The organism is Streptomyces sp. NPDC058758 (genome assembly GCF_042746075.1).
GTDB lineage: Bacteria > Actinomycetota > Actinomycetes > Streptomycetales > Streptomycetaceae > Streptomyces.
The window spans coordinates 111,160-327,065 of sequence record NZ_JBHYPS010000005.1; the positions used below are offsets into that span (position 1 = coordinate 111,160).

Annotated in this window: 183 protein-coding genes, 1 tRNA gene, 1 pseudogene and 1 riboswitch (1 of these 186 running past the window's edge); of the genes and pseudogenes, 123 read left to right on the forward strand and 62 right to left on the reverse strand. The window is 73.0% G+C overall.

All coding sequences use genetic code 11. The annotated features are described in order from the left end of the window. Window positions 1-410, forward strand: partial view of an endopeptidase La gene (lon, locus tag ACFW6A_RS08775; RefSeq protein WP_351848901.1) — the 3' end only. The gene continues 2,002 nt to the left of window position 1, outside the view; 410 of the gene's 2,412 nt are visible here — the last part of the coding sequence; its start codon lies off the left edge, out of view; its stop codon occupies window positions 408-410. Between the two features lie 52 nt (window positions 411-462). On the opposite strand, the gene ACFW6A_RS08780 is transcribed toward lon, so the two are convergent. The 3 genes from ACFW6A_RS08780 to ACFW6A_RS08790 all read right to left on the reverse strand — a co-directional run bounded on the left by ACFW6A_RS08780 (window position 463) and on the right by ACFW6A_RS08790 (window position 3,785). Next, entirely contained in the window at window positions 463-1,614 is a 1,152-nt protein-coding gene (locus tag ACFW6A_RS08780; protein WP_351841486.1) for a glutamate--cysteine ligase, read from the reverse strand. Between the two features lie 243 nt (window positions 1,615-1,857). Next, window positions 1,858-2,742, reverse strand: coding sequence for a lytic polysaccharide monooxygenase (locus tag ACFW6A_RS08785; RefSeq protein ID WP_351841484.1), 885 nt, complete (start codon window positions 2,740-2,742; stop codon window positions 1,858-1,860). A 209-nt stretch (window positions 2,743-2,951) separates the two neighbouring features. Next, complete coding sequence (locus ACFW6A_RS08790; RefSeq protein WP_351841482.1) at window positions 2,952-3,785, reverse strand: lysozyme; 834 nt, start codon at window positions 3,783-3,785, stop codon at window positions 2,952-2,954. A 468-nt stretch (window positions 3,786-4,253) separates the two neighbouring features. Between ACFW6A_RS08790 and ACFW6A_RS08795 the strand changes: the two genes are divergently transcribed. Further along, on the forward strand, window positions 4,254-4,691 hold the full coding sequence (locus tag ACFW6A_RS08795; protein WP_351841480.1) for a MarR family transcriptional regulator: 438 nt from the start codon (window positions 4,254-4,256) through the stop codon (window positions 4,689-4,691). Between the two features lie 9 nt (window positions 4,692-4,700). On the opposite strand, the gene ACFW6A_RS08800 is transcribed toward ACFW6A_RS08795, so the two are convergent. Then, window positions 4,701-5,474, reverse strand: a complete 774-nt coding sequence (locus ACFW6A_RS08800) for a hypothetical protein (protein WP_386484937.1) — start codon at window positions 5,472-5,474, stop codon at window positions 4,701-4,703. Between the two features lie 360 nt (window positions 5,475-5,834). Here ACFW6A_RS08800 and ACFW6A_RS08805 point away from each other — a divergent pair, with 360 nt between their 5' ends. The 5 genes from ACFW6A_RS08805 (at window position 5,835) to ACFW6A_RS08825 (ending at window position 11,826) form a co-directional block, all read left to right on the forward strand. Continuing rightward, window positions 5,835-8,894 carry a nitrate- and nitrite sensing domain-containing protein gene (locus ACFW6A_RS08805; protein ID WP_386639512.1) on the forward strand — a complete coding sequence of 1,020 codons (3,060 nt, stop codon included), beginning with the start codon at window positions 5,835-5,837 and terminating at the stop codon, window positions 8,892-8,894. After that, window positions 8,891-9,403, forward strand: coding sequence for a roadblock/LC7 domain-containing protein (locus ACFW6A_RS08810; protein WP_351841474.1), 513 nt, complete (start codon window positions 8,891-8,893; stop codon window positions 9,401-9,403). The genes ACFW6A_RS08805 and ACFW6A_RS08810 overlap by 4 nt, the downstream gene beginning before the upstream one ends. Next, a complete protein-coding gene (locus ACFW6A_RS08815) occupies window positions 9,400-9,813 on the forward strand; it encodes a DUF742 domain-containing protein (RefSeq protein WP_351841472.1) in 414 nt (137 codons plus the stop codon). The genes ACFW6A_RS08810 and ACFW6A_RS08815 overlap by 4 nt, the downstream gene beginning before the upstream one ends. A gap of 82 nt (window positions 9,814-9,895) precedes the next feature. Beyond that, entirely contained in the window at window positions 9,896-10,522 is a 627-nt protein-coding gene (locus ACFW6A_RS08820; protein WP_351841500.1) for an ATP/GTP-binding protein, read from the forward strand. A gap of 65 nt (window positions 10,523-10,587) precedes the next feature. After that, window positions 10,588-11,826 (forward strand): styrene monooxygenase/indole monooxygenase family protein, encoded by a 1,239-nt coding sequence (locus ACFW6A_RS08825; protein ID WP_351841470.1) that lies wholly within the window; start codon window positions 10,588-10,590, stop codon window positions 11,824-11,826. On the opposite strand, the gene ACFW6A_RS08830 is transcribed toward ACFW6A_RS08825, so the two are convergent. From ACFW6A_RS08830 to ACFW6A_RS08845, 4 genes are all read right to left on the reverse strand, one after another. After that, the gene (locus ACFW6A_RS08830) at window positions 11,796-13,193 is read right to left on the reverse strand and encodes an NlpC/P60 family protein (RefSeq protein WP_386639516.1); all 1,398 of its coding nucleotides are present in this window, start codon (window positions 13,191-13,193) and stop codon (window positions 11,796-11,798) included. The genes ACFW6A_RS08825 and ACFW6A_RS08830 overlap by 31 nt on opposite strands. An 89-nt stretch (window positions 13,194-13,282) precedes the next feature. Next, entirely contained in the window at window positions 13,283-13,612 is a 330-nt protein-coding gene (locus ACFW6A_RS08835; RefSeq protein WP_351841466.1) for a hypothetical protein, read from the reverse strand. A gap of 10 nt (window positions 13,613-13,622) precedes the next feature. After that, window positions 13,623-14,345: a helix-turn-helix domain-containing protein gene (locus ACFW6A_RS08840; RefSeq protein ID WP_351841464.1), complete on the reverse strand. Its 723-nt coding sequence runs from the start codon at window positions 14,343-14,345 to the stop codon at window positions 13,623-13,625. A 61-nt stretch (window positions 14,346-14,406) separates the two neighbouring features. Beyond that, window positions 14,407-15,342, reverse strand: a complete 936-nt coding sequence (locus ACFW6A_RS08845; protein ID WP_351841462.1) for a diiron oxygenase — start codon at window positions 15,340-15,342, stop codon at window positions 14,407-14,409. A 169-nt stretch (window positions 15,343-15,511) separates the two neighbouring features. On the opposite strand from ACFW6A_RS08845, the gene ACFW6A_RS08850 reads away from it, so the two are divergent. After that, a complete protein-coding gene (locus tag ACFW6A_RS08850; RefSeq protein WP_386639521.1) occupies window positions 15,512-16,630 on the forward strand; it encodes a ferritin-like domain-containing protein in 1,119 nt (372 codons plus the stop codon). 56 nt (window positions 16,631-16,686) lie between these two features. Here ACFW6A_RS08850 and ACFW6A_RS08855 read toward each other — a convergent pair whose 3' ends face one another. From ACFW6A_RS08855 to ACFW6A_RS08875, 5 genes are all read right to left on the reverse strand, one after another. Then, entirely contained in the window at window positions 16,687-18,324 is a 1,638-nt protein-coding gene (locus tag ACFW6A_RS08855; protein ID WP_351841458.1) for a penicillin-binding transpeptidase domain-containing protein, read from the reverse strand. Then, window positions 18,321-19,712 carry an FtsW/RodA/SpoVE family cell cycle protein gene (locus ACFW6A_RS08860; RefSeq protein WP_351841456.1) on the reverse strand — a complete coding sequence of 464 codons (1,392 nt, stop codon included), beginning with the start codon at window positions 19,710-19,712 and terminating at the stop codon, window positions 18,321-18,323. The genes ACFW6A_RS08855 and ACFW6A_RS08860 overlap by 4 nt, the downstream gene beginning before the upstream one ends. A 310-nt stretch (window positions 19,713-20,022) precedes the next feature. Next, window positions 20,023-21,312: a HAMP domain-containing sensor histidine kinase gene (locus tag ACFW6A_RS08865; protein WP_351841454.1), complete on the reverse strand. Its 1,290-nt coding sequence runs from the start codon at window positions 21,310-21,312 to the stop codon at window positions 20,023-20,025. Beyond that, a complete protein-coding gene (locus ACFW6A_RS08870; protein WP_386639526.1) occupies window positions 21,309-22,157 on the reverse strand; it encodes a hypothetical protein in 849 nt (282 codons plus the stop codon). The genes ACFW6A_RS08865 and ACFW6A_RS08870 overlap by 4 nt, the downstream gene beginning before the upstream one ends. Window positions 22,158-22,565: 408 nt before the next feature. Then, complete coding sequence (locus ACFW6A_RS08875; RefSeq protein WP_386639529.1) at window positions 22,566-24,761, reverse strand: HEAT repeat domain-containing protein; 2,196 nt, start codon at window positions 24,759-24,761, stop codon at window positions 22,566-22,568. Window positions 24,762-25,641: 880 nt separating this feature from the next. On the opposite strand from ACFW6A_RS08875, the gene ACFW6A_RS08880 reads away from it, so the two are divergent. The 4 genes from ACFW6A_RS08880 (at window position 25,642) to ACFW6A_RS08895 (ending at window position 30,174) form a co-directional block, all read left to right on the forward strand. Next, the gene (locus tag ACFW6A_RS08880; RefSeq protein WP_386639678.1) at window positions 25,642-27,147 is read left to right on the forward strand and encodes a M4 family metallopeptidase; all 1,506 of its coding nucleotides are present in this window, start codon (window positions 25,642-25,644) and stop codon (window positions 27,145-27,147) included. 431 nt (window positions 27,148-27,578) lie between these two features. Further along, entirely contained in the window at window positions 27,579-28,502 is a 924-nt protein-coding gene (locus tag ACFW6A_RS08885) for an SAV_6107 family HEPN domain-containing protein (protein ID WP_386639532.1), read from the forward strand. Window positions 28,503-29,177: 675 nt separating this feature from the next. After that, window positions 29,178-29,582: a GntR family transcriptional regulator gene (locus tag ACFW6A_RS08890; protein ID WP_386639681.1), complete on the forward strand. Its 405-nt coding sequence runs from the start codon at window positions 29,178-29,180 to the stop codon at window positions 29,580-29,582. 28 nt (window positions 29,583-29,610) lie between these two features. Next, window positions 29,611-30,174 carry an HD domain-containing protein gene (locus ACFW6A_RS08895; protein WP_386639535.1) on the forward strand — a complete coding sequence of 188 codons (564 nt, stop codon included), beginning with the start codon at window positions 29,611-29,613 and terminating at the stop codon, window positions 30,172-30,174. On the opposite strand, the gene ACFW6A_RS08900 is transcribed toward ACFW6A_RS08895, so the two are convergent. After that, window positions 30,167-30,640 carry an NUDIX domain-containing protein gene (locus ACFW6A_RS08900; RefSeq protein WP_386639538.1) on the reverse strand — a complete coding sequence of 158 codons (474 nt, stop codon included), beginning with the start codon at window positions 30,638-30,640 and terminating at the stop codon, window positions 30,167-30,169. The two genes, ACFW6A_RS08895 and ACFW6A_RS08900, sit on opposite strands and share 8 nt — an antisense overlap. After that, complete coding sequence (locus ACFW6A_RS08905; RefSeq protein WP_386639541.1) at window positions 30,637-31,383, reverse strand: XRE family transcriptional regulator; 747 nt, start codon at window positions 31,381-31,383, stop codon at window positions 30,637-30,639. The genes ACFW6A_RS08900 and ACFW6A_RS08905 overlap by 4 nt, the downstream gene beginning before the upstream one ends. 563 nt (window positions 31,384-31,946) lie before the next feature. Between ACFW6A_RS08905 and ACFW6A_RS08910 the strand changes: the two genes are divergently transcribed. The 15 genes from ACFW6A_RS08910 to ACFW6A_RS08980 all read left to right on the forward strand — a co-directional run bounded on the left by ACFW6A_RS08910 (window position 31,947) and on the right by ACFW6A_RS08980 (window position 44,249). Continuing rightward, window positions 31,947-32,240: a hypothetical protein gene (locus tag ACFW6A_RS08910; RefSeq protein WP_386639545.1), complete on the forward strand. Its 294-nt coding sequence runs from the start codon at window positions 31,947-31,949 to the stop codon at window positions 32,238-32,240. Then, window positions 32,237-32,428: a hypothetical protein gene (locus ACFW6A_RS08915; RefSeq protein ID WP_386639548.1), complete on the forward strand. Its 192-nt coding sequence runs from the start codon at window positions 32,237-32,239 to the stop codon at window positions 32,426-32,428. Before ACFW6A_RS08910 ends, ACFW6A_RS08915 begins: the two co-directional genes overlap by 4 nt. Next, window positions 32,425-33,450, forward strand: a complete 1,026-nt coding sequence (locus ACFW6A_RS08920; protein ID WP_386639551.1) for a DUF2637 domain-containing protein — start codon at window positions 32,425-32,427, stop codon at window positions 33,448-33,450. Before ACFW6A_RS08915 ends, ACFW6A_RS08920 begins: the two co-directional genes overlap by 4 nt. Further along, window positions 33,447-34,097, forward strand: a complete 651-nt coding sequence (locus tag ACFW6A_RS08925) for a GGDEF domain-containing protein (protein WP_386639554.1) — start codon at window positions 33,447-33,449, stop codon at window positions 34,095-34,097. The genes ACFW6A_RS08920 and ACFW6A_RS08925 overlap by 4 nt, the downstream gene beginning before the upstream one ends. After that, window positions 34,094-34,426 (forward strand): hypothetical protein, encoded by a 333-nt coding sequence (locus ACFW6A_RS08930; protein ID WP_386639557.1) that lies wholly within the window; start codon window positions 34,094-34,096, stop codon window positions 34,424-34,426. The genes ACFW6A_RS08925 and ACFW6A_RS08930 overlap by 4 nt, the downstream gene beginning before the upstream one ends. 76 nt (window positions 34,427-34,502) lie before the next feature. Then, window positions 34,503-36,728, forward strand: coding sequence for a cell division protein FtsK (locus ACFW6A_RS08935; RefSeq protein WP_386639560.1), 2,226 nt, complete (start codon window positions 34,503-34,505; stop codon window positions 36,726-36,728). Between the two features lie 139 nt (window positions 36,729-36,867). Then, a complete protein-coding gene (locus ACFW6A_RS08940; RefSeq protein ID WP_386639563.1) occupies window positions 36,868-37,119 on the forward strand; it encodes a hypothetical protein in 252 nt (83 codons plus the stop codon). Between the two features lie 23 nt (window positions 37,120-37,142). Next, window positions 37,143-37,337, forward strand: coding sequence for a hypothetical protein (locus ACFW6A_RS08945; RefSeq protein WP_033206753.1), 195 nt, complete (start codon window positions 37,143-37,145; stop codon window positions 37,335-37,337). A gap of 15 nt (window positions 37,338-37,352) precedes the next feature. Continuing rightward, window positions 37,353-37,961, forward strand: coding sequence for a hypothetical protein (locus tag ACFW6A_RS08950; RefSeq protein ID WP_386639566.1), 609 nt, complete (start codon window positions 37,353-37,355; stop codon window positions 37,959-37,961). Between the two features lie 3 nt (window positions 37,962-37,964). Further along, window positions 37,965-38,423 (forward strand): hypothetical protein, encoded by a 459-nt coding sequence (locus tag ACFW6A_RS08955; RefSeq protein ID WP_386639569.1) that lies wholly within the window; start codon window positions 37,965-37,967, stop codon window positions 38,421-38,423. An 86-nt stretch (window positions 38,424-38,509) separates the two neighbouring features. Continuing rightward, window positions 38,510-40,489 carry a DUF3987 domain-containing protein gene (locus tag ACFW6A_RS08960; RefSeq protein ID WP_386639572.1) on the forward strand — a complete coding sequence of 660 codons (1,980 nt, stop codon included), beginning with the start codon at window positions 38,510-38,512 and terminating at the stop codon, window positions 40,487-40,489. A gap of 330 nt (window positions 40,490-40,819) precedes the next feature. Continuing rightward, window positions 40,820-41,011, forward strand: a complete 192-nt coding sequence (locus tag ACFW6A_RS08965; protein WP_351841420.1) for a helix-turn-helix domain-containing protein — start codon at window positions 40,820-40,822, stop codon at window positions 41,009-41,011. Then, window positions 41,008-42,462, forward strand: coding sequence for a tyrosine-type recombinase/integrase (locus ACFW6A_RS08970; protein ID WP_386639575.1), 1,455 nt, complete (start codon window positions 41,008-41,010; stop codon window positions 42,460-42,462). The genes ACFW6A_RS08965 and ACFW6A_RS08970 overlap by 4 nt, the downstream gene beginning before the upstream one ends. 298 nt (window positions 42,463-42,760) lie before the next feature. After that, on the forward strand, window positions 42,761-43,501 hold the full coding sequence (locus ACFW6A_RS08975) for a helix-turn-helix domain-containing protein (RefSeq protein ID WP_386639684.1): 741 nt from the start codon (window positions 42,761-42,763) through the stop codon (window positions 43,499-43,501). A 115-nt stretch (window positions 43,502-43,616) separates the two neighbouring features. Continuing rightward, window positions 43,617-44,249, forward strand: coding sequence for a hypothetical protein (locus tag ACFW6A_RS08980; RefSeq protein ID WP_386639578.1), 633 nt, complete (start codon window positions 43,617-43,619; stop codon window positions 44,247-44,249). Window positions 44,250-44,391: 142 nt separating this feature from the next. Here ACFW6A_RS08980 and ACFW6A_RS08985 read toward each other — a convergent pair. Next, a tRNA-Arg gene (locus ACFW6A_RS08985) sits at window positions 44,392-44,463 on the reverse strand. 159 nt (window positions 44,464-44,622) lie between these two features. Between ACFW6A_RS08985 and ACFW6A_RS08990 the strand changes: the two genes are divergently transcribed. From ACFW6A_RS08990 to ACFW6A_RS09110, 25 genes are all read left to right on the forward strand, one after another. Continuing rightward, on the forward strand, window positions 44,623-45,093 hold the full coding sequence (locus ACFW6A_RS08990; RefSeq protein ID WP_351841414.1) for a response regulator: 471 nt from the start codon (window positions 44,623-44,625) through the stop codon (window positions 45,091-45,093). Between the two features lie 125 nt (window positions 45,094-45,218). Next, entirely contained in the window at window positions 45,219-46,181 is a 963-nt protein-coding gene (gene nrtL / locus ACFW6A_RS08995; RefSeq protein ID WP_386639581.1) for an ArgS-related anticodon-binding protein NrtL, read from the forward strand. A gap of 15 nt (window positions 46,182-46,196) precedes the next feature. Further along, a complete protein-coding gene (gene lysA, locus ACFW6A_RS09000; protein ID WP_386478349.1) occupies window positions 46,197-47,588 on the forward strand; it encodes a diaminopimelate decarboxylase in 1,392 nt (463 codons plus the stop codon). A 135-nt stretch (window positions 47,589-47,723) separates the two neighbouring features. Further along, a complete protein-coding gene (locus ACFW6A_RS09005) occupies window positions 47,724-49,013 on the forward strand; it encodes a homoserine dehydrogenase (RefSeq protein ID WP_351841496.1) in 1,290 nt (429 codons plus the stop codon). A 6-nt stretch (window positions 49,014-49,019) separates the two neighbouring features. Continuing rightward, window positions 49,020-50,090, forward strand: a complete 1,071-nt coding sequence (gene thrC / locus ACFW6A_RS09010; RefSeq protein WP_351841408.1) for a threonine synthase — start codon at window positions 49,020-49,022, stop codon at window positions 50,088-50,090. A gap of 321 nt (window positions 50,091-50,411) precedes the next feature. Then, window positions 50,412-51,329 carry a homoserine kinase gene (gene thrB, locus ACFW6A_RS09015; RefSeq protein WP_351841406.1) on the forward strand — a complete coding sequence of 306 codons (918 nt, stop codon included), beginning with the start codon at window positions 50,412-50,414 and terminating at the stop codon, window positions 51,327-51,329. A gap of 432 nt (window positions 51,330-51,761) precedes the next feature. Further along, window positions 51,762-53,837 (forward strand): transcription termination factor Rho, encoded by a 2,076-nt coding sequence (gene rho, locus ACFW6A_RS09020; protein ID WP_386639585.1) that lies wholly within the window; start codon window positions 51,762-51,764, stop codon window positions 53,835-53,837. A gap of 219 nt (window positions 53,838-54,056) precedes the next feature. Then, window positions 54,057-55,154 carry an LCP family protein gene (locus ACFW6A_RS09025; RefSeq protein WP_351841402.1) on the forward strand — a complete coding sequence of 366 codons (1,098 nt, stop codon included), beginning with the start codon at window positions 54,057-54,059 and terminating at the stop codon, window positions 55,152-55,154. A gap of 157 nt (window positions 55,155-55,311) precedes the next feature. Further along, entirely contained in the window at window positions 55,312-55,536 is a 225-nt protein-coding gene (gene rpmE / locus ACFW6A_RS09030) for a 50S ribosomal protein L31 (protein WP_030761597.1), read from the forward strand. 96 nt (window positions 55,537-55,632) lie between these two features. After that, complete coding sequence (gene prfA, locus ACFW6A_RS09035; RefSeq protein ID WP_351841400.1) at window positions 55,633-56,709, forward strand: peptide chain release factor 1; 1,077 nt, start codon at window positions 55,633-55,635, stop codon at window positions 56,707-56,709. A gap of 99 nt (window positions 56,710-56,808) precedes the next feature. Continuing rightward, window positions 56,809-57,654 (forward strand): peptide chain release factor N(5)-glutamine methyltransferase, encoded by an 846-nt coding sequence (gene prmC, locus ACFW6A_RS09040; RefSeq protein WP_351841397.1) that lies wholly within the window; start codon window positions 56,809-56,811, stop codon window positions 57,652-57,654. Window positions 57,655-57,694: 40 nt separating this feature from the next. Further along, window positions 57,695-58,342, forward strand: coding sequence for an L-threonylcarbamoyladenylate synthase (locus tag ACFW6A_RS09045; RefSeq protein ID WP_351841395.1), 648 nt, complete (start codon window positions 57,695-57,697; stop codon window positions 58,340-58,342). Then, window positions 58,339-58,989: a protein-tyrosine-phosphatase gene (locus ACFW6A_RS09050; protein ID WP_351841393.1), complete on the forward strand. Its 651-nt coding sequence runs from the start codon at window positions 58,339-58,341 to the stop codon at window positions 58,987-58,989. The genes ACFW6A_RS09045 and ACFW6A_RS09050 overlap by 4 nt, the downstream gene beginning before the upstream one ends. Window positions 58,990-59,162: 173 nt before the next feature. After that, window positions 59,163-60,410 carry a serine hydroxymethyltransferase gene (gene glyA / locus ACFW6A_RS09055; RefSeq protein ID WP_351841391.1) on the forward strand — a complete coding sequence of 416 codons (1,248 nt, stop codon included), beginning with the start codon at window positions 59,163-59,165 and terminating at the stop codon, window positions 60,408-60,410. Between the two features lie 107 nt (window positions 60,411-60,517). After that, window positions 60,518-61,825, forward strand: coding sequence for an MraY family glycosyltransferase (locus ACFW6A_RS09060; RefSeq protein ID WP_351841389.1), 1,308 nt, complete (start codon window positions 60,518-60,520; stop codon window positions 61,823-61,825). A gap of 285 nt (window positions 61,826-62,110) precedes the next feature. Further along, entirely contained in the window at window positions 62,111-62,524 is a 414-nt protein-coding gene (locus ACFW6A_RS09065; protein WP_043219692.1) for a hypothetical protein, read from the forward strand. Between the two features lie 225 nt (window positions 62,525-62,749). Beyond that, entirely contained in the window at window positions 62,750-63,559 is an 810-nt protein-coding gene (atpB, locus tag ACFW6A_RS09070) for a F0F1 ATP synthase subunit A (protein WP_043219694.1), read from the forward strand. Window positions 63,560-63,649: 90 nt separating this feature from the next. Then, window positions 63,650-63,880 (forward strand): ATP synthase F0 subunit C, encoded by a 231-nt coding sequence (atpE, locus tag ACFW6A_RS09075; RefSeq protein ID WP_006346597.1) that lies wholly within the window; start codon window positions 63,650-63,652, stop codon window positions 63,878-63,880. Window positions 63,881-63,924: 44 nt separating this feature from the next. Further along, window positions 63,925-64,470 (forward strand): F0F1 ATP synthase subunit B, encoded by a 546-nt coding sequence (locus ACFW6A_RS09080; protein ID WP_351841386.1) that lies wholly within the window; start codon window positions 63,925-63,927, stop codon window positions 64,468-64,470. Next, window positions 64,467-65,282, forward strand: a complete 816-nt coding sequence (locus tag ACFW6A_RS09085) for a F0F1 ATP synthase subunit delta (protein ID WP_351841384.1) — start codon at window positions 64,467-64,469, stop codon at window positions 65,280-65,282. The genes ACFW6A_RS09080 and ACFW6A_RS09085 overlap by 4 nt, the downstream gene beginning before the upstream one ends. Window positions 65,283-65,419: 137 nt before the next feature. After that, entirely contained in the window at window positions 65,420-67,018 is a 1,599-nt protein-coding gene (atpA, locus tag ACFW6A_RS09090; protein WP_189947030.1) for a F0F1 ATP synthase subunit alpha, read from the forward strand. A gap of 20 nt (window positions 67,019-67,038) precedes the next feature. Next, window positions 67,039-67,956, forward strand: coding sequence for a F0F1 ATP synthase subunit gamma (locus tag ACFW6A_RS09095; RefSeq protein ID WP_351841381.1), 918 nt, complete (start codon window positions 67,039-67,041; stop codon window positions 67,954-67,956). Then, window positions 67,956-69,398: a F0F1 ATP synthase subunit beta gene (atpD, locus tag ACFW6A_RS09100; RefSeq protein WP_351841379.1), complete on the forward strand. Its 1,443-nt coding sequence runs from the start codon at window positions 67,956-67,958 to the stop codon at window positions 69,396-69,398. The genes ACFW6A_RS09095 and atpD overlap by 1 nt, the downstream gene beginning before the upstream one ends. A gap of 114 nt (window positions 69,399-69,512) precedes the next feature. Then, window positions 69,513-69,887 carry a F0F1 ATP synthase subunit epsilon gene (locus ACFW6A_RS09105; protein ID WP_031006240.1) on the forward strand — a complete coding sequence of 125 codons (375 nt, stop codon included), beginning with the start codon at window positions 69,513-69,515 and terminating at the stop codon, window positions 69,885-69,887. 147 nt (window positions 69,888-70,034) lie between these two features. Beyond that, window positions 70,035-70,481 carry a DUF2550 domain-containing protein gene (locus ACFW6A_RS09110; protein WP_150233122.1) on the forward strand — a complete coding sequence of 149 codons (447 nt, stop codon included), beginning with the start codon at window positions 70,035-70,037 and terminating at the stop codon, window positions 70,479-70,481. 70 nt (window positions 70,482-70,551) lie between these two features. Here the strand turns inward: ACFW6A_RS09110 and ACFW6A_RS09115 are convergent, their stop codons facing one another. The 3 genes from ACFW6A_RS09115 to ACFW6A_RS09125 all read right to left on the reverse strand — a co-directional run bounded on the left by ACFW6A_RS09115 (window position 70,552) and on the right by ACFW6A_RS09125 (window position 74,385). Then, on the reverse strand, window positions 70,552-72,309 hold the full coding sequence (locus tag ACFW6A_RS09115) for a glycoside hydrolase family 18 chitinase (protein ID WP_351841494.1): 1,758 nt from the start codon (window positions 72,307-72,309) through the stop codon (window positions 70,552-70,554). 211 nt (window positions 72,310-72,520) lie between these two features. Beyond that, complete coding sequence (locus ACFW6A_RS09120; protein ID WP_351841376.1) at window positions 72,521-73,165, reverse strand: response regulator transcription factor; 645 nt, start codon at window positions 73,163-73,165, stop codon at window positions 72,521-72,523. Beyond that, entirely contained in the window at window positions 73,162-74,385 is a 1,224-nt protein-coding gene (locus tag ACFW6A_RS09125) for a sensor histidine kinase (protein WP_386639590.1), read from the reverse strand. The genes ACFW6A_RS09120 and ACFW6A_RS09125 overlap by 4 nt, the downstream gene beginning before the upstream one ends. 164 nt (window positions 74,386-74,549) lie before the next feature. On the opposite strand from ACFW6A_RS09125, the gene ACFW6A_RS09130 reads away from it, so the two are divergent. After that, window positions 74,550-75,173 carry a hypothetical protein gene (locus ACFW6A_RS09130; protein ID WP_386639593.1) on the forward strand — a complete coding sequence of 208 codons (624 nt, stop codon included), beginning with the start codon at window positions 74,550-74,552 and terminating at the stop codon, window positions 75,171-75,173. Here ACFW6A_RS09130 and ACFW6A_RS09135 read toward each other — a convergent pair. Further along, window positions 75,170-75,742: a cob(I)yrinic acid a,c-diamide adenosyltransferase gene (locus ACFW6A_RS09135; protein ID WP_351841370.1), complete on the reverse strand. Its 573-nt coding sequence runs from the start codon at window positions 75,740-75,742 to the stop codon at window positions 75,170-75,172. The genes ACFW6A_RS09130 and ACFW6A_RS09135 overlap by 4 nt on opposite strands. A gap of 160 nt (window positions 75,743-75,902) precedes the next feature. On the opposite strand from ACFW6A_RS09135, the gene ACFW6A_RS09140 reads away from it, so the two are divergent. From ACFW6A_RS09140 to ACFW6A_RS09150, 3 genes are all read left to right on the forward strand, one after another. After that, entirely contained in the window at window positions 75,903-76,751 is an 849-nt protein-coding gene (locus ACFW6A_RS09140; RefSeq protein ID WP_351841368.1) for a 3-hydroxyacyl-CoA dehydrogenase family protein, read from the forward strand. A 127-nt stretch (window positions 76,752-76,878) separates the two neighbouring features. Next, window positions 76,879-77,202 (forward strand): STAS domain-containing protein, encoded by a 324-nt coding sequence (locus ACFW6A_RS09145; RefSeq protein ID WP_188269246.1) that lies wholly within the window; start codon window positions 76,879-76,881, stop codon window positions 77,200-77,202. Window positions 77,203-77,428: 226 nt separating this feature from the next. Next, window positions 77,429-80,074, forward strand: coding sequence for an ATP-binding protein (locus ACFW6A_RS09150; protein ID WP_386639596.1), 2,646 nt, complete (start codon window positions 77,429-77,431; stop codon window positions 80,072-80,074). Window positions 80,075-80,174: 100 nt separating this feature from the next. Here ACFW6A_RS09150 and nucS read toward each other — a convergent pair whose 3' ends face one another. Continuing rightward, window positions 80,175-80,855: an endonuclease NucS gene (gene nucS / locus ACFW6A_RS09155; protein WP_351841364.1), complete on the reverse strand. Its 681-nt coding sequence runs from the start codon at window positions 80,853-80,855 to the stop codon at window positions 80,175-80,177. Between the two features lie 227 nt (window positions 80,856-81,082). Here nucS and ACFW6A_RS09160 point away from each other — a divergent pair, with 227 nt between their 5' ends. Continuing rightward, window positions 81,083-81,475 carry an SCO5389 family protein gene (locus tag ACFW6A_RS09160; protein ID WP_031006219.1) on the forward strand — a complete coding sequence of 131 codons (393 nt, stop codon included), beginning with the start codon at window positions 81,083-81,085 and terminating at the stop codon, window positions 81,473-81,475. Window positions 81,476-81,603: 128 nt separating this feature from the next. On the opposite strand, the gene ACFW6A_RS09165 is transcribed toward ACFW6A_RS09160, so the two are convergent. Further along, window positions 81,604-82,638, reverse strand: coding sequence for an LLM class flavin-dependent oxidoreductase (locus ACFW6A_RS09165; protein WP_386483987.1), 1,035 nt, complete (start codon window positions 82,636-82,638; stop codon window positions 81,604-81,606). A 199-nt stretch (window positions 82,639-82,837) separates the two neighbouring features. On the opposite strand from ACFW6A_RS09165, the gene ACFW6A_RS09170 reads away from it, so the two are divergent. Continuing rightward, the gene (locus tag ACFW6A_RS09170) at window positions 82,838-83,164 is read left to right on the forward strand and encodes an ATP/GTP-binding protein (protein WP_351841360.1); all 327 of its coding nucleotides are present in this window, start codon (window positions 82,838-82,840) and stop codon (window positions 83,162-83,164) included. Between the two features lie 48 nt (window positions 83,165-83,212). On the opposite strand, the gene ACFW6A_RS09175 is transcribed toward ACFW6A_RS09170, so the two are convergent. From ACFW6A_RS09175 to mce, 7 genes are all read right to left on the reverse strand, one after another. Further along, entirely contained in the window at window positions 83,213-84,049 is an 837-nt protein-coding gene (locus tag ACFW6A_RS09175; RefSeq protein ID WP_351841358.1) for an ABC transporter permease, read from the reverse strand. Then, window positions 84,046-85,245 (reverse strand): ABC transporter ATP-binding protein, encoded by a 1,200-nt coding sequence (locus ACFW6A_RS09180; RefSeq protein ID WP_351841356.1) that lies wholly within the window; start codon window positions 85,243-85,245, stop codon window positions 84,046-84,048. Before ACFW6A_RS09180 ends, ACFW6A_RS09175 begins: the two co-directional genes overlap by 4 nt. Window positions 85,246-85,438: 193 nt before the next feature. Continuing rightward, window positions 85,439-86,218 (reverse strand): ABC transporter permease, encoded by a 780-nt coding sequence (locus tag ACFW6A_RS09185; RefSeq protein ID WP_351841354.1) that lies wholly within the window; start codon window positions 86,216-86,218, stop codon window positions 85,439-85,441. 2 nt (window positions 86,219-86,220) lie between these two features. Beyond that, window positions 86,221-87,249, reverse strand: coding sequence for an ABC transporter ATP-binding protein (locus tag ACFW6A_RS09190; protein WP_351841352.1), 1,029 nt, complete (start codon window positions 87,247-87,249; stop codon window positions 86,221-86,223). Window positions 87,250-87,335: 86 nt separating this feature from the next. Then, window positions 87,336-88,271: a cellulose-binding protein gene (locus ACFW6A_RS09195; protein ID WP_200427663.1), complete on the reverse strand. Its 936-nt coding sequence runs from the start codon at window positions 88,269-88,271 to the stop codon at window positions 87,336-87,338. Between the two features lie 114 nt (window positions 88,272-88,385). Further along, on the reverse strand, window positions 88,386-92,678 hold the full coding sequence (gene scy, locus ACFW6A_RS09200; protein WP_386639687.1) for a polarized growth protein Scy: 4,293 nt from the start codon (window positions 92,676-92,678) through the stop codon (window positions 88,386-88,388). Between the two features lie 213 nt (window positions 92,679-92,891). Continuing rightward, entirely contained in the window at window positions 92,892-93,344 is a 453-nt protein-coding gene (gene mce, locus ACFW6A_RS09205) for a methylmalonyl-CoA epimerase (protein WP_351841349.1), read from the reverse strand. Window positions 93,345-93,481: 137 nt separating this feature from the next. Between mce and ACFW6A_RS09210 the strand changes: the two genes are divergently transcribed. Together ACFW6A_RS09210 and meaB are read left to right on the forward strand one after the other, a co-directional pair. After that, window positions 93,482-94,684: an acetyl-CoA C-acetyltransferase gene (locus ACFW6A_RS09210; protein ID WP_351841347.1), complete on the forward strand. Its 1,203-nt coding sequence runs from the start codon at window positions 93,482-93,484 to the stop codon at window positions 94,682-94,684. A gap of 32 nt (window positions 94,685-94,716) precedes the next feature. Then, window positions 94,717-95,673: a methylmalonyl Co-A mutase-associated GTPase MeaB gene (meaB, locus tag ACFW6A_RS09215; RefSeq protein WP_386639600.1), complete on the forward strand. Its 957-nt coding sequence runs from the start codon at window positions 94,717-94,719 to the stop codon at window positions 95,671-95,673. A 65-nt stretch (window positions 95,674-95,738) separates the two neighbouring features. Here the strand turns inward: meaB and ACFW6A_RS09220 are convergent, their stop codons facing one another. From ACFW6A_RS09220 to ACFW6A_RS09235, 4 genes are all read right to left on the reverse strand, one after another. After that, window positions 95,739-96,215, reverse strand: a complete 477-nt coding sequence (locus ACFW6A_RS09220; protein WP_351841343.1) for a MarR family transcriptional regulator — start codon at window positions 96,213-96,215, stop codon at window positions 95,739-95,741. Between the two features lie 122 nt (window positions 96,216-96,337). Continuing rightward, complete coding sequence (locus ACFW6A_RS09225) at window positions 96,338-97,123, reverse strand: AIM24 family protein (protein WP_351841341.1); 786 nt, start codon at window positions 97,121-97,123, stop codon at window positions 96,338-96,340. Continuing rightward, complete coding sequence (locus tag ACFW6A_RS09230) at window positions 97,120-97,770, reverse strand: AIM24 family protein (RefSeq protein WP_386482345.1); 651 nt, start codon at window positions 97,768-97,770, stop codon at window positions 97,120-97,122. The genes ACFW6A_RS09225 and ACFW6A_RS09230 overlap by 4 nt, the downstream gene beginning before the upstream one ends. Beyond that, window positions 97,770-98,408 (reverse strand): AIM24 family protein, encoded by a 639-nt coding sequence (locus tag ACFW6A_RS09235; protein WP_351841337.1) that lies wholly within the window; start codon window positions 98,406-98,408, stop codon window positions 97,770-97,772. The genes ACFW6A_RS09230 and ACFW6A_RS09235 overlap by 1 nt, the downstream gene beginning before the upstream one ends. Window positions 98,409-98,572: 164 nt before the next feature. Here ACFW6A_RS09235 and ACFW6A_RS09240 point away from each other — a divergent pair, with 164 nt between their 5' ends. The 5 genes from ACFW6A_RS09240 to ACFW6A_RS09260 all read left to right on the forward strand — a co-directional run bounded on the left by ACFW6A_RS09240 (window position 98,573) and on the right by ACFW6A_RS09260 (window position 104,045). Continuing rightward, a complete protein-coding gene (locus ACFW6A_RS09240; RefSeq protein WP_351841335.1) occupies window positions 98,573-98,926 on the forward strand; it encodes a DUF3817 domain-containing protein in 354 nt (117 codons plus the stop codon). After that, on the forward strand, window positions 98,923-99,216 hold the full coding sequence (locus ACFW6A_RS09245; protein WP_351841333.1) for an MTH1187 family thiamine-binding protein: 294 nt from the start codon (window positions 98,923-98,925) through the stop codon (window positions 99,214-99,216). Before ACFW6A_RS09240 ends, ACFW6A_RS09245 begins: the two co-directional genes overlap by 4 nt. A 232-nt stretch (window positions 99,217-99,448) precedes the next feature. Next, on the forward strand, window positions 99,449-100,126 hold the full coding sequence (locus ACFW6A_RS09250; protein ID WP_351841331.1) for a TetR/AcrR family transcriptional regulator: 678 nt from the start codon (window positions 99,449-99,451) through the stop codon (window positions 100,124-100,126). A 91-nt stretch (window positions 100,127-100,217) separates the two neighbouring features. Then, window positions 100,218-102,056: a glycosyltransferase family 2 protein gene (locus ACFW6A_RS09255; RefSeq protein WP_386482349.1), complete on the forward strand. Its 1,839-nt coding sequence runs from the start codon at window positions 100,218-100,220 to the stop codon at window positions 102,054-102,056. A gap of 3 nt (window positions 102,057-102,059) precedes the next feature. Further along, window positions 102,060-104,045, forward strand: coding sequence for a galactose oxidase-like domain-containing protein (locus ACFW6A_RS09260; protein ID WP_386639603.1), 1,986 nt, complete (start codon window positions 102,060-102,062; stop codon window positions 104,043-104,045). A 6-nt stretch (window positions 104,046-104,051) separates the two neighbouring features. Here ACFW6A_RS09260 and ACFW6A_RS09265 read toward each other — a convergent pair whose 3' ends face one another. Further along, window positions 104,052-105,077 carry a glycoside hydrolase family 6 protein gene (locus tag ACFW6A_RS09265; protein ID WP_386639606.1) on the reverse strand — a complete coding sequence of 342 codons (1,026 nt, stop codon included), beginning with the start codon at window positions 105,075-105,077 and terminating at the stop codon, window positions 104,052-104,054. Window positions 105,078-105,163: 86 nt separating this feature from the next. Next, on the reverse strand, window positions 105,164-106,159 hold the full coding sequence (locus ACFW6A_RS09270; RefSeq protein WP_351841323.1) for a DUF5937 family protein: 996 nt from the start codon (window positions 106,157-106,159) through the stop codon (window positions 105,164-105,166). A gap of 339 nt (window positions 106,160-106,498) precedes the next feature. Here ACFW6A_RS09270 and ACFW6A_RS09275 point away from each other — a divergent pair, with 339 nt between their 5' ends. From ACFW6A_RS09275 to ACFW6A_RS09290, 4 genes are all read left to right on the forward strand, one after another. Next, on the forward strand, window positions 106,499-107,650 hold the full coding sequence (locus ACFW6A_RS09275) for an MFS transporter (protein ID WP_386639610.1): 1,152 nt from the start codon (window positions 106,499-106,501) through the stop codon (window positions 107,648-107,650). Between the two features lie 9 nt (window positions 107,651-107,659). Continuing rightward, complete coding sequence (locus ACFW6A_RS09280) at window positions 107,660-108,169, forward strand: MarR family transcriptional regulator (RefSeq protein WP_351841319.1); 510 nt, start codon at window positions 107,660-107,662, stop codon at window positions 108,167-108,169. A gap of 44 nt (window positions 108,170-108,213) precedes the next feature. Beyond that, window positions 108,214-108,546, forward strand: a complete 333-nt coding sequence (locus ACFW6A_RS09285; protein WP_351841317.1) for a DUF3817 domain-containing protein — start codon at window positions 108,214-108,216, stop codon at window positions 108,544-108,546. 72 nt (window positions 108,547-108,618) lie between these two features. After that, window positions 108,619-110,319, forward strand: a complete 1,701-nt coding sequence (locus ACFW6A_RS09290) for a methylmalonyl-CoA mutase family protein (RefSeq protein WP_351841315.1) — start codon at window positions 108,619-108,621, stop codon at window positions 110,317-110,319. Window positions 110,320-110,383: 64 nt separating this feature from the next. Here ACFW6A_RS09290 and ACFW6A_RS09295 read toward each other — a convergent pair whose 3' ends face one another. Both ACFW6A_RS09295 and ACFW6A_RS09300 read right to left on the reverse strand, forming a co-directional pair. Then, complete coding sequence (locus ACFW6A_RS09295; protein WP_386487003.1) at window positions 110,384-110,803, reverse strand: PPOX class F420-dependent oxidoreductase; 420 nt, start codon at window positions 110,801-110,803, stop codon at window positions 110,384-110,386. 9 nt (window positions 110,804-110,812) lie between these two features. After that, window positions 110,813-111,442 (reverse strand): TetR/AcrR family transcriptional regulator, encoded by a 630-nt coding sequence (locus ACFW6A_RS09300; RefSeq protein ID WP_351841311.1) that lies wholly within the window; start codon window positions 111,440-111,442, stop codon window positions 110,813-110,815. Window positions 111,443-111,693: 251 nt separating this feature from the next. Between ACFW6A_RS09300 and ACFW6A_RS09305 the strand changes: the two genes are divergently transcribed. The 4 genes from ACFW6A_RS09305 (at window position 111,694) to ACFW6A_RS09320 (ending at window position 115,986) form a co-directional block, all read left to right on the forward strand. Beyond that, the gene (locus ACFW6A_RS09305; protein WP_351841309.1) at window positions 111,694-112,659 is read left to right on the forward strand and encodes a tetratricopeptide repeat protein; all 966 of its coding nucleotides are present in this window, start codon (window positions 111,694-111,696) and stop codon (window positions 112,657-112,659) included. 627 nt (window positions 112,660-113,286) lie between these two features. After that, complete coding sequence (locus ACFW6A_RS09310) at window positions 113,287-113,955, forward strand: DUF6230 family protein (protein ID WP_351841307.1); 669 nt, start codon at window positions 113,287-113,289, stop codon at window positions 113,953-113,955. A 104-nt stretch (window positions 113,956-114,059) separates the two neighbouring features. Then, entirely contained in the window at window positions 114,060-114,632 is a 573-nt protein-coding gene (locus ACFW6A_RS09315; RefSeq protein ID WP_351841305.1) for a DUF6114 domain-containing protein, read from the forward strand. After that, window positions 114,622-115,986 carry a hypothetical protein gene (locus tag ACFW6A_RS09320; protein WP_351841303.1) on the forward strand — a complete coding sequence of 455 codons (1,365 nt, stop codon included), beginning with the start codon at window positions 114,622-114,624 and terminating at the stop codon, window positions 115,984-115,986. Before ACFW6A_RS09315 ends, ACFW6A_RS09320 begins: the two co-directional genes overlap by 11 nt. 265 nt (window positions 115,987-116,251) lie before the next feature. Here the strand turns inward: ACFW6A_RS09320 and pyk are convergent, their stop codons facing one another. From pyk to pta, 3 genes are all read right to left on the reverse strand, one after another. Continuing rightward, window positions 116,252-117,682, reverse strand: coding sequence for a pyruvate kinase (pyk, locus tag ACFW6A_RS09325; protein ID WP_351841301.1), 1,431 nt, complete (start codon window positions 117,680-117,682; stop codon window positions 116,252-116,254). A 74-nt stretch (window positions 117,683-117,756) separates the two neighbouring features. Further along, window positions 117,757-118,995: an acetate kinase gene (locus ACFW6A_RS09330; protein ID WP_351841299.1), complete on the reverse strand. Its 1,239-nt coding sequence runs from the start codon at window positions 118,993-118,995 to the stop codon at window positions 117,757-117,759. Further along, window positions 118,992-121,085, reverse strand: coding sequence for a phosphate acetyltransferase (gene pta / locus ACFW6A_RS09335; protein WP_351841297.1), 2,094 nt, complete (start codon window positions 121,083-121,085; stop codon window positions 118,992-118,994). Before pta ends, ACFW6A_RS09330 begins: the two co-directional genes overlap by 4 nt. Window positions 121,086-121,417: 332 nt before the next feature. Between pta and ACFW6A_RS09340 the strand changes: the two genes are divergently transcribed. Beyond that, on the forward strand, window positions 121,418-122,443 hold the full coding sequence (locus tag ACFW6A_RS09340) for a 6-phosphofructokinase (protein WP_351841295.1): 1,026 nt from the start codon (window positions 121,418-121,420) through the stop codon (window positions 122,441-122,443). A gap of 66 nt (window positions 122,444-122,509) precedes the next feature. On the opposite strand, the gene ACFW6A_RS09345 is transcribed toward ACFW6A_RS09340, so the two are convergent. The 3 genes from ACFW6A_RS09345 to ACFW6A_RS09355 all read right to left on the reverse strand — a co-directional run bounded on the left by ACFW6A_RS09345 (window position 122,510) and on the right by ACFW6A_RS09355 (window position 125,726). Next, window positions 122,510-123,118, reverse strand: a complete 609-nt coding sequence (locus ACFW6A_RS09345) for a helix-turn-helix transcriptional regulator (RefSeq protein ID WP_351841490.1) — start codon at window positions 123,116-123,118, stop codon at window positions 122,510-122,512. 269 nt (window positions 123,119-123,387) lie between these two features. Continuing rightward, the gene (locus tag ACFW6A_RS09350; RefSeq protein WP_351841293.1) at window positions 123,388-124,077 is read right to left on the reverse strand and encodes a response regulator; all 690 of its coding nucleotides are present in this window, start codon (window positions 124,075-124,077) and stop codon (window positions 123,388-123,390) included. Further along, on the reverse strand, window positions 124,074-125,726 hold the full coding sequence (locus tag ACFW6A_RS09355; protein WP_351841291.1) for an ATP-binding protein: 1,653 nt from the start codon (window positions 125,724-125,726) through the stop codon (window positions 124,074-124,076). The genes ACFW6A_RS09350 and ACFW6A_RS09355 overlap by 4 nt, the downstream gene beginning before the upstream one ends. A gap of 209 nt (window positions 125,727-125,935) precedes the next feature. Here ACFW6A_RS09355 and ACFW6A_RS09360 point away from each other — a divergent pair, with 209 nt between their 5' ends. From ACFW6A_RS09360 to ACFW6A_RS09385, 6 genes are all read left to right on the forward strand, one after another. Next, window positions 125,936-127,333, forward strand: a complete 1,398-nt coding sequence (locus ACFW6A_RS09360; protein WP_386639620.1) for a cation:dicarboxylate symporter family transporter — start codon at window positions 125,936-125,938, stop codon at window positions 127,331-127,333. 187 nt (window positions 127,334-127,520) lie between these two features. Continuing rightward, entirely contained in the window at window positions 127,521-128,390 is an 870-nt protein-coding gene (locus ACFW6A_RS09365) for a nitroreductase/quinone reductase family protein (protein ID WP_351841287.1), read from the forward strand. Between the two features lie 46 nt (window positions 128,391-128,436). Then, window positions 128,437-128,859, forward strand: a complete 423-nt coding sequence (locus ACFW6A_RS09370) for a MerR family transcriptional regulator (protein WP_351841285.1) — start codon at window positions 128,437-128,439, stop codon at window positions 128,857-128,859. 5 nt (window positions 128,860-128,864) lie between these two features. Then, window positions 128,865-129,251: a thioredoxin family protein gene (locus tag ACFW6A_RS09375; protein WP_386639623.1), complete on the forward strand. Its 387-nt coding sequence runs from the start codon at window positions 128,865-128,867 to the stop codon at window positions 129,249-129,251. A gap of 408 nt (window positions 129,252-129,659) precedes the next feature. Further along, a complete protein-coding gene (locus tag ACFW6A_RS09380; RefSeq protein ID WP_386639626.1) occupies window positions 129,660-130,538 on the forward strand; it encodes an alpha/beta fold hydrolase in 879 nt (292 codons plus the stop codon). A gap of 167 nt (window positions 130,539-130,705) precedes the next feature. Further along, window positions 130,706-132,940, forward strand: coding sequence for a HelD family protein (locus ACFW6A_RS09385; protein WP_386639629.1), 2,235 nt, complete (start codon window positions 130,706-130,708; stop codon window positions 132,938-132,940). 6 nt (window positions 132,941-132,946) lie between these two features. Here the strand turns inward: ACFW6A_RS09385 and glgB are convergent, their stop codons facing one another. The 4 genes from glgB to ACFW6A_RS09405 all read right to left on the reverse strand — a co-directional run bounded on the left by glgB (window position 132,947) and on the right by ACFW6A_RS09405 (window position 140,613). Then, window positions 132,947-135,160 (reverse strand): 1,4-alpha-glucan branching enzyme, encoded by a 2,214-nt coding sequence (glgB, locus tag ACFW6A_RS09390; RefSeq protein ID WP_386639631.1) that lies wholly within the window; start codon window positions 135,158-135,160, stop codon window positions 132,947-132,949. Window positions 135,161-135,376: 216 nt separating this feature from the next. Further along, window positions 135,377-136,723 carry a maltokinase gene (locus tag ACFW6A_RS09395; RefSeq protein ID WP_351841273.1) on the reverse strand — a complete coding sequence of 449 codons (1,347 nt, stop codon included), beginning with the start codon at window positions 136,721-136,723 and terminating at the stop codon, window positions 135,377-135,379. A gap of 213 nt (window positions 136,724-136,936) precedes the next feature. Next, window positions 136,937-138,631, reverse strand: a complete 1,695-nt coding sequence (treS, locus tag ACFW6A_RS09400; protein ID WP_386481509.1) for a maltose alpha-D-glucosyltransferase — start codon at window positions 138,629-138,631, stop codon at window positions 136,937-136,939. After that, entirely contained in the window at window positions 138,628-140,613 is a 1,986-nt protein-coding gene (locus tag ACFW6A_RS09405) for an alpha-1,4-glucan--maltose-1-phosphate maltosyltransferase (RefSeq protein WP_351841269.1), read from the reverse strand. Before ACFW6A_RS09405 ends, treS begins: the two co-directional genes overlap by 4 nt. A 363-nt stretch (window positions 140,614-140,976) precedes the next feature. Here ACFW6A_RS09405 and ACFW6A_RS09410 point away from each other — a divergent pair, with 363 nt between their 5' ends. The 5 genes from ACFW6A_RS09410 to ACFW6A_RS09430 all read left to right on the forward strand — a co-directional run bounded on the left by ACFW6A_RS09410 (window position 140,977) and on the right by ACFW6A_RS09430 (window position 150,172). Then, window positions 140,977-141,825, forward strand: coding sequence for a helix-turn-helix domain-containing protein (locus tag ACFW6A_RS09410; RefSeq protein WP_386639635.1), 849 nt, complete (start codon window positions 140,977-140,979; stop codon window positions 141,823-141,825). A gap of 85 nt (window positions 141,826-141,910) precedes the next feature. After that, the gene (locus ACFW6A_RS09415) at window positions 141,911-145,075 is read left to right on the forward strand and encodes an ABC transporter substrate-binding protein (RefSeq protein WP_386639637.1); all 3,165 of its coding nucleotides are present in this window, start codon (window positions 141,911-141,913) and stop codon (window positions 145,073-145,075) included. A gap of 182 nt (window positions 145,076-145,257) precedes the next feature. Beyond that, complete coding sequence (glgP, locus tag ACFW6A_RS09420) at window positions 145,258-147,810, forward strand: alpha-glucan family phosphorylase (protein WP_351841263.1); 2,553 nt, start codon at window positions 145,258-145,260, stop codon at window positions 147,808-147,810. A gap of 171 nt (window positions 147,811-147,981) precedes the next feature. Further along, the gene (locus ACFW6A_RS09425; RefSeq protein ID WP_351850839.1) at window positions 147,982-148,668 is read left to right on the forward strand and encodes a response regulator transcription factor; all 687 of its coding nucleotides are present in this window, start codon (window positions 147,982-147,984) and stop codon (window positions 148,666-148,668) included. Then, a complete protein-coding gene (locus ACFW6A_RS09430; protein ID WP_351850842.1) occupies window positions 148,661-150,172 on the forward strand; it encodes a histidine kinase in 1,512 nt (503 codons plus the stop codon). Before ACFW6A_RS09425 ends, ACFW6A_RS09430 begins: the two co-directional genes overlap by 8 nt. A 74-nt stretch (window positions 150,173-150,246) precedes the next feature. Here the strand turns inward: ACFW6A_RS09430 and ACFW6A_RS09435 are convergent, their stop codons facing one another. Then, the gene (locus tag ACFW6A_RS09435; RefSeq protein WP_351850845.1) at window positions 150,247-152,271 is read right to left on the reverse strand and encodes a M4 family metallopeptidase; all 2,025 of its coding nucleotides are present in this window, start codon (window positions 152,269-152,271) and stop codon (window positions 150,247-150,249) included. Window positions 152,272-152,769: 498 nt separating this feature from the next. Between ACFW6A_RS09435 and ACFW6A_RS09440 the strand changes: the two genes are divergently transcribed. Beyond that, on the forward strand, window positions 152,770-153,030 hold the full coding sequence (locus ACFW6A_RS09440) for a hypothetical protein (protein WP_351850847.1): 261 nt from the start codon (window positions 152,770-152,772) through the stop codon (window positions 153,028-153,030). A 16-nt stretch (window positions 153,031-153,046) separates the two neighbouring features. On the opposite strand, the gene ACFW6A_RS09445 is transcribed toward ACFW6A_RS09440, so the two are convergent. The 3 genes from ACFW6A_RS09445 to glgX all read right to left on the reverse strand — a co-directional run bounded on the left by ACFW6A_RS09445 (window position 153,047) and on the right by glgX (window position 159,035). After that, the gene (locus tag ACFW6A_RS09445; protein WP_351850851.1) at window positions 153,047-154,900 is read right to left on the reverse strand and encodes an ABC transporter ATP-binding protein; all 1,854 of its coding nucleotides are present in this window, start codon (window positions 154,898-154,900) and stop codon (window positions 153,047-153,049) included. Further along, window positions 154,897-156,717, reverse strand: a complete 1,821-nt coding sequence (locus ACFW6A_RS09450) for an ABC transporter ATP-binding protein (protein WP_351850853.1) — start codon at window positions 156,715-156,717, stop codon at window positions 154,897-154,899. The genes ACFW6A_RS09445 and ACFW6A_RS09450 overlap by 4 nt, the downstream gene beginning before the upstream one ends. A 116-nt stretch (window positions 156,718-156,833) precedes the next feature. Further along, complete coding sequence (glgX, locus tag ACFW6A_RS09455; RefSeq protein WP_351850855.1) at window positions 156,834-159,035, reverse strand: glycogen debranching protein GlgX; 2,202 nt, start codon at window positions 159,033-159,035, stop codon at window positions 156,834-156,836. 188 nt (window positions 159,036-159,223) lie between these two features. Here glgX and ACFW6A_RS09460 point away from each other — a divergent pair, with 188 nt between their 5' ends. The 4 genes from ACFW6A_RS09460 (at window position 159,224) to ACFW6A_RS09475 (ending at window position 163,414) form a co-directional block, all read left to right on the forward strand. Continuing rightward, window positions 159,224-160,441 carry an Ig-like domain-containing protein gene (locus tag ACFW6A_RS09460; RefSeq protein ID WP_351850858.1) on the forward strand — a complete coding sequence of 406 codons (1,218 nt, stop codon included), beginning with the start codon at window positions 159,224-159,226 and terminating at the stop codon, window positions 160,439-160,441. Between the two features lie 253 nt (window positions 160,442-160,694). Beyond that, entirely contained in the window at window positions 160,695-161,936 is a 1,242-nt protein-coding gene (locus tag ACFW6A_RS09465; RefSeq protein ID WP_351850860.1) for an Ig-like domain-containing protein, read from the forward strand. A 94-nt stretch (window positions 161,937-162,030) separates the two neighbouring features. Then, on the forward strand, window positions 162,031-162,798 hold the full coding sequence (locus tag ACFW6A_RS09470) for an enoyl-CoA hydratase-related protein (protein WP_351850862.1): 768 nt from the start codon (window positions 162,031-162,033) through the stop codon (window positions 162,796-162,798). A 115-nt stretch (window positions 162,799-162,913) separates the two neighbouring features. After that, window positions 162,914-163,414, forward strand: coding sequence for an ATP-binding protein (locus ACFW6A_RS09475; RefSeq protein WP_386482185.1), 501 nt, complete (start codon window positions 162,914-162,916; stop codon window positions 163,412-163,414). A gap of 307 nt (window positions 163,415-163,721) precedes the next feature. On the opposite strand, the gene ACFW6A_RS09480 is transcribed toward ACFW6A_RS09475, so the two are convergent. Further along, entirely contained in the window at window positions 163,722-164,360 is a 639-nt protein-coding gene (locus ACFW6A_RS09480) for a GNAT family N-acetyltransferase (protein WP_386639641.1), read from the reverse strand. Between the two features lie 75 nt (window positions 164,361-164,435). Here ACFW6A_RS09480 and ACFW6A_RS09485 point away from each other — a divergent pair, with 75 nt between their 5' ends. After that, complete coding sequence (locus tag ACFW6A_RS09485) at window positions 164,436-164,651, forward strand: EF-hand domain-containing protein (protein WP_015036303.1); 216 nt, start codon at window positions 164,436-164,438, stop codon at window positions 164,649-164,651. 85 nt (window positions 164,652-164,736) lie between these two features. Then, window positions 164,737-165,657, forward strand: a complete 921-nt coding sequence (locus ACFW6A_RS09490) for a CopD family protein (RefSeq protein WP_386482180.1) — start codon at window positions 164,737-164,739, stop codon at window positions 165,655-165,657. Window positions 165,658-165,660: 3 nt separating this feature from the next. On the opposite strand, the gene ACFW6A_RS09495 is transcribed toward ACFW6A_RS09490, so the two are convergent. Next, complete coding sequence (locus tag ACFW6A_RS09495) at window positions 165,661-166,215, reverse strand: hypothetical protein (RefSeq protein WP_351850872.1); 555 nt, start codon at window positions 166,213-166,215, stop codon at window positions 165,661-165,663. Between the two features lie 185 nt (window positions 166,216-166,400). Here ACFW6A_RS09495 and ACFW6A_RS09500 point away from each other — a divergent pair, with 185 nt between their 5' ends. After that, window positions 166,401-166,640 carry a hypothetical protein gene (locus ACFW6A_RS09500; RefSeq protein ID WP_351850873.1) on the forward strand — a complete coding sequence of 80 codons (240 nt, stop codon included), beginning with the start codon at window positions 166,401-166,403 and terminating at the stop codon, window positions 166,638-166,640. 61 nt (window positions 166,641-166,701) lie between these two features. Here ACFW6A_RS09500 and ACFW6A_RS09505 read toward each other — a convergent pair whose 3' ends face one another. From ACFW6A_RS09505 to gcvT, 4 genes are all read right to left on the reverse strand, one after another. Then, on the reverse strand, window positions 166,702-168,072 hold the full coding sequence (locus ACFW6A_RS09505) for an L-serine ammonia-lyase (protein ID WP_351850876.1): 1,371 nt from the start codon (window positions 168,070-168,072) through the stop codon (window positions 166,702-166,704). Window positions 168,073-168,234: 162 nt separating this feature from the next. Continuing rightward, on the reverse strand, window positions 168,235-169,503 hold the full coding sequence (gene glyA / locus ACFW6A_RS09510) for a serine hydroxymethyltransferase (protein ID WP_351850880.1): 1,269 nt from the start codon (window positions 169,501-169,503) through the stop codon (window positions 168,235-168,237). A gap of 24 nt (window positions 169,504-169,527) precedes the next feature. Next, complete coding sequence (gcvH, locus tag ACFW6A_RS09515; RefSeq protein ID WP_351850883.1) at window positions 169,528-169,905, reverse strand: glycine cleavage system protein GcvH; 378 nt, start codon at window positions 169,903-169,905, stop codon at window positions 169,528-169,530. A 77-nt stretch (window positions 169,906-169,982) separates the two neighbouring features. Continuing rightward, complete coding sequence (gene gcvT / locus ACFW6A_RS09520) at window positions 169,983-171,098, reverse strand: glycine cleavage system aminomethyltransferase GcvT (protein ID WP_351850886.1); 1,116 nt, start codon at window positions 171,096-171,098, stop codon at window positions 169,983-169,985. 151 nt (window positions 171,099-171,249) lie between these two features. After that, a riboswitch (glycine riboswitch) is annotated at window positions 171,250-171,350 on the reverse strand. Window positions 171,351-171,526: 176 nt separating this feature from the next. Between gcvT and ACFW6A_RS09525 the strand changes: the two genes are divergently transcribed. The 11 genes from ACFW6A_RS09525 to ACFW6A_RS09575 all read left to right on the forward strand — a co-directional run bounded on the left by ACFW6A_RS09525 (window position 171,527) and on the right by ACFW6A_RS09575 (window position 182,940). Then, entirely contained in the window at window positions 171,527-172,189 is a 663-nt protein-coding gene (locus ACFW6A_RS09525) for an AAA family ATPase (protein ID WP_351850888.1), read from the forward strand. 100 nt (window positions 172,190-172,289) lie between these two features. Further along, window positions 172,290-173,030, forward strand: a complete 741-nt coding sequence (locus tag ACFW6A_RS09530; RefSeq protein ID WP_351850891.1) for an enhanced serine sensitivity protein SseB — start codon at window positions 172,290-172,292, stop codon at window positions 173,028-173,030. A gap of 58 nt (window positions 173,031-173,088) precedes the next feature. Further along, the gene (locus tag ACFW6A_RS09535) at window positions 173,089-173,883 is read left to right on the forward strand and encodes an enhanced serine sensitivity protein SseB C-terminal domain-containing protein (protein ID WP_351850893.1); all 795 of its coding nucleotides are present in this window, start codon (window positions 173,089-173,091) and stop codon (window positions 173,881-173,883) included. Window positions 173,884-174,108: 225 nt separating this feature from the next. Continuing rightward, on the forward strand, window positions 174,109-175,779 hold the full coding sequence (locus tag ACFW6A_RS09540) for an ABC transporter substrate-binding protein (protein WP_351850896.1): 1,671 nt from the start codon (window positions 174,109-174,111) through the stop codon (window positions 175,777-175,779). Between the two features lie 92 nt (window positions 175,780-175,871). Further along, window positions 175,872-176,867 (forward strand): ABC transporter permease, encoded by a 996-nt coding sequence (locus ACFW6A_RS09545; RefSeq protein ID WP_351850899.1) that lies wholly within the window; start codon window positions 175,872-175,874, stop codon window positions 176,865-176,867. Beyond that, window positions 176,867-177,826 carry an ABC transporter permease gene (locus tag ACFW6A_RS09550; RefSeq protein WP_351850902.1) on the forward strand — a complete coding sequence of 320 codons (960 nt, stop codon included), beginning with the start codon at window positions 176,867-176,869 and terminating at the stop codon, window positions 177,824-177,826. The genes ACFW6A_RS09545 and ACFW6A_RS09550 overlap by 1 nt, the downstream gene beginning before the upstream one ends. Window position 177,827: 1 nt before the next feature. Continuing rightward, entirely contained in the window at window positions 177,828-178,820 is a 993-nt protein-coding gene (locus ACFW6A_RS09555) for an ABC transporter ATP-binding protein (protein WP_351850906.1), read from the forward strand. Next, entirely contained in the window at window positions 178,817-180,010 is a 1,194-nt protein-coding gene (locus ACFW6A_RS09560; RefSeq protein WP_351850908.1) for an oligopeptide/dipeptide ABC transporter ATP-binding protein, read from the forward strand. The genes ACFW6A_RS09555 and ACFW6A_RS09560 overlap by 4 nt, the downstream gene beginning before the upstream one ends. A 69-nt stretch (window positions 180,011-180,079) precedes the next feature. Next, the gene (locus ACFW6A_RS09565) at window positions 180,080-180,757 is read left to right on the forward strand and encodes a trimeric intracellular cation channel family protein (RefSeq protein WP_351850911.1); all 678 of its coding nucleotides are present in this window, start codon (window positions 180,080-180,082) and stop codon (window positions 180,755-180,757) included. Between the two features lie 23 nt (window positions 180,758-180,780). Further along, window positions 180,781-181,644: a thioesterase family protein gene (locus tag ACFW6A_RS09570; protein WP_351850914.1), complete on the forward strand. Its 864-nt coding sequence runs from the start codon at window positions 180,781-180,783 to the stop codon at window positions 181,642-181,644. Between the two features lie 132 nt (window positions 181,645-181,776). After that, window positions 181,777-182,940 (forward strand): cysteine desulfurase family protein, encoded by a 1,164-nt coding sequence (locus ACFW6A_RS09575; protein ID WP_351850917.1) that lies wholly within the window; start codon window positions 181,777-181,779, stop codon window positions 182,938-182,940. Between the two features lie 11 nt (window positions 182,941-182,951). Here ACFW6A_RS09575 and ACFW6A_RS09580 read toward each other — a convergent pair whose 3' ends face one another. Then, window positions 182,952-183,611: an N-acetylmuramoyl-L-alanine amidase gene (locus tag ACFW6A_RS09580; protein ID WP_351850919.1), complete on the reverse strand. Its 660-nt coding sequence runs from the start codon at window positions 183,609-183,611 to the stop codon at window positions 182,952-182,954. Between the two features lie 61 nt (window positions 183,612-183,672). Between ACFW6A_RS09580 and mnmA the strand changes: the two genes are divergently transcribed. Beyond that, entirely contained in the window at window positions 183,673-184,803 is a 1,131-nt protein-coding gene (mnmA, locus tag ACFW6A_RS09585; protein ID WP_351850922.1) for a tRNA 2-thiouridine(34) synthase MnmA, read from the forward strand. 15 nt (window positions 184,804-184,818) lie between these two features. Here the strand turns inward: mnmA and ACFW6A_RS09590 are convergent, their stop codons facing one another. Beyond that, complete coding sequence (locus ACFW6A_RS09590; protein WP_351850925.1) at window positions 184,819-185,406, reverse strand: alpha/beta hydrolase; 588 nt, start codon at window positions 185,404-185,406, stop codon at window positions 184,819-184,821. A 129-nt stretch (window positions 185,407-185,535) separates the two neighbouring features. Between ACFW6A_RS09590 and ACFW6A_RS09595 the strand changes: the two genes are divergently transcribed. The 9 genes from ACFW6A_RS09595 (at window position 185,536) to gatB (ending at window position 196,198) form a co-directional block, all read left to right on the forward strand. Beyond that, the gene (locus tag ACFW6A_RS09595; RefSeq protein ID WP_351850928.1) at window positions 185,536-186,075 is read left to right on the forward strand and encodes a TIGR00730 family Rossman fold protein; all 540 of its coding nucleotides are present in this window, start codon (window positions 185,536-185,538) and stop codon (window positions 186,073-186,075) included. A gap of 7 nt (window positions 186,076-186,082) precedes the next feature. Beyond that, window positions 186,083-186,781, forward strand: coding sequence for an SDR family oxidoreductase (locus ACFW6A_RS09600; protein WP_386483781.1), 699 nt, complete (start codon window positions 186,083-186,085; stop codon window positions 186,779-186,781). Between the two features lie 7 nt (window positions 186,782-186,788). Further along, window positions 186,789-187,787 (forward strand): methionine synthase, encoded by a 999-nt coding sequence (locus ACFW6A_RS09605; RefSeq protein WP_351850933.1) that lies wholly within the window; start codon window positions 186,789-186,791, stop codon window positions 187,785-187,787. A gap of 33 nt (window positions 187,788-187,820) precedes the next feature. Beyond that, on the forward strand, window positions 187,821-190,022 hold the full coding sequence (gene ligA / locus ACFW6A_RS09610) for an NAD-dependent DNA ligase LigA (protein WP_351850936.1): 2,202 nt from the start codon (window positions 187,821-187,823) through the stop codon (window positions 190,020-190,022). Between the two features lie 322 nt (window positions 190,023-190,344). Further along, entirely contained in the window at window positions 190,345-192,456 is a 2,112-nt protein-coding gene (locus ACFW6A_RS09615) for a bifunctional diguanylate cyclase/phosphodiesterase (RefSeq protein WP_351850939.1), read from the forward strand. Window positions 192,457-192,635: 179 nt separating this feature from the next. Next, entirely contained in the window at window positions 192,636-192,932 is a 297-nt protein-coding gene (gene gatC / locus ACFW6A_RS09620) for an Asp-tRNA(Asn)/Glu-tRNA(Gln) amidotransferase subunit GatC (RefSeq protein ID WP_030750846.1), read from the forward strand. A gap of 2 nt (window positions 192,933-192,934) precedes the next feature. Then, entirely contained in the window at window positions 192,935-194,428 is a 1,494-nt protein-coding gene (gene gatA, locus ACFW6A_RS09625; protein WP_351850941.1) for an Asp-tRNA(Asn)/Glu-tRNA(Gln) amidotransferase subunit GatA, read from the forward strand. Further along, window positions 194,425-194,670 (forward strand): hypothetical protein, encoded by a 246-nt coding sequence (locus ACFW6A_RS09630; RefSeq protein ID WP_351850944.1) that lies wholly within the window; start codon window positions 194,425-194,427, stop codon window positions 194,668-194,670. The genes gatA and ACFW6A_RS09630 overlap by 4 nt, the downstream gene beginning before the upstream one ends. Window positions 194,671-194,686: 16 nt before the next feature. Next, complete coding sequence (gene gatB, locus ACFW6A_RS09635; protein ID WP_351850946.1) at window positions 194,687-196,198, forward strand: Asp-tRNA(Asn)/Glu-tRNA(Gln) amidotransferase subunit GatB; 1,512 nt, start codon at window positions 194,687-194,689, stop codon at window positions 196,196-196,198. An 87-nt stretch (window positions 196,199-196,285) separates the two neighbouring features. Here the strand turns inward: gatB and ACFW6A_RS09640 are convergent, their stop codons facing one another. Continuing rightward, window positions 196,286-198,397: a protein kinase gene (locus ACFW6A_RS09640; RefSeq protein ID WP_386639651.1), complete on the reverse strand. Its 2,112-nt coding sequence runs from the start codon at window positions 198,395-198,397 to the stop codon at window positions 196,286-196,288. A 355-nt stretch (window positions 198,398-198,752) separates the two neighbouring features. On the opposite strand from ACFW6A_RS09640, the gene ACFW6A_RS09645 reads away from it, so the two are divergent. From ACFW6A_RS09645 to ACFW6A_RS09660, 4 genes are all read left to right on the forward strand, one after another. Beyond that, a complete protein-coding gene (locus ACFW6A_RS09645; protein WP_386639654.1) occupies window positions 198,753-200,996 on the forward strand; it encodes an MMPL family transporter in 2,244 nt (747 codons plus the stop codon). Further along, window positions 200,974-201,531, forward strand: coding sequence for a GNAT family N-acetyltransferase (locus ACFW6A_RS09650; RefSeq protein ID WP_386639657.1), 558 nt, complete (start codon window positions 200,974-200,976; stop codon window positions 201,529-201,531). The genes ACFW6A_RS09645 and ACFW6A_RS09650 overlap by 23 nt, the downstream gene beginning before the upstream one ends. A gap of 376 nt (window positions 201,532-201,907) precedes the next feature. After that, window positions 201,908-202,081 carry a hypothetical protein gene (locus tag ACFW6A_RS09655; RefSeq protein ID WP_351852228.1) on the forward strand — a complete coding sequence of 58 codons (174 nt, stop codon included), beginning with the start codon at window positions 201,908-201,910 and terminating at the stop codon, window positions 202,079-202,081. A gap of 34 nt (window positions 202,082-202,115) precedes the next feature. Then, window positions 202,116-205,151 carry an AAA family ATPase gene (locus ACFW6A_RS09660; protein ID WP_386639689.1) on the forward strand — a complete coding sequence of 1,012 codons (3,036 nt, stop codon included), beginning with the start codon at window positions 202,116-202,118 and terminating at the stop codon, window positions 205,149-205,151. Window positions 205,152-205,196: 45 nt separating this feature from the next. Here ACFW6A_RS09660 and ACFW6A_RS09665 read toward each other — a convergent pair whose 3' ends face one another. Together ACFW6A_RS09665 and ACFW6A_RS09670 are read right to left on the reverse strand one after the other, a co-directional pair. Continuing rightward, window positions 205,197-206,324 carry a PQQ-dependent sugar dehydrogenase gene (locus ACFW6A_RS09665; protein ID WP_386484264.1) on the reverse strand — a complete coding sequence of 376 codons (1,128 nt, stop codon included), beginning with the start codon at window positions 206,322-206,324 and terminating at the stop codon, window positions 205,197-205,199. Window positions 206,325-206,465: 141 nt separating this feature from the next. Next, a complete protein-coding gene (locus ACFW6A_RS09670; RefSeq protein WP_351852233.1) occupies window positions 206,466-207,467 on the reverse strand; it encodes an aldo/keto reductase in 1,002 nt (333 codons plus the stop codon). A 75-nt stretch (window positions 207,468-207,542) separates the two neighbouring features. Here ACFW6A_RS09670 and ACFW6A_RS09675 point away from each other — a divergent pair, with 75 nt between their 5' ends. The 5 genes and pseudogenes from ACFW6A_RS09675 to ilvC all read left to right on the forward strand — a co-directional run bounded on the left by ACFW6A_RS09675 (window position 207,543) and on the right by ilvC (window position 215,796). Beyond that, window positions 207,543-208,505: a 2-hydroxyacid dehydrogenase gene (locus ACFW6A_RS09675; RefSeq protein ID WP_386484262.1), complete on the forward strand. Its 963-nt coding sequence runs from the start codon at window positions 207,543-207,545 to the stop codon at window positions 208,503-208,505. Window positions 208,506-209,178: 673 nt separating this feature from the next. Further along, window positions 209,179-212,035, forward strand: a pseudogene (locus tag ACFW6A_RS09680) (putative bifunctional diguanylate cyclase/phosphodiesterase). A gap of 226 nt (window positions 212,036-212,261) precedes the next feature. Then, window positions 212,262-214,115 carry an acetolactate synthase large subunit gene (locus tag ACFW6A_RS09685; protein WP_351852237.1) on the forward strand — a complete coding sequence of 618 codons (1,854 nt, stop codon included), beginning with the start codon at window positions 212,262-212,264 and terminating at the stop codon, window positions 214,113-214,115. Between the two features lie 35 nt (window positions 214,116-214,150). Next, the gene (gene ilvN, locus ACFW6A_RS09690; protein ID WP_043219928.1) at window positions 214,151-214,675 is read left to right on the forward strand and encodes an acetolactate synthase small subunit; all 525 of its coding nucleotides are present in this window, start codon (window positions 214,151-214,153) and stop codon (window positions 214,673-214,675) included. Window positions 214,676-214,794: 119 nt separating this feature from the next. Further along, window positions 214,795-215,796 carry a ketol-acid reductoisomerase gene (ilvC, locus tag ACFW6A_RS09695; RefSeq protein WP_169086556.1) on the forward strand — a complete coding sequence of 334 codons (1,002 nt, stop codon included), beginning with the start codon at window positions 214,795-214,797 and terminating at the stop codon, window positions 215,794-215,796. Window positions 215,797-215,906 lie beyond the last annotated feature (110 nt).

Genomic DNA, 215,906 nt, shown 5'->3' on the forward strand with positions numbered 1-215,906 from the left:
CGCACGGCGCGGAGCTGGAGCTGCCCGTGACCGGTCTCAAGGACCGGGGCGTGCACATCCACTTCCCGGCGGGCGCGGTGCCCAAGGACGGCCCGAGCGCGGGCATCACCATGACGACCGCACTGGCCTCGCTGCTCAGCGGCCGTCTGGTCCGCACCGACGTGGCCATGACCGGCGAGGTCTCCCTCACCGGCCGGGTCCTGCCCATCGGCGGCGTGAAGCAGAAGCTGCTCGCCGCGCACCGGGCCGGCATCACCACCGTGGTCATCCCCAAGCGGAACGAGGCCGATCTGGACGACGTCCCGGCCGAGGTCCTGGAGAAGCTGGAGGTCCACCCGGTGACGGACGTCCGGCAGGTCCTGGAGATCGCCCTGGCCCCGGCGGAGGTCCCGGTCGTGGCGGCCGCCTGACCCGTGCCCCGCGGGGCCCCCGGCACGCACGCGTGCCGGGGGCCCCGTCCGTTCACGCCGGGGTCGTACGGCGCACGGCCTCGACGATCACCGAGGCCAGCGAGGGATCGCCCGCGTGGGCGGCCCGCTGGAGGTCCGCGCCGGTGCCGCGGGCGAGCAGCCGCGCCACGCCCGCCTCGGCGCGCTCGCGGTCGCCCGCCTCCTCCAGGGCGGGGCGCACGTGGTCGAGCAGGGCGTGCAGCACCTCGCCGGCCGGCCGGGGCCGCCAGCTGCGCGGGTCGAGGAGCTCGCCGCCGAGGCCGTACCTGCTGGCCCGCCAGGCGGCGAGCCGCAGCACCACCGTCGAGACCGGGTCGGGGAGCAGGCCCCGCCGCCACTCCCGGGCCGCGGTCTCCACCAGGGCGCGGCCCAGCACCGCCAGCAGGACGGTGTCCTCCAGGTCCAGGCAGACGTCGCCGACCCGGATCTCCACCGTCGGGTAGCGGCGGGAGAGCCGGGCGTCGAAGTAGACCATGTGGTCGTCGATCAGCACGTCGCTGGCGAGCATCTCGCGGGTGGTCCGCTCGTACGCGTCCACGTCGCCGTACAGCTCGCTCGGGCCGGACATCGGCCAGCGCTGCCACAGCTGGTGGCGCCAGCTGGCGTAGCCGGTGTCGACGCCCTGGCAGTAGGGGGAGTTGGCGCTGAGCGCGAGGAGCGGGGCGAGCCACGGGCGGATCCGGTCGAGGACGCCGACGCCCTCCTCGGGCGAGGAGAGGTGGACGTGGACGTGGCAGGCGCAGGCGAACTCCTCGTCCACGAGGCGGGCGTACCGGTCGTGGATCCGCCGGTAGCGGTCGTCCGGGGTGAGCAGCGGGCCGAAGTCCACGGGCGCGGTCGCGAGCGCCGCGACCGCCACGCCGGCCTCCTCGGCCGCCGCGGCCGCCGCGAGCCTGGCCCGGCGCAGCTGGTCGGCGAGCTGGGAGGTGGTGGTGCAGGGGGCGGTGCCGATCTCCAGCTGCTCGGAGTACAACTCGGGCTTCGCCGGCTCCGGCCCCCCGGTCCGCGGCCCGGCGTCGGCGTGCCAGGCGGCGATCTCGGTGACGGTGCCGGCGAGGGGCTGGGGGAGTCCGGTCTCGGGGTCGACCAGGAGGAGCTCCTCCTCCACGCCGAACGTGCGCAGCCCTTCCCCGCGGTGGTAGACCCACCGCTGCTGGTTCCGCATGGAGCGCTCTCCTTCACGGGCGGACGGTGGTGCGCTGACGGTCGTTCGAACAGACTTTTCAGCAAGGCTGTCCACGAACCGCCCGGCTTCCACCCTTCCTCCCGCAGATGACGCGAAATCGCCCCCCGGAGCGGACTCCGGGGGGCGAGGTGGGCGGGAGGGGGGAGGGCGGGCTTCCCCGGGGGCGCCGGAGGGGTGGGCGGACCCCCGTCCCGCCCTCCCCCTCCCGCCCGCCTCCGGCTCCTAGGAGGCGGAGGAGTCGCGGCGGCGGCCGAGGAGCAGGCTGCCCGCGCCGAAGACGGCGAGCGCGCCCGCGCCGGCCAGGGCCATCGGCAGCGGGGAGCCCGGCGCCTCGGTGGCCTCGGCGGAGAGCGCCGGCGGCTGCTCGTCGCCGCCGTGGCCCGCGTGGCTCACCGTGGACAGCTCGGCGCCGGCGGCCAGTTCGGCCTCGGTGGGCGCCTGGGCCTTCGGCGCGGCGGCGGGGGCGGCGGCCGTGCCGAAGGTGACGTCCGAGCAGCTGTAGAACGCCTCGGGGCTGTCGTTGCGCTGCCAGACCATGTAGACGACGTGGCGGCCGGTGCGGGCCGGGAGGTTGCCGGTGAAGGCGTAGTAGCCGTCGGTGGCGGTGCGGGGGGTGTTGTACACCGCGACCGGGGTGGCGTCGAGGTCGGCCCACTTCAGCGGCTGCGTCGGGTCGAAGCCGGCCTTGGTGAGGTACATCGTCATCGTGCCGGAGTGGGCGGCGGTGGCGCGGATCTTGAAGCCGAAGGAGCCGGCGCTCACGGCGGTGGCGGGCCAGTCGGTGCGCGCCCAGTCCAGGGCCCGGTACTTCTCGCGGTTGGCCGAGCAGAGCTTGCCGTCGGGGATGAGGGCCTTGTGGTTGCCGTCGGCGTTGGCGATGTTGACCTCGTTCCAGTCGTACAGCGGCTGGGTGCCGGAGTCGGCGACGAGGTCCTTGCACACCTGCGAGTCGGGGCTCTCGGGGCCCTCGGCGTAACAGGCGGCGATCCGGCTCACGGGGTTGAAGACGGCCCCGTGGGCTGCGGCGGTGGTGGGGGTGAGGCCGACGAGGGCGGCTGCGGCGGACAGGGCGGCGACGCCGGCGGCGGTACGGCGGGTGGACGGCATGCGGGGGCTCTCTCTCGTGCGTGGGGGAGTACGGAACGAGCAACGCGCGCGGGGCACACGGAAGTTGAATCCGGGGCGACCGGGGTAGAGACTCGCATTGGTCCATACCAATGGGCAAGGGGATGCGCGGAAAAAGCCCCTGAGCACGCGGAACGGCGGCCCCGGGGGTGCCGCCGCACCCCCGGAGCCGCCGTCGTACGGGCCCCGCGTCAGCCGTTCGCGAGCGCCTGGACCCGCGAGAGGTCGCCGTTGAAGTGGTTGTGGTCGCCGACCGTCGGGCCGGACGAGGTGTACTGCCACATCGTGTAGTACGGCCAGCCGGCCGGGAGTTCGCCGACCTCGGAGGCGTACCGCGCGATCCACAGCGGGTTGGTGGTGGCGAAGCCGGAGTAGTTGCCGGTGCACTGCTTCCACCAGCTGGTCGCCGTGTAGATGACGGCGTCACGGCCGGTGCGGGCCTTGTAGCGGTTCACGAAGTCGCGGATCCAGGTGACCATTCCGGCCTGGGTCTTGCCGTAGCAGGCGGCGCCGTACGGGTTCCACTCGATGTCGAGGACGCCGGGGAGGGTCTTGCCGTCCTTGGACCAGCCGCCGCCGTTGTTGACGAAGTAGTCGGCCTGGGCCGCGCCGGTGGTCGTGTCCGGGGTGGCGAAGTGGTACGTGCCCCGGATCATGCCGACGTTGTACGAGCCGTTGTACTGCTGCGTGAAGTAGGTGTTCTTGTAGTACGTGCCTTCCGTCGCCTTGACGTAGGCCCACTTGACGCCGCTGTTCCACAGCGTGGACCAGGCGACGTTGCCCTGGTGGCTGGCGACGTCGACGCCCTCCGTCCAGGTGGCGAGGGTCGAGACGCCGCCGGGGGCGGCGGCGCCCCGCCCGTCGTGCTCGAGGACGCCCATCCCCATGTGGGCGGTGCCGCGCGCGGGGACGGCGGCGCGGTCGGCGGGGTCGGCGGCGCCGGCCTGGCCCGCGAGCGGCAGGACGAGGGCGGTGGCGGCGAGGCCGGCGAGCAGGGGGGTGGAGACGGATCTGCGCACACGCATGGCGTGACTCCCGAGGGGTCGGTGGGGGTGGTGTGGACATGTCAGTCACGTGCTCGACGGCGACTCTACGCACGTAGACAGCGGGGGTGGAAGAGGGTCCGGGTTCCGCCGTTGGTCTACTCCTGCGAAATACTGAAGGAGCTGCGGCGATGCCCGCCGGAGCGGGAAACTTTCAGCCGACGAAACACGCGTGGGAGGTGCGGGGTGCGCGCAGGCGGTACGACCGGTGAAGGCGGCGCCACGCCCGGGCGGCCCCCGGCCGGCCGGGCCCCCGCGCCCGGGAGGACCCCGGGTGACAGGGCGTCCGCGCCCGGAACGCCCCCCGGCGACCGGCCCGCTCCCGGGGAGTCCGCGCCCGGCGCCGCCTCCGAAGCTCACGCGCCCCGGACTCACGCGCCCGGCACCGCCTCCGGGGCTTCCGGGCCCGGCGCCGCCTCCGGGGGCCGCGGGGCCGGTCGGGGTCCCGGTGTGCCGGCCGAGCGGGAGTTCCTCGCGCTGGAGCGGGAGCTCGCCGTGTTCCTGCGGCGGGCCCGCGCGCAGTCGGGGGAGATGGCGCGCGAGGTCCATCCGGAGCTGGAGCCCGCCGCGTACGGGCTCTTCGTGCGGCTCGACGACGCCGGGCCGCAGCGGGCCACCGAACTCTCCGGGTACTTCGGCGTCGGCAAGGCCACGATGAGCCGCCAGCTGCGCGCCCTCGAACAGCTCGGGCTGGTCGCCCGAGACCCGGACCCCGCCGACGGGCGCGCCTCCCTGGTGCGGCTCACCGACGAGGGCCGCGACCGCTTCCGCCACGTCCGGGACGCCCGCCGCGAGCGGTACGTCCGCAAGCTCGCCGACTGGGACCGGGCCGAGGTCGCCGAACTGGCCCGCCTGCTCCACCACTTCAACCAGCGCTCCGAGGGCTGAGGCGGCGGCTCAGAGCTCCACGTACACGGCCGTCGCGTCGTCGTGGAGCTTCCCGCGCCACCGGCCGGCGCTCGCCGACTCCAGGGCCCGGACCCGCTGGAGCAGCCCCGCGGGGCCCTCCTTCGCCAGGATCCCGGCGCACTCCGCCCAGTCGCCCGCGCCGAACCGCTCCACCCACCGGCTCGCCCCGTCCGTGAGCGCGGCCAGCGCCCGCACCTCCTCCAGCGGGGTCCTGCCCGTCACCGCCCGCTCCGCCACCGCCGGGTCGGCGGCCGCCGTGAAGAAGCCGCCCTCGGCGTTCCGCAGCCGGTCCGCCGCCGCGTGGGAGCGGAGCGCCTCGCGCGGGATCCGGTCCAGCCGGTCGTCGCGCACCGCCCGGACCGCGCCGTCCGGCGCCCGGAGCAGCAGGACGGAGTCGGAGAGGACCAGGTGGTCGACCCCGGTCGCGTCCCAGCGGGCGAGGACCACGGTTGCCTGAGGCGTACGCACGTGAGAAAGGTCACAGGTGTCCGCGTGCAGCTCCGCGGTGCGCCGGATTGCGAGCGACAGGATCTCGGACAGCGTCAGATCGGCGCGGGAAGCGGACAGTTCGGTCAAAGCGCCACCGAGGCGCGCGGTGAACCACGGCACCGTGTGCACACAGCCCACCTCGCCCGCGGGAGGGGTGACGCCGTCCAGGAGGACGAGCGTCCCCCCGCCGCCCGAGGCGGGCAGAGCAGCGGCGGCCCAGTCCTCGTTGGGGCGTTCGGGGCTGCCGGGAAGGGTGGCGACTTCGCTGCGCATGATGTCCAGTGTGCCCGGCTCGCGCAGGGTCTTCACACCACCTGCAAAGGGCTGAAAATGGCCTGTACCAACCGGCCGTGGCCCGCGCGGAAGCCGGAATCACCAGCTCCGGCGAGCTGCGGGCGGGCATCCTGCCAAAGCCCGCCCGGAAGTTCCAGCCGGGCCCCGCCACGGGCCCCCGGCGGCGCCCGCCGGAAGTTGTTCGCCAACTCAGGAGTGTTGTTCACTCGTTCGGGTGGCGGAGCGGCCGATGCCCGTCCCCTGCCGAGAAGCGCTGGAATGGTCGGAAGCCGTACCAGGGGTGGGGGCGGAACCTCGTGACCGGCCGTCACCTCTGCTGTGTGGGCGGACGAGTCAAGAATGCGAGCACCGGTGCAGAAGAAGCGGCCTCGGAGCATGAACGGCGCGCGGAGCCAGACCCCCGGTGAGCCGCCGACCCCCGGCACCACGCCGACCGCGGGAACCCCGTCCCCCCTCGGGAACGACGCCGGAAGCGACGCCGGAAGCAAGGCCGCGAGCGCGTCCGGGAACGGTGCCGGAACCGGCACCCGCGCCCCCGCGCCGACCCCCGGCGGCCGCGCCAAGCGCGTCCGCACCCGCCTCGTCGCCGGTGTCGCCCTCGTCGGCGTCATCGTGGTCGGCGCCGGCGCGCCCGCCGTCCTCACCGCCTCCGACGCGCTGAACGAGTCCCGGCGCCTGGTCACCCTCGCCGAACTCGACCGGCAGGCCGTCACCCTCGCGCACTCCCTCGCCGACGAGCGCGACGAGGTCGTCGCCTTCGTCGCCGCCGGCCGGGACCAGCAGACCGGCCCCAAGAAGAACCGCCGGGTCGTCACCCCCGCCAGGGCCGTCCGGGTCGACCGGCAGATCGACGAGATCCGCCCCGCCGCCTCCGAGGCGCTCCGCCGCGAGCTGGCCGGCGTCGCCTCCGTCCGTCGCGCCGCCCTCACGGGCAAGGGCACGGCCCTGGAGGCCCACAAGGCGTACAGCGACGTCATCGCCGTCCTCCAGGCCCTCGCCGACGACCTCGCCGAGCGGACCCCGCCGCGCGCCGCCGACCCCGGTCTCACCGGCGCCACCCGCGCCCCCGCCGACCTCGGCCGCGCCGTCGAGCAGGCGTCCGCCACCCGGGGCCTGCTCCTCGCCGCGCTCGCCGTCCCGCAGCCCGAGCCCACCGGCGACCTCCGCTACGACGCCGCCACCGGCACCTACGTCGCCGAGGAGCCCGAGGGCAAGGAGGAGGCCGAGCGCGCCCGCGACCTGCTGAGCGCCGCCGCCCAGCAGGCCCGGGTCCGCGAACTGGCCGCCCTCGGCGACTTCGACCGCTCCGCCGGCCCGGCCGCCCGCGACTCCCTCGCCACGACGGTCACCGGCCCCGAGGTCAAGACCGCCGAGCTGGCCCTCGACAGGCTCACCGACCGGCCCGCCCTCACCGAGGCCGAGACCCGCACCTCCCCGACCGCTCTGGACGCCGCGCTCTCCGCCCGCATCGAGCAGATGCGCGGCGTCGAGTCCACGCTCGCCGCCAAGCGGGTCGAGCGGCTCACCGCCCTGCGCGACGGCGACGTCACCGCCCTCGAACTGCGCCTCGCGCTCCTCGGCGGCTGCCTGCTGCTCGCCGTGGGCGTCTCCACCTACGTCGCCCGCAGCCTGACCCGGCCGCTCGCCGTCCTGCGCCTCGGCGCCGCCCGGCTCGCCGCCGCGCCCGCCCCGGCGGCCGAGGAGGCCGTCCGCTTCACCGGACGCAACGACGAGTTCGCCCAGGTCGTCCGCTCCCTCAACACCCTCCACGGGCAGCTCGCGGCCCTCGCCGCCCACACCGGCCGGCTCACCGGCGAGCGGGCCGGGCTGGTCGCCGCCCAGGAGGCCGCCGAGGCCGCGCTGGCCGCCCAGCGCGCCGACCTCCAGGGCCGGATCGCCGTCCTCACCGCCGACTTCGAGCGGCTCCGCGGCACGGTCCACCACACCTTCGTCAACCTCTCGCTGCGCAGCCTCGGCCTCGTCGACCGGCAGCTCGCCGTCATCGAGAAGCTGGAGGAGCGCGAGCAGGACCCGGACCGCCTCGCCACCCTCTTCAAGCTCGACCACATGGCGACCGTCATGCGCCGCCACAGCGAGAACCTGCTGGTCCTCGCCGGCCACGAGCACGTCCACGGCCACGCGGGCCCGGTCCCCCTGGTCGACGTGCTGCGCGCCGCCGTCAGCGAGATCGAGCGGTACGAGCGGGTCACCATCCAGTCGCTGCCGCCGCACGCCCAGCTCGCCGGCTTCGCCGCCGACGACCTGAGCCACCTGGTCGCCGAGCTCCTGGAGAACGCCACCTCGTTCTCCCCGCCGGACGCCGAGGTCCAGCTCTCCGGCTGGCTCCTGGAGACCGGCGAGATCATGCTCTCCGTCCAGGACTCCGGCATAGGGATCCCCGAGCACCGCCGCGCCGACCTCAACGCCCGCCTCGCCGCCGCCGACCCGGAGGCCTTCGAGGGCGAGGGCCTCGGCATGCGGGTCGTCTCCCTGCTGGCCGCCCGCCACGGCGTCGGCGTCGAGCTGCGCGAGCAGAAGCCGGGCGGCACGGCCGCCGTCGTGGTGCTCCCGCTCCCGCTGCTGCCGGCCGAGCCGCCGGCCGCGCCCGAGCCGGTACGGGTCGCCGGCACCGGCCCCGTACCCGTCCTGCACCTTCCCGGCTCCGAGGCCGAGGCCAACTCCAACGCCCTCCCGTCCCGCACCCGCGACCCGCTCGTGGACGCGGCGGAGCGCGCCTTCCGCGCGGCGGAGGAGCGGGAGCCGTCGGAGCCCGCGGTGCCGGAGCCGCGGGAGTACGGCTCCGAGCCCGCCGCCCGCGCCGAACCGGAACCGCTCCCCGTACCGCCGGCCGAGCCGGTCCACGAGCAGCCCGCCCACGAGCAGCCGGTCCACGAGTCCGTCTCCGAGACCACGCTCCAGGTGCGGCTCCCCGACCCGCCGCCCGAGCCGGACAGCCACGAGCGCGCCGCCGAACCGGCCTTCGCGCCCGCACCCGAGCAGGCCGCACCCGAGCGGGCCGTAGCCGAGCAGGCCGCACCCGAGCGGGCCGCACCCGAGCAGGCCGTGCCCGTACCGGAGCAGTTCGCACCGGAGCAGGCCGTGCCCGAGCAGGCCGGGCCCGCCGACGAGGCGCAGGTGCCCGGGCCGCGGCCCGCCCAGTGGGAGCGGGTGACCGACAAGGGCCTGCCGAAGCGGACCCCCCAGGTGGTCCGCGCCCCCGCGGCGCCCACCGCCCCCCGCCGGGGCGCGGTCGACGCCGACGCGCTCCGCCGCCGCCTGGGCGGCTTCCACCAGGGCGCCGTGGCCGGGCGCCGGGACGTCGAGGCGGAGATAGCGGCCGAGAGCACCGCGCGTACAGAGGAGATGACGGGGGACACAGTCGAGGAGGCACGCAGTTGACCGCCACGGGAACGAGCACCACCAGCACCACCGGTACGTACGGACTGAGCACGGAGGCCCGCAACCTGCAATGGCTGCTGGGCAACCTCGTGGAGGAGGTGCCGGGCGTCCGCTCGGTCGCCGTCGTCTCCTCCGACGGGCTCCTCCTGCTCTCCTCCGACCCCGAGGAGCGGCCGGACCAGGCCCCCGACGGGCCCGCCCGCCCCCGGGGCCCGCGCGGCTCCAGCGCCGACCTGGCCACCATCGTCTCGGGCATCGGCAGCCTCACCATCGGCGCCGCGCGCCTCATGGACGGCGGCGGAGTGAAGCAGACCATGGTCGCCATGGACGAGGGCAGCGTCTTCGTCATGTCGATCAGTGACGGCTCGCTGCTCGGCGTGCACGCCACCCCCGACTGCGACATGAGCGTCATCGCCTACCACATGGCGCTCTTCGTGGGCCGCGCCGGACACGTCCTCACCCCCGAAGTCCGCAGCGAGCTGCGCAAGTCGATGGAGAGTTACCGGTGACCTCGCCGACCGCCGCCCACCGGCTGCCGGTACGCGGCGAGGGACGGCGCCCCGCGCGCGTGCGCCCGTACTCGCTGACCGGCGGCCGCACCCGCTTCGGGCACGTGCTGCTCGTGGAGACCTTCGTGGCCGCCCTGGAGGCGCCGCTCGCCCGCAAGGTCCTCACGGACGGCGGCCCCGGCGCCCGCGGGCTCATGCCCGAGATGCGCGCCATCGTCGAGATATGCCGCCGGATGCGGACGGTGGCGGAGATCTCGGCCCTCCTCAAGATGCCGTTGGGTGTCGTCCGGGTGCTGCTCAGCGACCTGGCCGACCAGGGAAAGATCCGTGTGTACGGGACCGGTCACGACACCGGCCAGCCCGACCGCGCGCTCCTCGAAAGGGTGCTGAGTGGACTCCGTCGTCTCTGACGCCACCGCCGTCGACACGGCCGTCGACACCGCCGCGGCCGCCCCCGCCGCCTCCCCGGCGCAGGCCGTCCCCACCGCGAAGATCCCGGCCCAGCCCGGGCGGACGGACGGGGAACCCGACCCCGAGGACGGCGCCCAGGACTGGCAGCTCGACCACTCCCGCGCCCCGATCGCCACGAAGATCGTGGTCGCGGGCGGCTTCGGCGTCGGCAAGACCACCTTCGTCCGCGCGGTCTCGGAGATCACCCCGCTCCAGACCGAGGCGCTGATGACCCGGGCCAGCGAGGAGACCGACGACCTCACCGCCACCCCGGACAAGCTCACCACCACGGTGGCGATGGACTTCGGCCGGATCACGCTCGACAACGACCTGGTCCTGTACGTCTTCGGCACGCCGGGACAGCAGCGCTTCTGGTTCATGTGGGACGACCTGGTGCGCGGCGCGATCGGGGCGATCGTGCTCGCCGACACCCGCCGCCTCACCGACTGCTTCCCCGCCCTCGACTACTTCGAGAGCTGCGGCCTGCCGTACGTCGTCGCCGTCAACCACTTCGAGGGAACCGAGCGGTTCGAGCCGGAGGACGTCAGGGAGGCCCTGACGATCGCCCCCGACGTCCCCGTGGTGATCATGGACGCGCGCAAGCGGTACAGCGTCGTCGAGACGCTGCTCGCCATGGTCGAGCACGCGCTCTCCGCCACCCCCGAATAGCGCGCCCGCGCCCCGCCCGCAGCCCCCCACGCACCACCTTCGTCTTCGCCCCAGGAGCCCCGCCCATGCGGAAGATACTCATAGTCGGCGCCGGCCAGTCCGGCCTCCAGCTCGCCCTCGGCCTCCAGTCCCGGGGGTACGAGGTCACCCTGATGTCGAACCGGACGGCGGACGAGATCCGCTCCGGCCGCGTCATGTCCACCCAGTGCATGTTCGACACCGCGCTCGGCCACGAGCGCGACCTCGGCCTGAACTTCTGGGAGTCCCAGGCCCCGAGGATCGAGGGCCTCGGCGTCTCCGTCGCCGGCCCCGACTCGGCCCGCGTCATCGACTGGGTCGGCAGGCTCGACGGCTTCGCCCAGTCCGTCGACCAGCGGGTGAAGATGTCCGGCTGGATGGAGACCTTCGCCCAGCGCGGCGGGCAGCTCGTGATCCACGGCGCGGCCGTCGGCGACCTCGACTTCTTCGCCCGGCGCTACGACCTCGTGCTCGTCGCCGCGGGCAAGGGCGAGCTGGTCTCCATGTTCGGCCGGGACGCCGACCGCTCCCCGCACACCGAGCCGCAGCGCGCGCTCGCCGTCGCGTACGTGCACGGCCTCGGCCCGCGCCCCGAGCACCCCGACTTCGACGCGGTCCGCTGCAACATCGTGCCCGGCGTCGGCGAGCTGTTCGTCATGCCGACCCTCACCACCGGCGGCCGCGCCGACATCCTCTTCTGGGAGGGGATCCCCGGCGGCCCGCTCGACGTCTTCCGGGGCGTCAAGGACCCCTCCGAGCACCTGGCGCTGACGCTGGAGCTCATGGAGAGGTTCACGCCCTGGGAGTACGCGCGCGCCACCAAGGTCGAGCTCACCGACGCCGGCGGCACCCTCGCGGGCCGCTACGCCCCCACCGTCCGCAACCCCGTCGGCCACCTCCCGGGCGGCGGCCTCGTGCTGGGCGTCGCGGACGTCGTCGTCGCCAACGACCCGATCACCGGCCAGGGCTCCAACTCCGCGTCCAAGTGCGCCGCCGCCTACCTCGCCGCGATCGTCGAGCACGGCGACCGGCCCTTCGACGAGGCGTGGATGCGGTCCGCCTTCGACCGCTACTGGAAGACCGCCGAGCCCGTCACCAAGTGGACCAACGCGATGCTGGCCCCGCCGCCGGAGCACGTCCTCCAGCTGCTGGGCGCGGCCGGCGAGCTCCAGCCGATCGCGGACCGCTTCGCCAACGGCTTCGACGACCCGGCGGACTTCGAGAACTTCTTCTTCGACCCGGAGAAGGCCTCCGCCTACCTGGCCTCGGTGGCCTCCGGGGCCTGACCCGTCCCGTCGTACCCCTCGTCCGAACCCTCCCGGGCCGACTCCGGGACGACGGGCGGGGCGTACGACTCCAGGGACGCGCCGTCCGGGTCCGGCCGGACCGCCCCGAGCAGCGGGTTCGCGGCGAGGGGCGAGACCTTCACCCGGCCGCCGGGGCGCGGGGCCTGCACCACCAGGCCCTCGCCCAGGTAGAGCGCGACGTGGGTGGCGCCCGGGAAGTACACCACCAGGTCCCCGGGCCGCAGTTCCCCCAGCGGCACCCGGGGCAGCTCGGCCCACTGCTCCTGGCTGGTGCGCGGGAGGTCCCGGCCGGCCGCCGCCCAGGCGCGCTGCGTGAGCCCCGAGCAGTCGTACGCCTCCGGCCCCTCCGCCCCCCACTCGTACGGCTTCCCGAGCTGGCCGACCGCGAAGCGCAGCGCCTCCGCCCCGGCCCGGGAGGGGGTGCGGGCGGGGCCGAGCGCGCCGGAGGCGAGGAGCTCGCGCTGGGCGCCGGCGGTCTCGGTCCGCTCCAGCTCGGTCAGACGGGCGAGCCGGGCGGGGGAGAGGGAGGCGAGCAGCGCCTCGACCTCCGCGAGCTTCTTCCGCACCTCGTCCCGCCGGGTCCGCTGCCGCGCGGCGAGGGTCCGCTGCCGGTCGAGGGCGGTCCGGGAGTCGGCGGCCAGGGAGGCGGCCCGGCGTTCGGCGGTCCGGAGCCGGGGGACGGCGGAGGCCCGGTCGCGGGCCGTCCGGTCCAGCAGGTGGCGCGCGTCGAGGGCCGACTGCGGGTCGGGGGCGAAGAGCAGCCGCAGCGGGGAGGCGTAGGAGGTCCGGCCCTGGTACTGCTCCCGGGCGAGCCGCCCCGCCTCGGCCCGGCCGCGCGCCAGGGCGGTGCGGGCGGTCTCCAGGTCGGCGGCGATCCGCCGGGTGTCGGCCTGCTGGACCTTCAGCGCCTCCTCGGCGGCGTTGAACTTCTCGGTGGCCTCCTCCGCCTGCCGGTAGAGGGTGCGCAGGCGCGCGAGCAGCGTGGCCACGGAGTCCCCGCCGGAGGGCGCGAGCGCCCCGGCGCCGTCGACCGCCGGCCGGGGGGTGTCGGCCGTGGTGCCGGGGGCGTCCGGGGTGTCGGGGCCGTCCGCGGTACCGGGGCCGTCCGGGGTGTCGGCCGCCGTGCCGGAGTCGCCCGGGTCGTCCGGGGTGTCGGCCGCCGCGTCGGCCTCGGCGTCGGCCACGCTGTCCGGGTCCACCGGGCCCACCGGTTCCGCCGCCGGGTCCGCCGGGGCGAGCGGCGCGGGGGGGCCGGGGGGCGCCGGTGCGGCCGCCGCCGGGCCGGTCAGGGCCGTCAGCGCGGCCAGGGCTCCCGTACAGACCGTGCGCAGCAGCCTTCGCGACACGTCACCACCACCTCCAGAGCGGGCTCCGGAGGCATCATGGCGCGTCAATTCATCCGATTACCGTACGGACCGGGGCGTGGCTTCCGGCGTCACCCGTTCGGCTCTCCGTCCCGCCCCCGGTCCGCCTCCTCGCCCCGCTCCGCGCCGGGCCGCGCGGCCGGTTTCGACCACGGCCACTTCAGCTCGCGCCGCTCGCGGCCCTCGGGGGCGTACGCGTAGACCCAGCCGCGCTGGAGCCCGAGGCGCTTGGTGTGGCCCGCGGGTTCGCGGCGGTACGTGTGGAGCGCGGGCGGACGGCCGTCGTGGGCCGGCACCGGCACCTCGTACCACTTCGGCGGGTGGCCGGTCGCGCCGAGCAGGATGGGCAGCACCCTGCCGTCGAGGGGGCCGCCGCGGAAGGGGGTGTTCTCGCTTCTCACCCCACCAGTCTCACAGCAGGTGGGCCGCCTCGCCGACGAGGGGCGCCAGGCGCCGGGCGAGAGCGGCGACGGGCCCGTCGGGGCGCTCCTGGGCGAGCAGCCGCCGCACGACCGCGGCGGTCTCCGGGTCGCTCGCCGAGCCGGCCGCCAGGAGGGCGACGAGGTGGTCGACCAGCCAGTCGCGCAGCTCGCCCGCGACCGGCCGCTTGCCCTCGTCCAGCCAGATGAGGGAGGCCGCCTCGACGGCCGCGATCCAGGTGCGGACCAGCATCCCGAGCCGCGGGCCCGGCCGCTCCGCGCCCAGGTGCAGGAAGATCTGCGCGGCGGCGGCCCGCCGCACCTCGTCCACGATCGACGTGGTGTTGGAGGTCTCGACGACGCTCCCGCCGCGCAGCAGCGCGCTGAAACCGGCGTCGTGGCCGTCCACGAAGGCGAGGTAGCGGTCCAGGACCCGGCCGAGCCGGGCGGTGGGCGGGCCGTCCTCGGGCTCGGCGAAGCAGCGGTTCAGGGCGTCGGCGGAGGAGCGCAGCGCGGCCTCGTACAGCTGCTGCTTGCCGCCGGGGAAGTAGCGGTAGACCAGCGGCCGCGAGACCCCGGCCGCCTCGGCGACGTCGTCGAGCGACACGTCCTCGGGGGCCCGGTGCGCGAAGAGCCCGAGCGCGGCCTCCAGGAGCTGGCCGCGCCGCTCCTCGACGCTGAGCCGGCGGTACGCGGGAGAGGCGGCGCTCGTCATGTCCGCAGCGTATCCCCGGTACCGCCGCCTCCGGGCCCCGGCCGGGAAGCCGCCCGCCCCCTCAGGCCAGCAGGCCCGAGGAGCGCCAGAGCCGGCGGCCCGGCCCCCGGAGCACGCCGATGTCGTCGAGGAAGTCCGTCAGCCGCTTGGCGCCGGACTGCATGACCTCCCGCCGGTGGCCGCTCGCCCGCACCTGGGCGACCGCCTCCCGCCGGTCCAGGCCCACCGCGTCGTACACCGCGGGGTTGACGAAGCAGGTGGAGAAGACCCGGGCGGCCTCGCCGCAGCTGAGCCGGGTGAACTCCTGCTCCCAGCGCGGCGCCGTCACCATCTGGCGGCGCAGTTCCTCGCGGGCGTACCGCACGTGGCGGGCCTCCTCCACCACGTGGATCCGGGTCACGCCCCGGATCAGCGTCTGGACCCGCTCGTCCGGGAAGGTCAGCCGCTGCATCCAGTCGAGGATCTCCTCGCCGAGCAGGGTGGCGGCGAAGGAGCCGGGGGTGGTGGAGACGGTCTTCAGGACGCGGGCGAGGTTGTGGTAGACCCGCGGCACGGGGTAGTCGCCGGTCCCGCTCTTGCGGATCATCCGGGCGAACATCATCGAGTGCCGGCACTCGTCGGCGATCTCGGTCAGCGCGTACCGCACGTGATGGCTGGTCAGCGACTTGTCGTAGATGTGCCGGACGAGCAGCTGCATCAGGATGACCTCGAACCAGATGCCCAGCGAGGCCAGCGAGGCGGCCTCGTGGCGGGAGAGGTCGATCCGCTGCTCCTCGGACATCCGGTGCCACAGCGGGGTGTCGTAGAGGGAGACCAGCTCCGGCGGCCAGTACCACCTGCCGTCCTCGAAGGGGGCGTCCCAGTCGAGCGCGGTGTCGGGGTCGTAGGAGTGCTTGCGGGACGACTCCAGGAGCCGTTCGGCGAGCCGCTCGCGGTCGCGGAGCGGTCCGAGCGCGTCCCGCAGCCGGGTGAAGTCGGGCTCGGTGAAGGGACTCATGGCGGGGACACCTCGCTGGCGTCGGACTCGGGTTACCGTCGGTCACTCGCTATCAGACTGCCCGTCAGCAAGCCCGTCAATCCCTCGCGCGCGACTTGTTGACGCTTCGTACAGCAACGTGTGAGCCTGCTGGCGGCGGCAGGACGCCGGTGGCCGGAAGGAGTGGTCGATGTCGACGCACGAGCTCTACGTGAACCCCCCGTCCGGGCCCGGCCGGGAGATCCCGGCCACCGGAGACGCCCGCTTCTCCTGGGAGTACGACATGGCCGACGCCGGCCGTGACCGGCTCCTCGCCCTCTACCGGAAGGGCAAGGACAAGCAGTGGGACGGCGCCCGCCGCATCGACTGGGACCTGGAGGTCGACCCGTACGACCCGCTCGGCACCCCCGACGAGGCGCTCGCCCTCCACGGCACCCGCCACTGGGCCAAGCTCACCGAGAAGGACAAGGGCGAGCTGCGCCGCCACTACGCGGCCTGGAACTTCAGCCAGTTCCTCCACGGCGAGCAGGGCGCCATGGTCTGTGCCGCCCGGATCGTCGAGTCCGCGCCCGACCTGGACGCGAAGTTCTACTCCGCCACCCAGACCATGGACGAGGCCCGGCACGCCGAGATCTACGGCCGCTTCCTGCACGAGAAGATCGGGATGCTCTACCCGATCAACGACCACCTCCAGACCCTCCTCGACGACACCCTCCGCGACTCCCGCTGGGACATGCCCTACCTCGGCATGCAGGTGCTCATCGAGGGCCTCGCCCTCGCCGCCTTCGGCATGATCCGCGACACCACCGACAAGCCGCTGCCGAAGCAGATCCTCGCGTACGTCATGCAGGACGAGGCCCGGCACGTGGCCTTCGGGCGGATGGCCCTGCGCGACCACTACAAGCAGCTCACCGACGCCGAGCTGCGCGAGCGCGAGGAGTTCGTCATCGAGGGCTGCTACCTGATGCGGGACCGGCTGCGCGGCGTCGAGGTCCTGGAGAACTTCGGGATCCCGCGCGGGGAGGCGGAGGAGTTCAGCGAGCGGAGCGAGTTCCTCCACCTCTTCCGGAAGCTGCTGTTCAGCCGGATCGTGCCCTGCGTCAAGGACATCGGCCTCTGGGGCGAACGCCTCCAGAAGGCCTACCTCGACATGGGCGTCTTCGACCTCGGCGACTCCAACCTCGACCTCCTCATGACCCAGGACGAGGAGATCGCCGAACGCCTCGACGCCGAACGCTTCGCGGAGGAGGAGCGGGCACGCGTCGCGGAGGTGACGGACGCGATCGCGGCCGGGGCGGCGGAGGGGTAGGGGCAGGGACGGGGGAGCGTTGGGGGCGGGGGCGGACGGACCCGGGGCCGCGCCCGTCAGCCGGCGGGGCGGGGCAGGGACGCTCCTTCGGGGGACCGCCCGCCCGGTGCGCCCCGCGGGCGCGCCGGAGGCGTCGTCTCCGGGGGCCGGGCGCCGGGTGCGCCCCGGGGCCGGGCCGGGGGAGTCGCCTGCGCGGCCCGTTCGCCCCGCGCGCCCGGCGCGGCCCGGGACTCCGCCTCCAGGCGCAGCGCCTCCCGCATCACGTCCCGGGCGATCGGCGCCGCGCTGCCGCCGCCGCTGATGTCCGTACGGGCCGCCTCCGCGTCCTCCACGACGACCGCCACCGCGACCGCCGGCCGGGCCGAGTCCTCGGCCTGCGCCCAGGCGATGAACCAGGCGTACGGGGTCCCCGTGTTGCCGAAGCCGTGCTGCGCGGTGCCCGTCTTGCCGCCGACCCGCGCCCCCGGGATCGCCGCGTTCGTCCCCGTCCCCTCCTCGACCGCCTTCACCATCAGCCGCTGGAGCTGGAGGGCGGTCGACGGGCTCATCGCCTGCCGGTAGCCGCGGCGCGGGGTGCGGTCCACGGTCGCCCCGCCGGAGGTGGTCGTCCGGTCGACCAGGTACGGCTGCGCGATCTCCCCCGTGTTGGCGACCGCGGCCGCCACCATGGCCATCTGGAGGGGCGTGGCCGTGGTGTCGAACTGGCCGATCGACGACAGCGCCAGCTGGTCCGGGCTCATCACGCGGTCGAAGTTCGACTTCGCGACCCAGGACGGCACCCGCAGGGTCGTGTCGTCGAAGCCGAACCGTTCCGCCGTGCCGACCATGTCCTCCAGGCCGACCTCCACGCCGAGCCCGGCCATCACCGTGTTGCAGGACCACTGGAGGGCGTACGCGAGCGAGGCGTCCTCGCACCCGCGCGCCTCGTTCGGCAGGACCTGCCGGGTGCCGGGCAGCACGAAGGGGTCCGGGGTGTCCGTCGGCGCGTCCACGTCCCGCACCACCCCGGCGTCCAGCGCCGCCGCAGCGGTCACGATCTTGAAGGTGGAGCCGGGCGGATAGGTCTGCCGCAGCGCCCGGTTGAGCATCGGCTGGTTCGGCGAGGTGGTCAGCCGGGCCCAGGCGTCCTTCACGTCCGGGCCGGTGCCGGAGAGCACGCCGGGCTCGTACGACGGGGAGGAGACCAGCGCGAGGATCCGCCCGCTCGACGGTTCGAGCGCCACGACCGCGCCGCGCTTGCCGTCGAGCCCCCGGTAGGCCGCCTCCTGCATCGGCGCCCGGATCGTCGTCACCACGTCGCCGCCGGGGGAGCGGCCCCGGGTGAGGTCGTTCCACAGCGGCAGCGGCGCCAGCGCCGGGTCGGTCCCGGCGAGGAGGGCGTCCTGCGCGTGCTCGACCATCGTGGTGCCGTACGTCTGGGAGGCGTAGCCGGTCACCGGCGCGTACAACGGGCCCCGCCGGTAGGTCCGTTCCCAGCGCAGCTGCTGACCGCTGTCGCGGGAGCCGGTCACCGGCCGGCCGTCGACGACGATCTCGCCGCGCGGCTCGGCCCAGCGGGCGATGGCGCTCCGCCGGTTGGCCGGATTGGCGTCCAGCTCGTCCGCCTCGACCAGCATCACGCGCCCCGCGTTGACGAGCAGCGCGACGAGCAGGACGAGGCAGAGCGCGGCGGCCCGCCGGATGTACCGGATCACCGGCCCGCCTCCACCCGGGCGAGTTCGCCCGTGTCCGCGGTCTCCGGCCGCGGCGCCCGCGCCGAGTCGCTCACCCGCACCAGGAGCGCGACGATCACCCAGTTGGTCACCACCGACGAACCGCCCTGCGCCAGGAACGGCATCGCCATGCCCGTCAGCGGGATCAGCCCCATCACCCCGCCCGCGATCACGAAGACCTGGAGCGCCACGATCGAGGCGAGTCCGACGGCGAGCAGCCGCCCGAAGGGGTCCCGCAGCGCGAGCCCGGCCCGGTAGCCGCGCGCCACGAAGAGCGCGTACAGCAGGAACAGCGCGGCGAGCCCGAGGAGGCCCAGCTCCTCGCCGGCCGTCGCCAGGATGAAGTCCGACTTGGCGGCGAAGCCGATGAGGACCGAGTGCCCGAGCCCGAGGCCGGTGCCGAGCATCCCGCCGGCGGCGAAGGCGAAGAGCGACTGGGCGAGCTGCCCGGGCCCGTCGCCGGCCCGGATGGAGGCGTACGGATCCAGCCAGTCCTCCACCCGGCTGTGCACGTGCGGCTCGACCGAGCCGATCAGGAAGGCCCCGGCGGCGGCGAGCAGCAGCCCGATGGCGATCCAGCCGGTGCGGCCGGTCGCCACGTACAGCATGATCACGAAGAGGCCGAAGAAGAGCAGCGAGGTGCCGAGGTCCCGCTCCAGGACGAGGACGAGGACGCTCAGCAGCCAGATCGCCACGATCGGCCCGAGCACCCGCCAGGTCGGGAACTGGAACCGCCAGACCCGGCGCCCCGCGTACGCGAGCGCGCTGAGGTTGGCGGAGAGGTACGCGGCGAAGAAGACCGCCAGCAGGATCTTCGCGAACTCGCCCGGCTGGAAGGAAAGCCCGCCGATCCGGATCCAGATCCGGGCCCCGTTCACCGCGGGGAAGAAGATCGGCAGGATCATCAGGGCCAGCGCGGCGGCCACCGAGACGTACGCGTACCCCTGGAGGGAGCGGTGGTCGCGCAGCAGCACCACGACCACGATGAAGAGCGCGACGCCGAGCGTCGACCAGACCAGCTGCGGGGTCGCCGCCTGGTCGCGGGGGGTCTCCAGGTCGAGCCGGTAGATCAGCACCAGGCCGAGCCCGTTGAGCAGGAGGGCGATCGGTAGCAGGAGCGGGTCGGCGTACGGCGCCCGGAACCGCACGGCGAGGTGCGCGAGCAGCGCGAGGAGGCCGAGCCCCGCGCCGTAGCGGGCGGCGTCCGGCGGCACGGCCCCGTCGTGGGCGAGTCCCACCTCGGCGTAGCCGCAGACGGAGATGAGGACGGCGCCGAGGAGCAGCACCAGTTCCACCCCGCGCCCCTTCGGGACCCGGACGCCGGGCGGCGGCGCGTCCGGAGGCGCGTCCGTGGTCCGAGGTGCGGTCATGGTCGGCAACGTAGCAAGCCGTATGCCGTATGTCCCTTTTGTGTGACGGTGTGCCGTGGGCGCGCCGCGCTTCCGCCGCGGGCGTGCGGGGCGGGCCGTGCTTCCGCCGCGGGCGTGCGGGGCGAGCCGAAGGTGCCGGGCGGACGGCGGGGACGCCGTGGGTGCTGGGCGGCGCACTGCGGGGCGAGCCGGGGGTGCCGGGCGGCGCACGGCAGGGATGCCGTGGGGTGCCGCGCGCCGAGGGCCGCCGCGGGAGCGCTCATCCCTCCGGGGCGTCCATTCCCCCGGCGTGCTCATTCCCCCGGGGCGCTCATCCCTCCGGGGCGTCGTCCTCGAACCGTACGTACTCCGGCAGCCGGATCCGCGCCTCCGCGCCGCCGCCCTCCGCGGCGCGGCCGAACTCCAGCTCGGCGCCGATCACCTCCGCCTGGCCCGCCGCGATCGTCAGGCCCAGGCCGTGCCCCTTGCCGCCGCTCTCGGTGCGGAAGCGCTGCGGGCCGGAGGCGGACAGGTACTCCGGGAAGCCCGGACCGTGGTCCCGTACCGCCACCGTCGCCCCGTCCACGGTCACGACCACCGGCGGCCGGCCGTGCCGGTGGGCGTTGGCGACCAGGTTCCCCAGCACCCGTTCGAGGCGCCGCCGGTCCGTCTCGACCGTCGCGTCCCGCGCGATCCGCACCTCGGTCTCCGTGCCGGAGGCGCGCACCACCCGCTCGACCAGCGGCCCGAGTTCGTGCACGGCCAGGTCGACGGTCTCGTTGCGGGCGTCGAGCCGGGAGATCTCCAGGAGGTCCTCGGTCAGCCCGCGCATGGCCCTGACCCGGTCCCGTACGAGCTCCGCGGGCCGGCCCTCCGGCAGCAGCTCGGCGGCGGCCGAGAGGCCCGTCAGCGGGGTCCGCAGCTCATGGGCCACGTCCGCCGTGAACCGCTGTTCGTTCTGGAGCTTGCGCTGGAGCGAGGAGGCCATCGTGTCCAGCGCCCCGGAGACCGTCGCCACCTCGTCCTGCGGCCGGCGCGGGTCCTTCGTCCGGGGGTCGTCCACGCGGGCGTCCAGGTCCCCGGCGGTGATCCGGCGGGCCACCTGCGCCGTGGCGTGGAGCCGCCGGGTGACCCGGGTGACGGCCACGACGCCGACGGCCAGCGTCGCCGCGATCGCGAGGATCGAGGAGCCGACGATCGACCGGTCCAGGGCGTCGATCGTCCCCGCGCCCACGCTGTGGTCGACGCGGACGGCGAGCGCGTGCCCGTCCGCCGGGCCCGCCGCCCACATGGTGGGCCGGCCCTGGTGGTCGGAGGTCATGGTGCCGCGCTCGCCGCGCGCGGTCAGCCGCCGCAGCGGCTCCGGCAGCCCGGCCGGGTCGAGCCCGGCGAACGGCGGCAGCGGCTCGCCCGCCTCGTACGACCGGGTGACCTCCGCGAGCCGGGACAGCGCCTTCTCCCGGGCGTCGCGCACGGTCTGCCCGGTCACCGAGACGTGCACCAGCGTGCCCAGCAGGGCGGCCAGGGCGCAGCACATCACGGCGATGAAGACCGCGGCCTTCCAGGTGAGCGTCGCGGTCCAGGCGGGCGCCCGGGGCCGCCGCGCACGGCGCGCGCTCACGTCACCGGCTCCGCGCGCGGGGAGCCCGGGCCGGGCGGCTCGGCGCGGGGGGAGCGGGGGGAGGCGGTGCCCGGCGGCTCGGCCCGGGGAGAGGAGGGGCCCGGCGGCTCGGTACCGGGCGGGGCCGTGCGGGGGGAGTCCGGGCGGGGCGGTTCCGTGCGCGGGGCGGCCGACGGGGACCGTACGGGCACGATCTCGTCCCGCGCCGGCAGCATGCTGTGCTGGAGCCGGTCCCACGACCAGGCGGTGCGGTACTCGTATCCGGGGATCCCGGCCGAGGCGGCCCGCACCACCAGGTCCCGCCCCGCCAGCTCCACGCTGATCACCTGGTCGACGGTGGACATCACCCGGGTGAGCCCGCCCCGCTCCGCGAGGTACACCCGCACGGCGACCTGCTGCTCGGGCAGCCGGATCCCGACGATCAGCTCGTCCCGGCCGTTGCCCGTGAGGTCCCGGTAGTACGGCGAGAGCACCGGGCACGCCTCCGGCGCGGTGTCGCAGGCGAGCACCGCCCGCGCCGTCCGCTCGTCCAACCCGCCCGGCCCGTCGTCCCCGGCGTCCGTGCCGGGGTGCGCCGCCACCTCGGCACGCACCACCGCGACCGGGTCCACGGTCCGCACGTCGGCGCCCCGCACGGTGATCCCCGGCACCCGCTCGGTGTCGGTCTCGCCGTAGTCGGCCGGCGGATCCGAGGCGGGCGGCAGGTCGGGCCACAGCCGCACGGGCCCCACCGCCGTCTCCGACGGCCCCTCGCTCTCGAGCCCGCCCCCGCCGCCGCACCCGGCGAGGAGCGGGAGGGCGCCCAGCGCGAGGGCGGCGGCGAGCCGGACGGTACGGGGTCCCACGGCGCTCCTCGGATGGTGACCGGTCTTTGGTCAGAACGATATGCGGTGTCCCCTATTGTTCGATTGTCGGAATTGCCGCTTGGGGGCCTTCCGGAGTCCTCCGGGGCCTTCAGGAGCCCTCCGGGGTGTTCCGGAAGGACGGGGCGGTACGGTCCGGCGGCCGAGGGGCCGACTGGCCGGCCGCGCGACCCGACCGGCCGCGCGACACGGCTGACCGCGCGACACGGCTGACCGACCGGCCGACTGTCCGGCTGCGTGATGCGGCCTGAGGCGCGACTCCCGCCCCGCCCCCCTCCGCCCCGCCCCCTCCGGGCCGCCCCCTCCGGCCGGCCCTACTCCAACCCGCCCTGCCCCGGCCTGCTCCGGCCCGTCCCGCCCGCTCCCGCTCCCGCTCCCGGAAGCCGCCGCTCAACCCTGGAGCCCCCGCAGCTCCATCCGGGCCAGCGCCGCGCGGCACAGGGTGAGGAGCTTCTCGTCCTGGTGGACGTCGTGGCTGCCGGAGGCGCCCTCGCGGGCGTTGTGCCGCCGGCGGCGGGTCAGCTCGGTGAGGATCGGCAGCTGCGCCGCCGCGGCCGCCGGGCCCATCTCGGCCAGGCACTCGGCGATGTCCACGCGCGCGTGCCGGTTCTCCTCCCAGGCCGCGAGCAGCACCGGCAGCGTCCGCTCCGTCTCCCCGGACACCCGCCACAGCGCCGCCGCGCACCGCACCCGCTCCCACAGGTCCCGGGACGTCAGCCCCGGCCGCAGTGCCCGGGCCGCCCCGGCCGCAGCCGGGCCGATCGCCCCCAGCGCCTGGGCCGCCGCGCACCGGTCGGCGCCCGACGCCCCCGGCCGCAGCCACCGCACGAGCACCGGCACCACCGCCTCCGCGTCGCCCTCCACCGCCCACAGGGCACGGGCCGCCGTGGTCGCGACCGCCGCCGAGTCGGCGCCGAGCAGCTCCCGCAGGTCCGGTACGGCCTCCCGGGCGGCGGGCCCGAACGCGCCGAGGGTCCGCGCCGCGGCCTCCCGCACCCACGCCCGCCGGTGCTCCGGCGCCCCCCGCAGCACCCGCAGCACCTCCGGCAGCGCCTGCCCGCCGCGTACCGCCGCCAGGGCGTACAGCAGCGGGGACGCCCGGTCGTACAGGTCCTCGTCCAGCTCCACCGCCGCCAGCCGCCGCCGCAGCAGCGGCGCGAGCCCCGCCGCCGCCGGGCCCAGCCCGTCGACCGCGTACAGCAGCTCGCGCCGCACCTCGCCCGGCCCTTCCAGCGCGCGGGCGAGCAGCGGCACGGCACGGGCGTCGCCGCTCCGCGCCAGGGCGAGCAGCGCCCCGTCCCGTCCGGTCCGGCCGGTCAGTTCCCCCAGGCCTCCGGAGGGCGCCGCGGCCCGGTGCGCGCCGCCCGGGCCCTCGGCGAGGACGGCCGCGAGCCCGTCGGCCGCCGGGGCGCCCAGCTCGAAGAGGCGCTCCAGGAAGGAGGTGGCGGCGTCCCGCAGCCGGGCGTCCGGATCGGCCAGCTGCGCGCCGACGAGCCGCACCACCTCCTCGTACCGCCCCCGCCAGAGCCGTATCAGCCCCCCGCACAGCCAGACCGCGTCCGCCCGCTGGCCGGGGTCGGGGCTGCGCAACTGCGCCAGGATCAGCGCGATCCGGTCGTCCACCCGGTCGTCCAGCGCCCCGTGCAGGGTGCGCAGCAGCTCCTCCGTCCACGGCGTCCGCCGCCCCGCCACGTGCTCCTCAAGGAGCTCGCGCACCTGCCCCACGAGCGTCGCCGGCATCCGGACGGGCCCCGGCTCGCCGTCCCGGTCCCGGTCCCGGTCTCCGTCCCGGTCCCGGTCTCCGCAGACCGACGGCTCCGGCTTCGCCTCCGGCTGCGGGGCCGTCCGGATCTCCTCCAGGAGGTCCGTCACCCACCGCACGATGTCCTCCGGGATCCGCCCCGGCGAGCAGCGCGCGAGCTGCGCCAGCGCCGCGAGCCGCAGTCCCGGGTCCTGCGCCGCCCCCGCCAGCCAGCCCAGCCAGTCGACGGTCTCCGCGCGCAGCGACGCGTGCCGCAGCGCGATCCGCCCCACCGCCGCGACCAGCGCCAGCCGCACCTCCGTGTCCGGCTCCACGGTCAGCCGCTCCCGCAGCAGGGTCAGCACGCGCGCGGGGTCCGGGTGCAGCGACGCCAGCGCCACGGGCGCGGCCAGCCGTGCCTCGGGGTCGGCGCCGTCGACCAGCCCGAGGAAGACGTCGGCGCCGGCGGCGACCGCGGCGGCGGCCATCGCGAAGTTCGCGGCCGGGACGAAGCCGTCGTCCGGGCCGGGCCCGGACGGCCCGTCGAGGTCGTCGTCCTCGTCGTCCAGCTCGATCCCGCCGATGCTGGTGAGCAGCTCGACGATGCCGCCGCGGTCCTGGACGGCCGGGTCGGCGACGAGCTCCAGGAGGAAGGGGATGCAGGCGAGCGTGGAGTCGTACACGTCGCCCTGGTGGTGAACGGCGCCGTACATGCCGTCGAGGGCGGCCTCCCGCTCGGCGGGGTCGGCCGAGGCGAGACCGCGCAGCAGCGCCGGCACGTCGTCCGCGGGGCCGTACGCGTGCCCCAGCGAGGCCCAGTCGACCTCCTCGATCCCCGTCAGCATGGCCAGGCCGCCTTCCCCGTGAGCGCTTACCAGGCAGCAAGTGTGCACCACAGGAAGGACATCGCAGCCGAACGGACGTCACGCACCGTGCGAACGCCTGACGTTGCGCTCGGTTTGCGCCATGTACGCACTGTGGGCGGCCCGTTGCGTACGGTGCGGGCCGCCGGAAGTGCGGCGACGGCACGCGCGCGTGGAGCGTCCGGGACGGGCGCGGAAGGGGTGGAAACCGGCCTCGGGCGAGGCGCCCGGCCCGCCGGGCCGAGCCGGAAACGGCGACCGGGCCCCGCCTCCGCGCCCCGCGGGTCCCGTGACCGCACGCGCGTCCCCGGCCGGCGCCCCCGGGGACGGCCGGAAGGCGACGCACACGACAAGCACCTCGGCGCGCCCGAGCACGCCCGAGCGCGCCCTCGTCCACCCACCTGCCCCGCCCACCTGCCCCCCACCTGCCCCGTCCGCTCCGCCCCGCCCGCTCCGTCCGCCCCGCGCCGAACAGAGACCCGAGCGGCTCCCCGTCCCCCGCCGGACGTGGCGAGATGTCGCTCCCCAGGAAGGCGCACGAGGACACCGAAGCGACCCTCCTCGCCCCTCTCTCCCTCCCTCCCCGCTCCCCTCCCAACCCCCGGAAGAGGCCCGAACTCATATCCACCCAGACCCTGTTGGGCCAACCGAATAGCGGACACCGCACGTCGCCCTTCGGACAACAGATGGTCAAATCCTTGTTGCATACCTGTCAAAAAGTCGATGCGCCTGGCACGCTCCCCTCCGCGTCACCCCCCACACCACCCCCACGCGTTTCAGCGAAGGAGCCCGCGTGATCCGCCAGCAGTCCTCGCACCGCCGGACCGTCGTCCGCACCGCCGCCCTCGTCGCCTCGGCCGCCATGGTCGTCGTCGGAGTCCAGACCGGAACCGCGGGCGCCGAGACCCGCGCCGCGTCCGCCGGCGACGCCGCGACCGGGGCCGCCACCCTCGTCCTCAGCGCCCCCCAGCGCGCCGCCGCGATCCGGGACGCCCAGGCGTCGGCCGCCGACACCGCCCGGGCGATCGGCCTCGCCGACCGCGAGGAGCTGGTCGCCCGCGACGTCGTCAAGGACGCGGACGGCACGGTCCACACCCGCTACGAGCGCACCTACGACGGCCTCCCGGTCCTCGGCGGCGACCTCGTGGTCCACCAGAAGAAGAACGGCGCCCGCTCCACCACCAAGGCGACCTCGGCCCGCATCGCGGTCCCGACCACCACCGCCGAGAGGGCCCGCGAAGGCGCCCGCAAGGTGATCTGGGCGGCCGGCGGCAAGCCGGTCCTCGCCTGGGAGACCGTCGAGAAGGGCCTCCAGCACGACGGCACGCCCAGCGAGCGCCACGTCGTCACGGACGCCGCCACGGGCAAGGAGCTCCACTCCTACGAGGCGATCGAGACGGGCGTCGGCAACACCCAGTACAGCGGCCAGGTCACCCTCGGCACCGCCCCCGGCTTCACCCTCACCGACACCGCCCGAGGCGGCCACAAGACGTACGACCTGAACGGCGGCACCAGCGGCACCGGCACCCTCTTCACCAACTCCACCGACACCTGGGGCAACGGCCTGGCGGGCAACCGCGAGACCGCCGCCGCCGACGCCCACTACGGCGCGGCCGTCACCTGGGACTTCTACAAGAACGAGCTCGGCCGCAACGGCATCCGCGGCGACGGCGTCGCCGCCTACTCCCGCGTCCACTACGGCAACGCCTACGTGAACGCCTTCTGGTCCGACTCCTGCTTCTGCATGACCTACGGCGACGGCACCGCCAACGCCAAGCCGCTGACCTCCCTCGACGTCGCCGGCCACGAGATGTCCCACGGCCTCACCGCCTCCACGGCCAACCTCCGCTACAGCAAGGAGTCGGGCGGCCTCAACGAGGCCACCTCCGACATCTTCGGCACCTCGGTCGAGTTCTACGCCGCCAACGCCTCCGACACCGGCGACTACCTCATCGGCGAGAAGATCGACATCCGCGGCAACGGCACCCCGCTCCGCTACATGGACAAGCCCAGCAAGGACGGCAACTCCGCCGACTACTGGTCCAGCAGCCTCGGCCGCCTCGACGTCCACTACTCCTCGGGCCCGGCGAACCACTTCTTCTACCTCCTCGCGGAGGGCAGCGGCACCAAGACGATCAACGGGGTCACCTACAACTCCCCGACCTACGACAACTCCACCCTCACCGGCATAGGCCGCCAGAAGGCCTACAAGATCTGGTACAAGGCCCTCACCACCTACATGACCTCCTCCACCACCTACGCCGGCGCCCGCACCGCCACCCTCTCGGCGGCCTCGGACCTCTACGGCGCCGCCTCCCCCGAGTACAACGCGGTCAACGCCGCCTGGAAGGCCGTCAACGTCAAGTAACCACCAGCCCCCGCCCCCCGCGCGCACATGAAGAAGACCCCGCCCCAGCTTGCGCTGTGGGCGGGGTCTCGACACTTCTCACGAAGTGCCCCCGGCAGGATTCGAACCTGCGCACACGGCTCCGGAGGGCATGCTTCAGTGCAACTATCTAGCTGCCTGACCTGCATGAACACTTGAGGACGAAGTTCCTCGTTGGTTCCCACTCGCTACTCACGCGCAGGGAAGCCCGCAAGCACATGAAACTTGGTCTGGCCCCGTGCCACTCAGGACTCCGGGCAGCCGTGTGAGAGCTAGCCGGCGTCGTCAAGTGTGCCCGCTTCATGCCTCGTTAGGCGGAACGTAGTGAACCACTCACAGCAGGGGTTGCTCCCTGGTAGCCTCCGCAGCAGGGCGAAGGGGGAAGTTTTATGGAATGGCCAAGTACTGCCCTAATGGTCGCCCTGGCATTTCCAGCGGCCTATGGGGTTCTTCGCATTATTCGCGACATTGGCACGGGTCGTAAATCGGTAGTAGATGAACTGCTTTCGGGTGGCCAGTCATCTGAATCGCATCTCAGTGCGGTGTATCGGGATGCTCTCCTGCTTCGTGGAGAAAGCGAGTGGTTGGCGGCCAACCCTTACGCGCCTTTTGAGGTGCTGCGAGATCGATGGAACTTGCGAACCTATGTTGAACAAGAGGATGTCTCGGTTAAGCCGTTTGGCGAGTCGGAGGAAGAGGCGCGCGCTCGGGTCAGGAAGCATGGCTATGACAGGCGGGTGGCAGGTCGGATTCCTCCAGAGGACGCTAAGCGTCACAGTGCTGCTTCCGATTTGTTGACAAAAGCCAAGGAAGGCCTCGGTCAAGCTAGCTCCCTTGAAGATCCAAACGGGCAGTTCGCTGCCGCACACCTCGCCGCCCTGAGGGCGGCGGCGGCTGTCATTTCGGTGCGAGCATCTTCGGGTGAGGCGGCTAATGAGAATAGACGTAGGGGCGTTCGGTCGGCTTGGGATTTGCTTCCCGAGGTAGCGCCTGAGCTGAAAGAATGGAGCGAGCTCTTTGCGGCAAGCGCCCACCTGAGGGCGCGTGCTGAGGCCGGTATTCAGGGCGCAGTTACCAGGCTCCAGGCAAATGACATGAAGCGTGACGCTGAGCACTTCGTCCGGCTCGCTGAGCGTCTCCTCTCGGATAACTACAACTCCGTAGCGAGGAGAGTAGCTCCAGATCTTCTAGAGGTCTCGGAAAATCAGGACACGGGGTCTGCTGTCCGCCACTTGGCGCAGGGATTTGATGATCTATTTAAGGCCTTGGGTCCACCTCCCCCTGGTATCCGGCAGAAGGAATCGGTATCTGATGGAGGCGGGGGGACAATTCGATGACGCGTGAAGCTGCCGGGTTTCCGAAGCATCAGCAATCTGGTCTTGAAATTGCAATGCAGTGGGCGGATCTTCCTGCGGAACATTTGCAAGTCGCCCTAAAAGCGCTTGAGCCTCAGCTTAGGCGTGAGCATGAGCTGCGAATGGCGGAGCAGGTGGCACTTCAGCAGATCGAGCTAGAAAGAGTTAGGCAAGAAGCTAAAGAGGCGGCTGCGCGTAGATCTCACACCCTGTTGCTGTCTGGGCTCATCGCGGGTTTTGTTTTGAGTGCCGGAATGCTAACGGGAGCTGTCTTCATGGCCCGAGAAGGGCAAGTCGGATTGGCGGCTATGCTTTCCGGCCCGAGTGTACTTGCGTTGGCGTCACTTTTTGTCCTGAGGCGCTCGGATACTGCTCATACTAAATCTCTGCTCAGAGCGCAGAGGTCTGCGATTCAAGCGGCCCCCCCGCCTCCGCCGTGAGATTTGATAATTCGTAGATTTTGGAACAGTGAGGATGCTGCTCTGTCTGTTAAGTCAGACTTTGATTTCTGGCGGAGTCGCCATGGGGCACAGAAGGTCCAGCCAGTCGCTTGGCATTGGTGTATTCCGTTTCGCAAGTCGGGCATGCGAAGCTGGAGGGTGACCATGGCTGAAGGAGGAGTGCGTGCCCAGTGCCAGCCCGCGCGGTACGTTTCAGGTGATCGCTCAGGCGCTGCGTGAGCGGATCGCTACTGGTGTCTACGAGGGTGGCTTGCCTTCCGAAGCCGAGATCGGGCGGGAGTTCGGCGTAGCCCGGACGACCGTACGGCGAGCGCTACGGGCTCTTGAAGAGGCCGGAGACGTTAAGGCTGTTGCTGGGGTCGGGCGCGCGGTGGCCGGCGGTGCCGGTGTAGCGCCGTACGAGCAGATCGTGAACGACTTGCTGGGACAGATCCGAAGCGGCGCCCTTCCAGTCGGTGCCCAGCTGCCGAGCGAAGCGCAGTTGGTCGGGCAGTACGGGGTTGCTCGTGGAACCGTCCGCCGTGCGGTTCGTGAGCTGGAAACTTCTGGGCATGTCGAAGCCCGGCACGGTGTAGGTCGGTTCGTCAGGTCCCCTTCCTGAGCGCGCACATTCTTCGGAGGCACTCGATATGCAGTTGAGCAAGTGGGCCTACGACCTCGCAGAGTCTTTGCTCGCCGCAGAGCTGCCGCAACGATGGGCCCACTCTCGGCGCGTCTACGACCAAGCGCTCACGCTGGCGCCTGCTCTTGGGCCGGACGCCGAGCTTTTGGCCGCTGCCGCCATCGCGCACGATGTCGGGTATGCCAGCTCGGCTGTGGACACCGGGCAGCACATGATCGATGGCGCCCGGTACCTGCGCGATGTGATTGGAGCCGACCCGAGGCTCTGCAGCATCGTCGCCTTCCATACCTCCTCGCCATGGGAGGCGTCGGAGCTCGGGCTTGAAGAGGCACTTGCCGAGTTCGGGCCCGCCGAACCTGAGCTGGTGGACGCGATCACGTATTGCGACCTGACCAGCAGCCCGTTCGGCGAACTGGTTGATCCGGCTCATAGGCTTACGGAGGTGCTGGAGCGCTACGGGCCAGAGCACGTGGTCTTCCGGGCGGTTTCGGCGGCCCGGCCAGAACTGTTGGAGAGGGTCGCACGTGTGCGAGACCGGAGGGCTGAGGCCGCGGCGGCACGGCTCAGCTGATCACGGGGATCGGCGCATTTCGGAAGCCTTCCTCCAAGCGCCGGCGCGTGGTCGGAGAGACATCGAGGGCGTCCAGCTCTGACCGCGGAACCCACCGCACCGCGAAGGACTCCGAGCTCACCTTGATCTCACCCCCGACCGGACGGGCCCGGAAGCAGAGCGAGAACTCCTGACGGACCTCCCCGTCCGCGAAGGCGATGACATGGCCCGGGTCGGTGAAGATGCCGACCAGGCCGACCACCTCCACATGAATTCCTGTCTCCTCCAGGACCTCACGTACGACCGTCCCGGCGATGTTCTCGCCGATCTCTTGGACGCCACCCGGCATGCCCCAGCGGCCGTTGTCGGAACGCCGTTCTAGGAGGACCTCGCCAGCGTCGTTCACTACGAAGGCTGTCACTGCCGGGACGATGTTGTTCGCCTTCGGGGCGCCAGGGTCATCGAAATAGTCAGTGCGGCGACTCATGAGGTCCTTTCGATGGGAACGGCTTCCTCCCACACCTTCTCGAAGCTCTGCTGGTACGTCGAGACCAGCTCGGCCCCGGCCACGCGGCGCAGATGCAGGACCGGGGCCATGGGCGCGCTGACACCGTAGACCTGAGTGTTGACGAGCCACTCATCGTCCGCGCGGTACAGGGAGTTGTGGAGCGTCGACCGATGCATCCGGAACTCGATCTTAGGTACTGAGTAGAGCGGATGGTAGAGCTTCATCACCTCGCGGACCTTGTAGGCGACGCCCTCCCCGATCTTCTCTTCTTCGCCCCGGCGCTGGATCTCGGGGCTATCGGGATCGCCCAGCAGGATGCGTGCACGGACGCCGGAAGCCGCCTTCAGCCGGAGCAACTGGGACCATCGGGGATTCTCGGCTAGGAACACGCCGGCGTGGACGAGCACGCCTATCTCGCGCTCGGCCCGGCCGAACAACTCCAACCACAGTTCCGGCGGAACGTACGAGCGATGTGGGTAGACCTTGAGGACCTCGGCGTCAGCTGCGTCTTTACGCTGACCGTCAGGGAGGCCGTTCGGCCAGAGGTACGCCTCGTCCTCACGTAGGTAAGCCGCTATGGCGAGGCGATGGCGTCGGTACGGGGACCGCCCTTGGGAGATCCATCGCTCCACCGTCTTGGGGTCCACGCCTGTGTGTTCCGCCATGGCATCGACCGTGATGCCGCGAGTCAGCATCGCCGACCTTAACCGCTCGTTCGCCATCCCAACCCCCAGGGACGTCCAGGGACGTACTCGACTCCCCGAACGCTATCGAGGACGTCCCAAGTCGTCCAGGGACGTGGTGACTTCGTCCCGAGGGTTCGGGCCACTCTGATGTCACGCCCCAGGAGGGCCCGATAGCAGCGAAGGACTTGACAGCCGCAATCGGGCGCTCCATTGTGAGATACACGTTCAAGCATGTATCTCATGTGAGGCGAGGGACGGTTACGACTGCCCTGACCTGCACTGACGTGCGCCCGGAGGACCCGAGAGGGCTCGAAGGAAGTGCTCGTTCCTTGACAACTGAATGGGGATTACGCCGCCTCTCCTCGGCCAAGTAGGCGGCCACGCGGACTCCGCGTGAAGAACAGCGCCACCCCATCCCTCCGCGGTTTTCGATCGCGGCCGGTTGCCTCCCTCGCCCGTCCGGGCCCCGCGTGGGGTGCCGTACGGGCGAGGCCGAGGGGAGCCGGAGCATTCCGACCCCACCGCACCGGAGCGGCTGCCTCTCACCACGAACCGAGGCCGCACCGGTGCCCCTTCGACAGAAGCAGGAGCGATCAGCCATGCGTACGTACATCGGCGGCCATCAGGTCGTCAGCACCAACGACTTCGTGGAACTCGCCCTCGGCACCCCGGTGGAACTGTGGCTCGGGGTGGAGGGCGAGAGCGAGGAGGAGCGCGCGGCGCGTCTGGACGCGGCGCGGGACATCCTCGCGGACAACCCGAACCTGCCAGACGAGGTGAGCCGGGTCGCCGCCGAGGCGATCGAGGCGTTCGCGCCGGAGCTGTTCAACGTCCTCCCGCTGGTACGGCCGGCGGTCCGCCGCTCCCGTCCCCGGAAGGGAGCGGCGGCATGAGCGCCCGGGTGCCCTGGGGCCTGGAGCTGGTTCTCGTCTGGCTCGGGTCGCTGATCGCGGTGGGCAGTGCCGCGGGCGCTGTTGCGGTCCATCAGGCGTGGCTGTTCGCCGCGGCGGTTCTCGGGTTCCTCGTCCAGCACGTCGGCTGGGCGGTTCGGAACCGGAAGCTCTTCGGCGGTGCGCGATGACGACCGCGATCACCAACGAGCGGTCGGCGGTGCCGCCGCTGACGCGTCCGGAGATGGGCCTCGCCGGTATCGGCGCGCTCGCCGCGGCCGGCGTCGGTGCCCTTGGGCTCATCTCCTCCTTCGACGCCGTATCGGCTGCCGCGCTGCGGTGGGGCTTCGGTGAGCCGTGGATGCTGCCGGTCGGCATTGACGTGGCCATTCCGGTGTTCACGGTGGCCAACCTGCTGCTGATCCGGATGGACATGGCCCTCGCGTGGGTGCGGTTCGTGCCCTGGATCCTCACCCTGATCACCTGCGGCCTGAACGTGGCCGCCGGGCACGGGATGTGGGCCAAGCTTGCCCACGGCACGATGCCGCTGCTGTGGGTGGTGTTCTCCGAGATCGGCGCCCACATCTACGCCGTACGGATCGGGGCCGCGACCGGCCGCCGGATGGACAAGATTCGGGCCTCGCGGTGGCTGCTGGCCTTCCCCTCCACGTTCTCGCTGTGGCGCCGGATGACGCTGTGGGAGATCACCTCCTACGCCGACGCGCTCTCCCGCGAGAAGGAGCGGCAGCTCGCCCGCGCCGACCTGCGCGAGACCTACGGCTGGCGGTGGCGGTCGAAGACCCCGCGCCGCGAGCGTGTCCTCCTGCGGCTCGGGGAGCTTGCCCCCGACGGGGCCGTGGAGGAGCCGGAGCAGGAGCCTGCTGTGCCGCCCGTGCCGCCGCCGGCCGAGGAGCAGGACGAGCGGAAGCAGCGCAAGCGCACCACCCGTCCGAAGCCCAAGGGAACGAAGCGGCCACGTTCGGCGACGGAGCTGCTGGCCGAGGCCCGTGAGCTGACCGCCGATTGGCCGCTGGCGGGGATCAACGCCGAGGCGATCCGAACCGCGATGCACTGCTCGGCAGCGAACTCTCGCGTTTTGCGGGACGAGCTGCTCGCCGAGCGAGCCAGCCGCCCGGATCTCCACTCCGTCGACACGAACGACGCTAGCGACACGGACGAGTCCGCCGAGACGGCCGAGGAGGTCGCCGCATGAACACGCTCGCCACGATCCTCGCCGCGACCGGTCCGCTCGCGGCCGGATGGTCCGGCCACGTGCTGTGGCTGCGTCGTCGGCTCCGCACCGCCCGCCGCGACCCGCTCACCGGGCTGCGGACCCGCGAGGGCTTCACCCGCCGGGCCGCCGCACTCCTGCGCGACGACAGGGCGGTGGTCGTCCTCGCGGACGTCGACCACTTCAAGCAGATCAACGACCGCCACGGCCACGCGGCCGGCGACGCCCTCTTGAAGGCCACTGCCGACCGGCTCGCCCACTACGTCGGCCCGAACGGTGTCACCGGGCGCCTCGGCGGCGACGAGTTCGCGGCCGTCGTCCTGGACACCGACGGCACCGTCGCGGACCTGCTCGCCGTTCTCCACGGGGTACTGGCCCGCCCCGCCGACAAGGCCAACCCGCACGTGGCCACCACCGTGTCCCTCGGCTGGGTCCGCGCCGCCGACTTCCCTGGCGAGGACCTCTCCGCGCTCCTCGGCCGCGCCGATGAGGCCATGTACGCGGCCAAGCAGGGCCGCACCGGGATTAAGGGGGCCCGGCTGGGTCGACTGCTCTCGGCGGTCACCGGCCGCCGGTCCGGACGTCGAGGCGCCCCGGCCGGGGCGCCGGCGGTGGGGGTGGCGGCATGACGCCGGGCCCGCTCGCCGCCGACCTCTTCCATACCGTGATGGAGGCCGCACAGCACCGCTGCCAGTGCGCCGGCGCGTGCGGACAGCCCCATACGAAGGGCGAGGGGCGCTGCACCCGCGAGCACGGCCGCCACGCGGGCAAGCACAGCGGCCCGGTCCGCCTCATGGCCGCTGCGGCCGACCCGCTCACCACCGAGCTCGCCGCTGCGGCACTGCCCGCGAGCGAGTTGCGCGCCTGGTGCCCGCCCTGTTTCACCGCCGCCCGCCGGGCCGCCCAGCGCGCCGCCGCGGCGCCCGGCGACGACCAGGGCGGCCTGTTCGACCTGTGAGCAACGGGGTCCGGTCACGACCGACCAAAGCAGCGGCCGGACCCCGCCATCCCTCCCGAGAGAAGGAAGAGTCTCAGTGAAGCACCCCGACGACGAGAACGACTTCTTTGACCGACTCGAAGCCGACATGGCCACCACCGGGTCGCCCGACTCCGGGGCCGACGTGGTCGACCTCGACAAGGCCCGATCCGCCCGCACCGAGTCGGCCAACTCCACCGCCGACGCGTCGCCCGACTCCCACACGGACGAGTCGGCCGACGAGTCGGGCGACCCGTCGGCCCGCCGGTTGGTCGACGGCCCGGCGCTCGCCGGGCCCGGCTACCTCGGCCGACTCGCGGGCGCGAAGCGGCGACGGATCGTCCCCGCGTGGCTGCGGTCGACGGCCGAACTCAAGACCGCCGCCCGCTGGGTCGCCAGCCACTACACCCACCTCGCCGGGTACCACGCGCTCCGCTCCCCGGTCTACGCCGGGCGCCTCGCGCTCCAGGCCCCGCGGGGCGCGGCGAAGTTCGTCGGCGGCACGATGCGCTGGGTCGCCGACCGCGAGGGCGAGCCCGTCCGACTCGCCGCCGTCCGGCGTGAGGACGCGGCGGAGTACCTCAAGCTGTCCCGGCAGCGTGACGGCCGGGTCCGGCTGCGGACCCTGGTCGCCACCCTCGCCGCCCTCGTCGGCATGGGCACCGCGCTCGCCCTCTACGTCCTCGCCCCCGGCTGGCTCCAGGTCGTCTCGGTCGGCGCGCTGCTGCTCGCCCTCGGATCGGCCGGCGGCCAGGCCGATGCGCCGGTCATCAACCGGGCCGTGGAGGTCACCAAAGCGCCCAAGCTCACCAGCGACATCGTCCTGCGCGCCCTGGGGGCGCTCGGCATCCCGGCGATCAACCAGGCACAGGGCAAGGGCCGGGACGGGTTCACGTTCACCGCCCCGATCACCCGCGACGGGCCCGGCTGGCGCGCGGAGGGCGATCTCCCGTACGGCGTGACCGTCACGGACGTGATCGAGCGCCGGGACAAGCTCGCGTCCGGTCTGCGCCGCCCGCTGGGCTGCGTCTGGCCCGAGGCTGTCCCGGAGGAGCACACCGGGCACCTGGTGCTGTGGGTCGGCGACCAGGACATGTCGACCGCACGGAAGCCAGTGTGGCCGCTGCTCAAGAGCGGGGCCACGGACCTGTTCAAGCCGGTCGCCTTCGGCACCGACCAGCGCGGACGCTGGGTGGAGATGACGCTCATGTACATCGCCGCCGTCATCGGCGCGATCCCCCGCATGGGCAAGACGTTCCTCCTGCGCCTGCTGCTCCTGATCGCCGCTCTCGACCCGCGGGCCGAGCTGCACACCTACGACCTCAAGGGCACCGGCGACCTCGACCCGGTCGGCGAGCGCGTCTCGCACCGCCATCGCGCCGGGGACGACGACGAGGACATTGAGTACGCCCTCGCTGACCTGCGGGAACTGCGGGACGAGCTGCGGCGCCGGGCGAAGATGATCCGTTCCCTGCCCCGGGACATTTGCCCGGAGTCGAAGGTCACCAGCGAGCTGGCGAACATGAAGAACCTGGGGCTCCACCCGATCGTCGTCGGCGTGGACGAGTGCCAGGTCTGGTTCGAGCACCCTAAGCACGGGGCGGAGTTCGAGGAGATCTGCACCGACCTGGTCAAGCGCGGCCCGGCCACCGGCATCGTGCTGCTGCTCGCCACCCAGCGTCCCGACGCCAAGGCTCTGCCAACCGGCATCAGTGCGAACGCGTCGGCCCGGTTCTGCCTGAAGGTCATGGGCCAGCTGGAGAACGACATGGTCCTGGGCACGTCCTCGTACAAGCGAGGCGTGCGGGCCACGATGTTCTCCTGGAAGGACAAGGGCATCCACTACTTCGTCGGCGAAGGAGCGGACGCCCGGATCGTCTCCTCCGTCTACGTCGACGCCCCCACCGCCGAGACCATCGGCCTGCGGGCGCGCAAGCTCCGCGAACAGGCTGGCACCCTCTCCGGCCACGCCCTGGGGGAGTCGTTCGAGACCGGCGAGACCAGCGCGTACGACCTGCTGCGCGACATCCTCGCCGTCGTCCCCGCCGAGGAGCCCAAGGTCTGGTCCGAAGTCGTCGTGGCCCGGCTCGCCGAGCTGCGCCCCGACGTCTACGGCGGCTGGGACCCCGAGGGACTGGCCGCCGCCCTCAAGCCGCACGGCATCTCCACCACCCAGGTGTGGGGCAAGACCGAGAGCGGCAAGGGCGCCAACCGGCGCGGCATCGAGCGCTCCCGCATCTCCGCAGCCATCACGGACCGTGACGGAAACCGGGACGCGAGCTGACACGGATCGCCGCTAGGCCTAGCAGCAAGCCCCGCTAGGTCTAGCGGCACCGCTAGCGCTCCATACCGCATCTGATCAGCACGCTAGTCCCTAGCGGGCTGACCTGCGCATACCCCGAAAACCGCCGGAGAGGCCCCCGATGACCCCCTTCCTCGCCGCTAGCGCACTCCTGCTTGCCATCACGCTCGGTTACTCCGCCCTGTGTGCGGCCTCGCCGTTCGGCAACTGCCGCAAGTGCAACGGACTCGGCTTCGCCCTCACGACGGACCGCAAGGGCAAGCCCAAGCGCGGCAAGACCTGCCGCCGCTGCAAGGGCCACGGCATCCGCATCCGCGTCGGACGCCACCTGTTCAACATCGCCGCCCGCGTCCACCGCGACGGCACCCGCTGACCCCGCAACGACAGGAGCCCGACATGAACTTCGAGATCTCCGCCGTCCTGCTCTTCGGCGCCGCGTCCGCCTTCGCCGTGAAGAGCAAGTCCTCCGGCGCCGGCGCCGCCATCGTGCTCTTCCTCTTCGGGTTCTTCGCCGCCGGGACCGGCGCGTACGAGCCGATCGCCAACCTCGTCCAGTCCTCCGCCACGGCCCTCTCCGACCTCGCCAACTAGCCGAAGGAGCACGCGATGAACGAGCCGATCACCGCCCCGCACTGGCTCACCACGGCCACGCCGAAGGCGGCCCCCGCCCTCGCCACGTCCACGGTCCTCGTCCTCGGCCGGATCTGGAACGCCAACGGTGCCGAACACTCCGTCGGCAACGCCGCCCTCATGGTCGTCCTCGCCGCCGGAGCCGCCACGGCCGGCGCCTTCGCCGCGGCCGGTCACCGCGGGGACAGCACGCTCGCCGGAGCTGCGTTCGCGACCTCGGGTGGCCTCGCCTTCGCCGGGGTCGCCGGATACGCCGACGGACTGTCCCTCCCGCTGCTGCTGTGGGTGCTCGCCACCGCCGTCGCCTACGGCCTCGCCGCCCGCTACTGGCGCACCGCCCGCCGCGAGACCACCGCTTACGAGCGGCGCACCGTCGAGCGGCGCGAGGACCACGCCCACATCGAGCGCGTGGAAGCCCTACGCGCTGGAGCCCAGATCGAAGTCGCCCGGACCGGCGCCCTCTACGCCGAGCAGCTCGCCACCGCCCTGCTCACGCGCGCGGCCCTGCCCGGCTTCGACCCGCAGGCCCTCACCCGCGCCGGACTGCCCGAACTCCCCGCCACCGAGAACACCAAGGAGCACTGACCCATGTTCGAGATCCGCGTCATCTGCGACCCCGACGACACCGACCGGGTGACCGCCGCGCTCGGCGGCGCCTTCACCACCGGCGCCGTACGCCAGTACGCCACCCGCGACGGCAAGCGCGAGCGTCTCTACCTCACCGCCGACCTGCGGGCCGAGCGGTGGCCGACACCCGAGGAGGCCTACGCGCTCGCCCCGAGCATCATCAGCGAGGTCGGCTGGACCGCGGGCACCGCGGCCGACAAGCCGTTCGGCAAGGGCCTCGGCCGTGAGTTCTGGCTCCGCAAGGCCGCGCTTCTGGACCGCATCGCGCTGGGCGACGAGAGCGAGCGTGTACGCACCGACGCTGCGGAGATGGCCACCGCGGCGGCTCGCCGCCTCATGGACACCGACGGCGCCACGGTCATCTGTGACCCTCGCGTCTACGTCCGTCAGCAGTACGAGCGGTGGCTCAAGCAGAAGTAGCTGTGCCCGGGGCGGTCGCCTCTCACCACAAGACCGCGACCGCCCCGGCTCTCCGTCCCTTCGACAGAAACAGGAGAAACCCCAGCATGACACCTGAGCCCGCCCATGGGCAGTACGCCCCCGTGGTGCCCCTGCACAGCGCGCCCGGCGGCGTGGAGCGGATGGCGCCGCACGACCGGGAAGCCGAACAGGCCGTTGTCGGCGCGCTCATGCTCGCGCCCGGCGTCATCGGCGACGTGAACGGCTCGATGGACCCGGCCGACCACTACGTGCCCGCCCACGAGACGATCCATCGCGCGATCCTCGCCCTGCACGCCCAGGGCCAGCCCGTGGACCCGATCACCCTCGGGCACCACCTGGAGCAGACCGGCGAACTCGTCCGCGCGGGCGGCCGGCCCTACCTCCACACCCTCATCCAAGCCGTGCCCTCCACGGCCAACGCCACCTACTACGCCGAGATCGTCCACGACCTCGCCCGGCGCCGCCGGAGCATCGAGGTCGGCACCCGCATCGTCCAGGCCGGCATGTCGGCCGAGGCCACCGAGGACGACCTCCGCGAGGCCCTCGCGCTCGGCGCCGCGACCGTCCCGGCCGCGTGGCCGGAGCCGATCCCGCTGGACCGTCAGCCGAAGCTGCCGCCGTTCCCCGTTCACGCCCTCCCCGGCTGGGTCTCGGACTTCGTCGTCGCGCTCGCCGAGGAGACCCAAACCCCTGTGGACCTCGCGGGCGCCCTCGCCCTCTCCGTCCTCGCGACCGCGGCCGGCGGCCGGGCCGTCGTCCAGGTGCGAGGGCGATGGCGCGAGCCCACGAACCTCTTCGTCGTCGTCGCCCTCGGCCCGGCCAACCGGAAGTCCGCCGTCTTCGCCGCCATGACCGCCCCGCTCTACGAGGCGGAGAACACACTCGTGGAGGGCTCCAACCTCACGATCGTGGAGGCCGAGGTCACCGCCCGCATGGCGCGCGAGGCCGCCGACAAGGCCGCCGCTCAAGCCGCGAAGGCGGAGGGCCCCGAGCGGGACAACCTGGTGGCCGAGGCGATCGGCCTCGCCCAGACCGCCGAGTCCCTGACCGTGCCGCCGCGCCCGCGGCTCCTCGCCGACGACGCCACCCCCGAGACCGTCACCACCCTGCTCGCCGAGCAGGGCGGCAGGCTCGCGGTCATGTCCGCCGAGGGCGGCATCTTCGACATCATCGCCGGGCGGTACTCCGGTGTGCCCAACATGGAGGTCTTCCTCAAGGGCCACGCCGGTGACCGGCTGCGCGTCGACCGCCGGACCCGCCAGGAGTTCATCGAGGCCCCCGCGCTCACCATGGGCCTCGCCGTCCAGCCCAGCGTCCTGGAGGACATCGGCAAGAACCGCGGCTTCGACGGCCGCGGCCTGCTCGCCCGCTTCCTCTACTGCCTGCCGGAATCCCTGGTCGGCTACCGGAAGATCGACCCGGACCCCGTTCCGCCCGCTGTTGGTGCGACGTACGAGCGGAACGTCTTCGCTCTCACGCTCAAGCTCGCGGACTGGACCGACCCCCTTGTAGTGCAGGTGGGCCCCGAGGCCGATGCTGTCCTCAAGGCGTACGGCGAGCGCTTGGAGCCGCAGCTCCGCACCAAGGGCGGGCGTCTCGGGCACATCGGGAAGTGGGCCGGGAAACTCGTGGGCGCCGCGGCCCGCATCGCCGGTCTGCTCCACCTCGCCGAGCACATCGACGGCGGCACCAATGCCCCGATCAGTGCCACCACGATGGGCGCGGCGATCGAAGTGGCCGACTACTTCGCCGCCCACGCCCTGACCGTCTTCGACCTCATGGGCGCCGACGCCACCCTGGCTCGCGCCCGGAGCTTGCTGTCCGTCCTGGAGGACAACGGTTGGGAGAGCGTCAGCCGCCGGGACCTCTTCGCCAAGCTCTCCCGTTCCGAGTTCCCCACCATCGCTGAACTGGAGCCGGCCGCTGCCGTCTTGGAGGAGCACGGCTACCTCCGCAGCGAGACCCCGCCCCGCACCGGCAAACGGGGTCGCCCGCCGGCGCCCCGCTACCTGATTCATCCGAGCGTCCGCGAGGCCAAGGCGTGAGCGTCCCCGCCCGCCTTCGCATGGGACCCCCGCCGCACAAACCGCAGAATCCGCAGAAACCCCCGGGTGGCCGTCCCCACCTGCGGAAACGGCCCGTCGGCCCGGCAGCCGCAAAAATCCGCGAAACCGCCGCACAAATCCCGTCGCCGGTTACGCGACGCTCGGCCCTCGGTGCCTCCGTCCATTTCTGCGGCGATTCTCGCGATTTTTGCGGCAGCCGCCCCCGCACCCCCAACGCCGCAGGTCAGGCCCCGGATCCGCAGGTTTCTGCGGATTCTGCGGTTTCTGCGGCGCTCCGCCCTGTCTTCGGTAGCCAGTCGAGGAGGACCCGTGTCCGCGAGGCGTGACGAGATGCTCACGATCCCCCAGGTCGTGAAGGAGATCGGAGTACCCCGAGCCACCTTCTACCGGTGGCGCCAGCTCAAGAAGGGCCCGAAGGCCATCAAGCTCCCGAACGGCGCGGTCCGCATCCGTCGCTCGGATCTGGAGCGCTGGATCGAGACCCTGGAGGAAGCCGCGTGACTTACCGCAAGTCCAGCAACACCCCGGGCGCCCGCAACAGCGGGCGCCCGCCCGTTTCCGGGGACCTGACCCTCTCTACGGACGTACGGGTCTGGAAGGTCAACCAGGTACGGAGCAAGAAGGCTCCGTATCAGATCCGCTGGACGGTTGCCGGAAAGGTGAAGGCCGCCAGCTTCGCCACCGTGGCCCTCGCGGAGAGCCGTCGCTCCGAGCTGTGGCAGGCGATGCGGAAGGGAGAGGCATTCGACGTGGCGTCCGGCCTGCCGGAGTCGGAGCTCCGGGCCGCTGCCGCGAAGGAGAACGAGAAGCCCGATCCGTCGTGGTGGGACTTTAGCCGCGAGTACATGGCGAGCCGGTGGCGTACGGCGGCGGCGAAGACTCGTGAGGGGCTGGCCGACAGCCTGGCCACGGTGGCGCTCGCGATGGTGGAGGGCGGCAAGAAGGCGCCCACGCCGGAGGAGACGCGGCTCGCGATGCGGTGGGCGGTCGTACCGGCGCACCAGAACGAGGAGCCGCCGCCGGAACTCGTTGCTGCGTGCGCTTGGCTTCGGACCCGGTCGTTGCCGCTCTCGGCTCTTACCGACCCCAAGGTGGTGCGGGACGTCCAGTACCGGCTTTCGTTCAAGCTGGACGACACCCCGGCGGCGGGGGAGACCTACAAGCGCCGGCGCCGCGGCTTCAACACGGCCATGGAGTACGCCATCGAGTGCGGGTATCTGGAGGAGAACCCGCTCGCGGGGGTGAAGCGTGCGGGGTCCACCAAGGGCGACGTCGTGGACCCCCGGGTCCTGGTCAACGCTGTTCAGGGCGAGCAGCTCCTCACGGCCGTCTCGTACGTGGGCTCCATCCACCGGAACCGCGGGCGGCGACTCGTGGCCTTCTTCGCCTGCCAGATGTACGCGGCGGTGCGGCCGGCCGAGGCGGTGGGACTCAGGAAGAAGGACTGCTACCTCCCCAAGAAGGGATGGGGGACGCTCACCCTCAAGGAGACCCGGCCGGTGTCCGGCAAGCGGTGGACGGACTCGGGGCAGCGCCACGACAAACGCGGGCTCAAGTCTCGTGAGCCCAAGGCGGATCGCCCTGTACCGATTCCTCCGAGGCTGGTCGCCATGCTCCGCGCGCACATAGCGGAGTTCGGCACGGCGAAGGACGGCCGACTCTTCACCAATGAGCGTGGCGCCGTACTCGGGACGTCCAGCTACTGGAGGGTCTGGCAGGAAGCCCGACCGATCGCCCTCCCGCCGGACAAAGTGGAATCCCCGCTCGCCCACCGACCATACGACCTGCGGCACACCTGCATCACGAACTGGCTGAACGCGGGCGTTCCGGTTGCTGAGGTGGCCCGCCGTGCGGGCAACTCACCCGAGGTGATCCATCGGCGCTACGAGGGATGCATCGATGGGCAGGAGGAGGTGAACAACAGGAAGATCGAAAGAGTCATGGGTTGGTAGTCATGGCTGCCTTAGGAAGCCTCCACTACACAAGGTGACCACCGATTGAGGCGCATGGAGTTCTCATCGATACGCTCCGTCGCTACGCTGATCTCCGATCACGGAGCGTATCGATGAGAACCCGCCCAGTCTATTTTTACGGTGAAATTTGACTGATTCTTTGCCTTCAAGTCTAGACCTTGCGTGTTCCCTCTCGCTTCCAAGAGGTTTGACGCAACCTGTTGGAGGGGCGACACTAGTTGCGTCTTCTCTCTCGCTTCCGCGAGGGAAGCCGCAAGGAGGTGAGAACGTGGAGTACATGTCTGTGAGGCAGGCTGCTGAAGGCTTGGGAGTGCACGACTCGCGTGTGCGTCAGCTGCTTCAAGCTGGCAAGTTGCAAGGCTCTCGGGTAGGTGGTCGGTGGCTCGTCGAGGCTGACAGTCTGCAGGGTCGTAAGAGGGCTGCTCCTGAGTCAGGACGGCCGCTGTCTGCGCGTAACGCTTGGGGTGCTTTGGCGATCCTGTCTGGCTGTCGCCCGTCGGGCTTGTCGGACCCGGAACGTTCCCGCCTCCTGGCGCGCCTGCGGAGCCTAGCCAAGGATGGGGAAGTCCCTGCAGCGCGACTCCAAAAGCTTCTTGCATCAAGGGCTGATGTGAGGCGCTACAGCATCCATCGGTCCCTGCTGTCGGCTTTGATCGAGGACCCAAACGTTGTGCGCGCTGGGGCGAGTGCAGCGCCGCGAGTGGGCGCTGATTATGTAGCTCCAGGGCGAGCTGAGGTCTATGTGCACCCGGAGCGACTTCAAGAGCTGGAGGAAGCCTTCGGTCTGGTGCCGGATGCCCAGCGGGGAAACCTGATCGTTCGAGTGCCGCCAGCAAGCGCTTGGCCGTTCCTAGTGCCGGACTCTCAGGCGCCATGCGAGGGGCGGGATGCTCCTGCTCCTGTGGTGGCGGCGGACTTGCTTGATGCGCATGAGGACCGGGCTAGCGTCGCGGCTGAGGGCATCCTGGAGCCGTTGCTGGCATCCTCGGCGTTGGGCGGTTGGCGTAGTGGTGGGTGAACCAAGAGTCCGCATCACGTCGGATCTGCTGACAGAAACAGTCTCTGGGCTTTGGGGCACGCTTCTGGATCTGTCTGAGAAGGTGCCCAGCGCTTGGACGCTGATCGGTGGGCAGATGGTGCTTCTTCACGGTTTGGAGCACGGCAGGACTCCGCCAGGAGTAAGTCTTGATCTCGACGTGTTGGCTGACGTGCTTTCCAACCAGAGGAGCCTTCGACTGCTCGTTGCCGCGCTAGGGGCGTTGGGGTTCGAGTCTGCAGGGCTGTCGCCTGAAGGTAAGACTCACAGGTACAAGCGAGGTGAGGGCGAAGGGGTGCTCGTGGTTGACCTCCTCGCCCCGGACAACCTTGGAGAGCGAGCCGACCTCACAACGACGCCGCCAGGCTCCACTTTGGAGGTCCCTGGTGGCCGGCAGGCGGTGCAGCGGACTGAAGCCGTGACGGTTCAGCTGGACGACCGGGTTGGGGTCATCTATCGCCCCAACTTGCTAGGAGCGATAGTGGGAAAGGCTGCGGCCTTGACGATCCCCACTGCCCCTAAGGACAAGCACTACCGTGACTTGGCGTTCTTGCTCTCTCTTCCCGGCAACCCGATTGCGATGAGGAATCAGTTGCAGAGGGGGGATCGTAAGAAGCTGGCAGTAGCCAGTGCATTGCTGGACCCGGACCATGCAGCCTGGCGGCACCTGGCGGATCCTGAGGCTCAAGCCGACGGCCAGGCCATGTATCGCTTCCTGGCGCCTGCCTGAGCGCTAGTCGCTGCTCACTCGCCACTCACTCGCGATCAGTGACACACAACGACAGAGACCCGGACTCAGTGGGACTGAGTCCGGGTCTCTGTGCTTGGCGCTCTCGCTGGTCAGCGGGTTGATCACGCTGTCCGAGCTGGAGTGCCCCCGGCAGGATTCGAACCTGCGCACACGGCTCCGGAGGCCGTTGCTCTATCCCCTGAGCTACGGGGGCTTCGTCGCTGCTTGGCGGCGACGGGTGAAACCTTACCAGCTGTCGCGGGGTGCCTGTGAACGGGTATTTCCGGGGCGTCACCTGGGGGTGTTCGCTCGCGCGGGTCGGAAGTGGGGAAAACCCGGACGCAGCCCCTCGGGGCGGCCTACTCTCGTTCACGTGTCAGGCGTGTCCGGGCGGGTGCTCGTTGTCGACGACAACAAGGTCATCCGGCAGTTGATCAGGGTCAATCTCGAACTCGAGGGGTTCGAGGTCGTGACCGCGGCCGATGGTGCCGAGTGTCTGGACGTGGTGCACCGCGTGCGGCCCGACGTCGTTACCCTCGACGTCGTCATGCCGCGGCTCGACGGCATCAAGACCGCCCAGCGGCTCCGGGAGGACCCGCGGACGCGGCACCTGCCCGTGGCGATCATCAGTGCCTGCGGGGAGGGCGAGGGGGCCCGGGCGGCGGACGCGTTCCTCGCGAAGCCCTTCGAGCCGGCGGAGCTCGTACGGGTCGTCCGGCAGCTGCTGCACCGCGAGCCCCGGGAGCGGGGCCAGGCCGGCGGGGCCGACGCGGGAGAGGAGCCGTCCGCGGGGGACGGTTCCCCGGACAGACCCGCCGCCGGGAGCGTCCGTCCGGGGCGGTGAGCCCCTCCCGAGCGCTCCCCGGCGGATCCGGTCCGGCCCGGGGTTCTCCCGCGGGCGGAGCGGTGGGTGCCCGGATGGCGAAACCGGTTCGCGTTCCGACCCCCCTCCTCCCCTAGGCTGGGACCGTGACCCCCGCGGACCTCTCCCTCACCGTGCAGCACGCCGTGCGCCGTGCGGTCGACGACGGTGCGCTGCGGGTCGACGTCCCCCCGCGCGTGAAGGTCGAGAGGGCCCGGCCCGGAGGGGTGGGGGAGTACGCCAGCAGCGTCGCCCTCTCCCTCGCGCGGCCCGCCGGACGGCCCGCCCTCGACGTCGCCTCCGTGCTCAAGGAGCGGCTCGACGGGACCGCCGGGATCCTCGCCGTGGACATCACCGGGCCCGGGTTCCTGAACTTCACCCTGCGGCGGGAGAGCGGCGCCGAACTCGTCGCGGCCGTGCGCGCCGCCGGGACCGCGTACGGGCGCGGTGACGCCCTCGCGGGGGAGAGCTTCCGCTTCGAGCCCGTCGCCGAGGCGCGGGCGCAGGTCGTCGTCGGCTGCCTCGTCGGGCTGCTGGCCGGGCAGGGCGCCGACGCCCGCGTCGAGAGCGGCGGCGAGCGGCCGCACGTCCACCCCGGTGCGTACGAGCCCGAGCGGCTCGGCACCGACGCCGCCCGGTGGCGGCTGCTGCGGGCCGCGCCGCACGACCGGCCCCTCGACGGCCCCCCGCTCCTCGTGCGGCACGAGCGCAACGCGCTCTTCCGCGTCCAGTACGCCCACTCCCGCGCCCGGCGGCTCCTCGTCAACGGCCGGCAGCTCGGCGTCCTCCCCGACCACGGGAGCGACGTGGAGCACCCGCTCCTCGGGCTGCTCCGGGACCACCCCGACGTCCTCCTCGCCGCCGCCCGCCACCGCGCCCCCGACCGGGTCGCCCGGCACCTCGAAGCCGTCGCCGACGCGCTGCTCGGCTTCCAGCACACGGTCCTGCCGCTCGGCGACGAGAAACCCTCGGCCGCCCACCGCTCCCGGCTCGCGCTCGCCGAAGCCGCCGGGACGGTGCTCGCCGGCGGCCTCTCCGTGCTCGGCATCAGCGCACCCGACCGGATCTGAAAGAGCTGACCAGACATGAGCCGTTCCGCCCACCCCGCGGGCCCCCGCCACGCCGACGTCCTCCCCGAGGGCCACTACACCGCCCCGCCCGCCGACCTGAACACGCTCGACCCCAAGGTGTGGGCGCGGACCGTGGGCCGGGACGAGCAGGGGATCGCGACCGTCGGCGGGCTGCGCGTCACCGACCTCGCCGAGGAGTTCGGGACCCCCGCCTACTTCCTGGACGAGACCGACTTCCGCGCCCGCTGCCGCGCCTGGGCCGAGGCCTTCGGCGCGGACGCCGACGTCTTCTACGCCGGCAAGGCCTTCCTCTCCCGCGCGGTCGTCCGCTGGCTGCACGAGGAGGGGCTCAACCTCGACGTCTGCTCCGGCGGCGAACTCGCCACCGCCCTCTCCGCCGGGATGCCCGCCGAGCGGATCGCCTTCCACGGCAACAACAAGAGCGAGGAGGAGATCCGGCGGGCCGTCGAGGCCGGCGTCGGACGGATCGTCCTCGACTCCTTCCAGGAGATCGTCCGGGTCGCCCACGTCGCCCAGTCCCTCGGCAAGCGGCAGCGCGTGCAGATCCGCGTCACCGTCGGCGTCGAGGCGCACACCCACGAGTTCATCGCCACCGCCCACGAGGACCAGAAGTTCGGCATCGCGCTCGCCGGCGGACAGGCCGCCGAGGCCGTCCGCCGGGCCCTGAAGCTCGACGGCCTGGAGCTCATCGGCGTCCACTCGCACATCGGCTCGCAGATCTTCGACATGGCCGGCTTCGAGGTCTCCGCCCGCCGGGTCGTCCAGCTCCTCGCCGAGGTGCGCGACGAGCACGGCGTCGAGCTGCCCGAGATCGACCTGGGCGGCGGCCTCGGCATCGCGTACACCTCCGAGGACGACCCGCGCGAGCCGCACGAGATCGCCAAGGCCCTCGGCGAGATCGTGACGAGGGAGTGCGAGGCCGCCGGGCTGCGCACGCCGCGGATCTCCGTGGAGCCGGGGCGCGCCATCGTCGGGCCCACGGCCTTCACGCTCTACCGGGTCGGCACGATCAAGCCGCTCGACGGGCTCCGCACGTACGTGAGCGTCGACGGCGGCATGTCGGACAACATCCGCACCGCCCTGTACGACGCCGAGTACAGCGTCAGCCTGGTCTCCCGCGTCAGCGACGCCGAGCCGATGCTCTCCCGGGTCGTCGGCAAGCACTGCGAGAGCGGCGACATCGTCGTCCGCGACGCCTTCCTCCCCGCCGACCTGGCGCCCGGCGACCTGATCGCCGTGCCCGCCACCGGCGCCTACTGCCGCTCCATGGCGAGCAACTACAACCACGCCCTCCGGCCGCCCGTGGTGGCGGTCCGCGACGGCGAAGCAAGGGTCATCGTCCGCCGCGAGACGGAGGAAGATCTCCTGCGTCTCGACGTCGGCTGATGAAATAGTCGGGTGGTGGAATCGATGTCTCACGATCCGGACGGGCGGCTGAATCCTCCGTCCGGTGAGTGAGACTTGTTCCCACCCCCGTCAGAACCGTAGCGATACGAGAAGTACGAGAAACGAGGTCGGATGATGCGTACGCGTCCGCTGAAGGTGGCGCTGCTGGGCTGTGGAGTTGTCGGCTCCGAGGTGGCGCGCATCATGACGACGCACGCCGACGACCTCGCCGCGCGCATCGGCGCGCCGGTCGAGCTCGCCGGCGTGGCCGTCCGCCGGCCCGACAAGGTCCGCGGCGGCATCGATCCGGCGCTGATCACCACCGACGCGACCGCCCTGGTCAAACGGGGCGACATCGACGTCGTCGTCGAGGTCATCGGCGGGATCGAGCCGGCCCGCACCCTCATCACCACCGCCTTCGAGCACGGCGCCTCCGTGGTCTCCGCCAACAAGGCGCTGCTCGCCCAGGACGGCGCGACCCTGTACGCCTCCGCCCAGCAGCACGGGCAGGACCTGTACTACGAGGCCGCCGTCGCCGGCGCCATCCCGCTGATCCGCCCGCTGCGCGAGTCCCTCGCCGGCGACAAGATCAACCGCGTGATGGGCATCGTCAACGGCACCACGAACTTCATCCTCGACAAGATGGACTCCACCGGCGCCGGCTACCAGGAGGCCCTGGACGAGGCCACCGCGCTCGGGTACGCCGAGGCCGACCCGACCGCCGACGTCGAGGGCTTCGACGCCGCCGCCAAGGCCGCCATCCTCGCCGGCATCGCCTTCCACACCCGCGTGCGCCTCGACGACGTCTACCGCGAGGGCATGACCGAGGTCACCGCCGCCGACTTCGCCTCCGCCAAGCAGATGGGCTGCACCATCAAGCTGCTCGCGATCTGCGAGCGGGCCGCGGACGGCGAGTCCGTCACCGCGCGCGTGCACCCGGCGATGATCCCGCTGAGCCACCCGCTGGCCTCGGTCCGGGAGGCGTACAACGCGGTCTTCGTCGAGGCGGAGGCCGCCGGGCAGCTCATGTTCTACGGCCCCGGGGCGGGCGGCTCGCCGACCGCCTCGGCCGTTCTCGGCGACGTCGTCGCCGTCTGCCGCAACCGTCTCAACGAGGCGACGGGCCCCGGCGAGTCCGCGTACACCCAGCTGCCCGTGAGCCCCATGGGCGACGTGGTGACGCGGTACCACATCAGTCTCGACGTGGCCGACAAGCCGGGCGTCCTCGCCCAGGTCGCGACGGTCTTCGCCGAGCACGGCGTATCGATCGATACCGTGCGCCAGCAGGGCAAGGACGGCGAGGCCTCCCTCGTCGTCGTCACCCACCGCGCGCCCGACGCGGCCCTCTCCGGGACCGTCGAGGCGCTGCGCAAGCTCGACACCGTGCGCGGTGTCGCCAGCATCATGCGTGTTGAAGGGGAGTAAGGACCCATGACCAACCAGGGCACCCACCAGTGGCGCGGCATCATCGAGGAGTACCGGGACCGCCTTCCGGTCACGGACACGACGCCGGTCGTCACGCTCCGTGAGGGCGGTACGCCGCTCGTCCCCGCTCAGGTCCTCTCCGAGCGCACGGGCTGCGAGGTGCACCTCAAGGTCGAGGGCGCCAACCCCACCGGCTCCTTCAAGGACCGGGGCATGACCATGGCCATCACCCGGGCCAAGGAGGAGGGCGCCAAGGCCGTCATCTGCGCCTCCACCGGCAACACCTCCGCCTCCGCCGCCGCGTACGCGGTGCGGGCCGGGATGGTCTCCGCGGTGCTGGTGCCCCAGGGCAAGATCGCGCTCGGCAAGATGGGCCAGGCCCTCGTGCACGGCGCGAAGATCCTCCAGGTGGACGGCAACTTCGACGACTGCCTGACGCTGGCCCGCTCGCTCTCCGAGAACTACCCGGTGGCGCTGGTCAATTCGGTCAACCCGGTCCGCATCGAGGGCCAGAAGACCGCCGCGTTCGAGATCGTGGACATGCTGGGCGACGCCCCCGACATCCACGTCCTGCCCGTCGGCAACGCCGGCAACATCACGGCCTACTGGAAGGGGTACCGCGAGTACGCCGCCGACGGCCTCGCCACCCACCGGCCGCGCATGTGGGGCTTCCAGGCCTCCGGTTCGGCCCCCCTGGTGCGCGGCGAGGTCGTCAAGGACCCGTCGACCATCGCCACCGCCATCCGCATCGGCAACCCGGCCTCCTGGGAGTACGCGATCGCCGCGCGCGACGAGTCGGGCGGCTTCATCGACGAGGTGACGGACCGTGAGATCCTGCGCGCCTACCGCCTGTTGGCCGCGCAGGAGGGCGTCTTCGTGGAGCCCGCCTCGGCCGCCTCGGTCGCCGGCCTGCTGAAGGCCGCCGAGCAGGGCAAGGTCGACCCGGGCCAGCGGATCGTCTGCACCGTGACCGGAAACGGCCTGAAGGACCCCGACTGGGCCGTCGCCGGCGCCCCGCAGCCGGTCACCGTCCCGGTGGACGCCGCGACCGCCGCGGAGCGGCTCGGACTGGCCTGATCCCGATGCCCCGGACGGGGGAGCGGATGCTCGGGAACGAGCGGAAACTCCCCCGACGGAGTGAGGGCCCTGGTCGAAACCCGATCAGGAACGTACATAGGCGCACAGGTTGGCTCGCGACACGCATCGTGCGCCTCCCGTGCGCCCTATGTCGCCACAGAACCTTCCTTCGATAGGCTGTACCGGACCCGCCCCGACGCATATGCGTGGTGTCGTTGCCGTTGTCGCCTCCCGCGGCCGAAGCGGCCGAAACGGTACTCCGGGTTCCCCAGCACTTCTCTTGAACACCACGTTGCCGCAGTCAAGGAGAGTCATCGAGCGATGGCCGGTCCCGCGTTCCGCGCCGCCGCCGTACGGGTGCGCGTCCCCGCCACCAGCGCCAACCTCGGCCCGGGCTTCGACGCCTTCGGCCTGTCGCTGGGCCTCTACGACGACGTGGTCGTCCGGGTCGCCGACTCCGGGCTGCACGTCGACATCGCCGGAGAGGGCGCCGAGACGCTCCCGCGCGACGAGCGCCACCTGCTCGTACGCTCCCTGCGCACGGCCTTCGACCTGCTCGGCGGTCAGCCGCGCGGCCTGGAGGTCGTCTGCGCCAACCGCATCCCGCACGGCCGCGGCCTCGGCTCCTCCTCCGCCGCCATCTGCGCCGGCATCGTCGCCGCACGCGCCGTGACCATAGGCGGGGACGCCAAGCTCGACGAGGCCGCCCTGCTGGAGCTGGCCACCGAGATCGAGGGCCACCCCGACAACGTCGCCGCCTGTCTGCTCGGCGGCTTCACCCTCGCGTGGACCGAGGCCGGCGCCGCGCGGGCGATCCGGATGGATCCCTCGGATTCCATCGTTCCGGTGGTCTTCGTGCCCGGGAAGCCGGTGCTGACCGAGACCGCCCGGGGCCTGCTGCCGCGCACCGTCCCGCACGTGGACGCCGCCGCCAACGCCGGGCGCGCCGCCCTCCTCGTCGAGGCCCTGACCCGCCGCCCCGAGCTGCTGCTCGCGGCCACCGAGGACCGGCTGCACCAGGAGTACCGGGCCCCCGCGATGCCGGAGAGCATCGCCCTCGTGAACCGGCTGCGGGCCGACGGCGTGCCCGCGGTCATCTCCGGCGCGGGCCCCACGGTCCTCGCGCTGGCCGACAACGGGACGGCCGACAAGGTCGCCCTGCTCGCGGGCGAGGGCTGGGCCGCCAACCGGCTCGACCTCGACGCGTCCGGAGCGAGCGTGCTGCCGCTGGCGCCCTGACGGCGCGGCGGCGGACGCCGTACGGGACGCCGGGCAGCGTTCCGAACACGCGATTGCCGGTGAGGGAGAGGGGGAATGTTTGTTGGAGCCGGTAGTGTTAATCTCAAGTCTGCACCCGACCTCTTTGTGGAGCGGTGCGGAGTGTCCCCTCAGGGACCACCCATTCTTCCGGGAGCCTCCCCAACTGCCTGAGCAGCCTGCCTGAGCAGTTTCGAGCACGCTCCGGAACCGGCACGACACCCCTCGCTCATCGCACGCGAGGGCCGAGCAGGGGGCGCTCGGGCCGGACCCACAGCACGTTTTTCCTCTCCTCTCGCCGCATCCCGGCGGGACCACCGCCCCGGACACGGTCCACCAACCAGGACCGCTGCCGGACAGCACAACCGGTCGCCGAGCCACAGGGCCGACGTCCGCTCCAGGGAAGGACCCTTCGTGAGCGACACCACCGATCTGATGGGCGTGACTGCCGACAGCACTGTCGACGCCACCGCGCCCGCCGCAGGTGCTGCCAGTGGCGGCACCGCACGGCGCCGCCGCTCCGGCACCGGCCTCGAGGGCATGGTCCTGGCCGAGCTGCAGCAGGTCGCGTCCGGCCTCGGCATCAGGGGCACCGCGCGGATGCGCAAGGGCCAGCTGATCGAGGTCATCAAGGAGGCGCAGGCCGGCGGAGGCGCCGCCCAGGCCGCAGGGCCTGGGGGAGGCGCCGCCGCCCCCGCCAAGACCGAGGCCGCCGCCGAGGCCAAGCCGAAGCGCCGCGCCACCTCCAAGGCCCGTACGGGCGAGTCCGCCGAGGCCGCGGAGCCGAAGGCGGAGAAGGCCGAGCAGGCCCCCGCCCAGCAGCAGATCGACATCCCGGGCCAGCCGTCGAAGTCGCCCGCCGCCGAGCAGGGCGACGAGCAGCCGGCCGGCGAGCGCCGCCGCCGCCGCGCCACCGCCCCCGCCGGTTCGCCGGAGGGTGCCGAGGGCGCGCAGGCCGTCAAGACCGAGGCCCGCACCGAGGTCCGTACCGAGGCCAAGGGCGAGCAGCAGGGCGACAAGGCCGAGGCCGCCGCGGACGGCGCCGAGGGCCGCACCCGCCGGGACCGCCGGGACCGCCGCGACCGCCAGCGCGAGCGCGGCAAGGGCGACGACCAGCAGCAGGGCGGCGGCCAGCGCAAGGACCAGCAGCGCCAGGGCCAGGGTCAGGGCCAGGGTCAGGGCCAGCAGCAGGGCCAGGGCCAGCGCCCGCAGGGCGGCGGCCTCCCGCAGGACGACGACGACGACTTCGACGGCGGCCGCCGCGGGCGTCGCGGCCGCTACCGCGACCGCCGCGGGCGTCGCGGGCGCGACGAGTTCGCCGCCGCCGGCGAGCCGCAGGTCTCCGACGACGACGTCCTGATCCCCGTCGCGGGCATCCTCGACATCCTCGACAACTACGCGTTCATCCGGACCTCCGGCTACCTGCCCGGTCCGAACGACGTGTACGTCTCCCTCGCCCAGGTCCGCAAGAGCGGCCTGCGCAAGGGCGACCACCTCACCGGCGCGGTCCGCCAGCCGAAGGAGGGCGAGCGCCGCGAGAAGTTCAACGCGCTGGTCCGCCTCGACTCGGTCAACGGCATGGCGCCGGACTCCGGCCGCGGCCGTCCCGAGTTCAACAAGCTGACCCCGCTCTACCCCCAGGACCGGCTCCGCCTGGAGTCCGACCCGGGCGTGCTGACCACCCGGATCATCGACCTCGTGTCGCCGATCGGCAAGGGCCAGCGCGGTCTGATCGTGGCCCCGCCGAAGACCGGCAAGACCATGATCATGCAGGCGATCGCCAACGCGATCACCCACAACAACCCCGAGTGCCACCTGATGGTCGTCCTGGTCGACGAGCGTCCGGAAGAGGTCACCGACATGCAGCGGTCGGTGAAGGGCGAGGTCATCTCCTCGACCTTCGACCGCCCGGCCGAGGACCACACCACCGTCGCCGAGCTGGCCATCGAGCGCGCCAAGCGCCTCGTCGAGCTGGGTCACGACGTGGTCGTCCTGCTGGACTCCATCACCCGTCTGGGCCGCGCGTACAACCTCGCGGCGCCCGCCTCCGGCCGCATCCTGTCCGGTGGTGTCGACTCGACCGCGCTCTACCCGCCGAAGCGCTTCTTCGGCGCCGCGCGCAACATCGAGGACGGCGGCTCGCTGACCATCCTGGCCACCGCGCTGGTCGACACCGGCTCGCGCATGGACGAGGTGATCTTCGAGGAGTTCAAGGGCACCGGCAACATGGAGCTCAAGCTCGACCGGAAGCTCGCCGACAAGCGGATCTTCCCGGCCGTCGACGTCGACGCCTCGGGCACCCGCAAGGAGGAGATCCTCCTCGGCAGCGACGAGCTCGCCATCACCTGGAAGCTCCGCCGCGTGCTGCACGCGCTCGACCAGCAGCAGGCCATCGAGCTGCTTCTGGACAAGCTCAAGCAGACGAAGTCGAACGCCGAGTTCCTGCTGCAGATCCAGAAGACGACGCCGGGAGGCGGCAACAACGACTGACGTCGTCGGTGACGCGGGGAGACCCGCGTCACACCGCGGGTGACGGCCCCGTAGCCGTGATCCGTTCGTGACCTGCGCGAACACCGTGCCCGCCACTCCCCGAGTGGCGGGCACGGTGCGTTGCGGGCGGCTCGCCCACCGAAACCTCACAGGTCCGTATGCAACCCTTTCGGGTGCTTCGCCGTCACAAAAGGTGAACCATAGGCCCGAGGGAAGACGATGACCGAGCAGACCAGCAGCGGGCGCGCACGCGGTGGCGCCACCGGACGCCGCCGCAAACCGCCCGCCAAGCGCCGCCGCCGCGTCGGCACAGCCGTCTCCGGCGCCGCCGCCGTGCTCGTCCTGGCCGGCGCAGGACTCGGCTACGTGTACCTCAAGCTCGACGGCAACCTCCAGGGCGTCGACATCAACGCCCAGCTGGGCGCCGACCGCCCCAAGAACATCGACAACGGCTCGATGGACATCCTCGTCCTCGGCTCCGACTCCCGCTCCGGCGACAACGGCGCCTACGGCAAGGACGAGGGCGGCGCCCGCTCCGACACCGCGATGGTCCTCCACGTCTACGAGGGCCACAAGAAGGCGAGCGTCGTCTCCATACCGCGCGACACCCTCGTCGACCGCCCCGCCTGCACCGACGGCCGGGGCGCCGAGACGCCCGGCGAGACCCGCGCCATGTTCAACACCGCGTACGAGGTCGGCGGCCCCGCCTGCGCCGTCAAGACCGTCGAGGCCATGTCCGGCATCCGCATGGACCACTACGTCGAGGTCGACTTCACCGGCTTCAAGAAGCTCATCGACACCCTCGGCGGCGTCGAGATCACCACCACCCGGGCCATCAAGGACTCCAAGAGCCACCTCGACCTGGAGCCCGGCACCCACACCCTCGACGGCGAGCAGTCCCTCGGCCTCGTCCGCACCCGCAAGAGCGTCGGCGACGGCAGCGACCTCGGCCGCATCCAGCTCCAGCAGGCCTTCATGAAGGCCTTCATCGAGCAGGTCAAGGACGTCGGCGTCGGCACCAACCCGAAGAAGCTCCTCGACCTCGCCGACGCCGCCACCAAGGCCATCACCCCGGACTCCGAGCTCGACTCCGTCCAGGAGCTGATGGGCTTCGCCCGGGGCCTCACCGGCATCTCGGCCCAGAACGTCCAGATGGTGACGCTCCCCGTCCGGTACGACCCCCGGGACCCCAACCGGGTCGTCCCCGTCGAGGAGAAGGCGCAGCAGGTGTGGACCGCCCTGGAGGGCGACCTGCCGATCCCCGCCGCCGCCACCGAGGACACCGCCACCGGCCGGGCCGACGGCGTCGTGGAGTAGCCCCTCCCGGGGCCCCGCGGGACCCCGGGAATACCGGCGGCCCCACCCCGGTTTGGGGAGATGCGGCCGGTCCTGGCAGACTGGTACGTCGGCCCCGGTTCACGTCCGCCGCAACCCGCGGCGACGACCCGGCGCCCTCCCGGAACTAGGAGACACCTTGAAGCGCGAGATCCACCCCGAGTACGTCGAGACCCAGGTCAGCTGCACCTGTGGCGCGTCGTTCACCACCCGCAGCACCCTGACCGAGGGCACCATCCGTGCCGAGGTCTGCTCCGAGTGCCACCCGTTCTACACGGGCAAGCAGAAGATCCTCGACACCGGCGGCCGCGTGGCCCGCTTCGAGGCCCGCTTCGGCAAGGCCGCCGGCTCCGCCAAGAAGTAGCGAGCCCCCGCGCCGGTCATCGGCCGCCCCCGCGCGGGGCGGCCGGGACCGGCGCTTTGGCGTCCCCGTAGCACCACACGAAACCAGGAGCCCGAGATGTTCGAGGCCGTCGAGGAACTGGTCGGCGAGCACGCCGACCTCGAGAAGAAGCTCGCGGATCCGTCGGTCCACGCCGACCAGGCCAACGCGCGCAAGCTGAACAAGCGCTACGCCGAGCTGACCCCGATCGTCGGCACGTACCGCTCCTGGAAGCAGACCGGGGACGACATCGAGACCGCGCGCGAGTTCGCGCACGACGACCCCGACTTCGCCGCCGAGGTCAAGGAGCTGGAGAAGCAGCGCGAGGAGCTCACCGAGAAGCTCCGCCTCCTGCTGATCCCGCGCGACCCCAGCGACGACAAGGACGTCATCCTGGAGATCAAGGCCGGCGCCGGCGGCGACGAGTCCGCCCTCTTCGCCGGGGACCTGCTCCGCATGTACCTCCGCTACGCCGAGCGCGTCGGCTGGAAGACCGAGCTCATCGACGCCACCGAGTCCGAGCTCGGCGGCTACAAGGACGTCCAGGTCGCCGTGAAGACCAAGGGCGGCAACGGCGCCACCGAGCCCGGCCAGGGCGTCTGGGCCCGCCTCAAGTACGAGGGCGGCGTCCACCGCGTGCAGCGCGTGCCCGCCACCGAGTCCCAGGGCCGCATCCACACCTCCGCCGCCGGCGTGCTCGTCACCCCGGAGGCCGAGGAGGTCGACGTCGAGATCCACGCCAACGACCTGCGCATCGACGTCTACCGCTCCTCCGGCCCCGGCGGCCAGTCGGTCAACACCACCGACTCCGCGGTCCGCATCACCCACCTGCCGACCGGCATCGTCGCCTCCTGCCAGAACGAGAAGAGCCAGCTCCAGAACAAGGAGCAGGCCCTGCGCATCCTGCGCTCCCGGCTCCTCGCCGCCGCCCAGGAGAAGGCCGAGGCCGAGGCCGCCGACGCCCGCCGCAGCCAGGTCCGCACGGTCGACCGCTCCGAGAAGATCCGCACGTACAACTTCCCGGAGAACCGCATCTCCGACCACCGCGTCGGCTTCAAGGCGTACAACCTCGACCAGGTCCTCGACGGCGAGCTCGACGCCGTCATCCAGGCCTGCGTCGACGCCGACTCGGCGGCCAAGCTCGCCGCGACCTGAGGCGGCCCGGGACCGCCGGCGCCGGCAGCCCGGCACCGGCGGTCCCCGGCATCCGTCCGAGGCATCCCCCCGCCCCACCCCGCACCACGGAGGACCAGCGTGAACCTGCTGCTTGCCGAGGTGGCCCAGGCCACCCAGCGGCTGGCCGACGCCGGCGTTCCCTCACCGCGTTTCGACGCCGAGGAGCTCGCCGCGTTCGTGCACGGCGTCAAGCGGGGGGAGCTGCACAACGTCAAGGACGCCGACTTCGACGCCCGCTACTGGGAGGCCATCGCCCGCCGCGAGGCCCGCGAACCGCTCCAGCACATCACCGGCCGGGCGTTCTTCCGCTATCTGGAGCTCCAGGTCGGCCCCGGCGTCTTCGTGCCCCGCCCGGAGACCGAGTCCGTGGTCGGCTGGGCCATAGACGCCGTCCGCGCGATGGACGTCGTCGAGCCGCTGATCGTCGACCTCTGCACCGGCTCCGGCGCCATCGCCCTCGCGATGGCCCAGGAGGTGCCGCGTTCGCGCGTCCACGCCGTCGAACTCTCCGACGACGCCCTCGTCTGGACCCGGAAGAACGCCCGGGACTCCCGCGTCACCGTCCACCAGGGCGACGCGCTCACCGCGCTCCCGGAGCTCAACGGCCAGGTCGACCTCGTCATCTCCAACCCGCCCTACATCCCGCTCACCGAGTGGGAGTACGTGGCGCCCGAGGCCCGCGACCACGACCCCGAGATGGCGCTCTTCTCCGGCGAGGACGGCCTCGACACCATCCGCGGCATCGAGCGCACCGCCCACCGGCTGCTGCGCCCCGGCGGCCTCGTCGTCATCGAGCACGCGGACACCCAGGGCGGCCAGGTCCCGTGGATCTTCAACGAGGAGTCGGGCTGGGCGGACGCCGCCGACCACCCCGACCTGAACAACCGGCCGCGCTTCGCGACCGCCCGCAAGGCGATGCCGTGAGCCGGCACCGCACCGCCACCCCAGAGGAGGAGCGCGACTGATGGCACGCCGATACGACTGCAACGAGGCGACCGACCGCGCGACCGGCCTGCGCGAAGCCGCGTCGGCCGTCCGCCGCGGCGAACTCGTCGTGCTCCCCACCGACACCGTGTACGGGCTCGGCGCGGACGCCTTCGGCAGCGAGGCCGTCGCGGACCTGCTCGCCGCCAAGGGCCGGGGGCGCACCATGCCCACCCCCGTCCTCATCGGCTCCCCGAACACCCTCCACGGCCTCGTCACCGACTTCTCCGAGCACGCGTGGGAGCTCGTCGACGCCTTCTGGCCCGGCCCGCTCACCCTCGTCGCCCGCCACCAGCCGTCCCTCCAGTGGGACCTCGGCGACACCCGCGGCACCGTCGCCATCCGCATGCCGCTGCACCCGGTCGCCATCGAGCTGCTCACCGAGGTCGGCCCGATGGCCGTCTCCTCGGCCAACGTCACCGGGCACCCGGCGCCGGAGGACTGCGACGCCGCCCAGCAGATGCTCGGCGACTCCGTCTCCGTCTACCTCGACGGCGGCCCGACGCCCGGCATCGTCCCCTCCTCCATCGTCGATGTCACGGGCAAGGTCCCGGTGCTGCTGCGCGAGGGCGCGCTGTCACCGGAGGAGCTCCGCAAGGTCGTACCCGACCTCGAGGTGGCCAGTTGACCGCCCCTGAGGGGCGTGGCATAGCGGGGTACGCGTACGAGCACGACGGCACCTTCCGCATCCTCCACGTCAGCACCGGCAACGTCTGCCGCTCGCCCATCACCGAGCGGCTGACCCGCCACGCCCTGGGCGAGCGCCTCGGCGACGGGCTCGGCCGGGGACTCATCGTGGAGAGCGCCGGCACCTGGGGCCACGAGGGCGCCCCCATGGAGACCAACGCGGAGCTGGTCCTCGCCGACTTCGGCGCCGACCACAGCGGCTTCGTCGGACGCGAGCTCCTCGACGAGCACGTCATCCGCGCCGACCTCGTCCTCACCGCGACCCGCGACCACCGCGCGCAGGTCATCTCGATGGGCCACTCGGCCGGACTGCGCACCTTCACCCTGAAGGAGTTCACCCGCCTGGTCCGCGCCATCGACCCCGCCACCCTCCCGGACCCCCGCGACGGCGTGGTCGAACGCGCACGCGCCCTGGTCCGCGCGGCCGCCGCTCTACGCGGGTGGCTCCTCGCCCCCTCCGCCGAAGCGGACGAGGTCAACGACCCCTACGGCGCCCCCATCACCGTCTTCCGCTCCATCGGCGAGGAGATCCAGGAGGCCCTGGACCCGGTCGTCACGGCCCTGACGGGCGTGCCCACGCGCCGCTGACGGGCGCCCCGCCGCGGCGCTGACGGGCGGTCCCGACACGGCCCTGACGGGCGTCCCCGCGCGGCGGTGAGGGGTGTTGCGGTGCGGTCCCGCGCCTCCCGGCGGCGTCCGGGGGCGCGGGGGAGGGAGCGCGCCTACATTGGTGCTACGTCCCTCCAGGCACGGAGTCAGCCATGTCGGTCAGCGCGCCCCCAGAAGAGGTCCTCGACGTCCTGCGGCGGCAGGACCCGGAGATCGCCGACGTGCTGCTGGGGGAGGCCCGGCGGCAGGCCGAGACGCTCCAGCTGATCGCGGCGGAGAACTTCACCTCGCCGGCCGTGCTGGCGACGCTGGGGTCGCCGCTCGCCAACAAGTACGCCGAGGGGTATCCGGGCGCCCGGCACCACGGCGGCTGCGAGTACGCCGACGCGGCCGAGCGCATCGCCGTGGAACGGGCCACCGCGCTCTTCGGAGCCGATCATGCCAACCTCCAGCCCCACTCGGGCTCCTCGGCCGTCCTGGCGGCGTACGCGGCCCTTCTGAAGCCCGGTGACACGGTCCTCGCCATGGGCCTGGGCCACGGCGGGCACCTGACCCACGGTTCGCCCGCCAACTTCTCCGGCCGCTGGTTCGACTTCGTCCCGTACGGCGTCGACGCCGAGAGCGGGCTGATCGACTACGAGCAGGTCGCCGCGCTCGCCCGCCACCACCGGCCGACGGCGATCGTGTGCGGCTCGATCTCCTATCCCCGCCACCCCGACTACGCGCTCTTCCGCGCCGTCGCCGACGAGGTGGGGGCGTACCTCATCGCCGACGCGGCCCACCCCATCGGCCTCGTCGCCGGGGGCGCGGCGCCGAACCCCGTCCCGTACGCCGACGTCGTCTGCGCCACCACCCACAAGGTGCTGCGCGGGCCGCGCGGCGGGATGCTGCTGTGCACGGCCGAGCTGGCCGAGCGGGTCGACCGGGCGGTCTTCCCCTTCACCCAGGGCGGCGCCCAGATGCACACCATCGCGGCGAAGGCGGTGGCCCTGGGGGAGGCGTCCACCCCGGCCTTCGCGACGTACGCCCATCGTGTGGTGGAACACGCGCGGGTCCTCGCGGCCGCGCTCGCCGCCGAGGGCTTCGCGCTGACCACCGGCGGCACCGACACCCACCTCATCACCGCCGACCCCGCGCCGCTGGGCGTCGACGGGCGCACCGCGCGGGCCCGCCTCTCCGCCGCGGGCCTGGTCCTCGACACCTGCGCGCTGCCCCACGGGGACGGGCGGGGGATCCGGCTCGGCACCGCCGCCGTCACCACCCAGGGGATGGGCGCCCCGGAGATGGCCGGAATCGCCGCGCTGTTCACGGCCGCGCTGCGGGACGAACCGGAGGAGACGGCTCGGGTACGCGCCGAGGTACGGGAGCTGACCAGGAGTTTTCCCCCGTATGGACGGTGAGCCGGAAGCGGTCGCAACCGTTCCGCGCCCCCTGGTGTCTCCCACCACATGGACGGCACGGCTAGGGTGTGGGGCTGAGATGGCCAGCGATTCTGTGGGGACAGCCCGTGCGTGATTACCTGCTGACGCTCTGTGTCACGGCCGCGGTGACCTATCTGCTGACCGGTCCGGTGCGGAAGTTCGCCATCGCGACCGGCGCGATGCCCGAGATCCGCGCGCGCGACGTGCACCGAGAACCGACTCCGCGGCTCGGTGGCATCGCCATGTTCTTCGGCCTCTGCGCGGGCCTGCTGGTCGCCGACCACCTCCAGAACCTCAACAGCGTCTTCGACCAGTCGAACGAGCCGCGCGCGCTGCTCTCCGGCGCCGCCCTGATCTGGCTGATCGGCGTCCTGGACGACAAGTTCGAGCTGGACGCGCTGATCAAGCTCGGCGCCCAGATGATCTCGGCCGGCGTGATGGTGGCGCAGGGCCTGACGATCCTGTGGCTGCCGATCCCGGGCGTCGGCACCGTCGCGCTGACCCAGTGGCAGGGCACCCTCCTGACGGTCGCCCTGGTCGTCCTGACGATCAACGCGGTCAACTTCGTCGACGGCCTCGACGGCCTCGCCGCCGGCATGGTCTGCATCGCCACCGGCGCCTTCTTCCTGTACGCGTACCGCCTCTGGTACGGCTACACGATCGAGGCGGCGGCCCCCGCGACCCTCTTCGCCGCGATCCTCATGGGCATGTGCCTGGGCTTCCTCCCGCACAACATGCACCCGGCGCGGATCTTCATGGGCGACTCGGGATCGATGCTGATCGGCCTGATCCTGGCCGCCTCCGCCATCTCGATCACCGGCCAGGTGGACCCGGACACCCTGAAGATCTTCGAGGGCTCTACCCGGCAGGCGACCCACGCGGCCCTGCCCGTCTTCATCCCGCTGATCCTGCCGCTGACCATCATCGCGATCCCGATGACCGACCTGGTCCTGGCGATCGTGCGGCGCACCTGGAAGGGCCAGTCGCCCTTCGCCGCCGACCGCGGCCACCTGCACCACCGCCTCCTGGAGATCGGCCACTCGCACAGCCGGGCCGTGCTGATCATGTACTTCTGGTCCGCGCTGATCGCCTTCGGCACGCTCGCGTACTCGGTGCACTCGACGTCCATGTGGATCGTGCTGGCCGTCACCGCGCTGAGCGCCCTCGGGCTGGTGCTGCTCCTGATGCCGCGCTTCTCGCCGCGGGCGCCCCGCTGGGCGGAGGCGGTCGTCCCGCCCCGCTACCGGCGGCGCGGGCCGGTCCCCGAACCGGAGCCGGAGCACGGGGCCGCCGAGGAGGAGCGGGTCCCGGTGCCGGCCGGGCTGCACGGTTCGACGGCCATCGGTCACCGCTCGCGCTTCTCCGACCGGCGGAAGGCCGGGACGCCGAGTTGACGTCCCGTCACTGACGGCTGACGAAAGCCTCAGCGGGGCCCAATACCAGACAAGGTGCCCCGCTGTCGCGCACAACCGCGCGTTGTAACCCTCATGTGTGACAGTTGGCACACCCCATGAGTAAAGACCTATTCAAATAGTTTGTGATACGGTTCACGAGACCCGGCGACAGTGCCGAAAGACCGTAGTGCGACGGTCTGTTGGCCCCGAGACCCACCTCGGACCGGGCTTACGCTCGTCCCTGACGACACCATCGCCCCCTCCATCAAAAGCGGAGACACCGCCATGCCTTCCAGCGACGCACGCCTCCTTCTCTCGGCCGTCGTACCCACTGCCGCCGTCGGCGCCATCGCCACGGTGATCAGCGGCATCGTCGCCGGCGGGAAGGGCGCGATCGGCGCCGTCCTCGGCACCCTGGTGGTCCTCCTCTTCATGGGCATCGGGATGCTGGTGCTGCAGCGGACGGCGAAGAAACTTCCGCAGCTGTTCCAGGCCATGGGGCTCTTGCTCTACACGACCCAGCTGCTGGTCCTGTTCGTCTTCCTGGCCTTGCTGAAGGGCACCACGGTGTTCGACTTCAAGGCCTTCGCCTTCACGCTGCTCGCGGCGACCGTGGTGTGGGTCGCGGCCCAGGCCCGTGCCTACATGAAGGCCAAGATCGCGTACGTCGAGCCCGAGAAAACGGGTTCGAAGTCGTGAAGGGTAGGGCCGGGATAAAGACGCGTTCGGCTTCCTGCTATCGTCCGGTGCCAACTGCGGCATTGCGGGCGCGGGCATCCGAAGCGGCGCCTGTCCCAGCGCGAGGCTCGATGCCGACCCGCCGCCCCCTTATCCGTAAGACCAGTCCAGTGCCGACCCGCGGCTGCTCGCCGCGCCGACACAACGAGGTTGCCGTACCTATGCGCCACGCTGAAGGAGCCCGCGGTGAGTGCTGACCAGACGCTTGCCTTCGACCCGGATTGCCACATCTTCACCGGATGCGGCTTCCCGGCTCCGGGCCTGCACACGTTCATCTACGAGCCGATCGCGACGTGGGGCAGCTTCGAGCTGACCAAGCCCATGCTGCTCGCGGTCCTGAGCTCCGTCGTGGTGGTCGGTTTCTTCTGGGCGGCCTTCCGCAAGCCGAAGCTGGTCCCCGGCAAGATGCAGATGATCGGCGAAGCCGGCTACGACTTCGTGCGCCGCGGCATCGTCTACGAGATCATCGGCAAGAAGGACGGCGAGAAGTACGTCCCCTTCATGGTCTCCATGTTCTTCCTCGTCTGGATGATGAACCTCTGGTCGATCATCCCGCTGGCCCAGTTCCCGGTCACCTCGCTGATCGCCTTCCCGGCGGCCCTCGCGCTGATCGTGTACGTGCTCTGGGTGTCGCTGACCTTCAAGAAGCACGGCTTCGTCGGCGGCTGGAAGAACATCGTCGGCTGGGACAAGTCCCTCGGCCCGATCCTGCCGCTGGTCGTCGTCCTCGAGTTCTTCTCGAACCTGATCATCCGGCCCTTCACGCACGCGGTCCGACTGTTCGCGAACATGTTCGCCGGTCACCTGCTGATCGTGATGTTCTCGCTGGCCTCCTGGTACCTGCTCAACGGCATCGGCGTCATCTACGCCGGCACGTCCTTCGTGATGGTGCTCGTGATGACCGCCTTCGAGCTCTTCATCCAGGCCGTCCAGGCGTACGTCTTCGTGCTCCTGGCCTGCAGCTACGTCCAGGGCGCGCTCTCCGAGCACCACTGAGCCCCCTGCCACGGACCAGCTCCACCACCCACCCCGCAGTCTCCGGTGGCCAACCCCCACCGGGTCCTTGAAAGAGAAGGAAGAACCGGCATGTCCGCTCTCCAGACCCTTGCTGCTGTCGAAGGCAACGTCGCCGCCATCGGTTACGGCCTCGCCGCGATCGGCCCCGGCGTCGGCGTCGGCATCATCTTCGGTAACGGCACCCAGGCCCTCGCCCGCCAGCCCGAGGCGGCCGGCCTGATCCGCACCAACCAGATCATGGGTTTCGCCTTCTGTGAGGCGCTCGCCCTCATCGGCATCGTCATGGGCTTCGTCTACTAAGCCTGCTTCTCGACGACAGCCACATTTTCACGGAAGGCACTGATGTGAACGCTCTGCTTCTTGCGGCCGAGGGGGAGCCCCAGCCCCCCCTCCTCCCGCATCTTGACGAGCTCGTCATCGGCCTGATCGCCTTCGTCATCGTCTTCGGCTTCCTCGCCAAGAAGCTCCTCCCGAACATCAACAAGGTTCTGGTCGAGCGCCGCGAGGCCATCGAGGGTGGCATCGAGAAGGCCGAGTCGGCCCAGATCGAGGCTCAGAGTGTGCTGGAGCAGTACAAGGCACAGCTTGCCGAGGCCCGCCACGAGGCCGCGCGTCTCCGCCAGGAGGCGACGGAGCAGGGCACCGCGATCATCCAGGAGATGAAGGCGGAGGGCCAGCGCCAGCGCGAGGAGATCATCGCCGCCGGCCACACGCAGATCGAGGCCGACCGCAAGGCCGCCGCCTCCTCCCTGCGTCAGGACGTCGGCAAGCTCGCCACTGACCTGGCCGGCAAGCTGGTCGGCGAGTCCCTCCAGGACACCGCCCGCCAGAGCCGCACGATCGACCGCTTCCTCGACGAGCTCGAGGAGAAGGCTGAGGCCGTCCGATGAACGGAGCGAGCCGTGAGGCACTGGCCGCCGCCCGCGAAGCCCTCGACGCGCTGACCGACAACACCTCGGTCGACGCGGCGAAGCTCGCGGACGAGCTGGCCGCGGTCACCGTCCTGTTCGACCGCGAGGTGTCGCTGCGCCGGGTCCTGACCGACCCCGCCCAGTCGGGTGAGGCCAAGGCCGAGCTCGCGCAGCGACTCCTGACCGGTCAGGTGGGCGGCGAGACCGTCGACCTGGTGTCCGGCATGGTCCGGTCCCGCTGGTCGCGCTCCCGCGACCTCGTCGACGCGGCCGAGGAGCTGGCGAACACCGCCGACCTCACCGCGGCCCAGAAGGCGGGCGCCCTCGACGACGTCGAGGACGAGCTGTTCCGCTTCGGCCGGATCGTGTCCTCCAGCACCGAGCTCCGCTCGGCGCTGACGGACAAGACCGCCAAGCCCGCCGCCAAGGGCGAGCTGCTGCGCACGCTGCTCGGCGGCAAGGCCAACGCCACCACCGAGCGCCTGGTCGTCCGTCTGGTGACCCAGCCCCGGGGACGTAGCCTGGAGGTGGGACTCGAGTCCCTGTCCAAGCTCGCCGCGGCGCGCCGGGACCGGATGGTCGCGGTCGTCACCTCGGCGGTGCCGCTGTCCGACCAGCAGAAGCAGCGCCTCGGCGCCGTACTGGCGAAGCTGTACGGCCGCGCGATGCACCTGAACCTGGACGTGGACCCCGCGGTCCTCGGCGGGATCTCGGTGCGGGTCGGCGACGAGGTCATCGACGGCACGGTCTCCGAGCGCCTCGACGAGGCGAAGCGGCGGCTGGCCGGCTGACGGCTCACGCCGCCGGCAACACAACACGCATCACAGCGGCCCGGTTGGGCCGTGCAGAGATTGCAGAAGATTCCTGGGGGTCGGCCCCCAGACCCCTTAAGAAACTTCGGGCCCAACAAGGAGAGCAGGGAACCCAGATGGCGGAGCTCACGATCCGGCCGGAGGAGATCCGGGACGCGCTGGAGACCTTCGTCCAGTCGTACCAGCCGGACGCGGCCTCGCGCGAGGAGGTCGGCACGGTCAGCCTGGCCGGTGACGGCATCGCGAAGGTCGAGGGTCTTCCCTCGGCCATGGCGAACGAGCTGCTGAAGTTCGAGGACGGCACCCTCGGTCTCGCGCTGAACCTCGAAGAGCGCGAGATCGGTGCGATCGTTCTCGGCGAGTTCAGCGGCATCGAGGAGGGACAGTCGGTGCAGCGCACCGGCGAGGTCCTCTCCGTCGGCGTCGGCGAGGGATACCTGGGTCGCGTCGTCGACCCGCTTGGCAACCCGATCGACGGTCTCGGCGAGATCGCGACCGAGGGCCGCCGCGCCCTCGAACTGCAGGCCCCCGGCGTCATGGCCCGCAAGTCGGTCCACGAGCCGATGGAGACCGGCTACAAGGCCGTCGACGCCATGACCCCGGTCGGCCGTGGTCAGCGTCAGCTGATCATCGGCGACCGCCAGACGGGCAAGACCGCCCTGGCCGTCGACACGATCATCAACCAGCGCGACAACTGGCGCTCGGGCGACGTGAACAAGCAGGTCCGCTGCATCTACGTCGCCGTCGGCCAGAAGGGCTCCACCATCGCGTCCGTGCGCGGCGCGCTGGAGGAGGCCGGTGCGCTCGAGTACACGACGATCGTCGCGGCCCCGGCGTCCGACCCGGCCGGCTTCAAGTACCTCGCCCCGTACACCGGCTCGGCCATCGGCCAGCACTGGATGTACCAGGGCAAGCACGTCCTGATCGTCTTCGACGACCTGTCGAAGCAGGCCGACGCCTACCGCGCCGTGTCCCTGCTGCTGCGCCGCCCGCCGGGCCGCGAGGCCTACCCGGGTGACGTCTTCTACCTGCACTCCCGCCTCCTGGAGCGTTGCGCCAAGCTCTCGGACGAGCTGGGTGCCGGCTCGATGACCGGTCTGCCGATCGTCGAGACCAAGGCGAACGACGTCTCGGCGTTCATCCCGACCAACGTCATCTCCATCACCGACGGCCAGTGCTTCCTGGAGTCCGACCTGTTCAACGCCGGCCAGCGCCCGGCCCTGAACGTCGGTATCTCGGTCTCCCGAGTCGGTGGCTCCGCCCAGCACCCGGCCATGAAGCAGATCGCCGGCCGCCTCCGCGTGGACCTCGCCCAGTTCCGTGAGCTGGAGGCCTTCGCGGCCTTCGGTTCCGACCTGGACGCGGCCTCGAAGGCGCAGCTGGAGCGCGGTCAGCGCATGGTCGAGCTGCTCAAGCAGGCTCAGTACCAGCCGATGCCGACCGAGAACCAGGTCGTCTCCGTCTGGGCCGGCACCACCGGCAAGATGGACGACGTCCCGGTCGCCGACATCCGTCGCTTCGAGGCCGAGCTCCTGGCGTACCTCCGCCAGAACCACTCCGGTCTCATGACCTCCATCCGTGAGGGCAAGAAGATGTCGGACGACACCCTGACGGCCGTCGCCGACGCCATCGCGGAGTTCAAGAAGCAGTTCGAGACCTCTGACGGCAAGCTGCTCGGCGAGGACGCCCCTGCCGCCGTCAACGTCTCGAAGTGACGACGGAAGGGACCTGACTCATGGGAGCGCAGCTCCGGGTCTACAAGCGTCGCATCAAATCCGTCACCGCGACGAAGAAGATCACCAAGGCGATGGAGATGATCGCCGCCTCGCGCGTGGTCAAGGCTCAGCGCAAGGTGCAGTCCTCGACCCCGTACGCCACCGAGCTCACCCGCGCGGTGACCGCGGTGGCCACGGGTGCGAACGACAAGCACCCGCTGACCACCGAGGCCGAGAACCCGACCCGTGCCGCGGTGCTGCTCCTCGCGAGCGACCGCGGTCTGGCCGGCGCCTTCAACTCCAACGCCATCAAGGCGGCGGAGCAGCTCATCAAGCGCCTGGAGGGCGAGGGCAAGGAGGTCGACGTCTACGCCGTCGGCCGCCGCGGCATCGCGCACTTCAACTTCCGTGAGCGCAAGCTGGCCGGCTCGTGGGCCGGCTTCACGGACGAGCCGACGTACGCGGACGCCAAGAAGATCGGCGCGCCGCTGATCGAGGCGATCGAGAAGGACACGGCCGAGGGTGGTGTGGACGAGCTCCACATCGTCTACACCGAGTTCGTCTCGATGATGACGCAGACGGCGGTCGAGGCCCGGCTGCTGCCCCTCAGCCTCGACGAGGTCGCGAAGGAGGCCGGCGAGTCGGACACGCTCCGCCCGCTGTACGACTTCGAGCCGTCGGCGGAGGACGTCCTGGACGCCCTTCTGCCGCGCTACGTCGAGAGCCGGATCTACAACGCGCTGCTCCAGTCGTCGGCGTCGAAGCACGCCGCGACGCGGCGCGCGATGAAGTCGGCGACCGACAACGCGGGAGAGCTGATCAACAACCTCTCCCGACTTGCCAACGCGGCCCGCCAGGCCGAAATCACCCAGGAAATCAGCGAGATCGTCGGTGGCACCGCAGCCCTGGCCGACGCGACCGCGGGGAGTGACAAGTAATGACGACCACTGTTGAGACGGCCGCCGCCACGGGCCGCGTCGCCCGGGTCATCGGCCCGGTCGTCGACGTGGAGTTCCCCGTCGACGCGATGCCGGAGATCTACAACGCCCTCCACGTCGAGGTCGCCGACCCGGCCGAGGACGGCGCCAAGAAGACCCTGACGCTCGAGGTCGCGCAGCACCTCGGCGACGGTGTCGTCCGCGCCATCTCCATGCAGCCCACCGACGGCCTGGTCCGCCAGGCCCCCGTGGTGGACACCGGCGACGGCATCACCGTGCCCGTCGGCGACGTCACCAAGGGCCGCGTGTTCAACACGCTGGGTCAGATCCTGAACGAGCCCGAGGCGGAGTCGGAGGTCGGCGAGCGCTGGTCCATCCACCGCAAGGCCCCGGCGTTCGACCAGCTCGAGTCGAAGACCGAGATGTTCGAGACCGGCCTCAAGGTCGTCGACCTCCTCACCCCGTACGTCAAGGGTGGAAAGATCGGTCTGTTCGGTGGTGCCGGTGTCGGCAAGACCGTTCTGATCCAGGAAATGATCATGCGTGTGGCGAAGCTGCACGACGGTGTTTCCGTGTTCGCCGGTGTCGGCGAGCGCACCCGTGAGGGCAACGACCTCATCCAGGAGATGGAGGAGTCCGGCGTTCTGGACAAGACCGCCCTGGTCTTCGGCCAGATGGACGAGCCCCCGGGCACCCGTCTGCGCGTCGCCCTCGCCGGTCTGACCATGGCGGAGTACTTCCGCGATGTGCAGAAGCAGGACGTGCTGTTCTTCATCGACAACATCTTCCGCTTCACCCAGGCCGGTTCCGAGGTGTCGACCCTGCTCGGCCGCATGCCCTCCGCGGTGGGTTACCAGCCGAACCTGGCCGACGAGATGGGTCTCCTCCAGGAGCGCATCACCTCGACCCGTGGTCACTCGATCACCTCGATGCAGGCGATCTACGTCCCCGCCGACGACCTCACCGACCCGGCGCCGGCGACCACCTTCGCCCACCTCGACGCGACGACGGTTCTCTCCCGTCCGATCTCCGAGAAGGGCATCTACCCGGCCGTGGACCCGCTGGACTCCACGTCCCGGATCCTGGACCCGCGCTACATCGCGCAGGACCACTACGACGCCGCCATGCGCGTCAAGGGCATCCTGCAGAAGTACAAGGACCTCCAGGACATCATCGCGATCCTCGGTATCGACGAGCTCAGCGAGGAGGACAAGCTCGTCGTGCACCGTGCGCGTCGTGTCGAGCGCTTCCTGTCGCAGAACACCCACGCCGCCAAGCAGTTCACCGGTGTGGACGGTTCGGACGTTCCGCTGGACGAGTCGATCGCCGCGTTCAACGCGATCTGCGACGGCGAGTTCGACCACTTCCCGGAGCAGGCGTTCTTCATGTGCGGTGGTCTTGAGGACCTCAAGAACAACGCCAAGGAGCTCGGCGTCTCCTGAGCCCCGTGCTCGCCCGAGGGGGGCGGGAGCCGTTCCCGCCCCCCTCTCCACGCCCCTTAGAATTGATCCCAACACCCGGCAGCCCCGCCGGGTGGTGAACCGAGGAGCCCACCCTTGGCTGCTGAGCTGCACGTCGAGCTGGTCGCCGCGGACCGGAGTGTCTGGTCCGGCGAGGCCACCCTGGTCATCGCGCGTACCACCTCCGGCGACATCGGCGTCATGCCCGGTCACCAGCCGCTGCTCGGTGTGCTGGAGTCGGGCCCGGTGACCATCCGCACGAGCGAGGGCGCCACCGTCGTGGCCGCCGTCCACGGCGGTTTCATCTCCTTCGCCGACGACAAGCTGTCGCTCCTTGCGGAGATCGCCGAGCTGGCGGACGAGATCGACGCCCAGCGTGCCGAGCGCGCGCTGGAGCGCGCCAAGTCGGACGAGGACGCCGCCGCCGAGCGGCGCGCCGAGGTCCGGCTGCGCGCGGTAGCGGTCCGCTAGCGGACCCGCGACCGAAGAGTAGTGCCCTCAGCCGCGGCACGGCTGGAATGTTCCAGACCGTGCCGCGGCTGAGGCGATGCAGATGCAGGTTGTATTCGGTGAGGCCGGCGGCGCCGGTCACGGGACGCAGCGAGGAGGTCGGTGAAGATGTTCCTCGCGCTGCTCGTGTGCGGCCTGGTCGTCGCACTGGTGGTGATCGGGCTCTTCGTCTTCGGCTTGCGCCGCAGGCTGATCCAGCGGGCCGGCGGCACCTTCGACTGTTCGCTGCGCTGGGACGTCCCGGAGGAGCCGGACCTCAGCGGCAAGGGCTGGGTGTACGGCGTCGCCCGGTACAGCGGTGACGAGATCGCCTGGTTCCGGGTCTTCTCGTACGCGCCCCGGCCGCGCCGCTTCCTGGAGCGCTCGGCCATCGTGGCCCTGGAGCGCCGGATGCCGGAGGGCGAGGAGGAGCTGGCGCTGCTCTCGGACTCGGTGATCCAGCCCTGCATGTACAACGGGGTCCGGCTGGAGCTCGCGATGAGCGAGGACGCCCGGACCGGTTTCATGGCCTGGCTGGAGGCGGCGCCTCCGGGCCAGAGGGTGAACGTCGCCTAGGCGGTCGTACGGAACACGGAAGCGGGGGACGGTGTGCTGCACCGTCCCCCGCTTCGTCGTGCCGGTGGCGTTAGCTCAGGCCGCCGTTGATCGCGGAGACCAGCTCGCCGTTGGTGGTGTCACCGCTGAACTCCCAGAAGAAGGCTCCGCCGAGGCCCTGGTTCTTGGCCCAGCCCATCTTGGAGTTGACGGTGGCGGGGGTGTCGTAGCTCCACCAGTTGGTGCCGCAGTGGGCGTAGGCGGTGCCGGCGACGGTGCCGTTGGACGGGCAGGAGGCCTTGAGGACCTTGTAGTCCTCGATGCCCTGCTCGTAGGTGCCCTGCGCCGGTCCGGTCGCCGTGCCGCCGGGGGCGGACTGGGTGACGCCGGTCCAGCCGCGGCCGTAGAAGCCGATGCCGAGCAGCAGCTTGTTGGCCGGGACGCCCTTGGCCTTGAACTTGGCGATCGCCTCGGCGGAGTTGAAGCCCGCCTGCGGGATGCCGGCGTACGAGGTCAGCGGGGAGTGCGGGGCGGTCGGGCCCTTGGCCTCCCAGGCGCCGAAGAAGTCGTACGTCATCACGTTGAGCCAGTCGTAGTACGGCGCGGCGCCCGCGTAGTCGGCGGCGTCGATCTTGCCGCCGGCGGAGGCGTCGGCCGTGACGGCCGCGGTGACCAGGTTGTTCGCGCCGAACTTGGCGCGCATGGCCTGCATCATGTTCTTGAAGGACGCGGCGCCGCTGGTGTCGCAGGTGAGGCCGCAGGCGTTCGGGTACTCCCAGTCGAGGTCGATGCCGTCGAAGACGTCGGCCCAGCGCGGGTCCTCGACCAGGTCGTAGCAGGACTGGGCGAAGGCGGTCGGGTTCTGGACGGCCTGGCCGAAGCCGCCGGACCAGGTCCAGCCGCCGAAGGACCAGAGGATCTTGATGTTCGGGTAGGCCTTCTTCAGCTTGCGCAGCTGGTTGAAGTTGCCGCGCAGCGGCTGGTCCCAGGTGTCGGCGACGCCGTCGACGGACTGGTCGGCGGTGTAGGCCTTGTCGTAGTCGGCGTAGGCGTCGCCGATGGTGCACTTGCCGCCCTGCACGTTGCCGAAGGCGTAGTTGATGTGGGTGATCTTGGACGCGGAGCCCGAGGTCACGATGTTCTTCACGTGGTAGTTGCGGCCGTAGACGCCCCAGTTGGTGAAGTAGCCCATCTTGACGGCCTTCGGCGGCGGCGGGGTGTCGCCGCCGGTGGTGCGCACCGGGGTCGGGCCGGCGGCGGGGCCGGTCTGGTCGATGGTGTCGCGGGCCACGACGCTGTAGGTGTAGTCGGTCCCGGCGGTGAGGCCCTGGTCGGTGTAGGTCAGGGCCGTGGTGGTGGTGACCTTCGTGCCGTTGCGCAGGACGTCGTAGTTCTTGACGCCCTTGTCGTCGGTGGCGGCGCCCCAGCTGAGCTTCACCGAGGTGTTGGTGACGTCGGAGGCGACCGGGGTGCCGGGGGCCGAGGGCGGGTTGTCGCCGGGCTGCTGGGTGCCGTCGCAGGAGGCGCCGTTGATCTTACAGCCGCTGGGGGCGCCGGAGCCGGAGCCGTTGTAGCCGAAGGAGACCGAGGCGCCGGGGGCCAGGGTGCCGTTCCAGCCGACGTTCTTGGCCGTCCAGTGGTCGCCGCTGTTGGTGACGGTGGCGTCCCACGCGGAGGTGACCCTGGTGCCGGAGGGGTAGTCCCACTCCAGGTTCCAGGAGGAGATGGAGGTGGTGCCGGTGTTCTTGATGGTCCAGTTGGCGCCGAAGCCGGTGCCCCAGTCCTGGGTCTTGGTGTAGGTCGCGGTGACCGAGGTGGCGGCTTCCGCGGGGGAGGCGAGGCCGACCATGGCGGCGAGCGGGAGGGCCAGGGCGGTGAGGCCGGCGGCGGCCTTCGCCTTGAAGCCTCTTCGGCGCGTCGGTGCTTGAGTGCTCAACGGTGCTCCTCAAGTTGCGGACGTTCGGGGTGGGGGTGGTCCGGAAGAGTTGCGCGCGCCCCGCGAGCGTAGGAAGGTCTGGACCAATCGTCAAGAGGTCCAGACCAACGTCGGTTCCGTTTCCTCAGAGGCCCAACTCCTGGGCCAGCACCGCCGCTTGGACCCGGCTCCGCAGCCCGAGCTTCCCCAGCACCTTGCTGACGTGCGTCTTCACCGTCGCCTCCGCCATCTCCAGACGCACCGCGATCTCCGCGTTCGACAGACCCGCCCCCAGCGCCGACAGCACCTCCCGCTCCCGGGGCGTCAGCGGCCCCAGCACCGAGGGGTCCGCCCGCGGCCCGGGCCGCGCCCCCGCCGCGAACTCCGCGATCAGCCGCCGGGTCACCGCCGGGGCGATCAGCCCCTCGCCCCGCGCCACCGTCCGCACCGCCTCGATCAGCTCCCGCGCGTCCGCGTTCTTCAGCAGGAAGCCCGCCGCCCCCGCGCGCAGCGCCCCGAAGACGTACTCGTCGAGATCGAAGGTGGTCAGCACCAGCACGTCCGCGAGCCCCTCGGCCACCACCAGCCGGGTCGCCGTCACCCCGTCCATCCGGGGCATCTGCACGTCCATCAGCACCACGTCCGGCCGCAGCTCCCGGGCCAGCTCCACCGCCCGCTCCCCGTCCCCGGCCTCCCCGACCACCTCGACGTCCGGCGCGCTCCCCAGGATCAGCACCAGACCGGCCCGCACCGCGCCCTGGTCCTCGGCCACCACCACCCGCACCGTCATGCCCGCTCCTCCTCGCTCACGTCCACGGGCAGCTCCGCCCGCACCCGCCACACCCTCCCGGCCCCGTTCCCGTCCCCGTCCCCGTCCCCCGCCGCCGGACCGGCCTCCAGCGACCCGCCGAGCAGCGCCACCCGCTCGCGCATCCCCACCAGCCCGGCGCCCGAGCCCGGGGCGCGCGGCCCCGGCCGCTCCCCGTACGGACTCGTCACCGTCACCCGCAGCACCCCGTCCGCGCGCGCCAGCGCCACCCGCACCTCGCCGGGCGCCGCGTGCTTCAGCGCGTTCGTCAGCGCCTCCTGCACGATCCGGTACGCGGCCAGCTCCACCGGCGCCGGCAGCCCCGGGCCGTCCCGCCGGGCGTCGTCCAGGGCGAAGCGCAGCCCGCTCGCCGCCCCGTTCGTCCGCGCCTGCGCCACCAGGGCGTCCAGCCCCGCCAGGCTCGCCGTCGCGGCCGGCTCGGTCTCCGCGCCGCTGTCCCGCAGCAGCCCGATCAGCCGCCGCATCTCCGCGAGCCCCGCCACGCTGTTCTCCCGGATCACGGTGAGCGCCTGCCGGGTGGTGCCGGGGTCGTCGAGGGAGAGCGCCGCCGTCGAGTGGATCGCGATCGCCGACAGGTGGTTGGCCACCATGTCGTGCAGCTCCCGCGCCATCCGCGCCCGCTCCGCCACCACCGCCTGCGCCCGGTCCATCTCGGCGAGCAGCGCGGTCTGCGCGGCGCGCAGCCGGGCCGCCTCCGCCGCCTCCCGGTGGTTGCGCACCACCGAGCCGGTGACCGCGGGCAGGAAGGAGACCATGCCGGTGATCACCCCGACGAGCAGCGCGATCGCGTTCTGCCACCAGACCAGGAAGGCCACCGTGGTGGCGACGGTGACCAGCGCGGTGGTGTACGGGATCCGGCGGGCCTGGGCCGGGGTGCCGTAGACGACCGCCGCGTAGACGACGTCCGTGAACATCAGCACGGTGGCCAGGTTCCCGTCGGTGAGCTGGTCGCCCACGAGGGCGGCCGTGCCCACGGCCAACGCGGTCCGGGGCGCCGCCCGGCGCAGCGCCTCCGCCCCGGCCATCGCCGCCAGCGGCACCAGCGCCGCCCACCGCTGGTCGAAGACCCGGTCGCCCGTGGTGTACAGCCCGTACGACCAGAGCAGCACGCCGACGGCGAAGCCGGCGAGGGCGATCAGCAGATCGTGGCGGTGCGGGCGGGGGAGGGTCACGCACCCCATCCAACACGCCCTTCGGCCCGCGGACGTCGACGTCCGGGCCGATCCGCGCCCGCCCGCCCCTCCGTCGAAGGATGTAGGCGGGTTTCCTCACCCGCGACGACGGAGCGGGCCCTTCCGCACGGGACGCTGGGAAGGACCCGACGGGGGAAGGAAAGGGGAAGCCCGTGATCGTCACGATGATCGTGGTCTGCGAGGTGGGGTTCTGGGTCCTGCTGGCGGCCGGACTCGGTGCCCGCTACCTGCTGCGCATGCCGCGGCTGGGCGCGGCGCTGCTGCTGTGCGAGCCGCTCCTGGAGGTCCTGCTCCTGGTCGTCTCCGCCGTCGACCTCAAGAACGGCGCCGAGCCCAGCTGGCGGCACGGGCTCGCCGCGATCTACATCGGCTACACCGTCGGACACGGGCACCGCACCGTGAAGTGGCTCGACGCCCACGCCGCCCACCGCTTCGACGGCGCGCCCCGCCCCCGTCCGCCCCGCTACGGCATGGCCCGGGCCCGCCACGAGGGCGCGGTCTGGTTCGGCACGCTGATCGCCGGCTCCGTCGCCTCCGTGCTCCTCCTCGCCGCCATCCGGTACGTCGGCGACGCCGGCGACACCGCGAAGCTGGAGGCCTCGATCGTCGGCGTCTGGCGCGCCGTCGGCATCCACGGCCTGATCGCCCTCAGCTACACGGTCTGGCCGAAGAAGGACCCGCACGACGGCCCGGAGAAGACCCCGGCGCTTTCCGCCCGGGACCGGGAGGGGTCCGCCGCCCGGGACCGGGAGGGGTCCGCCGGCCGTCCGTCCTAGCGCTCCCCGCCCGGCACCCAGAGGACGTCCCCGACCTCCTTGTTGGCGACCCGCGCGAGGATGAAGAGCAGGTCCGACAGGCGGTTGAGGTACGTGGCCGTCAGGGGGTTCATCGTCTCGCCGTGGACCTCCAGGGCCGCCCAGGTCGAGCGCTCGGCGCGGCGGACCACCGTGCACGCCTGGTGCAGCAGCGCCGCGCCGGGCGTGCCGCCGGGCAGGATGAAGGAGCGCAGCTTCTCCAGCCGCTCCAGGAAGCGGTCGCAGTCCGCCTCCAGCTTGTCCACGTAGTACTGCTCGACCCGCAGCGGCGGGTACTCCGGGTCCTCCACCACCGGGGTGGCGAGGTCGGCGCCCACGTCGAAGAGGTCGTTCTGGACGCGGGTGAGGACGGCGGCGACCTCCTCCTCCAGCCGCCCCAGGGCGAGCGCGGTGCCGATCACGGCGTTGGCCTCGTTGGCGTCCGCGTAGGCCGCGATCCGGAGGTCGGTCTTGGCGGTGCGGCTCATGTCGCCCAGGGCCGTCGTGCCCCGATCGCCGGTGCGGGTGTAGATGCGCGTCAGATTGACCATGGACCCCACCCTAGTGACACCCCCGCCCGCCGCACCTGTCGTGAGTGTGACGTCCGTCAAAGAGAGCGTGACGCGCATTACTTCGCGGTCACACGGCGCCCCCGGCCCGCTAATCTCCGCCGGAGAGCCAGAAGTGAACAGGTGTTAAGGGGTGGAATTCGTGGCCGGTAAGCTCGCCGTCATCGGCGCCGGACTCATGGGAGCCGGCATCGCTCAGGTCTCGGCCCAGGCCGGCTGGGACGTCGTCCTGCGGGACGTCACCGACGCCGCCCTGACCCGCGGCACCGACGGCATCAAGGCGTCGTACGACAAGTTCGTCGCGAAGGGTCGGCTGGACGCCGCGGACGCGGAGGCCGCCCTCGGCCGGATCACCGCCACCACCGACCTCGAAGCCGTCGCCGACGCCGACGTCGTCGTCGAGGCCGTCTTTGAGAAGATCGAGGTCAAGCACGAGATCTTCCGCTCCCTCGACAAGATCGTCAAGGACGGCGCGGTCCTCGCCTCCAACACCTCCGCCATCCCGATCACCAAGATCGCCGCGGTGACGGAGCGCCCCGAGGCCGTCGTCGGCGTCCACTTCTTCTCGCCCGTCCCGATGATGCAGCTCGTCGAGCTGGTCCGCGGCCACAAGACGAGCGACGAGACCCTCGCCACCGCCCGCTCCTTCGCCGAGTCCGTCGGCAAGACCTGCATCGTCGTCAACCGCGACGTCGCCGGCTTCGTCACCACCCGCCTCATCTCCGCCCTCGTCGTCGAGGCCGCCAAGCTGTACGAGTCGGGCGTCGCCACCGCCGAGGACATCGACCTCGCCTGCAAGCTGGGCTTCGGCCACGCCATGGGCCCGCTCGCCACCACCGACCTCACCGGCGTCGACATCCTCGTCAACGCCACCGGCAACATCTACGCCGAGACCCAGGACGAGAAGTTCGCCCCGCCGGAGCTGATGCGCCGGATGGTGGACGCGGGTGACATCGGCCGCAAGAGCGGGCAGGGCTTTTACACGTACTGATCCCTGCCGACCACACCACCTCACTCCATGGAGTGAATTCAGGTATCGGTTCGACGACAAGGCGCAACGTATCTGCCGAGGCAGCAGTCAGTTGTTGCGAAGACGGAGCATTTCCCGGGGAGCGACTATGCACATCAGGGGCGACCATGCCGAGCTGGTCGTCGGGGGCCGCCTCGACGTCCGGAGCGCGGCGGACGCCCGTACGGTCCTGCACTCGGCCGTCGACGACGGCGTCGGCGACCTGGTGCTCGACCTGACCGGACTCGACTCCTGGGACGCCACCGGCCTCGGCGTGATCATGGGCGCGCACCGACGGGCCGGCCGCTGCGGCCGCCGGCTCGTCCTGCGCGGGGTGCCGCCGCAGATGCAGCGGCTCCTCGTCGCCACCCGCCTGCACCGGATCCTCGCCATCGAGGGCGGCCTCGCGCTGGAGTCCCTGCCCCGGGTCTGAACGGGCGGCGCCCGCGCGGACCCGGGGGTGAACGACGCCCCGCCGTCTGTGAAGCCCCTGTGCGAACCAGGCGTCACGCTCAATCCTCACAAGACCGTGACGTCTTGGTCTCCACGGCACCCCGCCTGTTCCCGGAGCCCCCGCGACCGTCTAGGGTTCGGTCGCCCGCACCCGACGACGGACCCACCCGGCGGGCTCCGCACCACCGCTCTTGGGGGCTTTGACCATGGACCCGATACACCGGGGGCCGGACGAGTCCGGTCACGACGCCGCGGCCGAGGACGCCCGCCCCGCACACCCCGCGGCCCTGCCCGAGCGCGCCGCCGCGGCCCCCGCCCGCGCCCGCGTCACCCGGATCGTCTCCGGCGGGCTGCTCCTCACCGTCAACCCCGTCGACGGCAGCGAGATCGAGCCCTGCCCGCCCGGCGAGGAGCCCCCGGCCGCCCGCCGCCGCACCCCGGAGGAGCGCGCCGAGGCCGCCCGCGCCGCCGCCGTGCCCGCGCCGCCCGGCCCCGCCACCCCCGAACTGCCCCTCCTGGAGCGCGACGAGCAGCGCGCCCGGCTCACCGAGACCCTGACCCGCGGCCGCTCCGCCCGCCTCACCGGACCCGACGGCTCCGGCCGCACCGCGCTCCTCGACGCCGTCGCCGCCGACTGCGCCTCCCTCGCCCCCGACGGCGTGGTCCGCCTCTCCGGCCGCCACCGCACCACCGGCGAACTCCTCCACGAACTCCGCGCCGCCGTCCTGCACGCCCCCCACCACCGGCCCGACCGCGACGGCCTGCGTGGCGCCCTCGCCGGGATCGGCGCCGTCGTGGTCGTCGACGACCTGGAGTTCGGCGGCGCCGCCCTCGACGAACTCCTCGCCGCAGCCCCCGAGTGCGCCTTCCTCCTCGCCGCCGCCCCCGGCGTCCCCGCCCCCTCCGCCGACGCCCGGATCGAGGAGGTCGACCTCCCCGGCCTCGGCCGCGCCGCCTCCCTCGCCCTCCTGGAGGCCGCCGTCGGCCGCCGCCTCACCGACGAGGAGGCCAACTGGGCCGGCGACCTCTGGTTCGAGTCCGAGGGCCTGCCGCTCCGCTTCGTCCAGGCCGGCGCCCTGCTGCGGCAGCGCGACCGGCTGCGCGTCACCCCCGCCGAGTTCGACGCCTTCGGCGCCCTGGAGGAGGCCTTCGGCCCGTCCGGTACGACCCCGGGGGCGGGCCCCGGCGCGGCCCCCGCCCTCGACCCGTACGAGGACCCCGACATCGAGCTCCACGAGGTGCCGCTGCCCAGCCTCGGCGAGGGCGCCGCCCCCGCCGCGCTGCTCGCCTCCCGGCTCAGCCGCTCCGCCCAGACCACGCTCCGCTTCGCCGTCGCCCTCGGCGGCGAGGTCCCGCACCACGCCCACCTCCCGGCGCTCGTCGGCGACACCCACGCCGACGCCGCCCTCGGCGAACTGCGCGCCTGCGGCCTCCTCACCCCCGCCGGCACCCGGCACCGGCTCGCCGGCGGGGTCCTCACCCAGCTCCTCGCCCACGGCTACGGCCACGACGCCGCCGACCGCGTCCGGACCGCCGCCCAGCACTACGCCTGGTGGGCCGGACACCCCTCGGTGGGCCCCGAGCGGGCCGCCGCCGAGTCCGACGCCCTGCTCGCCGCGCTCGCCGCCCTCCTCGGGGACACCGCGGGCGACGCCGAGGCCGAGACCGAGCGCCGCACCACCGCCGTCGCCCTCGCCCGCGCCGCCGCCCCCGCCTTCGCCGCCGGCCTCCACTGGAGCGCCTGGGAGCGCGCCCTGCGCTCCGGCCAGGAGGCCGCCCGGCTCGCCGGCGACGTCGCCGAGGAGGCGTACTTCCACCACGAGCTCGGCGTCCTCGCGATCTGCGCCGGCAACCTCGGCCGCGCCCGCGCCGAACTGGAGGCCTCGATCGGCCTGCGCGGCGTCCTCGCCGACAAGCGCGGCACCGTCGCCGGCCGCCGGGCCCTCGCCCTCGTCGCCGACCTCGGCCGCGAGCGGGAGCCCGCGCCGGCCGCGGCCCGCGCCGACTCCCCGCCGCGCGGCCTGCCCGCCGTACGCCCCGCCGCCCCGGCCCCCGCCGAGCCGCCGACCGAACTCCTGCCGCCGGTGCCCGCCCCGGCCCCCCTCGTGCCGCCCGGCTTCCCGGACTTCCCGGACTTCAAGGGCTTCGCCGACGAGGGCCCCGCGGCCGTCACCCGGCCCGACACCGCCCCGGCGGAGCCGCCGCGCAAGGGCCTCGCCGCCGGCATCCTGGCCGGCACCCGCCGCAACCTCGCGGCCGTCGGCGCCGGCGCGCTCCTCGTCGCCGTCCTCGGCACCGTGGTCACCCTCGGCGCCACCTCGGACAGCGACGACGCGCCCACCTCCGGCACCGTCTCCACCGACAGCACGGCGGACCAGGGCGGCGCGGACGACCCCGGCACCGACGACGGCGCCCCCGCCGAGGGCGACGGGTCCGGCGACCCGGCCGCGCCCGGCACGCCGACCGCCTCCGGCTCGCCCGGCCCCACCGCCTCCGGCGCCACCCCGACGGCCACCGGCACGGACCCGACGGCGACCGGCTCCCCGTCGACGACGGCCTCCGACCCGGCCGACCCGTCGACCAGCGCGCCGGGCGCGACGGACGGGCCGACGACACCGGGGGACCCGACGAGCACCGGTCCCACGCCGACCCGGACCACCAGCCGGCCGCCGGTGAGCCCGACGGGCACGATCAAGCCGCCGTCGACGCCTCCGACGATCCCGACGACGACCCCGCCGACCACGCCGTCGACGACCCCGCCGACCCCGTCGGAGACGCCCAGCAGCAGCGCCCCCGACTCCACCGCCTCCTCCACCCTCGAAGGCGCCCCCACCGCCTCCGACACCCCGTGAGCCGAGCACGCGGAGAGGCGGAGAAGCCGAGAAGGGGACGGCCCCGGGCGCTCGGTGCGCCCGGGGCCGTCCCCTTCTCCGTGTCCTCGGTCCGTCCTGCTCAGAACAGCCGCAGCTTGTCGTCCTCGATGCCGCGCAGCGCGTCGTAGTCGAGCACCACGCAGTCGATCCCGCGGTCCGTGGCCAGGACCCGCGCCTGCGGCTTGATCTCCTGGGCCGCGAAGACGCCCTTCACCGGGGCGAGGTGCGGGTCGCGGTTGAGCAGCTCCAGGTAGCGGGTCAACTGCTCGACGCCGTCGATCTCGCCGCGCCGCTTGATCTCGATCGCGACCGTGGCGCCGTCCGCGTCCCGGCAGAGGATGTCGACCGGACCGATGGCCGTGGGGTACTCGCGGCGGACCAGCGTCCAGCCCTCGCCCAGCGTCTCGATGCGGTCGGCCAGCAGCTCCTGGAGGTGGGCCTCGACGCCGTCCTTGATGAGACCGGGGTCCACGCCCAGTTCGTGGGACGAGTCGTGGAGGATCTCCTCCATCGTGATGATCAGTTTCTCGCCCGCTTTGTTGATCACGGTCCAGACGCCGGCCTCACCGTCGTTGCTCTCGGGGCCTTCCTTGAGCGTGCACGGCGGGGACATCCAGTTGAGCGGTTTGTACGCCCGGTCGTCCGCGTGGATCGAGACGCTGCCGTCTGCCTTGATCAGGATCAGACGGGGTGCGGAGGGCAGGTGGGCCGTGAGCCGGCCCGCGTAGTCCACGGAGCAACGGGCAATGACGAGACGCATGGTCGGCAACGCTACAAGAGGAGCGCCCTTCTACGCGATTCGGGCACCTGTGTGAGCCGAACACCCGTCGGTTATCGGCCTGTTGTGTGCCCAATCGCCTGGTGCGGGCAGCACCGCGCGCTTACCGTGGAAGCTGGAGGTCGTCGTCCGTGCACGCTGCGTGGCGTACGTCGGCCCTCGTCCCTGCCCGCACAGGCCCCGTCCGCGGGGCCGCGAGAGGAGAACCCATGTCGCTCGACGTCTCACCGGCACTGTTGGAACAGGCCGAGCGAGGCGAGGTCGACGAAGCCGCCTTCGTCGACTGCGTCCGGACCTCCCTGCCCTTCGCGTGGGAGATGATCAGTTCTCTGGTGGCCCAGCTGGAGGTCGAAGGCGGAGAGTTCGCCGACAACCAGACGCCCCCGCCGAACGAGCAGGCACGTGGTCAGCTGCTGCGCGCGCTGGCGAGCGACGCGATCCGCGGTGCGCTCCAGCGCCACTTCGGGGTGCGTCTCGCCTTCCAGAACTGCCACCGCGTGGCGGTCTTCCCGCTGGACCCCGCGGTGGACGAGCGGCTCGCCCGCTTCACCTCGATACGGGGCCAGCTGCTCAACCAGTCGCCGGAACTGCGCGACTGCTGAGGTCCGGCCGTCGCCACCGGGATCCGCCAGGACTCGAAGGCCGTCGCCCGGTGTCGCGGGAGCCGCGATCGGTGCGTGTCGACGCGCACCGCTCGCGGGGACGCCGGGGTGGCGGCACGGTCCCGTTCTCAGCCCAGCCCGGGGAGCACCTCGGCGCCGAGCCGGCGGAGGTTCTCCTCCGTACCGGCCAGGTCGCCGGAGCCCTCGGCGAGTAGCGCGAAGCGGGTGATGCCGGTGCGCTCGGCGGTCGCCGCCAGCCGGTCCGCCGCCAGCTCCGGGGTGCCCACCGGGTGCAGCGAGCACAGCAGCTCGGTGTACGCCACCGGGTCCCGCATGGCGCGGTGCCGGCCGTCCACCGTCACGTGCGCGTCCAGACCCTGCTTCAGCCACCCCGGCATCGCCTTCACCAAGGTCTCCGCCGCCTCCCGGGTGCGGTCCGCGAGCTGCACCACGCCCGCCGAGACGTGGCCGGAGCCGATCCGCGCGACCTCCTCCGGATCCCGGCCGGCCTCCCGGGCCCAGCGGGCCCAGGCCGTGACCATCTCCGCCTTCTCCTCGTCCCCGCAGTGCATGCCGAGCAGCATCGGCAGCCCCCGCTCGGCGGCCAGCCGCACGCTCTTGCGCGAGGTGCAGGCCACGACCACCTCCGGGGACGCCTCGCCGCCGATCAGCTCGCCGGCCCGGGGCACCACCGCCACCTCGCGGAAGGAGAACCGTTCCCCCGAGGCGCCCACCCGGGCCTCGGTGAGCCACCGCAGCAGCAGGTCGAGGGCCTCCGGGAAGCCGCGCTCGTACGCCTCCAGGCCCGCGCCGAACACCTCCAGGTCCACCCACGGCCCGCCGCGCCCCACCCCGAGGGTGAACCTGCCGCCCGACACCACGTGCAGCAGCGCCGCCTGTTCGCCGAGGGCGACCGGGTGGACGCTCGGCAGCACGCTCACCGCCGTGCCCACCCGCAGCCGCTCGGTGCGGCCCAGCAGCAGCGCCGCCAGCGTCACCGCCGACGGGCACACGCCGTACGGCACGAAGTGGTGCTCGGCCAGCCAGACCGAGTCCAGGCCCGCCTCCTCGGCCACCTCGGCGGTCCGCACCGCCCGGTGCAGCGCCTCACCCTGCCCCTGGCCCGGAAACTGGGCCGCCAGAACGAACGTTCCTACGCGCATCGCCTTCTGCCTCCTCGCGGCCGGCGCGTTCACTTCCCCTCGTACCGGCAACAACGCCTGACACGTGCCAAAGGCAACGGCCCCGTATGAAGTTCTTGCGATTTTCGGTCCGGGCGCCCGGACCGGGGCCCCGGCCACCCCGTCGCGGCCCGTACGCTGGAAGGAACGGTCCGTGTTCCCCGATCCCGTGAGGTGTGCTGTGTCCCCGCGTCACCACCGTTCCCGCCGCGCCGCCAAGCCGGCGGCGCAGGAGGACCGCGACGACCGGTACGGCGGCTCGCAGCGCACCGAGTCCTGGCAGGGCGAGGAGTGGTACGTCCGCCTCGTCGCCGGCGCCAGCTCCCCCGGCAAGCGCTACCGCTGCCCCGGCTGCGACCAGGAGATCCCCGGCGGCGCCCCGCACGTCGTCGCCTGGCCCGAGTACGGCGGCGTCGACGACCGCCGCCACTGGCACAAGGCCTGCTGGAACGCGAAGGACCGCCGCACCCCCGGGGTGCAGCGGTCCCGCAACGCGCCGAAGTACTAGGGCCTGTCCGGCCGTTCCCCGTCGGGTCCGGCCCGCCCGGCCCGGGGCTCAGACGTCCCGGCTGTTCAGCAGCGCGTAGGCGCCGCCCACCGCCACCGCGGCCACCCCGACCAGGGTGAAGAGGGCCTCCCAGCCCGCCGGGCCGCTGTCGCCGAACGGCGGCTGGGCGCTGTACAGCGCGATCATCTGCGAGGGCACCGAGTAGGTGAAGAGCGCCTCCTGGACCCCCTTCAGCGCCGGCGCGAACATGAACAGCGCCGCCACCAGCGGCAGCAGCAGCACGCCGATCATCACCGTGATGGCACCGGCCGAGTGCCGCACCAGCGCCCCGACCCCCATCGACAGCAGGCCGAGCACCGCCATGAAGCAGGCCGCGCCGACCGTGGCGCGCGCCCACTCCGCGCCCGTGGGCTCCGCCGCGTCCACCATGGCCACCTGCGCGGTCGCCACCACGAAGGCGACCACCAGGGTCACCGTGAAGACCAGCAGGAAGAAGACGATCGCCTTCGCCGTCAGCACCCGGGCCCGGCTCGGGCACGCCGTCAGCGTGGTCCGGATCATGCCCGTGCCGTACTCGGACGAGATCGTCAGCACGCCCAGCGTGATCACGCAGATCGACGCCGGCAGCATCCCGAAGAAGCCCAGCGGCAGCGCGGACTCCTCGCCCATGTTCCCGCCCTCGCCGGCGGCGATCGCGGCCACGCCCAGACCGATGGCCAGCATCAGCAGCACCATCGTCCCCAGCGTCCACATCGTGGAGCGCACCGAGCGGATCTTCGTCCACTCCGAGGCGAGCGCGTCGCCGAGGTGCGCCCGGCGGACCGGGATGGGGGAGACGTAGCCGTACGGCGGCGGGGGAGTCGGGGTGGGCGTCGGGGCGGTCATCGGGCGTCCTCGGTGGTGTCGCTCGGCTTCTGGAGGCTCGGCTGCGGGGCGGCCTGCGGCGGCGCGGCCGGCGCGGCGGCGGGGGGCTGCGGGGCGGCGACGGGGGGCTGCGGAGCGGCCGCGGGGGGCTGTGGGGCGGCGGCGTACGGGTTCTGCCCGGGCGGCGGCGGGGCGTACCAGCCCTGCTGCGGCACGTCCGCCGGGGCCACCGGCTGCGGCGGCAGGCCGTACCCCGGCTGCCCGGGCTGCGGCGGGGCCTGGAGGTGGGCCAGCTTGTCGTCGCTGGAGCGGTAGTCCACCGCGCCCTGCGTCAGCCGCATGTACGCCTCCTCCAGCGAGGCCTGGTGCGGCGACAGCTCCCAGAGCCGTACGTCCGCCCCGTGCGCCAGGTCGCTGATCCTCGGCAGCGGCAGACCGGTGACGCGCAGCGCCCCGTCCGGCTCCGGGAGGACCTGGCCGCCCGCCTCGGCGAGCACGCCCGACAGCTTCTCCCGCTGCCCGGGGTCGGAGTCCGGGGTGCGGACCCGGGCGAAGTCCGCCGAGTTCGCCGAGATGAACTGCTTCACCGGCATGTCCGCGAGCAGCTGCCCCCGGCCGATCACGATCAGGTGGTCCGCCGTCAGCGCCATCTCGCTCATGAGGTGGCTGGAGACGAAGACCGTGCGGCCCTCGGCCGCCAGCTTCTTCATCAGGTTCCGCACCCAGAGGATGCCCTCCGGGTCGAGGCCGTTGACCGGCTCGTCGAAGAGCAGCACCTGCGGGTCGCCCAGCAGGGCCGCCGCGATGCCGAGCCGCTGGCCCATGCCGAGCGAGAAGCCCTTGGAGCGCCGCCTCGCCACGTCCTGGAGGCCCACCACGCCCAGCACCTCGTCCACCCGGCGGGCCGGGATGCCGGCCAGCTGGGCCAGCGAGAGGAGGTGGTTGCGGGCGCTGCGGCCGCCGTGCACCGCCTTGGCGTCCAGGAGGGCGCCGACCTGCCGGGGCGCGTTCGGCAGCTGCCGGAAGGGGTGGCCGCCGATCGTCACCCGGCCGGCCGTGGGCGCGTCCAGGCCCAGGATCATGCGCATGGTGGTCGACTTGCCGGAGCCGTTGGGGCCCAGGAAGCCGGTGACGACGCCCGGCCTCACCTGGAAGGAAAGGTTGTACACGGCCGTCTTCGCGCCGTAGCGCTTGGTCAGGCCGACTGCCTCGATCATTCTCCAGCCCCATCGACAGGTCGGTGGTGTGCGAGCGGGGCACGACGGCGCGCGGCCGGAGGGCCCCCGTACGAGTCAGGAGCTTATCCAGCCGTTGACGGTTCCCGCGCCGGAGATACGAGACCGAAGCGAAACCTCCGGGAGAAATCCGGGACGCACCCCCGAGACGTCCCGGACGCCCGCCCGGCCCCGCTCAGGCGTCCCGCCGCTTCAGCACCAGATAGCCGCCGAGCAGCGAGGCGGCCACCCAGACCAGCATGATCCCGAGCCCGCCCCACGGCCCGTACGGCGCCTTCTCCGAGCCCAGCGCGTCCGGCACCACCTGCATGATCTTGGAGCCGGCCTGGTCGGGGAAGTACTTCGCGACCTCCTTCGCCTTCGGCACCGCCGACAGGATCTGCGAGATCAGGAAGAAGAACGGCACCAGGATGCCCAGCGACAGCATCGAGGAGCGGAGCATCGTCGCCACGCCCATCGAGAAGAGGGCGATCAGCCCCATGTAGATCCCGCCGCCGACCACCGCCCGCAGCACGTTGTCCGCACCGATCGTCGTCCGGTGCTCGCCCAGCAGCGCCTGCCCCAGGAAGAACGACAGGAAGCTCGTCACCAGGCCGACGACCAGGGCGAGCGCCCCGGCCACCGCGACCTTGGAGAAGAGGAACGTGGCCCGCTGCGGGACGGCCGCCAGCGAGGTGCGGATCATGCCCGAGGAGTACTCGGTCCCCACCACCAGCACGCCGAAGACCACCATCGCCAGCTGGCCGAGCACCATCCCGGAGAAGCTGACGAAGGTCGGGTCGAAGGTCGCCCGCTCCACGTCGGACAGGTCGTCGAAGGTGGACCTCAGCAGCGCGGAGAGCGCCGCGCCCATCGCCACCGTGACGATCAGCGCGCTCGCCAGGGTCCAGAGCGTCGACGAGACCGTCCGGATCTTGGTCCACTCGGACTGGAGGACCGCCGGTACCGCCGCCATCCTCAGACCCCCTCGCTGTTCGGGCCGGCCTCCGGGGTCCGCGCGGGACCCCAGCCGGACTGCGCGCCCCACCCGGGGCCGGGCGCGGCCGGCCCGCCCTCGGGGACGCCGCCGCCGTGGACGTCGGTGCCGTGCGCGTGGTACTCCACCGCGCCCGCCGTCATCTGCATGAACGCCTCCTCCAGGGAGGCCCGCTGGGCGCTCAGCTCGTGCAGCGTCAGCTGGTGCGCCGCCGCCAGCTCGCCCAGCCTCTCGGTCGTCGCCCCGTCGACCTCCAGGGTGCCGTTCCCGGCCTCGACCACCACGAATCCGTCGGCGTGGAGCACGTCCCGCAGCCGTTCCTGCTGCGGGGAGCGCAGCCGGACGAAACTCCGCGAATTCCGCTGGATGAAATCCGCCATCGACATGTCGGCCAGCAGCTTTCCCTGCCCGATGACGATCAGATGATCCGCCGTCAGCGCCATTTCGCTCATGAGATGGCTGGAGACGAAGATCGTTCTCCCTTCCGCCGCCAGCGACTTCATCAGATTGCGGATCCAGTGAATTCCCTCGGGGTCCAGACCATTGACGGGTTCGTCGAACATCAGGATCTCGGGATCGCCGAGCAGCGCCGACGCGATCCCGAGCCGCTGCCCCATGCCGAGCGAGAAGCCCTTCGACTTCTTCCGCGCCACCGCCGTCAGACCCACCAGGTCCAGCACCTCGCCCACCCGGGCCTCCGGGATCCGGTTGGACTGCGCCAGGCACAGCAGGTTGTTGTACGCCGACCGGCCCCCGTGCATCGCCTTCGCGTCCAGCAGCGCCCCGATGTACTTCAGCGGCTCGTCCAGCTCGCGGTAGTGCCGGCCGTCGATCCGCACCGTCCCGCTCGTCGGGTTGTCGAGGTCGAGCATCATCCGCATCGTGGTCGACTTGCCCGCCCCGTTGGGCCCCAGGAAGCCGGTGATCATGCCCGGCCGGACCCGGAAGGAGAGATGATCGACCGCCGTCTTCGTCCCGTACCGCTTCGTCAGCCCGTCAAGCTCGATCATGCGTACCAAGCTAAGGGCGCGCGAAACCCCCCGCCACCGGAGTGACGGGGGGTCCGGAACGCACGCGCTCCCGGCTCGGCCGGGGCCTACCGGGTCTGCTGCGCCGGGACGCCCGCGGAGCGGTCCTCGTCCAGCGGGGAGCCGGCCGCCGCCACCGCGGCACCGGTCAGCGTCGCCAGCATCTCGCGGACGTTGGTCAGCTGCGCGTTGATGGAGTCGCGGCGGTTCGTCAGCGCCGCCAGCTCGCGCTCCGATTCCGAACGGATCCGGTCGGCCTTGGCGTTCGCGTCGGCCACGATGTCCTCGGCCTGGCGCTGCGCGGTCTCCACCGTCTGGCGGGCCCGGCGCTCGGCGTCCGTCCGCAGCTTCTCCGCCTCCAGGCGGAGCTGCTCGGCGCGGTGCTCGATCTCGGCGAGGCGCTTCTCGGCCTTGGCCTGACGGGAGGCCAGGTCGCGCTCGGACTGCTCGCGGCGCTTGGCCAGGTTGGTCTCGAAGTCCGCGGCGGCCTGGGCGGCCTTGGCGCGGGTCTCCTCGAAGAGGGCGTCCGCCTCCTCGCGCTTCGACTGCGCGTCCTTCTGCGCCTCGGCGCGCAGCGAGTTGGCCTCGCCCTGCGCCTTCTCGACGATCCGGACGCCCTCGTCCTCGGCCTTCGCCTTGCGGTCCGCCGCGAACGACTCCGCGTCGTTGCGCACCTGCTGGGCGGCCGACTCGGCCAGCTCGCGGTGCTGCTCGGCGGCGCGACGGGCCTCCTCGCGCAGGTCCTTCGCCTCCTCCTCGGCGAGGCGGAGGATCTTCTCGACCCGCGCGCCGAGACCGGCGTACGACGGCTCCGCGTCGCTCACCTGGGCCTGGGCGTTCTGCGTTTCGAGGTGGAGCTCCTCGATGCGCTTCTCCAGAGAGGTGATGCGGCCCAGTGCGCTGTCACGGTCGGCGACGAGCTTGGTAATGCGGTCGTCCACCTGACCGCGGTCGTAACCACGCCGCACGAGCTCGAAGCCGAAGGGGGAGGATGTGTCGCTCATGGGGTTCCTGTCGAATGAGACCGGTGAGGTGTTAGAGGGAATCCTAGGGGCCGAAGCGGCGTGTCATCGAGCGTATGCCCGTTTGATCTGGAGAATGTCCAGCCTTTTGAGTGGCTAGCCGTCCTGGGACTTGCCACCCGAACGAGTGGACCCCGAGGAAACGCCCGCCTTGAGGCCGTCCTTCGTCCCGGCCGACGGAGTCTCGAAAGACTCCAACGCCTCCAGAACGTCCTGGACACGGGAGATCTCGGCATTGATGTCGGTACGGCGCCGGGTCAGCGTCTCCAGCTCGCGCCGGCCCTCCTCGACCAGCCGCGCCGCCTCGGCCTCCGCCTCCGCCTTGATCCGCTCGGCCTCGGCCACCAGCGAACTCTTCTTCTGCTCGGCCTCCTTCAGGAGGGCGTCCGCCTTCCTGACCGCGGCGATCCGGACCTTGCTCGCCTCCGAACTCGCCTCCGAGATCATCTCCTTGGCCTTCTCCTCGGCCTCGACGCGCTGCTCCTCCGCGGCCTTCACCAGCTTGTCGACGCGCTCGCCGGCCGTCTTCATCTGCTCGGCCGACTCGCGCCGCGCCCGCTCGTGCAGCTCCTCGATCTCGCCCTCGATCCGGCCCCGCAGCTCCTCGGCCCGATCCCTTATGGCGGTCGCGTCCTGCCGCGCCCCGACCAGGAGCTCGTCCGCGTCGGTCCGCGCCTTCTCCACCAGCGCGTTGCCCTCCACGGTCGCCTCGGCGACGATCCGGTCGGCCTCCTTGCGGGCCGCGCCGACCATCGTGTCGGCCTGCGTCTCCGCCTCCGCGGTGGCGCGCAGCGCCTCCTCACGGGCCTTGGCGATGAGCTGGTCGGCCTGCTCGGCCGCGTCCGCGCGCTTGCGCGCGCCGGCCTCGCGGGCCTCGTCCAGGGTCCGGTCGGCCTCGTCGCGGGCCTCGGAGCGCATCTGCTCGGCGGCCGCCTCGGCGTCCTCCTTGACCCGCGCCGACTCCGTACGGATCCGCTCGGCGTCCCGACGGGCCGACTCCAGCTCCTCGGCGCCCTCGGCCCGCAGCCGCTCGGCCTCGCCGGCCGCGTCCGCGAGGGTCCGCTCCGCCTCGGTCCGGGCGTCTGCCGTCACCGACTCGGCCAGCTCGACCGCCTCGTCGGTGATCCGGCCGGCCTCCGCCGTGGCCTCGCCGACCAGGGCGTCGGCCTGCTCGGCCGCGTCCTGGCGCCGCTTGTCGGCCGCCTGGCGGGCCTCGTCCAGGATCTGCTCGGCGTCGGCCAGGGCCGCCGTCCGCAGCGCCTGGGCGTGCGCCTCGCCGTCCGTCTTGACCTGCTCCGCCTCGGTCCGCAGCCGGGCCGCGTCCCGCTCGGTGGTCTCGCGCAGCTCGGCGGCCTCGGCCGCGATCCGGCCGGCCTCCGCCGTGGCCTCGCCGACCAGGGCGTCGGCCTGCTCGGCCGCGTCCCGGCGCCGCTTGTCGGCGTCCTTCCGGGCCTCGTCCAGGACCTGGGCGGCCTCCGCGCCGATCCGCTCGGCCTCGGCCGTGGCCTCGCCGACGAGGGTGTCGGCCTGCTCGGCCGCGTCCTGGCGCCGCTTGTCGGCCGCCTGGCGGGCCTCGTCGAGGACCCGCTCGGCCTCGGCCGCGATCCGCTCGGCCTCCGCCGTCGCCTCGCCGACCACGCCCTCGGCCTTCTCGGCCGCCTCCGAACGGATCCGGTTGGCGTCGTCCCGGGCGTCCGCCCGGGTGCGCGCCGCGTCCTGCTCGGCCGACGCCAGCGCGTCCGTCGCCTCGGTCCGCACCCGCTGCGCGTACTCGGCGGTGTCCGTCCGCAGCTTCTCGGCGTCCGCGAGCGCGTCCGCGACCGTCCGCTCGGCCAGCGCCTTCGCGGCCTCGGACTCCTCCTGGGCACGCGCGCGCGTGCGGGCCGCGTCCTCCGAGGCCCGCTCCCGCTCCCCGTGCGCGTCGGCGCGGACCCGGTCCGCCTCCTCCTGCGCCTCGGTGCGGGTCCGCTCCGCCGCGTGCTCCGCGGCCGACCGCAGCCCGGCGATCTCCTCCTCGGCCTGCTCGCGCAGCCCGGCGACGGAGTCGCGGACCTCCTGCGCGGTCTGCTCGGCGGCGGAGACCATCTCGGTCGCCCGCGCGTCCGCCTCCTCGACCAGGCGCTGGGCCTCGGCCTGGGCGTCCTCCACCCGCTTGCGGGCGGCGGCGAGCAGCTCCTCGGACTGCTCCCGGGCGTGCTCCCGCTCCCGGCCGGCCTCGGACCGGGCCGACTCCAGCGTCTCCTCGGCCTCCCGGCGGCGCCGGTTGGCCTCCTCCCGGGCGGCGGACAGCGCCTCCGCGGCCTCCGCGGCGACGCGCTCGGCCGCGGCCGCGGCCTCGGCCCGCACCCGGTCGGCGGTCTCCTGGGCCTCCGACCGCAGCCGCTCGGCCTCGGTCTCCGCCTCGGAGGTGAGCCGCTGCGCGGTGGCCTCGGCCTCGGCGCGGGCCGCGGAGGCGTCCGCCGCGGCCTCGGTCCGCAGCCGGTCGGCCTCGGTCTCGGCCTGCTCCCGCAGCACCCGGATCCGCTCGGCGCCCTCGGTGCGCAGCCGCTCGGTCTCCTCGGCGGCCTCGCGCCGGATCCGCTCGCCCTCGGCACGGGCGTCGGTCAGCTCCCGGCCGGCCGCCGCCACCTTCGCCTCGGCGTCGGCGTGCAGCCGGGCCAGCTCCTCGGCGGCCTCGGCCCGGCGGGCCTCGGCGGCCCGCTCGGCGTCCGCGCGCAGCCGGTCGGCGGCCTTCTCGGCCGCCGCCCGCACCTCCTCGGCCTGCTCCTCGGACTCGGCGCGCAGCCGCTCCGCCTCGGCGCGGGTCCGCTCCAGGGTCTCCTCGGCCTGGGTCCGGAGCGTCTGGGCGCGCTCCATCGCCTCCGAGCGGACCTTCTCGCTCTCCGCGCCGGCGTTCGAGCGCAGCTCGTCGGCGTCGGCCTTCGCCTTGGCCAGCAGCTCCTCGGCGGTCTTCGCCGCCTCCTCGATCTGCTGGACGGCCTCGCGACGGGCCTCGCCGCGGATCCGCTCGCCCTCGGCGATGGCCTCGGCGCGCAGCTGCTCGGCCTCGCCGCGCAGCCGCCGGGCCTCCTCCTGGAGCTCGACGGTCTTGGCCCGGTACTCCTTGGTGTCGTCCTTGGCCGAGCCGAGCAGTTCGTCGGCCGACTCCTCGGCGCGGGACCGCAGCCGGTCGGCCTCGGTCTCGGCCTCGCGGCGGATCCGCTCGGCCTCCTCGGAGGCCTTGCGGGTGGTCTCGGCGGCGTCCTCGGACGCCTTGCTGAGGATCTCCTCGGCGCTGCGGGCGGCCTTCGCGAGCGCGGCGGCCGAGTCCTCGGCGGCGGCCGTGCGGGCCTTCTCGGTGGCTTCGGCGACCAGCTTCTCGGAGCGCGCGGTCGCCTCGCGCAGCTTCTCCTCGGCCTCGGCCTTGAGGGCCTCCGCCTTCTCGGTGGCCTCGCCGACCAGCCGGGCGATCTCCGACTTGGCCGTCCGGGTGCGCTGTTCGTTGACGGAGTCGGCGGAGGCCAGCGTCTTCGCCGCGGACTCCTTGGCCTCGTTGAGGGCCTTGTCGGCCTCGGCGCGGGCCTGCCGCAGCCTCTCCTCGGCCTCCTGCATCCGCTGCTCGGCGGCGCGGGACAGCTCGGTGGCCTGGCGCCGGGCCTGGTCGGTCTCGGCGACGGCGGCGGTACGCAGCTGCTCGGCGTGGCCGGTGGCCTCCTGGGCCTGCGTGGAGGCGGCCGTCATCAGCCGCTCGGCGTCCTTGCGGGCGCGCAGCAGAATCGCTTCCGCCTCGGCGCGGGCGGCCTCCGCCTCGGCGCCGACCCGGCGGCCGGTCTCCTCGGAGAGCCGGGTGGCCTCGGCGCGGGCCGCGGAGAGCGACTGCTCGGCCTCGGCACGGGCCTCGTCCATCAGCCGGCGGGCCTGGGCCTCGGTGCGGGCGCGCAGCTGCTCGGCCCAGGCCACGTTCTCGTTGACGTGGGCCTCGACGGTCTGGCGGCGCTCGTTCAGCTCCTGGTCGAGCTGCTGGCGGCGCTGGACGGCCTCGTTGTGCAGCTCGGCCTGGAGCCGGGCCTGGTGCTCCGCGTGCTCCTGGAGGATCCGCTGGGTCTGCGCCCGGGCCTCGCGCAGCTCCCGCTCGGCGTCCTGGCGCAGCTGCTCGGCCTGCGCCTGGGCGTTGCGCAGCAGCTGCTCGGCCTGGTAGCCGATGTCCGCGCTGTCGTAGGCGGGACGGGACGCGATGGTGCGCCGCGCCTCGTGGAGCTTGGCACGCAAGACCTCGACCTGGTAACCGAGGTCCTCGGCGTGCTGGACGGCCTTCTCTCGCTCCTTCTTCAGCCGTTCCATCTCGGCTTCGAACCGCGAGAGATGGTCGTCTTCAGCTCGGTGGCTCTCCTGGCGTTCGTAGCCCCGCACTGCGCGGTCCATCCTTCCCCGAGCTCTCCGAGCAGGGGAGACCCCAACCCTGGTCGCTACGTTCCGACGAGCACCGTTCACCGGACAGAACGGCCCCCCGGGGAATCGTGGCAGATCGGACGACCCCGACATCCCGACTACGGCGCCGCGCGAAGCGGCCCCGACCGGCCCCGGCCCGGAGCCGCCCACTCTACCGGGCCGGGAATACGGAGGTCAGTGCTCCGCTGAGGAGTGGTCGGCGGAAGGCCGTGCGGAGGTGACGAGTTCGGTCAGGACGCCGTGGCAGTCCTTGGGGTGGAGGAAGGTGATCCGGGAGCCCATGGAGCCGGTCCGGGGCTCGTCGTAGAGGACCCGGACGCCCTTGGAGCGGATGGCCTCGGCGTCCCCGTCGACGTCCGCGGTGCCGAAGGCGATGTGGTGCACGCCCTCGCCGTTCTTGGCCAGCCACTTGCCCACCGCGGAGTCCTCCCGGGTCGGCTCCAGGAGCTGGAGGTAGGAGGCGCCGCCGTCGTCGGTGGCGTTGATCCGGAGCATGGCCTCGCGGACGCCCTGTTCCTCGTTGACCTCGGAGTGGTAGACCTCGAAGCCGTACGTGGCACGGTAGAACTCGACGGTCTTGTCCAGGTCGAAGCAGGCGATCCCGATGTGGTCGATACGCGTCAGCATGGCTCCAGTGCACTCCCGCCGGGATGGTTACGCAACGTGCGCGCCGTCACACCGGCAGGCCGGTGACCTCGCGCCGCACCGCTCAGTACATTGGCGGTAAACCCTCGTTCACTCCTCATCCCAAGGGGCCGTGCCTCATGTCTGGAACGACCGGTACCACCTCAGTGATCGTCGCGGGCGCCCGCACGCCCATGGGTCGCCTGCTCGGCTCGCTCAAGTCCTTCTCCGGCGCCGATCTGGGCGGCTTCGCCATCAAGGCCGCGCTGGACCGGGCCGGCATCGGCGGGGACCAGGTGCAGTACGTGATCATGGGCCAGGTGCTCCAGGCGGGCGCCGGCCAGATCCCCGCCCGCCAGGCCGCCGTCAAGGCCGGCATCCCGATGAACGTCCCCGCCCTCACCATCAACAAGGTGTGCCTGTCGGGCCTGGACGCCATCGCGCTGGCCGACCAGCTGATCCGCGCCGGCGAGTTCGACGTGGTCGTCGCCGGCGGCCAGGAGTCCATGACCAACGCCCCGCACCTGCTGCCGAAGTCCCGCGAGGGCTACAAGTACGGCGCGATCGAGATGCTCGACGCGATGGCGCACGACGGTCTGACCGACGCCTTCGAGAACATCGCGATGGGCGAGTCGACCGAGAAGCACAACACCCGCCTCGGCATCGACCGCGCCTCCCAGGACGAGATCGCCGCGCTGTCGCACCAGCGCGCCGCCGCCGCCCAGAAGAACGGCGTCTTCGAGGCCGAGATCACCCCGATCGAGATCCCGCAGCGCAAGGGCGAGCCGGTGATCTTCGCCAAGGACGAGGGCGTCCGCGCCGAGACCACCGTCGAGTCCCTCGGCAAGCTCCGCCCCGCCTTCGCCAAGGACGGCACCATCACCGCCGGCACCTCCTCGCAGATCTCCGACGGCGCCGCCGCCGTGGTCGTGATGAGCAAGGCCAAGGCCCAGGAGCTGGGCCTGGAGTGGATCGCCGAGATCGGCGCCCACGGCAACGTGGCCGGCCCGGACAACTCGCTCCAGTCGCAGCCGTCCAACGCCATCCTGCAGGCCCTGAAGAAGGACGGCCTGACCGTCGACGACCTCGACCTGATCGAGATCAACGAGGCCTTCGCCGCGGTCGCCGTGCAGTCCATGAAGGACCTCGGGGTGTCCCCGGAAAAGGTGAACGTCAACGGCGGCGCCATCGCCCTCGGCCACCCGATCGGCATGTCCGGCGCCCGCGTGGTGCTCCACCTGGCGCTGGAGCTCAAGCGGCGCGGCGGCGGCACCGGCGCGGCCGCGCTGTGCGGCGGCGGCGGCCAGGGCGACGCGCTGATCATCCGCGTGGCCGGCAAGTAAGACCCCAGCCAGCAGAACCAGGAGAACGCAGCATGGTGGACGTCCCCGCACTGGTCGCCCAGGCACGGGAGGGCAGGCCGCGGGCCGTGGCCCGCCTGATCTCGCTCGTGGAGGGGGCGTCCCCGCAGCTGCGCGAGGTGATGGCGGCGCTGGCCCCGCTCACCGGCAACGCCTACGTGGTGGGCCTGACCGGCTCGCCCGGCGTCGGCAAGTCCACCTCGACCTCGGCGCTGGTGACCGCGTACCGCCGGGCCGGCAAGCGGGTCGGCGTGCTCGCCGTGGACCCGTCCTCGCCGTTCAGCGGCGGCGCGCTCCTCGGCGACCGGGTCCGGATGTCGGAGCACGCCTCCGACCCGGGCGTCTACATCCGCTCGATGGCCACCCGCGGCCACCTGGGCGGTCTCGCCTGGTCCGCCCCGCAGGCCATCCGCGTCCTGGACGCGGCCGGCTGCGACGTGATCCTGGTGGAGACCGTCGGCGTCGGCCAGTCCGAGGTGGAGATCGCCGGGCAGGCCGACACCTCGGTGGTGCTGCTCGCGCCGGGCATGGGCGACGGCATCCAGGCCGCGAAGGCGGGCATCCTGGAGATCGGCGACGTGTACGTGGTCAACAAGGCGGACCGGGACGGCGCCGACGCCACCGCCCGCGAGCTCAACCACATGCTGGGCCTCGGCGAGGCCCGCGGGCCGGGCGACTGGCGCCCGCCGATCGTGAAGACGGTCGCGGCGCGCGGCGAGGGCGTGGACGAGGTCGTGGAGGCCCTGCAGAAGCACCGGGCCTGGATGGAGGAGCACGGGGTCCTGGCGGAGCGCCGCAAGGCCCGTGCGGCCCGCGAGGTGGAGACCATCACCATCACGGCGCTGCGCGAGCGGATCGGCGACCTGCACGGGGACCGGCGCCTGGACGCGCTGGCCGAGCGGATCGCGACCGGCGCGCTCGACCCGTACGCGGCCTCCGACGAGCTGCTGGCGAGCCTGACCGGCAACTGAGCGGCCGGAAGAACGCCGGAGGGCCTCCCCGTCGCGGGGAGGCCCTCCGGCGCATCTCTGTCAGGTCACGGCTTGCCGCGCTTGCCGCGCAGCCGCTCGGCGACCGGCTTCAGCGACTCGTGGAGGTCGCCGAGCGCGTCCGGGGTGAGCCGGTCGATGAAGTGGTCGCGGACGGACTCCACGTGGTGCGGGGCGACCTTGCGCATGGTCTCCATGCCGCGGTCGGTGAGGACCGCGTAGAGGCCGCGCCGGTCGGACTCGCAGTTGACGCGCTCGACCAGGCCGGCGTTCTCCATCCGGGTGATCTGGTGGGAGAGGCGGCTCTTGGACTGGAGGGTGGCGGCCGCGAGGTCGCTCATCCGCAGCCTGCGGTCGGCGGACTCGGAGAGGTTGACGAGGATCTCGTAGTCGTTCATCGTCAGGCCGAAGGGCTGGAGGTCCCGCTCCAGCTGGTGCGTCAGCATTCTCTGGACGTCGAGGAAGGTGCGCCACGCGCACTGCTCGGCGTCGGTGAGCCAGGGGGTGGCCGTCTCGGTGTCCATGAGTGGATTCTACCTAAGAAGTTGAATACTTGACGAAATCTGCGGGGTGACGCTCGGCACCCGCCGGAACGGCCGCGGTCCCCGCGCGGCCGTTCGAAGCGTCACGCTCCGCAGACTACCGCTCACAGCCCGAAGCGCCGCTGCAGGTCGCCCAGCTGGCCGGGAAGGCGCGGTACCGCGCCCTGCACCGCCTGGCCGGAACCGTGCGCCCCGTGCCCGCCCGGAACCCCGGCCTGGGCCGGCGGCCCGCCGATCTCCCGCTCCGCCATCAGCAGCTCCGTCGACTGGAGCAGCACCGTGCCCGCGCCCACGAACTCGAACTGGTGCTCCTCGCCCGAGGAGCCCCCGATGCCGGTCAGGGCCCGCACGCCGCCCATCACGCCCGTCAGGTAGGCGTGGTCGTAATGGTGACAGGGCGAGGGACAGTCCGCCCAGCCGACCAGCGCCTGCGGGTCCACCCGCAGCGGCGGCTCCATGAAGACCACCGGACCGTTCGACGCGGCCACGAACTTCCCGGTTCCGATCAGGGTCACGAACCCCGGCACGATCGACTGCTTCAGCGCCAGCGTCGGCTGGTAGGCCAGCAGGTTCCCCGAACGGATCGTCAGGTTGCCCTCGTCCAGGTCGTACGAGTTCACGTCGAAGGCCCGGTCCGCGAGCAGCATCTTCCCGGAGCCCTCGGCCACCACCCAGTCGCTCGCGTGCAGCGGCGAGTGGAAGGACGTGCGCACCAGCCGGTCGAGCCGCCCGTGCCCGATGCCGTTGAACTCGATCCGCCCGTAGTAGGCGATCATCTTGCCCTTCTGCAGGAACCACTGGGAGCCCTTGAGCTCCACGCAGAAGGTGTACGCGTTGACGTTGTCGTCCGACGGCAGGGTCTGCGGATCGTGGATGACAGGGGTGCTCACAGCTTCTCCTCCGACGCCTGGACGTACACCGCACCGCTGCCGCTCAGCTCCAGCTGGAAGGCCTCGCCCGAACCGCGGCCCACCATGTCCCGCCAGCCCAGCGCCGTCGAGAGCTTGTTGCGGACGTCGCCGTGGTGGGCCACGTACGCCTGCGGGTCGACGTGCACCGGACGGCCCGGGCCGATCGGCAGCTCGATCACCCCGCCGTGCGCCATCACCGCCACCGAGCCGTGGCCCTTGAGGGTCGTCGTGAAGAGGCCCTGGCCGGTCACCTGCCCGCGCACCAGACCCATCACCCCGCCCTGCGAGCCCATGAACATCGTGCCCTGCTCCAGGGTCCCGTCGAAGGCGAGCAGCCGGTCCGCCTCCACGTGGAGGGTGTCCCCGGTCAGCGCGATCACCTGGACGTGGTGGCCGCCGTGCCCGAACATCACCGTGCCGGAGCCCTCCACCGTCATCAGCGGCGTCGCCTCGCCGGCCACCCGGCGGCCGATCATCGACATCAGGCCGCCCTGGCCGCCCGCCATGTTCGGCGTGAACGTGACGTCCCCCCGGTACGCGAGCATCGCGCCGCGCTGGCTGAACAGCCGCTGCCCCGGGACGACGGTCGCCTCGACCATCTTCGAGTTCACCTCGCGGAACGGCATCAGACGTCCCCTCCGATCGTGTTGCGCTCGCTCGGCTGGACGTACACCAGCCCGTCGCCCTCGAAGCGGATCTGGAACGCCTCGCCGCCGCCCTCGCCGAGAAGGGTGCGGAAGGTCACACCCGACTGGAAGTGCTGCTGGAGGTTCCCCTGGTGGGCGACGTACGCCCCCGGGTCGACCGACAGCGGGTACTGCGGGGTCACCCGGAGCACCGTCGCGGGGCCGTCGGACGTGATCGCCGCCTGTCCGGTGCCCTCCACCGTGGTGGTGAAGAGGCCGTTGCCGGTCGCGCCGCCGCGCAGGCCGGTGAAGGTGGTGCCGGTGCGCAGCCCCGCGTCGGTGCAGAGCAGGTTGCTCGCCTCCACCCACAGCTTGTCGCCGTGCAGGTGGACGAGGTTGATCTCGGAGGCCCGGTCGGCGAACCAGCAGGTCCCCTGGCCCCTGACCTCCATCACCTCCATCTGTTCCCCCGTCAGGCGGCGGGTGACCATGCCGCGCAGGCCCTCACCGCCGCCGCTCATCTTCTTGAACGCCATCTGCCCGTCGTAGGCGACCATCGAGCCGTTCTTCGCCTTGACGGCGTCGCCGGTCATCGTCACGGCGAGCACCTTGCTGCCCTGGAGTCGGAACGTAGCCACGGCCCGAAGGTAGCGGGGACCCGGATAAAGAGACAGCAAAGTCGGCGTGCACAATGGATCCGCCCACCCCTTGTGCATCCGTTCACAAGATCGCGCCCGGCGGCCCGCCCGCCGGCCCGCGGCACCGGCCCGCATCATCGGCTCGAAACGAAGGTGACCCCTCCGTGGACCTCAAGACCGCTTCCTCGCTCCACCGCCTCCGGCTCGTCTCCGCCCCCGAGGCCGTATCGTTCCTGCTCCTGCTGGTCTGCTCGGTGCTCAAGCGGACCACGGACTTCAACGCGGTGCCGGTGATGGGCGCCGTCCACGGCGTGCTCTTCGTCCTCTACGTGCTCTTCTGGCTGGACGCCTGGAACCGCACCAAGTGGAGCCTCGGCACCGCCGCCGTCTACTTCCTCCTCTCCGTCGTGCCCTTCGGCGGCTTCTTCGCCGACCGCAAGCTGAAGGCCGAGGCCGAGGCCGCCGTCATCGCCTCCCGCGCCCGCGCCGAGGCCGCCGAGAGCGCGGTGAAGGCGTGATCGTCGCGTTCTCCGTCACCCCGCTCGGCGTGGGCGAGGAGGTCGGCGCGTACGTCGCCGACGCCGTCCGCGTCGTCCGCGAGTCCGGCCTGCCGAACCGCACCGACGCCATGTTCACGTCCATCGAGGGGGAGTGGGACGAGGTGATGGACGTCGTGAAGCGGGCCGTCGCCGCCGTCGAGGCCCGCGCCCCGCGCGTCTCCGTCGTCCTCAAGGCCGACATCCGGCCCGGCGTCACCGACGGCCTCACCGCCAAGGTCGAGACGGTGGAGCGCCACCTCGGCTCCTGAACCCGGACCGCCCGGAGCCCCCGACCCCCGGTCGGGGGCTTTTCGCTGCCCGGAGCGACTTTGAGCGGGTGCTCAACATCGGTTAACGTCCTCCTTGAGCGATCGCTCAAGACGGGGGAGTGGCCGTGGGACGCCACGGCGCGTTCCCGTTCCCGGCCGCCGCCGGCCCGGTGTCTCCGCGGGGGAGCGCCACCGGGCCGGCGGCGTGCCGCGTACGCGAGGAGGGGCGGGTGTGAGCGGGGAGGCCAAGCCCCGGGCGGCGCGGGACGCCAAGGGGCGCGAGACCCGCGAGAAGCTGCTCGACGGCGCCCTGCGGGCCCTCGTGGAGCACGGCATCGCCGGGGCCTCCGCCCGGACCGTCGCCGCCGCCGCCGGGGTCAACCAGGCCCTCGTCTTCTACCACTTCGGCTCCGTCGACGAGCTGCTCGCCGCCGCCTGCCGGCGCGGCGCCGAACAACGGGTGGCCCGCCACCGCGACCGGCTCCGGGCCGTCGGCAGCCTCACCGAGCTGCTCGCCTTCGGGCGGGCCATGCACGACGAGGAGCGGGACGCCGGGCACGTCGCCGTCCTCGCCCAGCTGCTCGCCGGCGCCCAGACCCACCCCCGGCTCGTCCCGGCCACCGCCGCCGGGCTCGACCTGTGGGTCGAGGAGATCGAGGGCGTCCTGCGCCGGGTGCTCGCCGGCACCCCGCTGGACGGCTTCGCCGACCCGGCCGGCCTGGCCCGGGCCGTCGCCGCCTCCTTCGTCGGGCTCGAACTCTACGAGGGCGTCGACCCGGAGGGCGCCGACGCCGCCCTCACCGCGCTCGAACAACTCGGCGCCCTGCTCGCCGCCGTCGAGGAGCTCAACCCGGTGGCGCGGAAGGCGGTCGCGTACACGCTGCGTCGATCGGGTGGACGCGGGCGGTAGAACGCCCTCACTCGGAGCACTCCAGTCGACACACCGGGCGATCTCCCCTTTTGTGGGGATATCGACCCGATCGACGACAGCTGGAGGCACCGTGCGGCCGGGAGGCTACGACTACGACACCTACAGCCGGCTCGCCGGTCCCCTCACGGAACCGGACGCGGCGCAGTACAAGGTGCAGTACACGAGTCTGCTCGCGAAGGAGCCGCACCGAATACGAGCCGTCCTCCTGATGGCGCTCGCCCCGCTGCTCTCCGCGGTGCTCCTGGCCTACCTGGTCTGGCCCAGCCACTGGACCGTCCGCGAGGGAGACGACACCTGGCGGGTGCCGTACGACACCGTGATGCTCGTGTCGATCGGCCTCATCTGCCTCTTCATGCTGGTGAACGTCTCCTCGATCGCCCACGCCACCATGGTCGCCCGCGACCCCGTCCCCGTGTACCCCGCCCGGGGCACCCGGGTCGCCTTCCTCACCACCTACGTGCCCGGCAAGGAACCCCTCGCCATGGTCCGCGCCACCCTGGAGGCCGCCGTCCGCATGCGGCACGACGGCACCCTGCACGTGTGGCTCCTCGACGAGGGCGACAGCGACGAGGCCAAGGCCCTCTGCGCCGAGCTCGGCGTCCGCCACTTCACCCGGGCCGGCGTGCCCGAGTGGAACCGGAAGAAGGGCGCGCACAAGGCGAAGACCAAGCACGGCAACTACAACGCCTGGCTGGCCATGCACGGCGACGCCTACGAGTACTTCGCCTCGGTCGACACCGACCACGTGCCGCTCCCCAACTTCCTGGAGCGGATGCTCGGTTACTTCCGCGACCCCGACGTCGCCTTCGTCGTCGGCCCGCAGGTCTACGGAAACTACACGGGCGCCGTCACCAAGGCCGCCGAGTCCCAGCAGTTCCTCTTCCACGCCCTCATCCAGCGCGCCGGCAACCGCTACCGCGCCCCGATGTTCGTCGGCACCAACAACGTCGTCCGGATCTCCGCCCTCAAGCAGATCGGCGGCCTGTACGACTCCATCACCGAGGACATGGCCACCGGCTTCGAGCTGCACCGCCGCAAGAACCCGGTCACCGGCCACCGCTGGCGCTCCGTCTACACCCCCGACGTCCTCGCCGTCGGCGAGGGCCCGGAGTCCTGGACCGACTTCTTCACCCAGCAGCTCCGCTGGTCCCGGGGCACCTACGAGACGATCATCAAGCAGTACTGGAAGGCGCCGTTCAGCATGCCGCCCGGCCGCCTCCTCAACTACACGCTCATGCTCGTCTACTACCCCATGACGGCGATCAACTGGCTGCTCGGCATCCTCAGTTGCGTCCTCTACCTGTGGCTCGGCGCCTCCGGCACCCAGGTCTCCTCCCAGGTCTGGCTGATGATCTACAGCGACGCCGTCGCCCTCCAGATCGGCCTCTACCTCTGGAACCGCCGCCACAACGTCTCCCCGCACGAACCCGAGGGCTCCGGCGGCCTCGCCGGCATGGTGATGTCCGCGCTCTCCGCGCCCATCTACCTCAAGTCCCTCGGCTCCGCGCTGCTGCGCACCCGCGGCCGCTTCGTCGTCACCCCCAAGGGCGGCGCCGCCAGCCCCGACCGGGTCCTCACCTTCCGCATCCACCTCTACTGGGCGGTCGTCCTCGTCGCCTCCCTGGCGGCCTCGGTCCACTTCGACCACACCCACGCGGCGATGCGCACCTGGGCGGTCCTCGCCCTGGTCATCGCGCTCGCCCCGGTGACCGTCTGGGCCTTCACCCGCCTGCGCGACCGGCGCGCCCACACGGTCCGCGAACGGGCCCGCGCCCGGACCCGCGACCGCCGTCTCGCCGTCGCCCGAAAGGGGATCGAGCTGCGCACCGTACCGCCGCTGCCGCAGTTCCCGCCCCTGCCCCCGCACCCGCCCGCGACCCCCGCGCCCACGACGACCGGAGGGAACTGATCCATGGCCTACCGGCCGTCCAAGAAGTTCAAGAAGACCCTGCTCGGCAGCGGCGCCGTCCTCGTGCTCGCGGCGCTCAACGCGCCCGCGGCCGTCTCCTTCGCCTCGGAGAAGTACCACGCCTACAAGATCGCCCAGCCCGGCTACAAGAAGAAGTACGGCTCCTGGGGCGGCGTCTCCGTCCCGGACGGGGCCCGGATCAACGCCATCCACGCCGCCCTGCTGCACACCGGCAAGGTGCTGCTGATCGCCGGCTCCGGCAACAACCAGAAGAACTTCGACGCGGGCACCTTCGACACCGTCCTGTGGGACCCGGTGAAGAACACCTTCAAGAAGATCCCCACCCCCGAGGACTTCTTCTGCGCCGGCCACAGCCAACTGCCCGACGGGCGGCTCCTGGTGGCCGGCGGCACCGCCCGCTACGAGGTCCTCGACGGCGGCGTGAAGAAGGCCGGCGGCGGCATGCGGGTGAAGAACGAGAGCCCCGACAAGGCGGTCACCCTGAAGAAGGGCACCGTCTTCCGCTCCCCGTCCGGGGTCGAGTACGTCACCACCACCGACGTCACCGTCCCCAAGGCGAAGCGCGAGTTCGAGATCTCGTACTTCAAGAGCGGCCAGATGAAGCCGTGGAAGACCAAGGTGACCGCGGCCGAGGCCCGGGTCTTCGTCGAGGCCGTCGAGGAGGGCCCGCAGGCCCTCACCACCGAGGCCGCGCAGTACGAGGTCGTCGGGCTCAAGGGGAAGGAGGCCGACAACGTCTACGGCCTCGCCCAGAAGCTCACCACCGAGAAGCAGGACTTCCAGGGCATCAAGGCCGCCTACGAGTTCGACCCCAAGGCGGAGAAGTACGTCCCGGTGGCCCCCATGAAGGACGCCCGCTGGTACCCCACCCTGGTCGGCCTCCAGGACGGCAGGGTCCTCGCCGTCTCCGGGCTCAACGACGTCGGCGACGTCGTGCCCGGCGACAACGAGATCTACGACCCCGCCACCAAGAAGTGGACCAAGGGCCCCTTCCGCTACTTCCCCACCTACCCCTCGCTCTTCCTCACCAAGGGCGGCAAGCTCCTCTACACCGGCTCCAACGCCGGCTACGGCCCCGCCGACAAGGGCCGCGCGCCCGGCCTGTGGGACCTGGAGACCAACACCTTCACCAAGCTGCCCGGCCTCAGCGACCCCGACCAGCTGGAGACCTCCGCCTCCCTGATCCTGCCGCCCGCGCAGGACCAGAAGGTGATGGTCCTCGGCGGCGGCGGGGTCGGCGAGTCCGCCAAGTCCACCGCCCGCACCGCCATCGTCGACGTGGGCGGCGAGAACCCCACCTTCCGGGACGGCCCGCCCCTCCCGCAGGGCACCCGTTACCTCAGCAGCGTCCTGCTCCCCGACGACACCGTCTTCACCACCGGCGGCTCCCGCGACTACCGCGGCCGCGGCGGCAGCGACATCCTCAAGGCGCAGTTCTACGACCCCGCCACCAACGCCTTCGCGGCGGCGGCCGACCCCACCGTCGGCCGCAACTACCACTCGGAGGCGCTGCTGCTGCCCGACGGACGGGTCGCCACCTTCGGCTCCGACCCGCTCTTCGACGACAAGGACAACACCAAGCTCGGCACCTTCGAGCAGCGCATCGAGGTCTTCACCCCGCCCTACCTCCACAAGGCCGGCGCCGACCGGCCGGTCCTCGGCGAGGGCCCGCGCGAGCTCGACCGGAACGGCCGGGCCACCTTCAGGACCAAGGACGCGGGCCGGATCGCCAAGGCCCGCCTCATGCGGCCCAGCGCCGTCACCCACACCACCGACGTGGAACAGCGCTCGGTGGAGCTGGGCCTGACGAAGGGCGAGGACGGGCTCACCGTCACCGTGGACGCGCCCGAGGACCGCACCCTCGTCCCGCCCGGCTGGTACATGCTCTTCGTCACCGACGAGGCCGGCATCCCCTCCGAGGCGAAGTGGGTCCAGGTCACGGGGGAGGAGGCGAAGGGGACCGGCTGAGCCGGCTCAGCCGTCCGCGCGGCGGGCCAGCCCCAGCGCGTACTCCGGCCACCAGGTCCCCGCGGACGGGCCGCCCCGGCACTGCCCGTCCGAGTCGCCGGGCCGCTTGATCCACAGGTACGCGTCCACCAGGGCGTCCCCGGTCCGGTCCGTCGGCGGCACGCCGAGCGACCGGCCCGGGGGGTTGCACCAGGCCTCCGCCCGGTCCCCCGGGAGGGGGCCGGCGCCGTTCCGGCTCGTGTCCACCGTGAAGTGCATCCCGCCGAGCAGCCCCGACAGGGTCGCCCCGAAGTCCCGCACCGCCGCGGTCGTCTGGAAGTTCGACACGTTCAGCGAGAAGCCGTCCGCGCGGGCGATCCCCGCCCGCCGCAGCGGCTCCACCAGCTTCCCCGGGTCGTCGATCCACGCCGGGTTCCCCGCGTCCAGGTAGACCCGGGTCCCCGGCTGCCGCTTGAACCGCTCGATCGCCCCGGCCAGCAGCGCCGAGCGCTCCTCGTGGTACTGCTCCGGGGTGCAGCCGTCCACCATGTGCGGCACCGCGTCCGGCTCCAGCACCACCACCGCCGAGGCGTCACCGATCGCCGAGGCGAAGGAGTCCACCCACGTCCGGTAGGCCTGCGCGTCGTGCGCGCCGCCCGCCGAGTACATGCCGCAGTCGCGGTGCGGGATGTTGTACGCCACGAAGACCGCGGTCCGGTTCTCGGCCGTCGCCCCGCCCACCGCCCGCCGGACCTCCGGCACCGGGTCGTCCCCGGCGGGCCAGTCCGCGACCGGCTGCTCCGAGATCCGCTTCAGCACCCGGGCGTCCTCGGTGCGGCCCTGCGCCTCGTACTGCCGCACCTGCTTGGCCGCGTCGCTCTCCGGGTCCACCCAGAACGGCGAGCCGCCGGTCGGCGCCGGCGCCTCGCCCCCCGTCGCGACGGGCGGACCGACGGGGGAGGGCGCGGCCCCGTCGGAGGAGCAGCCGCTCGCGGTCAGCAGCAGCGCGCTGAGGAGGGCGAGCGTGGCGGTGACGGTGGTACGGCGGGACATCCGGCCCCCTGGGTCGGCACACGGGGAGTACGGGCGTGGGTCCGCCCGCGACAGCGGGACGAACGGGGCTCATCGTGACATGACGGTCACCCCGCGTCCGGCTGCGACACCGCGATCCCCAGCGGCGTCCGCTCGTACAGCACCTGGTGGCCGTAACGCCGCGAGGTCAGCAGCCCCGCGTCCCGCAGCACCGACAGGTGCGCCGACACCGACGACGGCGCCCTCCCCAGCCGGTGCGCCAGCGCCGTCGTCCCCATCGGCTCGGCCAGCGCGCACAGCACGTCCGCCCGCACCGGACCGAGCAGCCGCGCCAGCGCCTCGGGCGTCCGCTCCCGCGCCGCCGTCCACAGCCCGCCGATCCCGCGCGCCGGGTACACCACGGTCGGCTGCCACGGCTCCTCGAAGCCGCTCACCACCTCCGGCCAGATGAACACCGACGGCATCAGCACCAGACCCCGCCCGCCCAGCGCCCGCACGTGCTCCCCGCGATAGGCGCCCACCTCCAGCACCGCCGCCTCCGGATCCCACGAGAACGACGGGTGCAGCTCGTCGAGCAGCCGCTCCAGACCGCCCTCCGCGAGCCGCCGCGAGTGGTACGCCACGTCCGCCTCCAGGAGCGCCCGCAGCCGCGGCCACTCGGGCGCGACCAGCGCCTCCCACGCCTCCTGGAGCAGGTCCGCCAGCCGCGCCACGGCGCCCGCCGGGTCCGCCAGCATCGCCCGCCCCCCGGCGCTCTCCGCCGCCCCCGGCGTGCACGCCAGCGCCCGCGCCAGATCCGGGCCGACCAGCGCCGGATCGACCGCCCGCACCGCGGCCAGCTCCTCCTCGAAGGAGGCCGCGGGACCCAGTGGCGGCGGATACAGGAAGTCCGGCGAGTGCCCCCGCTCCGGCATCAGCAGCTGGAGCGGCGCGAGGTCCAGCGTCCGGGCGGCCCCGGCGATCCGCCGCAGCCACGGCAGGTGGTACCCCTGCTGCCGGGGCCGCGCCAGCACCCGCACCGCCGACTGGGCCTCCCACAGCGGCGACACCGCGAAGCGGATCCGCAGCGGATCGGTCTCCCCGAAGAGCAGGTGGTAGGGCACGGCGGCTCCCGGCGGGCGCAGGACATTCGGCTGGAGCCGAAAGTCTAGGCGCGCCGCCGCCCCGCCCCGCAGGCTGCGCCCATGCCCCCGACCGACACCCCTCCCACCCCCACGCCCGCCCCGCCCCCGGCCCCTGCCGGGCCCCCGGCCGCCGCGCCTGCCGCGCCCTCCGTCCCGGTCCCGGACCCCGCCTCCGCCCGGGCCGCCGCTTCCGCCGCCTGGCCCCCTGCCGGAGCGTGCGCGCCCGCCGGGCCCTCTGACCTCGCCGGGCCCCCCGCCCCCGCGTCCGTCCCGGCCTCCGGGTACCTCGCCGTCTTTCGGGTGCGGGAGTTCCGGTGGGTGTTCGGGGCGCACCTGCTCTCGCTGCTCGGGCTCGTCGTCAGCGAGCTCGCGCTCACCGTCCTCGTCTACGACCTCACCCGCTCCCCGCTCCTCTCCTCCCTCACCTTCGCCCTCGGCTTCCTCCCCTACCTGCTCGGCGGCACCCTCCTCGCCGGGCTCGCCGACCGCCACCCGCCCCGCCGGGTCCTCGTCGTCTGCGACCTGGTCTGCGCCGGGGCCGTCGCGCTGATGGTGCTGCCCGCCACCCCGGTCGCCGGGCTCCTCGCGCTGCGCTGCGCCGTCGCCGCCGTCGCGCCCGTCTTCCAGGGGACGCGGATGGCGACGCTCGCCGACATCCTCGGCGACGGCGACCTCTTCGTCCTCGGCCGCTCGCTGCTCCGGATCGTCTCCCAGTCCGCCCTGCTCGCCGGCTTCGGCGTCGGCGGCGTCCTGCTCACCGTCGTCCCCGCCCGCGGCGCCATCGCCCTCACCGCCGCGACCTTCCTCCTCTCCGCCCTGCTGCTGCGCCTCGGCACCGCCCGCCGCCCCGCCCGCGCCGCCGAGGCCCGCGAAGGGCCCGGCGCCACCTGGTCGCTGCTGCGCGACCGCCGGATCCGGGGGCTGATGCTGCTCTTCTGGGTGCCGCCGCTCTTCGTCGTCGTCCCCGAGGCCCTCGCCGCCCCCTACGCCGACGAGCTGGGCGTCTCCACCGCCGCCCTCGGCCTCCTGATGTGCGCCCTGCCCGTCGGCGCCATCGCCGGCGAACTCCTCGCCGGCGCCGTCCTGCGCCCCGCCACCCGCGTCCGGCTCGTCGCCCCGCTCCTCCTGGCCGGCTTCCTCCCCTTCCTCCTCTACGCGCTCCGCCCCGGCCCCGCCCTCGCGGCGCTCGCCCTCGTGCTGGCCGGCGCGGCCGGCGCGTACACCCTCGGCCTCGACGCCCGGTTCGTCGCCGCCGTCCCCGAGGAACGCCGGGGGAGGGCCATGACCCTGATGACGGCGGGCATGATGACCGTCCAGGGCCTCGGCATGGCGGGCGCGGGCCTCGCCGCCGAGTTCGCCCCGGTCCACGTCGTCGTCGCCGGCGCGGGCCTGCTGGCCACCGTGGTCCTCGCCGTCCTCCTGGCGACCGAAGGGCGAGACGGGGCTGACCGCCATATGACCAGTCGGTAAGGTCGACGCGTGCCGAAGCCGCTCAGTCTCCCCTTCGACCCCATCGCCCGAGCCGACGAGCTCTGGCAGAAGCGCTGGGGTCCGGTCCCCTCGATGGCCGCGATCACCTCGATCATGCGCGCCCACCAGATCCTGCTGGCCGAGGTCGACGCGGTGGTCAAGCCGTACGGGCTGACCTTCGCCCGCTACGAGGCGCTGGTGCTGCTCACCTTCTCCAAGGAGGGCGAGCTGACCATGTCGAAGATCGGCGAGCGGCTGATGGTCCACCCCACCTCGGTGACGAACACGGTGGACCGCCTGGTGCGCTCGGGCCTCGTCGCCAAGCGCCCCAACCCCAACGACGGGCGCGGCACGCTGGCCTCCATCACCGAGAAGGGCCGCGAGGTGGTCGAGTCGGCCACCCGCGACCTGATGGAGATGGAGTTCGGCCTCGGCGCGTACGACGCCGAGGAGTGCGCCGAGATCTTCGCCCTGCTGCGCCCGCTGCGGGTCGCCGCGCACGACTTCGACGAGGGCTGACCCCCGCGAAGATCGCCCCGGAAGCTGCCGTTACGCTCGACGGCATGAAATCCAGCGTGCTGACCCGCTACCGCGTCATGGCGTACGTGACCGCCGTCATGCTGCTCGTGCTCTGCGGCTGCATGGTCGCCAAGTACGGCTTCGACACCGGCGAGGACCTGACCTTCGCGGTCTCCCAGCTCCACGGTGTCCTGTACATCATCTACCTGGTCTTCGCCTTCGACCTGGGCTCCAAGGCCCGGTGGTCGTTCGGGAAGATCGTCTGGCTGCTGCTCTCCGGCACGATCCCCTTCGCCGCCTTCTTCGTCGAGCGCAGGGTCGTCGCCGAGGTGAAGCCGCTGGTCGGCGGCGCGCAGCCGGTTCCGGTCAAGGCCTGACACCGACCCCCGCACAGATGTGCGGGGGTTTCTCATCGACATTTACTAGGACGTCCTAGTAAATTCGAAGGCATGGACGCTGACGCCATCGAGGAAGGCCGCCGTCGCTGGCAGGCCCGTTACGACAAGGCCCGCAAGCGCGACGCGGACTTCACCACGCTCTCCGGGGACCCGGTCGAGCCGGTCTACGGGCCCCGGCCCGGGGACTCGTACGAGGGGTTCGAGCGCATCGGCTGGCCCGGCGAGTACCCCTTCACCCGGGGACTCCACCCCACCGGCTACCGGGGCCGCACCTGGACCATCCGCCAGTTCGCCGGCTTCGGCAACGCCGAGCAGACCAACGAGCGGTACAAGATGATCCTCGCCGCCGGCGGCGGCGGGCTCTCGGTCGCCTTCGACATGCCCACCCTCATGGGCCGCGACTCCGACGACCCCCGCTCGCTGGGCGAGGTCGGCCACTGCGGCGTCGCCATCGACTCCGCCGCCGACATGGAGGTCCTCTTCAAGGACATCCCGCTCGGCGACGTCACCACGTCGATGACGATCTCCGGCCCCGCCGTCCCGGTCTTCTGCATGTACCTCGTCGCCGCCGAGCGCCAGGGCGTCGACCCCGCCGTGCTCAACGGCACGCTCCAGACCGACATCTTCAAGGAGTACATCGCGCAGAAGGAGTGGCTCTTCCCGCCCGAGCCGCACCTGCGCCTCATCGGCGACCTGATGGAGCACTGCGCGGCCGGCATCCCCGCGTACAAGCCGCTCTCGGTCTCCGGCTACCACATCCGCGAGGCCGGGGCGACGGCCGCGCAGGAGCTGGCGTACACCCTCGCCGACGGCTTCGGCTACGTCGAGCTCGGCCTCTCCCGCGGCCTCGACGTCGACGTCTTCGCCCCCGGCCTCTCCTTCTTCTTCGACGCGCACCTCGACTTCTTCGAGGAGATCGCCAAGTTCCGCGCCGCCCGCCGGATCTGGGCCCGCTGGATGAAGGAGGTGTACGGCGCGAAGACCGACAAGGCGCAGTGGCTGCGCTTCCACACCCAGACCGCCGGCGTCTCGCTCACCGCCCAGCAGCCGTACAACAACGTGGTCCGCACCGCGGTCGAGGCCCTCTCGGCGGTCCTGGGCGGCACCAACTCCCTCCACACCAACGCCCTCGACGAGACCCTCGCGCTCCCCAGCGAGCAGGCCGCCGAGATCGCCCTGCGCACCCAGCAGGTGCTCATGGAGGAGACCGGCGTCGCCAACGTCGCCGACCCGCTGGGCGGCTCCTGGTACGTCGAGCAGCTCACCGACCGGATCGAGGCCGACGCCGAGAAGATCTTCGACCAGATCAAGGAGCGCGGACTGCGCGCCCACCCGGACGGCAAGCACCCGATCGGGCCGATCACCTCCGGCATCCTGCGCGGCATCGAGGACGGCTGGTTCACCGGCGAGATCGCCGAGTCCGCCTTCCGCTACCAGCAGGCCCTGGAGAAGGGCGAGAAGCGCGTCGTCGGCGTCAACGTCCACCACGGCTCCGTCACCGGCGACCTGGAGATCCTGCGGGTCAGCCACGAGGTCGAGTGGGAGCAGGTCCGGGTCCTCGGCGACCGCAAGGGCCGGCGCGACGAGGCGAAGGTCCGCGCCTCCCTCGACGCCATGCTGGCGGCCGCCCGCGACGGCTCCAACATGATCCCGCCGATGCTCGACGCCGTCCGCGCCGAGGCCACCCTCGGCGAGATCTGCGACGTGCTCCGCGACGAGTGGGGCGTCTACGTGGAGCCCGCGGGCTTCTGAGCCGGTACGGCGAGGGCGCGAAGGGCCGGTACGGGACTCCGTACCGGCCCTTCGTCCGTGCGCGTCAGCGGACCGGACCCAGCACCTTCACCGGGGTGATCCGGAGCGTCACCCGGACCTGCTCCGGCGGCAGTTCCCGGTACTCCCGCCCGCCCTCCGCGCCCTCGTACTTCTCCCCCAGCGCCACCGCCAGGGCCCGGCCGCCGTCCTCGACGACCGTCGCCGAGCCGCGGATCTCCGTGTAGCGGTCCGGGTCGCGGCGGTCGAGGAGGGTGAGGGAGACCCGGGCGTCGGCCCGGACGTTCTTGACCTTGCGACGGTTCTCCTGGCTGGAGATCAGGACGTCGTCGCCGTCCCGGCCCACCCACACCACCGAGGTCTGCGGGGAGCCGTCGGGCTGGATCGTGGCCAGCACCGCGTGGTTCACGTCGTCGAGCAGGGCGCGTACCGCCGCGGAGAGCCGGATGTCCGTACGGAGGGTCATACGGGCACGCTAGCCGAGCGCCGCCGCCCCGCCCAGGCCGCCCACCAGGAGGGCCGAGAGGCGGGCCACCCAGACCGCGTCGACCGGCTCGGCGCTCACCAGCGCGCGGTGCACCACGGCGCCGGCGACCACGTCGAAGATGAGGTCGTCGAGGGCGTCCACGGTCACCGGGTCGGGGTCCGCGGACAGTTCGCCGCGCTCCTGCGCCCGGCGGCGGCCGTCGAGCACCAGCCGTTTCTGGCGGTCCACGATCGAGGTGCGGATCCGCTCGCGCAGCGGGACGTCGCGGGTCGACTCGGCGACCACGGCCATCAGGGCCGTCTTGGTCTCGGGGCGCTCCAGGAGGGCCGCGAACTGGAGGACCACGTGCGCGATGTCGGCCTGGAGGGAACCCAGGTCGGGCAGTTCGAGTTCGTCGAAGAGGACGGCGACGGCGTCGACGACGAGTTCGTTCTTGTTCGCCCAGCGGCGGTAGAGGGTCGTCTTGGCCACGCCGGCCCGGGTGGCGACGTCGCCCATCGTGAGCTTGGACCAGCCCAGTTCCACCAGGGCCGCGCGCGTCGCCTCCAGGATGGCCGCGTCGGCCTCGGTGGACCGGGGACGGCCGGTGCGGGTGTTGCGGGGGGTGGTGCTGCACATGGACGACGACCATACCCGCCGGTAGGTACGGCGCCAGGGGCGCGTGATGTGAGGCAGTTCACGGTGCGGGTCTCCCTCAGGCGGGGCCGGTCCCATTACGCTACGACCCGTAGCGAAAGGCTTTGAGCGGCCCGAGCGACAACCACGCAGGACGCCGGGTGGGGACCCGGCGAGCGGAGGGCGCCCTCGGCGGAGGGCGCTGTTCAGCCATGACTTACCGGATCCGCGCGCGGAAGGGGGAGGATGTACTCATGCAGCCCCGAAACATGTCCATGAGCGGCGTCGTCGACCTCGCCGCGGTGAAGGCGGCCGGAGAGGCCAAGGCGAAGGCGGAGCAGGCGCGCGCCGAGGCCGCCCGGCACGGCGGGACCGCGGCGGTGCCGCCGTCCGCCCTGGTGATCGACGTCGACGAGGCGGGCTTCGAGCGCGATGTGCTCCAGCGTTCCGCCGAGGTCCCGGTCGTCCTCGACTTCTGGGCCGAGTGGTGCGAGCCCTGCAAGCAGCTCGGCCCGCTCCTGGAGCGGCTGGCCGTGGAGTACGACGGCCGCTTCCTGCTCGCGAAGATCGACGTCGACGCCAACCAGATGCTGATGCAGCAGTTCGGCATCCAGGGAATTCCGGCCGTCTTCGCGGTCGTCGCCGGCCAGGCCCTGCCCCTCTTCCAGGGCGCGGTGCCGGAGGCGCAGATCCGCGAGACCCTCGACCAGCTGATCCAGGTGGGCGAGGAGCGCTTCGGCCTCACCGGCCTCACCGTGGACCGGGACGCGGACGCCTCCGCGCCCGCCCGCCCGGCCGCCGGCCCCTACGACGCCCTCCTGGAGGCGGCCATGTCCGCGCTCGACGCGGGCGACCTGGCCGGCGCGGTGCAGGCGTACAAGGACGTCCTCGCCGCCGACCCGGCGCACCCCGAGGCCAAGCTGGGCCTCGCCCAGGCCGAGCTGCTCAGCCGGGTGCAGGGCCTGGACCCGCAGACGGTGCGGAAGAACGCGGCGGACGACCCGGCGGACGTCGCCGCGCAGATCGCCGCCGCCGACCTGGACCTGGTGGGCGGTCACGTGCAGGACGCCTTCGGGCGCCTCGTCGAGACCGTGCGCCGGACCTTCGGCGAGGACCGGGACGCGGCGCGGCTGCGGCTCCTGGAGCTGTTCGAGGTGATCGGCCCGGAGGACCCGCGGGTGATCGCGGGCCGTCAGGCGCTGGCGCGGGTCCTGTTCTGAGCCCCGTCTTCCCGGTCCTGGGCTGAGCGCCTGCTCAGGGCGGGGAAAGGCGTCGGATCCCCTGGCGATTTGGCGACACGGTGACAAACGGCGGCCGCGCTTTACCAAATCTTGATAATCGCGGCCGCTGTTACTTGCAGTAAATCGAACCCGTGGGTCTGTCCGGGTTCCTCCTCCCATAAGCGGATTTTCCGCATCAGCGGAGTCCACCCTGCGTACCCGCTCGGCGGCATCGCGCCATGGCGCGGTCACGCATCCGTTACTAGCGAGTAATGAACCTCTTGTGCGGGCGCCGGGAATGGACCACGATCGGCCACGCTCGGTCCGAACCGCACGCCCCGGCAACCACCGGGGAGCGCGGCGAGGGTCCCCACCGGGCGGGCCGGCGCCCCTGGCGGCCGGCCGTCGGACAGGGGGGTTCCCGCTCCCACCGGACGGGACCTGTCCACCGGGCCGCGCGCACGCGCGGCACATGGTTGTCGCTCGGGGGTGATCGCCGGTGAGTCGGACGCGCTTCGCGCCTCCGGACGCTCCGGCGCTCTCCTTCCCGAGGACGTAGCTCTTCTCCCATCCCAGGACGGGCCCCCGGCCCTTCTTGGAGATGTACGTCCGAGAAGGAGGATTCTCATGAAGTCCCAGGTTCGTGGCGGGACCAGATGGAAGCGGTTCGCCGTCGTCATGGTCCCGAGCCTGGCGGCCACGGCCGCGATCGGTGTCGGCCTGGCGCAGGGCGCGCTCGCCGCGTCGTTCGCGATCTCCGGCCAGGAGTTCAAGGTCACGACGGACAAGCTCGAAGGCACCGAGTTCGTCCAGTACGGCAGCATCGCCAAGGGCAAGACCCTTGACGGCAAGCCGCTGAACGCTCCGGTCGCGGTCTCCGGCTTCGACACGGCGAAGATCACCAACATGTGCCAGTCGGTCGTGACCCCGGTTCCGGGTCTCGGTCCGATCACCCTCCGCCTGGAGGCCGGCAAGGCCGCCGCGAAGACCGGCAAGGACGAGGACAAGGTCTACGGCAAGGACCTGTACCTCGACGTCTCGTACCTCGAGGCCGACGCCGACTTCACCAACATCGACATCGGCGTCGCGGCCGGCTCGCTGCCGAAGACCGAGGGCGGCCAGGGCATCCAGCCCGACACCCAGGCCAACCCGAACGGCTTCGGCCAGCGCGCGGACGTCGCCACGCTGAGCAACGTCCGGCAGAAGGCGTGGGCCACCACGGCCGGCACCTTCAAGCTCCCCGACCTCAACCTCTCCCTGCACATGGGGACCGAGAAGGAGTGCTACCAGGGCTGACCTGGTCCTCCGGGGTGCGGGCCGTTCCGGCGGCCCGCACCTCCACCGGGGCCGCCCCGGTCTTTTCACTTTCTCAGCAACACCGCTTCCAGGGAGCTGTTTCCATGAGCGCCGAGACCCCTGCCTCCCCCGAAGTCCGCAAGGAGAACCGGTTCAAGGTCTGGAGGCAGACCCGGCCCTTCTGGGCGGGCCTGTTCACCATCCTCGCCAGCCTGCCGATCGCCTACCTCCCGTACGGGGACGTGCGGCTCGGCAACATCACCCTGGCCATGGCCACGACCGCCGGAGCCGGTGCGCTGATCATCGGCGTCCTGCTCTTCACGCTGGGCCTCACGATGTGGTTCCAGCCCATCGTCCGGGTCTTCGCGGGCGTCGCGACGATCGTGCTCGGCCTGGTCTCCATCCCCGTGTCGAACTTCGGCGGTCTCGTCATCGGGTTCTTGTTCGCCCTCATCGGCGGCGGCATGTCCGCGGCCTGGGCACCCGCCCCGCCGGTCGAGGAGACCGACGACGCGGAGCACGACGGTGCGCCGGAGGCCTCCGAGGGGGCCGGGTACGACTCCGAGGCCGAGACCCGGGCGGTCCTCGCGGCCGGAGTCCCGGAGCCGCGCGAGGCGTACGGACCGGCGACCGACACGACGACCGACGCCAAGGGCGGGAGGAACAGTGCGGGGTGACGAGACCCAGCAGGGCCTCGGCAGGAGCGGGCCGCGCCACGCGGCCCCGCGCAAGACGCTGCTGAACAGGATCCAGGGCCCGGCGGGCAAGGCCATGGCGTTCGCCGCCATGCCGACCGCGGTGCTCATGGGCATGGGCCTCGCGCCCAGCCCCGCGCTGGCCGACGAGAAGGACGTCCCCTTCGCGCCCGGCCCCTGCGTGACCCGCTCCGACGAGCCGGTGGCGGAGGAGACGACGGCCACGCCCACGGCGAAGGCCACCGAGACCGCGAAGCCGGAGCCGACGGCGACGGCCACCAAGCCGGCCGACCCGACCGGCGAGCCGACGGCGACCCCGTCCGCGACCGCCACGCCCACCGCGACGGCGAGCCCGTCCGCGACGGCCACGGCCGCCGCGCAGGGCGGCGCGCAGGCCGTGGCCGACACCGCCGACACGGCGGCGAAGGCCACGCCGGCGCCCACCGCCACGTCCACGCCCACGCCCACGAAGTCGGTCAACCCGCTCGACCCGCTGGGCGTCGGCGACGCCCTCAAGGACTTCTTCGGCGGACTCGCCCCGCAGCAGGAGCCGACGGCGACCCCGTCCGCCACCACGAGCCCGGCGCCGGCCCCGTCGGCGACGACGGCCGCCCCGCAGCAGCGCGCGGCCACGGCGGACGACGCCCCGACCACGCAGGCCCCGGCCACGAAGGCCCCGGCCACCGAGGCTCCGGCCGCGAAGGCCCCCGCCACCGAGGCCGACACGACCAAGGCCGCCATCAAGGAGGCCGCGGAGAAGGCCGGCGTCAAGGCCGAGGAACTGCCCGAGAGCGCCCAGGGTCTGGACGCCAAGCCGGACACCGACATACCCGACGGCGCCAAGCCCCGCTTCCCGTGCCCCGAGCGCGACGACGCGGCCCTCGCCGCCGCCGAGGTGGAGCCCGGCATCCCGCTGCTGCCGGACGCGCCGTGGCGCCTGGAGTCCTCGCTGCTCACGCTCAGCGGCCTGAAGTACCACGGCATCGTCGAGGTGAAGACCTACGGCGGCCAGGTCAAGAAGGTCCTGAAGTTCACCGCGACCTACGTCGGCATCAAGGACCTGCACCAGATCACCGAGCACTCCGAGGGGCGCGAGGGCCACGTCCGCTCCAAGCACGGTTCGACCTCGACCATCACCGGCGGCACGGTGACGATGTACACGGAGGAGCTGAAGGGCAACCTCCTGGGCATCATCCCGATCACCTTCGCCCCCGAGTCGCCGCCCCCGCTGGACATCCCGGCGGTCTTCTTCACCAACGTGAAGCTCAAGCAGGCCGGCCAGTTCGGCGGCAACCTCCACGTGGAGGACCTCCGCAACACCATCGAGCCGATCTGACCGCCGTCCCCCTCGGGGAGCCGCACGGCAGCCGCGGGCCGCGCCCCCTTCCGGGGACGCGGCCCGCACCGCTGTCCGCGGTTCCGGCCGTGCCGGGGCGGACCACCCCGGCGCACGCCGCCGAGCGCGGGTCGGGACCCGGCCGGGCCCGGAACTCCGACGGCGTCGAGGTCGCCACCTGAGACCGGTGCCCCGGTCCCGTACCGCGCTGGTACGGGACCGGGGCACCGCCCCGTCCGGGGGACCGGAAGCCGCCCTCGCGGCGTCAGTCGCGTTCGCCGCCGCCCAGGTGGTGGACGCGGACCATGTTGGTGGTGCCGGGGACGCCGGGGGGCGAGCCGGCGGTGATGACCATGGTGTCGCCCTCGTTGTAGCGCTGGAGCTTGAGCAGCTCGGCGTCGACGAGGTCGACCATGGCGTCGGTGTTGTCGACGAAGGGGACGAGGAAGGACTCGACGCCCCAGCTCAGGGTGAGCTGGTTGCGGGTGTTCGCGTCCGTCGTGAAGGCGAGGATCGGCTGCTGGGTCCGGTAGCGCGAGAGGCGGCGGGCCGTGTCGCCGGACTGGGTGAAGGCGATCAGCGCCTTGCCGCCGAGGAAGTCGGCGATCTCGCAGGCCGCGCGGGCGACGGAGCCGCCCTGGGTGCGCGGCTTCTTGCCCGGGACGAGGGGCTGGAGGCCCTTGGAGAGCAGCTCCTCCTCGGCCGCCACGACGATCTTCGACATCGTCTTGACGGTCTCGATCGGGTAGGCGCCGACCGAGGACTCGGCGGAGAGCATGACCGCGTCCGCGCCGTCCAGGATCGCGTTGGCGACGTCGCTCGCCTCGGCGCGGGTCGGGCGGGAGTTGGTGATCATCGACTCCATCATCTGGGTGGCGACGATGACGGGCTTGGCGTTGCGGCGGCACATCTCGACGAGGCGCTTCTGCACCATCGGGACCCGCTCCAGCGGGTACTCGACGGCGAGGTCGCCGCGGGCGACCATGACGGCGTCGAAGGCGGCGACGACGCCTTCCATGTTCTCGACGGCCTGCGGCTTCTCGACCTTGGCGATGACGGGGACGCGGCGGCCCTCCTCGTCCATCACCTTGTGGACGTCCTTGACGTCGTTGGCGTCGCGGACGAAGGAGAGGGCGACCATGTCGCAGCCCATCCGGAGGGCGAAGCGGAGGTCCTCGACGTCCTTCTCGGAGAGGGCCGGGACGTTCACCGCCGCGCCGGGCAGGTTGATGCCCTTGTGGTCGGAGATGACGCCGCCCTCGATGACGACGGTCTTGACCCGGGGGCCCTCGACCTCGACGACCCGCAGCTCGACGTTGCCGTCGTTGATGAGGACCTGGTCGCCCTTGGAGACGTCGCCCGGGAGGCCCTTGTAGGTGGTGCCGCAGATGGACTTGTCGCCGGGGACGTCCTCGGTGGTGATGGTGAACTCGTCCCCGCGGACCAGCTCGACCGGGCCCTCGGCGAAGGTCTCCAGACGGATCTTGGGGCCCTGGAGGTCGGCCAGCACACCGACGGCGCGGCCGGTGTCGGCGGCGGCCTTGCGGAGACGGTCGTACCGCTCCTGGTGCTCTGCCTGGGTCCCGTGGCTCATGTTGAAACGGGCCACGTTCATACCGGCCTCGATGAGAGCCTTCAGCTGCTCGTACGAGTCGACGGCGGGGCCCAGCGTGCAGACGATTTTGGAACGGCGCATGAGGCGGATCCTATCGGTTTGTTTCACTGCGGAATATTCCGGCTGGCGGAAAGTACAAATGGGCGCGGGCCCGCTCAGGCGTTTGTCGTTCGAGTAACTTTTCCGCCGGTCAGTTCGAAGGTCTGGCGGGCGATCTCCAGCTCCTCGTCGGTGGGCACCACGGCCACCGCGACCCGCGCGTACACGGGCGAGATCACCCGCGGCTCGTCGGACCGCACGGCGTTGAGGTCGGCGTCCACCGCCAGGCCCAGTTCCTCCAGGCCGGCGATCGCCGCCTCCCGCACGGGCGCCGCGTTCTCGCCCACGCCGGCGGTGAAGGCGACCGCGTCCACCCGGCCGAGGACCGCGTAATAGGCGCCGATGTACTTCTTCAGGCGGTGGATGTACACGTCGAAGGCGAGCGCGGCCCGCTCGTCGCCCTCGTCGATCCGGCGCCGGATCTCGCGCATGTCGTTGTCGCCGCAGAGGCCGACCAGCCCCGACCTCTTGTTGAGCAGGACGTCGATCTCGTCGGCGGACATGCCCGCCACCCGCTTGAGGTGGAAGGTGACGGCCGGGTCGACGTCGCCGGAGCGGGTGCCCATGACCAGGCCCTCCAGCGGGGTGAGCCCCATCGAGGTGTCCACGCAGCGGCCGCCGCGGACCGCCGAGGCGGAGGCGCCGTTGCCGAGGTGGAGCACGATCACGTTCACCTCCTCGGGCTCCTTGCCGAGCAGCTTCGCCGTCTCCCGGGAGACGTACGCGTGGGAGGTGCCGTGGAAGCCGTAGCGGCGGATCCGGTGCGCGTCGGCGGTCTCCACGTCGATCGCGTACCGCGCCGCCGCCTCCGGCATCGTGGTGTGGAAGGCGGTGTCGAAGACGGCGACCTGCGGCAGGTCGGGGCGCATCGCCATGGCCGTGCGGATGCCGAGCAGGTTCGCCGGGTTGTGCAGCGGCGCCACCGGCACGAGGCGTTCGATCTCGGCGAGGACCTCCTCGTCGATGACCGTCGGTTCGGTGAAGCGCAGCCCGCCGTGCACCACCCGGTGGCCGATCGCGGCCAGTTCGGGGGAGTCCAGGCCGAGCCCGTCCGCCGCCAGCTCCTCGGCGACCGCCTTGAGGGCCGCCGCGTGGTCGGGGATCGGACCGGTCCGCTCGCGCTTCGCGCCGTCCCCGCCCCGGAGCGGGGTGTGGGCGAGCCGGGAGGTCTCCTCGCCGATCCGCTCGACCAGCCCCTGGGCCAGCCGGCTGCCGTCGCCCATGTCGAGGAGCTGGTACTTCACCGACGAGGAGCCGGAGTTGAGGACGAGGACGCGGGTGGGGGTGCCGGTCATGCGGGGAGCTCCTCGGTCGGGGAGGGGACCTGGGACTGGATGGCCGTGATGGCGACCGTGTTGACGATGTCGCTGACGAGGGCGCCGCGCGAGAGGTCGTTGACCGGCTTGCGCAGGCCCTGGAGGACAGGCCCGACGGCGACGGCGCCGGCCGAGCGCTGGACCGCCTTGTAGGTGTTGTTGCCGGTGTTGAGGTCCGGGAAGATCAGCACGGTCGCCTGCCCGGCCACCTCCGAGTCCGGCAGCTTGGTGGCGGCCACGGAGGGCTCCACGGCCGCGTCGTACTGGATGGGGCCCTCGATCCGCAGCGCCGGGTGGGCCTCGCGGACCAGCTTGGTCGCCTCGCGCACCTTGTCGACGTCGGCGCCGGATCCCGAGGTGCCCGTCGAGTACGAGAGCATCGCGATCCGCGGGTCGACGCCGAAGCGGGCCGCGGTGGCGGCCGACTGCACGGCGATGTCCGCGAGCTGCTCGGCGTTCGGGTCCGGGTTGACCGCGCAGTCGCCGTAGACGAGGACCTTGTCGGCGAGGCACATGAAGAAGACCGAGGAGACGATCGAGGCGTCCGGCTTGGTCTTGATGATCTCGAAGGCGGGGCGGATGGTCGCCGCGGTGGAGTGGACCGCGCCGGAGACCATGCCGTCGGCCAGCCCCTCCTGGACCATCAGGGTGCCGAAGTAGTTCACGTCCGAGACGACGTCGTACGCGAGCTCCACGGTGACGCCCTTGTGGGCGCGCAGCGCCGCGTACCGCTCGGCGAAGGAGTCGCGCAGCTCGGAGGTCTGCGGGTCGATCAGCTGGGTGTCGCGCAGGTCGACGCTGAGGTCGGCGGCCTTCTTGCGGATGGTCTCCACGTCGCCGAGGAGGGTCAGGTCGCAGACGTCGCGGCGCAGCAGCACGTCGGCGGCGCGCAGCACCCGCTCCTCGGTGCCCTCGGGGAGCACCACCCGGCGCCGGTCGGCCCGGGCCTGCTCCAGGAGCTCGTGCTCGAACATCATCGGGGTGACCCGGCCGCTGGGCGCCACCGAGATCCGCCCCAGCAGGTCGGCGGTGTCCACGTGCCGCTCGAAGAGGCCGAGGGCGGTCTCCGCCTTGCGGGGGGTGGCCGCGTTGAGCTTGCCCTCCAGGGCGAAGAGCTCGGCGGCGGTGGGGAAGCTGTTGCCGGCGACGGAGATCACCGGGGTGCCGGGCGCGAGCCGGGCGGCCAGGGTGAGGACCGCGTCGGTGGGCCGCTCGTCCAGGGTGAGCAGGACGCCCGCGATCGGGGGCGTACCGGCCGAGTGGGCGGCGAGCGCGCCGACGACCAGGTCGGCCCGGTCGCCGGGGGTGACCACCAGACAGCCGGGGGTCAGGGCGGCGAGGAAGTTCGGCAGCATCGCGCCGCCGAAGACGAAGTCCAGGGCGTCGCGGGCGAGGCCGGCGTCGTCGCCGAGCACGACGGTGGCGCCGAGCGCGTGGGTGATCTGGGCGACCGTCGGCGCGGCGAGCGCCGGCTCGTCGGGGAGGACGTAGCAGGGGACGGGGAGCCGGGCGGTCAGCCGCTCGGCGATGGCCTCGCGGTCCCCGGCCGCCACCCGGTTGACGACCATCGCGAGGACGTCGCAGCCGAGGCCGTCGTAGGCCCGGAAGGCGTTGCGCGCCTCGGCCCGCACGGACTCGGCGGTCTGGCCCTTGCCGCCGACGACCGGGATGACGGAGGCGCCGAACTCGTTGGCCAGGCGGGCGTTGAGCGCCAGCTCGTCGGGGACCTGGGTGCCGGCGAAGTCGGTGCCGAGGACGAGGACGACGTCGTAGTCGCGGGCGACCGCGTGGAAGCGGTCGACCAGCCGGGAGAGGAGTTCGTCGGTGCCCTGCTCGGCCTGGAGCGCGGAGGCCTCGTGGTAGTCCATGCCGTAGACCGTCGACGGGTCCTGCGTGAGCCGGTAGCGGGTGCGCAGCAGGTCGAAGAGGCGGTCGGGGCCGTCGTGCACCAGTGGCCGGAACACCCCCACCCGGTCCACCTGCCGGGTGAGGAGCTCCATGACTCCCAGCTCGACGACCTGGCGGCCGTCCCCGCGGTCGATCCCGGTCACGTACACACTGCGCGTCACGCCACGGTCTCCTGTCCAGTCCTGCGGAAGGGGCCCGTCCCGTGGAAGGGCCGTCCTGCGCGAGGGCCCGGCCCGTCGTCGGGCCCGGCCCTCGTCCTGCGTCAACCCCCGGCGCGGAAAAGACGCCGACGGGGTGGCATTACCCCCTTGACAATACCCCTGCACCTGGGTACGCCGCCCGCCGTACGAAGGCCCCTGCCCGGGGGACGAAAGACCCCCGGACGGACCCGTTCCCGGCACGCGCGGAGCGGCGGCGAGGGGCCCGGACGCATCGGGCGTGTGAGAATCGAAACGGCTCACACGGACCGCGACCGAGCAGGAGACACAGCACGATGCGCATCGGAGTTCTCACCGCAGGCGGCGACTGCCCCGGCCTGAACGCAGTGATCCGGTCGGTCGTGCACCGGGCCGTGACCCACTACGGGGACGAGGTCATCGGCTTCGAGGACGGCTACGCCGGGCTCCTCGACGGCCGCTACCGCCCCCTCGACCTCAACGCCGTCAGCGGCATCCTCGCCCGCGGCGGCACCATCCTCGGCTCCTCCCGCCTGGAGCGCGACCGCTTCGCCGCCGCCTGCGACAACGCCAAGGAGCTCGTCGAGAAGAGCGGTTTCGACGCGCTCGTCCCGATCGGCGGCGAGGGCACGCTGACCGCCGCCCGGATGCTGTCCGACGCGGGCGTGCCCGTGGTCGGCGTCCCCAAGACGATCGACAACGACATCTCGTCCACCGACCGCACCTTCGGCTTCGACACCGCCGTCGGCGTCGCCACCGAGGCGATGGACCGGCTGAAGACCACCGCCGAGTCGCACCAGCGGGTCATGGTCGTCGAGGTGATGGGCCGTCACGCCGGCTGGATCGCGCTGGAGTCCGGCATGGCCGGCGGCGCCCACGGCATCTGCCTGCCCGAACGCCCCTTCGACCCGGCCGACCTGGTCAAGATGGTCGAGGAGCGCTTCGCCCGCGGCAAGAAGTTCGCCGTCATCTGCGTCGCCGAGGGCGCCCACCCCGCCGAGGGCACGATGGACTACGGCAAGGGCGCGATCGACCAGTTCGGCCACGAGCGCTTCCAGGGCATCGGCACCGCCCTCGCCTACGAGCTGGAGCGCCGCCTCGGCAAGGAGGCCCGCCCGGTCATCCTCGGCCACGTGCAGCGCGGCGGCACCCCGACCGCGTACGACCGCGTCCTCGCCACCCGCTTCGGCTGGCACGCGGTCGAGGCCGTGCACCAGGGCCGGTTCGGCAACATGACGGCGCTGCGCGGCACCGACGTGAAGATGGTCCCGCTCGCCGAGGCCGTCACCCAGCTCAAGACGGTCCCGGCGGACCGCTTCCGGGAGGCGGAGTCGGTCTTCTGACCGCTCCCGGAACACCAGGACGGAGGTCCCGCGCGGCGGGACCTCCGTCGTCTCCTTCCGCGGGACCTACAGCCCGACCGCGGCCCAGAAGTGGTCGTTGACCGACTCCAGGTACGCCCGGCCCTCGTCGCCCGTCGCCCCCGAGGCGCCCCAGCTGGAGGTCGCCGCCATGTGGGCGTGGTACTCCGCGTGCAGCCGCGCCAGCGCCGGCTCCACCACCCGCCGGGGCAGCGGCAGCATCCGCACCGCCGGCTTCACGTAGGCCTGCCAGCGAGTCGTCGCCGCGTCCCGCAGCAGCTCCGCGAGCCGCTCGTCGCCGCCGGTCGCGGTGATGAGGGCCCGCGGGCCGAGCCCCAGGACCTCGGCGAGGGCGGCCGTCTGGCGCTCGGTGCCCTTCCAGGTGCCCTCGTCCTCCATCCGGGCGTACACGTGCGCCGCGACGCCGACCCGCCGGGCCAGCTCCTCCACGGACAGGCCCCGGGCGACCCGGTGCTCCCGCAGCGTGGAGGCGACGGCGATCAGATCGGCCGGCGAGCACCACAGGACGCCCGCGAGCGCGGTCAGCTCCTGCTCGCTCGGCAGCAGGGTGCCGCGCTCCCAGGCGGCGACGGTGTCGGGGGCGATCGGAAGGCCGTACTGGGCCCGGAGGCCGTACGCGACGTGACCCGGCGCCATGCCGAGCCCCTGGCGCAGACGGCGCGCGGCCGGGGCGTCGAAGGGAGGAGAGGGTTGGTGCACCCCGCCACGGTAGGTGCGCGTGGCCGGTTTTCGCTACGGTGCGTTCATCCGAGGCCACGGCCTGTAGGAAGGTGGGAACCGGTCGGTAATCGGTGCGTGACGTCCGGTCAACGCGCGGGGCCCCGGGCTGCGATTCCCGGAGGGGTACGGGCTCCGGGCCGCCGTTCCCGGAGGGGTACGGGCTCCGCTCCGGCGGCGGGCCCGGGTCAGCGTGCGGCCCCGCGCCAGCGGTACTGGAGTTCCGGGCGGCCGATCTGGCCGTACTGCGGGGCCCGGACCGCACGGCCCTCCGTGACCAGGTGCTCCAGGTAGCGGCGGGCGGTGATCCGCGAGATGCCCACCGCCGCGCCCGCCTCCGCGGCGGTCAGCCCCGCCGGCGCCTCGCGCAGGGTGCGGGTGACCGCCTCCAGCGTCGGGCCGCTCAGCCCCTTCGGCAGGGCGGCCGGGTGCGGGGCGCGCAGCGCGGCGAGCGCCCGGTCCACCTCGTCCTGCCCGGAGGCCTCCCCGGCCGCGCCCCGGAACTCCGCGTACCGCACCAGCCGGTCCCGCAGCGTGGCGAAGGCGAAGGGCTTGAGGACGTACTGCACGACCCCGAGCGACACCCCCTCGCGCACCACCGCCAGGTCGCGCGCCGAGGTCACCGCGATGACGTCCGCCCCGTGCCCGGCGGCCCGCAGCGCCCGCAGCAGCGCGAGCCCGTGTCCGTCCGGCAGGTAGAGGTCGAGCAGGATCAGGTCGACGGGGAGCCGGTCGAGCAGGCGCACCGCCGCCGCCCGCGAGTGCGCGACCCCGACCACCCGGAAGCCCTCCACCCGCCCCGCGTACAGCGCGTGCGCGTCGGCGGCGACCGGATCGTCCTCGACCACCAGCACCCGGATCTCCTGCGCCCCGCTCACCGGGCGCCCCCCTCCCGCTCCCCGTCCCGCACACCGGTCCCGCCGCCCCGGCGCGGCAGCGGCACCCGGACCGTGAAGCGGGCACCGCCCTCCGGGCTCTCGGACAGGGCGAGGGTGCCGGCGGCGCGGGTGACGGCCTGGTGCACCAGGGCCAGGCCCAGACCGCGGCCCGGGCCCCGGGTGGACCAGCCGCGGCCGAGGACCGCCTCCCGGTCGGCGGAGCGGACGCCGGGGCCGCTGTCGTCCACCCGGAGCAGCAGCTCGCCGTCGCCCGCACGGGCCGTGACCGTGACGGTCACCCGCGCCCGCGGGGTGCCGCCGGCCGCCTCCACCGCGTTGTCGACGAGGTTGCCCAGCACCGTGACGAGGTCCCTCGGCTCCAGGGCCGGCGGGAGCAGCCCGTCGTCGATCCGGCTGTCCTCGGTCAGGGTCAGCTCCACGCCCCGCTCGTTGGCCTGCGCCGCCTTCCCGAGCAGCAGCGCCGCGAGGACCGGCTCGCCGACCGCGTCCACCACCCGGTCGGTGAGCGCCTGCGCCAGCTCCAGCTCGGCCGTGGCGAACTCCACCGCCTCGGCCACCCGCCCGAGTTCGATGAGCGACACCACCGTGTGCAGCCGGTTGGCCGCCTCGTGCGCCTGCGAGCGCAGCGCCTCCGTGAAGCCGCGCTGCGAGTCCAACTCGCCGGAGAGGGACTGGAGTTCGGTGCGGTCCCGGAGCGTCACCACGGTGCCGCGCCGCTCCCCGCCCACCACCGGGCGGGTGTTGACGACCAGGACCCGGTCGTCGGTCAGGTGCGTCTCGTCCACCCGGGGCTCCGAGGAGAGCAGCGCCCCGGTCAGCGGCGCCGGCAGGCCGAGGTCGGCGGCCGACCGGCCGATCACCCCCTCGTCCAGGCCGAGCAGTTCGCGCGCCCCGTCGTTGATGAGCGCGATCCTGCGCCGCCCGTCGAGCATCACCAGCCCCTCCCGCACGGCGTGCAGCGCCGCCTCGTGGTAGTCGTGCATCCGGCTCAGCTCGCCGGCGTTCATGCCGTGGGTGTGCCGCCGCAGCCGGGCGTTGATCACGTACGTGCCGGCGCCGCCGAGCGCCAGCGCCGCGCCCGCCATCCCGAGCAGCGCGGTCACCTGCTCCCGCACCTGCGCGCTGATACGCTCGATGGTGATCCCGGCGGAGACCAGCGCGACCACCCGGCCGCCGTCGAGGACCGGGGTGATCGTCCGCACCGACGGGCCGAGGGTCCCGAGGTGGGTCTCGGAGAAGGTCTCGCCGCGCAGCGCCGGCTCGATGTGGCCGAGGTAGTGGGCGCCGATCCGGTCGGGCTCCGGGTGGGTCCACCGCGTGCCGTCCGGCGCCATGATCACCACGAAGGCCACGTCGGCCCGCCGGCGCAGCTCCTCCGCGTACGGCTGGAGCGCGGCGGACGGCGCGGCCGAGCGGGCGGCGGCCACCACGGACGGCGAGCCGGCGACGGCCGTCGCGGTCGCCGTGGACTGCCGGCGGGCGGTCTCCTCGGCCTGCGCGCGGTCCGTGACGTACGCGAAGACCGCGCAGCCCGCCACGACCGCGGCCATCAGCACGACCTGCATCGCGAAGAGCTGTCCGGCCAGGCTGCGGGGCCGGGGGAGGGGGCGGAGGAGCGGGATGCGCATGCGAGCAAGTGTGCACGCCGGGATTTGCTCCGGCGCGTTGCGTTCCCGAATCGTTCCCTCCCCGCGGAACGCGGCCACGGACCGCCGGCGGACCCGTGACGTTTCGGCCGTGAACGAAACGCACGCAACGGTGACCGCGGTCACGTGCTGATGGATAGTCGCGGAGTCCACCGGGACGTGGACACCCCCATCAGCGCGAGGAGGACCCCGTGGCCGCACGCCGGGACCGCACCCACTACCTGTATCTGGCCGTGATCGGCGCCGTCCTGCTCGGCATCGGCGTCGGCTTCCTCGCCCCCGGCGTGGCCGTCGAGCTGAAGCCGCTGGGCACGGGCTTCGTCAACCTCATCAAGATGATGATCTCGCCGATCATCTTCTGCACGATCGTCCTGGGCGTCGGCTCGGTCCGCAAGGCCGCCAAGGTCGGCGCCGTCGGCGGCCTGGCGCTCGGCTACTTCCTGGTGATGTCGACCGTCGCACTCGCGATCGGCCTCGTCGTCGGCAACCTCCTGGAGCCCGGTTCCGGCCTCCACCTCACCAAGGAGCTGGCCGAGGCCGGCGCCCAGCAGGCGAAGGGCGCGAGCGAGGGCACCGCCGACTTCCTGCTCGGGATCATCCCGACCACCCTCGTCTCCGCCTTCACGGAGGGCGAGGTCCTCCAGACCCTGCTCGTCGCCCTCCTGGCGGGCTTCGCGCTCCAGGCCATGGGGTCGGCGGGCGAGCCGGTCCTGCGCGGCATCGGGCACATCCAGCGGCTGGTCTTCCGGATCCTCTCCATGATCATGTGGGCGGCCCCGGTCGGCGCCTTCGGCGCGATCGCCGCCGTGGTCGGCGCGACGGGCCTCGACGCCCTGAAGTCGCTCGCCGTCATCATGATCGGCTTCTACCTGACCTGCGCGCTCTTCGTCTTCGTCGTCCTCGGCACGCTGCTGCGGCTGGTCGCCGGCGTCGGCATCTGGTCCCTGCTGAAGTACCTGGGCCGCGAGTTCCTGCTGATCCTCTCGACCTCCTCCTCCGAGTCGGCGCTGCCCCGCCTCATCGCGAAGATGGAGCACCTGGGCGTCTCCAAGCCGGTCGTCGGCATCACCGTCCCCACCGGCTACTCCTTCAACCTCGACGGCACCGCCATCTACCTCACGATGGCCTCGCTCTTCGTCGCCGAGGCGATGGGCGACCCGCTCTCGGTCGGCGAGCAGATCTCCCTCCTCGTCTTCATGGTCATCGCCTCGAAGGGCGCCGCCGGCGTCACCGGCGCCGGCCTCGCCACCCTCGCCGGCGGCCTCCAGTCGCACCGCCCCGACCTGGTCGACGGCGTCGGCCTGATCGTCGGCATCGACCGCTTCATGAGCGAGGCCCGCGCCCTCACCAACTTCGCGGGCAACGCCGTCGCCACCGTCCTCGTCGGCACCTGGACGAAGGAGATCGACCGGACACGGGTGACCGAGGTCCTGGCGGGGAAGTTCCCCTTCGACGAGAAGACACTCCTCGACGAGCACGCCGACCACGCCGAGCACGCCGACCACGCCGGCCCCTCTCCGGCCGCCGGCCCCGGAGACGTACCGGACCAGCGCGACCAGGGCGAGGAGCGCGCCCGCGCCGGCGTCTGACCCCCACGAACCTCCTCCCGGGACCCGGGCCTTGAGCCGGATCCGGGCACCGGGAGGAACCCGCCCGCGGAAAAAGGCCCTTGACGTCGTCAAGGGCCTCCATGTGCAATGAGGCCACTCGCGTCGCGTGTCGGTCCGCGCTCGAAAGCGGAGACATGGAGGCAAGAGAACAGTAGGGACGGCTTTCTTGCCTCTCGACTTCAACGCCCCGATCATCGAAGAATTCCGTACCAACGCCGGACGCCTCGGCGGCCCCTTCGAGGGATGGGTGCTCCTTCTCCTCACCACCACCGGCGCCAGGTCCGGAAAAGAACACACCACCCCGCTCGGTTTCGTCGAGGACGGCGACCGCCTCCTCGTCGTCGGCTCGGCCGGCGGCTCCGACCGCCACCCCGACTGGTACCGCAACGTCCTGGCGAACCCCACCGTGACCGTCGAGGTGGCCACGGAGGCCGGCATCGACACCTGGCAGGCCACCGCCGTCGCCGCGACCGGCACCGAGCGGGACGCGCTCTTCGCGAAGGTCGTGGCCGCCGCCCCCGGGTACGCCGACTACCAGAGGGTCACCGACCGGGTCCTGCCCGTCGTCGTCCTCCACCGGATCCCGGTCTCCGACTACACCCCGCCGAACCGGCTCGACGCCCTCGCCGACGAACTGGTGAAGGTCCACGACTGGCTGCGCGGCGAGCTGGCCGCCCTCGCCGACGGCCTCGCCGCACCGGGCGCGGCCGAGCTCACGGTGGAGCTGCGCCGCCACTGCCTCACCTTCTGCACGGGCCTCGCCCACCACCACGGCGGGGAGGACGCGGGCCTCTTCCCTTACCTGGCCCGGGAGTTCCCCGAGAAGGCCGACGCCTTCGAGCGGCTGCGCGCCGAGCACGCGGGGGTCTCGCGCGCGCTCGACGGGCTGCGGGAGCTGCTCGCCCGGGTCGACGAGACCGAGCCCGGGGACCTGCGCCCCGAGTTCGACCGGCTGCGGGCGGAGCTGGAGGCGCACTTCGCGTACGAGGAGGCGGAGGTGCTGCCGCTGCTGCGGGCCGCCGCCCCCGTCTCGTGACGCCGCCCTTGCCCTGACGTCGGCGTCAACGCGTACGTTCGTCGGCATGCGCATCGGAGAGCTGGCCGAGCGGGCCGGGACGACCACGCGGACTCTGCGGTACTACGAGTCGCGCGGCCTCCTGCCCGCCCGGCGCACGGACCGGGGGCACCGCGTCTACGACGAGAGCGACCTGCGGCTGCTCCGGGAGATCAGGACCCTCCAGGACTTCGGGTTCGAGCTGGAGGAGACCCGGCCGTTCGTCGAGTGCCTGCGGGCCGGGCATCCGGCGGGGGACTCCTGTCCTGCGTCGGTGGCCGTCTACCGCCGCAAGCTCGGCGAGCTGGACGCGCTGCTCGGCCGGCTCCAGGGGGTGCGCGACCAGGTGGCCGTCCAGCTGCTGAGGGCCGAGGCGGAACTGGCCCGGGGGCCCGCGCCGAGGTGCGAGCTGGGCACGGGGGCGGCGACGACGGCGTACACGGAGGAGTGACGGACATGAACGGCGAGACGCGGAGCACGACCACCCCGGCGGCTCCAGTGGCCCCGACCACCCCGGCGGCCACGGTGACCGGGACCTCGGACGCGGACTTCGCGGCCGACGTCCTGGCGGCGGGGCCGCCGGTCCTGGTGCAGTTCACGGCGGTCTGGTGCGGCCCCTGCCGGCAGCTGAAGCCGGTGCTCGCCGCGCTCGCGGCGGAGGAGGAAGGCCGGCTGCGGGTGGTCGAGATCGACGTCGACCACAACCCCGCCACCACCGCCCGCTACGGCGTCCTGGCCACCCCCACCCTGATGGTCTTCCAGGCCGGCGAGCCGGTGAAGTCCCTGGTCGGCGCCCGGCCGAAGCGGCGGCTGCGCCAGGAGCTGGCGGACGTCCTGGACTGAGCCGCGGTACGGGGTCCCGTGCCGGACCCGGCCCCATGAAGCATGATCACGAAGAGCCCGGCCTGACCGTCGGGGACCACGACCCCGACCTGACGAAGCTCCTGGACCGGGGCCTCGACGCGTACGACTGCGCGGCCACCGGGACCACCGCGGCGGACCAGGGCGAGCTGTCCGTGCGGGCCCGCGACCCCGAGACCGGCGAGACCGCCGGCGGGCTCACCGCCTGGTCCTGGGGCGGGCTGCTCGGCATCCCGGGCGGCGCGGAGGACGTCCACTTCCACAAGAGGCTGGCCCCGGACGCCTCGCAAGCGCCTCGCCGGCCCCTGCGGGGGCCGGTCCTTGACCTCTCCCGGGGGCTTGACGATACGATACGTCTCGTCTTGTTGAACTCGCGGAGAGGGAACCGGCATGGCGCGCGAACGGTACGTGGACGTGGAGCCCGGCGTACGGCTCTGGGCCGAGGAGCACGGCGACGCCGGCCGGCCCCCGCTGCTCCTGGTCATGGGCGCGCAGGCCTCGGGGCTCACCTGGCCGGACGAGCTGGTGGCGCTGCTCGCCGCCCGCCCCCGGGTGATCCGGTACGACCACCGGGACACCGGCCGCTCCACCTGGGCCTTCGACGAGAGGCCCTACCCGCTGTCCCGGCTCGCCGAGGACGCCGTCGCCGTCCTGGACGCGTACGGGATCGAGCGGGCCCACGTCGTCGGCATGTCGCTGGGCGGACTGCTCACCCAGCTGCTGGTCGCCGACCGCCCGGACCGGCTGCGCAGCGCCACCGTCATCGGCACGGCCGCGCTCAGCACCGCGCCCTACGTCCGCCCCGACGGGACCCGCGTGCCGGCGGAGGAGCTGCCCGGCCCCGCCGCGCACCTCCTGGAGTTCTGGTCGCGTCCCGAGGAGGACCGGGACCGGGAGGCGGAGCTGGACCACCGGGTCGCGCACTGGCGGGCCCTCGCCGGCGACGCGCTCCCCTTCGACACGGACTGGTTCCGGGCGCAGGAGCGCCGGATCATCGCCCACACCGGACACCACCGGCCCGCCACCGCCCACGCCCGTGCCGACGCCTCCGGCCTGCTCCGCACCGAGGAGCTGGCCGCCGCGCGGGTGCCCGTCCTGGTGATCTCCGCGCCGGCCGAACCGGTCGCCCCGCCCCCGCACGCCGCGCACCTCGCCCAGGTCGTCCCGGGCGCCCGCCTCGCGGAGGTCCCCGGCATGGGCCACGCCCTGCCGCCCGAGGTCCACGCCCCGCTCGCGGAGGAGATCCTGCGCCACACCGGAACGGCGTGACCGCCCGCCGGCACCACGCCGTCACGGCACGAAAAAACCCCGGCTGAATTTGACAGTCGGGGTGGTGCGGCGCCTATATTGGTGAATTCCGTGTCTCTGTCCGACGATTAGTCGAGCGAATTCGCGGAGCATTTCACTAAAGGCACTGTATCGCGCTGGGAGTCGAATTGTCAACCGAGCCAATTCGGGACGAGCAGAAATTCATCACCTCGCTCTACGCGCGGCTCGACGACCTGAGGGACCGGGCCGAGGCCGCCGTCGGCGAGGCCCTCAGGGCCCCCGGGACGGGAAGCGCGCAGTCGCGCCTGGAGCGGGACATCCTGGTCGCCGAGCAGTCGGGGCTGCTCGCCGCCTTCGACGCCGGCGAGACCGGGCTCTGCTTCGGCCGGCTCGTCTTCCGGGACGGCCGCGACCACCACATCGGACGCATCGGCCTGCGCGAGGACGACCCGCAGCGCACCCCGCTCGTCGTCGACTGGCGCGCCGACGTCGCCCGCCCCTTCTACCTCGCCACCGGCCACGAGCCGATGGGCCTCACCCGCCGCCGGCACATCACCACCAAGGGCCGCGAGGTCGTCTCGCTCCACGACGAGGTCCTGGACCTCGCCGACCGCAGCCGCTCCGGCCACGAGGGCCGGGACGCCGACGAGGTGCTGCTCGCCGCGCTCGACGCCGCCCGCACCGGCCGGATGCACGACATCGTGCAGACCATCCAGGCCGAGCAGGACGCCATCATCCGCTCCCCGCACCGCGGCGTCCTCGTCGTCGAGGGCGGCCCCGGCACCGGCAAGACCGCCGTCGCCCTGCACCGCGCCGCCTACCTCCTCTACGCCCACCGCGACCAGCTGGCCAGGCGGGCCGTCCTCATCGTCGGCCCCAACCCGGCCTTCCTCGGCTACATCGGCAACGTCCTGCCCTCGCTCGGCGAGACCGGCGTCCTCCTCGCCACCCCCGGCGAGCTGTACCCGGGCGTCCGCGCCACCGGCGCCGACACCGCCCGCGCCGCCGCCGTGAAGGGCGACCTCCGGATGGCCGCCGCCCTGGCGGAGGCCGTACGCGACCGCCAGCGCGTCCCCGAGCGCGGCGAGCCGCTGGTCGTCCCGCACGAGGACGGCGACCTCGTCATCGACTGGGACATGGCCCTGGAGGCCCGCCACAAGGCCCGCGAGACCGCCCTCCCGCACAACCTCGCCCGCCCCTACTTCGCCTTCCGGATCCTCGACGCGCTGGCCGCGCAGCTCGCCGACCGGATCGGCGCCGACCCGTACGGCGGCCCCAACTTCCTCGGCCCCGACGACATCGCCCTGCTCGCCAAGGGCATCGCCGCCAACCCCGACGTGCACGCCGCCATCGACGACCTCTGGCCCGAACTGACCCCCGAGGACTTCCTCGCCGACTACCTCGCCGACCCCACCCACCTCCCCGAGGAGGACGCCGACGCGATCCGCCGCGACGGCGGCCCGTGGACCCCCGGCGACGTGCCGCTCCTCGACGAGGCCGCCGAACTCCTCGGCCACGACGACTCCGCCGCCCGCGCCGCCCAGGAGGCCGAGCGGCAGCGGCAGGTGCAGTACGCGCAGGGCGTCCTCGACGTCTCCTTCGCCTCCCGCACCTACGAGTTCGAGGACAAGGAGGAACTCGACGAGGACGCCTCCGAGGTGCTGTCCGCGCACGACATCATCGACGCCGAGCGCTTCGCCGAGCGGCAGGAGGAGGCCGACCACCGCACCGCCGCCGAACGGGCCGCCGCCGACCGCACCTGGGCCTTCGGCCACATCATCGTGGACGAGGCGCAGGAGCTGTCCGCCATGCAGTGGCGCCTGCTCATGCGCCGCAGCCCCACCCGCTCCATGACCCTGGTCGGCGACCCGGCGCAGACCGGCGACCCGGCCGGCGTCGGCGCCTGGGACGCGATCCTCACCCCGTACGTGGAGGACCGCTGGCAGCACGTGCGGCTCGGGGTCAACTACCGCACGCCCGCCGAGATCATGGCGGTCGCCGCCGCCGTGCGCCGGGAGGACGACCCCGCCTTCGAGCCGCCCGGCTCGGTCCGCTCCACCGGCGTCGAGCCGTGGGACCGGACCGTCGAGGACCCGGTGAAGGAGACCGCCGACGCCGTCGCCGCCGAGCGCGGCGCCGAGGGCCGCCTCGCCGTGATCGCCCCGGCGGAGCTGCTCCCCGCGCTGGTCGCGGCCCTCCCCGACGCCTCGTACGGCGAGAAGCCCGACCTCACCCGGCCGGTCGTCCTCCTCGACCCCCGCCAGGCGAAGGGGCTGGAGTTCGACACGGTCCTCGTCGTCGACCCGGACGGCATCCGGGCCGGCGCCCCGCACGGCACGAACGACCTGTACGTGGCGCTGACCCGGGCCACCCAGCGGCTCGGGATCGTCCGGCGGGCCTGAGCGGCGTCAGGCGGGCCTGAGCCAGACCGTCGCGAGCGGCGGCAGCGTCATGCGGACGCTCGCCGACCGCCCGTGCCACGGCACCGACTCGGTCTTCACCGGGTCGGTGCCGACCACGTCCGAGCCGCCGTAGCGGGCCGCGTCCGTGTTGAGCACCTCGCCCCAGGCGGCGAAGGCGTCCGGCACGCCCAGCCGGTAGTCGTGCCGGACGACGGGGGAGAAGTTGCAGACGGCGAGCAGCGGCGAGCCGAAGCCGTCGTAGCGGAGGAAGGCGAGGACGTTGTCGTCGGCCGCGTCCCCGACCACCCACTGGAAGCCCTCCGGGGCGGTGTCCCGCTCCCACAGCGACGGCGTCGCCGTGTAGACCCGGTTCAGGTCCCGCACCAGGTCCCGCACGCCCCGGTGGTCGGCCTCCGCCCCGTACTCCGGGTCGAGCAGCCACCACTCCGGCCCGTGCTCCGCCGACCACTCCGAACCCTGCGCGAACTCCTGCCCCATGAAGAGGAGCTGCTTGCCCGGGTGGGCCCACATGAAGCCCAGGTAGGCGCGGTGGTTGGCGCGCCGCTGCCACCAGTCGCCGGGCATCTTCGACACCAGCGCCCGCTTGCCGTGCACCACCTCGTCGTGAGAGATGGGCAGGATGTAGTTCTCGCTGTACGCGTACACCATCGAGAAGGTCATCTCGTGGTGGTGGTACTTGCGGTGCACCGCCTCCTTCTCCATGTACTGGAGCGAGTCGTGCATCCAGCCCATGTTCCACTTCATGCCGAAGCCGAGCCCGCCGTGACCGCCCGGCCCGACCAGGTCCGTCGCCCGCGTCACCCCGTCCCAGGCCGTGGACTCCTCGGCGAAGGTCACGATGCCGGGGCAGCGGCGGTAGACGGTGGCGTTCATCTCCTGGAGGAAGGCGACCGCGTCCAGGTTCTCCCGGCCGCCGTACTCGTTCGGCAGCCACTCGCCGTACTCGCGCGAGTAGTCGAGGTAGAGCATCGAGGCGACCGCGTCCACCCGCAGGCCGTCGACGTGGAACTCCTGGCACCAGTAGACCGCGTTGGCGACGAGGAAGTTCCGCACCTCCTTGCGGCCGTAGTCGAACTCCAGCGTCCCCCAGTCCGGGTGGTGCGAGCGGCGCGGGTCCGGGTGCTCGTACAGCGGCCGCCCGTCGAACTCGGCCAGCGCCCAGTCGTCCTTGGGGAAGTGCGCCGGCACCCAGTCCATCAGCACGCCGATCCCGGCCCGGTGCAGCGCGTCCACCAGGTACTTGAAGTCGTCCGGGGTGCCCAGGCGGGCGGTCGGCGCGTAGAAGCCGGTGACCTGGTAGCCCCACGAGCCGCCGAAGGGGTGCTCGGCGACCGGCATGAACTCGACGTGGGTGAAGCCGAGTTCGCGGACGTAGGCGGGCAGCTCGACGGCCAGCTCGCGGTAGGTCAGACCGGGCCGCCAGGACGGCAGGTGGAGCTCGTAGACGGAGATCGGCGCCTCGTGCGGCGGGCGGGCGCCGCGCCGGGCCATCCACTCGGCGTCGTCCCACTCGTAGTGCGACTCGGTGACGACGGACGCGGTGTTCGGCGGGCACTCGGTGTGGCGGGCCATCGGGTCGGCGCGGACGGTGTGCGAGCCGTCGGGCCGGGCGATGTCGTACTTGTACAGGGCCCCCTCCCCGACGCCCGGCACGAACAGCTCCCACACGCCGGTCGAGCCGAGGGACCGCATCGGCAGCCCGGTGCCGTCCCAGTGCGTGAAGTCGCCGGTCACGCGCACGCCCCGGGCGTTCGGTGCCCACACGGCGAACCGGGTGCCGGTGACGCCGCCGTGGGTCAGCACGCGCGAGCCGAGCGCCGTCCACAGCTCCTCGTGCCGGCCCTCGCCGATCAGGTGCAGGTCCAGGTCGCCGAGGGACGGCAGGTGCCGGTACGGGTCCTGGACGGTGATCTCCCCGTCGCCGTACGCCACGCGCAGCTCGTACGCCGGGACCTTGCGCAGCAGCGGCACGAACGCCGAGAAGAGGCCGTCGCCGTCGTCCGTCAGCCCGACCTCACGGCCCTTCGGCAGGAGGAGCGTGACGCCCCGCGCCCAGGGGCGCAGGGCCCGGAAGACGATCCCGCCCTTCACCGGGTGGGCGCCGAGCAGGGCGTGCGGGTCGTGATGCTCGCCGGCGAGGAGCCGCGCGCGCTCGCCGGGGTCGAGAGGGGGCGCCGTGCGGGGCGTCTTGGCGGTCACCGGAAGCCTCCAGAAAGCTCGGAAAGTGTACGAATAGGGCAACGCGCCCACGGCCCGCCGGGACACTCCGCCGAACGGGCCATCTCCCCCTGTGGGCCGCGCCCGCCGTCCCAGGCGGCAGGAGCTGAAGCACCCGCAACGGAGCGGCGGGGGCAGCCCCGGCCGGGTGCGGACCGCAACGGGGCGGCGGGGGCGGACGGCGGCGGCAGGGCCGGGTCATCGGGAGAGGCGGTGGATGGCGGACATGGGGACGGGGAGCCAGTCGGGACGGTGGCGGGCCTCGTACACGACCTCGTAGACCGCCTTGTCCGTCTCGTAGGCACGCAGCAGCGCGGGATCCGTCCGGGGATCCGCCCCCGAGACCTCCGCGTACCCCGTGCAGTACGCCGCCCGGCACCGCGCCGCCCAGTCCGCGTTCCAGGGCCGGTGGGTGCGGGCCGCGTAGTCGAAGGAGCGCAGCATGCCGGCGACGTCGCGGACGGTCGGCTGCGGGCGCCGCCGCTCGTCGAGGGGCTTCGCCGGCTCGCCCTCGAAGTCGATGACGGCCCACGCGCCGTCGGAGCCGCGCAGGGTCTGCCCGAGGTGCAGGTCGCCGTGGATCCGCTGCACCGTGCCCGCGCCCTCCGCGCCGCCCGCCGCCGCGAAGACGGCCCGCAGCCCGGGGACGTACGGCAGGAGCGCGGGGACCGCCTGCGCGGCGGCGTGCAGCCGCCGGTCCATGGCGGCGGCCAGCCCCTCGGTCTCGGCGCGTTCCAGCCGCTGGGTGGGCAGGGCCTCGGCGAGGGCGAGGTGGACCTCGGCGGTGGCCCGCCCGAGCGCCCGCGCCTCGGCGGTGAACTCCCGCCCCGCCGCCAGCGCGTCGAGCGCCAGCCGCCAGCCGTCCCGCGAGTCCCGGAGGTACGGCTGGAGGACGCCCAGGGTCGCCGCCCCCGACTCGAACCAGGCCACCGGCGCCGGGACGCGGGCGCAGCCGGCCTGTCCGAGGGCGAGCGGGAGTTCGAGGTCGGGGTTGGCGCCGGGGCTGACCCGGCGGAAGATCTTGAGGATGTAGGCGTCCCCGAACACCAGCGAGGAGTTGGACTGTTCGGCGTCGAGGACCCGCGGGGCGAGCGCCCCGGGCAGCGGTCGGGTGGCGTGGAAGCGGAGCGGTCCGGTGCGGCCGGGGGTGCGCAGCCGCTCGTACAGGAGCCCGGCGAGGCGCGGGTCGCGCAGTCCTTCGTAGACGGCGCGGCCGGCCAGCGGGCCCTGCCGGACGCGGCCGATGAGGGCGGGGGCGAGGCGCGGCGGCAGCTGCGTCCGCACGCCGAGGAGGAGTTGGTAGCAGTCGGCGGGTTCGCCGGCCGGGCGGCCGGGTTGTTCGACCCGCAGGAGGAGGTGGAGGAGTCCGGGTCCGGCGCCGTCCAGGGGCAGCAGCTCGGTGGCCGCGTCCAGCGTGAATCCCGTGACCCGGCGGCCCTTGCCCGCGAACCAGCGCTGCCGGGGCAGCCATTCGTGGAGCAGGGGCGTGAGGGACGGGAGAAGGGCGTCCGGTGTCCGGGTGGTGGATGCGGCAATCTCCGGCATGGCATCGCGTCCTTTCCCCGGGGTGCGCACAGGGCTGTCGTAAGCGTTCAAATGCGCAGATTGTCCCGGATGGCGGCTGGGGCTGTCCGGAAGTGCGGGACGTGTCGGAAAGGGAAGATCCGTATGGATGGACCCGGATGGGGTGAATCGTGTGTGGACACAGTTCCCGGAGCGGGGCGGGGGAAACCGTCCCGCTCCGGAAAGGGCCGGTCGTCAACTCCGCTTCATGCGGAACCAGTAGAAGCCGTGGCCGGCCAGCGTCAGCAGGTACGGAAGCTCGCCGACCGCCGGGAACTCCACCCCGCCGATCAGCTCCACCGGCCGCATCCCGGCGAAACGCCGCAGGTCCAGCTCGGTCGGCTGTGCGTGCCGCGAGAAGTTGTTCACGCAGAGGACGAGGTCGTCGCCGTCCTCGCGGAGGAAGGCGAGCACCGCCGCGTTGGAGGAGGGCAGTTCGGTGTACGTCCCCGTCCCGAAGGCACGGTTCTGCTTGCGGATCTCGATCATCCGCTTCGTCCAGTGCAGCAGCGAGGACGGCGAGGCCATCCCCGCCTCCACGTTGGTCACCTGGTACCCGTGGACCGGGTCCATGATGGCCGGCAGGTAGAGCCGTCCCGGGTCGCAGGAGGAGAAGCCCGCGTTCCGGTCCGGGGTCCACTGCATCGGGGTGCGGACCCCGTCCCGGTCGCCGAGCCAGATGTTGTCGCCCATGCCGATCTCGTCGCCGTAGTACAGCACCGGGGAGCCCGGCAGCGAGAAGAGCAGCGCGGTGAACAGCTCCATCTGCTTGCGGTCGTTGTCGAGGAGCGGGGCGAGCCGCCGCCGGATGCCGATGTTGGCCCGCATCCGCGGGTCCTTGGCGTACTCGGCGTACATGTAGTCGCGTTCCTCGTCCGTGACCATCTCGAGGGTGAGCTCGTCGTGGTTGCGGAGGAAGATGCCCCACTGGCAGCCGGAGGGGATCTCCGGGGTCTTGGCCAGGATCTCCGAGACCGGGTACCGGGACTCGCGGCGCACGGCCATGAAGATCCGCGGCATGACCGGGAAGTGGAAGGCCATGTGGCACTCGTCGCCGCCGGAGCGGAAGTCGCCGAAGTAGTCGACGACGTCCTCCGGCCACTGGTTGGCCTCGGCGAGCAGCACCGTGTCCGGGTAGTGGTCGTCGATCTCCTTCCGGACCTCCTTGAGGAAGGTGTGGGTGGCCGGGAGGTTCTCGCAGTTGGTGCCCTCCTGCTGGTACAGGTACGGCACCGCGTCCAGCCGGAAGCCGTCGATCCCCAGGTCCAGCCAGAACTTCAGCGCCGAGAGGATCTCCTCCCGCACGGCCGGGTTCTCGTAGTTGAGGTCCGGCTGGTGCGAGAAGAAGCGGTGCCAGTAGTACTGCTTGCGGACCGGGTCGAAGGTCCAGTTGGAGGTCTCGGTGTCGACGAAGATGATCCGGGCGTCGGCGTACTGCTTGTCGTCGTCGGCCCAGACGTAGTAGTCGCCGTACGGGCCGTCCGGGTCGCGCCGCGACTCCTGGAACCACGGGTGCTGGTCGCTGGTGTGGTTCATGACGAAGTCGATGATCACGCGCATCCCGCGCTGGTGCGCCGCGTCCACGAACTCGACGAAGTCGGCGAGGTCGCCGAACTCGGGGAGGACCGAGGTGTAGTCGGCGACGTCGTAGCCGCCGTCGCGCAGCGGCGACTTGAAGAACGGCGGCAGCCACAGGCAGTCCACGCCGAGCCACTGGAGGTAGTCCAGGCGGGACGTGATGCCCTTCAGGTCGCCGACGCCGTCGCCGTTGCTGTCCTGGAAGGACCGGACGAGGACCTCGTAGAAGACGGCCCGCTTGAACCAGTCGGGGTCGCGGTCCTTGGCGGGGGTGTCCTCGAAGGTGTCGGGGACGGGATCGTTGACGGTCATGAGGTGGGTGACCCTCCGGTCTGCGGGGACGGTCGCAGGACGAGCACGTGCGCGGGCGTGACGCCCGGTTCCAGGCGCACGTAGGCGTTCCTGCCCCAGTGATAGGTGTCGCCGGTGAGCTCGTCGCGCACCGGTACGGTCTCGTGCCAGCCGAGGCCGAGTTCCGGCATGTTCAACGAGACCGTCGCCTCCTGGGTGTGGTGCGGGTCGAGGTTGACGACCACCAGAACGGTGTTCGAACCCGACTTCTTCGAGTACGCGATCACCTGCGGGTTGTCCGTGTTGTGGAAGGAAAGGTTCCGCAGGCGCCGGAGCGCCGGGTGGCGGCGCCGGATCCGGTTCAGGGAGGTGATCAGCGGGGTGATCGTCGCGCCCGACCGCTCCGCCGACTCCCAGTCGCGCGGCCGGAGTTGGTACTTCTCCGAGTCCAGGTACTCCTCGCTGCCCGGGCGCAGCGGGGTGTTCTCGCACAGCTCGTACCCGGCGTAGATCCCCCAGGTCGGCGAGAGCGTCGCCGCGAGCACCGCCCGCGCCTCGAAGGCCGGCCGGCCGCCCTCCTGGAGGTAGGCGTGCAGGATGTCCGGGGTGTTCACGAAGAAGTTGGGGCGCATCTGCGCCGCCACGTCACCGGACAGCTCGGTCAGGTACTCGGTCAGCTCGTCCTTGGTGTTCCGCCAGGTGAAGTACGTGTACGACTGCTGGAAGCCGATCGCGCCCAGCGTCCGCATCATCGCCGGCCGGGTGAACGCCTCCGCCAGGAAGATCACGTCCGGGTCCCGCCCGTTGACCTCCCCGATGACCCGCTCCCAGAACACCACCGGCTTGGTGTGCGGGTTGTCCACCCGGAAGATCCGCACCCCGTGGTCCATCCAGTGCCGCATGACCCGCACGGTCTCGGCGACGATCCCGTCCATGTCGGCGTCGAAGGCGATCGGGTAGATGTCCTGGTACTTCTTCGGCGGGTTCTCCGCGTAGGCGATCGAGCCGTCCGGGCGGTGGTGGAACCACTCCGGGTGCTTCTCCACCCACGGGTGGTCCGGCGAGCACTGGAGCGCGAAGTCCAGCGCGACCTCCAGGCGCAGCTCGCGGGCCCGGGCCACGAAGGCGTCGAAGTCCTCGATCGTCCCCAGGTCCGGGTGGACCGCGTCGTGCCCGCCCTCCGGCGAGCCGATCGCCCACGGCACGCCGACGTCCTCCGGGGCCGCCGACAGGGCGTTGTTGGGGCCCTTGCGGTGCGTCTCGCCGATCGGGTGGATCGGCGGCAGGTAGACCACGTCGAAGCCCATCGCCGCGATGGCCGGGAGCCGTTCGGCGGCGGTGCGGAAGTTCCCCGGCACCGTGCGGCCCCCGACCTTCCGCACGCCCTCCGAGCGCGGGAAGAACTCGTACCAGGAGCCGAACAGGGCCCGCTCGCGCTCCACCAGGAGCGGGAACGCGGGGGAGGCGGAGACCAGTTCGCGCAGCGGGTGCCGCTCCAGGGCCTCCGTCACCCGCGGCGCGAGCGCGGCGGCCAGCCGCGCGGCGGCCGGCCGGGACTCGTCGCGCAGCGCGTCCGCGACCGCGAGCACCGCCTCCCGTCCGCCGCCCTTCTTCGGGACGCCCTTGGCGGCCCGCTCGTGCAGCTCCGCGCCCTCGGCGAGGACGAGTTCGGAGTCGATCCCGGCCGGGATCTTGATCTTCGCCGCGTGGCGCCAGGTCGCCAGCGGGTCGCTCCACGCCTCGACGGAGTACGTCCACAGGCCCTCGGCGTCCGGGGTGACCTCGGCCCCCCAGCGGTCGGAGCCCTCGGCCAGCTCGCGCATCGGGGTCCACGGCCCCGGACGGCCGGTCGGGCCGGTCAGTACGACATTGGCGGCGACCGCGTCGTGGCCCTCGCGGAAGACGGTGGCCGACACCTCGAAGGTTTCGCCGGCCACCGCCTTCGCGGGGCGCCGGCCGCAGTCGACCAGCGGGCGGACGTCCAGTACGGGAATGCGTCCCATGAGCGGATTCACAGCATCACCTGACGGTTTGCGGGGGTGCGGGTGGTGGTGCGCTCTTTCTAGCCGCGCCGGAGGCCGGTGGGAGGCGGGCATCGCCGCGCCCCTCCGCGTTCACTCGGATGGCGGGCCCACAGGGATGAAGACGGGGACGGAGAGGAGGGAATCGGGGGTACCGGGGGAGCCTTCCCCACGTTCTCGGGTGGGCAATCCGGCCCTTTGTTAACTACTAGGGCGTAGCGGATCGGACAAGACCGGTACCGGACGGGAACCCCCGCGCCGGGCGCGCCGGGAAGGGCCGGATCCGCCGCACGCCTCGCTACGCTGACGCTCCGTCGTCACCGACCGCGGAAGGTGCGTGACCCCATGGACGCCTCCACCGCCCGGGCCGTCCTGCACTACGTGCTGGCCGGCGGATGCCGGATCGCCGTCACCGGCACCGCCGCCCTCGACCCCTCCCGCGGTGAACTGGTCCTGCTGCCCGCCGCCGCCCGCCACCGGATCTCGCCCCTCCCCGGCCTCCGCGGCGTTTCGCCGCCGCCGCCGTCGACGGCGGCGGGCGGGACGGGGCCCGCCGACCCCGCCGACCCCCTCGGTCCCGCCGTCGGGATCGCGGTCCTCGACGGGCCCGGGGGGCCGGTGCGGCTGCTGAGCCTGCGGACCGGGTACGACCCGCGGGCCGTCAGGCCGCTCGTCGCCGGACTGCCCCGGGCCGTCCTGCTCGAACGGCGCCGGGTCGAGGCGGCGCCGCTGCTGCGGGACACCCTGCGGCTGCTCGCCGAGCCCGGGCGGCGGCCCGGACCCGGGGACCTGCTGCTCGTCCTGCGGGCGTTCGAGGCGGCGCTCGCCCTCGCCGCCGGGCCCCGCCCGCCCGGCGCGGCGCACCCGCACCCCGGCATCGGCCGCACCGTCGCCGCCATCGAGACCCGCTACGCCGAGCCGTGGACCGTGGACACCCTGGCCCGCGAGGCCGGGATGTCCCGCTCCTCCTTCACCGCGGCCTTCCGCGAGGCCGTCGGCACCTCGCCGGCCCGCCATCTGACCGCCCGCCGGATACGGGAGGCGGCCCGGCTGCTCGCCGAGACCGGGCTCCCCCAGTCGGCCGTGCCCGCCCGCGTCGGCTACCGCAGCCGGGTCGGCTTCCACCTCGCCTTCCGCACCGCCTACGGCACGACCCCGGGGGAGTACCGGGCCGCCGCGCCCCGCAGGGCGTGAACCCGGCCGGCGCCGGGCCCGGCGGCGGATCTGATGTAATCGTCCCGGCGTCCAAGGGGATGCGGCGCCGGGGACGGGGGCGGTCTTGCAAGCACTGGACGGGTCGGATCCGCGACAGGTGGGGCGGTACCGGATCCTCGCGCGCCTGGGGGCGGGCGGGATGGGCCGGGTCTATCTGGGGCGGTCCACCAGCGGCCGGATGGTCGCCGTCAAGGTGGTGCGCGCCGAACTCGCGGAAGACCCCGAGTTCCAGCGCCGGTTCGTCCGCGAGGTGGAGGCCGCCCGGCGGGTCACCGGCTTCTTCACCGCGGCCGTGGTCGACGCCGACCCGCTGGGTTCGCCCCCGTGGCTCGCCACCGCCTACGTCCCCGGCCTGCCCCTGGAGACGGCGGTGCGCACGCACGGGGCGTGGCCCCGGCGTTCGCTGCTCTACCTGGGGGCGGGACTGGTCGAGGCCCTGGAGGCCATCCACGGCACGGGGCTGATCCACCGTGACCTGAAGCCGTCGAACGTGCTGATCGCCCCCGACGGACCCCGGGTGATCGACTTCGGCATCTCGATCATCGCCGAGTCGAACGTCCTGACCCAGGCGGGGATGGTGATCGGCACCCCCGGCTTCATGTCGCCCGAGCAGGTGGCGGGAAGCGCCGTCGGCCCGGCGAGCGACGTGTTCTCGCTGGGCGCGGTGCTGGCCTTCGCGGCCACCGGGACCGGCCCGTTCGGGACCGGCTCCGCGCACTCGGTGAACTTCCGCGCCGTCTACGGGGAACCCGACCTGCGCCTGCTGCCGCCGGGGACGGACCTCATCGCCCGGTGCCTGGAGAAGGACCCCGCCCGGCGGCCCACCGTGCCGCAGCTCCTCGCGGAGTTCGCGGGGCTGCTCGGCGAGGGGAGCGGCCACACCTACGGGGGAGGGCCGGCGAAGGAGACCCACTGGCTGCCGGAGGCGGTGGCGGCGGCCCTCGGCGAAGCGGGAGGCGCCCTCGGACCGGTGGCCGGTCCCGGCCCCGCGTCCCCGCCGACACCCGCACCGGGCCCCGCGCCCGCGTCCACCCCGACGCCCACCCCCGGCTCCGCGCCGACCGGGTGGTCCTCGCCGGCCCCCGCCGGCTTCGGCGCCGGGACGGCCCCGGGCCACCGCGAGGCGCCCTCCGAGGGGCCGGGGAGCGCGGGTCACCCGGCCGGCGCGGTGCCCAGGCCCGACCCCCGCGTCCCCCTCGCGAAGGGCCCCGCCGCACCGCCCGCGATGCCCGCCACGCCGCCGCCCGCGATGCCGGCGACGCCGCCCGCCGCGCCGCCGGACTTCGCCGTCCGGCCGCCCGCCGGCCCCCCGGCCGCCGGCAACCCGTACGCCGTCACGGCCCCCGCCGGGTATCCCCCCGGTCCCAGCGGCGCCCCGGCCCGCCCGTCCGGCCGCCCCCGGGGCCGCAGGCTCGTGGCGATCGCCCTCGGCGTCGCCCTGGTGGCGGGCGGCGGCGTCACCGCCGTGGTCCTCTCCCAGAAGGACGACCCGGCCGGGAAGGGGCGGACGCAGGGCCAGGGGAAGGACGACGGGAAGGACCAGGGCGAAGGAAAGACCCGGGACGACGGCTCCGCCGGGTCCCGCGGCGGCTTCAACGCCGCGGTCGGCAAGGTGGTCAACGCCTCCGACAAGAAGGGCGGCACCCTCCGCCTGGCGAGCATGATGGACGCCGACTCCTGGGACCCGGCCCGCTCCTACTCGGGATGGGTCTGGAGCATCCAGCGGCTCTACAGCCGCACGCTGATGACCTACGCCCCCGAACCGGGGGAGAAGGGCCTCTCGGTGGTTCCCGACCTGGCCGCCGCGCAGCCCCAGGTGTCCTCCGACGGCCGGACCTACACGTTCCGGCTGAGGCCCGGCCTGAAGTTCGAGGACGGCACGCCGATCACCGCCGCGGACGTCAAGTACGGCATCGAGCGCGCCTTCGCCCCGGAGATCGTCGGCGGTCCCACGTACCTCGTCGACATCCTCGACCAGAAGCAGAACTACCCGGGCCCGTACAAGGACACCGGCACCTCGGGCCTGCGGTCCGTCGAGGCCCCGGACGACCTCACGCTCGTCTTCCGGCTGGCCGAGGCCGACTCCCGGTTCCCCTACCTGCTCACCATGGGCGCGACGGCACCCGTGCCGCGCAAGCGCGACTCCGCGGCCCGCTACGGGACCAGGCCGATGTCCTCCGGACCGTACCGCTTCTCCTCGTACCAGCCGGACCGGTCGCTGGTCCTGGTCCGCAACGAGCAGTGGGACCCGGCCACCGACCCGCTCCGCAAGGCCCTGCCGGACCGCGTCGAGCTGACCATCCTGCCCGACCAGGCCAAGGTCGACGAGCAGCTGCTGGCCGGCACGGCCGACCTGGACGCCTCCCAGACCGGCATGACGCAGGAGAACGCCGTCCGGACGCTGGCGGACCCGAAGCGGAAGGCCGACCTGGACAACCCGTACAGCGGCTATCTCCGGATGGCCGCGATGATCTCCGACACCGCCCCGCTGGACAACGTGAACTGCCGCAAGGCGGTGGTCTACGCGGCCGGAACCAGGACCCTGCGGGCCGCGCGCGGAGGGGATTCCTTCACCTCGCCGCAGGGCAACATGCTGCCCCCGACGGTCCGGGGCGCCGACTCCTACGACCCCTTCGGCCTCACCGGCGGCGAGCCCCGCCGGGAGGAGGCCGAGAAGGCGCTGCGGGCGTGCGGCAAGCCTGGCGGCTTCACGACGAAGATCGCCCTGAACGCCGCGAACACCAAGGACGCCGAGGTGGTCACCGCCCTGCAGAACGATCTGAAGGCCGTCGGCATCACCCTGGAGACCGAGCGGTTCGACAACGTCACGGCCTACTTCGCCGCCCTGGGCTCCCCCAAGATCCAGAGGGAGAAGGGGATCGGCATGCTCATGATGGGGTGGGGGGCCGACTTCCCCACCGGCGCGGGCTTCCTCCAGCCCCTCGCCGACGGCGGACTGACCAGGGTCGAGGGCAACAACAACTACGCCCGGGTGAACGACCCCCGGATCAACGAGCTGTTCGACCGGGCGTCGGCCGAGACCGACGACGCCGCGGCGACCCGCCTCTACCAGGAGATCAACCACCGGGTCACCGACGGGGCCTACTACCTGCCGGTGAGCGCCGAGAAGACCGTCGCCTACCGCGGCCCCCGGCTGACCAACGTCTACGTCCACGAGGCGTTCAACCTGATCGACGTCCAGGCCCTGGGCGTCGACGAAACGTCCTGACCACCCCGGCCCGAGCCCCCTCCGGGGGCCGGGTCCGCCGGACGCGCCCCCCGGCACCCCGCCCGCGCCCCCGGGCGCCCCGCCCGGAACGAGGGGGCGCGGCCTAGGCTCGGTGCGGCACGCCGGGCGCACCGCGTGGTGCGTCCGCTCCGTAGCGTCACCGGCCTGCGAAGGTGGGACACGTGAAGGCAATCCGTCGATTCACCGTGCGTCCTGTCCTCCCGGACACCCTCCGACCCCTCGCCGCCCTGGCACGCAATCTGCGCTGGTCCTGGCACGAGCCGACCCGCGCCCTCTTCGACTCCCTCGCCCCCGAAGGGCTCCGGGGCGCCGACCCGGTGCGGGTCCTCGGCGCCCTGGAGGCCCCGCGGCTCACCGCGCTCGCCGCCGACGGCGACTTCCTCGCCCGGCTCGCCGCGGCCGCCGAGGACCTCGACGCCTACCTGGACCGGCCCCGCTGGTACCAGGAGCGCGCCGCGGGCGACGGGCCCGCCGCCCTCGCCTACTTCTCGCCCGAGTTCGGCGTCGCCGCCGCCCTGCCCCAGTACTCCGGCGGGCTCGGCATCCTCGCCGGCGACCACCTCAAGTCCGCCAGCGACCTCGGCGTCCCGCTGATCGGCGTCGGACTGCTCTACCGGCACGGCTACTTCCGGCAGTCCCTCGGCCGCGACGGCTGGCAGCAGGAGCAGTACCCCGTCCTCGACCCCGGCGAGCTGCCCGTCGCCCTGCTCCGCGAGCCCGACGGCACCCCCGCCCGGATCACCCTCGCCCTGCCCGGCGGCCGCAGCCTCCACGCCCACCTGTGGATCGCCCAGGTCGGCCGGATCCCGCTGCTGATGCTCGACTCGGACGTCGAGGAGAACGCCCCCGGCGAGCGGTCCGTCACCGACCGGCTGTACGGCGGCGGCAGCGAGCACCGGCTCCTCCAGGAGATGCTGCTCGGCATCGGCGGCGTCCGCGCGGTCCGGACGTACACCCGCCTCACCGGCCACCCCGAGCCCGAGGTCTTCCACACCAACGAGGGCCACGCCGGCTTCCTCGGCCTGGAGCGGATCCGCGAACTCCAGGGTGAGGGACTCGACTTCGACGCCGCCCTGGAGACCGTCCGGGCCGGCACCGTCTTCACCACCCACACCCCCGTCCCGGCCGGCATCGACCGCTTCGACCGGGCGCTGGTCGCCCGCCACCTCGGCGACGACGGCGCGCTGCCCGGCCTGGACACCGGACGGATCCTCGCCCTGGGCGACGAGACCCCGCTCGGCGGCGAGGCCGGCGTCTTCAACATGGCCGCGATGGGCCTGCGGCTCGCCCAGCGCGCCAACGGCGTCTCCACCCTCCACGGAGCCGTCAGCCGGGAGATGTTCGCCGGGCTCTGGCCCGGCTTCGACGCCGGCGAGGTGCCGATCACCTCCGTCACCAACGGCGTCCACGCCCCCACCTGGACCGCCCCCGAGGTCGGCCGGCTCGGCCCCGACGCGAGCGACCACGAGCTGTGGGAGCTGCGCCGCACCCTGCGCACCCGGCTCGTCGCCGACGTGCGGGAGCGGCTGCGGGCCTCCTGGCGGCAGCGCGGCGCCGCCGCCGCCGAACTCGGCTGGACCGACTCCGTCCTCGACCCCGAGGTCCTCACCATCGGCTTCGCCCGCCGGGTCCCCTCGTACAAGCGGCTCACCCTGATGCTCCGCGACAAGGACCGGCTGCGCGCCCTGCTGCTCCACCCCGAGCGGCCGGTGCAGCTGGTCGTCGCCGGCAAGGCCCACCCGGCCGACGACGGCGGCAAGCGGCTCGTCCAGGAGCTGGTCCGCTTCGCCGACGACCCCCGGGTCCGGCACCGGATCGTCTTCCTGCCCGACTACGGCATGGAGATGGCCCGCGGCCTCTACCCCGGCTGCGACGTCTGGCTCAACAACCCGCTGCGCCCGCTGGAGGCGTGCGGCACCAGCGGCATGAAGGCCGCGCTCAACGGCTGTCTCAACCTCTCCGTCCTCGACGGCTGGTGGGACGAGTGGTTCGAGCCCGAGTTCGGCTGGGCCATCCCCACCGCCGACGGCGCCGCCGCGGCGGACGAGGAGCGCCGCGACGACCTGGAGGCCGCCGCCCTCTACGAGCTGATCGAGCGCCGGGTCGCCCCCCGCTTCTACGACCGGGGCCCCGACGGGGTCCCGGTCGCCTGGACCGCCATGGTCCGCCGCACCCTCGCCGACCTCGGCCCGAAGGTGCTCGCCGACCGGATGGTCCGGGAGTACGTGGAGCGGCTGTACGTCCCCGCCGCCGCGGCCCGCCGGGCGCTCACCCCGGACCGGGCCCGGGAGCTCGCCGCCTGGAAGGCCCGGGTCCGGGCGGCCTGGCCCGGGGTCTCGGTGGACCACGTGGAGATCGGCGACGACCTCGCCGAGGCCGGGGCCGAGCTGGGCGCGACCCCGGTGGTCCGGGTTCGCGTCGCGCTCGGCGGCCTCTCCCCGGACGACGTCGAGGTGCAGGCCGTCACCGGCCGCGTCGACGCCGCCGACACCCTCACCGACACCCGCTCCTTCGGGCTGAAGCCGGCGGGCGGGCCGGACCTGGAGGGCCGGCAGCCGTACGCGGGCACCCTGGAGCTCGACCGCACCGGTCCCTTCGGCTGCACCGTCCGCGTCCTGCCCGCCCATCCGCTCCTCGCCGACCCCGCCGAGCCGGGGCTCCTCGCCCTGCCGGCGGACCAGGCGGGCGAGGCCGCGGGGGTGCTCCTGAGGTAGCCGGGTCCCGGCACCACCCGGACGCGACCGTGCGACGGCCGCACCCCGTCGGGGCGCGGCCGTCGCACGGTCGCCCGCGGCGACGGCCGCACCGCCCGTGCCCGCGCCGGAGGCCCTCGCCGTACCCGAGGGCCCACGGGCCCGGGGGAGGACCTGTCTAGGCTGGACCGCATGATCAGGGTGCTGCTGGCCGACGACGAGGCGATGATCCGTGCCGGGGTGCGGGCCATCCTCACCACCGATCCGGGCATCGAGGTGGTCGCCGAGGCGGGCGACGGCCACGAGGCCGTGGAGCTGGCCCGGCTGCACCGCCCCGACGTCGCCGTCCTCGACATCCGGATGCCCCGGCTGGACGGCCTCGCCGCCGCCGACGCCCTGCGCCGCGACCTCCCGGACACGGCGGTCGTCATGCTCACCACCTTCTCCGAGGACGACTACATCGCCCGCGCCCTCGGCGGCGGCGTCGGCGGCTTCCTCCTCAAGTCCGGCGACCCGCGCGAACTGATCGCCGGGGTCCGGGCGGTCGCCGCCGGCGGCGCCGCCCTCTCGCCCACCGTCGCCCGCCGGGTCATCGACGCCCTCGGCGGCGAGCGGCTCACCCGCGCCGCCGCCGCCCGCGCCCGGCTGGCCCCGCTCACCGCCCGGGAGCGGGAGGTCGTCTCGCTGCTCGCCGCCGGCTGCTCCAACCAGGAGATCGCCGCCCGCATGCACGTCGTCGAGGGCACCGTCAAGGCCCACGTCAGCGCCGTCCTCGGCAGGCTCGGCCTGCGCAACCGCGTCCAGCTCGCGATCCTCGCCCACGAGGCCGGGCCGGTCGCCGGCGCGCACGGCCCCGAGCACGGCGGCCCCGGTGCCTGAGACCTCGGGCGCCCGCCGCCGCCTCTTCGACCTGGCGCTGTGGCTGCTGCTCTGCGTCCCGGTGCTGCTGCGCTCGGACCCGAACGACGGCGGCTCCTGGTTCCAGGTCGCCGCCGGCGTCACCGTCCTCGGCGGCTGCGTGGCCGTCAGCCGCCGCTGGCCGCTGCTGCCGCTCGCGGTCACGGTCGCCGCGAGCCTGCCCGCCTCCCTGGAGCTGTTCACGCCCTCGTACAGCCTGGCGCTCGTCGCCTTCGGCTACCTCGCCGGGCGGCGGCAGGACCACGCGCGCGGCTCGCTCTGGCTGTTCGGGGCGGTGGCCGCCGTGGGGCTGCTGCTCACCCGGCTGACCGGTACCTCCCTCGGCCCCTGGTTCACCCTGATGCTCGCCCTCGCGCTGGCGATCGTCGCGCCCTGGCTGGTCGGCCGGTACGTCCGCCAGTACGACCGGCTGGTGCGCAGCGGCTGGGAGCTGGCCGACCGGATGGAGCGGGAGCAGGCGGCCGTCGCCGACCGGGAGCGGCTGCGCGAGCGGTCGCGGATCGCCGGGGACATGCACGACTCGCTCGGCCACGACCTGGCGCTGATCGCGGTCCGGGCGGGCGCCCTGGAGGTGGATCCGGGGCTCGGCGCCGAGCAGCAGCGGGCGGCCGGCGAGCTGCGCCGGGCGGCGGCGGAGGCGACCGAGCGGCTGCGGGACGTCATCGGGGTGCTGCGGGAGGAGGGTGCCGGGGCGCCGACGGCCCCGCCGGGCGAGACGGCCGGCGAACTGGTGGCCCGGGCCCGGGCCTCGGGGCTCGACGTGACGCTGTCCGGGGCCCTGCCGGAGCTGCCGGGGATGGCGGGCCGGGCGCTGTACCGGGTGGTGCAGGAGGCGCTGACGAACGCGGCGAAGCACGCCCCGGGCGCCGCCGTCGCGGTCGACGTCGGGGAGTCGGGGCCGCGCGTGACGGTACGGGTGGAGAGCGGGCCCGGCGCCGGCGCGGCGCCGCCGGCCTCCGGCGGGTCGGGCCTGGTCGGCCTGGACGAGCGGGTCCGGCTGGCCGGCGGCACCCTGACCCACGGCCCGGTGGAGGGCGGCGGTTTCGCGCTGACGGCCGTGCTGCCCCGGCGGGCGCCGGCGGCGGTGCCGGCCGCGCCGACCTCGGCCCGGGAGCTGGACCGGGCCCGCCGGCGGGTCCGCAAGGATCTGGTGCGGGCGATCTGGATCCCGCTGGCGCTGCTGGCCGCGCTGGCGGTGCTGACGGCGGGCGTGGCGGTGTGGTCGCAGTCCCGCTCGTACCTGGAGCCCGACGACTACGCGCGGCTGCTGGTCGGCCAGGCGTACGCGGAGCTCGTGGAGGACCTGCCCGACCACGCCCTGGAGTCGCCGCCGGCCGGGCTGCCGGCGGAGCCGGCGGGGGTGGACGAGTGCCGCTACTACCGGGCGACGGTCTTCGCGGAGGTCCCGGTCTACCGGCTGTGCTTCGCCGGGGGACGGCTGGTCTCCGCGGACGAGCTGTCGTGAGACGGGCGGACGCCCGGAGGGTCGGGTCCCTCCGGGCGTCCGTCGTGGAACTGCCTCGGGCCGTGCCTCCCGGCTTACGGGAAGGTCAGCTTGAAGCCGTTGATGTAGCCGGTGTCGGCGGACGCCTTGTCCTGGACGCGCAGCTTCCAGACGCCGTTGGCGACCTCGGAGGAGGCGTTCACGGTGTAGGTCTGCTGGATGTTGTCGGCGCTGCTGCCGGTCCGGTTGTGCAGGTTGTAGACCGAGCCGTCGGGGGCGATGAGGTCGACGACGAGGTCGCCGATCCAGGTGTGGACGATGTCCACGCCGACGGAGAGGTTGCTGGGCGCGTTGCCCGTGACGCCGGAGACGGTCACGGAGGAGGTCACCGCGGCGCCGTTGTCCGGGACGGAGACGTCGGCGGTGTTCTCGAAGACCTTGCCGGTGGGCGGGTTGCCGCCGCCGGGGCGGGTGCCGACGTTGACGGCGGCCCAGGCGTGCTGGACGGCGAGCGCCTCGGTGCTGCCGACGCCGTACAGCTCCTCGGCCACCGCGACCGTGCCGGTGCGGGCGCCCGCGTAGTTGGTCGAGGAACCCCACTTGGTGGTGAGGGCCTTGAACCAGATCAGCCGGGCCTTGTCGATGCCGATGCCGGTGACGGGCAGGCCGTCGGAGGTCGGCGAGTCGTAGGTCACGCCGTTGACGGTCTTGACGCCGCTGCCCTCGGAGAGCAGGTAGAAGAAGTGGTTCGCCGGGCCCGAGGAGTAGTGGACGTCGATCGAGCCGATGCCCGAGTACCACGCGTCCTTGGACGAGCCGTCCTTGCTGGGCTTGTCCATGTAGCGGAGCGGGGTGCCGTTGCCGCGGATGTCGATCTTCTCGCCGACGAGGTAGTCGCCCTTGTCGTTCGGGTTGTTGGCGTAGAACTCGACGGCCGCCGCGAAGATGTCCGAGGTGGCCTCGTTGAGGCCGCCGGACTCGCCGCTGTAGACGAGCTTGGCGGTCACCGAGGTGAGGCCGTGCGTCATCTCGTGGGCGGCCACGTCGATGGAGGTGAGCGGCTTGGTGTTGTTCGCGCCGTCGCCGTACGTCATGCAGAAGCAGGAGTCCTGCCAGAAGGCGTTGACGTAGGCGTTGCCGTAGTGGACCCGGGAGTACGCGCCGACGCCGTCGCCGCGGATGCCGTTGCGGCCGTGCACGTTCTTGTAGTAGTCCCAGGTGAGCGCGGCGCCGTAGTGCGCGTCGGCGCCGGCGGTCTCCGGGTTGGACGCGGTGCCGTCGCCCCAGACGTCGTCCGAGCCGGAGAAGAGCGTCCCGGTGCCGGACGTGCCCCGGTTGAGGTTGTACGTCTTGTGGTTGCCGCGGCCGGTGTCGGTCAGCGTGTACGAGGGCGCCGTGCCGAGCGTGACCTGGCCGCTGTACTGGGTGTTGCCCGTGCCCGTGTGCACCGCCTGCCACTCGTACAGCTTGGCGCCGGTCTTGGCGTCGGTGACGACGTGCAGCTCGTTCGGCGTGCCGTCGTGCTGGAGGCCGCCGACGACGGTCTCGTACGCGAGGACGGGTGCGCCGGTCTGCGCCATCCAGACGACCTTGCGCGGGGCGCGCTCGCTCTTCGTCGCCTTGGAGCCCTCGGCGGCGGCGAGGCCGACGGCCTGCTTCTCCGCGGCGGCCGGGGCGACGGTGGCGGCGAGGTCGACGTTCTTGAGTTCGGCCCGGGAGGACTTGGAGACCGAGGTGGTGGCCCCGGTGCTCGACGTGGCGACGATCAGGTCGCCACCGAGGACGGGGAGCCCGCCGTAGGTGCGCTCGTAGCGCGTGTGGGTCGTGCCGTCGCGGTCCTGGACCACGTCGCGGACGACGAGCTTCTCCTGGGCGCCGAGGCCGAGGGCCTTGGCCGTCTCGGCCTTGTCGGCGTCGGCGGCCTTGATCAGCGCGCCGCGCTCGGCGGGGGTGAGGTCGGCGGGCAGCTTGCCGGGGTTGACCTTGCCGGCGGCCGGGGCCGCGGGGGCGGCGGCGATGTCGGCGGAGGCGCTGCCGGCCTGGAGGCCGACGGCGAGCATGGCGGCGGCGGCGACGAGCGCGCCGGTCGCGGTGGCGCGGCGGCTGGGCGTGGATCTCACGCGGACTCCTTTTGCGAGGGGGGTACCGAGCCGCTGGGTGGGCGGGCCGGGCGTTGCAAGCAGAGCGGTGAAGCACGATCGGGTGATGCGGCGAACGCGGTTGCGAGGAACCGGGGGAGAGACTGGCAGCTACCGCCGGTATCTGTCAGGAGCGCGTCAACAACTTGGCCGGAAGTCGTCCGCTGCGCGTACGGGGGTGTTCGTTAAGCGAACGTTTCATCGATCATGGACGGGCCGCCACCCCCCGTTCGGCGTGCGGGGATCCCCGCGCGGGCGGAGATCCGGAATCTTTGCCTCCGCTGTGCGTCCCGCCCCTCGGACGCCGGCCGCCTTTACCGAACCGATGGCCGGAACTGTTCGGCGTGAACCGGTCATTCCGCGGCGACGGTCCGCTCCCCGCCCGGAAGCCCCGTGCCGATGGCCGACCGGAACGTGCCTCTGGCATGATCCGATCGGACTTTCTCCGCGGGAGGGGAGGCCGGCCGGGGGAGGGCATCCGTGATCGCAGGGATCGGACTGTGCGCGTTCGGGATCCTCGGAATGGTGTGGGGCGCGAGACACGCCTTCAACCTCCGCGGCGCGACCGACCGGCTCCTGGCCCGCGGGCGCGAGGCACGCGCCTTCACCGCCGCCCGCCGGGGCGAGCTGGACCTCGCCCCGGCCGGGCCCCCGGCCTGGGCGCTCCGCCTGCGCGCGGGCGCCGTCCTGGCCTGCGGCCCGCTGCTCGTCCTCGTGGGCCTCGTCGTCGCGTTCGACTGACGGGGCCCGGCGCCCCTCACCCCGTCAGGGAGTCCCGCCACGCCCGGTGGAGGCCCGCGTAGCGGCCCTCGCCGCCGACCAGTTCCGCGGGGGTGCCGTCCTCGACGATCCGGCCCGCCTCCATCACCAGGACCCGGTCCGCGACCTCGACCGTGGACAGGCGGTGGGCGATGACCACCGCCGTACGGCCCGCCAGGACCGTGTCCATCGCGTGCTGCACCGCCCGCTCGCCCGGCACGTCCAGCGAACTCGTCGCCTCGTCCAGGATGAGCACCGCCGGATCCGCGAGGAGCGCTCGCGCGAAGGCCACCAGCTGCCGCTGGCCCGCCGAGATCCGGCCACCGCGCTTGCGCACGTCGGTGTCGTAGCCGTCCGGCAGCCCGGCGATGAACTCATGCGCGCCGATCGCCTTCGCCGCCCGCTCGACCTCCTCCCGGGTGGCGTCCGGACGGCCGATCGCGATGTTCTCCGCGACCGTCCCGGAGAACAGGAACGCCTCCTGCGTCACCATCACCACCCCGCGCCGCAGCTCCGGCGTCGCCAGGTCGCGCAGGTCGACGCCGTCCAGCAGCACCCGGCCGTCCGTCGGGTCGTAGAAGCGGGCCAGCAGCTTCGCCAGCGTCGACTTGCCCGCCCCGGTCGCGCCGACCACCGCCACCGTCTGCCCCGCCGGGATCCGCAGGGAGAAGCGGGGCAGCACCTCGCCGCCCGTCCGGTAGGCGAACCGCACCCCGTCGAAGACCACCTCGCGGCCCGGCGCCGACCCGGCCCGCTCCGGCAGTTCCCGCGGCGCCGTCGCCTCCGGCACGCCCGGCTCCTGCGCCAGCAGACCCGCGATCTTGGCAAGCGAAGCCGCCGCCGACTCGTACGAGTTGAGGAACATCCCGAGCCGGTCGATCGGGTCGTACAGCCGCCGCACGTACAGCACCGCCGCCGCCAGCACGCCCAGCTCCAGCGAACCGCCCGCCACCCGGTAGGCGCCCCACAGGCACATCCCGGCCACCGCCGTGTTCGCCACGAGCCGCGAGCCCACCACGTAGCGGGCCATCTCCAGGAGCGCGTCGCCGTTGCTCCGCTCGTGCCGGTGGTTGAGCGCCCCGAACTCCGCCTCGTTCGCCCGCTCCCGGCGGAACGCCCGGACCGGCCGGATCCCGTTCATCGTCTCCGCGAACTTCACGATCACCCCGGCGATCGCCGTCGACCGCTCCGCGTACACCGCGCCCGCCCGCCGCCGGTACATCCGCACCAGCAGGTACAGCGGACCGAAGGAGGCCACCGCCACCGCCCCGATCCCCAGGTCCAGCCAGAGCAGCACCAGCGAGATCGACACGAACGACAGCACCACCCCGATCAGCTCCTGGAGCCCCTCCGACAGCAGCTCCCGCAGCGACTCCACGTCCGTCGTCGACCGCGAGATCAGCCGCCCCGAGGTGTACCGCTCGTGGAAGTCCACGCTCAGCACCTGCGCGTGCCGGAAGATCCGCCCCCGCAGGTCGAGCAGCACGTCCTGGTTGATCCGCGCCGCGCCCCGCACGAAGGCGTACTGGAGCGCCCCGGCACCGACCGCGCACAGCAGGTAGCCCGCCGCCACCGCCACCAGCGGCCCGTGGTCCCGGGCCCGGAAGGCCGGCACCCCCCGGTCGATCGCGTACGCCACGAGCAGCGGGCCCGCCTGCACCGCGGCCTCCTTCAGCAGCAGCACCAGCGCCGCCACCGCCACCCGGAACCGGTGCGCCGCCAGCAGCGAGCGCAGCAGCGCCCCGGTCGCCCCGCGCGGCGCCGGCAGGTCGTCCCGGTCGAACGGATCGCCGGGCCCGGGCCCGGCCTCCCGCTCCTGCTCCGCCGGCTGCGCGAGCGCGGTCTCCGTCATCGCTCCGTCCCTTCCGTCCCCGCGGGCCCCTCGCCCGGGCGCGCCCCCGACATCAGCCAGGCGTACTCGGCACTGCTCCGCAGCAGCTCCTGATGGGTGCCGACCGCCGCGATCCGGCCCTCCGAGAGCAGCGCCACCCGGTCGGCCAGCAGCACCGTCGACGGCCGGTGCGCCACCACCAGCGCCGTCGTCTCCTTCAGCACCTCGCGCAGGGCCGCCTCCACCCGCGCCTCGGTGTGCACGTCCAGCGCCGACAGCGGGTCGTCGAGCACCAGGAAGCGCGGCCGGCCGACGACCGCCCGGGCCAGCGCCAGCCGCTGCCGCTGGCCGCCCGACAGGCTCAGCCCCTGCTCGCCGACCTGCGTCCCGGCCCCCTCGGGCAGCCGCCCGACGAAACCGTCCGCCTGCGCGATCCCCAGCGCCCGCTCCAGCTCCGCCGCCCCGGCCGCCGCGTCGGCGCCCATCAGCACGTTCTCGCCGACGCTCGCCGAGAAGAGGGTCGGCTCCTCGAAGGCCACCGACACCAGCGTGCGCAGCCGCTCCCGCTCCATCAGGGCGATGTCCTCGCCGTCCAGCAGGATCCGCCCCTCGCCCGCCTCGTGCAGCCGGGGCACCAGCGCGGTCAGCGTGGTCTTGCCGGAGCCGGTGGCCCCGACGAGCGCCAGCGTCTCGCCCGGCCGCACGTGCAGGTCGATGCCCCGCAGCACCGGCGGGGAGCCGTCCGGCGCGTCCGGGAACCGGAACGACACGCCCTCGAACCGCAGCCCGTCGGCGGGCCCGGCCGCCCCCGGGGCGCCCGCGGGGGCGTCCCGCTCCTCCTCGGCGTCCATCACCTCGAAGTACCGCTCGGTCGCCGTCACCGCCTCCTGGCTCATCGCCAGCAGGAAGCCGATCGAGTCCACCGGCCAGCGCAGCGCGAGCGCCGTCGACAGGAAGGCCACCAGGGTGCCCGCCGACAGGTCGCCGTCCGCGACCCGCACGGAGCCGAGCACCAGCGCCGTGCCGATCGCCAGCTCCGGCAGGACCGTGATCAGCGCCCAGATCGTGGCGAGCAGCCGGGCCTTGGACAGCTCCGTGGAGCGCAGCAGCTCCGCGAGCCGGCGGAAGGCCTCCGCCTGACTGCGGTGCCGGCCGAAGCCCTTGACGATCCGGATGCCGAGGACGCTCTCCTCCACCACCGTCGTCAGATCGCCCACCTGGTCCTGCGCCCGCCGCGCCACCACGCCGTAGCGCCGCTCGAAGTACGAGCAGAGCACCACCACCGGCACCACCGGGGTCAGCAGCACCAGGCCGAGCGAGAGGTCCTGGGCGAGCAGCAGCGCGCAGCCGGCCGCGATCGTCACGCCGTTGACCACCAGGAAGGTCAGCGGGAAGGCCAGGAACATCCGGACGATCATGAGGTCGGTGGTGCCGCGGGACAGCAGCTGCCCGGACGCCCACCGGTCGTGGAAGGCGATCGGCAGCCGCTGGAGCCGCCCGTACAGGTCCTCCCGCATCCGGGCCTCCACGGAGGACAGCGGCCGCGCCACCAGCCACCGCCGCAGCCCGAACAGCGCCGCCTCGGTGATCCCGAGCAGCAGCAGGTAGAGCGCCCCCAGCCACACCCCGCCGGGGTCCCGGCCGGCCACGGGGCCGTCCACCAGCCACTTCAGGACCAGGGGGATGACCAGCGACAGACAGGAGGCGACGACGGCGACGGCGGCGGCCGTGAAGAACCGCGCGCGCACGGGCCGGACGTACGGCCAGAGCCGCAGCAGCACCCGCACCGCCGAACGGTCGGCGGGGCGGTCCTCGGGGGTGACAGGTTTCTCGGGCATCAGGTCCGACCCTACGGTTCGCCACTGACACGGCTCACCCGGTTTTCGCCGGCCCGCCGCGCCCCCGCGTCACCCTCCGCTGACGTCACCCTCCGCCGGCGCCCCCTCCCGCGGCCTCACTCCGCCACCCGCAGCAGCACCACCGACCGCGCCGCCACCTCCAGCACCGAGCCGCCCGGGTGGAGCGTGTCCGGGGGCGCGGTCTGGTCGTCCAGGGCGGTGTCCAGGACGCGTGCGTAGGTCTGGGCCCAGGGCGGGCCCGGGAGGCGGAAGTCCAGGGGGTCGGGGCCCGCGTGGAGGACGGCGAGGAAGCTGTCGTCGAGGACCTGCTCGCCGCGCTCGTCCCGGCCCGGTATGTCCCGCCCGGACAGGTAGAGGGCGAGCGTGGCGGAGGGGGCGTACCAGTCCCCCTCGGTCATCTCGGTGCCGTCGGGGCCGAACCAGGCCAGGTCCCGCAGCCCGTCCGCGCCCTGCGGCCGGCCGGAGAAGAAGGCGCGGCGGCGCAGCACCGGGTGGCGGTGGCGCAGGGCGAGCAGCCGCCGGGTGAGGGCGAGGAGCTGGGCCCGGCCGGGGTCCTCGGGGAGGGTCCAGTCGAGCCAGCTCGTCTCGTTGTCCTGGCAGTAGGCGTTGTTGTTGCCGCCCTGGGTGCGGCCCATCTCGTCGCCGGCGACGAGCATCGGCACGCCGGTGGAGAGCAGCAGCGTGGTGAGCAGGTTGCGCAGCTGCCGGAGCCGGAGCGCGCCGATCTCCGGGTCGTCGGTCTCGCCCTCGGCGCCGCAGTTCCAGGAGCGGTTGTCGTGGGTGCCGTCCCGGTTGCCCTCGCCGTTGGCCTCGTTGTGCTTGCGCTCGTACGTGACGAGGTCGCGCAGGGTGAAGCCGTCGTGGGCGGTGACGAAGTTGACCGAGGCGTAGGGGCGGCGGCCGCCCCAGGCGTACAGGTCGCTGGAGCCGGAGAGCCGGTAGCCGAGGTCCCGGACGTCGGGCAGCGCGCCGCGCCAGAAGTCCCGTACGGCGTCCCGGTAGCGGTCGTTCCACTCGGTCCACAGCGGCGGGAAGGAGCCGACCTGGTAGCCGCCGTTGCCCACGTCCCAGGGTTCGGCGATGAGCTTGACCCGGCGCAGCACCGGGTCCTGGGCGATGACGGCGAGGAACGGCGAGAGCATGTCGACGTCGTGCATGGAGCGGGCGAGCGCCGCCGCCAGGTCGAAGCGGAAGCCGTCGACGCCCATCTCGGTGACCCAGTAGCGCAGCGAGTCGGTGATGAGCCGGAGCACCTGCGGCTGGACGACGTGCAGGGTGTTGCCGCAGCCGGTGTAGTCGGCGTACCGGCGGGCGTCGGACTGGAGCCGGTAGTAGCCGCGGTTGTCGATGCCCTTGAGCGACAGGGTGGGGCCGAGTTCGCCCGCCTCCGCGGTGTGGTTGTAGACGACGTCGAGGATGACCTCGATGCCGGCCGCGTGGAGCGCCCGGACCATCCGCTTGAACTCGCCGACCTGCTGGCCGGTGGTGCCGGACGAGGAGTAGCCGGCGTGCGGGGCGAAGTAGCCGATCGAGTTGTAGCCCCAGTAGTTGGTGAGGCCGCGGCGCAGCAGGTGGTCCTCGTGGGCGAACTGGTGGACCGGCAGCAGCTCGACGGCCGTCACCCCGAGGCGCACGAGGTGGTCGACCGCGGCCGGGTGGGCGAGGCCCGCGTAGGTGCCCCGCAGGTGCTCGGGGATGCCGGGGTGCCGGGCGGTGAAGCCCTTGACGTGCACCTCGTAGATGACCGAGTCCTGCCAGGGCGTCTTGGGCCTGCGGTCGTCGGACCAGTCGTCGTCGTCCCGCACGACGACCCCCTTGGGGACGTGCGGCGCGGAGTCCCGCTCGTCGCGCACGGTGTCGGCGACGTGCTGCTGCGGCCAGTCCCGCACGTGCCCGTACACCTCGGGCGGCAGCGCGAACTCGCCGTCGACGGCCCGCGCGTACGGGTCGAGGAGCAGCTTCGCGGGGTTCCAGCGGGCGCCGGTCCACGGGTCCCAGCGGCCGTGCACCCGGTAGCCGTACCGCTGCCCGGGGCCGACGCCGGGCACGAAGCCGTGCCAGATCTCGTGGGTGAGTTCGGTCAGCGGCAGCCGGGTCTCGGTGCCGTCGGGCGCGAAGAGGCAGAGCTCCACCGCCTCGGCGCCGCCCGCCCACAGCGCGAAGTTGGTGCCCCGGGTCCCGTCGGGTCCGGTACGGCAGCGGGCCCCGAGCGGGGTGGGCGTCCCCGGCCACACCGGGGGCGCGGTCCGTCCGGGCGCGTGCTCCGGTACCGCCTGCTGTTCGGCTGCGCTCGACACCGCCCTGGCCTCCCGCGGCTCCGGCGGGGCCCGCGTGACGGGGCGGGGGCGTCCCGGCCCCCGGCCCCGCGCGTCCTCCCGCACCTCGTGTACTCCCGGTCCTCCTCCCTGTTCTGCCCGCGCGGCCGTCCCCCCAACATGGCCCGCGCGGACGTTTCCCCTGGAGGGGGGTCGTCGTTGGGCCACGCGTGACACGTGTACGGGAACGGGCCGGGCAACTCCTCGCGGTGGCGGGGCTCCTCGTGGGCCTCGCCGGCTGCACCGGATCGGGTGGGGAAGGAGGCGTCGGCCCGGGCCTCCCGGGCAAGGCGAGGGCCCCGGGGGACGTGATCCGGGTCAGCCCGGAGGACGGCAGCCGGGCGGTCCCGGCGGACGGGCCGCTGGAGGTGCGGGTCGACAGCGGGCGGCTCGAACGGGTGAGCGTGACCCAGGTGGCGGACGGGCGCCGTTCGGCCGTCCGGGGCACGTTCTCGGCCGACGGGCTGCGCTGGCGGCCCTCCGACGGCACCCGGCTGGCGCTCGCCGCGAAGTACAGCGTGGACGCGGTGGCGCTCGACGCGCACGGCCGCCGCTCGGCCCGGCACACCACCTTCACCACGGTGGTGCCGGAGAGCCGCTTCATCGGCTACTTCACGCCGGAGAACCGCTCCACGGTCGGCGCCGGCATGATCGTCTCCTTCGGCTTCAACCGTCCGGTCGAGAACCGGGCCGCGGTGGAGCGGGCCATCCGGGTCACCGCCGACCCTCCGGTGGAGGTCGTCGGCCACTGGTTCGGCAAGGAGCGGCTCGACTTCCGCCCCGCCTCCTACTGGGCGCCCGGCACGAAGGTGACGGTCGAGCTCGGCCTGCGGGACGTCGAGGGCGCCCCCGGCGTCTACGGCATCCAGCGCAAGACGGTGGGCTTCACGGTCGGCCGCTCGCAGGTCTCCCTGGTCGACGCCGCCGCCCACACCATGGAGGTCCGCAGGGACGGGCGGCTGCTCGCCACCCTGCCGATCACCGCGGGCGCGCCGAAGACCACCACGTACAACGGGAAGATGGTGGTGACCGAGCTGTACGACGTGACCCGGATGAACGGCGCCACGGTCGGCTTCGGCGGCGAGTACGACATCAAGGACGTGCCGCACGCCATGCGGCTCACCGAGTCCGGCACCTTCATCCACGGCAACTACTGGGCCGACGCGTCCACCTTCGGCTCGGCCAACGTGAGCCACGGCTGCGTGGGGCTGCGGGACGTGAAGGGCGGCGGTGCCGACACCCCGGCGGGCTGGTTCTTCGACCGGAGCCTGATCGGCGACGTCGTCGAGGTGGTCAACTCCCGGGACCGGAAGGTCGCCCCGGACAACGGCCTGGGCGGCTGGAACCTGGACTGGGAGGGCTGGAAGAAGGGCTCCGCCCTCCGCTGACCCAGACCCGTCCCGGGCGCCGCCCCCAGCTCGTCCCCGACCCCGCCCCCCAGCTCGTCCCCGTCCCCGTTCCGGGGCCGGACGCGTGCCGCTCCCCGCCCGCCTCCGGCCCCGCCCCGACTGGGACTGAACGGTGACATTCACGTGGAACTTTCGTGTCGTCCGGTGTGATTATCTAGCGCCGTGCGCGGGACGTGCGTACAGGGGGTGGGGCCCGGCCGGCGGCCGGGTCGTGCGAGGGGAGAAGACCATAGTGAACGGGCAGCCGATACCGGGGACGTCGGCGGGGCGGCGGGGCGTCCGCCTCGGTGCCCTGGCCACGGGGGCACTGCTGCTGGTCCTGACCGCCTGCGGCGGCGACCCGGCGAAGGACGACGCGGGGAGCGGCGGCGCGGCGGGCGGCCGGAAGACCGGGGCTCCGGACAACGCCGCCTCCCAGGCGGTCGTGACCGTCCTGCCGAAGGACGGCGCCGACTCGGTCGCCACCAGCGGGGCGCTCAAGGTCACCGCCGAGCAGGGCAAGCTGACCACCGTGACCGTGGCCGACTCCAAGGGCGCCGCGGTCGAGGGGAAGATCTCGGCGGACGGCACGAGCTGGGAGCCGCTGGCGCACCTGTCGGGCGGCACCCAGTACAAGGTCCACGCGATCGCGAAGGACGCCGAGGGCCGCGAGTCGGCGAAGGACACCACCTTCACCACCCTGGTCCCGAAGAACACCTTCATCGGCCACTACACGCCCGAGGCGGACACCACCGTCGGCGTCGGCATGCCGGTCTCCATCAACTTCACCCGGGGCATCACCGACCCCGAGGCCGTGGAGAAGGCCATCAAGGTGACGGCCGAGCCGGCCGTCGAGATCGAGGGCCACTGGTTCGGCAACGACCGCCTCGACTTCCGTCCCGAGGAGTACTGGAAGGCCGGCACCAAGGTCACCGTCGAGCTGAACCTGGACGGCGTCGAGGGCCGCCCGGGTGTCTACGGCAAGCAGAAGAAGACGTACTCCTTCACCATCGGCCGCCGTCAGGTCTCCACGGTCGACGCGAGCGCCAAGACGATGAAGGTCGAGCGCGACGGCAAGATCATCAAGACGCTGCCGATCACCGCGGGCGCCCCCTCCACGACCACGTACAACGGTCAGATGGTCATCAGCGAGAAGTACAAGGTGACCCGGATGAACGGCGCCACGGTCGGCTTCGGCGGCGAGTACGACATCAAGGACGTGCCGCACGCCATGCGCCTGTCCACCTCCGGCACCTTCGTGCACGGCAACTACTGGGCCCCGAAGTCCACCTTCGGCTCCCAGAACGTCAGCCACGGCTGCGTCGGCCTGTCCGACACCCGCGGCGCGGGCGACAGCTCCACCCCCGCCGCCTGGTTCTTCGACCGGTCCATCATCGGCGACGTCGTCATCGTGAAGAACTCGAAGGACAAGCAGATCAAGCCGGACAACGGCCTGAACGGCTGGAACATGTCCTGGTCGGAGTGGACCGCGTAGGTCCCCCCTCCCCGCCCGTACGGGCCCGGTGCCGAGCGCTCTGTGAGCAACGGCACCGGGCCCGTCGGCGTTAACGGCCACTAACCTCTCTTCCATGACTGTGAACCTCGAAGTCGCCGACGGCGTCGGCACGATCCGCCTCGACCGCCCGCCGATGAACGCCCTGGACGTCGCCACCCAGGACCGGCTGCGCGAGCTGGCCCAGGAGGCCACCGACCGCGACGACGTGCGGGCCGTGGTCCTCTACGGCGGCGAGAAGGTCTTCGCGGCCGGCGCGGACATCAAGGAGATGCAGGTCATGGACCACGTGGCCATGATCGAGCGGTCGCGCGCGCTCCAGGACTCCTTCACCGCCGTCGCCCGCATCCCCAAGCCGGTCGTCGCCGCCGTCACCGGCTACGCCCTCGGCGGCGGCTGCGAGCTCGCCCTCTGCGCCGACTACCGGATCGCCGGGGACAACGCCAAGCTGGGCCAGCCCGAGATCCTGCTCGGCCTGATCCCCGGCGCCGGCGGCACCCAGCGGCTCTCCCGCCTGATCGGCCCCTCCCGCGCCAAGGACCTCATCTTCACCGGCCGGATGGTGAGGGCCGACGAGGCGCTCGCCCTCGGCCTGGTCGACCGGGTCGTCCCGGCCGCCGAGGTGTACGAGCAGGCGCACGCCTGGGCCGCGAAGCTCGCCCAGGGTCCGGCGGTGGCGCTGCGCGCCGCCAAGGAGGCGATCGACCAGGGCCTGGAGGCCGACATCGACACCGGCCTCGCCCTCGAACGCACCTGGTTCTCCGCGCTGTTCGCCACCGCGGACCGCGAGACCGGCATGCGCAGCTTCGTCGAGGAGGGCCCGGGCAAGGCCAAGTTCGCCTGACCCCGGGCCGGGCGCCGCCCGATCCGACGGACCGTCACGGCGACGCGCCGCCCCGCGGGGGCCATTCCACCGGAACGGCCCCCGCGATCCGTTTCCTGCGGCCATGATGGGGGGCATGGCGGGCCTGGAGAGCAGGGAACAACCACGGCAGGGCGGCGTGCCCGCCGCCCGGTGGACACCGACCCCGGAGGACGAGGAAGCCCTCCTGGCGATGGCCCGGTACGGCAACCCGGCGGAGGTCGACGTCCGGCTGGACTCGCTGCCGGAGTCGGCCAGGACCGCCCGGCGGATGACCCGGTACGTGGTGCTCCGGCAGTGGGGGCTCGGCCCGACCCTCGCCGAGCACGCGGTCCTGCTCGTCTCCGAACTGGTCGGCAACGCGGTCCGGCACACCGGGGCCCGGGTCTTCGTGCTGCGCGCCCAGCGCCGCCCGGGCCGGATCCGGATCGAGGTGCGCGACCCCTCGCGCGGCCTGCCCTGCCTGATGCCGGTGTCCGAGCTCGACGTCAGCGGCCGGGGCCTCTTCCTCGTCGACAAGCTCTCCGACCGGTGGGGCGCGGACCTCGGCCCGCGCGGCAAGACGACCTGGTTCGAGATGCGGGTCACCGACCGCTGAACGCACGGAAGCCCCCGTGCGCCGTGGTGGGGCTGCTGGGGGCTTCCGTGTGATGCGCCGTGGACGGGGGGGTGTATCCACGGCCGCAGAGGCGACCTGGCCCGGGTCAAGGGGGTCGTGTCACCGACTATGACAGACGGCGGGGCACTCCGCCAAACGCCCATACCGCCACCAATCCGGACATTGCCCAACGATTTAATTGTGAATCGTTGGTGACATGCAGCACCCGCCTTGCAAAGTGTGAATGACTATGCGGTTCATCGATTGTTTCCCTCGATCATCCACATAGTGGACGGCAGGACGCGCTCTAGAGCGCGGTGAGCAGCGCCTCCGAGGCCACCGGCCGGTACCCCGCCGCCTGGAAGGTCCGCACGCTCCGCGCGTTGCCCGGCGACTGCTGCGCCCACACCACCGGGTCCGCCGTCAGGTGCCGCGCCGCCGTCGCCAGCGCCCGGCCCAGGCCCCGGTGCCGCACATCCTCGTCCACCTCGATCGCCGCCTCCATGCGCCCGGCCACCCCGCGCCCCAGGATCAGCACGCCGCCGTCCGCCGCCCACACCCGGACCTCGTCCCGGTACTTCAGCGCCCGCGCCACCCGCGGGTGCTCCGGGTCCTCGATCTCCCGCAGCTCCACCGGCGGCGGGCCCGGCAGCGCGCCGGCGACGGTCAGCAGGTCGACGGTGTTCATCCGCCGGCCGGTCCGCGCCATCAGCCGCACCAGGAAGCCCGGGTTCATGCTCGCCGCGAGCGGATCGCTCCCGGTCGCGGCCAGCTCCGCCCGCACCCACTCCGGATCGACGTCGGCGAAGACCACCGAATGGGCCGTGAAGGCCAGCACCCCGGCGTCCCGCCCGTCCGGTTGCGGGACCACCGTCGTCCCGCCGTCCATGGCGGGGAACTCCCCGCGTGCCGCCGCGTCCAGGATCCGTCTCACGTCACCGCTCATACCGCCATCATCGGCCACCCGCTCGGCCAGCTAATCTGACCCCCGTCAGAACAGCACCGAGAAGGGGCGGAAGCAGTGGCGGACATCGAGTCGGCACGCACGGCATTCAACCGGTACGACGTGGACGGGGACGGCTTCATCACCGCCGCGGAGTACAAGAGCGTCATGGCCCAGCTGGGTGACTTCAACGTCACCGAGACGGTGGCCGAGGCCCTCATCAAGCAGCGCGACGACAACGGCGACGGCCGTCTGTCGTGGGACGAGTTCTGGTCCCACCTCAGCAAGGCGTGACCCGGGCCTGACCGGTTCCCGGGGCCGGGCCGGGCGGCTTTCACCCTGAGTTGCCGCCCGTCCCGGGCTCGGTGACGATCGTCCGGTGACGCTTCCCGGACCCCTCGGCACCCCGAACCGTCCGACCGCCGCGGCCGTCGCCGCCGCCACGGTCCTCGCCGCCGTCCTCGCCGTCGCCCTCCTCGGCGCCGGCCTCGCCCGCGCCGGCACCGGCGAGCTGCGCATACCCGCGGCCGGCGCCACCGCCCTGCTCAGGGTGCTCCTCCTCGCCGGCCTCGCCCTCGCCGCCGGCGAACTCGCCGGCACCCGGCTCGCCGGCCCCGGCCCGCTGCCGCGCCCGCTGGCCGTCCCCGGAGCCCTGCTCGCCGCGGCCGCCTCCGCCGGCCTGCTGCTCCTCCTCGCCGCCGTCAGCGGCCTGAGCCTCCCCGTCGTCTACGGGCTCCGCGAGGGCCGGCTGCTGCTCGTCACCGCCAACGCCTGCCTGCTCGCCGCGGTCTGCGCCGCCTCCCGGCGCCCGGCCCTGGCCGCCCTCCCGCTCGCCGCCGCGACCGTCGCCGAGGCGCTGCGCGCCCACCCCGAGACCGCCGGCTTCGGCGTCGGCACCGGACTCACCGTCGTCCACCTCGCCGCCGCCTCGCTCTGGACCGGCGCGCTGCTGTACGTCCTGCGGGTGCTGCGGCTGCGCGGCGGCGGGCGCGAGGTGTTCCTGCGGTACGCCCGCATGGCCGCCTGGGTCTTCGCCGCCCTCGCGGTCACCGGCACCGCGTCCACGCTGCGCCGGCTGCCCCCCGAGGCCGCCCTCTCCACCGCGTACGGCCGGATCCTGCTGGTGAAGCTCGCCCTCTTCGGCGGGGCCAGCCTGCTGGCCCTGGCGGCCCGCTCCCGGCTGCTCTCCGGCTCGGACGCCCGCTCCCCGGCCCGGGTGGAACTCGCCGTGCTCGCCGTGATCGTGGCGCTCTCCGCCCTGCTCACGGTCGTCCCGGACCCGCGCTGGCCGCACTTCTGACGGTCAGTCGCGCGCCACGAGCACGGCGGTGCCGAACAGCGCCAGCGCCGCCGGGAGCCCCACCGCGGCCCGTACGGACTCCGCGGAGGCCCCGGCGGCCGGCAGGGCCGCGCCGAGCACCGCCAGGGCCGTCAGGGCGACCGCCACCCAGCCGTACTGCCGCTGGTCGTAGAGCCGGGCCGGCGGAAAGAAGTGCAGGCCGACGGCGAGGCGGATCCCGACCGGGATCCACTCCGGGCGGCCGGCCGCGTTCGAGCCCGCGACGACGGCCACGATCGCGGCGGCCTCGGCCGCGTTCACGATCCCGATCCCGCGGTTCCACCGCTCCGGCAGCCGCACCGGCCGGGTCACCTCGCCCGCAGTGCCCCGGAACCCGGCGGTGAGCGTCGCGCCCGCCAGGACCGCCCCCAGCACCCCCGCGGCCACCGGGCCGGGGGCCGGCAGCCCGGACCCGCCCGCCGGCGCCCACACCACCCCGAAGACGGAGAGCACGATCACCCCGCGCCGGCGCAGGGTGCGGGTCAGGGCGCGGCAGGCGGCGTCCGCGGGCATGGTCATGATCGGGACCCTGGCGATGGAATTCGGCCGCGTCCGGGGTTTCCGGACATCCGTGCGAAGGATTGGCCTAGACCTATTGCTCGCGCAGTTCCGCGCCGATACGTTTCCCCCGGCTGCGCAGCCGACACGAACCGTACGGCACCCACCCGCACCGCATCGCATCGTTCATTTCAGGAGGACATGCCATGTACCGTCGCGCCGCCGCCGCGCTCGCCACCGCGGCCACCGCCGGAGCCCTCGCCCTCGGCACCGCCGCCACCGCCGAGGCGGCCGGACCCGGCTTCTACCCGCGCAGCCACCACTCCTCGTACGCCGAGTGCCAGGCCGCCGGCCAGGCCGGCGAGGCGTTCTGGGGCAAGATCTACTTCTGCGAGCCCTTCACCTCCACCCGCCCGGACGTCATCGTCCTCTGGGTCCGCTACTGACCCGCACGCGAAACGGCCGGTCCCGTGGGGGCGGGACCGGCCGTTCGTCACGTGCGCGCGCTCAGCACTCGATGATGTTCACCGCGAGGCCGCCGCGCGCGGTCTCCTTGTACTTCACGCTCATGTCGGCACCCGTCTCCTTCATGGTCTTGATGACCTTGTCGAGGGAGACCAGGTGGCTGCCGTCGCCGCGCATCGACATCTTCGCCGCCGTCACGGCCTTGACCGCCGCCATGCCGTTCCGCTCGATGCAGGGGATCTGCACCAGGCCGCCGACCGGGTCGCAGGTCAGGCCCAGGTTGTGCTCCATGCCGATCTCGGCCGCGTTCTCCACCTGCTCGGGGGAGCCGCCCAGGACCTCGGCCAGCGCGCCCGCCGCCATCGAGCAGGCCGAGCCGACCTCGCCCTGGCAGCCGACCTCGGCGCCGGAGATCGAGGCGTTCTCCTTGAAGAGCATGCCGACCGCACCGGCCGCGAGCAGGAAGCGGACGATGCCGTCCTCGTCGGCACCCGGGACGAAGTTCATGTAGTAGTGCAGGACCGCCGGGATGATGCCGGCCGCGCCGTTCGTCGGGGCGGTGACCACCCGGCCGCCCGCCGCGTTCTCCTCGTTCACCGCCATCGCGTAGAGGGTGATCCACTCCATCGCGTGCATGGCGGGGTCGCCCTCGGAGCGCAGCTTGCGGGCCAGGGTCGCGGCCCGGCGGCGGACCTTCAGGCCGCCGGGCAGGATGCCCTCGCGGGACATGCCGCGCGAGACGCAGGCCTGCATGACCCGCCAGATCTCCAGGAGACCCGCGCGGATCTCCTCCTCGGTCCGCCAGGCCTTCTCGTTCTCCAGCATCAGCGAGGAGATCGACAGGCCGGTCTCCTTGGTGAGGCGCAGCAGCTCGTCGCCGGTGCGGAAGGGGTACTTCAGGACGGTGTCGTCCGGGATGATCGGGTTCTCGCCGGCCACCGCGTCCTCGTCCACGACGAAGCCGCCGCCGACCGAGTAGTACGTCTTCTCCAGGACGAGCCCGCCCTCGGCGTCGTACGCGAAGACCGTCATGCCGTTGGCGTGGTAGGGCAGCGCCTTGCGCCGGTGCAGGACCAGGTCGTCGTCGAAGGAGAACGGGATCTCGTGCGCGCCCAGCAGGTTGATCCGCCCGCTCGCCTTGATCCGCTCGAACTCCTCGTCGGCGCGCTCCACGTCGACCGTGCGGGGCGAGTTGCCCTCCAGGCCGAGGAGGACCGCCTTCGGGGTGCCGTGGCCGTGGCCGGTGGCGCCCAGCGAGCCGTACAGCTCCGCCCGGACCTTCGCCGTCCCGGCGAGCAGGCCCTCGTTCCTCAGCCGGCGCGCGAACATCCGGGCCGCGCGCATCGGACCCACCGTGTGGGAGCTGGACGGGCCGATGCCGATCGAGAACAGGTCGAAGACCGAGATGGCCACGGGGGACTCCTTGTGGGGCTAGACGCCGTTGTCTGCCGGGGTGGTGCAGAAACAAGCAGGAAAGGGGCGGTGCGGGGGCACGGGGCAAAGGGGCGGGGCACCGCGCTCACTGTCCAGTGTGCGCGGTGCCCCGGAGCTTCGTACGAATAAAAGCGTACGAAATTACTTCAGACCGGGGTACAGCGGGTGCTTGTCGGCCAGGGCGGTCACCCGGGCCTTCAGGGCCTCGGCCTTCTCGCCGTCGAAGCCCGGCTTGAGCGTCTCGGCGATGATGTCGGCGACCTCGGCGAAGTCCTCGGCCGTGAAGCCGCGGGTCGCGAGGGCCGGCGTGCCGATGCGCAGGCCGGAGGTGACCATCGGCGGGCGCGGGTCGTTCGGAACGGCGTTCCGGTTGACCGTGATGCCGACCTCGTGGAGCCGGTCCTCGGCCTGCTGGCCGTCGAGCTCGGAGTTCCGCAGGTCCACCAGGACCAGGTGGACGTCCGTGCCGCCGGACAGGACGGAGACGCCGTGGGCGGCGACGTCGTCCTGGACCAGGCGCTCGGCGAGCGCGCGGGCGCCGTCCAGGGTGCGCTGCTGGCGCTCCTTGAACTCCTCCGAGGCCGCGACCTTGAAGGAGACGGCCTTGGCCGCGATCACGTGCTCCAGGGGGCCGCCCTGGAAGCCCGGGAAGACGGAGGAGTTCAGCTTCTTCGCGAACTCCTTCTTCGCCAGGATGATGCCGCCGCGCGGGCCGCCGAGCGTCTTGTGCGTGGTGGAGGTGACCACGTCCGCGTACTCGACCGGGTTCGGGTGCAGACCGGCCGCGACCAGGCCCGCGAAGTGGGCCATGTCGACCCACAGGTACGCCTCGACCTCGTCGGCGATCCGGCGGAACTCCGCGAAGTCCAGCTGGCGCGGGTACGCCGACCAGCCGGCGATGATCACCTTCGGGCGGTGCTCCTTGGCGAGGCGCTCGACCTCGGCCATGTCGACCAGGCCGGCCTCGTCGACGTGGTACGCGACCACGTCGAACTGCTTGCCCGAGAAGTTCAGGCGCATGCCGTGGGTGAGGTGGCCGCCGTGCGCCAGGTCGAGACCGAGGATCGTGTCGCCCGGCTGGGCGATCGCGAAGAGGGCGGCCTGGTTGGCGGAGGCGCCGGAGTGCGGCTGCACGTTGGCGTACTCGGCGCCGAACAGGTCCTTGATCCGGTCGATCGCGATCTGCTCGGCCACGTCGACGTGCTCGCAGCCGCCGTAGTAGCGGCGGCCCGGGTAGCCCTCGGCGTACTTGTTGGTGAGGACGGAGCCCTGGGCCTCCATGACCGCGACCGGAGCGAAGTTCTCCGAGGCGATCATCTCGAGGGTGGACTGCTGGCGGCGGAGCTCGGCGTCGACGGCGGCGGCGACGTCCGGGTCCAGCTCGTGGAGGGGAGTGTTCAGAAGCGACATGAAGCGATCCCTAGGGGGTCTCGGTCAGCCTGCGGTGAAGGCGGTGTACTCGTCGGCGGTGAGCAGGTCGTCCTGCTCGGCCGTGAGGCGCACCTTGAACAGCCAGCCGCCCTCGAACGGAGCGGAGTTCACCAGCGACGGGTCGTCCACGACGTCCTGGTTCGCCTCGACGACCTCGCCGGTCACCGGGGAGTACAGCTCGCTCACGGACTTGGTCGACTCCAGCTCGCCGCACTCCTCGCCCGCGGTGACGGTGGCGCCGACCTCGGGGAGCTGGACGTACACGATGTCGCCGAGCGCGTTCGCCGCGTGCTCGGTGATGCCGACGGTCGCGACGCCGTCAACGGCGTCCGTCAGCCACTCGTGCTCCTTGCTGTAGCGAAGCTGCTGGGGGTTGCTCATGACCTGATTCTCCTGGATCGGGGGAGTGCTGATGTACGTGGGTCTTGCGGGGTGAGACGCCGGGTGGGACGAGTGCGTCACTTCTGGCGCTTGTAGAAGGGCAGCGCCACGACCTGGTAGGGCTCGTGGGTGCCGCGGATGTCCACCCCTACACCCTCCGTGCCCGGGGCGGCGTGCGCCGCGTCGACGTACGCCATCGCGATCGGCTTGCCGAGGGTCGGGGACGGAGCGCCCGAGGTGATCTCGCCGATCACCTCGCCGCCGGCGACGACCTGGAAGCCGGCGCGCGGGACGCGGCGGCCCTCGGCGACCAGGCCGACCAGCTTGCGCGGCGGGGCGGTCTCGGCGCGCTCGGCGGCGGCCTCCAGCGCCTTGCGGCCGACGAAGTCGCCGGGCTTCTCGAACTTCACGACCCGGCCGAGGCCCGCGTCGAAGGGGGTGAGGTCGGTGGTCAGCTCGTGGCCGTACAGCGGCATGCCCGCCTCCAGGCGGAGCGTGTCGCGGCAGGACAGGCCGCAGGGGATCAGGCCGACGCCCGCGCCCGCCTCGGTCAGCGCCTTCCAGACGCCCTCCGCGTGCTCCGGCTTCAGGAACAGCTCGAAGCCGTCCTCGCCGGTGTAGCCGGTCCGGGCGATCAGGGCCGGGACGCCGGCCACCGTGCCGGGCAGGCCGGCGTAGTACTTCAGTCCGTCCAGGTCGGCGTCGGTGACCGACTTCAGGATGCCGGGGGACTCCGGGCCCTGCACGGCGATCAGCGCGTACGCGTCGCGGTCGTCGCGGACCTCGGCGTCGAAGCCCTCCGCGCGGGCGACCAGCGCGTCCAGCACGACCTGCGCGTTGGAGGCGTTGGCGACGACCATGTACTCGGTCTCGCCCAGGCGGTAGACGATCAGGTCGTCGAGGATGCCGCCGTCCTCCCGGCAGATCATCGTGTAGCGGGCGCGGCCGTTGCCCACCGTGGAGATGTTGCCGACCAGGGCGTGGTCGAGCAGGTCGACGGCCTGCGGGCCGGTGACCGTGATCTCGCCCATGTGGGAGAGGTCGAAGAGGCCGGCCGCCGTGCGGACGGCGTTGTGCTCGTCGCGCTCGCTGGCGTACCGCAGCGGCATGTCCCAGCCCGCGAAGTCGGTCATGGTCGCGCCCAGCGAACGATGCAGGGCATCGAGGGCGGTCAGGCGGGGGGTGGTGCTCATGATGGACGTGGCTCCCGGGTCCCGAAGGCGGAAAACATGACAGGCAAGGACGTTCCTCCCCATCTGTCATGGAACCTGAGAGGTTCACCGGGGGCATCCCCGGCTTGCACCTTGGGTGGGGACACGGAGGCGTCCCGCTTTTCAGATCTGCCTCATCCACGCGGTACGGGGCCTGAGAGATTCAAGGGAGGGACTTGCTCCTTCGGCGCCCGGACGGCCGAGGCCGGTCCGGAACTCTCCCGCGCGGATTCGAGCGGCCGGTATGCGGTTGTGGGGCGCTGCGCGCGCCTGGCGCGCACATCATCGCACGCGGTGTCGGCGCCGCAAATCGCTTGTCTCGGATTACCGTTTCTTTACACTTCGTGGGCAAGGGTCTCCGTGAGGTCTCCCGGCACGTCTCCCGGGGTCCCGACAGGGGGAGAGCAGCGATGAGGATCCAGCACACCGGCGTCTTCGCCGGCGACGGCGCCATACCGGCCCAGCGGGCCCGCGCCCGGACCCGCGGGCGCGGACGCGTCGTGCGGGACCTGCGCGAGCGGGGAGGCCGCGGCCCGCGTGCCCTCACCTTCGCCGCCGGCGACGTCGTGGTCGTCTCCGGGCTGCCCGGCAGCGGCAAGTCCACCCTGCTGCGGCGGGCCGCCGAGGGCCGGGGCATCGACTCGCAGGACGCCCGGGAGCGCTGGGAGGCCCGGATGCCCCGCCTCCTGCCGTACGCGCTCTACCGCCCGCTGGTCCGGATCGCGCACTACGCCGGGCTGTACCGGGCCCTGCGCTCCGGCGCCGGGATCGTCGTCCACGACTGCGGCACCCAGTCCTGGGTCCGCGGCTGGCTGGCCCGCTCCGCCGCCCGGCGCGGCCGCGCCCTCCACCTGGTCCTCCTCGACGTCGACCCGGACACCGCGCGGGACGGCCAGCGCGAGCGGGGCCGGGGGGTGTCCGCGTACGCCTTCGCCCGGCACCGCAGGGCCGTCGGCCGGCTCGTCGGCGCCGTCGAGGCGGGCCGGCTGCCGCGCGGCTGCGCCTCCGCCACCCTCCTCGACCGGGACGCCGCGACCGCGCTGCGCCGCATCGGCTTCCGCGCCCCGGCGTGAGGCCCGCCCGCCGGGTTCTGGTCACAGCCGGGGCGGGGCGGCGTTAGGGTGCTGCGGGACGGCCGGGACCAGGGCCGGACGGGAAGGGGACGGAACCACCGTGGACGTGACGTGGCCGGGCAACGAGCTGGAGGAGGCGCTCGCCGCCGCGCTCGGGCAGCCCGCGGCCGGAGGCCGGCTCATCGAGGTGCTCGGCCGCAGCCCCGTCTGGGTCCCGCTGCCCAACGGCGGCGGTCCCGACAGCCCCGACCTGGACCTCGCCACCATGGAGATCGGCGGCGCGGCCTACGTCCCCGTCTACAGCTCCCAGGAGCAGTTCCTCGCCTGCGTCGGCGACCACATGTCCTTCACCGTCGCCCCCGCCCGTGACTTCGCCCGCGGCCTGCCCCCGCAGCTCGGCATCGCCGTGAACCCCGGCGGCGTCGTCGGCGTCCCGCTGCCCCCGCCCGCCGTCGCCGAACTCTGCCGGGTCGGCCGCACCGCGCTCGACGGGCCCGCGTCCGGCGGCCGGGTCCGGCTCTTCGAGCCCGACTGGCAGGACGACCCGGTCGACTTCCTCGCCGCGGCCGGCGCCGAGTTCGAGGCCACCGGCGTCGTCGCCACCGCCCGCCGCGTCCTCGCCAGCGTCGAGGGCACCGAACCGGCCCTCTTCGTCGGCGTCCAGCTCACCGGCTGGGACGGCGTCGACCGCAACGCCCCGCTGGACGCCCTCGGCCGCGCCCTCGGCCGCGTCGAGGTCGCCTGGCCGGTCAACCTGATCCTCCTCGACATGGCCGCCGATCCCGTCGGAGACTGGATGCTGGAGCGGGTGCGCCCCTTCTACCGGCGCGCGGGCCACTGACCCACCGATCCGAAGAACCACCGAGCCGTACGAGACAGACAGAGGGGCGGGACCCAGGGTGAGCGCGTCAGGCAGCGCCGCGACCGGAGAGGTCGAGCACATGCTGCGCCAGGTGGCGCCCGGACGCTACGACGCGTACGAGGGCCTGCTGCACGCCCTGGCCGACGGTGAGCTGTACATGCTGCTCTGGCAGGGCGACCCGGGCTCGCCCGACGCCCAGTACGGCAACATGGAGGTCGACGGGCACGGGTACGCGCCCTGCGTCACCTCCCCCGGCGAGCTCGCCGCCTCCGGCTGGCACCGCGCCCACGAGCGCGTCACCGGCCGCGAGATCGCCCGTGCCCTCTACCCCGAGCGCTGGGGCGTCTGGCTCAACCCGCACGCCCCCGGCGGCGGCGTCGGCATCCCGTGGGCCGATCTGCGCCGGATCGCCACCGGCCTCGACCGGATGCCCGCCGGGCCCCTCCGGGTCTCCGAACCCGCCCTGGAGATCCCGCAGTTCTACGCCCACCTCACCCAGAACGCGCACCGGACCCCGGCCGTCCGCTCGCTGCGCCGGGGCTGGGTGCAGCCCGCGCTCGGCACCCCGTACCTGGTCATCGGCCTCGACCTGTACGACGGTTCGGCCGCCGCCGTCGACGAGGTGCGGGCGATGATGCGCCAGTCGATCGGCTCCGTGCCCGAGGGGCTGCCCGTCTCGACGGTCGCGCTCTCCGACGCGTACGACCCGGTGGCGCTCTGGCTGAAGGCCCACGCCCGCCCCTTCTACGACCGCGACGCGCACGGCGCACCGTCCCACCATGCGGGATCCCACCGTCCGGGATACGGCTACCCGCCCGCGCGGCACCGCTGACGCCCTCCCCGTCCCTTTTCCCCGCCCTGGCCGAAATGCCTTGCCAGGGCGGGGTTTTGCGTCCACCTGGTCCCGCTCCCGCCGCCGATGTCCGGCATCGGACCGTTTTGGTGAGTGTCCGGGTCTCAGGTTGGTATCACCGCTATGCGGACTGTTCTCTGCCGCGTCACTCGCCAGTAGCGTTCGGCCGGTCAAGACCACACATGGCGACCCAGGGGTGGACCCATGCGCATACTCAATTCCCGGTCGACCCGGGCTCTGACGGCGGCCATCACGGTCGGCCTCATCGCCACGGGCTGCGCGAGCGACCGGGACAAGGACGAGAACAAGTCCGGAGCCAAGGACACCTTCGTGTTCGGCGCCCCGGGCGACCCGGCCTCCCTCGACCCGGCCCTCGCGAGCGACGGCGAGACCTTCCGGGTCACCCGCCAGGCGTTCGAGGCGCTCCTGGAGCACGAGCCCGGCGGCAGCAAGCTGGTGGGCGGGCTCGCCGAGAAGTGGTCGAGCAACCCCGAGGGCACCGTCTGGACCTTCAACCTCCGCAAGGGCGTGAAGTTCCACGACGGCGAGACCTTCGACGCGAAGGCGGTCTGCGCCAACTACGACTACTGGTTCAACTGGAAGGGCACCTACCAGTCGAGCGCGGTCTCGTACTACTGGCAGACCATCATGGGCGGCTTCAAGGCCAACGAGGACAAGGAGACGCCCAAGGCGAACTACAAGTCCTGCACGGCCAAGGACGAGTCCACCGCCGTCATCGAGGTCTTCGAGCCCTCCGCCAACCTGCCCGGCGGCTTCTCCCTGAACGCCCTCGCGATCCACTCGCCCAAGGCGATCCAGGAGTACGCGAAGCAGCAGGTCACCGAGGCCGGCGACGCCATCACGTACCCCAAGTACAGCCAGGAGGCCGGCACGGTCGCCGGCACCGGCCCGTACAAGATCACGAAGTGGAACAAGGGCAACAAGGAAGTCGCCCTGGAGCGCTTCGACGACTACTGGGGCGAGAAGGCCAAGGTCAAGAACCTGGTCTTCCGCACGATCGACACCGAGGAGGGCCGCCGCCAGGCGCTCCAGGCCGGTGACATCGACGGCTACGACCTGGTCGCGCCCGCCGACATCAAGACCCTCGAGTCCGCGGGCTTCCAGGTCCCGACCCGTGACGTCTTCAACCTGCTCTACCTCGGCATGACGCAGGAGGCCAACCCCGCGCTGAAGAAGCCCGAGGTCCGCCAGGCCATCGCGCACGCCGTCGACCGCGAGAACATCGTCAAGACGCAGCTGCCCGAGGGCGGCAAGGTCGCGACCCAGTTCATGCCCGACACCGTCGCCGGCTACTCGGACAAGGTGAAGCAGTACCCGTTCGACACCGCCAAGGCCAAGACGCTCCTCGCCGGCGCCGGCGCGAGCAACCTGTCGATCGACTTCTGCTACCCGACCGAGGTCACCCGCCCGTACATGCCTGCCCCGCAGGACATCTTCGAGCTGGTCAAGGCCGACCTGGAGAAGGCCGGCATCAAGGTCAACCCGAAGCCGAAGAAGTGGAACCCGGACTACGTCGACGCGGTGGAGAAGGGCGGCTGCGCCCTCCACATGCTCGGCTGGACCGGTGACTTCAACGACGGCTACAACTTCATCGGCACCTGGTTCGCCGGGTACGACAAGCAGTGGGGCTTCAAGGACGACAAGGTCTTCAACGCGGTCAAGGCCGGCTCGCTCCAGGGCGACCCGACCAAGCGCACGGACCTCTACAAGGCCGCCAACGAGGCGATCATGGAGTACCTGCCCGGTCTCCCGCTGACCTCCTCCCCGCCGGCCATCGCGTTCGGCAAGAACGTGGTCCCGCCGAAGGTCTCCCCGCTGACGCAGGAGAACTTCGCCGAGGTCTCCTTCAAGTAACACACCCGTAAGCGGTCCGCCCGGTCACGCGTTCCTCCCGTGACCGGGCGTCCGCGCATCCACCCTCCACACGCAAGAAAGGGGCACGCGGGGTGTTGCGACTCGTCGTACGACGACTTCTCCAGCTCATACCCACCCTGCTCGGCCTGTCGGTTCTGCTCTTCATCTGGCTGAACCGACTGCCCGGCGGACCCGCCTCAGCGATCCTGGGCGAGCGGGCGACCGAAGCCGATGTGGCGCGCATCAACCGCGCGCTGGGCCTCGACCAGCCGATCTACGTCCAGTACGGACGCTTCCTCAAGCGCCTCCTCGACCTCGACCTGGGCACCTCGGTGCAGACGGGGCAGCCCGTCTGGGACGAGTTCGTGCTGCGCTTCCCCGCCACGGTCGAACTCAGCGTCGCGGCCATGCTCATCGCCACCGCCGTGGGCATCCCCCTCGGCTACCTCGCCGCCCGCAGGCGCGGCGGCTGGATCGACGTCGCCTCCGTCTCCGGCTCGCTCGTCGGCATCTGCATCCCGGTCTTCTTCCTGGCGCAGCTGCTCAAGGGCGCCTTCGGCGAGATCTTCGGCACCTTCGGCCGCCAGTCCACCGGCATCGACGCCACCAGCGTCACCGGCTTCGCCGTCCTCGACGGCGTGCTCACCGGCGAGTTCGACGCCGCCTGGGACGCCCTCATGCACCTGGTGCTGCCCGGCATCGCCCTGGCCACCATCCCGCTCGCGGTCATCGTCCGGATGACCCGCGCCAGCGTCCTGGAGGTCCTCGGCGAGGACTACATCCGCACCGCCGAGTCCAAGGGCCTGGAGCGCAAGGTCGTCCGCGGCCGGCACGTCCTGCGCAACGCGCTGCTGCCCGTCGTCACCGCCGTCGGCCTGCTCACCGGCAGCCTGCTCTCCGGCGCGGTGCTCACCGAGTCCGTCTTCACCTTCGGCGGCATCGGCTCCTTCATCCGGACCGCCATCGACGCCCGCGACTACCCGGTGCTGGTCGGCTTCATCATGTTCATCGCCATGATCTACGTGCTGATCAACATGGTCGTCGACCTCGCCTACAGCGTCATCGACCCGAGGGTGCGGGTGCACTGATGAGTCTGATCACCACCACTTCGAAGATCGACCGGCTCGCCCAGCTCACGGCGAAGACCGAGACCGCCAGCGGCGCCAGCCTGTGGCGCGAGGCGATGCGCCGGATGCGCGCCAGCAAGATGGCGATCATCGGCGCCGTGATCATCGCCGCGTTCGTCCTGCTGGCGATCATCGGCCCGTGGATCGCCCCGTACGGCCCCACCGAGCAGACCTGGCGCGGCGAGGTCTTCTCCAACCGGGGCGAGTTCGTCGGCGCCCGCGCCGAGAACTGGTTCGGCCTGGACCACCTCGGCCGCGACCTGTTCTCCCGGATGCTCGTCGGCGCCCGCCAGACGCTGCTCGTCGGCGTCGTCTCCATGCTCATCGGCCTGCTGATCGGCGCCGTGGTCGGCATCGTGTCCGGCGCGGCCGCCACCCTCGGCGGGAAGGCCGGCCGACGGGTCGACGACGCCATCATGCGCGTCACCGACATCCTGCTCGCGCTGCCGTCGCTGCTCCTCGCCGTCTCCGTCGCCGCCGTGATGGGCCAGTCGCTCACCACCGTGATGATCGCCGTCGGCGTCGTGCAGATCCCCGTCTTCGCCCGCCTGCTGCGCGGCTCGATGCTCGCCCAGGGCGGCAGCGACTACGTGCTCGCGGCCCGCTCGCTCGGCATCCGCAAGCGCCGGATCGTGCTCACCCAGATCCTGCCGAACTCGCTGAGCCCGGTGATCGTCCAGGCGACGCTCAGCCTCGCCACCGCGATCATCGAGGCCGCCGCCCTCTCCTACCTCGGACTCGGCAACCCCGACCCCGCGGTGCCGGAGTGGGGCGTCATGCTCTCCCAGGCCCAGCGCTTCTTCGACAACGAGCCGATGATGTCCATGTACCCGGCGGTCGGCATCGTCATCACCGCCCTCGGCTTCACCCTGCTCGGCGAGGCCATGCGCGAAGCCCTCGACCCGAAGCTGCGAGGCTGACATGCCCCTCCTCACCGTGGACGAACTCACCGTCACCTTCGGCGGCCGCGGCCGCAAGGACGTCCGGGCGGTCAACGGCGTCTCCTTCTCGGTCGACCAGGGCCAGGTCGTCGGCCTCGTCGGCGAGTCGGGCTGCGGCAAGTCCGTGACCTCGCTCGCCCTGATGGGGCTGCTGCCCGCCAAGGGCGTCACCCTCGGCGGCCGCGCCGAGCTCGACGGCACCGACCTGCTGAAGCTCTCCCCGTCGAAGATGCGCGACCTGCGCGGCCGCGACATGGCGATGATCTTCCAGGACCCGCTGTCCTCGCTGAACCCGGTCGTCCCCATCGGCGTCCAGGTCACCGAGATCCTCCAGCGCCACCGCGGCCTGAAGGGCGAGGCCGCCCGCAAGGAGGCCGCGCACCTGCTCGACCGGGTCGGCATCCCCGACCCGGACCGGCGCCTCAAGGAGTACCCGCACCAGCTCTCCGGCGGCATGCGGCAGCGCGCGCTCATCGCCATGGCGGTGGCCTGCGCCCCCCGCCTGCTGATCGCCGACGAGCCGACCACCGCGCTCGACGTCACCATCCAGGCCCAGATCCTCGAACTCCTCAAGGAGCTGGTCGACCAGGAGGGCACCGCGCTGCTGATGATCACCCACGACCTGGGTGTCGTCGCCGGCCTCTGCGACCAGGTGAACGTCCTCTACGCGGGCAAGGTCGTCGAATCGGCCGGCCGGCGCGAGCTGTTCGCCCACCCGACGCACCCGTACACCCACGGCCTGCTCGGCTCCATCCCCCGGCTCGACGCCCCGCGCGGCGAACCGCTCCACCCGATCCGCGGGTCCATCAACGACCAGATCGCCTGGGCCGACGGCTGCGCCTTCGCCCCGCGCTGCGACCGGTACGAGATGGAGTGCCTCACCGGCACGCCCGAACTGACCGAACCGCGCGCGGCCGGCCACCGCGCCCGCTGCGCGAACCCGGTCCTCGCCACGACGGAGGTACCGGCATGAGCCTGCTCGAACTCGACGGCGTGAAGGTCCACTTCCCCGTCAAGAAGGGCATCCTCTTCGACCGCACGGTCGGCCACGTCTACGCCGTGGACGGCATCTCGCTCAAGGTCGAGGCGGGCCAGACGTACGGCCTGGTCGGCGAGTCCGGGTGCGGCAAGACCACGCTCGGGCGGGCCGTGCTGCGGCTCGTGGACGTCACCGACGGCTCCGTCGTCCTCGACGGCACCGACGTGGCCAAGCTGCCGGAGAAGGAGCTGCGCTCCTTCCGCCGCCGGCTCCAGATGGTCTTCCAGGACCCGCTGGGCAGCCTCAACCCGCGCCAGAACATCGAGTCGATCCTCAGCGAGGGCATGGCCGCGCACGGGATCGGCGCGAACCAGGAGGAGCGGCGGGAGAAGATCCGGGAGATCCTCACCAAGGTGGGCCTGCCCGCCAACAGCCTCTCCCGCTACCCGCACGAGTTCTCCGGCGGCCAGCGCCAGCGCATCGGCATCGCCCGCGCGCTGGTCCTGGAGCCGGACCTCATCATCTGCGACGAGCCGGTCTCCGCGCTGGACGTCTCCATCCAGGCGCAGGTGATCAACCTCCTGGAGGAGCTCCAGGAGTCGATGGGCCTGACCTACCTGGTCATCGCCCACGACCTCGCCGTCGTCCGGCACATCTCGGACGTCATCGGCGTGATGTACCTGGGCTCCCTGGTGGAGGAGGCGCCGAGCGACACGCTGTACGAGGAGCCGCTGCACCCGTACACCCGGGCGCTCATGTCCGCGGTGCCGGTGCCCGACCCGGAGGTCGAGGAGCGGCGCGAGCGGATCCTCCTCCACGGCGACCTGCCCTCCCCGGCGAACCCGCCGGCGGGCTGCCGCTTCCACACCCGCTGCCCCTGGGCGCAGGACCGCTGCGGCAAGGAGCGCCCGGAGCTCACGGACGCGGGCGGCGGCCACAAGGTGGCCTGCCACTTCACCCGCGAGATCCAGGACGGCACGCTCGCCCCGGCCGGCGGCTCCGACGCCGTGGTGATCCCGGCCCAGGCGGAGGCCCCGGCGGAGGAGAAGGCCCCGGAGCCCGAGAAGGCCCCGGAGGCCGAGGCTTCCGAGGCCTCCAAGGACGACGCTCCGAAGGGCGACGCTCCGAAGGACGCGGCCCCGAAGGACGCGGCGTCCGCCGAGGACGCCTCCGAGGGCAAGTAGCGGCCCCGGGAAGGGCCCGGCCGCCGTGGTGCGGCCGGGCCCTTCCCGAACACACGGCACAATTGGCCGGTGCTCCACGATCTGTTCAGCCCGTCGGTCCAACACACGCTCGACCTCATCGGCATCTTCGTCTTCGCCATCTCCGGCGCCCTCCTCGGCGTCCGGAAGAACTTCGACGTCTTCGGCATGGCCGTGCTCGCCGAGGTCACCGCGCTCGGCGGCGGTCTGCTCCGCGACCTGATCATCGGCGCGGTGCCCCCGGCCGCCTTCACCGACCTCGGCTACTTCCTCATGCCGCTGGTCGCCACGGCCCTGGTCTTCTTCCTCCACCCGGAGGTGGAGCGCACCCAGACCGCCGTGAACGTCTTCGACGCGGCCGGCCTCGGCCTCTTCTGCGTGACCGGGACGACGAAGGCGTACGACTACGGGCTCGGCCTCACCTCCTCGGCGGCGCTCGGCCTCGCCACGGCCGTCGGCGGCGGCGTGCTGCGCGACGTCCTCGCCAACGAGGTGCCCTCGCTGCTGCGCTGGGACCGCGACCTCTACGCCGTGCCCGCGATCGTCGGTTCGGCCATGGTCGTCCTGTGCATCCGCTTCGAGGTCCTGAACGCCTACACCAGCGGCGCCGCCGTGCTCACCGCCTTCCTCCTGCGGCTGCTCGCGATGCGCTACCACTGGCGGGCGCCGCGGGCCTGGAACCGCCGCTCGTCGGCCCGCGAGGAACCCGAAAAAGCTACCGCTCAGTAGTTTCCTGCTGTACCGTCGGCCGTATGAGCACGAGCACCGAGACGAGCCCCGCCGCCGAGGCCGCGGCGCTCAGCGAGTTCGACCGGGACACCGCCGTCACCCTCCGCGAGCCCGGGGTCTACGACGCCGACCTCTCGGCCGGCTGGACGATCATCCACGCCGTCAACGGCGGCTACCTCCTCGCCCTGCTCGGCCGCGCCCTCGGCGACCACCTGCCGCACCCCGACCCGTTCACCATCTCGGCGCACTACCTCACGCCGTCGGTGCCGGGCCCCGCGGTCATCCGGACCGAGACCGTCCGCACCGGCCGGACCCTCTCCACCGGCACCGCCTCCCTCTACCAGTTCGCCGAGGACGGCACCGAGGTCGAGCGGATCCGCGTCCTCGCCTCCTACGGCGACCTCGGCGCCCTCCCGGACGACGTCCGCACCAGCGCCGTCCCGCCCGCCTTCGCCCCGATCGAGCAGTGCTTCAGCGCCGCCGACAACCCGGCGCCGGCGATCCCCGGCTCCTCCGCGATCGCCGACCGGCTCGACCTCCGCCTCGACCCGTCCTGCGTCGGCTGGGCGATCGGCGCCCCCTCCGGCAAGGGCGAGATGCGCGCCTGGTTCGGCCTCGCCGACGGCCGCGAGCCCGACGCCCTCTCCCTCCTGCTCGCCGTCGACGCCCTGCCGCCGACCTCCTTCGAACTGGGCCTCAAGGGCTGGACGCCGACCGTGGAGCTCACCACCCACGTCCGCTGCCGTCCCGCCCCCGGCCCGCTCCGGGTCTCCATCACCACCCGCAACCTCGCCGGCGGCTTCCTGGAGGAGGACGCCGAGGTCTGGGACAGCGCCGGCCGGCTCGTCGCCCAGTCCCGCCAGCTCGCCCGCGCCCCGCGCGGCTGAGCCGGCAGGCCCGGCGGCACGGCGGGGACCGGCCGGCCGCCGGCGCCCGGGCGGGCCCGGCACCGGGATCGGGGCGGACGGCGGCCGGGCTCGTCGGGAGTCCCCCGGCCGGGCTCGTAGAATCGACCCACCATGGCTTACCTCGACCACGCCGCGACCACGCCCATGCTGCCCGAGGCGATCGAGGCGATGACCGCCCAGCTCGCCGTCACGGGCAACGCCTCCTCCCTGCACGCCGCGGGGCGCCGCGCCCGGCGGACCGTCGAGGAGGGCCGCGAGACCCTCGCCGCCGCGCTCGGCGCCCGACCCAGCGAGGTGGTGTTCACCTCGGGCGGCACCGAGGCCGACAACCTCGCCGTGAAGGGCCTCTACTGGTCCCGCCGCGCCGCCGACCCGCGCCGCACCCGCGTCCTCGCCAGCCCCGTCGAGCACCACGCCGTCCTCGACGCCGTCGACTGGCTCGCGACCCACGAGGGCGCCGACGTCGAGTACCTGCCGGTCGACGCGTACGGCCGGGTCCACCCCGAGGCGCTGCGCGAGGCGATCGCCCGCGACCCGGAGTCCGTCGCCCTCGCCACCGTGATGTGGGCCAACAACGAGATCGGCACCGTGATGCCGGTCCGCGCGCTCGCCGACGCCGCCGCCGAGTTCGGGGTCCCGCTGCACGCCGACGCCGTCCAGGCCGTCGGCCAGCTGCCCGTCGACTTCGCCGCCTCCGGCCTCGCCGCCATGACCGTCTCCGGCCACAAGATCGGCGGCCCGTACGGCATCGGCGCGCTGCTCCTCGGCCGCGAGCACACCCCCGTCCCCGTGCTGCACGGAGGCGGCCAGGAGCGGCACGTCCGCTCCGGCACCCTCGACGTCCCCGCCGTCGCCGCCTTCGCCACCGCCGCCCGGCTCGCCACCGAGGGGCAGGAGGCCTTCGCCCGCGAGATCGGGGCCCTGCGCGACGCCCTCGTCACCGCCGTCCGCGCGGCCGTCCCCGACGCCGTCCTCGGCGGCGACCCGGCCGACCGGCTCCCCGCCAACGCCCACTTCACCTTCCCCGGCTGCGAGGGCGACTCCCTGCTCCTCCTCCTGGACGCCGCCGGCATCGCCTGCTCCACCGGCTCCGCCTGCACCGCCGGCATCGCCCAGCCCAGCCACGTCCTGCTCGCCACCGGCACCGACCCCGACCTCGCCCGCGGCACCCTGCGCTTCTCCCTCGGCCACACCTCCACCGAGGACGACGTGAAGGCCGTCGCCGACGCCATCGGCCCGGCCGTGGACCGCGCCAGGACCGCCGGCCTCAGCTAGGGCCTCCCGGGTCACGCCGGGAGCTTCGACCGCTCCCGGCGGACCAGCTCCATGTACCGGTCCCAGTCCCAGTGCGGGCCGGGATCGGTGTGGTCCGTGCCCTCGACCTCCGCGTGCCCGATGACGTGCTCCCGGTCGACCGGTATCCCGTGCCGCCGGCAGATGTCCGCCGTCAGCCGCGCCGACGCCTCGTACATGGCCTTCGTGAAGTCCTGCGGCCGGTCCACGAACCCCTCGTGCTCGATGCCGACGCTCCGCTCGTTCATGTCCCGGTTCCCCGCGTGGTAGGCCACGTCGAGCTCCCGCACCATCTGCGCCACCCGCCCGTCCTTGCCGACCACGTAGTGCGTGGCGGCCTCGTGCAGCGGGTTCCTGAAGACCTTCAGCGCGGTGGCGTAGCTGCCCTGCACCACGTGGATCACCACCCGGTCGATCCGGTAGTCGTCCGGCCGGTCCGCCCGCCGCGAGTTCGCCTGGTGCGCCGCCGTCCACGCGGCCGCCCGGTAGTCCAGCTCCCCGTCGACCCGCGGCTTCTCCATCCACGGCAGCCGCCACCAGGCCCGCGCCAGCTCCTCGCGCGCCAGCACCGCCGTGCCCACCACGGCCGCACCGCCCCCGAGCAGCACGGCCCGCCGGCCGACCCCCCGCTTCCTCCGGTTCTCGCTCCCCATGCCCCCCAGAACGCTCCGTCCCGGCCGGACGGTTCCCGCCGACCCGTACCCTGGTAGGGCTATGACTCAGACCCCGCCCCAGCGCCCCCTCCGCGTCCTCGCCGCCATGTCGGGCGGAGTGGACTCCGCCGTCGCCGCCGCCCGAGCCGTCGAGGCCGGGCACGACGTCACCGGCGTGCACCTCGCGCTCTCCGCGAACCCGCAGTCCTTCCGCACCGGAGCCCGCGGCTGCTGCACGATCGAGGACTCGCGCGACGCGCGCCGGGCCGCCGACGTCATCGGCATCCCCTTCTACGTCTGGGACCTCGCCGAGCGCTTCCGCGCCGACGTCGTCGACGACTTCGTCGCGGAGTACGAGGCCGGCCGCACGCCCAACCCGTGCCTGCGCTGCAACGAGAAGATCAAGTTCGCGGCCCTGCTCGACAAGGCGCTCGCCCTCGGCTTCGACGCGGTCTGCACCGGCCACTACGCCACCGTCGTCCTCGCCGCAGACGGCACCCGCGAGCTGCACCGCGCCTCCGACATGGCCAAGGACCAGTCGTACGTGCTCGGCGTCCTCGACGAGCAGCAGCTCGCCCACGCCCTCTTCCCGCTCGGCGACACCCTCACCACCAAGGACGAGATCCGGGCCGAGGCCGAGCGCCGCGGCCTCGCCGTCGCCAAGAAGCCCGACAGCCACGACATCTGCTTCATCGCCGACGGCGACACCCAGGGCTTCCTCGCGACCCGCCTCGGCAAGGCGGAGGGCGACATCGTCGACGAGTCGGGCACGAAGCTGGGCACCCACGAGGGCGCGTACGGCTTCACCATCGGCCAGCGCAAGGGCCTGCGCATCGGCCACCCGGCCGCGGACGGCAAGCCCCGCTACGTCCTCGACATCTCGCCCGTGAACAACACGGTCACCGTCGGCCCCGCCGAGTCCCTCGACGTCACCGCCCTCACCGCGATCAAGCCCCGCTGGTGCGGCACCGCCCCCGAAGGACCCGGCCGCTACACCGCCCAGCTCCGCGCCCACGGCGGCGAGACGCCGGTGAGCGCGGCGATGGAGGACGGCGAGCTGCGCGTCACCTTCGACGAGCCCGTCCGGGGCGTCGCCCCCGGCCAGGCGATCGTCCTCTACGACGGCACGCGCGTGGTCGGCTCCGCGACGATCGCGACGACGGTACGGCGCACGGCGGCCGCCCCCGCGTAACGGCGGCGGCCCGGCTCACGCGGGCCCGGCCCACTCCGCGACGTCCGCCACGAACTCCGCGAGGACCGGCGCCAGCACGTGCGGCGCCACCTCGTGGGTCTGGCCCGTCAGCGTCCGGTGCCGGGCGCGCGGCAGCAGCGCCGACAGCTCCCGGGCCGCCCGCCGCACCGGCGCGGGGCTCGCGCCCCCGTCGACCACCAGCACGCGCGCGTGGACCTCGGGAAGGGACTCCAGGGCCTCGCGCGGCGGCTCGAAGACCGACACCGCCGCCACCGGCAGCCCGGCCGCCGCGGCCGCCAGCGCCAGCGCCCCGGCCGTCCCGCTGCCGTGCACCGCCGCGCCGGGACCCGCCGCCGCGAGCACCGCCGCCAGGTCCTCGACCTCCCGCTCCACCGCGTCCCCGCTGCCGCCGCGCTCCCGGCGGCCGTACACGAACACGGGGAAGTCCCGGGCCAGCAGCCGGGCCAGCGGCGCCTCGCCGTCCCCGGCGCCCCGGCCCCCGCCCACCAGCACCACGGCGGGCCCGTCCGCCGTCCCCGTCCCGTACCGCGCGTACGCGATCGTCGTCCCGTCCCGCGACACGACCGTCTTCACCTCGTCCATGGCAGGGCAGACCGACCGACTCGCCGGAACTCATCGCCGCCGCCCGGGATTTCCCGAAGAATCTTGGAACCCGCAGGTCAGAGCCGTACCCGGAGCCCCGCCCCCAGCCCCGTGCCCTACCGTGGCGGCATGAACATCTGCGTCTTCCTCTCCGCCGCCGACCTCGACGAGCGCTACACCGCCCCCGCCCGCGAGTTCGCCGGCCTCCTCGGCAAGGCCGGCCACACCCTCGTCTGGGGCGGCTCCGACACCGGCCTGATGAAGGTCGTCGCGGACGGCGTCCAGGAGGCAGGCGGCCGCCTCGTCGGCGTCTCCGTGGACTTCCTCGCCGCCAAGGCCCGCCCGAACGCCGACGAGATGACGATCACCAAGGACCTCGCCGAACGGAAGGCCCTCCTCCTCGCCAAGTCCGACGCGATCGTCGTCATGGTCGGCGGCACCGGCACCCTCGACGAGGCCACCGAGATCCTGGAACTCAAGAAGCACGCCAAGCACACCAAGCCCGTCGTCGTCCTCAACACCGCCGGCTTCTACGACGGCCTCAAGACCCAGTTCCAGCGCATGGAGGACGAGGGCTTCCTCCCCCGTCCCCTCGCCGACCTCGCCTTCTTCGCCGAAGACGGCCGGAAGGCCCTCGCGTACCTGGAGAGCGAGATCGCCGCCCGCTGATGGGACCATGGTGACCATGGCTACTCATGTGATCACCGGCGCCGGGTCCGGCATCGGCGCGGCCGTCGCGCGGCGGCTGCACGCGCGCGGGGACGAGCTCGTGCTGCACGCGCGCGACGCGGGGCGGGCGAAGGAGCTGGCGGCGGAGTTCCCGGGCGCGCGCACGCTCGTGGGGGACCTCGCCGATCCGGACCGGCTCTCCTGGGCGTTCTCGCACCAGAGCCTGCCCGACCGGGTGGACTCGCTGCTGCACGTCGCCGGCGTCGTCGACCTCGGCACCGTGGGGGAGCTGACGCCCAAGGCCTGGCACCACCAGCTCAACGTCAACCTGGTCGCCCCCGCCGAGCTCACCCGGCACTTCCTGCCGCAGCTCCGCCTCAGCCAGGGGCACGTCCTCTTCGTGAACTCCGGCGCCGGGCTGAACGCCCACGCCGAGTGGAGCGCGTACGCCGCCTCCAAGCACGGCCTCAAGGCCCTCGCCGACTCGCTGCGCCACGAGGAGCACGCCCACGGCGTCCGGGTCACCTCCGTCTACCCCGGCCGCACCGCCAGCCCCATGCAGGCCAAGGTGCACCAGCAGGAGGGCAAGGAGTACGACCCCGCGAAGTGGATCGACCCCGAGTCCGTGGCCACCACGATCGTGATGGCGCTGGACCTGCCGCGCGACGCCGAGGTCAACGACCTGACGGTCCGTCCGGGACGGTAGGCCCACCATGACCGACATCGCACAGTGGGGCCCCGCCACCGGCGTCGGGTCCCTGCCCGGCGGCGACGCCCGCGAGGCCGCCAAGACCGTCACCGGCACCTTCGAGGACTTCCCCTTCCTCGCCGAACTGCCCGCCCGCGGGCCCGGCGCCGACATGATCGGCCGCACCCTCGGGATGCTCGTCGACCTGTACGCGCACGTGGAGCCCAGCGGCTGGCGGATCAGCGACCGGCCCGGCCGCGACACCCGCCGCGCCCGCTCCTGGCTCGGCGAGGACCTCGACGCCCTGGAGGAGTTCACCCAGGGGTACGAAGGCCCGCTCAAGGTCCAGGCCGTCGGGCCGTGGACCCTCGCCGCCGCCCTCGAACTCCGCGGCGGGGAAGCCGCCCTGGGCGACCCCGGGGCCTGCCGCGACCTCGCCGCCTCCCTCGCCGAGGGCCTGCGCGAGCACCTCGCCGACCTCGCCAAGCGGGTCCCCGGCGCCCGGATCGTGCTCCAGCTCGACGAGCCCTCGCTCACCGCCGTCCTCCTCGGGCAGATCCGTACGGCCAGCGGCTACCGCACCCACCGGGCCGTCGACCGGCAGGTCGTCGAGGCCGCCCTGAGGGACGTGATCGCCGCCCACGACGGGCCCGTGACCGTCCACTCCTGCGCCCCCGGCGTGCCGTTCGCCCTGCTGCGCAGGGCCGGGGCGGCCGGCGTCTCGTTCGACTTCGGGCTGCTCACCGAACGTGACGAGGAGCCGATCGGCGAGGCCGTGGAGGCCGGCACGAAGCTCTTCGCCGGTGTGGTGCCCTCCACCGACACGGCATTGTCCGACCCGGGCGGTAGCGTCATGGGTGTCAGGACGCTGTGGCGCAGGCTGGGGCTGAATCCGGGGACTCTCGCCGAGTCCGTGGTCGTCACCCCCGCCTGCGGGCTCGCGGGCGCCTCGCCCGCGTACGCCCGGGCGGCGCTCGCCCACTGCGCCCGGGCGGCGAGATCGCTCGCGGACAACCCAGAGTGACCGGGTTCTGAAGGCACGGGAGGACGGACGAAGGTGGCAGTCGAACAGGGGGCCCTCCCCGGCGAAGAGGCGGTCGTGCCCGCCGGGGCACGGGAGAAGCACGCCGCACTGGCCGAGCAGGTCGAGGAGCACCGCTTCCGGTACTACGTGAAGGACCAGCCGGTCGTCAGCGACGCGGAGTTCGACCGGCTCCTGCGCGCCCTGGAGGCGCTGGAGGAGGAGTACCCGGAGCTGCGCACGCCCGACTCGCCGACCCAGAAGGTGGCCGGGCAGTACGAGACGGAGTTCACCGCCGTCGAGCACCGCGAGCGCATGCTCTCGCTGGACAACGCCTTCGACGAGGAGGAGCTGGCGGCCTGGGCGGAGCGCGTCGCCCGGGACGTCGGCACCCCCGACTTCCACTTCCTGTGCGAGCTGAAGGTCGACGGCCTCGCCGTCAACCTCACCTACGAGCACGGCCGGCTCACCCGCGCCGCCACCCGAGGCGACGGCCGCACCGGCGAGGACATCACGCCCAACGTGCGGACCATCGCCGACATCCCCGAGCGCCTGAAGGGCGACCGGATCCCGGAGCTGGTCGAGGTCCGGGGCGAGGTCTACTTCCCGATGGAGGCCTTCGAGGCGCTCAACGCCCGTCTGGTGGAGGCCGGCGACAAGCCCTTCGCCAACCCGCGCAACGCGGCGGCCGGTTCGCTGCGCCAGAAGGACCCGAAGGTCACCGCCACCCGCCCGCTCCACATGGTGGTCCACGGCATCGGCGCCCGCGAGGGCTTCGAGATCACCCGCCTCTCGGAGGCGTACGACCTGCTGCACGAGTGGGGCCTGCCCACCTCCACGCACAACAAGGTGGTCGGCGGCCTGCCCGAGGTGCGCGAGTTCATCGCGTACTACGGCGAGAACCGCCACTCCGTCGCCCACGAGATCGACGGCGTCGTCGTCAAGCTCGACGAGATCCCCCTCCAGGGCCGGCTCGGCTCCACCGCGCGCGCCCCGCGCTGGGCCATCGCCTGGAAGTACGCGCCGGAGGAGGTCAACACCAAGCTCGTCGACATCAAGGTCGGCGTCGGCCGCACCGGACGCGTCACCCCCTACGCCCAGGTCGAGCCGGTCACCGTGGCCGGCTCCGAGGTCGAGTTCGCCACCCTCCACAACCAGGAGGTGGTGAAGGCCAAGGGCGTCCTCATCGGCGACACCGTGGTGCTCCGCAAGGCGGGCGACGTCATCCCCGAGATCCTCGGCCCGGTCGTCGACCTGCGGGACGGCACCGAGCGGGAGTTCGTGATGCCGGCCGAGTGCCCCGAGTGCGGCACGGCGCTGAAGCCGATGAAGGAGGGCGACATCGACCTCCGCTGTCCGAACGCCCGGACCTGCCCGGCCCAGCTGCGCGAGCGGCTCTTCTTCCTCGCCGGCCGGCAGTGCCTGGACATCGAGAGCTTCGGCGCGGTCGCCGCCGCCGCCCTCACCCGCCCCCTGGAGCCCGCCGAGCCGCCGCTCGTCGACGAGGGCGATCTCTTCGACCTCACCATCGAGCAGCTGCTGCCGATCAAGGCGTACGTACTCGACGCCGACTCCGGGCTCCCCAAGCGGGACCCGAAGACCGGCGAGGAGAAGATCGCCACGGTCTTCGCCAACAAGGAGGGCGAGCCGAAGAAGAACGCCCTGGCGATGCTGGCGAACATCGAGGCCGCGAAGACCCGCCCGCTGGCCCGCTTCATCAACGGCCTCTCCATCCGCCACGTCGGCCCCGTCGCCGCCGAGGCGCTGGCCCGCGAGTTCCGCTCCCTGGAACGGATCGAGCAGGCCACCGAGGAGGAGCTGGCCGCGGTCGACGGCGTCGGCGGCATCATCGCCGCCGCCGTGAAGCAGTGGTTCTCCGAGGAGTGGCACCGCGAGATCGTGCGGAAGTGGCGCGCCGCCGGGGTGACCCTGGAGGACGAGGGCGCCGGGGAGGACGAGGGGCCGCGTCCGCTGGAGGGCCTGACGGTCGTCGTGACCGGCACCCTGGAGCAGTTCACCAGGGATGGCGCAAAAGAATCGCTCCAGAGCCGCGGAGCCAAGGTCACCGGTTCCGTTTCTAAGAAGACCTCCTTCGTCGTGGTGGGGGAGAACCCGGGTTCCAAGTACGACAAGGCGATGCAGCTGAAGGTTCCGGTTCTGGACGAGGAAGGCTTCAAGATCCTGCTCGAACAGGGTCCCGAGGCCGCCCGCGAGGTCGCACGGCCGGTCGAGGAGTAACCGTCGGTCACCCCTCTTTGGACCCCGGGGGTTCACCCGTTCGGCGCATACCAGATCGTTACGGGTGGCCAGGCTCCATTCGGGCAAGAGAGGGAGAGCGCTGCCCCTCGGCGCCCTCGGCGGCCTAGTGTGGTGACCGTGCGTCTCGTCCCGCACCGCCGCGCGAGGGTGCTGCGCGGCCGTGCGCCAGGACGGACGGCCGCGTGCCATGCGCCCCGCCCCCGAGCGGCGGGGCGTACGACCGGCGGCCGGACGCCACCACGGCCGCCTCGCCGCGGCCCATCGGACAGCGACGGCGCCGCCGCCTGCGAGAGGGACGGGAATGGAACCGACCGAGAGTGCCGCCCCGGTGCCACGGCCGCGCGGCCGGGTGCTCCCCACGGGCTTCACCGGCCTGCCCGCCGCCGTGGTGGGCACCGCCGCCGCCGTGCTCGTCACCGGGCTCCAGCGGGCCCTGAGCACGGGCCACCCGCTCTTCCCCGGCGGGGTCGCCGGCTGGTCCTTCGCCCTCCTCACCGGCCTCATCGTCGGCCACCTCGTCGCGCTCGGCCGCGAGCGCTGGTGGGGCGGCACCGGCTCCGGCGCCGCCCTCACCCTCGCCGTCCTCCTCCTGTACGGCTGGGTCCCCGCCGGACTCGTCTCGCTCACCGTCGTCGTCCTCGTCAGCGCCGCCCGCCGGCACCGCTGGCGACAGGGCCTGCTGCACGGCGCGGCCGACATCCTCGGCGTCGGCGCCGCCGCCCTCGTCCTCGCCCTCTTCGGCGACGTCCCCGGCGTGGACACCCCCTGGCACCCGCTCGACTGGACGATCGGCGATGTCCCCGAGATCGTGCTCGCCGCCGGCGCCTACCTGCTCGCGACCCGCCTGCTGCTGTGGTACACGCTCGCCCCGCCCGGCCGCGGCCTGCCCACCGTCGCCCGCACCGCCCTGCTCCGGCAGGGGCTCGTCGCCGTCGCCCTGCTCGGCATCGCCCCGCTGATCTGCGTCGTCGCCGCCGCCTTCCCGGTCCTCCTGCCGCTCTTCGCGATCCCGCTGATCGCCCTCGACTCCACCCTCTGGATCGCCCGGGCCCGCGCCGAGGAACAGCTCCGCGACCCGCTCACCGGCCTGCCCAACCGCCAGTGGCTGCTCGAGCGCACCTGGACCGCCCTGGAGGACGCCGAGGGCGAGCAGACCCGCTCCGCCCTCGTCCTCATCGACCTGGACCGCTTCCGCTCCGTCAACGACACCCTCGGCCACCTCGCCGGCGACCGGCTCCTCCTCCAGATCGCCGAACGGCTCCGCCTCGCCCTGCCCCGCGGGGCCGAGGCCGCCCGGCTCGGCGGCGACGAGTTCGCCGTCCTGCTGCCCGTCGCCGACTCCACCACCAGCGCCCAGCGGGTCGCCCGCCACCTCGTCGCCGAGCTCTCCTCCCCGCTCGACCTCGACGGGCTCACCCTCGTCCTGGAGGCCAGCGCCGGCGTCGCCGTCTACCCCGACCACGCCGGCGACGCCGAGGGCCTGCTGCGCCGCGCCGACGTCGCCATGTACCAGGCCAAGCGCGACCGCACCGGCGTCGAGGTGTACGAGTCCAAGCGCGACTCCAACACCCCCGACCGCCTCGGTCTCCTCGGCGACCTGCGCCGCGCGCTCGACGCCGGCGAGGTCGAGCTCCACTACCAGCCGAAGGTCCGCTTCGACGGCCAGGTGGCCGGCCTCGAAGCCCTCGTCCGCTGGGTCCACCCCGAGCGCGGAAAGGTTCCACCGGACGAGTTCATCGCCATCGCCGAGTCCTCCGGCCTGATGCCGCACCTCACCGAGTACGTCCTGGAGACCGCCCTCGCCCAGGTCGCCCGCTGGCGCGCCCAGGGCCTGGAGGTGCCCGTCGCCGTCAACGTCTCGCCGCGCGACGTCCACACCCCCGGCTTCGCCGGCGCCGTCGCCGCCCGGCTCGCCCGCCACGGCGTCCCGGCCGGCTCCCTCCAGCTGGAGATAACGGAGCACGTCCTCCTGGAGGACCCCCAGCGCGCCGCCGACACCCTCAACGGCCTCACCGGCCACGGCGTCAAGATGTCCCTGGACGACTTCGGCACCGGCTACTCCTCCCTCGTCCACCTGCGCCGGCTCCCGGTCAGCGAACTGAAGATCGACCGCTCCTTCGTCGCCCGGCTCGCCGTCGACACCGAGGACGCCGAGATCGTCCGCTGCACCGTGGACCTGGCCCACTCCCTCGGCCTCCTCGTCGTCGCCGAGGGCGTCGAGGACGACGAGACCTGGGAGCGGCTGCGCGACCTGGGCTGCGACGCCGTGCAGGGCTGGCTGGTCTCCGCCGCCATGCCGCCGGCCGAGACGACCGCCTGGCTGCGCGCCCGCGGCGAGCACGGCTGGCGCCGGGCGGTCGACACGGCCCCCGTGATCGAGCTCGGCCCGGCCCCCGGACACGTCGTGCAGTGACCCGGCGGACGGCCGGAGGACCGGGAGGCAGAGCGGCGGGGGGACCGGCCGGAAGAGCGTCCGAGCGGACCCCTCCGGGTCCGCTCGGGGACTTCTCCGGGCCGACCGTTTCACGGGCAGCGGTACGGGCCCCATAGGATTGGCCCCACATCATCAGACTCACCCCAGAGGATCGCTGCATGCCTGGCATCACGCGCGAGGAGGTCGCACACCTCGCTCGGCTGGCGCGTCTGGAACTCGCCGAAGAGGAACTCGACCACTTCGCCGGTCAGCTCGACGACATCATCGGCGCGGTCGCCCGCGTCTCCGAGGTCGCCGAGCAGGACGTCCCGCCGACCTCCCACCCGCTGCCGCTGACGAACGTCATGCGCGCGGACGAGGTCCGTCCTTCGCTCACCCCCGCGCAGGCGCTCTCCGGCGCCCCCGCCCAGGAACAGCAGCGTTTCAAGGTGCCGCAGATCCTGGGGGAGGACTGACCATGACGGACATCATCAAGCTCACCGCCGCCGAGACCGCCGCGAAGATCGCTTCCGGCGAGCTGACCGCGGTCGAGGTCACCGAGGCCCACCTGGCCCGCATCGACGCCGTCGACGAGAAGGTCCACGCCTTCCTGTACGTCGACCGGGAGGGCGCGCTCGCGCAGGCCCGCGCCGTCGACGAGAAGCGCGCCCGCGGCGAGGAGCTCGGCCCACTGGCCGGCGTCCCGCTCGCCCTCAAGGACATCTTCACGACCCGGGGCATCCCCACCACGGTCGGCTCGAAGATGCTGGAGGGCTGGATCCCGCCGTACGACGCCACGCTGGTCAAGCGCCTCAAGGCCGCCGACGTCGTCATCCTCGGCAAGACCAACATGGACGAGTTCGCCATGGGCTCCTCCACCGAGAACAGCGCCTACGGCCCGACCGGCAACCCCTGGGACCTCACCCGGATCCCCGGCGGCTCCGGCGGCGGCTCCTCGGCCGCCCTCGCCGCCTTCCAGGCCCCGCTGGCCATCGGCACGGACACCGGCGGCTCCATCCGCCAGCCCGCCGCCGTCACCGGCACCGTCGGCGTCAAGCCGACCTACGGCTCGGTCTCCCGCTACGGCATGGTGGCCTTCTCCTCCTCCCTCGACCAGGGCGGCCCCTGCGCCCGCACGGTCCTGGACGCGGCCCTGCTGCACGAGGCGATCGCCGGCCACGACCCGCTCGACTCCACCTCGATCGACCTGCCGGTCCCGCCCGTGGTCGAGGCCGCGCGCAACGGCTCGGTGGCCGGGATGCGCGTCGGCGTCGTCAAGCAGTTCCGCGGCGAGGGCTACCAGGCCGGCGTCATGCAGCGCTTCGACGAGTCCGTCGAGCTGCTGAAGGAGCTGGGCGCCGAGGTCGTCGAGCTGGACTGCCCGACCTTCGACCTGGCCCTCTCGGCGTACTACCTGATCGCGCCGTCCGAGTGCTCGTCCAACCTGGCCCGCTTCGACGGCCTGCGGTACGGCCTGCGCGCCGGCGACGACGGCACCCGCTCCGCCGAGGACGTCACCGCCCTGACCCGCGAGGCCGGCTTCGGCCCCGAGGTGAAGCGCCGCATCATCCTCGGCACCTACGCGCTCAGCTCCGGCTACTACGACGCGTGGTTCGGCTCGGCCCAGAAGGTCCGCACCCTCATCACCCGCGAGTTCGAGAAGGCCTTCGAGCAGGTCGACGTGATCGTCTCCCCGACGACGCCGACCACCGCCTTCCCGATCGGCGAGCGCGCCGACGACCCGATGGCGATGTACCTCGCGGACCTGTGCACCATCCCGACCAACCTGGCCGGAAACGCCGCCATGTCGCTGCCCTGCGGCCTGGCGCCGGAGGACGGCCTCCCGGTCGGGCTGCAGATCATCGCCCCCGCCATGCAGGACGACCGGCTCTACAAGGTCGGTGCCGCCGTCGAGGCCGCCTTCGTGGAAAAGTGGGGCCACCCGCTGATCGAGGAGGCTCCGTCGCTGTGAGTACCAGTGCACTGCAGAAGGCCAAGGGCTTCAAGAAGTCCAGGACCGGCACGTACCTGTCCATGGCCACCACCGCCTTCGGCGCGGTGACCGTGACGAAGCAGATCAAGAAGGCCCGCACCGAGCACGACACGCTGAAGCTGGTCGACGCCGTGGTCTCCGCCGCCGCCATCGTCACCGGCCTCGCGATCCTGTACCGCGAGCTGAAGCGCCTCGGCGACGACGACGTCCTGCTGGGCTGAGAGGGAAAGTTCCACCGTGACTGTCACTGAACTGCTGTCGTACGAGGCGGCACTGGCCTCGTACGACCCCGTCATGGGCCTGGAGGTCCATGTCGAGCTCGGCACGAAGACCAAGATGTTCTGCGGCTGCTCGACCGAGCTGGGCGCCGAGCCCAACGCGCAGACCTGCCCCACCTGCCTCGGCCTGCCCGGCGCCCTGCCGGTCGTGAACGAGATCGGCGTCGAGTCCGCCATCAAGATCGGCCTCGCGCTGCACTGCGAGATCGCCGAGTGGTGCCGCTTCGCCCGGAAGAACTACTTCTATCCGGACATGCCGAAGAACTTCCAGACCTCCCAGTACGACGAGCCGATCGCCTTCAACGGCTACCTGGACGTCCAGCTGGAGGACGGCGAGGTCTTCCGCGTGGAGATCGAGCGCGCCCACATGGAGGAGGACACCGGCAAGTCCACCCACATCGGTGGCGCGACCGGCCGCATCCACGGCGCCTCGCACTCGCTGCTCGACTACAACCGGGCCGGCATCCCGCTGATCGAGATCGTCACCAAGCCGATCGAGGGCGCGGGCGCGCGGGCCCCCGAGGTCGCCAAGGCGTACGTGGCGGAGCTGCGCGAGCTGATCCGCGCCCTGGGCGTCTCCGAGGCGCGCATGGACAAGGGCCAGATGCGCTGCGACGTGAACCTGTCGCTGCGCCCGAACGGCACCACGGCCTTCGGCACCCGCTCGGAGACGAAGAACGTGAACTCGCTCCGCTCCGTGGAGCGGGCGGCGCGCTTCGAGATCCAGCGCCACGCGGCGGTCCTGGAGTCCGGCGGCACGATCGTGCAGGAGACCCGTCACTTCCACGAGGACGACGGCTCCACCACCTCGGGCCGCATCAAGGACAACGCCGAGGACTACCGCTACTTCCCCGAGCCGGACCTGGTCCCGGTCGCCCCGTCCCGCGAGTGGGTCGAGGAGCTGCGCCGGGGCCTGCCCGAGCTGCCGCGCGTGCGCCGCAACCGGCTGCGCGAGGAGTGGGGCGTCTCCGAGCAGGAGATGCAGTCCATCCTCAACGCCGGCGCCGTCGACCCGATCGTCGCCACGATCGAGGCGGGCGCGGACGCGGCCTCGGCCCGCAAGTGGTGGATGGGCGAGCTGGCCCGCAACGCCAACGAGAAGGGCGTCTCCCTGGAGGAGCTGCCCATCACCCCGGCGGACGTGGCCCGGGTCTCGGCCCTGGTGGCCGGCGGCGACCTCAACGACAAGCTGGCCCGCCAGGTCATCGAGGGCGTCCTCGCCGGCGAGGGCACCCCGGACGAGGTCGTCGAGAAGCGCGGTCTGAAGGTCGTCTCCGACGACGGCGCGCTCGGCGCGGCCGTCGACGAGGCCATCGCGGGCAACGCGGCGATCGCCGACAAGATCCGCGGCGGCAAGGTCGCGGCGGTCGGCGCGCTGGTCGGCGCGGTCATGAAGGCCACCCGTGGCCAGGCCGACGCGGCGAAGGTCAAGGACCTGATCCTGGAGAAGCTGGGCGTCAGCGAGGGCTGACCCCGGTCACGTACGGGAGTCCCCGAGGGGGACGGGAGCGGCCCCGCACCGGAGATCCGGTGCGGGGCCGCTCCCGCGTCGTACGGGCTACCGCTTGAGCACCGGGGCGGCGATGACCACGAGCGCCTCCTGCGAGTAGCTGCACGTGTCCTCGACGCGGATCCGCAGCCGCAGGGCGCCCTTGACCGACATGCTCTTGAAGACCGGCTTGCCGAGCGACACCGCCTGCGCGAAGGGGGCGGGCTGGTCGTCCACGGAGATGGAGATCCGCGCCTCCTCGGTCGGGGAGTCGTCGTCGATGCCCGCGGTGAACTCCAGCGTCTCCCACGCCCGGCCGAGGTTGAACTCCATGTACGACTCGTTGGAGCAGCCGGCCACGAAGGCGGAGCCGTAGTCCTTGGCGTTGAGCGTGGCGGAGGAGGTCACCGTGAACCCGTCGAGGGTGTCGATCGGGGTGAGGCTGGTCAGGTCCGCCTGCTTGCTGTCGGGCACCGAGCCGGGGTCGAGCGACGGGCTGCCGCTCTCGCCGGGCTCCTCCGCCGGGGCCTCGCTGGTCGGCTCCTCCGTGGGGGCGTCCGTGGTCGGCTCGGCGGCCGGTTCGCCGGTGGGCGCCTCGGTGGTCGCCGACGCCGACGTGGTGGAGCCGCCGGCCCGGTCGTTCTTGGAGTCCTTCGCGTCGCGGTCGGCGAGCAGCCGGACCCCGACCACCGCGAGGACGGCGATCAGGAGGACACCGGCGACGGCGCCGATCAGCGGCCCCTTGCGGCGCTTGCGCGGCTCCGGCGACCGCTGCCGGGGCCCGGCCGGCCCGCCGGGCCCCCCGACGGTGGGCATCCCGGCCGTGGGCGGCCCGTAGCCCTGGCCGCCGTAGCCCGGCCCGCCGTACGCCGGCGTCCCGGCGGTCGGCGGCCCGTACGGACCCTGGCCGGCGTCGTACGGGCCGGGGGCCGGCGGCACCGGGGCGGGCGCCCCGAAGCCGGCCGGGGGAGCGCCGGCGGCGGACTGCGGGGCCGGGGCGGGAGCGGGCGCGGACCGCTCCGCCGGAACGGGCGTCGGAGTCGGAGTCGGCGCGGGAACCGGCGGCTGGGCCGGCGGGAGCGTCGGCGCCGCCTGGGGCCGGGGCACGGCGTCCTGCGGGCCGGCGTCCTGCGGCCCGGCGTCCCAGGGCGCGGCGGACGGCGCTTCGGCCGGCTTCGCCGGGGGCGTCACGGGCGGCGCCGCGGGCAGCGGCGGCGGCACGGCGGGGGCGCCGTCCGGGCGGGGCGGAATCGCGTCCTGCGGGGTCGCGGGCCGGGAGGTGGTCGTGGTGGACACCACCCCGTGCCGGACCTCCTTGACCCACGAGGAGAGCAGCAGCGGGCGCCTGTCGGCGTCGGACGCCGCGATCGCCAGCACCTTCCGGCGCTGCTCCTCGGGGAGCGCGGCGATCTGCGGCAGGGCGCCGAGGGCCGCCGCCAGCTGCTCGGGCGAGGCCGGCGGGGACTGGCCGCTCAGCAGGAAGTAGGCGATGGCCCCGAAGGCGTACCGGTCGGTGGCCGGGGTCCGCTTGCCCTCGAAGATCTCCGGCGCCGCGTAGCCGGGGGTGAACCACACCTCGGCGGTCTGGTGGTCGGCGGTCAGCTTGCTGAGGCCGAAGTCGACGAGGGTGGCCTGGCCGTGCTCGTCGACCATCACGTTGCCCGGCGAGAGGTCGCCGTGGACGACGGTCCGGCCGGACGGCGTGGCCTTGCCGGAGTGCAGCCAGTCGAGGACGTCGGCGAGCTGCTCCAGCGTCCGCATGACCTCGCGCCGCTCGGCGGGGGTGGCCAGCGTCCGCTCGGCGCGCCAGTCGCGCAGGTCGAGGCCGTCGACGTGGTTCATGACGAGGACGAGGGCCCGGCCCGTGAGGGTGCCGGACTCGCCGGGCGCGTGGATGGGCGAGCCCTGGAAGTGCTCGCGCACGCCGACGACGCCGGGGCGGCTGACGAAGCGCAGCAGCTCTGCCTGCTCGTTCCACTTGCGGCTGATCCGCTCGAAGATCTCCGGCGTGATCGTCGTCTTCGAGTCGAGGACCTTGACCACGACCGGCTCGGTGCCGCCCGCCAGCTCGATCTCCGCGAGATAGAGCACCGCCTCGCCGCCGCGCCCGATGGAGCGGAGCAGCCGGTAGCGGTCAGGTGCGGAGTCGGGCCCGATGTGGTGTGCCGACTTGCTCAACATTCCCCCCAGGCACAGTGAATGACAGGGGGTCAGCTTGCCGTTCGGGGGGATCCGGGGTCAACCGAGACGGACGGCGGGGCCCGGGCCGGGACCGGCGCCCCGGGCGGCGGGCACGTCCCGCGGGCGGGAGGGGCGCGACCGGCGCCGTCGCGCACCGTCCGCGGGCGGGCACGCGGAGCCGTCCGCCCGGGGAAGGGCGCCCCGCCGGGGTCCCCACGCACCGCGTCCGAACGGCGGGCCGCAGTGCCGGAGGCTTCCCCGGGCGCGCTGTGAGGATCGACACGAAACGGGCAAACGATCACGTTTCCCTGCGACAGTGGGCCGCGAGCACCGATCCAGGCAGGGAGCACGTCCTTTGGCAGCCATCGCACGGTGGTTCATCCGGCACCGCCTCGTCGCCGTCCTCCTGTGGGTCCTCGCCCTCGTCGGGGTCGGCGGCGCCGCCGCCTTCGCCGGCAGCGCGTACTCCAACGACTACGAGGTGCCCGGCACCGAGTCGGGACGCGCCACCGCCCTCCTCGACCGCGGCTTCCAGGGGCTCGGCGGCGACACCGACACCATCGTCTGGCACACCGAGCGCGGCAGCGTCCGCGCCGACGCCGTGCGCGAGCGGGTCGGGCCAATGCTGGAGGAGGTCTCCGCCCTGCCCGGCGTCGCCGCCGTCGCCTCCCCGTACGGGGCCGGCGCGGCGCCCGGTCAGGTCAGCGAGGACGGGCGCACCGCCTACGCCACCGTGACCTTCCGCGAACAGGCCGACGACATCCCCGTCGACCAGGCGCGGGCCCTCGTCGACACCGCGAAGGCCGCCGGGACCGACGGGCTCCGGGTGGAGCTCGGCGGCAGCGCCGTCGCCCTCACCGAGGCGCCCGGCGGGCACGTCGCCGAGGCCGTCGGCGTGGCCGTCGCCGCCGTCGTCCTCTTCCTCGCCTTCGGCTCGCTCGCCGCCTCCCTGCTGCCCATCGCCACCGCCCTGGTCAGCGTCGGCATCGCCTACTCCGGGATCGTGCTCCTCGGGCGCGTGATGACGGTCGCCGACTTCGCCCCGATGCTCGGCATGCTCATCGGCCTCGGCGTCGGCATCGACTACGCGCTCTTCATCGTCACCCGGCACCGCAAGGGCCTGAAACGCGGCCTGGGCGTCGCCGAGGCCGCCGAGACCGCCGTCGCCACCACCGGCAGGGCCGTCGTCTTCGCCGGCGCGACCGTCTGCATCGCCCTCCTCGGCATGCTCATCCTCCGGCTGAGCTTCCTCAACGGCGTCGCCCTCGCCGCCTCCCTCACCGTCGTCCTCACCGTCGCCGCCTCCGTCACCCTGCTGCCCGCGCTGCTCTCCCTGATCGGCATGCGGGCCCTGTCCCGGCGCGAGCGGCGCGCCCTCGCCGAGCACGGCCCGCAGCCCGAGCCGCCCACCGGCTTCGCCGCCCGCTGGTCCGCCTTCGTCGAGCGCCACCCCAAGCTCCTCGGGGCCGTCGCCGCCGTCGTCATGGCCGTCCTCGCGCTGCCCACCCTCTCGCTCCACCTCGGCACCTCCGACCAGGGCAACAACCCGGCCTCCGCCACCACCCGGCAGGCCTACGACCTCCTCGCCGACGGCTTCGGGCCGGGCGTCAACGGCCCCCTCACCCTCGTCGCCGGCCTCGACGGCGCCGACGACCGGGTCGCCCTCGACCAGCTGCCGGCGGCGCTCGCCGCCACCAAGGGCGTCGCCTCCGTCTCGCCGGTCACCCACAACGGCTCCGGCGACACCGCCTTCCTCACCGTCGTCCCCGACTCCTCCCCGCAGTCGAAGGCCACCAGCGAACTCGTCGACCGGCTCCGCCACGACGTGATCCCGGCCGCGGAGACCGGCACCTCCCTGGACGTCCACGTCGGCGGCATCACCGCCTCGTACGACGACTTCGCGGAGATCATCGTCGGCAAGCTGCCGCTCTTCGTCGGCGTCGTCGTCGCCCTCGGCTGCCTGCTCCTGCTGCTCGCCTTCCGGTCCGTCGGCATCCCGCTCAAGGCCGCCGCCATGAACGTCGCCGCCGTCGCCGCCGCCTTCGGCATCGTCGTCGCGATCTTCCAGTGGGGCTGGGGCGCCGAACTCCTCGGACTCGGCAGCTCCGGCCCGATCGAGCCCTTCCTCCCCGTGATCATGGTCTCGGTGCTCTTCGGCCTCTCGATGGACTACCAGGTCTTCCTGGTCAGCCGGATGTACGAGGAGTGGCTGGAGACCGGAGACAACCGGCGGGCCGTCCGGGTCGGCCTCGCCGAGACCAGCCGGGTGATCAACTCCGCCGCGGTCATCATGATCTCGGTCTTCCTCGCCTTCGTCCTCTCCGGCGAACGGGTCATCGCGATGTTCGGCATCGCCCTCGCCGCCGCCGTCGCCCTCGACGCCTTCGTCCTGCGCACCCTCCTCGTCCCCGCCCTCATGCACCTGCTCGGCGGGGCCAACTGGTGGCTGCCCAGGAGCCTGGACCGGATCCTGCCCCGGATCAGCATCGAGCCGCCGGAGAGCCGGGTCGCCGCGGACGTCCGTGCGAAGATCCCGGGGCAGCGCGTGACCGCACCGAGCACGGAGGAGACCGAGGATGTTCGCGATACCGCTGGGTGACGACGGGGCCGAGCTGCGGCCCCTGGAGCCCTGGCAGACGGAGGAGTTCCTCGCCCACATGGACCGGGGGCGGGAGTACGTCGGCACGCACATCGGCCTCGCCGACGTCGTCCACGACCTCGACTCCGCCCGCGCCTTCCTCCAGGGCTACGCGGAGAAGACCGCGAACGACGCCGGACGCCTCTACGGCATCTGGACCGACGGCACCCTCGTCGGCGGCGTCATGTTCCGCACCATGGACGTGGCCGCGGGCAACGCCGAGGTCGGCTGCTGGCTGGAGCCCTCCGCCGCAGGCCGGGGCCTGGTCACCCGCGCCTGCCGGATCATCATCGACTGGGCCGTCGAGCGGCGCGGGATCCACCGCGTCGAGTGGTACGCCTCCACCGCGAACACGGCCAGCACCGCCGTCGCCCGCCGCCTCGGCATGACCAGGGAAGGCGTCGTCCGCGAGAACTACATCCACCGCGGCACCCGCACCGACACCGAGATCTGGGCCGTCCTCGCCCCCGAATGGCGCGCCGCCAGGACCACCTGAACACCCCCGGACCGCACCCGGACGACGCCCGGGCCGCGCCCGCACCCGTACGGCTCTGAACCGCACCCCGGCGGCACTGGACGGCACCCGGGCCGCGCCCGCACCCGTACGGCTCTGAACCGCACCCCGGCGGCACTGGACGGCACCCGGGCCGCGCCCGCACGACACCCGGACACCGCACCGGCCGTGCCCGTACCGCACCCGGACACCGCGCCCGTACGGCACCCGGAGGGGCGCCTAAGGCATCCCCCGCCCCTCCCTAAGGCCCCCCGCGTCCCGAACATGCGGCACTCGCCCGATGCCCCCGCACCGGCTGGGCGGGGAAGGTGGAGGCATCGCGAGGAGCGATACCGACACCACAGCCAGGGAGCACCCCATGTTCGCGTACGAACTCCACCGCACCGCCCACGCCGAGCTGGTCCGCGAGGCCGCCGCCCAGCGCCTCGGCCGCGAGGCCGCCCGCGCCGCCAAGGCCGCCCGCCGGAGCGGCCGCCATGGGACCGAGGGGCGGGTGAGCACCGGCAAGGACCGCTACGCCACGGTCGCGTGACCCCCGTATGAGCGGCCCGCGGGGCGCCTGTGCGATGCTCGGCGCCGTGGAGACCAGGTCCGTCAGCCCCGTCTTCGTCGGCCGCGCCGGCGAACTCACCGCCCTCACCGAGGCGCTCTCCCGCGCGACCGCGGGAGAGCCCCAGGCGCTGCTCGTCGCCGGCGAGGCCGGCGTCGGCAAGACCCGGCTCGTCGAGGAGTTCCGCGACGCGGCCCGCGACGCCGGCGCCGTCGTCGCCCTCGGCGGCTGCGTGGAGCTCGGTGCCGACGGACTCCCCTTCGCCCCCTTCTCCGCCGCCCTGCGCACCCTGCGCCGGCTCCTCCCCGACGAGCTCGCCGCCGCCGCCGACGGGCACGAGGGCGAACTCGCCCGCCTCCTCCCCGAGCTGGGCGACCCCGGCGGCTCCGACGCCGGCGACGAGGACGCCACCGCCCGCCTCTTCGAACTCGCCGTCCGCCTGCTGGAACGGCTCGCCGCCGACCGCACCCTCGTCCTGGTCCTCGAGGACCTCCACTGGGCCGACACCTCCACCCGCCACCTCCTCACCTACCTGCTGCGCACCCTGCGCCGCGGCCGGATCGTGGTCGTCGCCACCTACCGCGCCGACGACATCCACCGCCGCCACCCGCTGCGCCCCCTCCTCGCCGAACTCGACCGGATGCGCACCATCCGCCGCATCGAGCTCGCCCGCTTCACCCGCACCGAGGTGCGCCGCCAGCTCACCGGCATCCTGGCCGCCGAACCCGCCCCGGGCCTCGTCGAGGAGATCTTCGACCGCTCCGACGGCAACGCCTTCTTCGTCGAGGAGCTCGTCGCCTCCCGCTCCTGCGGCGACGGCACGGGGCCCCTCAGCGACTCCCTCCGCGACCTCCTCCTGGTCCGCGTCGAGGCCCTCCCCGAGCCCGCCCAGCGGGTCGCCCGGATCATCGCCGAGGGCGGCTCCACCGTGGAGCACGGACTCCTCGCCGCCGTCTCCCGCCTCACCGAGGACGAACTCATCGAGGCCCTGCGCGCCGCCGTCGGCGCCAACCTCCTCCTCGCCGTCCCCGACGGCGACGGCTACCGCTTCCGCCACTCCCTGGTCCGCGAGGCCGTCGGCGACGACCTGCTGCCCGGCGAGCGCTCCCGCCTCAACCGCCGCTACGCCGAGGCCCTGGAGGCCGACCCCGGCCTCGTCCGCCCCGAGGAGCGCGCCACCCGGCTGGCCACGTACTGGTACCACGCCCACGACCCGGCCAAGGCCCTCCCCGCCGTCCTCGACGCCTCCGTCGCCACCCGCAAGCGCCACGCCTACGCCGAGCAGCTCCGCCTCCTCGAACGGGCCATGGAACTCTGGGACGAGGCCCCCGCCGAGGTCCGCGCCGGCCTGCGCCCCATCGACTACGCCGAGTCCTACCCGGCCTGCGGCTGCGACCCGGAGACCACCCCGCTGCGCCACCTCGACCTGCTCGCCGAGGCCGCCGTCGCCGCCCGCCTCTGCGGCGAACGCGAACGCGCCCTCAAGATCGGGAAGACGGCGCTCCGCCTCCTCGACGGCGACGACGAGCACGACCCCCTGCGGGCCGCCTGGTTCTGGGCCGAGCGGGCCAAGCTCCAGTCCAACCTCGGCCGCGGCGACGGCTGGGCCGAGATCTCCCGCGCCCAGGAGCTCGTCAAGGGCCTGCCGCCGTCCGCCGTCCACGCCACCGTCCTGGCCGGAGCCGCCGGCTGGGGCATGCTCCGCAAGCCGGGCCCCGACGCCCTCGTCGCCGCCGAACGCGCCGTCGAGTACGCCCGGCTGGTCAAGGCCGAGGCGACCGAACTCAACGCCCGCCTCACCCTCGGCACCATCATGGTCGCCGCCGGCGACCGCGAGGCGGGCCTCGCCGAGATGCACGCGGTCCGCGAGCGGTCCACCGCCCTCGGCCAGTTCCACGAGGCCGCCCGCGCCCACATCAACATCGCCTCCGCCCTGGAGTCCCTCGGCCGCTCCGCCGAGGCCGTCGCCCTCGCCGACGCCGGCCTCGAACTCGCCCGCACCCGCGGCCTGGTCGAGTCCGCCGGCTGGATCCGCGGCAACAAGGCCGAGTCCCTCCACTCCCTCGGCCGCTGGGACGAGGCCAGGACCGAGGCCGAACGCCTCCTCTCCTCCCACGCCAGCACCAAGCCCCGCGGCTCCGCCCACCTCCGGCTCGCCCAGATCGCCGTCGCCCGCGGCGAGACGGCCGCCGCCCTCCGCCACCTCGACGAGGCCCGCGCCGTCTACGGCACCCGCGACCCGATCCCGCAGTACACCCTCCCGCTGGCCGGCATCGACGCAGCCGCGGCCGCCGCAGAGGGCCGCCTCGCCGACGTCCGGGCCCGCCTCGCGGCCGCCGCCGACGCCGGCTTCCCGCCCGGCACCCACCGCTACGGCTGGCCCCTCGTCCTCACCGCCGTCACCGCCGAGGCCGACAGCCGCGGCCTGCCCGCCGCCGAGGAGGGGCGCGCCGAGGCGCTGGCCGTCGTCCGCCGCTGCGTCCGCGCCCTCGCCGCCCCCGCCCCGGTCTGGGCCGCCCACGCGGTCCACGTCGCCGAGGAGCTGGCCCGCGCCGAGGGCCGGGAGACCTCCGCCCGCTGGGCCGAGGCCGTCGACGCGTGGACCCCGCTCGACCAGCCCTATCCGCTGGCCCGGGCCCGCCACCGGCTCGCCGACGCCCTCCTGGCCGAGGGCGGCCGGCGCGAGGAGGCCGCGGCCCTGCTCCGGCAGGTCCACGCCACCGCCGTCGCCCTCGGCGCCCGCCCGCTCCGGGAGGACGCCGAACTGCTCGCCGCCCGCGCCCGCGTCGCCCTCGCCGACGGCACCGGACCCGGCACCCCGGCGGCGGCGGAACCCGAGGCGGACGTCTTCGGCCTCACCCCCCGCGAACAGGACGTCCTGGGCCTGGTCGCGGCCGGCCGCACCAACCGGCAGATCGCCGAGGAGCTGTTCATCTCACCGAAGACGGCCAGCGTCCACGTCTCCAACATCCTCGCCAAGCTCGGCGTCTCCGGCCGCGGCGAGGCCGCGGCGATGGCCCACCGCCTCCACCTCCTCGACGCCGTCCGCTGACCTCGCGCCCCCGCCCCGGCCCGTACGGCGTCCCGGGCCGGGCCGTCACCCCACGTCGAGCCGCAGGATCCGGTCGTCCCCCGGCTCCGGCGTGCCCCGCCCGTCGGTCTCGCTCGTCACCAGCCACAGCCGTCCGGCCCCGTCCGCGAGGACCGTCCGCAGCCGCCCGTACTCCCCGCCCAGGAACGCCTCCGGCTCGCCGGACCGCTCGGCCCCCGACAGCGGGATCCGCCACAGCCGCTCGCCCCGCAGCCCCGCCATCCACACCGCGCCCCGGGCCCAGGCGATCCCGCTCGGCGAGGCCTCCGAGGTCGGCCACTGCGCCACCGGGTCCACGAAGCCGGCCCTCCCGGCCTTCCCCTCGGCCTCCGGCCAGCCGTAGTTCCGCCCCGGCTCGACCAGGTTCAGCTCGTCCCACGTGTTCTGCCCGAACTCGGCCGCCCACAGCCGCCCCCCGTCGTCCCAGGCGAGCCCCTGCACGTTCCGGTGGCCGTACGAATAGACCACCGAGCCCGCGAAGGGGTTGCCGGGGGCCGGCTTCCCCTCCGGGGTCATCCGCAGGATCTTCCCGCCCAGCGACGCCCGGTCCTGCGCCAGCCCCGTCCGGCCCGTCTCGCCCGTCCCCGCGTACAGCATCCCGTCCGGCCCGAAGGCGATCCGCCCGCCGTTGTGGACCGTGCCCTTGGGGATGCCGGTGAGCACCGGTTCCGGCGTCCCCAGCCGGTCGCCGGCCCCGCCGCCGTACCGCATCCGCACGATCCGGTTGTCCGCCTCCGCGGTCAGGTACGCGTACACCCACCCCTCGCGCACGGCCAGGCCCATCAGCCCGCCCTCGCCGCCGGGCACCACGCCCGGGACCTCGCCCAGGGAGCGCTTCGCCCCGCTCCGCCCGTCCACCCGGGTCACCGTCCGGTCGTCCCGCGAGGAGACCAGCAGGTCGCCGCCCGGCAGCGCCGCGAGCCCCCACGGCGAGCGCAGCCCCTCGGCGAGCGTCCCGGCCACCGTCACCCGCCCCTCGCCCGCCGGGGCCGCGGAGGCGGGGGAGGAGGCGGCCGGCGGCGAGCCCGGCGGGGAGGTGTTCCGGGCGCCGGTGTCACCGCCCGGGGAACAGCCCGCCGCGCACACCAGCGCGGCGACGGCCCCCACGGCCCTCAGCACAGCAGGACGGCTCATGATCCGGTCCCTTCGACGGCGACGAGAGGGGGAAGAGAGGAGCGGCATCCCTCCCTCCCTTGATACACCGCCCGCCCCGCTCACGGTCCCGCCTCGGCCGACTTCTCCGGACCGCCGGCGAAACCGCGGGCCGGGGCCGCGCTAGTCCCAGGACTCCCGCGCCGCCGGCAGCGCAGCGAGCTCCGCCAGGTCGCCCTCGGTGAGCCGCAGCCCCGCCGCCCCGGCGTTCTCCACCGCCCACCGCTCCCGCTTCGTCCCCGGCACCGGCACCACGTGCCGCCCCTGCGCCAGCACCCACGCCAGCGCCACCTGCGCCGCGGTCACCCCGTCGCCGTGCCGCGCGGCCACCCGCCGCAGCCCGGCCACGAGCGGCTGGTTCGCGGCCATCATCTCGGCCGTGAAGCGGGGGTGCCGGGCCCGCGGGTCGTCCGGCTCGAAGCCGCCGCCCGGCGTCAGCGTCCCGGTCAGGAAACCGCTGCCCAGCGGCATCGCCGCGAGCATCCCGATCCCGCGCGCCGCGCACCAGGGCAGCAGCCGCGCCAGCGACTCCGGCGCCCACACCGACAGCTCGGCCTGCACCGCCGCCACCGGGAACACCTGCTGCACCCGGCCCAGCTGACGGATCGTTCCCTCGTACAGGTCGCCGGTCCGCGACCGCCGGGTCCGCCGCACCCCGACGGCGCTCAGCCCGAGCGCCCGCACCTTGCCCGCGGCCACCAGCTCCGCCATCGCGCCCCAGGTCTCCTCCACCGGGACCTCCGGGTCCGCGCGATGGAGGAGGTACAGGTCCAGGACGTCCGTCTGGAGCCGCCGCAGGGAGGCGTCGCAGGCCCGGCGGACGTACTCCGGACGGCCGTTGGCGACCACGTGCCCGTCGCCGACGAGCAGCCCGCACTTCGTCGACACGAAGACGTCCGCCCGGCGCTCCTTCAGCACCCGCCCCAGCAGCAGTTCATTGGTGAACGGCCCGTACATGTCCGCCGTGTCGAGCAGGCTCACCCCGGCGTCGAGGGCCGCGTGCACGGCCCGCAGCGAGCGGTCTCCCCGCTGCTCCGAGCGGCCGTAGGCCCAGTTCATCGGCATGCAACCGAGGCCGATGGCCCCCACGTCGAGCGCCGTCGCCCCGATAGTCCTGCGCTCCACGTGCCGCTACCCCTCCTTGTGCCGCCCCCCAAAGTAACCAATGGCGTGCGGGTTTCTTCGCATAGCCTCCCCGTCATGACACTCGCATCCACCGCCGCCGACGTGTGGCTTCCGATCCCCGCCGACGAGATCGACGGGCTGCCCGACCCGGGCGCGTCGGGGCTGAACTACCGCTTCTGGGACGGCGGGGCCGACTTCCCGGCCGATCCGGCCGACTGCGGCTTCTACGTCGTCCCGTACATGAAGGGCTCCGCGATCGCGGTCCGGCCGCTCGCCGCGATGACCTCGCTGCGCGTCGTCCAGACCCTCTCGGCCGGCATCGACCACGTCGTGCCCGGCCTGGGCGCGCTCGGCCCCGGCGTCTCGGTCTGCAACGCCAAGGGCGTCCACGAGGCCAGCACCGCCGAACTCGCGCTCGCCCTGATCCTGGCCTCCCTGCGCGGCATCCCGCGCTTCGTGCGCGGCCAGGACGCCGAGGAGTGGCGGGACGGCTTCTACCCGGCGCTCGCCGACAAGTCCGTCCTGATCGTCGGGTACGGATCGATCGGCTCGGCGATCGAGGACCGGCTCGCGCCCTTCGAGTGCGCGCGGGTGGCGCGCGTCGCACGCTCGGCGCGCACCACGGTCCGCGGTCCGGTGCACGCCCTGGCCGATCTGCCCGCCCTGCTGCCCGAGGCCGACGTGGTGGTGCTCTCCACTCCGCTCACGCCCGACACCCGGCACCTGGCCGACGCGGGGTTCCTCGCCCGGATGAAGGACGGGGCGCTGCTCGTCAACGTCGCCCGGGGGCCGGTGGTCGACACGAACGCCCTGCTCAAGGAGGTCGAGAGCGGGCGGATCACGGCGGCGCTCGATGTGACCGACCCGGAACCGCTGCCGGCCGGGCACCCCCTGTGGCACGCTCCCGGTGTGCTGCTCACCCCCCACGTCGGCGGTTCCACTTCGGCGTTCATGCCGCGGGCGAAGCGGCTGATCGCGGCGCAGGTCGGACGGTTCGCGGCGGGGGAGGAGCTCGCCAACGTCCTCCGCACCACCTGAGGTCCGCCGCCGGGGCCGCCCGGCCGTGCGCGCCCCCGCCGCGCGCCGCCCGCAAGCCCCCCGGCAGTCACGGAGAGTACTGCGAACCTGTCCCTGAGTGACGGTCCTGGTGTATCGTCCCGGATCGGGGGACTGCGTCGTGTACGGGCTGACGCCGGGGAGCGAAGTGACGGGACATCAGATGCCGAGGGGGGTGACGGGTGAAGCACGGCCGACGGACCGACGGACCGGCGCGGCGGCGACGCCGACGACGCCTCTCCCGCGCCTCGCTGCCGGTCTCGCGCGGTCGGTGCCGGACCAGGCCGCGCCCCACCGCGCGGAGTGCCTGGACGGCGCGCCGCCGCACACCGGCGCCACGGGCCTGCCCCGCGTCCCGGACCCCTGCCCCGACTGCGGCGCGGGGACGCCGCGGCCGGCCGGCGCCGTCCCGTACCGCGGCCACGCCGCGCGGGGCCCGGCCGCACCCGGCCCGGCCCGCGCCGCCGTCTCCGCCCCCGAGGCGTGCGCCCACGCCCCCGGCGCGCACCTCCCGGCCCCCGCGCACCCCGGCCCCGACGCGCCGCCCGCTCCCCCCGGCCCCCACGCCTTCGGCGCGGCGGACGGCGAGGACGGCGGTTTCGGGCACGGCGAGGAGCGGGAGGGCGCGGTGAGCGGCACCGGCGCGACCGCGGTCGTGCGGCGCGGGCCCGCACCGGCGGGGACCGGCCTCCCCGGCCCGGGGCGCTCCGCCCCCGGGCCGGGCCACCGCCCCTCCTGGGCCGGCTCGCTCCTCGCGCAGATCGCCCTCGGCCTCGTCTGCGCCGGCTACACCACCGGCGCCGCCCTCGGCTGGGGGTCCCCCCGGCTCGCCCTGTTCATGGGCGACTTCGGGCTGAGCGCCGCCGCCTTCACCGCCGCCGTCTCCTGCTTCCTCTACGCCCGGACCGAGCGCGGCGGCACCCGCCCCGCCTGGCTCCTGTTCGCCTTCTCCTCCTTCATGGCGGGCGCGGGGAACGCCGTCTGGGGCTGGTACGAGGTCGTGCTCGGCCGGGAGGTCCCCGAGTCCTCCGTCGCCGACCTCTTCTTCTTACTCTTCGCCCCGCCCGCCATCGTCGGCCTCCTCGTCCTCGCCAAGAAGCCCGTCACCCGGGCCGGCTGGGTCTGCCTGGGGCTCGACGCCTGGCTCATCGCCGGGTCCCTGCTGACCCTCTCCTGGAGCCTCGCCCTCGCCCACACCGCCCACTTCCAGGGCGAGTCCGTGGCCCAGGCCGCGCTGTCGCTCGCGTACCCGCTGCTCGACATCGTGCTCGTCAGCATGGTCCTCGCGCTCCACTTCCGGCGCTCCCCGGCCAACCGCTCGGCGGTCAACACCGCCATCGCCGCGCTCGCCCTCACCGTGCTCTGCGACGCCCTCTTCACCTCGCCGCTGCTGCGCGCCAGCTACGTCTCGGGACAGCTGCTCGACGCCGGCTGGTTCGCCGGCTCCCTGCTGCTCGCCTACGCTCCCTGGGGCGTCCACCGCCCGCCGGAGCCCGCGGCGGCCCGCGGCCCGGGGCTGCCCAGCCGGCCCATCGCCGGCTCGCTCGCCGCCCTCACCCCGTACCTCGCCGCCGCCGTCTGCACCCTCGGCATCCTGTACAACGTGGTCGAGGGCCGCCGGGTGGACCGCGTCGTCGTCCTGACCGGCTGCGCCGTCGTCCTCGCGCTCGTCGTCCGCCAGGGCATCATGCTGATCGACAACATCGCCCTCACCCACGAACTGGCCCAGAAGGAGAACCACTTCAGGTCGCTCGTGCAGAGCTCCAGCGACGTCATCATGATCGCCGCGCCCAGCGGCGTCCTGCGGTACGTCAGCCCCGCCGCCACCGGGGTCTACGGCCGCGACGCGGAGGAGCTGGTCGGCTCCGAACTGGCCTCGCTCATCCACCCCGAGGACCTCGGCGCCGTCGTCCACGAGGTGCGCCGCTTCCTCGCCGCCTCGCCCGCCGAGGAGCCCACCACCCGCATCGAGTGCCGCTTCCGCTCCGGCGCCGGCCACTGGCTCAACGTCGAGTCCACCGTCAACCGCCACCAGGGCGGCCTGATCTTCAACAGCCGCGACGTGACCGAACGGGTCAGGCTCCAGGCCCAGTTGCAGCACAACGCCGAGCACGACCCGCTCACCGACCTGCCCAACCGCGCGCTCTTCACCCGCCGGGTCGGACAGGCCCTCGGCGGCCGCCGCTCCTCCGACCCCGGCACCGCCGTCCTCTTCATCGACCTCGACGGCTTCAAGGCGGTCAACGACCGGCTCGGCCACCAGGCCGGCGACGACCTCCTGGTCCAGGCCGCCCGCCGCCTCCAGGAGGCCGTGCGGTCCGGGGACACCGCCGCCCGGCTCGGCGGCGACGAGTTCGCCGCCCTCATCCTCGGCGACGGCCTGCGCGACCGCGCCGCCCGCGAGGCCCAGGTCCAGGAGATCGCCGACCGGCTCCGGCTCACCCTCTCCCGCCCCTACCGCGTCGACGGCGGCACCGAGGTCCGGGTCGCCGCCTCCATCGGCGTCGCCTTCGCCGAGCCCGGCATCGGCGCCGGCGACCTGCTGCGCAACGCCGACCTCGCCATGTACCGCGCCAAGGCCGGCGGCAAGGACCGCGTCGAGCTGTACGTGCCCCAGATGCAGGCCGAGGTGGTCCGGCGCACCGAACTCGCCGCACGGCTGCGCAGCGCGCTCCACGACGGCGAGTTCGCGCTCCTCCACCAGCCCGTCGTGGACCTCGCCACCGGCCGGGTCTCCGCCGTCAGCGCGCAGGCCCGCTGGCGCTCCGCCCAGGGCATCCTCTTCACCCCCGCCGAGTACCTGCGGGTCACCGACGACGGCGAGCGCACCGCCGAGCTGGGCCGCTGGCTCCTGGAGGAGGCCGTCGAGCAGGCCGCCGAGCGGGCCGGCATCGGCCACCACACCCCGGTCTCGGTCCGGCTCCCCGCCCGCCGCCTCCTCGACCGCTCGATGCCCCTCGGCTCCGTCGAGGCGCTGCTGGCCCGGCACGGGCTGCCGTCCGGCTCGCTCGTCCTGGAACTGGCCGACACCGACCACAGGACCCCGCTGGACGAGCTGGAGCAGCGTCTGGTCGCCCTGCGCCGGCTCGGCGTGCGGATCGCCCTGGACGGCTTCGGCAGCGGACACGTCGCCGTCCACGCGCTGCGGCGCCTCCCGGTCGACATACTGAAACTGGACAGGGCACTCGTGGAAGGCGTGGTCGAATCCGCCCGGCTCCGCAAGATCACCAGCGGTGTGCTCCGCATCGCCGGGGAGCTGGGCATGCAGACGGTCGCCGAGGGCGTCGACGTCCCCGAGCAGGTGCTGGCCCTGCGGGCCATGGGCTGCCGGCACGCGCAGGGCATGGCCTTCTCGGGCCCGCTCGACGAGTACCGGCTCCGCCGGGCCCTCGTGCGGGGCGCCTATCCGCTGCCCGGAGCCGTCTCCGTACCGGCCGGGACGGGCCGGGAGACGCGGCGGAATCCGTCCCCCGATCAGCTCACATGATGAGACGCGCGTCCCACCCACTTGACAGTGGTGCGGCCTGGGAGGGAGGGTCAGTGCCATGCGCACCCGAATTCTCGTACTTGGAAAGCGCGTCGGCTGAAGCCGGGCCCCTGAAGGCCGGCTGAGAACCAACCGACGCGCTCCCCTCGCTTGCCTTCCGGCACGAGGGGTTTTTTGTTGCACCGGTTCTCCCGGACGTCGACGCGAAACCCCGTAAAACCCCCGCAAAAAACCCTCTGCTTCGAGAAGAGATGCTGATGACCGAGCAGGCCACCGGGCACCATCCGCAGCCGCGGCCCCGCAGCGGCGCGACGCCCGCCCCCACCGTCGAGCACGTCACGGGCGCGCAGTCCCTCATCCGCTCTCTCGAAGAGGTGGGTGCGGACACCGTCTTCGGCATCCCGGGTGGCTGCATCCTCCCCGCGTACGACCCGATGATGGACAGCACGAGGGTCCGCCACATCCTGGTCCGCCACGAGCAGGGCGCCGGCCACGCGGCCACCGGCTACGCCCAGGCCACCGGCAAGGTCGGCGTCTGCATGGCGACCTCCGGTCCCGGCGCGACCAACCTGGTCACCCCGATCGCCGACGCGCACATGGACTCGGTCCCGCTGGTCGCGATCACCGGCCAGGTCGCCTCCAAGGCGATCGGCACCGACGCCTTCCAGGAGGCGGACATCGTCGGCATCACCATGCCGGTCACCAAGCACAACTTCCTGGTCACCAAGGCCGAGGACATCGCCAAGACCATCGCCGAGGCCTTCCACATCGCCTCCACCGGCCGCCCCGGCCCGGTCCTGGTCGACATCTCCAAGGACGCCCTGCAGGCGAAGACCACCTTCTCCTGGCCGCCGCAGACCGACCTGCCCGGCTACCGCCCGGTCACCAAGCCGCACGCCAAGCAGATCCGCGAGGCCGCGAAGCTCATCACCGCCGCCAAGCGCCCGGTCCTCTACGTCGGCGGCGGCGTCATCAAGTCGGGTGCCACGGCCGAGCTGAAGATCCTGGCCGAGCTCACCGGCGCCCCCGTCACCACCACCCTGATGGCCCTCGGCGCCTTCCCCGACAGCCACCCGCTGCACGTCGGCATGCCCGGCATGCACGGCGCCGTCACCGCCGTCACCGCGCTCCAGAAGGCCGACCTGATCGTCGCCCTCGGCGCCCGCTTCGACGACCGCGTCACCGGCAAGCTCGACAGCTTCGCCCCGTACGCCAAGATCGTCCACGCGGACATCGACCCGGCCGAGATCGGCAAGAACCGCGCCGCCGACGTCCCGATCGTCGGGGACGCCCGCGAGGTCATCGCCGACCTGGTCCAGGCCGTCCAGGCCGAGCACAGCGAGGGCAACCAGGGCGACTACTCCGCGTGGTGGTCGGACCTGAACCGCTGGCGCGAGACCTACCCGCTCGGCTACGACCTGCCGGAGGACGGCAGCCTCTCGCCGCAGCAGGTCATCCAGCGCATCGGGCAGCTCGCCCCCGACGACACGATCTTCACCGCGGGCGTCGGCCAGCACCAGATGTGGGCCGCCCACTTCATCGACTACGAGAAGCCGGGCACCTGGCTGAACTCCGGCGGCCTGGGGACCATGGGCTACGCCGTCCCGGCCGCCATGGGCGCCAAGGCCGGCGCGCCCGCCCGGACGGTCTGGGCCATCGACGGCGACGGCTGCTTCCAGATGACCAACCAGGAGCTCACCACCTGCGCCCTGAACAACATCCCGATCAAGGTCGCCATCATCAACAACGGCGCCCTCGGGATGGTCCGCCAGTGGCAGACCCTGTTCTACAACCAGCGCTACTCCAACACCGTCCTGCACTCCGGCCCGGACGACGTCAACCCGGAGGCCAAGGGCACCCGCGTCCCGGACTTCGTGAAGCTGTCCGAGGCCATGGGCTGCGTCGCCCTGCGCTGCGAGTCCCCGGACGACCTCGACAAGGTCATCGCCGAGGCCAACGCCATCAACGACCGTCCGGTCGTCATCGACTTCATCGTCCACGAGGACGCCCAGGTCTGGCCCATGGTCGCCGCCGGCACCTCCAACGACGAGGTCATGGCCGCCCGGGGCGTCCGCCCCGACTTCGGCGACGGCGAAGACGACTGAGCAGCGACGAGCCACAGGGAAGAGGCCCACACACCATGTCCAAGCACACGCTCTCCGTCCTCGTCGAGAACACGCCCGGCATCCTCGCCCGGATCGCCGCCCTGTTCTCCCGTCGCGGCTTCAACATCGACTCCCTCGCCGTCGGCGTCACCGAGCACCCCGACATCAGCCGCATCACCATCGTGGTCAACGTCGAGTCGCTGCCCCTGGAACAGGTCACCAAGCAGCTCAACAAGCTGGTCAACGTCCTGAAGATCGTCGAACTCGAGCCCAGCGCCGCGATCCAGCGCGAGCTCGTCCTGGTGAAGGTCCGCGCCGACAACGAGACCCGCTCCCAGATCGTCGAGATCGTCAAGCTCTTCCGCGCCAAGACCGTCGACGTCTCGCCCGAGGCCGTCACCATCGAGGCCACCGGTTCGAGCGACAAGCTGGACGCCATGCTCAAGATGCTGGAGCAGTTCGGCATCAAGGAGCTCGTCCAGTCGGGCACCATCGCCATAGGGCGTGGTGCCCGGTCCATCACGGACCGGTCCCTGCGGGCACTCGACCGCAGCGCCTGAGAGTCACCGTGGGTCGACCGCCGGTCCATCCGGCGGTCCGACTGACGAGACCCGAGAACTTCCCTCCCGCTCCCCGCCGTACGGTGGGACGCAACACCAGCACCTCAAGGAGATTTCCAGTGGCCGAGCTGTTCTACGACGCCGACGCCGACCTCTCGATCATCCAGGGCCGCAAGGTCGCGGTGATCGGTTACGGCAGCCAGGGCCACGCCCACGCGCTGTCGCTCCGCGACTCGGGTGTCGACGTCCGCGTCGGTCTGCACGAGGGCTCGAAGTCCAAGGCCAAGGCCGAGGAGCAGGGCCTGCGCGTGGTCACCCCCGCCGAGGCGGCGGCCGAGGCCGACCTCATCATGATCCTGATCCCGGACCCGATCCAGGCCAAGGTCTACGAGGAGTCCATCGCCCCGAACCTGAAGGACGGCGACGCGCTGTTCTTCGCCCACGGCTTCAACGTCCGCTTCGGCTTCATCAAGCCCCCGGCCGGCGTCGACGTCGCCCTGGTCGCCCCGAAGGGCCCGGGCCACCTGGTCCGCCGCCAGTACGAGGAGGGCCGCGGCGTCCCCGCGATCGCCGCCGTCGAGCAGGACGCCACCGGCAACGCCTTCGCGCTCGCCCTCTCCTACGCCAAGGCGATCGGCGGCACCCGCGCCGGCGTCATCAAGACCACCTTCACCGAGGAGACCGAGACCGACCTCTTCGGCGAGCAGGCCGTCCTCTGCGGTGGCGCCTCCGCCCTGGTCAAGGCCGGTTTCGAGACCCTGGTCGAGGCTGGCTACCAGCCGGAGATCGCCTACTTCGAGTGCCTCCACGAGCTGAAGCTCATCGTCGACCTCATGTACGAGGGCGGCCTGGAGAAGATGCGCTGGTCGGTCTCCGAGACCGCCGAGTGGGGCGACTACATCACCGGCCCGCGCGTCATCACCGCCGACACCAAGGCGGAGATGAAGAAGGTCCTCACCGAGATCCAGGACGGCACCTTCGCCAAGAACTGGATGGACGAGTACCACGGCGGCCTGAAGAAGTACGACGAGTACAAGACCCAGGACGAGAAGCACCTCCTGGAGACCACCGGCAAGGAGCTCCGCAAGCTCATGAGCTGGGTGAACGACGAGGAGGCGTAAGCCCCTCGGCGCGGGGGGGGGGGGGGCGCGCCCGCCCCCCCCCCCCCCCCATGAGACCACCCCACCCCAACACCACGGCAAACGACACCAAAGACGAAGGCAAGGCCCAC

Excerpts from the sequence above, each read along its gene's own strand:
- ACFW6A_RS09330 (WP_351841299.1), bottom strand. The coding sequence starts at position 118,995 with ATGACCGGCACCCCCACCCGCGTCCTCGTCCTCAACTCCGGCTCCTCG.
- meaB (WP_386639600.1), top strand. The coding sequence starts at position 94,717 with ATGGTGGACGTCCCCGCACTGGTCGCCCAGGCACGGGAGGGCAGGCCG.
- ACFW6A_RS09045 (WP_351841395.1), top strand. The coding sequence starts at position 57,695 with ATGGCACGCCGATACGACTGCAACGAGGCGACCGACCGCGCGACCGGC.
- ACFW6A_RS09375 (WP_386639623.1), top strand. The coding sequence starts at position 128,865 with ATGAACGGCGAGACGCGGAGCACGACCACCCCGGCGGCTCCAGTGGCC.
- gcvH (WP_351850883.1), bottom strand. The coding sequence starts at position 169,905 with ATGAGCAACCCCCAGCAGCTTCGCTACAGCAAGGAGCACGAGTGGCTG.
- ACFW6A_RS09660 (WP_386639689.1), top strand. The coding sequence starts at position 202,116 with ATGCTCGGCGCCGTGGAGACCAGGTCCGTCAGCCCCGTCTTCGTCGGC.
- ACFW6A_RS08955 (WP_386639569.1), top strand. The coding sequence starts at position 37,965 with ATGTTCGAGATCCGCGTCATCTGCGACCCCGACGACACCGACCGGGTG.
- ACFW6A_RS09210 (WP_351841347.1), top strand. The coding sequence starts at position 93,482 with ATGTCTGGAACGACCGGTACCACCTCAGTGATCGTCGCGGGCGCCCGC.
- ACFW6A_RS08840 (WP_351841464.1), bottom strand. The coding sequence starts at position 14,345 with ATGACGAGCGCCGCCTCTCCCGCGTACCGCCGGCTCAGCGTCGAGGAG.
- ACFW6A_RS09575 (WP_351850917.1), top strand. The coding sequence starts at position 181,777 with ATGGCTTACCTCGACCACGCCGCGACCACGCCCATGCTGCCCGAGGCG.
- ACFW6A_RS09025 (WP_351841402.1), top strand. The coding sequence starts at position 54,057 with ATGACCGAGCAGACCAGCAGCGGGCGCGCACGCGGTGGCGCCACCGGA.
- ACFW6A_RS09480 (WP_386639641.1), bottom strand. The coding sequence starts at position 164,360 with ATGAGCGGTGACGTGAGACGGATCCTGGACGCGGCGGCACGCGGGGAG.
- thrC (WP_351841408.1), top strand. The coding sequence starts at position 49,020 with ATGACCAACCAGGGCACCCACCAGTGGCGCGGCATCATCGAGGAGTAC.
- atpA (WP_189947030.1), top strand. The coding sequence starts at position 65,420 with ATGGCGGAGCTCACGATCCGGCCGGAGGAGATCCGGGACGCGCTGGAG.
- ACFW6A_RS08975 (WP_386639684.1), top strand. The coding sequence starts at position 42,761 with ATGTCTGTGAGGCAGGCTGCTGAAGGCTTGGGAGTGCACGACTCGCGT.
- ACFW6A_RS09470 (WP_351850862.1), top strand. The coding sequence starts at position 162,031 with ATGACTGTGAACCTCGAAGTCGCCGACGGCGTCGGCACGATCCGCCTC.
- ACFW6A_RS09125 (WP_386639590.1), bottom strand. The coding sequence starts at position 74,385 with ATGGGGTGCGTGACCCTCCCCCGCCCGCACCGCCACGATCTGCTGATC.
- ACFW6A_RS09190 (WP_351841352.1), bottom strand. The coding sequence starts at position 87,249 with ATGATCGAGCTTGACGGGCTGACGAAGCGGTACGGGACGAAGACGGCG.
- ACFW6A_RS09560 (WP_351850908.1), top strand. The coding sequence starts at position 178,817 with ATGAGCCTGCTCGAACTCGACGGCGTGAAGGTCCACTTCCCCGTCAAG.
- ACFW6A_RS08925 (WP_386639554.1), top strand. The coding sequence starts at position 33,447 with ATGAACACGCTCGCCACGATCCTCGCCGCGACCGGTCCGCTCGCGGCC.
- ACFW6A_RS08900 (WP_386639538.1), bottom strand. The coding sequence starts at position 30,640 with ATGAGTCGCCGCACTGACTATTTCGATGACCCTGGCGCCCCGAAGGCG.
- ACFW6A_RS09355 (WP_351841291.1), bottom strand. The coding sequence starts at position 125,726 with ATGCGCATCCCGCTCCTCCGCCCCCTCCCCCGGCCCCGCAGCCTGGCC.
- ACFW6A_RS09195 (WP_200427663.1), bottom strand. The coding sequence starts at position 88,271 with ATGAGCGACACATCCTCCCCCTTCGGCTTCGAGCTCGTGCGGCGTGGT.
- ACFW6A_RS09175 (WP_351841358.1), bottom strand. The coding sequence starts at position 84,049 with ATGACCGCCCCGACGCCCACCCCGACTCCCCCGCCGCCGTACGGCTAC.
- ACFW6A_RS08910 (WP_386639545.1), top strand. The coding sequence starts at position 31,947 with ATGCGTACGTACATCGGCGGCCATCAGGTCGTCAGCACCAACGACTTC.
- ACFW6A_RS08895 (WP_386639535.1), top strand. The coding sequence starts at position 29,611 with ATGCAGTTGAGCAAGTGGGCCTACGACCTCGCAGAGTCTTTGCTCGCC.
- ACFW6A_RS09615 (WP_351850939.1), top strand. The coding sequence starts at position 190,345 with ATGGAACCGACCGAGAGTGCCGCCCCGGTGCCACGGCCGCGCGGCCGG.
- ACFW6A_RS09305 (WP_351841309.1), top strand. The coding sequence starts at position 111,694 with ATGCAGCCCCGAAACATGTCCATGAGCGGCGTCGTCGACCTCGCCGCG.
- ACFW6A_RS08930 (WP_386639557.1), top strand. The coding sequence starts at position 34,094 with ATGACGCCGGGCCCGCTCGCCGCCGACCTCTTCCATACCGTGATGGAG.
- ACFW6A_RS08845 (WP_351841462.1), bottom strand. The coding sequence starts at position 15,342 with ATGAGTCCCTTCACCGAGCCCGACTTCACCCGGCTGCGGGACGCGCTC.
- ACFW6A_RS09315 (WP_351841305.1), top strand. The coding sequence starts at position 114,060 with ATGAGCGCCGAGACCCCTGCCTCCCCCGAAGTCCGCAAGGAGAACCGG.
- ACFW6A_RS08950 (WP_386639566.1), top strand. The coding sequence starts at position 37,353 with ATGAACGAGCCGATCACCGCCCCGCACTGGCTCACCACGGCCACGCCG.
- ACFW6A_RS08880 (WP_386639678.1), top strand. The coding sequence starts at position 25,642 with ATGGTCGTCGTCGGAGTCCAGACCGGAACCGCGGGCGCCGAGACCCGC.
- ACFW6A_RS09370 (WP_351841285.1), top strand. The coding sequence starts at position 128,437 with ATGCGCATCGGAGAGCTGGCCGAGCGGGCCGGGACGACCACGCGGACT.
- ACFW6A_RS09405 (WP_351841269.1), bottom strand. The coding sequence starts at position 140,613 with ATGGGACGCATTCCCGTACTGGACGTCCGCCCGCTGGTCGACTGCGGC.
- ACFW6A_RS09115 (WP_351841494.1), bottom strand. The coding sequence starts at position 72,309 with ATGGTCGGCCTCGCCTCCCCCGCGGAAGCCGCCACCTCGGTCACCGCG.
- prfA (WP_351841400.1), top strand. The coding sequence starts at position 55,633 with ATGTTCGAGGCCGTCGAGGAACTGGTCGGCGAGCACGCCGACCTCGAG.
- ilvN (WP_043219928.1), top strand. The coding sequence starts at position 214,151 with ATGTCCAAGCACACGCTCTCCGTCCTCGTCGAGAACACGCCCGGCATC.
- ACFW6A_RS09290 (WP_351841315.1), top strand. The coding sequence starts at position 108,619 with ATGGACGCTGACGCCATCGAGGAAGGCCGCCGTCGCTGGCAGGCCCGT.
- ACFW6A_RS09450 (WP_351850853.1), bottom strand. The coding sequence starts at position 156,717 with ATGCCCGAGAAACCTGTCACCCCCGAGGACCGCCCCGCCGACCGTTCG.
- treS (WP_386481509.1), bottom strand. The coding sequence starts at position 138,631 with ATGACCGTCAACGATCCCGTCCCCGACACCTTCGAGGACACCCCCGCC.
- ACFW6A_RS09395 (WP_351841273.1), bottom strand. The coding sequence starts at position 136,723 with ATGCCGGAGATTGCCGCATCCACCACCCGGACACCGGACGCCCTTCTC.
- ACFW6A_RS09570 (WP_351850914.1), top strand. The coding sequence starts at position 180,781 with ATGAGCACGAGCACCGAGACGAGCCCCGCCGCCGAGGCCGCGGCGCTC.
- ACFW6A_RS08860 (WP_351841456.1), bottom strand. The coding sequence starts at position 19,712 with ATGACCGCACCTCGGACCACGGACGCGCCTCCGGACGCGCCGCCGCCC.
- ACFW6A_RS09555 (WP_351850906.1), top strand. The coding sequence starts at position 177,828 with ATGCCCCTCCTCACCGTGGACGAACTCACCGTCACCTTCGGCGGCCGC.
- ACFW6A_RS09475 (WP_386482185.1), top strand. The coding sequence starts at position 162,914 with ATGGCGGGCCTGGAGAGCAGGGAACAACCACGGCAGGGCGGCGTGCCC.
- ACFW6A_RS09260 (WP_386639603.1), top strand. The coding sequence starts at position 102,060 with ATGGCCTACCGGCCGTCCAAGAAGTTCAAGAAGACCCTGCTCGGCAGC.
- ACFW6A_RS09640 (WP_386639651.1), bottom strand. The coding sequence starts at position 198,397 with ATGTTGAGCAAGTCGGCACACCACATCGGGCCCGACTCCGCACCTGAC.
- ACFW6A_RS08885 (WP_386639532.1), top strand. The coding sequence starts at position 27,579 with ATGGTCGCCCTGGCATTTCCAGCGGCCTATGGGGTTCTTCGCATTATT.
- ACFW6A_RS09110 (WP_150233122.1), top strand. The coding sequence starts at position 70,035 with ATGTTCCTCGCGCTGCTCGTGTGCGGCCTGGTCGTCGCACTGGTGGTG.
- ACFW6A_RS09180 (WP_351841356.1), bottom strand. The coding sequence starts at position 85,245 with ATGATCGAGGCAGTCGGCCTGACCAAGCGCTACGGCGCGAAGACGGCC.
- ACFW6A_RS08790 (WP_351841482.1), bottom strand. The coding sequence starts at position 3,785 with ATGCGTGTGCGCAGATCCGTCTCCACCCCCCTGCTCGCCGGCCTCGCC.
- ACFW6A_RS09595 (WP_351850928.1), top strand. The coding sequence starts at position 185,536 with ATGAACATCTGCGTCTTCCTCTCCGCCGCCGACCTCGACGAGCGCTAC.
- ACFW6A_RS09340 (WP_351841295.1), top strand. The coding sequence starts at position 121,418 with ATGCGCATCGGAGTTCTCACCGCAGGCGGCGACTGCCCCGGCCTGAAC.
- ACFW6A_RS08920 (WP_386639551.1), top strand. The coding sequence starts at position 32,425 with ATGACGACCGCGATCACCAACGAGCGGTCGGCGGTGCCGCCGCTGACG.
- ACFW6A_RS09265 (WP_386639606.1), bottom strand. The coding sequence starts at position 105,077 with ATGTCCCGCCGTACCACCGTCACCGCCACGCTCGCCCTCCTCAGCGCG.
- ACFW6A_RS08940 (WP_386639563.1), top strand. The coding sequence starts at position 36,868 with ATGACCCCCTTCCTCGCCGCTAGCGCACTCCTGCTTGCCATCACGCTC.
- ACFW6A_RS09085 (WP_351841384.1), top strand. The coding sequence starts at position 64,467 with ATGAACGGAGCGAGCCGTGAGGCACTGGCCGCCGCCCGCGAAGCCCTC.
- ACFW6A_RS09135 (WP_351841370.1), bottom strand. The coding sequence starts at position 75,742 with ATGGTCAATCTGACGCGCATCTACACCCGCACCGGCGATCGGGGCACG.
- glyA (WP_351850880.1), bottom strand. The coding sequence starts at position 169,503 with ATGTCGCTTCTGAACACTCCCCTCCACGAGCTGGACCCGGACGTCGCC.
- ACFW6A_RS09150 (WP_386639596.1), top strand. The coding sequence starts at position 77,429 with ATGGACCCGATACACCGGGGGCCGGACGAGTCCGGTCACGACGCCGCG.
- ACFW6A_RS09525 (WP_351850888.1), top strand. The coding sequence starts at position 171,527 with ATGAGGATCCAGCACACCGGCGTCTTCGCCGGCGACGGCGCCATACCG.
- ACFW6A_RS09185 (WP_351841354.1), bottom strand. The coding sequence starts at position 86,218 with ATGGCGGCGGTACCGGCGGTCCTCCAGTCCGAGTGGACCAAGATCCGG.
- ACFW6A_RS09165 (WP_386483987.1), bottom strand. The coding sequence starts at position 82,638 with ATGCGCGTAGGAACGTTCGTTCTGGCGGCCCAGTTTCCGGGCCAGGGG.
- ACFW6A_RS09120 (WP_351841376.1), bottom strand. The coding sequence starts at position 73,165 with ATGACGGTGCGGGTGGTGGTGGCCGAGGACCAGGGCGCGGTGCGGGCC.
- thrB (WP_351841406.1), top strand. The coding sequence starts at position 50,412 with ATGGCCGGTCCCGCGTTCCGCGCCGCCGCCGTACGGGTGCGCGTCCCC.
- atpD (WP_351841379.1), top strand. The coding sequence starts at position 67,956 with ATGACGACCACTGTTGAGACGGCCGCCGCCACGGGCCGCGTCGCCCGG.
- lysA (WP_386478349.1), top strand. The coding sequence starts at position 46,197 with ATGAGCCGTTCCGCCCACCCCGCGGGCCCCCGCCACGCCGACGTCCTC.
- gatA (WP_351850941.1), top strand. The coding sequence starts at position 192,935 with ATGACGGACATCATCAAGCTCACCGCCGCCGAGACCGCCGCGAAGATC.
- ACFW6A_RS08915 (WP_386639548.1), top strand. The coding sequence starts at position 32,237 with ATGAGCGCCCGGGTGCCCTGGGGCCTGGAGCTGGTTCTCGTCTGGCTC.
- ACFW6A_RS09685 (WP_351852237.1), top strand. The coding sequence starts at position 212,262 with ATGCTGATGACCGAGCAGGCCACCGGGCACCATCCGCAGCCGCGGCCC.
- ACFW6A_RS09345 (WP_351841490.1), bottom strand. The coding sequence starts at position 123,118 with ATGGCGCCGGGTCACGTCGCGTACGGCCTCCGGGCCCAGTACGGCCTT.
- ACFW6A_RS09220 (WP_351841343.1), bottom strand. The coding sequence starts at position 96,215 with ATGGACACCGAGACGGCCACCCCCTGGCTCACCGACGCCGAGCAGTGC.
- ACFW6A_RS09285 (WP_351841317.1), top strand. The coding sequence starts at position 108,214 with ATGAAATCCAGCGTGCTGACCCGCTACCGCGTCATGGCGTACGTGACC.
- ACFW6A_RS09540 (WP_351850896.1), top strand. The coding sequence starts at position 174,109 with ATGCGCATACTCAATTCCCGGTCGACCCGGGCTCTGACGGCGGCCATC.
- ACFW6A_RS08980 (WP_386639578.1), top strand. The coding sequence starts at position 43,617 with ATGGTGCTTCTTCACGGTTTGGAGCACGGCAGGACTCCGCCAGGAGTA.
- ACFW6A_RS08800 (WP_386484937.1), bottom strand. The coding sequence starts at position 5,474 with ATGCGCAGCGAAGTCGCCACCCTTCCCGGCAGCCCCGAACGCCCCAAC.
- ACFW6A_RS08960 (WP_386639572.1), top strand. The coding sequence starts at position 38,510 with ATGACACCTGAGCCCGCCCATGGGCAGTACGCCCCCGTGGTGCCCCTG.
- atpE (WP_006346597.1), top strand. The coding sequence starts at position 63,650 with ATGTCCGCTCTCCAGACCCTTGCTGCTGTCGAAGGCAACGTCGCCGCC.
- ACFW6A_RS09600 (WP_386483781.1), top strand. The coding sequence starts at position 186,083 with ATGGTGACCATGGCTACTCATGTGATCACCGGCGCCGGGTCCGGCATC.
- ACFW6A_RS08945 (WP_033206753.1), top strand. The coding sequence starts at position 37,143 with ATGAACTTCGAGATCTCCGCCGTCCTGCTCTTCGGCGCCGCGTCCGCC.
- ACFW6A_RS08905 (WP_386639541.1), bottom strand. The coding sequence starts at position 31,383 with ATGGCGAACGAGCGGTTAAGGTCGGCGATGCTGACTCGCGGCATCACG.
- mce (WP_351841349.1), bottom strand. The coding sequence starts at position 93,344 with ATGCTGACGCGTATCGACCACATCGGGATCGCCTGCTTCGACCTGGAC.
- ACFW6A_RS09095 (WP_351841381.1), top strand. The coding sequence starts at position 67,039 with ATGGGAGCGCAGCTCCGGGTCTACAAGCGTCGCATCAAATCCGTCACC.
- gcvT (WP_351850886.1), bottom strand. The coding sequence starts at position 171,098 with ATGAGCACCACCCCCCGCCTGACCGCCCTCGATGCCCTGCATCGTTCG.
- ACFW6A_RS09410 (WP_386639635.1), top strand. The coding sequence starts at position 140,977 with ATGGACGCCTCCACCGCCCGGGCCGTCCTGCACTACGTGCTGGCCGGC.
- ACFW6A_RS08850 (WP_386639521.1), top strand. The coding sequence starts at position 15,512 with ATGTCGACGCACGAGCTCTACGTGAACCCCCCGTCCGGGCCCGGCCGG.
- ACFW6A_RS09550 (WP_351850902.1), top strand. The coding sequence starts at position 176,867 with ATGAGTCTGATCACCACCACTTCGAAGATCGACCGGCTCGCCCAGCTC.
- ACFW6A_RS09160 (WP_031006219.1), top strand. The coding sequence starts at position 81,083 with ATGTCGCTCGACGTCTCACCGGCACTGTTGGAACAGGCCGAGCGAGGC.
- ACFW6A_RS09065 (WP_043219692.1), top strand. The coding sequence starts at position 62,111 with ATGCCTTCCAGCGACGCACGCCTCCTTCTCTCGGCCGTCGTACCCACT.
- ACFW6A_RS09295 (WP_386487003.1), bottom strand. The coding sequence starts at position 110,803 with ATGACCCTCCGTACGGACATCCGGCTCTCCGCGGCGGTACGCGCCCTG.
- ACFW6A_RS09605 (WP_351850933.1), top strand. The coding sequence starts at position 186,789 with ATGACCGACATCGCACAGTGGGGCCCCGCCACCGGCGTCGGGTCCCTG.
- mnmA (WP_351850922.1), top strand. The coding sequence starts at position 183,673 with ATGACTCAGACCCCGCCCCAGCGCCCCCTCCGCGTCCTCGCCGCCATG.
- ACFW6A_RS09495 (WP_351850872.1), bottom strand. The coding sequence starts at position 166,215 with ATGACCATGCCCGCGGACGCCGCCTGCCGCGCCCTGACCCGCACCCTG.
- ACFW6A_RS08785 (WP_351841484.1), bottom strand. The coding sequence starts at position 2,742 with ATGCCGTCCACCCGCCGTACCGCCGCCGGCGTCGCCGCCCTGTCCGCC.
- ACFW6A_RS09675 (WP_386484262.1), top strand. The coding sequence starts at position 207,543 with ATGACACTCGCATCCACCGCCGCCGACGTGTGGCTTCCGATCCCCGCC.
- ACFW6A_RS09005 (WP_351841496.1), top strand. The coding sequence starts at position 47,724 with ATGCGTACGCGTCCGCTGAAGGTGGCGCTGCTGGGCTGTGGAGTTGTC.
- pyk (WP_351841301.1), bottom strand. The coding sequence starts at position 117,682 with ATGCGCCGTTCCAAAATCGTCTGCACGCTGGGCCCCGCCGTCGACTCG.
- ACFW6A_RS09230 (WP_386482345.1), bottom strand. The coding sequence starts at position 97,770 with ATGCCGTTCCGCGAGGTGAACTCGAAGATGGTCGAGGCGACCGTCGTC.
- ACFW6A_RS08805 (WP_386639512.1), top strand. The coding sequence starts at position 5,835 with ATGCGAGCACCGGTGCAGAAGAAGCGGCCTCGGAGCATGAACGGCGCG.
- ACFW6A_RS09310 (WP_351841307.1), top strand. The coding sequence starts at position 113,287 with ATGAAGTCCCAGGTTCGTGGCGGGACCAGATGGAAGCGGTTCGCCGTC.
- ACFW6A_RS09445 (WP_351850851.1), bottom strand. The coding sequence starts at position 154,900 with ATGACGGAGACCGCGCTCGCGCAGCCGGCGGAGCAGGAGCGGGAGGCC.
- gatC (WP_030750846.1), top strand. The coding sequence starts at position 192,636 with ATGCCTGGCATCACGCGCGAGGAGGTCGCACACCTCGCTCGGCTGGCG.
- ACFW6A_RS09300 (WP_351841311.1), bottom strand. The coding sequence starts at position 111,442 with ATGTGCAGCACCACCCCCCGCAACACCCGCACCGGCCGTCCCCGGTCC.
- ACFW6A_RS08875 (WP_386639529.1), bottom strand. The coding sequence starts at position 24,761 with ATGCTGACGGGGATCGAGGAGGTCGACTGGGCCTCGCTGGGGCACGCG.
- ACFW6A_RS09580 (WP_351850919.1), bottom strand. The coding sequence starts at position 183,611 with ATGGGGAGCGAGAACCGGAGGAAGCGGGGGGTCGGCCGGCGGGCCGTG.
- ACFW6A_RS09145 (WP_188269246.1), top strand. The coding sequence starts at position 76,879 with ATGCACATCAGGGGCGACCATGCCGAGCTGGTCGTCGGGGGCCGCCTC.
- ACFW6A_RS09655 (WP_351852228.1), top strand. The coding sequence starts at position 201,908 with ATGTTCGCGTACGAACTCCACCGCACCGCCCACGCCGAGCTGGTCCGC.
- glyA (WP_351841391.1), top strand. The coding sequence starts at position 59,163 with ATGTCGGTCAGCGCGCCCCCAGAAGAGGTCCTCGACGTCCTGCGGCGG.
- ACFW6A_RS09380 (WP_386639626.1), top strand. The coding sequence starts at position 129,660 with ATGGCGCGCGAACGGTACGTGGACGTGGAGCCCGGCGTACGGCTCTGG.
- ACFW6A_RS09425 (WP_351850839.1), top strand. The coding sequence starts at position 147,982 with ATGATCAGGGTGCTGCTGGCCGACGACGAGGCGATGATCCGTGCCGGG.
- ACFW6A_RS09665 (WP_386484264.1), bottom strand. The coding sequence starts at position 206,324 with ATGAGCCGTCCTGCTGTGCTGAGGGCCGTGGGGGCCGTCGCCGCGCTG.
- ACFW6A_RS09650 (WP_386639657.1), top strand. The coding sequence starts at position 200,974 with ATGTTCGCGATACCGCTGGGTGACGACGGGGCCGAGCTGCGGCCCCTG.
- ACFW6A_RS08825 (WP_351841470.1), top strand. The coding sequence starts at position 10,588 with ATGCGGAAGATACTCATAGTCGGCGCCGGCCAGTCCGGCCTCCAGCTC.
- nucS (WP_351841364.1), bottom strand. The coding sequence starts at position 80,855 with ATGCGTCTCGTCATTGCCCGTTGCTCCGTGGACTACGCGGGCCGGCTC.
- ACFW6A_RS09590 (WP_351850925.1), bottom strand. The coding sequence starts at position 185,406 with ATGGACGAGGTGAAGACGGTCGTGTCGCGGGACGGGACGACGATCGCG.
- ACFW6A_RS09500 (WP_351850873.1), top strand. The coding sequence starts at position 166,401 with ATGTACCGTCGCGCCGCCGCCGCGCTCGCCACCGCGGCCACCGCCGGA.
- ACFW6A_RS08780 (WP_351841486.1), bottom strand. The coding sequence starts at position 1,614 with ATGCGGAACCAGCAGCGGTGGGTCTACCACCGCGGGGAAGGGCTGCGC.